Origin of the sequence: Variovorax soli (assembly GCF_031454625.1) — a bacterium.
GTDB classification, from domain to species: Bacteria; Pseudomonadota; Gammaproteobacteria; order Burkholderiales; family Burkholderiaceae_C; genus Variovorax; species Variovorax soli_A.
Genome location: NZ_JAVDRF010000001.1, coordinates 331,390 through 554,103 on the forward strand (window position 1 = coordinate 331,390; position 222,714 = coordinate 554,103).

Annotated in this window: 210 protein-coding genes and 3 pseudogenes (2 of these 213 cut by a window edge); 112 read left to right on the forward strand and 101 right to left on the reverse strand. The window is 67.1% G+C overall.

Features of this window, described 5'->3' with window-relative positions; translation table 11 throughout:
- The 3 genes from metW to J2739_RS01660 all read left to right on the forward strand — a co-directional run.
- A protein-coding gene (metW, locus tag J2739_RS01650; protein ID WP_309897961.1) for a methionine biosynthesis protein MetW crosses the window boundary here: on the forward strand, positions 1 to 549 show its 3' portion. It extends 39 nt beyond the left edge of the window; the window shows 549 of its 588 coding nt (coding positions 40-588); its start codon lies off the left edge, out of view; its stop codon occupies positions 547 to 549.
- A gap of 25 nt (positions 550 to 574) precedes the next feature.
- Complete coding sequence (locus J2739_RS01655) at positions 575 to 1,198, forward strand: IMPACT family protein (RefSeq protein ID WP_309897962.1); 624 nt, start codon at positions 575 to 577, stop codon at positions 1,196 to 1,198.
- Between the two features lie 141 nt (positions 1,199 to 1,339).
- Positions 1,340 to 1,876, forward strand: a complete 537-nt coding sequence (locus J2739_RS01660) for a bactofilin family protein (RefSeq protein WP_309897963.1) — start codon at positions 1,340 to 1,342, stop codon at positions 1,874 to 1,876.
- A 19-nt stretch (positions 1,877 to 1,895) separates the two neighbouring features.
- Here the strand turns inward: J2739_RS01660 and J2739_RS01665 are convergent, their stop codons facing one another.
- A complete protein-coding gene (locus J2739_RS01665; RefSeq protein WP_309897964.1) occupies positions 1,896 to 2,708 on the reverse strand; it encodes a DUF72 domain-containing protein in 813 nt (270 codons plus the stop codon).
- Between the two features lie 124 nt (positions 2,709 to 2,832).
- On the opposite strand from J2739_RS01665, the gene J2739_RS01670 reads away from it, so the two are divergent.
- Positions 2,833 to 4,326 (forward strand): M20 family metallopeptidase, encoded by a 1,494-nt coding sequence (locus J2739_RS01670; protein ID WP_309897965.1) that lies wholly within the window; start codon positions 2,833 to 2,835, stop codon positions 4,324 to 4,326.
- A gap of 32 nt (positions 4,327 to 4,358) precedes the next feature.
- Positions 4,359 to 5,180: an alpha/beta hydrolase gene (locus J2739_RS01675; protein ID WP_405053804.1), complete on the forward strand. Its 822-nt coding sequence runs from the start codon at positions 4,359 to 4,361 to the stop codon at positions 5,178 to 5,180.
- On the opposite strand, the gene J2739_RS01680 is transcribed toward J2739_RS01675, so the two are convergent.
- From J2739_RS01680 to J2739_RS01700, 5 genes are read right to left on the reverse strand one after another with little or no spacing between them, the layout of a single operon-like run.
- Positions 5,177 to 6,355 (reverse strand): MFS transporter, encoded by a 1,179-nt coding sequence (locus J2739_RS01680; protein ID WP_309897967.1) that lies wholly within the window; start codon positions 6,353 to 6,355, stop codon positions 5,177 to 5,179. The two genes, J2739_RS01675 and J2739_RS01680, sit on opposite strands and share 4 nt — an antisense overlap.
- A gap of 8 nt (positions 6,356 to 6,363) precedes the next feature.
- Positions 6,364 to 6,816, reverse strand: coding sequence for a YidB family protein (locus J2739_RS01685; protein WP_309897968.1), 453 nt, complete (start codon positions 6,814 to 6,816; stop codon positions 6,364 to 6,366).
- A 34-nt stretch (positions 6,817 to 6,850) separates the two neighbouring features.
- The gene (locus J2739_RS01690) at positions 6,851 to 8,212 is read right to left on the reverse strand and encodes a M20/M25/M40 family metallo-hydrolase (RefSeq protein ID WP_309897969.1); all 1,362 of its coding nucleotides are present in this window, start codon (positions 8,210 to 8,212) and stop codon (positions 6,851 to 6,853) included.
- Between the two features lie 44 nt (positions 8,213 to 8,256).
- Positions 8,257 to 8,991, reverse strand: a complete 735-nt coding sequence (locus J2739_RS01695) for a 16S rRNA (uracil(1498)-N(3))-methyltransferase (protein ID WP_309897970.1) — start codon at positions 8,989 to 8,991, stop codon at positions 8,257 to 8,259.
- Complete coding sequence (locus tag J2739_RS01700) at positions 8,988 to 10,082, reverse strand: aminoglycoside phosphotransferase family protein (RefSeq protein ID WP_309897971.1); 1,095 nt, start codon at positions 10,080 to 10,082, stop codon at positions 8,988 to 8,990. The genes J2739_RS01695 and J2739_RS01700 overlap by 4 nt, the downstream gene beginning before the upstream one ends.
- Before the next feature lie 91 nt (positions 10,083 to 10,173).
- Between J2739_RS01700 and J2739_RS01705 the strand changes: the two genes are divergently transcribed.
- The 3 genes from J2739_RS01705 to rsmA all read left to right on the forward strand — a co-directional run bounded on the left by J2739_RS01705 (position 10,174) and on the right by rsmA (position 15,011).
- Entirely contained in the window at positions 10,174 to 12,654 is a 2,481-nt protein-coding gene (locus J2739_RS01705; RefSeq protein WP_309897972.1) for an LPS-assembly protein LptD, read from the forward strand.
- A gap of 11 nt (positions 12,655 to 12,665) precedes the next feature.
- Positions 12,666 to 14,075: a peptidylprolyl isomerase gene (locus J2739_RS01710; RefSeq protein WP_309897973.1), complete on the forward strand. Its 1,410-nt coding sequence runs from the start codon at positions 12,666 to 12,668 to the stop codon at positions 14,073 to 14,075.
- A 156-nt stretch (positions 14,076 to 14,231) separates the two neighbouring features.
- The gene (gene rsmA / locus J2739_RS01715) at positions 14,232 to 15,011 is read left to right on the forward strand and encodes a 16S rRNA (adenine(1518)-N(6)/adenine(1519)-N(6))-dimethyltransferase RsmA (RefSeq protein ID WP_309897974.1); all 780 of its coding nucleotides are present in this window, start codon (positions 14,232 to 14,234) and stop codon (positions 15,009 to 15,011) included.
- A gap of 238 nt (positions 15,012 to 15,249) precedes the next feature.
- On the opposite strand, the gene J2739_RS01720 is transcribed toward rsmA, so the two are convergent.
- From J2739_RS01720 to J2739_RS01730, 3 genes are all read right to left on the reverse strand, one after another.
- Entirely contained in the window at positions 15,250 to 15,684 is a 435-nt protein-coding gene (locus tag J2739_RS01720) for a barstar family protein (RefSeq protein WP_309898695.1), read from the reverse strand.
- Between the two features lie 47 nt (positions 15,685 to 15,731).
- Positions 15,732 to 16,145 (reverse strand): guanyl-specific ribonuclease, encoded by a 414-nt coding sequence (locus J2739_RS01725; RefSeq protein ID WP_309897975.1) that lies wholly within the window; start codon positions 16,143 to 16,145, stop codon positions 15,732 to 15,734.
- A 181-nt stretch (positions 16,146 to 16,326) separates the two neighbouring features.
- A complete protein-coding gene (locus J2739_RS01730; protein ID WP_309897976.1) occupies positions 16,327 to 18,666 on the reverse strand; it encodes an NADP-dependent malic enzyme in 2,340 nt (779 codons plus the stop codon).
- Positions 18,667 to 18,828: 162 nt separating this feature from the next.
- Here J2739_RS01730 and J2739_RS01735 point away from each other — a divergent pair, with 162 nt between their 5' ends.
- From J2739_RS01735 to J2739_RS01755, 5 genes are all read left to right on the forward strand, one after another.
- Positions 18,829 to 19,869, forward strand: coding sequence for an SPFH domain-containing protein (locus tag J2739_RS01735; RefSeq protein WP_309897977.1), 1,041 nt, complete (start codon positions 18,829 to 18,831; stop codon positions 19,867 to 19,869).
- 85 nt (positions 19,870 to 19,954) lie between these two features.
- Entirely contained in the window at positions 19,955 to 21,433 is a 1,479-nt protein-coding gene (locus J2739_RS01740) for a DUF4178 domain-containing protein (RefSeq protein WP_309897978.1), read from the forward strand.
- A gap of 21 nt (positions 21,434 to 21,454) precedes the next feature.
- Positions 21,455 to 21,676 (forward strand): DUF350 domain-containing protein, encoded by a 222-nt coding sequence (locus J2739_RS01745; protein ID WP_309897979.1) that lies wholly within the window; start codon positions 21,455 to 21,457, stop codon positions 21,674 to 21,676.
- Positions 21,677 to 21,692: 16 nt separating this feature from the next.
- Positions 21,693 to 23,252, forward strand: coding sequence for a polyamine aminopropyltransferase (locus J2739_RS01750; protein ID WP_309897980.1), 1,560 nt, complete (start codon positions 21,693 to 21,695; stop codon positions 23,250 to 23,252).
- A gap of 13 nt (positions 23,253 to 23,265) precedes the next feature.
- On the forward strand, positions 23,266 to 24,837 hold the full coding sequence (locus J2739_RS01755) for an FAD-dependent oxidoreductase (protein WP_309897981.1): 1,572 nt from the start codon (positions 23,266 to 23,268) through the stop codon (positions 24,835 to 24,837).
- Between the two features lie 47 nt (positions 24,838 to 24,884).
- Here J2739_RS01755 and J2739_RS01760 read toward each other — a convergent pair whose 3' ends face one another.
- Positions 24,885 to 26,270, reverse strand: coding sequence for an aminopeptidase P N-terminal domain-containing protein (locus J2739_RS01760; RefSeq protein ID WP_309897982.1), 1,386 nt, complete (start codon positions 26,268 to 26,270; stop codon positions 24,885 to 24,887).
- A 329-nt stretch (positions 26,271 to 26,599) separates the two neighbouring features.
- Between J2739_RS01760 and J2739_RS01765 the strand changes: the two genes are divergently transcribed.
- Together J2739_RS01765 and J2739_RS01770 are read left to right on the forward strand one after the other, a co-directional pair.
- Positions 26,600 to 28,390: a hypothetical protein gene (locus J2739_RS01765; RefSeq protein ID WP_309897983.1), complete on the forward strand. Its 1,791-nt coding sequence runs from the start codon at positions 26,600 to 26,602 to the stop codon at positions 28,388 to 28,390.
- A gap of 393 nt (positions 28,391 to 28,783) precedes the next feature.
- Entirely contained in the window at positions 28,784 to 31,213 is a 2,430-nt protein-coding gene (locus tag J2739_RS01770) for a hypothetical protein (RefSeq protein ID WP_309897984.1), read from the forward strand.
- A gap of 106 nt (positions 31,214 to 31,319) precedes the next feature.
- On the opposite strand, the gene J2739_RS01775 is transcribed toward J2739_RS01770, so the two are convergent.
- Together J2739_RS01775 and J2739_RS01780 are read right to left on the reverse strand one after the other, a co-directional pair.
- Complete coding sequence (locus J2739_RS01775) at positions 31,320 to 32,045, reverse strand: nucleotidyltransferase family protein (protein ID WP_309898697.1); 726 nt, start codon at positions 32,043 to 32,045, stop codon at positions 31,320 to 31,322.
- A gap of 128 nt (positions 32,046 to 32,173) precedes the next feature.
- Positions 32,174 to 32,545 (reverse strand): annotated as a pseudogene (locus J2739_RS01780) (S-adenosylmethionine decarboxylase family protein); the annotation flags it as partial.
- Positions 32,546 to 32,653: 108 nt separating this feature from the next.
- On the opposite strand from J2739_RS01780, the gene tkt reads away from it, so the two are divergent.
- Both tkt and gap read left to right on the forward strand, forming a co-directional pair.
- Complete coding sequence (gene tkt, locus J2739_RS01785) at positions 32,654 to 34,693, forward strand: transketolase (protein WP_309897986.1); 2,040 nt, start codon at positions 32,654 to 32,656, stop codon at positions 34,691 to 34,693.
- A gap of 41 nt (positions 34,694 to 34,734) precedes the next feature.
- Positions 34,735 to 35,739: a type I glyceraldehyde-3-phosphate dehydrogenase gene (gene gap, locus J2739_RS01790; RefSeq protein WP_309897987.1), complete on the forward strand. Its 1,005-nt coding sequence runs from the start codon at positions 34,735 to 34,737 to the stop codon at positions 35,737 to 35,739.
- A 63-nt stretch (positions 35,740 to 35,802) separates the two neighbouring features.
- Here the strand turns inward: gap and J2739_RS01795 are convergent, their stop codons facing one another.
- Positions 35,803 to 36,795: a ComEC/Rec2 family competence protein gene (locus J2739_RS01795; RefSeq protein ID WP_309897988.1), complete on the reverse strand. Its 993-nt coding sequence runs from the start codon at positions 36,793 to 36,795 to the stop codon at positions 35,803 to 35,805.
- Between the two features lie 114 nt (positions 36,796 to 36,909).
- Between J2739_RS01795 and J2739_RS01800 the strand changes: the two genes are divergently transcribed.
- The 4 genes from J2739_RS01800 (at position 36,910) to J2739_RS01815 (ending at position 43,139) form a co-directional block, all read left to right on the forward strand.
- Complete coding sequence (locus J2739_RS01800; RefSeq protein ID WP_309897989.1) at positions 36,910 to 37,512, forward strand: restriction endonuclease subunit S; 603 nt, start codon at positions 36,910 to 36,912, stop codon at positions 37,510 to 37,512.
- Positions 37,513 to 37,538: 26 nt separating this feature from the next.
- On the forward strand, positions 37,539 to 39,053 hold the full coding sequence (locus J2739_RS01805; RefSeq protein WP_309897990.1) for a type I restriction-modification system subunit M: 1,515 nt from the start codon (positions 37,539 to 37,541) through the stop codon (positions 39,051 to 39,053).
- Positions 39,054 to 39,144: 91 nt separating this feature from the next.
- On the forward strand, positions 39,145 to 42,402 hold the full coding sequence (locus J2739_RS01810; protein WP_309897991.1) for a type I restriction endonuclease subunit R: 3,258 nt from the start codon (positions 39,145 to 39,147) through the stop codon (positions 42,400 to 42,402).
- Entirely contained in the window at positions 42,399 to 43,139 is a 741-nt protein-coding gene (locus J2739_RS01815; RefSeq protein WP_309897992.1) for a M48 family metallopeptidase, read from the forward strand. The genes J2739_RS01810 and J2739_RS01815 overlap by 4 nt, the downstream gene beginning before the upstream one ends.
- On the opposite strand, the gene J2739_RS01820 is transcribed toward J2739_RS01815, so the two are convergent.
- The 5 genes from J2739_RS01820 to J2739_RS01840 form a co-directional block, all read right to left on the reverse strand.
- Positions 43,126 to 43,896 (reverse strand): alpha/beta fold hydrolase, encoded by a 771-nt coding sequence (locus tag J2739_RS01820; RefSeq protein WP_309897993.1) that lies wholly within the window; start codon positions 43,894 to 43,896, stop codon positions 43,126 to 43,128. The genes J2739_RS01815 and J2739_RS01820 overlap by 14 nt on opposite strands.
- Complete coding sequence (locus J2739_RS01825; protein ID WP_405053805.1) at positions 43,893 to 44,963, reverse strand: M14 family zinc carboxypeptidase; 1,071 nt, start codon at positions 44,961 to 44,963, stop codon at positions 43,893 to 43,895. Before J2739_RS01825 ends, J2739_RS01820 begins: the two co-directional genes overlap by 4 nt.
- Positions 44,964 to 45,265: 302 nt before the next feature.
- The gene (locus tag J2739_RS01830) at positions 45,266 to 45,643 is read right to left on the reverse strand and encodes a hypothetical protein (RefSeq protein ID WP_309897995.1); all 378 of its coding nucleotides are present in this window, start codon (positions 45,641 to 45,643) and stop codon (positions 45,266 to 45,268) included.
- Between the two features lie 610 nt (positions 45,644 to 46,253).
- Positions 46,254 to 46,697, reverse strand: coding sequence for a VOC family protein (locus tag J2739_RS01835; protein WP_309897996.1), 444 nt, complete (start codon positions 46,695 to 46,697; stop codon positions 46,254 to 46,256).
- Between the two features lie 46 nt (positions 46,698 to 46,743).
- On the reverse strand, positions 46,744 to 47,151 hold the full coding sequence (locus tag J2739_RS01840; RefSeq protein ID WP_309897997.1) for a VOC family protein: 408 nt from the start codon (positions 47,149 to 47,151) through the stop codon (positions 46,744 to 46,746).
- A 98-nt stretch (positions 47,152 to 47,249) separates the two neighbouring features.
- Here J2739_RS01840 and J2739_RS01845 point away from each other — a divergent pair, with 98 nt between their 5' ends.
- Together J2739_RS01845 and J2739_RS01850 are read left to right on the forward strand one after the other, a co-directional pair.
- Positions 47,250 to 47,906: a TetR/AcrR family transcriptional regulator gene (locus J2739_RS01845; protein WP_309897998.1), complete on the forward strand. Its 657-nt coding sequence runs from the start codon at positions 47,250 to 47,252 to the stop codon at positions 47,904 to 47,906.
- Between the two features lie 28 nt (positions 47,907 to 47,934).
- Positions 47,935 to 48,576 (forward strand): DNA-3-methyladenine glycosylase, encoded by a 642-nt coding sequence (locus J2739_RS01850; protein ID WP_309897999.1) that lies wholly within the window; start codon positions 47,935 to 47,937, stop codon positions 48,574 to 48,576.
- Here J2739_RS01850 and J2739_RS01855 read toward each other — a convergent pair.
- The 3 genes from J2739_RS01855 to J2739_RS01865 all read right to left on the reverse strand — a co-directional run bounded on the left by J2739_RS01855 (position 48,521) and on the right by J2739_RS01865 (position 56,478).
- Positions 48,521 to 53,785, reverse strand: coding sequence for a non-ribosomal peptide synthetase (locus J2739_RS01855; RefSeq protein WP_309898000.1), 5,265 nt, complete (start codon positions 53,783 to 53,785; stop codon positions 48,521 to 48,523). The genes J2739_RS01850 and J2739_RS01855 overlap by 56 nt on opposite strands.
- A 336-nt stretch (positions 53,786 to 54,121) precedes the next feature.
- A complete protein-coding gene (locus J2739_RS01860; protein ID WP_309898001.1) occupies positions 54,122 to 55,099 on the reverse strand; it encodes a Bug family tripartite tricarboxylate transporter substrate binding protein in 978 nt (325 codons plus the stop codon).
- 140 nt (positions 55,100 to 55,239) lie between these two features.
- Positions 55,240 to 56,478 (reverse strand): pyridoxal-phosphate-dependent aminotransferase family protein, encoded by a 1,239-nt coding sequence (locus J2739_RS01865; protein ID WP_309898002.1) that lies wholly within the window; start codon positions 56,476 to 56,478, stop codon positions 55,240 to 55,242.
- A 122-nt stretch (positions 56,479 to 56,600) separates the two neighbouring features.
- On the opposite strand from J2739_RS01865, the gene J2739_RS01870 reads away from it, so the two are divergent.
- The gene (locus J2739_RS01870) at positions 56,601 to 57,296 is read left to right on the forward strand and encodes a GntR family transcriptional regulator (protein WP_309898003.1); all 696 of its coding nucleotides are present in this window, start codon (positions 56,601 to 56,603) and stop codon (positions 57,294 to 57,296) included.
- Positions 57,296 to 60,340: an FAD-binding and (Fe-S)-binding domain-containing protein gene (locus tag J2739_RS01875; protein WP_309898004.1), complete on the forward strand. Its 3,045-nt coding sequence runs from the start codon at positions 57,296 to 57,298 to the stop codon at positions 60,338 to 60,340. The genes J2739_RS01870 and J2739_RS01875 overlap by 1 nt, the downstream gene beginning before the upstream one ends.
- A gap of 29 nt (positions 60,341 to 60,369) precedes the next feature.
- Here J2739_RS01875 and J2739_RS01880 read toward each other — a convergent pair whose 3' ends face one another.
- A complete protein-coding gene (locus J2739_RS01880) occupies positions 60,370 to 60,807 on the reverse strand; it encodes a MarR family winged helix-turn-helix transcriptional regulator (RefSeq protein ID WP_309898005.1) in 438 nt (145 codons plus the stop codon).
- Between the two features lie 274 nt (positions 60,808 to 61,081).
- On the opposite strand from J2739_RS01880, the gene J2739_RS01885 reads away from it, so the two are divergent.
- Both J2739_RS01885 and J2739_RS01890 read left to right on the forward strand, forming a co-directional pair.
- Entirely contained in the window at positions 61,082 to 61,570 is a 489-nt protein-coding gene (locus J2739_RS01885) for a tripartite tricarboxylate transporter TctB family protein (protein WP_309898006.1), read from the forward strand.
- A gap of 73 nt (positions 61,571 to 61,643) precedes the next feature.
- The gene (locus tag J2739_RS01890; protein WP_405053815.1) at positions 61,644 to 63,110 is read left to right on the forward strand and encodes a tripartite tricarboxylate transporter permease; all 1,467 of its coding nucleotides are present in this window, start codon (positions 61,644 to 61,646) and stop codon (positions 63,108 to 63,110) included.
- A gap of 9 nt (positions 63,111 to 63,119) precedes the next feature.
- Here the strand turns inward: J2739_RS01890 and J2739_RS01895 are convergent, their stop codons facing one another.
- Positions 63,120 to 64,022 (reverse strand): EamA family transporter, encoded by a 903-nt coding sequence (locus J2739_RS01895; protein WP_309898007.1) that lies wholly within the window; start codon positions 64,020 to 64,022, stop codon positions 63,120 to 63,122.
- Positions 64,023 to 64,093: 71 nt separating this feature from the next.
- Between J2739_RS01895 and J2739_RS01900 the strand changes: the two genes are divergently transcribed.
- Together J2739_RS01900 and J2739_RS01905 are read left to right on the forward strand one after the other, a co-directional pair.
- Positions 64,094 to 64,606, forward strand: a complete 513-nt coding sequence (locus J2739_RS01900; RefSeq protein WP_309898008.1) for a MarR family winged helix-turn-helix transcriptional regulator — start codon at positions 64,094 to 64,096, stop codon at positions 64,604 to 64,606.
- A gap of 3 nt (positions 64,607 to 64,609) precedes the next feature.
- On the forward strand, positions 64,610 to 65,269 hold the full coding sequence (locus J2739_RS01905; protein ID WP_309898009.1) for an NUDIX hydrolase: 660 nt from the start codon (positions 64,610 to 64,612) through the stop codon (positions 65,267 to 65,269).
- A gap of 15 nt (positions 65,270 to 65,284) precedes the next feature.
- Here J2739_RS01905 and J2739_RS01910 read toward each other — a convergent pair whose 3' ends face one another.
- Entirely contained in the window at positions 65,285 to 66,232 is a 948-nt protein-coding gene (locus J2739_RS01910) for a LysR family transcriptional regulator (RefSeq protein WP_309898010.1), read from the reverse strand.
- A gap of 115 nt (positions 66,233 to 66,347) precedes the next feature.
- Between J2739_RS01910 and J2739_RS01915 the strand changes: the two genes are divergently transcribed.
- The 4 genes from J2739_RS01915 (at position 66,348) to J2739_RS01930 (ending at position 70,459) form a co-directional block, all read left to right on the forward strand.
- Positions 66,348 to 67,913, forward strand: a complete 1,566-nt coding sequence (locus tag J2739_RS01915) for an AMP-binding protein (protein ID WP_309898011.1) — start codon at positions 66,348 to 66,350, stop codon at positions 67,911 to 67,913.
- Positions 67,914 to 67,929: 16 nt separating this feature from the next.
- On the forward strand, positions 67,930 to 69,150 hold the full coding sequence (locus tag J2739_RS01920; protein WP_309898012.1) for an acyl-CoA dehydrogenase family protein: 1,221 nt from the start codon (positions 67,930 to 67,932) through the stop codon (positions 69,148 to 69,150).
- A 31-nt stretch (positions 69,151 to 69,181) separates the two neighbouring features.
- Entirely contained in the window at positions 69,182 to 70,165 is a 984-nt protein-coding gene (locus J2739_RS01925; protein ID WP_309898013.1) for a Bug family tripartite tricarboxylate transporter substrate binding protein, read from the forward strand.
- Positions 70,166 to 70,234: 69 nt separating this feature from the next.
- On the forward strand, positions 70,235 to 70,459 hold the full coding sequence (locus tag J2739_RS01930; RefSeq protein WP_309898014.1) for an oxidoreductase-like domain-containing protein: 225 nt from the start codon (positions 70,235 to 70,237) through the stop codon (positions 70,457 to 70,459).
- A gap of 496 nt (positions 70,460 to 70,955) precedes the next feature.
- On the opposite strand, the gene J2739_RS01935 is transcribed toward J2739_RS01930, so the two are convergent.
- Positions 70,956 to 71,258 carry a DUF5676 family membrane protein gene (locus J2739_RS01935; protein WP_309898015.1) on the reverse strand — a complete coding sequence of 101 codons (303 nt, stop codon included), beginning with the start codon at positions 71,256 to 71,258 and terminating at the stop codon, positions 70,956 to 70,958.
- A gap of 129 nt (positions 71,259 to 71,387) precedes the next feature.
- Between J2739_RS01935 and J2739_RS01940 the strand changes: the two genes are divergently transcribed.
- The 7 genes from J2739_RS01940 (at position 71,388) to J2739_RS01970 (ending at position 74,689) form a co-directional block, all read left to right on the forward strand.
- On the forward strand, positions 71,388 to 71,780 hold the full coding sequence (locus J2739_RS01940; RefSeq protein ID WP_309898016.1) for a hypothetical protein: 393 nt from the start codon (positions 71,388 to 71,390) through the stop codon (positions 71,778 to 71,780).
- A gap of 17 nt (positions 71,781 to 71,797) precedes the next feature.
- Complete coding sequence (locus J2739_RS01945; protein ID WP_309898017.1) at positions 71,798 to 72,046, forward strand: DUF2933 domain-containing protein; 249 nt, start codon at positions 71,798 to 71,800, stop codon at positions 72,044 to 72,046.
- Complete coding sequence (locus J2739_RS01950; protein ID WP_309898018.1) at positions 72,027 to 72,692, forward strand: methyltransferase family protein; 666 nt, start codon at positions 72,027 to 72,029, stop codon at positions 72,690 to 72,692. Before J2739_RS01945 ends, J2739_RS01950 begins: the two co-directional genes overlap by 20 nt.
- The gene (locus J2739_RS01955) at positions 72,667 to 72,954 is read left to right on the forward strand and encodes a hypothetical protein (RefSeq protein ID WP_309898019.1); all 288 of its coding nucleotides are present in this window, start codon (positions 72,667 to 72,669) and stop codon (positions 72,952 to 72,954) included. Before J2739_RS01950 ends, J2739_RS01955 begins: the two co-directional genes overlap by 26 nt.
- Before the next feature lie 67 nt (positions 72,955 to 73,021).
- Complete coding sequence (locus J2739_RS01960) at positions 73,022 to 73,168, forward strand: hypothetical protein (RefSeq protein WP_309898020.1); 147 nt, start codon at positions 73,022 to 73,024, stop codon at positions 73,166 to 73,168.
- Positions 73,169 to 73,281: 113 nt separating this feature from the next.
- The gene (locus J2739_RS01965; protein ID WP_309898021.1) at positions 73,282 to 73,710 is read left to right on the forward strand and encodes a YybH family protein; all 429 of its coding nucleotides are present in this window, start codon (positions 73,282 to 73,284) and stop codon (positions 73,708 to 73,710) included.
- Positions 73,711 to 74,242: 532 nt separating this feature from the next.
- Positions 74,243 to 74,689 (forward strand): nuclear transport factor 2 family protein, encoded by a 447-nt coding sequence (locus J2739_RS01970; RefSeq protein WP_309898022.1) that lies wholly within the window; start codon positions 74,243 to 74,245, stop codon positions 74,687 to 74,689.
- Positions 74,690 to 74,864: 175 nt separating this feature from the next.
- Here the strand turns inward: J2739_RS01970 and J2739_RS01975 are convergent, their stop codons facing one another.
- Positions 74,865 to 75,482, reverse strand: a complete 618-nt coding sequence (locus J2739_RS01975) for a YdeI/OmpD-associated family protein (protein ID WP_309898023.1) — start codon at positions 75,480 to 75,482, stop codon at positions 74,865 to 74,867.
- 280 nt (positions 75,483 to 75,762) lie between these two features.
- On the opposite strand from J2739_RS01975, the gene J2739_RS01980 reads away from it, so the two are divergent.
- Positions 75,763 to 76,818, forward strand: a complete 1,056-nt coding sequence (locus tag J2739_RS01980) for a DMT family transporter (protein WP_309898024.1) — start codon at positions 75,763 to 75,765, stop codon at positions 76,816 to 76,818.
- Between the two features lie 141 nt (positions 76,819 to 76,959).
- Here J2739_RS01980 and J2739_RS01985 read toward each other — a convergent pair whose 3' ends face one another.
- From J2739_RS01985 to J2739_RS01995, 3 genes are all read right to left on the reverse strand, one after another.
- Positions 76,960 to 77,580 (reverse strand): 3-keto-alpha-glucoside-1,2-lyase-like domain-containing protein, encoded by a 621-nt coding sequence (locus J2739_RS01985; protein WP_309898025.1) that lies wholly within the window; start codon positions 77,578 to 77,580, stop codon positions 76,960 to 76,962.
- Positions 77,581 to 77,644: 64 nt separating this feature from the next.
- Positions 77,645 to 79,186, reverse strand: coding sequence for an FAD-dependent oxidoreductase (locus J2739_RS01990; RefSeq protein WP_309898026.1), 1,542 nt, complete (start codon positions 79,184 to 79,186; stop codon positions 77,645 to 77,647).
- A gap of 767 nt (positions 79,187 to 79,953) precedes the next feature.
- Positions 79,954 to 80,850, reverse strand: a complete 897-nt coding sequence (locus J2739_RS01995) for a LysR family transcriptional regulator (protein ID WP_309898027.1) — start codon at positions 80,848 to 80,850, stop codon at positions 79,954 to 79,956.
- 74 nt (positions 80,851 to 80,924) lie between these two features.
- On the opposite strand from J2739_RS01995, the gene J2739_RS02000 reads away from it, so the two are divergent.
- From J2739_RS02000 to J2739_RS02010, 3 genes are read left to right on the forward strand one after another with little or no spacing between them, the layout of a single operon-like run.
- On the forward strand, positions 80,925 to 81,599 hold the full coding sequence (locus tag J2739_RS02000; protein ID WP_309898028.1) for an HAD family hydrolase: 675 nt from the start codon (positions 80,925 to 80,927) through the stop codon (positions 81,597 to 81,599).
- Positions 81,600 to 81,626: 27 nt separating this feature from the next.
- Entirely contained in the window at positions 81,627 to 82,619 is a 993-nt protein-coding gene (locus tag J2739_RS02005) for a tripartite tricarboxylate transporter substrate-binding protein (protein ID WP_309898029.1), read from the forward strand.
- Positions 82,620 to 82,629: 10 nt separating this feature from the next.
- A complete protein-coding gene (locus tag J2739_RS02010) occupies positions 82,630 to 83,766 on the forward strand; it encodes a DSD1 family PLP-dependent enzyme (protein ID WP_309898030.1) in 1,137 nt (378 codons plus the stop codon).
- A 75-nt stretch (positions 83,767 to 83,841) separates the two neighbouring features.
- On the opposite strand, the gene J2739_RS02015 is transcribed toward J2739_RS02010, so the two are convergent.
- Entirely contained in the window at positions 83,842 to 84,177 is a 336-nt protein-coding gene (locus J2739_RS02015; protein ID WP_309898031.1) for a cupin domain-containing protein, read from the reverse strand.
- Positions 84,178 to 84,322: 145 nt separating this feature from the next.
- Here J2739_RS02015 and J2739_RS02020 point away from each other — a divergent pair, with 145 nt between their 5' ends.
- Positions 84,323 to 84,901 (forward strand): putative pterin-binding protein, encoded by a 579-nt coding sequence (locus J2739_RS02020; RefSeq protein WP_309898032.1) that lies wholly within the window; start codon positions 84,323 to 84,325, stop codon positions 84,899 to 84,901.
- Positions 84,902 to 84,964: 63 nt separating this feature from the next.
- On the opposite strand, the gene J2739_RS02025 is transcribed toward J2739_RS02020, so the two are convergent.
- The 9 genes from J2739_RS02025 to J2739_RS02065 all read right to left on the reverse strand — a co-directional run bounded on the left by J2739_RS02025 (position 84,965) and on the right by J2739_RS02065 (position 94,809).
- Positions 84,965 to 85,987 (reverse strand): uroporphyrinogen decarboxylase family protein, encoded by a 1,023-nt coding sequence (locus J2739_RS02025; protein WP_309898033.1) that lies wholly within the window; start codon positions 85,985 to 85,987, stop codon positions 84,965 to 84,967.
- A 25-nt stretch (positions 85,988 to 86,012) separates the two neighbouring features.
- Positions 86,013 to 86,717 carry an ABC transporter ATP-binding protein gene (locus J2739_RS02030; protein ID WP_309898034.1) on the reverse strand — a complete coding sequence of 235 codons (705 nt, stop codon included), beginning with the start codon at positions 86,715 to 86,717 and terminating at the stop codon, positions 86,013 to 86,015.
- Positions 86,710 to 88,572: a branched-chain amino acid ABC transporter ATP-binding protein/permease gene (locus tag J2739_RS02035; protein WP_309898035.1), complete on the reverse strand. Its 1,863-nt coding sequence runs from the start codon at positions 88,570 to 88,572 to the stop codon at positions 86,710 to 86,712. Before J2739_RS02035 ends, J2739_RS02030 begins: the two co-directional genes overlap by 8 nt.
- Complete coding sequence (locus J2739_RS02040; RefSeq protein ID WP_309898036.1) at positions 88,573 to 89,439, reverse strand: branched-chain amino acid ABC transporter permease; 867 nt, start codon at positions 89,437 to 89,439, stop codon at positions 88,573 to 88,575. It abuts the gene before it with no gap.
- A 251-nt stretch (positions 89,440 to 89,690) separates the two neighbouring features.
- Positions 89,691 to 90,905: an amino acid ABC transporter substrate-binding protein gene (locus J2739_RS02045; RefSeq protein WP_309898037.1), complete on the reverse strand. Its 1,215-nt coding sequence runs from the start codon at positions 90,903 to 90,905 to the stop codon at positions 89,691 to 89,693.
- A 44-nt stretch (positions 90,906 to 90,949) separates the two neighbouring features.
- On the reverse strand, positions 90,950 to 91,918 hold the full coding sequence (locus tag J2739_RS02050) for a Bug family tripartite tricarboxylate transporter substrate binding protein (RefSeq protein ID WP_309898038.1): 969 nt from the start codon (positions 91,916 to 91,918) through the stop codon (positions 90,950 to 90,952).
- Positions 91,919 to 91,946: 28 nt separating this feature from the next.
- Positions 91,947 to 93,083 carry a CaiB/BaiF CoA transferase family protein gene (locus tag J2739_RS02055; RefSeq protein ID WP_309898039.1) on the reverse strand — a complete coding sequence of 379 codons (1,137 nt, stop codon included), beginning with the start codon at positions 93,081 to 93,083 and terminating at the stop codon, positions 91,947 to 91,949.
- Positions 93,080 to 93,886 (reverse strand): citryl-CoA lyase, encoded by an 807-nt coding sequence (locus J2739_RS02060; RefSeq protein ID WP_309898040.1) that lies wholly within the window; start codon positions 93,884 to 93,886, stop codon positions 93,080 to 93,082. The genes J2739_RS02055 and J2739_RS02060 overlap by 4 nt, the downstream gene beginning before the upstream one ends.
- A gap of 38 nt (positions 93,887 to 93,924) precedes the next feature.
- Entirely contained in the window at positions 93,925 to 94,809 is an 885-nt protein-coding gene (locus J2739_RS02065; protein ID WP_309898041.1) for a dioxygenase family protein, read from the reverse strand.
- Between the two features lie 107 nt (positions 94,810 to 94,916).
- Between J2739_RS02065 and J2739_RS02070 the strand changes: the two genes are divergently transcribed.
- Together J2739_RS02070 and J2739_RS02075 are read left to right on the forward strand one after the other, a co-directional pair.
- Positions 94,917 to 95,825, forward strand: a complete 909-nt coding sequence (locus tag J2739_RS02070; RefSeq protein WP_309898042.1) for a LysR substrate-binding domain-containing protein — start codon at positions 94,917 to 94,919, stop codon at positions 95,823 to 95,825.
- A gap of 114 nt (positions 95,826 to 95,939) precedes the next feature.
- Positions 95,940 to 96,299 carry an HPF/RaiA family ribosome-associated protein gene (locus J2739_RS02075; RefSeq protein ID WP_309898043.1) on the forward strand — a complete coding sequence of 120 codons (360 nt, stop codon included), beginning with the start codon at positions 95,940 to 95,942 and terminating at the stop codon, positions 96,297 to 96,299.
- An 18-nt stretch (positions 96,300 to 96,317) separates the two neighbouring features.
- Here J2739_RS02075 and J2739_RS02080 read toward each other — a convergent pair whose 3' ends face one another.
- A complete protein-coding gene (locus J2739_RS02080; RefSeq protein WP_309898044.1) occupies positions 96,318 to 96,752 on the reverse strand; it encodes a hypothetical protein in 435 nt (144 codons plus the stop codon).
- A 202-nt stretch (positions 96,753 to 96,954) separates the two neighbouring features.
- Here J2739_RS02080 and J2739_RS02085 point away from each other — a divergent pair, with 202 nt between their 5' ends.
- Both J2739_RS02085 and J2739_RS02090 read left to right on the forward strand, forming a co-directional pair.
- Entirely contained in the window at positions 96,955 to 97,716 is a 762-nt protein-coding gene (locus J2739_RS02085; protein WP_309898045.1) for an esterase/lipase family protein, read from the forward strand.
- A gap of 93 nt (positions 97,717 to 97,809) precedes the next feature.
- Positions 97,810 to 98,088, forward strand: a complete 279-nt coding sequence (locus J2739_RS02090; RefSeq protein ID WP_309898046.1) for a hypothetical protein — start codon at positions 97,810 to 97,812, stop codon at positions 98,086 to 98,088.
- Here J2739_RS02090 and J2739_RS02095 read toward each other — a convergent pair.
- On the reverse strand, positions 98,069 to 98,653 hold the full coding sequence (locus J2739_RS02095; protein ID WP_309898047.1) for a BPSL1445 family SYLF domain-containing lipoprotein: 585 nt from the start codon (positions 98,651 to 98,653) through the stop codon (positions 98,069 to 98,071). The two genes, J2739_RS02090 and J2739_RS02095, sit on opposite strands and share 20 nt — an antisense overlap.
- A gap of 172 nt (positions 98,654 to 98,825) precedes the next feature.
- On the opposite strand from J2739_RS02095, the gene J2739_RS02100 reads away from it, so the two are divergent.
- From J2739_RS02100 to J2739_RS02115, 4 genes are all read left to right on the forward strand, one after another.
- Positions 98,826 to 99,497 carry a redoxin domain-containing protein gene (locus J2739_RS02100; RefSeq protein WP_309898048.1) on the forward strand — a complete coding sequence of 224 codons (672 nt, stop codon included), beginning with the start codon at positions 98,826 to 98,828 and terminating at the stop codon, positions 99,495 to 99,497.
- An 81-nt stretch (positions 99,498 to 99,578) separates the two neighbouring features.
- Positions 99,579 to 99,935 (forward strand): YbaN family protein, encoded by a 357-nt coding sequence (locus tag J2739_RS02105; RefSeq protein WP_309898049.1) that lies wholly within the window; start codon positions 99,579 to 99,581, stop codon positions 99,933 to 99,935.
- A gap of 287 nt (positions 99,936 to 100,222) precedes the next feature.
- A complete protein-coding gene (locus J2739_RS02110) occupies positions 100,223 to 100,981 on the forward strand; it encodes a hypothetical protein (protein ID WP_309898050.1) in 759 nt (252 codons plus the stop codon).
- Between the two features lie 218 nt (positions 100,982 to 101,199).
- Entirely contained in the window at positions 101,200 to 102,234 is a 1,035-nt protein-coding gene (locus tag J2739_RS02115; RefSeq protein WP_309898051.1) for an aldo/keto reductase, read from the forward strand.
- 82 nt (positions 102,235 to 102,316) lie between these two features.
- Here the strand turns inward: J2739_RS02115 and J2739_RS02120 are convergent, their stop codons facing one another.
- Positions 102,317 to 103,399: an ABC transporter substrate-binding protein gene (locus tag J2739_RS02120; protein WP_309898052.1), complete on the reverse strand. Its 1,083-nt coding sequence runs from the start codon at positions 103,397 to 103,399 to the stop codon at positions 102,317 to 102,319.
- A 307-nt stretch (positions 103,400 to 103,706) separates the two neighbouring features.
- On the opposite strand from J2739_RS02120, the gene J2739_RS02125 reads away from it, so the two are divergent.
- On the forward strand, positions 103,707 to 105,284 hold the full coding sequence (locus J2739_RS02125; protein ID WP_309898053.1) for an FAD-dependent monooxygenase: 1,578 nt from the start codon (positions 103,707 to 103,709) through the stop codon (positions 105,282 to 105,284).
- 88 nt (positions 105,285 to 105,372) lie between these two features.
- Here J2739_RS02125 and J2739_RS02130 read toward each other — a convergent pair whose 3' ends face one another.
- A complete protein-coding gene (locus J2739_RS02130; RefSeq protein ID WP_309898054.1) occupies positions 105,373 to 106,449 on the reverse strand; it encodes a pirin family protein in 1,077 nt (358 codons plus the stop codon).
- Positions 106,450 to 106,727: 278 nt separating this feature from the next.
- Between J2739_RS02130 and J2739_RS02135 the strand changes: the two genes are divergently transcribed.
- Positions 106,728 to 107,057, forward strand: a complete 330-nt coding sequence (locus tag J2739_RS02135; RefSeq protein WP_309898055.1) for a hypothetical protein — start codon at positions 106,728 to 106,730, stop codon at positions 107,055 to 107,057.
- A gap of 97 nt (positions 107,058 to 107,154) precedes the next feature.
- Entirely contained in the window at positions 107,155 to 107,391 is a 237-nt protein-coding gene (locus tag J2739_RS02140) for a hypothetical protein (protein ID WP_309898056.1), read from the forward strand.
- A gap of 115 nt (positions 107,392 to 107,506) precedes the next feature.
- Here J2739_RS02140 and J2739_RS02145 read toward each other — a convergent pair whose 3' ends face one another.
- On the reverse strand, positions 107,507 to 107,986 hold the full coding sequence (locus J2739_RS02145; RefSeq protein WP_309898057.1) for an FKBP-type peptidyl-prolyl cis-trans isomerase: 480 nt from the start codon (positions 107,984 to 107,986) through the stop codon (positions 107,507 to 107,509).
- A 67-nt stretch (positions 107,987 to 108,053) separates the two neighbouring features.
- A pseudogene (locus J2739_RS02150) lies at positions 108,054 to 108,179 on the reverse strand (oxidoreductase); the annotation flags it as partial.
- A gap of 190 nt (positions 108,180 to 108,369) precedes the next feature.
- Between J2739_RS02150 and J2739_RS02155 the strand changes: the two are divergent.
- Entirely contained in the window at positions 108,370 to 109,584 is a 1,215-nt protein-coding gene (locus tag J2739_RS02155; protein WP_309898058.1) for a YihY/virulence factor BrkB family protein, read from the forward strand.
- Here J2739_RS02155 and J2739_RS02160 read toward each other — a convergent pair.
- The gene (locus J2739_RS02160) at positions 109,559 to 110,560 is read right to left on the reverse strand and encodes an SDR family oxidoreductase (RefSeq protein WP_309898059.1); all 1,002 of its coding nucleotides are present in this window, start codon (positions 110,558 to 110,560) and stop codon (positions 109,559 to 109,561) included. The two genes, J2739_RS02155 and J2739_RS02160, sit on opposite strands and share 26 nt — an antisense overlap.
- A 183-nt stretch (positions 110,561 to 110,743) precedes the next feature.
- Between J2739_RS02160 and J2739_RS02165 the strand changes: the two genes are divergently transcribed.
- The gene (locus J2739_RS02165) at positions 110,744 to 112,039 is read left to right on the forward strand and encodes an Nramp family divalent metal transporter (RefSeq protein WP_309898060.1); all 1,296 of its coding nucleotides are present in this window, start codon (positions 110,744 to 110,746) and stop codon (positions 112,037 to 112,039) included.
- 4 nt (positions 112,040 to 112,043) lie between these two features.
- On the opposite strand, the gene J2739_RS02170 is transcribed toward J2739_RS02165, so the two are convergent.
- Both J2739_RS02170 and J2739_RS02175 read right to left on the reverse strand, forming a co-directional pair.
- Positions 112,044 to 112,547: a CinA family protein gene (locus tag J2739_RS02170; RefSeq protein ID WP_309898061.1), complete on the reverse strand. Its 504-nt coding sequence runs from the start codon at positions 112,545 to 112,547 to the stop codon at positions 112,044 to 112,046.
- Positions 112,548 to 112,559: 12 nt separating this feature from the next.
- Positions 112,560 to 112,688, reverse strand: a complete 129-nt coding sequence (locus tag J2739_RS02175) for a hypothetical protein (protein ID WP_309898062.1) — start codon at positions 112,686 to 112,688, stop codon at positions 112,560 to 112,562.
- A gap of 123 nt (positions 112,689 to 112,811) precedes the next feature.
- On the opposite strand from J2739_RS02175, the gene J2739_RS02180 reads away from it, so the two are divergent.
- On the forward strand, positions 112,812 to 115,142 hold the full coding sequence (locus J2739_RS02180; RefSeq protein WP_309898063.1) for an ATP-dependent DNA helicase: 2,331 nt from the start codon (positions 112,812 to 112,814) through the stop codon (positions 115,140 to 115,142).
- Here the strand turns inward: J2739_RS02180 and J2739_RS02185 are convergent.
- Complete coding sequence (locus tag J2739_RS02185; RefSeq protein WP_309898064.1) at positions 115,111 to 115,317, reverse strand: hypothetical protein; 207 nt, start codon at positions 115,315 to 115,317, stop codon at positions 115,111 to 115,113. The genes J2739_RS02180 and J2739_RS02185 overlap by 32 nt on opposite strands.
- Before the next feature lie 218 nt (positions 115,318 to 115,535).
- On the opposite strand from J2739_RS02185, the gene J2739_RS02190 reads away from it, so the two are divergent.
- Entirely contained in the window at positions 115,536 to 115,790 is a 255-nt protein-coding gene (locus tag J2739_RS02190) for a hypothetical protein (protein ID WP_309898065.1), read from the forward strand.
- Between the two features lie 124 nt (positions 115,791 to 115,914).
- Complete coding sequence (locus tag J2739_RS02195) at positions 115,915 to 116,235, forward strand: plasmid stabilization protein (protein ID WP_309898066.1); 321 nt, start codon at positions 115,915 to 115,917, stop codon at positions 116,233 to 116,235.
- A gap of 13 nt (positions 116,236 to 116,248) precedes the next feature.
- Here the strand turns inward: J2739_RS02195 and J2739_RS02200 are convergent, their stop codons facing one another.
- The 3 genes from J2739_RS02200 to J2739_RS02210 form a co-directional block, all read right to left on the reverse strand.
- The gene (locus J2739_RS02200) at positions 116,249 to 116,437 is read right to left on the reverse strand and encodes a hypothetical protein (RefSeq protein ID WP_309898067.1); all 189 of its coding nucleotides are present in this window, start codon (positions 116,435 to 116,437) and stop codon (positions 116,249 to 116,251) included.
- A gap of 113 nt (positions 116,438 to 116,550) precedes the next feature.
- Positions 116,551 to 117,015, reverse strand: coding sequence for a hypothetical protein (locus tag J2739_RS02205; protein WP_309898068.1), 465 nt, complete (start codon positions 117,013 to 117,015; stop codon positions 116,551 to 116,553).
- An 81-nt stretch (positions 117,016 to 117,096) separates the two neighbouring features.
- Entirely contained in the window at positions 117,097 to 117,735 is a 639-nt protein-coding gene (locus tag J2739_RS02210; protein WP_309898069.1) for a hypothetical protein, read from the reverse strand.
- 451 nt (positions 117,736 to 118,186) lie between these two features.
- Between J2739_RS02210 and J2739_RS02215 the strand changes: the two genes are divergently transcribed.
- Positions 118,187 to 118,516: a hypothetical protein gene (locus J2739_RS02215; RefSeq protein ID WP_405053806.1), complete on the forward strand. Its 330-nt coding sequence runs from the start codon at positions 118,187 to 118,189 to the stop codon at positions 118,514 to 118,516.
- On the opposite strand, the gene J2739_RS02220 is transcribed toward J2739_RS02215, so the two are convergent.
- Positions 118,438 to 119,217 carry an NAD(P)H-dependent oxidoreductase gene (locus J2739_RS02220; RefSeq protein ID WP_309898071.1) on the reverse strand — a complete coding sequence of 260 codons (780 nt, stop codon included), beginning with the start codon at positions 119,215 to 119,217 and terminating at the stop codon, positions 118,438 to 118,440. The genes J2739_RS02215 and J2739_RS02220 overlap by 79 nt on opposite strands.
- A gap of 88 nt (positions 119,218 to 119,305) precedes the next feature.
- Between J2739_RS02220 and J2739_RS02225 the strand changes: the two genes are divergently transcribed.
- Positions 119,306 to 120,220: a LysR family transcriptional regulator gene (locus tag J2739_RS02225; protein ID WP_309898074.1), complete on the forward strand. Its 915-nt coding sequence runs from the start codon at positions 119,306 to 119,308 to the stop codon at positions 120,218 to 120,220.
- Positions 120,221 to 120,224: 4 nt separating this feature from the next.
- On the opposite strand, the gene J2739_RS02230 is transcribed toward J2739_RS02225, so the two are convergent.
- From J2739_RS02230 to mltA, 4 genes and pseudogenes are all read right to left on the reverse strand, one after another.
- Positions 120,225 to 120,413, reverse strand: a complete 189-nt coding sequence (locus J2739_RS02230; protein ID WP_309898075.1) for a hypothetical protein — start codon at positions 120,411 to 120,413, stop codon at positions 120,225 to 120,227.
- Positions 120,413 to 120,613, reverse strand: a pseudogene (locus J2739_RS02235) (hypothetical protein); the annotation flags it as partial. The pseudogene J2739_RS02235 and the gene J2739_RS02230, both read right to left, overlap by 1 nt.
- Positions 120,614 to 120,645: 32 nt before the next feature.
- Positions 120,646 to 122,913, reverse strand: coding sequence for a PhoX family protein (locus tag J2739_RS02240; protein WP_309898077.1), 2,268 nt, complete (start codon positions 122,911 to 122,913; stop codon positions 120,646 to 120,648).
- Between the two features lie 139 nt (positions 122,914 to 123,052).
- Complete coding sequence (gene mltA / locus J2739_RS02245; RefSeq protein WP_309898079.1) at positions 123,053 to 124,192, reverse strand: murein transglycosylase A; 1,140 nt, start codon at positions 124,190 to 124,192, stop codon at positions 123,053 to 123,055.
- Here mltA and J2739_RS02250 point away from each other — a divergent pair.
- Both J2739_RS02250 and J2739_RS02255 read left to right on the forward strand, forming a co-directional pair.
- A complete protein-coding gene (locus tag J2739_RS02250) occupies positions 124,191 to 124,352 on the forward strand; it encodes a hypothetical protein (protein ID WP_309898082.1) in 162 nt (53 codons plus the stop codon). The genes mltA and J2739_RS02250 overlap by 2 nt on opposite strands.
- Before the next feature lie 31 nt (positions 124,353 to 124,383).
- Positions 124,384 to 125,037, forward strand: coding sequence for a YiaD family glycine zipper/OmpA-like lipoprotein (locus J2739_RS02255; RefSeq protein ID WP_309898084.1), 654 nt, complete (start codon positions 124,384 to 124,386; stop codon positions 125,035 to 125,037).
- 68 nt (positions 125,038 to 125,105) lie between these two features.
- On the opposite strand, the gene J2739_RS02260 is transcribed toward J2739_RS02255, so the two are convergent.
- The 5 genes from J2739_RS02260 to J2739_RS02280 form a co-directional block, all read right to left on the reverse strand.
- The gene (locus J2739_RS02260) at positions 125,106 to 126,350 is read right to left on the reverse strand and encodes an NEL-type E3 ubiquitin ligase domain-containing protein (protein ID WP_309898086.1); all 1,245 of its coding nucleotides are present in this window, start codon (positions 126,348 to 126,350) and stop codon (positions 125,106 to 125,108) included.
- A 379-nt stretch (positions 126,351 to 126,729) separates the two neighbouring features.
- Positions 126,730 to 127,356: a response regulator transcription factor gene (locus J2739_RS02265; RefSeq protein WP_309898088.1), complete on the reverse strand. Its 627-nt coding sequence runs from the start codon at positions 127,354 to 127,356 to the stop codon at positions 126,730 to 126,732.
- On the reverse strand, positions 127,356 to 129,365 hold the full coding sequence (locus tag J2739_RS02270; RefSeq protein WP_405053816.1) for a two-component system sensor histidine kinase NtrB: 2,010 nt from the start codon (positions 129,363 to 129,365) through the stop codon (positions 127,356 to 127,358). Before J2739_RS02270 ends, J2739_RS02265 begins: the two co-directional genes overlap by 1 nt.
- An 81-nt stretch (positions 129,366 to 129,446) precedes the next feature.
- Positions 129,447 to 130,262 (reverse strand): carbon-nitrogen hydrolase family protein, encoded by an 816-nt coding sequence (locus tag J2739_RS02275; RefSeq protein ID WP_309898090.1) that lies wholly within the window; start codon positions 130,260 to 130,262, stop codon positions 129,447 to 129,449.
- 42 nt (positions 130,263 to 130,304) lie between these two features.
- A complete protein-coding gene (locus tag J2739_RS02280) occupies positions 130,305 to 134,435 on the reverse strand; it encodes a YhdP family protein (protein ID WP_309898092.1) in 4,131 nt (1,376 codons plus the stop codon).
- A 25-nt stretch (positions 134,436 to 134,460) separates the two neighbouring features.
- Between J2739_RS02280 and glnE the strand changes: the two genes are divergently transcribed.
- Both glnE and J2739_RS02290 read left to right on the forward strand, forming a co-directional pair.
- Complete coding sequence (glnE, locus tag J2739_RS02285; protein WP_309898094.1) at positions 134,461 to 137,274, forward strand: bifunctional [glutamate--ammonia ligase]-adenylyl-L-tyrosine phosphorylase/[glutamate--ammonia-ligase] adenylyltransferase; 2,814 nt, start codon at positions 134,461 to 134,463, stop codon at positions 137,272 to 137,274.
- On the forward strand, positions 137,267 to 138,319 hold the full coding sequence (locus tag J2739_RS02290; protein WP_309898096.1) for a septal ring lytic transglycosylase RlpA family protein: 1,053 nt from the start codon (positions 137,267 to 137,269) through the stop codon (positions 138,317 to 138,319). The genes glnE and J2739_RS02290 overlap by 8 nt, the downstream gene beginning before the upstream one ends.
- A 45-nt stretch (positions 138,320 to 138,364) precedes the next feature.
- On the opposite strand, the gene J2739_RS02295 is transcribed toward J2739_RS02290, so the two are convergent.
- A complete protein-coding gene (locus J2739_RS02295) occupies positions 138,365 to 139,306 on the reverse strand; it encodes an RNA polymerase sigma-70 factor (RefSeq protein ID WP_309898098.1) in 942 nt (313 codons plus the stop codon).
- Positions 139,307 to 139,360: 54 nt separating this feature from the next.
- The gene (locus J2739_RS02300) at positions 139,361 to 140,218 is read right to left on the reverse strand and encodes a ferritin family protein (RefSeq protein WP_309898100.1); all 858 of its coding nucleotides are present in this window, start codon (positions 140,216 to 140,218) and stop codon (positions 139,361 to 139,363) included.
- Between the two features lie 170 nt (positions 140,219 to 140,388).
- Between J2739_RS02300 and J2739_RS02305 the strand changes: the two genes are divergently transcribed.
- On the forward strand, positions 140,389 to 140,961 hold the full coding sequence (locus tag J2739_RS02305) for a glutathione peroxidase (RefSeq protein ID WP_405053817.1): 573 nt from the start codon (positions 140,389 to 140,391) through the stop codon (positions 140,959 to 140,961).
- Between the two features lie 338 nt (positions 140,962 to 141,299).
- On the opposite strand, the gene J2739_RS02310 is transcribed toward J2739_RS02305, so the two are convergent.
- A complete protein-coding gene (locus J2739_RS02310; RefSeq protein ID WP_309898103.1) occupies positions 141,300 to 141,911 on the reverse strand; it encodes a glutathione S-transferase N-terminal domain-containing protein in 612 nt (203 codons plus the stop codon).
- 106 nt (positions 141,912 to 142,017) lie between these two features.
- Between J2739_RS02310 and J2739_RS02315 the strand changes: the two genes are divergently transcribed.
- From J2739_RS02315 to J2739_RS02330, 4 genes are all read left to right on the forward strand, one after another.
- Entirely contained in the window at positions 142,018 to 143,175 is a 1,158-nt protein-coding gene (locus J2739_RS02315) for a YjgN family protein (protein ID WP_309898105.1), read from the forward strand.
- 63 nt (positions 143,176 to 143,238) lie between these two features.
- Positions 143,239 to 144,297, forward strand: coding sequence for a M48 family metallopeptidase (locus J2739_RS02320; RefSeq protein WP_309898107.1), 1,059 nt, complete (start codon positions 143,239 to 143,241; stop codon positions 144,295 to 144,297).
- A gap of 37 nt (positions 144,298 to 144,334) precedes the next feature.
- On the forward strand, positions 144,335 to 145,723 hold the full coding sequence (gene purB / locus J2739_RS02325) for an adenylosuccinate lyase (RefSeq protein ID WP_309898109.1): 1,389 nt from the start codon (positions 144,335 to 144,337) through the stop codon (positions 145,721 to 145,723).
- 34 nt (positions 145,724 to 145,757) lie between these two features.
- The gene (locus J2739_RS02330; RefSeq protein ID WP_309898110.1) at positions 145,758 to 146,318 is read left to right on the forward strand and encodes a YaeQ family protein; all 561 of its coding nucleotides are present in this window, start codon (positions 145,758 to 145,760) and stop codon (positions 146,316 to 146,318) included.
- A gap of 7 nt (positions 146,319 to 146,325) precedes the next feature.
- Here the strand turns inward: J2739_RS02330 and J2739_RS02335 are convergent, their stop codons facing one another.
- On the reverse strand, positions 146,326 to 146,634 hold the full coding sequence (locus J2739_RS02335) for a putative signal transducing protein (RefSeq protein WP_309898113.1): 309 nt from the start codon (positions 146,632 to 146,634) through the stop codon (positions 146,326 to 146,328).
- A gap of 16 nt (positions 146,635 to 146,650) precedes the next feature.
- Positions 146,651 to 147,124, reverse strand: a complete 474-nt coding sequence (locus J2739_RS02340) for a DUF3717 domain-containing protein (protein WP_309898114.1) — start codon at positions 147,122 to 147,124, stop codon at positions 146,651 to 146,653.
- Between the two features lie 416 nt (positions 147,125 to 147,540).
- Here J2739_RS02340 and J2739_RS02345 point away from each other — a divergent pair, with 416 nt between their 5' ends.
- From J2739_RS02345 to J2739_RS02355, 3 genes are read left to right on the forward strand one after another with little or no spacing between them, the layout of a single operon-like run.
- Positions 147,541 to 148,278, forward strand: a complete 738-nt coding sequence (locus tag J2739_RS02345) for a TerC family protein (RefSeq protein ID WP_309898116.1) — start codon at positions 147,541 to 147,543, stop codon at positions 148,276 to 148,278.
- Positions 148,279 to 148,326: 48 nt separating this feature from the next.
- Entirely contained in the window at positions 148,327 to 148,791 is a 465-nt protein-coding gene (locus J2739_RS02350) for a hypothetical protein (RefSeq protein ID WP_309898118.1), read from the forward strand.
- Between the two features lie 21 nt (positions 148,792 to 148,812).
- Positions 148,813 to 149,166 carry a phage holin family protein gene (locus tag J2739_RS02355; RefSeq protein ID WP_309898120.1) on the forward strand — a complete coding sequence of 118 codons (354 nt, stop codon included), beginning with the start codon at positions 148,813 to 148,815 and terminating at the stop codon, positions 149,164 to 149,166.
- Positions 149,167 to 149,175: 9 nt separating this feature from the next.
- Here J2739_RS02355 and J2739_RS02360 read toward each other — a convergent pair whose 3' ends face one another.
- Complete coding sequence (locus J2739_RS02360) at positions 149,176 to 150,732, reverse strand: M48 family metalloprotease (RefSeq protein ID WP_309898122.1); 1,557 nt, start codon at positions 150,730 to 150,732, stop codon at positions 149,176 to 149,178.
- Between the two features lie 113 nt (positions 150,733 to 150,845).
- On the opposite strand from J2739_RS02360, the gene moaC reads away from it, so the two are divergent.
- Positions 150,846 to 151,340, forward strand: a complete 495-nt coding sequence (gene moaC, locus J2739_RS02365) for a cyclic pyranopterin monophosphate synthase MoaC (RefSeq protein WP_309898123.1) — start codon at positions 150,846 to 150,848, stop codon at positions 151,338 to 151,340.
- A gap of 6 nt (positions 151,341 to 151,346) precedes the next feature.
- On the opposite strand, the gene J2739_RS02370 is transcribed toward moaC, so the two are convergent.
- On the reverse strand, positions 151,347 to 152,654 hold the full coding sequence (locus J2739_RS02370) for a PglL family O-oligosaccharyltransferase (protein ID WP_309898125.1): 1,308 nt from the start codon (positions 152,652 to 152,654) through the stop codon (positions 151,347 to 151,349).
- Positions 152,655 to 153,197: 543 nt separating this feature from the next.
- On the opposite strand from J2739_RS02370, the gene J2739_RS02375 reads away from it, so the two are divergent.
- The 6 genes from J2739_RS02375 to J2739_RS02400 are packed head-to-tail and all read left to right on the forward strand — an operon-like array spanning position 153,198 to position 160,679.
- Positions 153,198 to 153,662, forward strand: a complete 465-nt coding sequence (locus J2739_RS02375; protein WP_309898128.1) for a type IV pilin protein — start codon at positions 153,198 to 153,200, stop codon at positions 153,660 to 153,662.
- Positions 153,656 to 154,243, forward strand: a complete 588-nt coding sequence (locus J2739_RS02380) for a GspH/FimT family pseudopilin (protein ID WP_309898130.1) — start codon at positions 153,656 to 153,658, stop codon at positions 154,241 to 154,243. Before J2739_RS02375 ends, J2739_RS02380 begins: the two co-directional genes overlap by 7 nt.
- Positions 154,234 to 154,662, forward strand: coding sequence for a type IV pilus modification protein PilV (gene pilV, locus J2739_RS02385; RefSeq protein WP_309898132.1), 429 nt, complete (start codon positions 154,234 to 154,236; stop codon positions 154,660 to 154,662). The genes J2739_RS02380 and pilV overlap by 10 nt, the downstream gene beginning before the upstream one ends.
- Positions 154,659 to 155,864, forward strand: a complete 1,206-nt coding sequence (locus J2739_RS02390; RefSeq protein WP_309898134.1) for a PilW family protein — start codon at positions 154,659 to 154,661, stop codon at positions 155,862 to 155,864. Before pilV ends, J2739_RS02390 begins: the two co-directional genes overlap by 4 nt.
- Positions 155,861 to 156,487 (forward strand): pilus assembly PilX family protein, encoded by a 627-nt coding sequence (locus J2739_RS02395; RefSeq protein WP_309898136.1) that lies wholly within the window; start codon positions 155,861 to 155,863, stop codon positions 156,485 to 156,487. The genes J2739_RS02390 and J2739_RS02395 overlap by 4 nt, the downstream gene beginning before the upstream one ends.
- Positions 156,488 to 156,503: 16 nt before the next feature.
- Entirely contained in the window at positions 156,504 to 160,679 is a 4,176-nt protein-coding gene (locus J2739_RS02400) for a PilC/PilY family type IV pilus protein (RefSeq protein WP_309898138.1), read from the forward strand.
- A 164-nt stretch (positions 160,680 to 160,843) separates the two neighbouring features.
- On the opposite strand, the gene J2739_RS02405 is transcribed toward J2739_RS02400, so the two are convergent.
- From J2739_RS02405 to sucC, 22 genes are all read right to left on the reverse strand, one after another.
- On the reverse strand, positions 160,844 to 161,479 hold the full coding sequence (locus J2739_RS02405; RefSeq protein ID WP_309898140.1) for a sugar transferase: 636 nt from the start codon (positions 161,477 to 161,479) through the stop codon (positions 160,844 to 160,846).
- Positions 161,476 to 162,639 (reverse strand): DegT/DnrJ/EryC1/StrS family aminotransferase, encoded by a 1,164-nt coding sequence (locus tag J2739_RS02410; RefSeq protein WP_309898143.1) that lies wholly within the window; start codon positions 162,637 to 162,639, stop codon positions 161,476 to 161,478. The genes J2739_RS02405 and J2739_RS02410 overlap by 4 nt, the downstream gene beginning before the upstream one ends.
- Positions 162,640 to 162,643: 4 nt before the next feature.
- On the reverse strand, positions 162,644 to 163,372 hold the full coding sequence (locus J2739_RS02415) for a class I SAM-dependent methyltransferase (protein ID WP_309898145.1): 729 nt from the start codon (positions 163,370 to 163,372) through the stop codon (positions 162,644 to 162,646).
- A gap of 25 nt (positions 163,373 to 163,397) precedes the next feature.
- A complete protein-coding gene (locus J2739_RS02420; RefSeq protein WP_309898147.1) occupies positions 163,398 to 164,258 on the reverse strand; it encodes a glycosyltransferase family 2 protein in 861 nt (286 codons plus the stop codon).
- Positions 164,251 to 165,522, reverse strand: a complete 1,272-nt coding sequence (locus tag J2739_RS02425) for a lipopolysaccharide biosynthesis protein (protein ID WP_309898149.1) — start codon at positions 165,520 to 165,522, stop codon at positions 164,251 to 164,253. The genes J2739_RS02420 and J2739_RS02425 overlap by 8 nt, the downstream gene beginning before the upstream one ends.
- Positions 165,523 to 165,571: 49 nt before the next feature.
- Positions 165,572 to 167,149 carry a hypothetical protein gene (locus tag J2739_RS02430; RefSeq protein ID WP_309898151.1) on the reverse strand — a complete coding sequence of 526 codons (1,578 nt, stop codon included), beginning with the start codon at positions 167,147 to 167,149 and terminating at the stop codon, positions 165,572 to 165,574.
- On the reverse strand, positions 167,146 to 168,198 hold the full coding sequence (pseI, locus tag J2739_RS02435) for a pseudaminic acid synthase (RefSeq protein WP_309898153.1): 1,053 nt from the start codon (positions 168,196 to 168,198) through the stop codon (positions 167,146 to 167,148). The genes J2739_RS02430 and pseI overlap by 4 nt, the downstream gene beginning before the upstream one ends.
- The gene (locus J2739_RS02440) at positions 168,191 to 168,835 is read right to left on the reverse strand and encodes a formyltransferase family protein (protein WP_309898154.1); all 645 of its coding nucleotides are present in this window, start codon (positions 168,833 to 168,835) and stop codon (positions 168,191 to 168,193) included. Before J2739_RS02440 ends, pseI begins: the two co-directional genes overlap by 8 nt.
- A complete protein-coding gene (gene pseG, locus J2739_RS02445; RefSeq protein ID WP_309898156.1) occupies positions 168,832 to 169,956 on the reverse strand; it encodes a UDP-2,4-diacetamido-2,4,6-trideoxy-beta-L-altropyranose hydrolase in 1,125 nt (374 codons plus the stop codon). Before pseG ends, J2739_RS02440 begins: the two co-directional genes overlap by 4 nt.
- Positions 169,953 to 170,645: a pseudaminic acid cytidylyltransferase gene (gene pseF / locus J2739_RS02450; RefSeq protein ID WP_309898158.1), complete on the reverse strand. Its 693-nt coding sequence runs from the start codon at positions 170,643 to 170,645 to the stop codon at positions 169,953 to 169,955. The genes pseG and pseF overlap by 4 nt, the downstream gene beginning before the upstream one ends.
- Positions 170,642 to 171,808, reverse strand: a complete 1,167-nt coding sequence (gene pseC / locus J2739_RS02455) for a UDP-4-amino-4,6-dideoxy-N-acetyl-beta-L-altrosamine transaminase (RefSeq protein WP_309898160.1) — start codon at positions 171,806 to 171,808, stop codon at positions 170,642 to 170,644. Before pseC ends, pseF begins: the two co-directional genes overlap by 4 nt.
- The gene (pseB, locus tag J2739_RS02460) at positions 171,808 to 172,806 is read right to left on the reverse strand and encodes a UDP-N-acetylglucosamine 4,6-dehydratase (inverting) (protein WP_309898162.1); all 999 of its coding nucleotides are present in this window, start codon (positions 172,804 to 172,806) and stop codon (positions 171,808 to 171,810) included. Before pseB ends, pseC begins: the two co-directional genes overlap by 1 nt.
- Positions 172,782 to 174,773 (reverse strand): polysaccharide biosynthesis protein, encoded by a 1,992-nt coding sequence (locus tag J2739_RS02465; RefSeq protein WP_309898164.1) that lies wholly within the window; start codon positions 174,771 to 174,773, stop codon positions 172,782 to 172,784. Before J2739_RS02465 ends, pseB begins: the two co-directional genes overlap by 25 nt.
- 10 nt (positions 174,774 to 174,783) lie before the next feature.
- Positions 174,784 to 176,556, reverse strand: a complete 1,773-nt coding sequence (locus tag J2739_RS02470) for a PglL family O-oligosaccharyltransferase (RefSeq protein WP_309898166.1) — start codon at positions 176,554 to 176,556, stop codon at positions 174,784 to 174,786.
- Positions 176,557 to 176,562: 6 nt separating this feature from the next.
- On the reverse strand, positions 176,563 to 177,960 hold the full coding sequence (locus tag J2739_RS02475; RefSeq protein WP_309898168.1) for an O-antigen ligase family protein: 1,398 nt from the start codon (positions 177,958 to 177,960) through the stop codon (positions 176,563 to 176,565).
- 40 nt (positions 177,961 to 178,000) lie between these two features.
- Entirely contained in the window at positions 178,001 to 178,450 is a 450-nt protein-coding gene (locus J2739_RS02480; protein WP_309898170.1) for a pilin, read from the reverse strand.
- Positions 178,451 to 178,653: 203 nt separating this feature from the next.
- Entirely contained in the window at positions 178,654 to 179,463 is an 810-nt protein-coding gene (locus J2739_RS02485) for an MBL fold metallo-hydrolase (protein WP_309898172.1), read from the reverse strand.
- Between the two features lie 303 nt (positions 179,464 to 179,766).
- Entirely contained in the window at positions 179,767 to 180,417 is a 651-nt protein-coding gene (locus tag J2739_RS02490) for an FHA domain-containing protein (RefSeq protein ID WP_309898174.1), read from the reverse strand.
- A gap of 67 nt (positions 180,418 to 180,484) precedes the next feature.
- The gene (locus J2739_RS02495) at positions 180,485 to 181,294 is read right to left on the reverse strand and encodes a Stp1/IreP family PP2C-type Ser/Thr phosphatase (protein WP_309898176.1); all 810 of its coding nucleotides are present in this window, start codon (positions 181,292 to 181,294) and stop codon (positions 180,485 to 180,487) included.
- Positions 181,295 to 181,327: 33 nt separating this feature from the next.
- Positions 181,328 to 182,011 carry a TerC family protein gene (locus J2739_RS02500; protein ID WP_309898178.1) on the reverse strand — a complete coding sequence of 228 codons (684 nt, stop codon included), beginning with the start codon at positions 182,009 to 182,011 and terminating at the stop codon, positions 181,328 to 181,330.
- A gap of 89 nt (positions 182,012 to 182,100) precedes the next feature.
- On the reverse strand, positions 182,101 to 182,994 hold the full coding sequence (gene sucD / locus J2739_RS02505) for a succinate--CoA ligase subunit alpha (protein WP_309898180.1): 894 nt from the start codon (positions 182,992 to 182,994) through the stop codon (positions 182,101 to 182,103).
- 11 nt (positions 182,995 to 183,005) lie between these two features.
- Positions 183,006 to 184,169 (reverse strand): ADP-forming succinate--CoA ligase subunit beta, encoded by a 1,164-nt coding sequence (gene sucC, locus J2739_RS02510; RefSeq protein WP_309898183.1) that lies wholly within the window; start codon positions 184,167 to 184,169, stop codon positions 183,006 to 183,008.
- A gap of 191 nt (positions 184,170 to 184,360) precedes the next feature.
- Here sucC and argC point away from each other — a divergent pair, with 191 nt between their 5' ends.
- On the forward strand, positions 184,361 to 185,290 hold the full coding sequence (argC, locus tag J2739_RS02515; RefSeq protein WP_309898185.1) for an N-acetyl-gamma-glutamyl-phosphate reductase: 930 nt from the start codon (positions 184,361 to 184,363) through the stop codon (positions 185,288 to 185,290).
- A 24-nt stretch (positions 185,291 to 185,314) separates the two neighbouring features.
- Here argC and recX read toward each other — a convergent pair whose 3' ends face one another.
- Both recX and recA read right to left on the reverse strand, forming a co-directional pair.
- Complete coding sequence (gene recX, locus J2739_RS02520) at positions 185,315 to 185,764, reverse strand: recombination regulator RecX (RefSeq protein WP_309898186.1); 450 nt, start codon at positions 185,762 to 185,764, stop codon at positions 185,315 to 185,317.
- 9 nt (positions 185,765 to 185,773) lie between these two features.
- Positions 185,774 to 186,841, reverse strand: a complete 1,068-nt coding sequence (gene recA, locus J2739_RS02525) for a recombinase RecA (protein ID WP_309898189.1) — start codon at positions 186,839 to 186,841, stop codon at positions 185,774 to 185,776.
- 148 nt (positions 186,842 to 186,989) lie between these two features.
- Between recA and J2739_RS02530 the strand changes: the two genes are divergently transcribed.
- From J2739_RS02530 to J2739_RS02540, 3 genes are read left to right on the forward strand one after another with little or no spacing between them, the layout of a single operon-like run.
- Entirely contained in the window at positions 186,990 to 187,475 is a 486-nt protein-coding gene (locus tag J2739_RS02530; RefSeq protein WP_309898191.1) for a MarR family winged helix-turn-helix transcriptional regulator, read from the forward strand.
- A gap of 60 nt (positions 187,476 to 187,535) precedes the next feature.
- Positions 187,536 to 188,207, forward strand: coding sequence for a response regulator (locus tag J2739_RS02535; RefSeq protein ID WP_309898192.1), 672 nt, complete (start codon positions 187,536 to 187,538; stop codon positions 188,205 to 188,207).
- Between the two features lie 34 nt (positions 188,208 to 188,241).
- On the forward strand, positions 188,242 to 189,690 hold the full coding sequence (locus J2739_RS02540; protein ID WP_309898194.1) for a sensor histidine kinase N-terminal domain-containing protein: 1,449 nt from the start codon (positions 188,242 to 188,244) through the stop codon (positions 189,688 to 189,690).
- Here J2739_RS02540 and J2739_RS02545 read toward each other — a convergent pair.
- Genes J2739_RS02545 through J2739_RS02555 form a run of 3 tightly spaced genes read right to left on the reverse strand, consistent with a single transcriptional unit; the run spans position 189,687 to position 191,238 of the window.
- Complete coding sequence (locus tag J2739_RS02545) at positions 189,687 to 189,896, reverse strand: sporulation protein (protein WP_309898196.1); 210 nt, start codon at positions 189,894 to 189,896, stop codon at positions 189,687 to 189,689. The genes J2739_RS02540 and J2739_RS02545 overlap by 4 nt on opposite strands.
- A gap of 2 nt (positions 189,897 to 189,898) precedes the next feature.
- Positions 189,899 to 190,696, reverse strand: coding sequence for a biotin--[acetyl-CoA-carboxylase] ligase (locus J2739_RS02550; RefSeq protein ID WP_309898198.1), 798 nt, complete (start codon positions 190,694 to 190,696; stop codon positions 189,899 to 189,901).
- A 2-nt stretch (positions 190,697 to 190,698) separates the two neighbouring features.
- Entirely contained in the window at positions 190,699 to 191,238 is a 540-nt protein-coding gene (locus tag J2739_RS02555; RefSeq protein WP_309898200.1) for an SET domain-containing protein, read from the reverse strand.
- An 85-nt stretch (positions 191,239 to 191,323) separates the two neighbouring features.
- On the opposite strand from J2739_RS02555, the gene J2739_RS02560 reads away from it, so the two are divergent.
- Both J2739_RS02560 and J2739_RS02565 read left to right on the forward strand, forming a co-directional pair.
- Positions 191,324 to 194,245, forward strand: coding sequence for a DNA topoisomerase III (locus J2739_RS02560; RefSeq protein WP_309898202.1), 2,922 nt, complete (start codon positions 191,324 to 191,326; stop codon positions 194,243 to 194,245).
- Between the two features lie 14 nt (positions 194,246 to 194,259).
- Positions 194,260 to 194,451, forward strand: a complete 192-nt coding sequence (locus J2739_RS02565) for a hypothetical protein (RefSeq protein ID WP_309898204.1) — start codon at positions 194,260 to 194,262, stop codon at positions 194,449 to 194,451.
- Between the two features lie 11 nt (positions 194,452 to 194,462).
- Here the strand turns inward: J2739_RS02565 and J2739_RS02570 are convergent, their stop codons facing one another.
- Positions 194,463 to 195,344, reverse strand: coding sequence for a gamma-glutamyl-gamma-aminobutyrate hydrolase family protein (locus tag J2739_RS02570; protein WP_309898205.1), 882 nt, complete (start codon positions 195,342 to 195,344; stop codon positions 194,463 to 194,465).
- A 170-nt stretch (positions 195,345 to 195,514) separates the two neighbouring features.
- On the opposite strand from J2739_RS02570, the gene J2739_RS02575 reads away from it, so the two are divergent.
- Positions 195,515 to 196,573, forward strand: a complete 1,059-nt coding sequence (locus tag J2739_RS02575; protein ID WP_309898208.1) for a sugar phosphate isomerase/epimerase family protein — start codon at positions 195,515 to 195,517, stop codon at positions 196,571 to 196,573.
- 5 nt (positions 196,574 to 196,578) lie between these two features.
- Here J2739_RS02575 and J2739_RS02580 read toward each other — a convergent pair whose 3' ends face one another.
- Entirely contained in the window at positions 196,579 to 197,637 is a 1,059-nt protein-coding gene (locus J2739_RS02580) for a S1C family serine protease (RefSeq protein WP_309898210.1), read from the reverse strand.
- A 423-nt stretch (positions 197,638 to 198,060) separates the two neighbouring features.
- On the opposite strand from J2739_RS02580, the gene infA reads away from it, so the two are divergent.
- From infA to J2739_RS02615, 7 genes are all read left to right on the forward strand, one after another.
- A complete protein-coding gene (infA, locus tag J2739_RS02585) occupies positions 198,061 to 198,330 on the forward strand; it encodes a translation initiation factor IF-1 (protein ID WP_086920445.1) in 270 nt (89 codons plus the stop codon).
- Positions 198,331 to 198,341: 11 nt separating this feature from the next.
- Complete coding sequence (dbpA, locus tag J2739_RS02590) at positions 198,342 to 199,745, forward strand: ATP-dependent RNA helicase DbpA (RefSeq protein WP_309898212.1); 1,404 nt, start codon at positions 198,342 to 198,344, stop codon at positions 199,743 to 199,745.
- Positions 199,746 to 199,779: 34 nt separating this feature from the next.
- Positions 199,780 to 199,950: a hypothetical protein gene (locus J2739_RS02595; RefSeq protein WP_309898213.1), complete on the forward strand. Its 171-nt coding sequence runs from the start codon at positions 199,780 to 199,782 to the stop codon at positions 199,948 to 199,950.
- Between the two features lie 68 nt (positions 199,951 to 200,018).
- Entirely contained in the window at positions 200,019 to 200,342 is a 324-nt protein-coding gene (locus J2739_RS02600) for a hypothetical protein (protein ID WP_309898215.1), read from the forward strand.
- 218 nt (positions 200,343 to 200,560) lie between these two features.
- On the forward strand, positions 200,561 to 201,586 hold the full coding sequence (locus tag J2739_RS02605) for a Bug family tripartite tricarboxylate transporter substrate binding protein (protein WP_309898218.1): 1,026 nt from the start codon (positions 200,561 to 200,563) through the stop codon (positions 201,584 to 201,586).
- A 94-nt stretch (positions 201,587 to 201,680) separates the two neighbouring features.
- Positions 201,681 to 202,202, forward strand: coding sequence for a tripartite tricarboxylate transporter TctB family protein (locus J2739_RS02610; protein ID WP_309898220.1), 522 nt, complete (start codon positions 201,681 to 201,683; stop codon positions 202,200 to 202,202).
- A gap of 20 nt (positions 202,203 to 202,222) precedes the next feature.
- A complete protein-coding gene (locus J2739_RS02615; RefSeq protein ID WP_309898223.1) occupies positions 202,223 to 203,752 on the forward strand; it encodes a tripartite tricarboxylate transporter permease in 1,530 nt (509 codons plus the stop codon).
- A gap of 134 nt (positions 203,753 to 203,886) precedes the next feature.
- Here J2739_RS02615 and J2739_RS02620 read toward each other — a convergent pair whose 3' ends face one another.
- On the reverse strand, positions 203,887 to 204,495 hold the full coding sequence (locus tag J2739_RS02620; RefSeq protein ID WP_309898225.1) for a Crp/Fnr family transcriptional regulator: 609 nt from the start codon (positions 204,493 to 204,495) through the stop codon (positions 203,887 to 203,889).
- A 153-nt stretch (positions 204,496 to 204,648) separates the two neighbouring features.
- Between J2739_RS02620 and oxc the strand changes: the two genes are divergently transcribed.
- From oxc to J2739_RS02660, 8 genes are all read left to right on the forward strand, one after another.
- Positions 204,649 to 206,442, forward strand: a complete 1,794-nt coding sequence (gene oxc, locus J2739_RS02625; RefSeq protein WP_309898226.1) for an oxalyl-CoA decarboxylase — start codon at positions 204,649 to 204,651, stop codon at positions 206,440 to 206,442.
- Positions 206,443 to 206,467: 25 nt separating this feature from the next.
- Positions 206,468 to 207,727: a formyl-CoA transferase gene (gene frc / locus J2739_RS02630; protein WP_309898228.1), complete on the forward strand. Its 1,260-nt coding sequence runs from the start codon at positions 206,468 to 206,470 to the stop codon at positions 207,725 to 207,727.
- Between the two features lie 80 nt (positions 207,728 to 207,807).
- Positions 207,808 to 208,239, forward strand: a complete 432-nt coding sequence (locus J2739_RS02635) for a PAS domain-containing protein (RefSeq protein ID WP_309898230.1) — start codon at positions 207,808 to 207,810, stop codon at positions 208,237 to 208,239.
- An 83-nt stretch (positions 208,240 to 208,322) separates the two neighbouring features.
- Positions 208,323 to 209,570, forward strand: coding sequence for a formyl-CoA transferase (gene frc, locus J2739_RS02640; protein ID WP_309898232.1), 1,248 nt, complete (start codon positions 208,323 to 208,325; stop codon positions 209,568 to 209,570).
- Between the two features lie 187 nt (positions 209,571 to 209,757).
- Positions 209,758 to 210,087 carry an HAD family hydrolase gene (locus tag J2739_RS02645; RefSeq protein ID WP_309898234.1) on the forward strand — a complete coding sequence of 110 codons (330 nt, stop codon included), beginning with the start codon at positions 209,758 to 209,760 and terminating at the stop codon, positions 210,085 to 210,087.
- 31 nt (positions 210,088 to 210,118) lie between these two features.
- Positions 210,119 to 210,907, forward strand: a complete 789-nt coding sequence (locus tag J2739_RS02650) for a fumarylacetoacetate hydrolase family protein (RefSeq protein ID WP_309898236.1) — start codon at positions 210,119 to 210,121, stop codon at positions 210,905 to 210,907.
- Positions 210,908 to 210,941: 34 nt separating this feature from the next.
- Positions 210,942 to 211,952 carry a 2-dehydropantoate 2-reductase gene (locus J2739_RS02655; RefSeq protein WP_309898238.1) on the forward strand — a complete coding sequence of 337 codons (1,011 nt, stop codon included), beginning with the start codon at positions 210,942 to 210,944 and terminating at the stop codon, positions 211,950 to 211,952.
- Between the two features lie 70 nt (positions 211,953 to 212,022).
- A complete protein-coding gene (locus J2739_RS02660) occupies positions 212,023 to 212,952 on the forward strand; it encodes a LysR family transcriptional regulator (RefSeq protein WP_309898241.1) in 930 nt (309 codons plus the stop codon).
- 65 nt (positions 212,953 to 213,017) lie between these two features.
- Here J2739_RS02660 and J2739_RS02665 read toward each other — a convergent pair whose 3' ends face one another.
- Entirely contained in the window at positions 213,018 to 213,155 is a 138-nt protein-coding gene (locus J2739_RS02665) for a hypothetical protein (RefSeq protein WP_309898243.1), read from the reverse strand.
- A 249-nt stretch (positions 213,156 to 213,404) separates the two neighbouring features.
- On the opposite strand from J2739_RS02665, the gene oxlT reads away from it, so the two are divergent.
- From oxlT to J2739_RS02695, 6 genes are all read left to right on the forward strand, one after another.
- Positions 213,405 to 214,727: an oxalate/formate MFS antiporter gene (gene oxlT / locus J2739_RS02670; RefSeq protein ID WP_309898245.1), complete on the forward strand. Its 1,323-nt coding sequence runs from the start codon at positions 213,405 to 213,407 to the stop codon at positions 214,725 to 214,727.
- Between the two features lie 181 nt (positions 214,728 to 214,908).
- Positions 214,909 to 215,406 carry a formate dehydrogenase subunit gamma gene (locus J2739_RS02675; RefSeq protein ID WP_309898248.1) on the forward strand — a complete coding sequence of 166 codons (498 nt, stop codon included), beginning with the start codon at positions 214,909 to 214,911 and terminating at the stop codon, positions 215,404 to 215,406.
- Between the two features lie 56 nt (positions 215,407 to 215,462).
- On the forward strand, positions 215,463 to 217,019 hold the full coding sequence (locus tag J2739_RS02680; RefSeq protein ID WP_309898701.1) for a formate dehydrogenase beta subunit: 1,557 nt from the start codon (positions 215,463 to 215,465) through the stop codon (positions 217,017 to 217,019).
- 63 nt (positions 217,020 to 217,082) lie between these two features.
- Positions 217,083 to 219,950 (forward strand): formate dehydrogenase subunit alpha, encoded by a 2,868-nt coding sequence (fdhF, locus tag J2739_RS02685; protein WP_309898250.1) that lies wholly within the window; start codon positions 217,083 to 217,085, stop codon positions 219,948 to 219,950.
- A 64-nt stretch (positions 219,951 to 220,014) separates the two neighbouring features.
- Complete coding sequence (gene fdhD / locus J2739_RS02690; protein ID WP_309898252.1) at positions 220,015 to 220,890, forward strand: formate dehydrogenase accessory sulfurtransferase FdhD; 876 nt, start codon at positions 220,015 to 220,017, stop codon at positions 220,888 to 220,890.
- A 26-nt stretch (positions 220,891 to 220,916) separates the two neighbouring features.
- Positions 220,917 to 221,171: a formate dehydrogenase subunit delta gene (locus J2739_RS02695; RefSeq protein WP_309898254.1), complete on the forward strand. Its 255-nt coding sequence runs from the start codon at positions 220,917 to 220,919 to the stop codon at positions 221,169 to 221,171.
- Between the two features lie 21 nt (positions 221,172 to 221,192).
- Here J2739_RS02695 and J2739_RS02700 read toward each other — a convergent pair whose 3' ends face one another.
- Positions 221,193 to 221,471, reverse strand: a complete 279-nt coding sequence (locus tag J2739_RS02700; protein WP_309898256.1) for a hypothetical protein — start codon at positions 221,469 to 221,471, stop codon at positions 221,193 to 221,195.
- 116 nt (positions 221,472 to 221,587) lie between these two features.
- Here J2739_RS02700 and J2739_RS02705 point away from each other — a divergent pair, with 116 nt between their 5' ends.
- A complete protein-coding gene (locus J2739_RS02705; RefSeq protein ID WP_309898258.1) occupies positions 221,588 to 222,364 on the forward strand; it encodes a FadR/GntR family transcriptional regulator in 777 nt (258 codons plus the stop codon).
- 159 nt (positions 222,365 to 222,523) lie between these two features.
- A protein-coding gene (locus J2739_RS02710; protein ID WP_309898260.1) for an MFS transporter crosses the window boundary here: on the forward strand, positions 222,524 to 222,714 show its 5' portion. It continues 1,123 nt past the right edge of the window; the window shows 191 of its 1,314 coding nt (coding positions 1-191); its start codon is at positions 222,524 to 222,526; the stop codon falls past the right edge of the window.

Consider the following 222,714-nt stretch of genomic DNA (forward strand, 5'->3'; position numbering starts at 1 on the left):
GTGCCCGAGGGCTCGCGCGTGCTCGATCTCGGCTGCGGCGATGGCGCCTTGCTCGACCTGCTGCAGCGCGAGCGCGGCTGCAGCGGATACGGCGTCGAGATCGCCGACGGCAACGTGCTGCAATGCATCCGTCATGGCGTCGACGTGATCCAGCTCAATCTCGACGAAGGCTTGGCGATGTTCGACGACGCCTCCTTCGATGTCGTCCTGCAGATCGACACGCTGCAGCATCTTCGCAATGCCGAGGTGATGCTGCGCGAGACGGCACGCGTCGGTCGCATCGGCATCGTCGCCTTCCCCAATTTCGCGCACTGGCCGAATCGCATCAGCATCGCGCGCGGCCGCATGCCGGTGACACGGCGCCTGCCCTACCAGTGGTACGACACCCCGAACATCCGGGTCGGCACCTTCAAGGACTTCGAGGTGCTCGCGCGCAAGAACCACCTGCGCGTGCTCGACGCCTTCGGCCTGCAGGAAGGCACCGAGGTGCGCTGGCTGCCGAACGCGCGCGCCGGCACGGCCGTTTTCAAATTCGAGCGCGAGCGCTGAGCCCTCGGCCCCCGCCGCGAACAGGATGGCCTTCACCCTCGCCGCGCCATTGCACAGCGAGCTCCTGATCAGGAAGAGCCGCTTCATCGGCTGCGTGCAGCCGGTGCCCGATCGCACGGCCGCGCAGGCCATCGTCGAAACCTTGCGTCAGGCGCATCCCGGCGCGGCCCATGTGTGCTGGGCGCTGATGGCCGGCGGGCAATCGGCCGCCAACGACGACGGCGAGCCCGGCGGCACCGCCGGCCGGCCCATGCTGGAAGTGCTGCGGCACCATGCGCTCGAGGGCGTGCTCGCGACCGTCGTGCGCTACTTCGGGGGTGTCAAGCTCGGTGCCGGCGGACTGGTGCGTGCGTACACCGACAGCATCGCGCAGGCCTTGGTCGGTGCAACGCTGATGCCGCTGGTGAAGCAGTGCCACTTGCACTGTGCCGTGCCCTACGCGCTCGAGGGCCTCGTGCGCCGTGAGCTGGCGGCGGCAGGTGCCACGCTGCGCGGGGTGCGCCACGAGACCCTCGTGCATTTCTCCCTGAGCTTGCCGGAGCCCGCAGTGGCCCGCTTCGTGGCGACGATCGACAATGCTGCGCAGGGGCGCGCTGCCTGGCTGCCGGCACAAATTGACATCGAGGGTTCGCGGCCTGGGCTCGCATGAGTTCAGCGTCAAACGCGGCAGACGCAGAAGAAAGTTCCCAGGGACCGCCATTCGAGACGTATTCAGTTACGCTTCTTGCGCAATGAAGTGCAGCGAGCTTGGAGGGCGTTCTTACGATGACCCCTTTTGAGGAGCTTCCCATTGGCCACACAGTCCCCCTTCTTCGGCAAGCGTGATCGCGAAGCCGAACCACTTGTCTCTCGTCCCGCGCCGCTGGTGGGCTCCGGCACCAATCTGTCGGGCTCGCCCGTGACGCCGTCGAACCTGTCGTCGCAGTCGGCGCAGTCGGCGGCCAGCGCGGCGGCCAAGGAAGGCGGCAGCAAACTCACCGTCGGCCCCAACATCAAGCTCAAGGGCGTCGAGATCACGGACTGCGACACGCTCGTGGTCGAAGGTCTTGTCGAAGCGACGATGGATTCGCGTGTCATGCAGATCGCCGAGCAAGGCGCCTTCAAGGGCTCGGCCGAGATCGATCTTGCCGAGATCCGCGGCCTCTTCGATGGCAACCTGACGGTGCGCGAGAAGCTCGTCATCCACTCCACCGGCAAGGTCACCGGCAAGATCCGCTACGGCAAGATCGTGATCGAGGAAGGCGGCCAGCTCTCCGGCGAGATCAGCTTCGGCACCTCGGCCGGCAGCAGCAGCGCCAGCAAGCCCGCCCTGCAAGCCGCCGCCTGAGCCCGCGTCCTTCGCGCGCTCAGCCCAGGCGCTGAATCAAGGCACCGGCAGCCGCCGGTGCCTTTTCTTTTGCGCCGTTGATGAAGTAGATGAAGACGTCGCGCGCGCTCTTCGTGCCCTTGCCGCGCTCTTCGACGTAGGGCAGTGCCTCCGGCAGGCCGCCGCCGGCCCACGTCTTCCCCGCCTCGGCCCAGGCATCGAGGGCCTTGGGCGCATAGCCGGTCTTCTGCTCGGCTTGGCTCATCATCAGGCGCGCATAGACGAAATCGCACGTGAGATCGGCAAAGGATGGAAACTTGTCCGCATCGGTGAAGACCGTGGCCGCCTGGTACTTGCGCGCCAGCGCCAGGTAGGCCGGTGTCATGAAGCTCGGGTGCCGCACGTCCAGCACGTGGCGCAGCGCATGGCTGCCCTCCTTCTTCGGCAGCAGCGCGAGAAAGGCCTCGAAGTCCTCTGCGTCGAAAGCCTTGGTCGGCATGAACTGCCAGACGATCGGTCCGAGCTTCTTGCCCAGTTCAGTGATGCCGCTCTCGACGAAGCGCGAGATCGACTCGCCCGCCGTGGACAGCTGCTTGCGGTTGGTCGCGAAGCGCGAGGCCTTGAGCGAGAACATGAAGTCCTCTGGCGTCTCGTCGTGCCACTTCTTGAAGGTCGGCGGCTTGAAGCCGCTGTAGTAGGTGCCGTTGACCTCGATGGCCGTGAGGTGCCTGCTCGCATAGTGCAGCTCCTGGCTGTGTGGCAGGCCTTCGGGATAGAAGTTCTTGCGCCAGGGCTCGTAGGTCCAGCCGCCGACGCCGACGCGAATGCGCTTGTTCGTGTTGTTGCTGCTCAAGATCTGCCTCCGATCGGGTTGCCACTTCGAAGCCGGCAGAGATTAGCCCAAAGGCCTGCGGCCCGCGCGGCATGCGCCCATAATTCGCGAGACCACTCGCCAGTCCCACCACGCGGAGAACCTTATGAACGCTCCCCTGCACCGCGAAATGCCTTCGGGCCTGCTCGACCCCGAGCGCGCCCTGTCCGACGTCTCGACGAAATGGGACCAGGACATCGTCCGCCAGCTCACCGACTACATCGCCATCCCTGCCAAGTCGCCCAGCTTCGACAAGGACTGGGTGCAGAACGGCTACCTCGACACCGTGATGCGCAACGCCGCCGCCTGGGTCGAGGCGCAGAAGGTCGAGGGCCTGAAGCTCGAGATCGTGCGGCTCGAAGGGCGCACGCCGGTGCTCTTCTTCGAAGTGCCGGCCACCGGCACCGACATGAGCGAAACCGTGCTGATGTACGGCCACCTGGACAAGCAGCCCGAGTTCACCGGCTGGCGCAGCGATCTCGGCCCATGGACGCCCAAGTACGAAGACGGCCTGCTCTATGGCCGCGGCGGCGCGGATGACGGCTACGCCGTGTACGCGAGCATCGCGGCGCTGCAGGCGCTGAAGGCGCAAGGCGCGGCCCATCCGCGCGTGGTCGGGTTGATCGAGACCTGCGAGGAGTCCGGCTCCTACGACCTGCTGCCCTACATCGACGCGCTGCGGCCGCGCCTCGGCGAAGTGGGACTCGTGATCTGCCTCGATTCGGGCGCCGGCAACTACGACCAGCTGTGGCTCACCACTTCGTTGCGCGGCATGGCGAGCGGGACGCTGAAGGTCGAGATCCTGACCGAGGGCGTGCACTCCGGCGACGCCTCAGGCCTCGTGCCCTCGAGCTTCCGGATCATGCGCCAGGTGCTGGACCGCCTGGAGGACAGCAAGACCGGCCGCCTGCTGCCGCAGAGCTTTCACTGCGAGCTGCCGGCCGACCGCCTCGCACAGGCCAAGGCCACCGCCGAGATCCTGGGCGACGAGGTCTACAAGCGCTTCCCCTGGGCGCACTACGACTGCGGCGGCGCGACCGCCTTCGCGTTGCCGACCACCAGCGACCCGGTGGAGGCGCTGATCAATCGCACCTGGAAGCCCACCCTCTCCGTGACCGGCGCCGAAGGCTTCCCGGCGCTGAAGGACGCGGGCAACGTGCTGCGTCCTTACACCGCCTTCAAGCTCTCACTGCGCCTGCCGCCGCTGGTCGATGCCGACCGGGCCGTGCAGGAGCTCAAGACACTGCTCGAAGACAACGCGCCCTACCAGGCCAAGGTCACCTTCGAAAGCAATGGCGGCGCCACCGGCTGGAATGCGCCTTCGACCGCGCCGTGGTTCGAGCGCGCGCTCGACGCCGCGTCGCAGGCGCATTTCGGCGCGAGCTGCGGCTACATCGGGCAGGGCGGGACCATTCCGCTCATGAACATGCTGAGTGTCGGTTTCCCGAAAGCGCAGATGATGGTCTGCGGCGTGCTCGGTCCCAAGAGCAATGCACACGGGCCCAACGAGTTCCTGCATGTGCCCTACGCCAAGAAGCTGACGGCGGCCGTGGCCGAGGTGATCGCCGCGCTGCCGGCAGCGCGCGCCGCGGGCGCTTGAAGCCGGCCGCGGGGTCCCTGCCGCAAGCACAGTTGCGCACGCCCGACGGCGAAACGCTGGCGCTGCACGAGTGGCCGATCCCGCCCGATCGGAATACCAGGGGCGTCGTCGTGCTCGTGCATGGCATTGGCGAGCATGCCGGCCGGTATGCCCATGTGGCGCAACGCCTCAACGCCTGGGGTTTTGCGGTCCGCGCCGCCGATCACCATGGCCATGGCGCGTCGAGCGGCGCGCGCGGCGGATTGCCCAGCGTGATGCGATTGGTCGATGACCTGGCGCTCGTGATCGACGACACGCGCCGCCACCACCCCGGGTTGCCGCTGGTCCTGCTGGGTCACAGCCTGGGCGGGCTGGTCGCCGCGAGCTTCGTGGCGCGCGCGGTGCGGCCCGTCGACGCGCTGGTGCTCTCGTCGCCGGGGCTGGATCCCGGGCTCGGCCTGTTTCAAAAGCTGCTGATCGCCGTGCTGTCGCGCGTGGCGCCCACCCTGCGCGTGGGCAACGGCCTCGACGAGCGCTATCTCTCTCACGATCAGGCCGTGGTCCAGGGCTACCGCGCGGACCCGCTGTGCCACGACCGCATCGGCGCGCGGCTGGCGCGCTTTTTGGCCGACGAAGGTGCGATCGTGCAAGCGGCAGCGCCGCGCTGGAGCGTGCCCACCCTGTTGATTTACGCCGGCGACGATCGGCTGGTGAAGCCGGCCGGCAGCCGCCGCTTCGCGGAGGCCGCGCCCGCCGCGGTGCTGACCGTCACCTGCTTTCCGGCGCTGTACCACGAGATCTTCAACGAGCTGGAGGCCGAGCCCGTCTTCGGAACGCTCGCGCGCTGGCTCGATGGCCGCTTCCAGCCGGTCTAGGCGGACGCCGCTGCAGCCACGGTGCGCCGCTTGCGGGCCAGCCACAGCAGCCCTGCGCCCGTCAGGAACACCGGCAACAGCGAACCGAGGTTCAGCAGGCGCCAGCCTTGCGTCGTGACCAGAACGCCGGAAGTGAAGGAGCTCAGCGCCAGCGTCGCGAACACGCAGAAGTTGAGCGCGCCTTGCGCACGGTCCCTTTCCTCGGCCGTGTAGGCCGAGAGCGACAGGGTCGTGCTGCCGGTAAAGAGAAAATTCCAGCCGAGGCCCAGCAGGAAGAGCGCAAGGAGAAACCGATGCAGTTCCACACCCGACAGCGCCACCGCGATGCAACCCAGGTTGAGCAGCAGGCCCAGGCCCATCACCGGTAGCGCGCCGAACCGGCGGATCAGGTGGCCGGTGAAGAAGCCCGGCGCGAACATGCCGATCACGTGCCATTCGAGCACCAGCGCCACATCCTCGAAGGGCAGGCTGCAGACCTGCATGGCGATCGGCGTGGCGGCCATCAGCAGGTTCATGACGCCGAAGCCCAGGGCACCCGACAACGCGGCGACGATGAACACCGGCTGGCGCACGATCTCGGCGAGCGGGCGCCCGCCCGCTGCTGCACGCTTGGCAGGCGGCGCAGGAAAGTCGATGAAGTGCATCAGCCCCATCGCGAGCAGCGCCACCGCGCCCAGGGCGAGATAGACGCCTGCGAAGGGCACCGCGAACCAGTTGCGTGTGAGGGCCGCGAGGTTCGGGCCCGCCACGGCGCCGATCAAGCCGCCTGCCATCACCAGCGAGACCGCCTTCTCGCGCCACGCCGGCGCCGCGAGCTCGGCGGCAGCGAAGCGATAGAGGGCGGCGTTCGCGTTGTAGTAGCCGGCCACCAACGTGGCCGCGCACAGCAGCCAGAAGTCTTGCCAGAACGCGGCCTGCGCGCACAGCAGCGCCGAGCCCAGGGCCACCGCCAGTCCGATCTGGAAGGAGCGGCGCCGCCCGAAGCGCCGCTGCGTGCGCGCCACCAGCCCGGTGGCGAGCGCGCCGCCCACCACATAGCCCATGACGGGCAGCGTGGCCATCCAGCCGCGCGGCGCCAGTGCCAGTCCGACCAGGCCGTTGATCGCGATGAAGGCGACGTTGTTGGTCAGGAACAAGCCCTGGCAGACGGCGAGCAGCCAGAGATTGCGGTTCATCGATTGCTTCAGCCCTTTGGAAGCAATCCGCTGAGCGAGGACAGCAGCTCGTCCTGGTCGCCGAGGCCCTCGGCCGGCGCCTGGCCCCTTGGCGTGAGCCGGTCGATCAACATGGGCAGCAGCGTGGCCAGCATCGGCAGCAGCGTGGCGGCGGTGATGCCGAGCTTCTGCGAGAGGCCGGAGACGACGTCGCTGCCCAGCGCGTCCTGCAGCTGGCCGTCAGAGATCGGCTGGTTCTCGCCCTTGCCGATCCACGAAGCGATCACGTCGCCCATGCCGGCCTGTTCGAACTTGGAGACCAGTCCGCCGAGGCCCCCCACCTCGCCGTTGTTGGCGAGCAGTCCGCCGAGCGCACCCGCGAGGCCGCCGAGCTCACCGAGCCCGCCCAAGCCGCCGCCCTGGGGCTGCTGCGGCTGCACGCCGCCGAGCACTTGTCCGAGTACCGAATCGAGCAGTCCCATGATGGGCTCCTGAAAGTAAAGAAGGGGGGAAGCGCTAGGAAGGCTGGCGCGGCGGGCGCTTGGGCAGCAGGGGCTGGGTCACACCTTGCACGCCGACCAGCCCGAGCACGGTGGCGAGGGCATTCTGCGCGCCTTTCCAGCCGTCTGTCACGTCGATCCACTCGGACAGCGCATGGAAGCCGCCGGTCTTGCCGCCGCCGCCGACGATGATGGCGGGGATGCCCAGCGACATCGGCACGTTGGCGTCGGTGCTGGCGCCGCTCAGCAGGGTCTTGTGGCCGAAGGCGCTGTTGGCGCGCACGGCCGCCTCGACGATCACCGAGTCCGAAGGCGTGCGCCCGCCCGGCCGGTCCCCGATCAGCTTGTGGCTGACGCTGAGCGTGTTGACGTTCCAGCGTTTGTTCTCCTCCGACACCGCCTCGTCGAGCGCCGCCAAGATCTTCTTCTCGGTCTCGAGCAGTGCGCCCATCTCGTCGGAGCGGATGTCCACCGCCATGCGCGCATCGGGCGCGATGGTGTTGACCGATGTGCCGCCGCCGACCGTGCCCACGGTGAAGGTCGTCTTGGGGAAGCTGGGTGTCTTGATCTCTGCGATCTTGGCGATCGCGCGGCCCATGCCGTGGATCGCGCTGGGCACCTGGCCGAAAGCGGCGTAGCTGTGGCCGCCCGGGCCCTTGAAGTTCACTTCGTAGCGATGGCTCGCGGTGCCCAGCATCAGCACCGTGCCGTCGGGCGCCGGCTCCAGGCCCACCATGCCGTCGATGTCGAGGTGCTCGCGGAAGAGCGCCTTCATGCCGCGCAGGTTGCCCAGTTCCTCTTCGCCCACATTGCCGACGAACAGCAGGTCGCCCACGGTCTGGATGTTGTTGTCGTTGAGCACCTTGAGCCAGGACAACAGCACCGCCAGGCCGCGCGTGTCATCCGAAATGCCGGGTGCGTAAAGCTTGCCGTCGCGCTCCTTCACCTTGACGTCGGTGCCAGCGGGAAAGACCGTGTCGAGATGGGCCGAGATCAGCAGCTTGGGCCCGTTGCCCGTGCCCTTGCGCAGGCCGACGACGTTGCCCTCGGCGTCGATGCGCGCGTCGCTGAGGCCCAGCGCCTTCATGCGCGCGAGGAAGGCCTCGGCGCGCTTCTGCTCCTTGAAGGGCGGCGCTTCGATCTCGGTGAGCATCCTGAGGTCTTCGACCGAGCGCTCGTGGTCGGCCTTCACCGCCTCGAGCAGCTGCTTGACGGCCGGCGCGGCGAGCAGCTGCGTATAGGACTGGTCGACCTCCGGCCTCACCTGGGTCGGCGTCGGCGCCACGGCCGAGCCCTGCGCATGGGCGGCGCCCGCGGCGCACAGGACGGCAAGCAGGAAGGGCGCGACACGCAGGGACGTGGGCAGGAGCAATGGCATAGGTGGAACCGGTAGGAGGTGGAACAATGAGCTGCGGATTTTCGTCACGGATGCGCGAGCCATACAAGCGCCGCCAGGGCCGCCGTCTCGGCGCGCAGCACGCGCGGGCCGAGCGAAAGCGGCGCAAAGCCACGGACGATGGCGTCGCTTTCCTCGGCTGCACTCAGGCCGCCTTCGGGGCCGCTGAGCACGCACGCGCCCCGCAGGCCGTCGGCCGCAGCGCCGTCCCGGATCTCGCGCAGGCCATGCGCGCCCTCGGCCAGGCTCAGGACGAAGCGTTCGGCATCGTCGATCGGCGGCGAATCGATCCAGCCGGCCAGTGCCCGCACCGGGTGCACCAGCGGCACCCGGTTGCGGCCGCACTGCTCGCAGGCCGCGATCGCGATCGCCTGCCAATGCGCGCGCTTCTTGTCGGCGCGCTCGCCGGCCAGGCGCAGCACGCCATGCGCCGTCATCAGGGGCTGGATGCTGGCGACGCCGAGCTCGGTCGCCTTCTCGACCAGCCAATCCATGCGCTCGTTGGCCGGCATGCCGATCGCGAGATGCACGGCGCGCGGAGCCTCGCGCTCGATCGCAGCGCGCGCAGTGACCTGCACCGTGACTTCGCTGCGGCCCATGCGCTCGATGGTGGCGGCGTACTCGCCGCCGCTGCCGTCGAAGAGCGTGAGCGCATCGCCCGGCTGCAGCCGCAGCACCTGGACGTGGCGCGCTGCGCCGGGCGGGAGCGCCATCGCGCTGTGCGCGGCGATTGCCGTGGCGCAGTGGAAGCGCGGCTTCACATCCGTCCGTACGCGAAGCCGCTCTGCGGCTGCGTCCCTTCGATTTCGTCGATGGCGCGCAAGAGCGGCCCCAGCTCGCGATAGCGGCTCGCGGTCGCGCGTATGTAGGTGATGAAGCGCGGCGTGTCGGCCAGGTACTTGGGCTTGCCGTCACGCAGCGTGAGGCGCGCGAAGATGCCTGCCACCTTCAGGTGACGCTGCAGGCCCATCCATTCGACCGCACGGTAGAAGGCGCCGAAGTCCTCGTCCACGGGCAGGCCAGCCTTGCGCGCCTGCTCCCAGTAGCGCACCGTGATGTCGAGCACGAAGTCCTCGTCCCAGCTCAGGAAGGCATCGCGCATCAGGCTCGCGATGTCGTAGGTGATGGGGCCATGCACCGCGTCCTGGAAGTCCAGCACGCCCAGCGCCGGGCCGCCCGTGATCATCAGGTTGCGCGGCATGAAGTCGCGATGCACGTAGACGCGCGGTGCCGCGAGGTTGTTCTCGACGATCAGCTGGAAGCTGCGTTGCAGACGCTCCTGCAGTGCGCCTTCGACCTTCAGGCCCCGGTACCGGGCCACGTACCACTGCGGGAACAAGGCCAATTCGCGCTCGAGCAACGCCCGGTCGTAGGGCGGCAGCACCTGCGGCCTGGATGCCAGCTGCCAGCGGATCAGGGCGTCGATCGCCTGGGCATAGAGCGGCCGGGCAGCGTCGGGGTCGGCAGGGTCGATCACGTCGAGCATGGTCTGACGGCCGAGGTCGTCGAGCAGCAGGAAGCCGCGGGCCTCGTCCCATTCGAGCACCTGCGGCGCGGTCAGCCCGGCCTCATGCATCAGACGGGCGACATGCACGAAAGGGGCACTGTTCTCCTGGGCAGGCGGCGCATCCATCACGATGCGGGTGCCGGCTGCGTCCTGCGTGTCGATGCGGAAGTAGCGCCGGAAGCTCGCGTCCGCGGAGGCCGGCCGCACGGTCGCCGGCAGCAGCCGGTGCCGCGGGCCGATGGCGGCCAGCCATTGTGCGAAGTCGTGGGCGCGCTCCGGATCGCTCCAGCTGATCGGTTGGGAAGGCGTCGTGGCGCCGCTGTCCGGGGGCGGGGAGGCTGTCATGGATAATCAATTCTACAAATCCATCCGGCGCGGGCCTCCCCAACTCCCGGCCATCCGGCGCTCCTTCCCCCGAAGATTCCTTTCCGTACCGATGCCTGACCTGACCCGAGCTGACTGGCGCCGGTGCCGACCGCCTTTGCCGCTGGCGCTGCTGACGCTGGCGCTGCTGCAAGCCCAAGGCGCGTCGGCACAGGACGCCGGCCTGGACGCGCCGATCACGCTCAAGCGCTCGCCGCAGTTGCTGGAGACCATCCCGAAGACGCAGCGCGGCGAGCTGCCGAGCTTCGTCGATGGCGATCGCATCTCCGGCCGGCCCGACCTCGAAACCGTGATCGAAGGCAACGCCTCGCTGCGCCGCGGCGACACCGTGATCCACGCAGACCGGCTCGAGTACTACCAGCCGGAGGACCTCGCCAAGGCGAGCGGCAATGTGCGCGTGAACCAAGCCGGCAATGTCTACGAGGGCCCGCAACTCGAGCTCAAGCTCGAGACTTTCGAAGGCTTCTTCAACAAGGCGCGCTACCGCTTCCTGGCCTCCGGCGGACACGGCGATGCCGAGCGGATCGACTTCGTCGACAGCAACGTGTCGATTGCCCGGCAAGCGACCTACACCACCTGCCGGCGCGAGGACTACCCGGGCTGGATGCCCGCCTGGTTGCTGAGCGCCGCGACGCTGACCACCGACACCGAGGAGAACGTCGGCGTGGCCACCGACGCGCGGCTGAGCTTCATGGGCATCAGCACGCCGCCCTTCCCCTCGCTGAGCTTTCCGCTCAGCAACGATCGCAAGAGCGGCTTCCTGCCGCCGACGATCGGTATGGGCAGCGTCAACGGCATCGACATCACGGTGCCGTACTACTGGAACATCGCGCCGAATCGCGACGCCACCTTCTACCCCGAGGTGATGAGCAAGCGCGGCGTCAATCTGGGCAGCGAGTTCCGCTACCTCGAGAAGGATTACAGCGGCGATCTTCGCCTCGACCTGATGGGCAGTGACCGTCTGGTGGGCGAGCGCTACGACGAGAAGGTCAATACCCAGCTTCAGCAGCTGGCCAACGGCGAAATCCAGGCCAAGGACCTCGATCTGCGACGCCCGGTCTCCAGGCGCTGGGGTCTCTGGGCCAACCACCATCAGCAGTTCGACGCCAAGGCACTGGGGCTGGATTCGCTTGCCGCCAATGTGACCATCAACCGCGTCAGCGACGACGATTACTGGCGCGACTTCACGCGCACGCCTTCGCTCACGCAGCGCTTGTTGTCCAACGACGCCCGGCTCGATTGGAGCAAGGGCGACTGGAGCGGCCTCGTGCGCGCGCTCAAGTATCAGACGCTGCAGTACGACCTCTCGCCGATCCTGCCGCCCTACGACCGGCTGCCGCAGATCACCGCCAACTACAACAAGTACGACTGGCACGGTTTCGACTTTTCGCTCAACACCGACTACTCGCGCTTTCGCGGCGACCCGGTGCAGCAGCAGCAGCCCAATGGCGAGCGCGTGTTCGCACAGGCTTCGCTGAGCAGGCCTTTCCTGACGCCCGGCACCTTTGTCATTCCCAAGCTGCAGCTGCATGCGAGCAGCTACCAGTTCGATGCGCCGCTGTCCAACGGCGCGAGCTCGGCCAACCGCACGGTGCCGACCTTCAGCCTGGACAGCGGCATGATCTTCGAGCGCGACGCCAGCTTCTTCGGCCGCGCCTTCCGCCAGACGCTGGAGCCGCGCGCCTTCTACGTCTACACGCCGTACCGCGACCAGAGCCTGCTGCCGAATTACGATTCGGCCGCCAACGACTTCAACTTCGCGACCGTCTACACGGAGAATGCTTTCTCCGGCAACGACCGCATCTCCGACAGCAACACGCTCACCGTCGGCGTGACCTCGCGGCTGATCGATCCCGAGAGCGGCGCCGAGGCGGCCCGTTTCGGCATCGCGCAGCGGCTGCGCTTCGCGGACCAGCGCGTCACGCTGCCGGGCGGCACGCCTGTGTCGGACCGCATCAGCGACCTGCTGCTCGGCGCCCAGATCAACTGGACGCCGCAATGGAGCGTGGACGGCACCGTGCAGTACAACCCCGACGACCACAAGTCGACCCGCACGGCGCTGAGCGCTCGCTACAACCCCGGTTCCTACCGCAACATCTCGGCGGCCTATCGCTACCAGGCGAACACGACCCCGACTTCCAACGACGGCAACAAGTCGCTGGACGTGAGCTGGCAGTGGCCGGTCAACGACCTGTGGGGCGACAAGGGCAAGGACCTCGGCCCGGGCCGTGGCCAGGGCGGCGGGCGATGGTACGCCGTGGGCCGGCTCAACTACAGCCTGCAGGACCGCAAGCTGACCGACGGCGTGCTCGGCTTCGAGTACGACGGCTGCTGCTGGATCGGACGCGTGGTCCTGGAGCGCCTCACCACTGGTCAAGCCACGGCGAACACGCGCATCATGTTCCAGATCGAATTCGTCGGTTTCGCCTCCATCGGATCAAGCCCCATGCGCACCCTGACCCAGAACATCCAGCGCTACCAGCCTCTGCGGCAACCTTTCCCCGCACCGAGCCGCTTCACCAACTACGACTGAGCCTTTCCGCCATGAACCACATCCGCTCCATCCTCACCCTGGCGTGCCTCGCAATGCTGGCCGCGGCGGCCGGTGCGCAGACGCAAGGTTCGCGTCCCGGCGTCGGCATCACGGACATCATGCGAGCAGGCCCGCGCCTCGCGCCGCCACCTCCAGCGCCGCGTGCCGCGCCGGCGACGCCGGCTGCGCAGCGTTCGGCCGAATACATCGTGGCACTCGTCAATTCCGAGCCCATCACCAACAACGAGGTCCAGTCCCGGGTCGATCGCCTGCTCAAGGAGAACGCCGAGGCGCAGCGCGTGCCGAGGGCGGAGGTCACGCGCCTGGTGCTGGAGCGGCTGATCGCCGAGCGCACCCAGCTGCAGGCGGCCAAGGAAGCCGGCATCAAGGTCGACGAGCTCGCCATCGATCAGGCCGAGCAGACGGTGGCCCGGCAGAACCAGATGAGCCTGACCGAGCTGCGGGGCCGCGTCGCGGCCGAGGGCATCTCGGCCCAGACCTTCCGCAACGATCTGCGCGACCAGCTCCTGCTCACCCGCCTGCGTGACCGTGAGATCGAGGCCAAGGTGAAGGTCAGCGACGTCGAGGTCGACCAGTTCCTGCGCGACCAGCGCAACGGGGCCAACGCTGCCGTGGCGCCGAACATCAACATCGCACAGATCCTGGTGGCGGTGCCCGAGAACGCCACCGAGGCGCAGATCGCGACCCTGCAGCAGCGCGCCCAGGGTATTGCCCAGCGCGCGCGCGCCGGCGAGGATTTCGCCAAGCTCGCGCAGGAATTCTCCGATTCGCCCGATCGCGCCAACGGCGGCGCACTGGGCATGCGCAGCGCCGACCGGTACCCCTACCTGTTCGTCGAGGCCACGCAGTCGACGGCGGTCGACGGGATCGCCGGGCCGATCCGCTCGGGCGCCGGTTTCCACGTGCTCAAGGTGCTGGCCAAGAGCCAGCCCGGCTCGGCCGACGCGGTCGTTACCCAGACCCAGGTGCGCCATATCCTGCTTCGCAACGACGCAAAGCGCACCACCGCGCAGGCAGTGGCGCAGCTCGCCGAGTTCAAAGATCGCATCCAGAAGGGCACGGCCGATTTTGCAGGGCTGGCCCGCGACAACTCGCAGGACGCCAGCGCCAAGGAAGGCGGCGACCTGGGTTGGTCGCGCCCCGGGCAATTCGTCCCGGAGTTCGAGGAAGCGATGAACCGGCTGGCGCCCGGGCAGATCAGCGATCCGGTGGTATCCCGTTTCGGCGTGCACCTGATCCAGGTGGTCGCGCGGCGCGATGCCAAGCTGAGCCAGGCCGAGCAGCGCGAGGCCGCGCGTGCCGTGCTGCGCGAAAAGAAGCTCGAGGAAGCCTACGAAACCTGGGCGCAGGAACTGCGCACGCGCGCCTATGTGGAGTACCGAGAGGCGCCGCAATCATGATGCTCTCCACCGTGGCTCCCCCGCTTCGCGGGGTCCACCCCCCCCTTTCCGGAGGCAACACCAGCGGCCCGGCCAACCCGGTTCTGCAGTGTTCGGCTGACAGGCCTGTTTCGCTGGCCGCGCAAGCGGGATGACAACGCGCCGCGGCGGCCGCCCGTGAAGCACATTGCGCGCAAGCGCTTTGGGCAGCATTTCCTCTCCGACGCGGGCATCATCGATGCGATCGTGCGAGAGATCGCGCCGCGCCCGGGCGATGCGATGGTCGAGATCGGCCCGGGCCTCGCGGCGCTGACGCAGCCCCTGGTCGAGCGCCTGGGCCGGCTGACCGTGGTCGAACTGGACCGCGACCTGGCGCAGCGGCTGCGCGCGCACGGCCAGCTGGAGGTGATCGAATCGGATGTCCTGAAGGTGGATTTCGCCGCGCTTGCCGCGCGCTTGGTGGTGCCGCCGGCCACGGCTTTGCGCGTGGTGGGCAACCTGCCCTACAACATTTCGACGCCGATCCTGTTCCACCTGCTGGACTTCGCGCACCTGGTCGCCGACCAGCATTTCATGCTGCAGAAGGAAGTCATCGACCGCATGATTGCGCAGCCGGCCACTTCGGACTACGGCCGCCTGAGCGTGATGCTTCAGTGGCGCTACGCGATGGAGAGCGTGCTGTTCGTGCCGCCCGAGAGTTTCGATCCGCCCCCGCGGGTGGACAGCGCGGTGGTGCGCATGGTGCCCTTGGCCGAACCGCCCTTCGTGGACCCGACCCGGCTTGGCGAGATCGTCCAGGTCGCTTTCAGCCAGCGGCGCAAGCTGCTGCGCCATAGCCTGGGAAAGTGGCTGGAGCAGCACGGCTTCGACGGCAACTTCGATACGCAGCGGCGCGCCGAAGAGGTGGCGGTGGCCGAATACGTCGCCCTGGCGCAGTCGATCCGACCGGCCCAATAAAAAAAGCCCGTCGACGACGGGCTTTTCCATGGGATAGCTTCTTAAGCTGCGGCGAGCCAGTAGCCCGCATTGAAGGGGCTGCTCATGCGAAGCGCCAGCGGAGATACATCGACGAGTTTGTCGGTGGGCATCTTTTCCGCCGCCGGATCGCTATTGCCTTGGAGTTCGATAGCGGGGACCACTTCGGTCCCGTTAGCCTCGTTCGCCCGTTCTGCTTGGCTGGTGGATGCAGAACGGGCTACAGAAAAGAATAGAAGCACCGGAAGGGTATTTTTCGATCCCCCCAGTAATCGGCGGCGTCTCGGAAGATGTCGAGCAGTTGTTCGCGCGCTTCCTTGTCGAACTTGGCGTTGGCCGGAATCTGCTCGAGCACGATGACGAAGCCGGGCTGCGGGCCCGATTTATGCAGCGGATCGGTCATGCAGTCGTACAGCGCGTCGAAGTTCTTGCCGAAATGCTGCGGAAAGGTGAACTGCTGGGCGATCAGGTCCAGCACGTCTTGCTTGGACTGGGCGTTGGCCAGGTTGGCATAAAGGAAGTGCTGGCCCGCTGCGTGCGCCGCCTCCTGCAGATCGCTTACGCGAAATGCACGAATCGACTGCACGATATTGGGTCGTACGCCCCGAAGGGTGGGGGTCATCTCCGCTGGTCTTTCCATAGTTGTCGTGGTCATCTTTACCTCAGGGCGCCGGGTTGCGCCGCTCCAATCCAGTTCATCGCTCATGGCACGATCCGCCTGAAACTCGCATAGTGGTCTGCCGTGTACCAGCACACCGATGGTGTCGTTCGCTCGCCTCCACAGACGATGCGCCTTGCGCCACGGTCACGCGAGCCGGGTGTTTCGACCGTGTACTCTCGGTAGTGGCCCCGGCGCTCTCGCGGCAACTGGCGTTCGCGATTGCCGAACACCGAGCCGTCCTTTTCATGTTGGAAGGGGCCGCCATTCAAGATGGCCCCATAAGTGCGCTGGCCCTGCACCGGCAATTCGGCCAGCGCGATCGATTCCGGTGCCGGCTGTCCGGCGCGGGTGTCCACCCATTCACGGGCCTGTGCTCCGGCGCCGAGAGCCACCAGCAGGAGGCCTGTGAGCGCAAATTTGGAGACCGGGGACGTGATCGAGGCGTAAGCCGCCATGGGGCACCAGAAGGAAAAGAGCGAGGGCCGAATCGCAGGTCAACCTCCGGGTTAACCCGCAAATTCAAGGCCGCAAGTTTGCCCTACGCACGTACAAATAGCAAGCGCCTGCTCAATCTTTGAGCAGGCGTCAGGGTCTCGCAAGCGGATCTGAAGTTAGCGACCGCTGTCGCAGGAAGGCCTAGCGTTCCGCGTTTGCATCGGCAACGGTGAGGGCCGTCATATTGACGATGCGGCGTACCGTGGCGCTGGCAGTGAGGATGTGCACAGGCTTGGCAGCGCCGAGCAGCACCGGGCCGATGGCGATGTTGCCGCCGGCCGCCGTCTTGAGCAGGTTGTAGGAAATGTTGGCGGCGTCGATGTTCGGGAATACCAGCAGATTGGCATCGCCGGCCAAGGCGCTGTGCGGCATGACCGCGGCGCGCTGCTTGCCGTCCAAAGCAACGTCGCCGTGCATTTCGCCGTCGACTTCCAGCCAGGGCGCTTGTTCGCGCAGCAGCGCGAGCGTTTGGCGCATCTTGAGCGCGCTGGGGTGTTCGCTGGTTCCGAAATTCGAGTGGGACAGCAGTGCGGCCTTGGGCTTGAGGCCGAAGCGCATCATCTCTTCGGCCGCCATGGTCGTGATCTCGGCCAGCTCCTCGGGCGTCGGGTCGTAGTTGACATGCGTGTCCACTAGGAAGACCTGCCGGTCGGGCAGCAGCAGACCGTTCATGCAGGCGTAGATCGGCACGTCCTGGGGGGTATTCGGGCAGCCGCCGGCGCGCTTGCCGATGACCTGGTCGATGTAACGCAGATGCAGGGCCGTCGTGCCCCACGTGCCGCAGATCAGCCCGTCCACGTCGCCCTTGTGCAGCAGCATCGCGCCGATCAGCGTGAGGCGGCGGCGCATCTCGATCTTGGCGACCTGCACCGTGATGCCCTTGCGCTCGGTCATGCGGTGATAGGTCTGCCAGAAGTCGCGATAGCGGTGATCGAAATCGGTGTTGACGACGTCGTAGTCGAGCTCTTCCTTCAGCCTGAGGCCGAACTTCTCGATCCGCTGCGCGATGATCGCCGGCCGCCCGATCAAAGTGGGTCGCGCGATGCCTTCGTCGACCACGATCTGTGCGGCACGCAGCACGCGTTCTTCCTCGCCTTCGCTGTAGGCCACCCGCTTCTTCGGCGCGCGCTTGGCTGCGTCGAAGATCGGCTTCATCGTGGTGCCCGAGGCATAGACGAAGCTCTGCAGCTTGTCGCGGTAGGCATCGAGGTCGGCGATCGGCCGCAGCGCAACGCCGCATTCGGCCGCCGCCTTTGCGACCGCCGGCGCGATCTTCATCATGAGCCGCGGGTCGAAGGGCTTCGGGATCAGGTATTCGGGGCCGAAACTGAGCTTCTCGCCGACGTAGGCCGCCGCCACCCGTTCGCTCTGCTCGGCCTGCGCCAGCTCGGCAATGGCGTGCACCGCCGCGACTTCCATCTCGTCGGTGATGGTGGTCGCGCCGCAGTCCAGTGCGCCCCGGAAGATGTAGGGGAAGCACAGGACGTTATTGACCTGGTTCGGGTAGTCGGTGCGGCCGGTGGCCATGACGACGTCGTCGCGCACGGCCTTCGCGTCTTCGGGGGTGATCTCCGGATTCGGGTTGGCCAGCGCGAAGATCACCGGCTTGGCCGCCATCTTGGCCACCATCGCGGACTTGAGCACGCCGCCGGCGGAGAGCCCGAGGAACACGTCGGCACCCTCGATCACCTCGGCCAACGAGCGCGCCGATGTCTTCTGCATGTATTGGCGCTTGTCGTCATCCATCAGCTCGGTACGGCCTTCGTAGACCACGCCGGCGAGATCGGTCACGAAAACGTTCTCTCGCTTCAGCCCGACCTTGAGCAAGAGGTTGAGGCAGGCCAGCGCTGCGGCGCCGGCGCCGGAGGTGACCAGCTTCACCTGCGAGATGTCCTTGCCCACCACCTTCAGGCCATTGAGCATGGCAGCGGCCACGGTGATCGCGGTGCCGTGCTGGTCGTCGTGGAAGACCGGGATCTTCATGCGCTTGCGCAGCTCGCGCTCCACGTAGAAGCAATCGGGCGCCTTGATGTCCTCGAGATTGATGGCGCCGAAGGTGGGCTCCAGGGCCGCGATGACTTCGACCAGCTTTGCGGGGTCCTTCTCGTCGATCTCGATGTCGAACACGTCGACCCCCGCGAACTTCTTGAACAGCACGCCCTTGCCTTCCATCACCGGCTTGGAAGCCAGTGGGCCGATGTCGCCGAGACCCAGCACCGCGGTCCCGTTGCTGATCACCGCCACCAGGTTGCCGCGCGCGGTGTACTTGAAGGCATTCACCGGGTCCTTGACGATCTCCTCGCAAGGCGCCGCCACGCCGGGCGAGTAGGCCAGCGCCAGGTCGCGCTGGTTCAGCATCTGCTTGGTGGCCGCGATCGCGATCTTGCCGGGGATCGGATGCTCGTGGTACTTGAGCGCCGCCCGCCACAGCTCGGCGCGCTTGTCTTCGGGCGTAGGGATCGGGGAGGTCAGATCGGACATGTGCCTTGGCTCCGTGCAAACGCTTCTTGTAAGGGGCGCCGATTGTAGACCTCGCGATCGGGGGGCGCCGGCCTGGCCGCACCCGCAGGCGCGGTCGAAAAGCCCCGACGCGCCAGGCCATTGTGGCAATATGCCCGCTCAGAAACCGGACGAGGAGCGATCATGGCGCTGATGGATTTCATCAAGAAGCAGTTCATCGACATCATCCAGTGGACGGAGACTGGAGACGGAACGCTGGCCTGGCGCTTCCCGATGGCCGAGATGGAAATCCAGAACGGCGCCTCGCTCACCGTGCGCGAGTCGCAGGTCGCGGTCTTCGTCAACGAAGGCCAGGTGGCCGACGTGTTCGGCCCCGGCATGTACAAGCTCACCACGCAGACGCTGCCGGTGCTTACCTATCTCAAGAACTGGGACAAGCTCTTCGAGTCCCCATTCAAGAGCGACGTCTACTTCTTCAGCACGCGCCAGCAGGTCGACCAGAAATGGGGCACGCCCCAGCCGATCACGATCCGCGACAAGGACTTCGGCGCCGTACGCCTGCGCGCCTTCGGCAACTACAGCTTCCGCATCGGCGACGCCAAGCTGTTCCACACCGAGATCTCGGGAACGCGCGACATTTATCGGGTGGCCGACCTCGATGGCCAGCTGCGCGGCCTGGTGCTGCAGAACATCAGCAACGCGATCGCTTCCAGCGGCGTGCCCTTCCTCGACCTCGCGGCCAACCAGATCCAATTCGCGCAGGCACTGGCCGTGCAGCTGGTGCCTCAGTTCGCCAAGCTCGGCATCCAGCTCGAGTCCATCACGGTCCAGAACGTCTCGTTGCCCGAGGAGCTGCAGAAGATCCTCGACCAGAAGATCGGCATGGGCATGGTCGGCCAGGACATGGGCAAGTTCATGCAGTACCAGACGGCGCAGGCGATCCCGAAATTTGCCGAGGGCGCGGGCCAAGGGGGCGGCATCGCCGGCGATGCGATGGGCCTGGGCGCCGGCGTGGCGCTGGGGCAGGTGATGGCACAGAACCTTCAGCAAGGGCTCCATCCGACCAACCCGGCGGCGGCACAGCAGCAACCGGCTGTCGCCGTGGTCAACCCCGCAGACGTCATGACCACGCTCGAAAAGCTCGGCGAGCTCAAGACCAAGGGCATCCTCACGCAGGAAGAATTCGACGCCAAGAAGGCGGAACTGCTGAAGAAGCTGGTCTAAGAACGTGTCGACGATCTCGGCGCGGGTCGGGCAGCTCCTCGGCCTGTCGGCAGGGGCGCGCTGAGCGCGTCCTTGCCGTCTCTTCGTGGCCACCGACTCTTCCCAGCAGCGTTACTACCGCGCGCCCTGCCCCGGGTGCGGCGCGCCCGTCGAATTCCGATCGGCGCAATCCACCCACGCCGTCTGCCCTTATTGCCAGAGCACCGTCGTGCGACAGGGCGATACCCTCGCGCGCACCGGCAAGATGGCGGAACTGTTCGACGATTTCAGCCCATTGCAGCTGTTCGCCGCCGGACGCATCACGGGCCAGCCCTTCACGCTCGTGGGCCGCCTGCAGTACAGCTACGAGGGCGGCCGCTGGACCGAGTGGATCGCCGCGCTCGATGACGAGCGCACCGGCATCCTGAGCGAGGACAACGGCGCCTTCGTCTTCTCGCTGCCTCATGCCTTGCAGCGCGAGGCGCCGGATCCCGCGAGTCTGCGGGTGGGCGCAACCACCGCCGTCGACGGCCAGAGCTACACGGTGGCGTCGAACGAGCAGGTCCGGCTGGTCTCGGCCCAGGGCGAGCTGCCGCGGCTGCCTGAGCTCGGCCGGCCTTTCGCAGTGGTCGAGCTGCGCAGCGACCAGGGGCTGGTGCTGAGCCTCGAATACGACACCCAGCCGCCCGGCGCCTATCTTGGTCGCTCGGTGCAGCTCGAGGACCTGCAGCTCACTGGCCTGCGCGACGAATCGGCCAAGGAGGAAAAGGGCCGCAGCTTCAACTGTCCCAACTGCGGGTCGCCGGTCACGGTCAACTTTGCCGAGAGCAAGAGCGTCACCTGCCGCGCTTGCAACAGCATCATCGACTTGACGCAGGGCATCGGTGGCGAGCTGCGCCACGCCGCGCAGCACGAGCCGGTGCAGCCGCTGATCCCCGTCGGCACCATCGGCCAGCTGCAGGGCGCGCAGTGGCAAGTGGTGGGCTTTCAGCACCGCATGGGAGTGGCGCCCGGCGACGACGAGCATTTCGGCTGGAACGAATACCTGCTTTACAACAAGAAGCGCGGCTTCAACTTTCTGGTGGATGCGGAGGACGGATGGAGTCTGGTCAAGCCGACCACGGGTGCGCCCACTATGGCGGAGAACGGGTCGCGCGCCACCTACCTCGGCAAGGTCTATCAGCAGCAATACGCCTACAACGCCGAGACCACGTATGTGGCGGGCGAGTTCTACTGGCAGGTCGAGCGCGGCCAGAAGACCTTCAACCGCGACTTCGCCAGCGGCACGGCCCTGCTGTCCATGGAGCGCTCGGCCAAGGAGCTGACCTGGTCGTCCGGCAGCAAGATCGACAGCGCCGCGGTGGCCGCGGCCTTCAAGCTCGATGGCAAAAAGGACATGTTCAAGCGCAACGACGCGCTGCCGGTGAGCGCGGCCGGCAAGCTCGGCTGCGGCACCATCATCCTGATCATCGTGGTGATCATCATCCTCTTGATCATTCTGAGCACATGCACCAGCGGCTCGGGCGGTTCGCGCAGCTCGGGCGGCTCCTATGGCGGCTATTCCAGTGGCGGCGGTCACAAATGACGTTTTTTTCCGGAGGTCCTCATGTTTGGAATCGAATGGCTAAGGCCCGCGGCTTTCCTGGGCTCGATCCTCTACGCCATCATCGGCGTGCTGGTGTTCTGGATCACTTTCCTGCTCATCGACAAGCTCACGCCCTACGACCTGTGGCAGGAAATCGTCGAGAAGCAGAACCTTGCGCTCGGCGTGGTGGTGGCGGCGATGAGCCTGGGGATCTGCATCATCGTCGCCGCCGCGATCCATTGAGCCTGCCCTGCGTTCGATGAGCGAGGCAGCCTTGGATCCGGCTCCCGCGACGGCGGCGCGCGGCCCGCAGCCGGTCGAAATCGCGCTGCTGGCCAGCGTATTCGTGGTCGCGGCCTGCGGGCTGGTTTACGAACTCAGCGCCGCGGCGCTGAGCTCCTACCTGCTCGGCGACTCGGTGCTGCAATTCAGCACCATCATCGGCACCTACCTGTTCGCGATGGGCGTGGGCTCCTGGCTCTCGCGCTACTTCGAACGCCAGCTGCCGGCGCACTTCCTGCGCATCGAGCTGCTGGTGGCGCTGATCGGCGGCGCGCTTCCGGCGCTGCTTTTCATCGCCAACGCCTACATCCCCGGCGCCTTCCGGCTGCTGCTCTACGGGCTGGTACTGGTGGTGGGTACGCTCGTGGGCCTGGAGATCCCGCTGGTCATGCGCATCCTGAGGCGCAACGTCATGCTCAAGGACCTGGTCTCGCAGGTGCTGACCTTCGACTACCTGGGCGCATTGGCGGTGTCGCTTGCTTTCCCGCTGCTGCTCGTGCCCCAGCTCGGCATGATCCGCACCGGCCTGCTCTTCGGTCTCATGAACGCGGCAGTGGCGCTGTGGGCGCTGTGGCTGTTCCGGCACGAGCTGCGCCGCCTGGGCGCGCATGCACTGGCCTGCGCGCTGGCGCTGGCAGCGCTGGCCGCCGCCTTCGTCTTCGCCGGGCACATCAGCACGCTGGCCGAAGACAAGTTCTACCAGGACCGCATCGTCTTCAGCGAGAGCTCGCCCTACCAGCGCATCGTCGTCACGCGCGGCAGCGGCGGGCACCGTCTCTTCCTCAACGGCAACCTCCAGTTCGCCGAGCGCGACGAGTACCGCTACCACGAGGCCCTGGTGCATCCGGCGATGGCGGCGCAGGGCGCGCCGAAGAAGGTGGCCGTGCTCGGCGGCGGCGACGGCATGGCGGTGCGCGAGATCCTCAAGTACCCCTCGGTGGAGAGCATCACGCTGGTCGAGCTCGATCCCAACATGACGCGGCTGTTCAGCGAACACGAGACGCTGGCGGCGCTCAACGGCGGCGCGCTCAAGTCGCCGAAAGTGCATGTCGTCAACACCGATGCGTTTCAGTGGCTGCAGCAGCCCGGCGACATGTTCGACGTGATCGTGGTCGATTTTCCCGATCCCACCAACTTCGCGATCGGCAAGCTCTACACGAACTCCTTCTACGCCCTGCTCGACAAGCGGCTGGCCGCGAGTGGCTACGCCGTGATCCAGACCACCTCGCCATTGATCGCCCGCAAGAGCTTCTGGACCGTGGTCGCGACCGTCGAATCGGTGGGATTGCAGGCCGCGCCGTACCACGCGCATGTGCCCAGCTTCGGCGAATGGGGCTTCGTCATCGCGAGCCGACGGCCTTACCGGCTGCCCGAAATCCTGCCCGAAGGCCTGCGCTTCCTGACTGCGCCAGCGTTGCCGCAGCTCTTCGAGTTCCCGCGCGACATGGCGCGGGTGCCGGCCGAAGTGAACCGGCTGTCGAACCAGACCCTGGTCACCACCTACGAGCAGGAGTGGGGCAAGGTCGCTGGTCATTAGGTCTCGTCCAGCCATGAAGCGTCGCCAATTCCTGAGCGCCGCCGCCGGTGCCCTGGCACTCGGCGGCTGCGAAGCGCGGCACGAGATCGAGGGCGGTTTCAGCGGCATCGATGTCGAGCGCGGCCATGCGCTGCGCGACGGCACCTGGCCCCGTGGCGATGCGCCTTCGGCGGCGCGCCGCACCCGCGTGCTCATTGCCGGCGGCGGTGTGGCCGGGCTGGCGGCTGCGCGTGCCTTGCGGCTGGCCGGCATCGAGGACTTCGTGCTGCTCGAGCTCGAGGGCCAGGCCGGCGGCAACAGCCGCGGGGGCCAGGTGGGCGGCATCGCCTGCCCGCTCGGGGCCCACTACCTGCCGGTGCCGGGCGACGAGGCGCACGAGGTGCAGGATCTTCTCGAGGAGCTCGGCCTGCGCCGGCGCGTGGCCGGCCGTTGGGAATACGAGGAGCGCCACCTCTGCCACAGCCCGCAGGAGCGCCTGTTCTTCCAGGGCGCCTGGCAGGACGGACTGCTGCCCTTGCAGGGTGTGCGCGAGCGGACGCTGGCGCAGTACAGCCTCTTCTCGCGGCGGGTGGAAGCGCTGCGGCGCGAGACGCGCTTCGCCATTCCGACGCTGCGCGTGCCGCTCACGTCGCGCCTGCTGGAACTGGACGCCCTGAGCTTCGCCACCTGGCTCGAGCGCGAAGGCCTCGACGATCCGCACCTGCGCTGGTATCTCGACTATTGCTGCCGGGACGACTACGGCGCTGGCAGCGCCCATGTTTCGGCCTGGGCCGGTCTCCACTATTTCGCAAGCCGGCACGGCTTCCATGCACCGGGCGACGAAGACGCCGAGCGCGATGCGGTGCTGACCTGGCCCGAAGGCAATGGCTGGCTCGCACGGCGGCTCGCGGCGCCATTGGGCGATCGCCTGAAGACGGGGCACGCCGTCCTGCGCATCGCAGAAACCCGCTCGGGTGTCGAAGTCGATGCTTTCGATGCTGCAGCCCGGTCGCGCGTGCGCTGGCAGGCGGAGCGCTGCATCGTCGCGCTGCCGACCTTCATCGCCATCCGCGTGGTGGAGAATCCGCCCGCGCCGCTGCGCGAGGCGGCGCAGCAGCTGCACCATGCGCCGTGGCTCGTGGCCAACGTGCACGTGCGCGCGCCGCTGGCCGACCGGCCGGGCGCGGCGCCGAGCTGGGACAACGTGGTCTACGGCACGCGCGGGCTCGGCTACGTCGATGCACGCCATCAGGCGCTGGACCCCACGCCGCGCGCCACGGTGCTGAGCTGGTACCGGCCGCTCGGCCCGAGTGCCTATGACGGTCCGGAAGGCCGGCGCCTGCTGCTCGATCGGCCCTGGAGCGCCTGGCGCGACGAGCTGCTCGGCGAGCTATCGGTGCCTCATCCCGATCTGGCCGGGCTCGCCACCCGCATCGAGATCACCCGCTACGGCCATGCCATGGCCATCCCGCGGCCTGGCCTTCTCACCCGACTCGGCATGCACGAGCGCATCGTCGCCGGCCGCCTGGCCTTCGCCCACAGCGACTGGTCGGGCTATTCGATCTTCGAGGAAGCCTTCGTCCGCGGACATCTGGCGGGGAGCTGAGCGCGCCCCTGCTGCCGCCGGAATCCGTTCCGATTCCTGCCTCAGGCTCAGGGCCGCATCAGCGCCTCGATCTCGTCCGGCTTGACCGGCACGCCGCGCGAGATCAGCTCGCAGCCGGTCTCGGTGACGATCGCGTCGTCTTCGATGCGGATGCCGATGTTGTGAAACGCCTCCGGCACGCCTTCGCCCGGCCGCACGTAGATGCCGGGTTCGATAGTCAGCACCATGCCCGGTTTGAGGATGCGGCTGGGGCGATTCCGGATCAGCTCATTCGACAGCGGGTCCCTGCGCTCGCTGACCTCGTTCGCCTGCGCCGGCTCCACATAGCTGCCGCAGTCGTGCACGTCCATGCCCAGCCAGTGGCCGGTGCGATGCATGTAATAGGTGAAGTAGGCGCGCTTCTCGATCACGTCGTCCACACCGCCAACCTGGTTGGCATCGAGCAGGCCCAGGTCCAGCATGCCTTGCGACAGCACCCTCACCGTCGCCTCGTGCGGATCGTTGAAGCGAGCGCCTGCTCTCGTCGCAGCCACCGCTGCATCTTGACTGGCCAGGACCAGTTCGTAAAGTGCGCGCTGCGGGCCGCTGAAGATGCCGCTGGCCGGGAAGGTGCGGGTGATGTCGCTGGCATAGCCGTCCAGCTCGCAGCCGGCGTCGATCAGCACCAGCTCGCCGGAGCGCACCGGCGCGACGTCGGCGCGGTAGTGCAGCACGCAGGCATTGGCGCCGGCGGCCACGATCGAGGTGTAGGCCGGGTACTGCGAGCCGCCGAGGCGGAATTCGTGCAGCAGCTCCGCATCCAGGTGGTACTCCCGCACATCGCGGCCCTCGCGCAGCATGCGCGCCGACAGCTGCATCGCGCGCACATGGCCGCGGGCGCTGATCTGCGCTGCGCGGCGCATGGTGTCCTGCTCGCGGGCGTCCTTGATCAGCCGCATTTCATCCAGCGGCCCGCAGAGGTCGCGTTGTTCCTCGGGGCACAGGGCGCCGTAGCGGACCCGTGCGCGCACCGCCGACAACCAGCCGTCCACGCGCGACTCCAGCCCCTTGTGCGTCGCGAATGGGTACCAGACCGTCTTCATGTTCTCCAGCAACTGCGGCATTCGGGCATCGAGCTCTTCGATCGAGAAAGCCTCGTCGACCCCCAGGGCAGCGGGGGCTGCGTCCGGGCCCAGGCGGTAGCCGTCCCAGATTTCGCGCTCCCGATCCTTGGGGGCGCAGAACAGCGTGGTACGCCCCTCGCTGGTGAGTACCAGCCAGGCATTGGGCTCGGTGAAGCCCGTCAGGTAATAGAAGTAGCTGTCGTGCCGGAAAAGGAAGTCCGTATCCCGGTTCCGGGGCCGTTCCGGGGCGGTCGGAATGATGGCGACCGCGTCCGGTCCCAAATACGAGGAAAGTTCGCTTCTGCGTGGGGCTTGATGATTTGCGGTCATAACGTCACTATGCAATACCTTTGTAACCACCCTCTAGGAGAGTAGGAACACACCACGAAAACATTTGCAAGAAGGGTTGCCCTGTAGGAGGCGGCCCACGTACAAATGCCGATCTTGTCAAATTGGAGGTGTTTTTGTTGAATTTTTCGTATAAAGCAACGCTTGGACTGACGGTGATCGCAAGCGCACTCATTGCAGGTTGCGGAGGAGGTGGTGGCGGAGGCGGTGGCGGCGGATTCGCCGCCCTCGGCGCCACGACGGCCGGAGCGGCAAACGGAACCGGGGCGACCTCGGCTCCCCAGGCTCCGGACACGTCGCCTGTTCCGGAAGTGGTCGACGGCTCGGGCGCGGTTTCAGCCGAAGCTTACAAGACGACCGCTGCCAACTTTGCCAGGGATGCGGGCATCGCGTACCGGTACGGCTCCCCTGCCGCCATCGACAACAGCGGTATTCCGACGCTCTACCAGCGCTCGGACCAGAGCATGGCGAGCTACCACGCCGGTACCTGGCAGGTGGGTGGACCCCTTCTCGCCGATGCCGGCCTTTACTCGACCAACCAGGCCCATGTCGGCTTTGTTCCGGACGACGTCACCAAGCGCATGGGCGTGGGCGACCTCCAGATTTCGGCGGTGGACCACAACACCTTCGCGCAGGCGCCGCAACTGCCCTGGCAGGAGGCGGCGGCGTGGGACGGCAGCGCCGGGCGCACCAATTACAACGTCAGCACCTACAAGTCCGGTGGCCTCACCAACGGCGAGCCGGTGGCGGTGGCGCGTTGCGGTGGCCGCACGGGCTTCTGCGCGGAATCGCTGGTGGCCTTCCAGAACGGCCTGATCGGCACGGCAGGCAGCAACACGGCGAACAACAGGACCTCGGTCAAGCTGCCTTCCAACAAGGTGCCGACCGGCATGGCCATGACGAACAACAGCGAGTACGCGCTGGTGACGGTGTGGGACACGACGGCGCTGAAGGGCCAGGTGGCAGTGATCTCGCTGGCGGGGCTGTGCAACAACTGCAACCCGTACAACTCGGCGCAGAACGGCAGCTACGACGCCTGGTACGACTGGTGGCACGAGTGGATGGGTGTGTATCCGGGCCTGCCGAACATGGGCAACATCGCCTTCATGAAGGTGCTGGGCTACATCGATCTGCCGGGCATGAATGCCCCGACCGAGATCGCGGTGACCACCGGCCTCGACCAGTTCCAGACCTCGCTGCCTGAGAAGAACGGCGAGTTCATGGGCCAGACCTACTCGCCGCTGACCGACCCGACCAAGCGCGCCTCGTTCACCGGCTCCGGCAGCAATGCCAACCGGTACGCCAAGGCGGGTGTGGCGGTGGTGATTTCCAAGTCCGAGAAGAAGGCCGCGTTCATCGACCTGAAGCCCCTGTTCAGCTATGTCAACAGCGTCTACTTCGGTACCGGTCCGACGGAATTCACGAACCTGGGTCAGGCCGACGACCAGTGGCCGTACACCTTCGCGAACAAGCCGCAGCAGACGCCGACGGTGATTTCGACCGTCACCCTGGACGACCGGCCCACGGCCGTGAAGACCACCCTGTTCGGCAGCGTGCACCGTGCCTGGATCGGGACTGAAGCGGGTTCGCTGCGCATCTTCGGCCTCGGCGACGTGCCCACCGGCACCACGGCAACGGACGTCGTCGAGAAGGGCCGGGTCGCGATCGGCAAGAACCCGACCTCGTTCGCCATGTCCAAGATCGATCCGGACAACAAGACCATCGAACCGCTGAACCAGCAGGTGCTCGTGGCCTCGCGCGGTGATCGCAAGATCCAGTGGGTGCGCTTCGCTTCGGATGGCAACAGCGGCAGCGTCGTGCGGAGCCTGCAGGACTCGCGCATCGTCGACCCGATCGCCGTGGAAGATGCCGACAACTTCGCCAGCGACAACATGGTGCTGAGTATTGCGGACTACGCCGGCAAAAAGGTGTCGAACTACCGCTATGGCTCCGTCATCTTCGCCAATCGTGGCGACCCCTGGTCCTGCCAGCCGCCGGGCGGTTGCCCGGTTCAGTCGACGGACGGCTCTAACATCGAGTTCGGCGGCAGCTTTGCGATGGAAGGCAAGCCCTTCCAGATCCGAACTGCAAACGTGCCCTGATCTGGCCGGATTTCACATCTACTGATCCCAAAAGCCCGCCTTGCGCGGGCTTTTTTCTTTGGCGTTCATTCAGCCCTCCACAACGTCACTGGGTCTCCGGCGCCCCTTTCGCCAATGTAGTCAAAGGTTCCCCTTCGACGTGGGCTATTTGCGTTCGAAGCGTTAGCAAGCACAACGTTAGTAACACCCCCCTGGGGAAGCCCGATACACATAGGAAAGGAAGTGAAAGAGCGGTTGCCCGGATTGGCTCTGACCCGTACAAACCCGAACTTAACCAATTTAGGAGGGATTTGCTTGAAAGTCAGAGACAAAAGCGCGCTTCTGCTGTTTGTTGCAGCAGGCGCACTCGCAGGATGCGGTGGCGGAGGCAGCAGCTCCGGCGGTTTGACGGCGATGCAGGGCGCTGAGGCGCCTTCCACGACCGCTTCTTCGACCCCCGCCACATCCGCCGAAGCCACGGCCCCCAAGGAAGCGGCCCCCATCAGCAAGCTCGATTCGACCTGGGTCAAGGTCGCTGACGAGAACAACAGCTTCACGTTGGCTGCCGCGACGGATGTGAAGTACGGCGCGAACGACACCTACGCGACCAAAAACTTGTCAGGAACCCAGGCCTGCAGCAACGCAACCTTTGGCGACCCGCTGCCCTTCGTCGCGAAGGCCTGCTACGTCCAGACCGCCGCGACCACAGCCCCGGCTCCCGCACCCGCACCCGCACCGGCACCCGCCGCCGGCCAACGCCTGGCCACCGAAGGTGCATCCTTCAGCGTTGCGGCGCCCACCCTCGTGCAATACGGCGCAGACAGCAGATGGGTTCAAAAGACGGTGAGCGGCAGCGCCAGCTGCACGAACACCTTCTTTGGTACTGATCCCGCACCCTTCGTGGTCAAAGCTTGCTACTCGCTCGGCGCTGCGACCGCACCGGCCCCGGCCCCGGCCCCGGCCCCAGCGCCCGCGCCGGCACCCGCACCGGCACCGGCTCCAGCCCCAGCAACGGCACCGGCACCGGCACCGGCACCAGCCGCAGCCCCTGTTTCGGGCGACGTCATCGACAGCGCCGGCCAGGTCGTGGCTGACGCGTACCGCGCTATGGCACCCGCGCTCTCCAAGGCGGAAGGCATCAGGTATCGCTACGGCGACGCTCCGATCGTGGACAACAGCGGCATTCCGACGCTGTTCAAGCGCAGCGACCAGACCATGACCTACCACGCGGGCACCTGGCAAGTCGGCGGCCCGACCACCGCAGATGCCGGCCTCTACTCGACCAACCAGGCGCACGTGGGCTTCGTTGCCGACGACATCACCAAGCGCATGGGCGTGGGCGACCTCCAGATCACGGCGATCGACCACAACACCTTTGCCCAGGCGCCGCAACTGCCCTGGCAGGAGGCGGCGGCGTGGGACGGCAGCGCCGGGCGCACCAATTACAACGTCAGCACCTACAAGGCCGCGGGGCTCACGAACGGCGAGCCGGTGGCGGTGGCGCGTTGCGGTGGCCGCACGGGCTTCTGCGCGGAATCGCTGGTGGCCTTCAACAACGGCCTGATCGGCACCGCCGGCAGCAACACGGCGAACAACAGGACATCGGTCACGCTGCCGGCGAACAAGGTGCCCACCGGCATGGCCATCACCAACACCAGCGAGTACGCGCTGGTGACGGTGTGGGACACGACGGCGCTGAAGGGCCAGGTGGCAGTGATCTCGCTGGCGGGGCTGTGCAACAACTGCAACCCGTACAACTCGGCGCAGAACGGCAGCTACGATGCCTGGTACGACTGGTGGCACGAGTGGATGGGGGTGTATCCGGGCCTGCCGAACATGGGCAACATCGCCTTCATGAAGGTGCTGGGCTACATCGATCTGCCGGGCATGAATGCCCCGACCGAGATCGCGGTGACCACCGGCTTCGACCAGTTCCAGACGGCGCTGCCCGAGAAGCAGGGCGAGTTCATGGGCCAGACCTACTCGCCGCTGACCGATGCGACCAAGCGCGCCTCGTTCTCCGGCTCCGGCAGCAATGCCAACCGGTACGCCAAGGCGGGTGTGGCGGTGGTGATTTCCAAGTCCGAGAAGAAGGCCGCGTTCATCGACCTGAAGCCCCTGTTCAGCTATGTCAACAGCGTCTACTTCGGTACCGGTCCGACGGAATTCACGAACCTGGGTCAGGCTGACAACCAGTGGCCGTACACCTTCGCGTACAAGCCGCAGCAAACGCCGACGGTGATCTCGACCGTGTCGCTCGACAACAAGCCGACGGCGGTGCGCACGACCCTGTTCGGCAGCGTGCACCGTGCCTGGATCGCGACCGAGGAAGGTTCGCTGCGCATCTTCGGCCTCGGCGACGTGCCCACCGGCACCACGGCAACGGACGTCGTCGAGAAGGGCCGTGTCGCGATCGGCAAGAACCCGACTTCGCTGGCAATCTCGAAGATCGATCCGGACAACAAGACCATCGAACCGCTGAACCAGCAGGTGCTCGTGGCCTCGCGCGGTGATCGCAAGATCCAGTGGGTGCGCTTCGCCTCGGATGGCAACAGCGGCAGCGTCGTGCGGAACCTGCAGGACTCGCGCATCGTCGACCCGATCGCCGTGGAAGATGCCGACAACTTCGCCAGCGACAACATGACGCTGAGCGTTGCGGACTACACCGGCAAGGTGGTGTCGAACTACCGCTATGGCTCGGTGATCTTCGCGGGTGGCGGGGCCTGTCCGGCGTCCACGGGCGGCTGCCCGGTGCAGGGGACCTCGGGCATGAACATGGAGTTCGGCGGCAGCTTCACGATGGAGGGTCGGCCCTTCACGCTGAGGTCGGCCAACGTCCCCTGATCGCACTGATGAGAATCTAGCCTGTCTGCGGCCCGCCTCGTGCGGGCCGTTTTTTTTGGTCCTCGCGGCCGATGCTGCTCCAACCCGAACCGAGGGGGCTGCGTTCCTAGGCGACCGCCGGCCCGCCCAGCGCGGGCCGTTTTTTTGCGTTCAACGAGGCGAGCCGTTCCGGCGTTCCGACATCTGTCCAGGCGCCCTCATAGAGCTCGGCGCTGACGCGGCCGTCGGCGATGGCCGCACGCAGGAGGGGTGCCAGCGCCGCCCTGACGCCGCCGGGGTTGCCCGCCGGAACGCGGCAGTACGGCGCCGCGAACAATCCCGCCCGGTACAGGGCGATGGTCGAGAAGGTGTGCATCAGCGGTGCGTCGTTGAGCGCCAGCCCATCCATCGAGATCCCGAAATCGCCGCGCGGATTGTGCGGCGGGTTGGGCACCAGCCACAGGTGCGCGAGTCCCTTGCCCGCCGCGAAGCGGTCCACCGCGGCTTGCGTGAAGGCGAAGTCCGGCGTGAAGACGTCGCCGGCCAGCACCCAGAACACCTCGCCCAAGAGCGGCAGCGCGCGCACGATGCCGCCCGCGGTTTCCAGGGCGCCACCGAAGTCGCGGCCCTCGTGGGAATAGGCAATCTCGCAGGCGCCGTGCCGGTGCCCGAAGCGCGACACGATGTGCTCACCCAACCAATCGGTGTTGACGACCAGCCGCCGGAAGCCGCCTGCCGCCAGCGCCTCCATCGGCCACTGCATCAGCGGCTTGCCCTGCACCTCGAGCAGGGGCTTGGGCGTCGTGTCCGTCAGCGGCCGCATGCGTTCGCCACGACCGGCGGCGAGGATCATGGCCCGGATGGTCATGGAACAGCCTGGCCCAGGCCGGTCACTTCGCGTCCTTCACGCGCGCCCTCCTGAGGGAGGGGTCGGGATCCTTCGGCCGGCCGCACGTGGTTCCGGGCGACCGCGCCGTGCGGAATGGCGCCGCGCTGCAGCGCGTGCCGCTCCACGCGTCCCGGCACGAACAACGCCTCGAGGGCTCCCGCGAGTGCCTTCGCCTTGGCCGAGTGGTCGGCGCCGAAATTGCAGACGTAGACATCGAGCGTCACGCCGCACTGCTCCGGCCAGGTATGGACGCACAGGTGCGACTCCGCCAGCAGCACCGTGGCCGTCACGCCGCCCGGTCCCCGGGGCCCCGCAGGAAAAGCGTGGAACAGCGTGCCCACGGCCCGCAGATCGGCGGCCTCGACAGCCTTCACGCAGGCGGCCCCCAGGGCTTGCGCATCGACCAGCCAGCGCATCTCGCAACGGCAATCGTGGAGGTCGGCGGTCAGATGCAAACCATGCATGGCCGGCACTCTATCAGCCCTCTGCTGCGCCTCCGGACGGCGCCCTTGACCTGCCCGTTAAAATCCCGGGTTCTCCCCAATCAGCTCCCCCAAGAAAGCCCCGACCACATGGCCAACCAAGCCTTGATGGCCAACGCGATCCGCGCGTTGGCCATGGATGCCGTTCAACTCGCGAACTCCGGGCATCCGGGCGCACCGATGGGCATGGCCGACATGGCAGTCGCGCTGTGGGGCGAGCATCTCCGGCACAACCCCGCCAACCCGCAGTGGTTCGATCGGGACCGCTTCGTGCTCTCGAATGGCCACGCCTCGATGCTGATCTACGCCGTGCTGCATCTCACGGGCTACGCACTGCCGGTAGAGGAGCTCAAGCGCTTCCGCCAGCTGCACAGCAAGACGGCCGGTCACCCCGAGACCGGCGTCACGCCCGGCGTGGAAACCACCACCGGCCCGCTCGGCCAGGGCATCACCAACGCAGTCGGTTTCGCACTGGCCGAGAAGCTGCTGGCCTCCGAATTCAACCGGCCCGAGCACAGCATCGTCGACCACCGCACCTACGCCTTCCTCGGCGACGGCTGCCTCATGGAAGGCATCAGCCACGAGGCCGCCGCACTCGCCGGCGCCTGGAAGCTGGGCAAGCTGGTCGCGCTGTACGACGACAACGGCATTTCGATCGACGGGCCGGTCAAGCCCTGGTTCATCGACAACACGGCGGAGCGTTTCAAGGCCTATGGCTGGAGCGTGATCGGTCCCATCGACGGCCACGACGTCAAGGAAGTGTCGGACGCCATCCATCAGGCTCGGCAGCAGGACGAGCGCCCCACCCTGATCATTTGCAAGACCCAGATCGGCAAAGGCAGCCCCAACCGTGCCAACACCGCCAAGGCACACGGCGAGCCGCTGGGCGCCGACGAGATCGGCCTCACCCGCACGGCGCTGCAATGGGCGCACGAGCCCTTCGAGCTGCCGCAGGCGGTGTACGACGAATGGGATGCCAAGACGGCCGGCGCGCAGCGCGAAGCCGCGTGGAACGACAAGTTCGCCGCCTATGCCAGGCAATACCCTGACCTGGCGGCCGAGTTCACCCGCCGCATGAAAGGCGAGCTGCCGAAGAACTTCCACCAGACCGCCTTCGATGCCGTCGTCACGGCCCACACCAAGGGCGAGACGGTGGCCTCGCGCAAGGCCTCGCAGCTGGCGCTCGAAGCCTTCACGGCTGCGCTGCCCGAGATGCTCGGCGGCAGCGCCGACCTCACCGGTTCCAACCTCACCAACACCAAGAGCACGCCGGCCCTGCGCTTCGACGCCGCCGGCGCCGTCGTGCGCAGCGAAGGCAACGAGCAGTTCCCCGACGGCCTGCCGGGCCGGCACATCAACTACGGCGTGCGTGAGTTCGGCATGGCAGCCATCATGAACGGGGTGGCGCTGCACGGCGGCTTCATTCCCTACGGCGGCACCTTCCTCACCTTCAGCGACTACAGCCGCAACGCCATCCGCATGGCGGCGCTGATGAAGCAACGCGTGGTCCACGTGTTCACGCACGATTCCATCGGTCTCGGTGAGGATGGTCCGACGCACCAGTCCATCGAGCACGCGGCATCGCTGCGCCTGATACCGAACCTCGACGTCTGGCGCCCCGGCGACACGGCCGAGACCGCAGTGGCCTGGGCCGTTGCATTGCAGAACGCCAGCCGTCCGACCGCGCTGCTGCTGTCGCGTCAGAACCTCCCCTACGCGCCCAAGAAAGACCTGAGCGACATCAGCAAGGGCGCCTACGTGCTGGCCGAGCCCGAGCTCAAGAAGAAGCTCCAGGCCGTCATCATCGCCACCGGCTCCGAAGTGCAGCTCGCGCTCAAGGCCCAGGAGCTGCTGGCCGCGAAGAAGATTGCCGTGCGCGTGGTCTCCATGCCGTCCACCACCACCTTCGATCGCCAGGATGTAGCGTATAAGAAGAGCGTACTGCCGCAGGGAACGCCACGGATCGCGGTCGAGATGGGCGCGACCGACGGCTGGTGGAAGTACGGCGTCGCGGCCGTCGTCGGCATCGACACCTACGGCGAATCGGCACCCGCCGGCGTGCTGTTCAAGCACTTCGGCTTCACGGCAGAGAACGTCGCCGCCACGGTCGAGGCAGCGCTCGCGCGCTGATCTGGACTCCCCTAGTTTTCAACCATCCAGGAGCAAACCACATGGCTATCAAACTCGGTATCAACGGCTTCGGTCGCATCGGTCGCAACGTGCTGCGCGCGGCGGTGCAGAACTTCAAGAACGACATCGAGATCGTCGCGATCAACGACCTGCTCGAGCCCGAGTACCTGGCCTACATGCTCCAGTACGACTCGGTGCACGGCCGCTTCCAGGGTGAAATCACCGTCGAGGGCAACACCCTGATCGTCAACGGCAAGAAGATCCGCCTGACGCAGGAGCGCGATCCGGCCAATCTCAAGTGGAACGAAGTGGGCGCCGAGGTCGTGCTCGAATCCACCGGCCTCTTCCTCACCAAGGAGACCTGCCAGAAGCACCTCGACGCAGGCGCCAAGAAGGTGATCATGTCTGCGCCCAGCAAGGACGACACGCCCATGTTCGTCTACGGCGTGAACGACAAGAAGTACGCCAACGAGGCCATCGTCAGCAACGCCAGCTGCACGACCAACTGCCTGGCGCCGCTCGCGAAGGTGCTCAACGACAAGTGGGGCATCAAGCGCGGCCTGATGACCACGGTGCACGCCGCCACCGCCACCCAGAAGACCGTCGATGGCCCGAGCAACAAGGATTGGCGCGGCGGCCGCGGCATCCTTGAGAACATCATCCCCTCCAGCACCGGCGCGGCGAAGGCGGTGGGCGTGGTCATTCCCGAGCTGAACAAGAAGCTCACCGGCATGAGCTTCCGCGTGCCGACTTCCGACGTGTCGGTCGTCGACCTCACGGTGGAGCTGGTCAAGGAGGCCACCTACAAGGAAATCTGCGCCGAGATGAAGGCGCAGAGCGAAGGCGCCCTCAAGGGCGTGCTGGGCTACACCGAGGACAAGGTCGTCGCCACCGATTTCCGCGGCGACCCGCGCACCTCGATCTTCGACGCCGAGGCCGGCATCGCGCTCGACGGCACCTTCATCAAGCTCGTGAGCTGGTACGACAACGAGTGGGGCTACTCCAACAAGTGCCTCGAGATGGTGCGAGTGGTGGCGGCGAAGTAAAGCGCTGCACCGCGTCGACCGGAACGCGCCTTCGGGCGCGTTCTTCATGGTGCCGGGAGGTGCTCACGACCCCGTCCCCACCGGGCCGGCCGAATACCAGCTGCGCTCGGGCATGTCATGGGCATGGTGCAGCTGCGCGCCTTGGGTCATGAAGCTCAGGACACCCCGGCGCATCAGCGCGTCGGTCACGATTCTGTAGCCCAGCGGAGGCGCGTCGCGAGGCGCCGACAAGACGGCCGTCTTGGTGTAGTGGCGCCGTTCGCGCGGCTGGCGCTCGCCCACGAGCCGATCCAGCACGTGGCTCGAGAGGTGATCGGGCTTGCCGTCACTGGGCAGCTGCATCAGCCGCAGATTCGAGGGCAGGCGCAGCCCCAGGTGTTCTGCCAAGGTGCAAGCGTCGCTCAGCGCCCGGATGCCCGCATTGCGGGTCAGCAGCACGCCGCGTCCTTCGAACTCGCCGTACAGCACGACGCTCGATTCGTCCTCCGCCGAGGTGTCCGGGTCGCGGGGAAGGGACTCGAGATCCCAACGGCTGCCGAAGCTGGCGCTCGCCAGCCGGAGCCATCGCGCCGCGTCGGCCAATGTCAGGCCGGCCGCGGGCGGCACGGGCGTCTCGAAGGCCGGCAGCAGGCCCTCCGCATACCAGCTCCGGTTCGGCGACAGGACCGTGAACGGGCCGATGAGCGCGCCCGCGAAGGGCTCGTAGACCGGTATCCCCTGCGCGGTCGCGATCGCCTCCAGCTTCCGGGCGATGGCCATGGCCTGCACGCTGCGATCGGTGTGCGTCCAGGGTCGATGCATCCACAGCTCACCGACAGTGAGGCTTTCGAGGATCAGCTCGAGACCTTCGGCATGCCTGGCGCCGGGGTGCGAACTCACCACATGGTCCACATGCGAGGTGAGGCAGTGCCCTTGGACGTGCTGCACGACCTGCTGCGCAGAGGCCCGCGTGCCGCCGTCGTACACCAACAGCTTGTAGTCGCCGGGGGTACCCCAACGCACGACGATGGCAGCGCCGCCCACGAGGGTGGGGAAAAAATCGACTTCGTAGCCCAAGAGCAACTCCCTGATGATTTTTGGACAAGCATCAACACCATTGATGCATTCATTTGTTCTTGTGAGGATGAAGTGTGAAGGAGATGCCGCGCGCGTGCAAGTACCATGTGCATCATGTCCATTCATGCATTGCGCACCGAGCTGGGAGCGGAGGTTCGCATCCGGGCGGGATATCCCTTTCGCGGCACCATCCCCGAGGAGAGGGAAGGTCCGGTCCACGCCGTGCAGATGAAAGATCTGGACCCGCTTCGTGGCATCGATTGGCGCGGCGTCATCCGTACGAGGCTGAGCGGGCGCCGCGACGCCGACTGGCTGGCGCCCGAAGACCTGCTCTTCGTCGCGCGCGGTAGCCGCTTCCATGCCACCTGCGTCGGCGAGCTCCCGGGCCCGGCCGTGTGCGGGCCGCACCTCTTTCATCTGCGGATCAAGCCCGGGCGCGCGCTGTTGCCGGCCTTCCTCGCCTGGCAGATCAACCAGGCGCCTTTCCAGCGGGCCCTGCAGCGCGCGGCCGAAGGCTCCAGCCAGCGGAGCGTGCGACGGCCGGTGCTCGAATCGCTGCCCATCGGCCTTCCGCCCATGGCCGACCAGGAGCGCATCGTCGAGCTCGCGCGCCTTGCACAACGAGAGCTGCAGCTGCAAGACCTGCTCATCCGCAACCGCGAACGGCAGTTCGCGTCGATCGCCGAGGCGCTCGCCAGGGCATCGGGCCACGCCTGACGACACTCCAGGGAAATCAAGAACGCATGAACCAGACCGCCATCAGCCAGGACAGCATCAACGCCGCCGTTTGGGCGGCCTGCGACACCTTTCGCGGCCTCGTCGATCCGAGCACCTACAAGGACTATGTGCTCCCGATGCTCTTCCTCAAGTACGTGTCGGACGTCTGGCAGGACCACTGCGATGCCTACCAGGCGCAGTACGGCGACGCCGCCCAGGATCTCATCGATGCGCTGCTCAAGACCGAGCGCTTCGTCCTGCCGCCCAGCGCCAGCTTCAGTGCCCTGCATGCGGCCCGCTACGAGCCCGGCAACGGCGAGCGCATCGACCGCGCGCTGCACGCCATCGAAGACGCCAACATCGCCAAGCTGCGCGACGTGTTCCAGAACATCGGCTTCAACGCCAACAAGCTCGGCGACGAGCAGCAGAAGAACGACATCCTGCGCCAGCTGCTCGAGGACTTCGCCAGGCCGGAGCTCGACCTGCGTCCCAGCCGCATCGGCGAGCTCGACCTGATCGGCAATGCCTACGAATACCTCATCAGTCACTTCGCCTCGTCGAGCGGAAGGACCGCCGGCGAGTTCTATACGCCGCCCGAAGTCTCCAGCCTGATGGCGCGCTTGATGGACCCGCAGGAAGGCGACGAGATCTGCGACCCGGCCTGCGGCTCGGGATCGCTGCTGCTCAAGTGCGGCCGCCTGATCCGCGATCGCGCCGGTTCCCGGCGCTATGCGCTCTTCGGACAGGAGGCCATCGGCAACACCTGGGCGCTGGCCAAGATGAACCTGTTCATGCACGGCGAGGACAACCACCGCATCGAGTGGGGCGACACCCTGCGCAACCCGAAGCTGCTGGCGGACGACAACCGCCTGCGGCACTTCGATGTCGTCGTCGCCAACCCGCCCTTCAGCCTGGAAAAGTGGGGATACGAAATCGCGGAGACGGACAGGTTCGGCCGCTTCCGCCGCGGCGTGCCGCCGCGAACCAAGGGCGACTACGCCTTCATCCTCCACATGGTCGAGACCATGAAGCCCGGCACCGGCCGCATGGCCGTCGTCGTACCGCACGGCATCCTGTTTCGCGGCGCCGCCGAGGCGCGCATCCGGCGCAAGCTCGTGGAGGAAAACCTGCTCGATGCCGTCATCGGGCTGCCCGAAAAGCTCTTTTTCGGAACCGGCATTCCGGCGGTCGTGCTGGTCTTTCGAAAGAACAAGGCGGACGAGGCGGTGCTGTTCATCGACGCCAGCCGCGATGTCGAACCCGGCAAGAACCAGAACCGCCTGCGCGACTCGGATCTGCAGCGCGTGCTCGATACCTACGCCGCACGCAAGCCGGTGGACAGATATGCCAGCCTCGCCACCACGGCCGAGATCGCCGCCAACGAGTTCAATCTGAACATCCCGCGCTATGTCGATGTCCTCAGGGTGCCCGAGGAGATCGACATGCTCGACGTGCGCCGCGAGCGCGATGAGCTCAGGGCAGAGTGGCTGACCATCGAAGAACGGATGGGCGGCTATCTGCGGGAACTCGGGTATGAGTAAGCCCGGAGGGGAAATAAAGCTCCCGGATGGCAGGCAAGAGGGGACGTCCTCGACCGCCCACCCATACAGCGCCCGCATCTGCGCGCTGAGCATGCTTTGCAAGCTAGGGTGGAACTACCTCGGCGCTGCCGATGGCCTCGCCTTTCGCGGTGGTTCGACGCGCGAGGTCCTCCTCAAGCCACGCCTCATCGAAGTCCTGCAGACGCGCCGCTTCGACTACCGGGGCCGCTCATACCCTCTCTCGCCCAGTGCCATCGAGCAGATCCTGCGCGAGCTCTCGACGCTCGGCCTCGGCGACGGCCTGCTGCCGGCGAACGAACGCCTCTACGCCAAGCTTGCCTTCGGCATCACGGTCACCGAATTCATGGCCGACGGCCGCAAGCATCAGCCGACGATCCATGTCATCGACTGGACCGACCCGAGTGCCAATCGCTTCGACGTGACGGAAGAACCATGCTTTCTCTCCAGCCGCGGCACGCACGAATGTGCACCCGACATCGTGGGCTACGTCAACGGCATTCCGCTGGTCGTGATCGAAGCAAAGCCACCGCAGGGGCGGCATGGGGGCAATGAGGCCGACGCGATGGTGCGCGAAGGCATCAGCCGCCAGCTGCGCAACCAGCGCGATGACGAGATCCCCGACCTCTTCGCCTACGCCCAGCTGCTGGTGTCCCTCAGCCGGACCGGCGGGCGCTACGGCACGACGCAGACCCCGCCCAGGTTCTGGGCCGAGTGGAACAAGGAAGAAGAGTTCGACGATGCCCGCATCGAGGCGCTGAAGAACACGCCGCTACCCGCGGCCACGCGAGCGGCCCTGTTCGAAGGCAAGCCCGCGGCGGTGCGCGAGGGCTTCGAATCGTCGGCGTCCTTGCCCATGCCGCCCAACGGCCCGGACCGCCTGCTCGTGAGCCTGTTGACGCCGCAACGGTTGATCGATCTGCTGCGCGGCTTCGTGCTGTTCGACAGCAGGGTCGGGAAGATCATCGCCCGCCACCAGCAGTTCTTCGGCGTGCGCGCCCTGCTGCGACGGCTGGCCGGGCAACGCGCCGACGGCGGGCGCGAGGGCGGCGTGATCTGGCACACGACCGGCTCGGGCAAGAGCTTCACCATGGTCTTCCTGGCCAAGGCCCTCCTGTTGAACGAAGGGCTGAAGGAATGCCGCCTGGTGGTCATCACCGACCGGCGCGATCTCGAACAGCAGCTCGCGCGCAACTTCATGGCCGGGGGCGCCTTCGGGTCGTCGCTCGCCGCGCACAAGGAGGGCGAACACAGCAAGGCCGCGACGGGCCGCGACCTGGCCCGGCGCATCGGCCAGGGCACGAAGCGCATCACCTTCGCACTGGTGCAGAAGTTCAATACCGCCTCCAGGCTTGCGGAGTGCCGCAACGATTCGCCCAATGTCGTGGTGGTGGTGGACGAAGGCCATCGCAGCCATGGCGGAGAGACGCACGAGCGCATGAAGAAGGCGCTGCCTCGCGCCGCCTACGTGGCCTTCACCGGCACACCGCTGCTGAAGGACGAGAAGACGGCACGGAAGTTCGGCCCCATCCTCCACGCGTACACCATGCAGCGCGCCATCGAGGACCACGCCGTCGCACCCCTCCTTTACGAAGAGCGGATGCCCGAGCTGTCCATCGATGCCGCGGCCGTCGACCGCTGGTTCGACAAGATCACGGCCGGCCTCGGCGAGCCGCAGCGTGCCGACCTGAAGAAGAAGTATGCCCGCAGCGGCGCGATCAACGGCGCGGCCAAGCGCATCGAGCTGATCGCATGGGACATCGCCACGCATTTCAGCGAGAACTTCAAGAAGATGGGTTCGGGCCTGAAGGGCCAGGTCGCCACCGCCAGCAAGCTCGATGCGATCCGCTACAAGAAGGCGCTCGATGAGACCGGCCTGGTCACCAGCGCCGTGGTGATCTCCCCGCCCGACATGCGCGAGGGCAACACCGAGGCCGACGAACACGGCATGCCCGAGGTGCAGAAGTGGTGGCAGCAGAACATGGTGAACCCAGGCGTCGATGCGGTCCACCACGAAAGGCAGCTGCTGCAGGGCTTCGGGACCGAGGGCGACCCCGACCTGCTGATCGTGGTCGATCGCCTTCTCACCGGTTTCGACGAGCCGCGCAACGCGGTGCTCTACATCGACAAGCCGCTGAAGGGCCACAACCTGATCCAGGCCGTCGCACGCGTGAATCGCCTGCACGATGCCAAGCGCCACGGCCTGCTGGTGGACTACCGCGGCATCCTGAAGGAGCTCGACACGGCCATCCGCGCCTACCAGGATCTCGAAAACAGGACGCAAGGCGGCTTCGACATCGGCGACCTCGAAGGGCTCTACGCGCAAGTCAGCACCGAGTACAGGCAACTGCCGATGCGGCACGAGGCGGTATGGTCCTTCTTCAAGGGCGTCGCCAATCGCAAGGATCCCGAACAGCTGCGCCAGGCCTTGAGCCCTCGGATCGCAAGCGATGGGCAAGGGGGCGACTACGACCAACGGCAGAAGCTTCGAGACGACTTCCATGCCGCGCTCACCGCCTTCGGCCTCTGCCTGCAAACCGCGCTGTCGTCGCGCGGCTTCTTCGAGGATCGGGACTTTTCGGAAGCGGCGCTCGAGGCTTACAAGGCCGATCTCAAGATCCTCATCCAGGTGCGGCAAATGGCGCGGCTCGACGCCATGGAGGTGGCCGAGTTCAGCGAATGCGACGAGCAGCTCCGCAGGCTGGTCGACCGGCATGTCATCGGGACGCGGGTCCGAGAGAGCGAGCGTGGCCCCTACGTCTTGCACGAGCGCGTCGCACCCGATGCTTCCGAGGCCTGGCCGCAGGACAAGGCACGCAGCGAGGCCGACCTGATCAAGACCCGGCTGCGCAAGACCATCGAGCAGGATCTGGCGGACGATCCCTATGCGCAGAAAGTGTTTTCCGAGCTGCTGAAAGATGCGATCGCGCAGGCGGAGGCCCTGTTCGATCATCCGCGCAAGCAGTACGCGCTGTTCAGGGACTTCGAGCGCGACGTCGAGCGGCGGGCCACACCCGGCATGCCGGAAATCCTGGCTTCCAACCCGCAGGCCAGGGCGTACTACGGTGCGATCCTGATCGCCCTGGGCACCGAGGAAGCGTCGCGGCTCGACGAGGCGCAGCGCAACGCCCATGTCGACCATGCGCTCGCCATCAGCGGCGTGGTGCAGGCCGCGGTGGCCGAGCATTCCTTGAACCCGCAAAGCATCGAAGCCGCCATCCGCAAGGGCCTGCTGCAGCGGCTCTATGCGCCGCTCGGCCTGGAGAGGACGAATGATGTGATCGCCCAGGTGCTCCACATCAGCCGCCTCGGCCTCGGACGGCATGCATGAGCACGGCAGTGCTTCGAGAGTTTCGCTACGGCGACGAGCGGATTGCGTTCAGCGTGCGCCTTCGGCCGGCGCGCAAGGCGCAGCGCATCGCCATTCACGTCGAACCGGATGGGCGCGTGGTGGTCGATGTGCCGCACGAGGCGAGCGAGACCGCGGTGCAGGCCGCGGTCCGGCAGCGCGCGCGCTGGATCAGCAGCCAGCTCACGGCCGTCCGCGAGCGCATCGACCCAGCACGCCCGCGCGCGCATGCCGGTGGCGAATCCCTGCTCTATCTCGGCCGTCGCTACAGGCTCGAAGTGCTTGTGGACGAAGACCGAAAGGGCGACGTGCGCCTGGGCAGAGGTCGCATCGAAGTCGCCGTGGGCAGCAACGAGCCGGGCCGCGTGCGGGCCGTGCTCGACACCTGGTACCGAAGGCGCGCCGGCGAGGTGCTGGCCGCGCGCCTGGCGGCCCTCGCGCCCGCATTGCACTGGGTTCGTACGCCGCCGCCGATGCAGCTGCGCGTCATGAAGCAGCGCTGGGGCAGCTGCTCGCCGGCCGGCCGCCTCACCTTGAATCCGAACCTGATCAAGGCGTCGCGGGAATGCATCGACTACGTGCTCATCCACGAGCTCTGCCATCTCCAGGCGCATCACCATGGTCCGCTCTTCCATCGCCTGCTCGATGCACAGATGCCGGAGTGGCGCAGGATCAAGCAGAAGCTGGACGCGTGGGCCGATGAGCTCATCCCATCCTGAGCGCAGCTCCTCGCGCCGCCCACCGCGTGATCTGCCGCGCGACCCAGTCCCCGTCGTCCAGCGGCAGGTCGTGGCCTGCGGTGGGATGTTCCACGATGTCCGCGTGCCATTGCCGCGCAAGGCGGCGCGAGCAATCCGGATTCACCAGTCCGTCGCGGGCGCTTGCCAGCACCAGCAGAGGCACACGCGGTGCCTGCGCCGGCGCGCGGTAGCGCACGGCCGCCACCACCTGGCGCAGTGCGTTGGAGGGCGACACCGGCCGCACCTCTCGAATCGTGGTCCAGTCATCGAGCACGCGGGTGCCGCCCTCCGGATGGCGGGTGGTGAGCCGCAGGATCGTCTCTTCGCGTTCGCGTGCGCTCCGGCGTGCCAGCAGCAAGCCGAGAAGCGCCGGGTAGGTGGCGGGACGCAGCCGCTGCCACCAGGGGCTGAAGGGCCGCAAGCTGGTGTTGATCAGCGCGCAGCCTGCAAGCTCGCGCGGGTGCCGCGAGGCCCACTCCACGGCCACCATCGCACCGAGCGACATCGCGAGCAGGTGGTAGGGCGGCTCGATGTCGAGGGCGACAAGCTGCTCGCGGCAGGCCTGCGCCGCGGCTTCGATCCGCAGCGGACTTTGCGATCCGTTCAAGCGCCCGTTGCCGGGCAGGTCCAGTGCCACGATGCGCGCGGCGGGCAGGCGCTCCTGCAAATGACCCGCGAAGCTGCCCCAGTGAGCGCTCTCGCGCGTGAGGCCGCGCATCAGCACCCAGGTGTTCATCCGCGCTTCCCGTACCAGCGCGCCAGCGCCTGCTGCTCGTGCCGTGCCCGGTGCGCGCCGGTGGGCAGCCAGCGCGCGTGGCTGCCGACCGCGCGGGTGACGAAGTCCAGCCAGGCGATGTGCTGGCGCAGCACGCGCTGGTGCCGGTGTTCGATCACCGGGTTGAAGATGCCGTGGCGCGAGAAGAGCTGGCGCGGGTTCTTCTTGACCCACAGCCACGAGCCCATCTCGAGCGTGAGCGGCAGGAACACGCTGTCCGGCCGGTGGTCGGCGCCCTGGTAGAGGTGATCCCACAGATCGCCGTGGGCCAGGTACTGCCGGCTCTGCGGCTCGAGCTTGTAGCGATGGTGCAGCAAGCTCTGGTCGAGGATGTCGCACAGCGCGTGCATCTCGGCCAGATGCCCGATCGGCCGCGCGGTGTGCGCGTAGGGGAACCAGATGCGGTCGGTCAGCCCGAAGCCGGAATGGCAATCCACCGCGACGCTGAGGGGGCGGCCCAGCAGCTCGGCTTCGACCAGAGCGCACAGCGCCGCGCTCTCGCATTCCATCGGCGCGCCGGCAGCGCCGCGGTACCAGGGCAGGTTCGCGCTGATGCGCTGGCCGCCGATCAGGTAGGGCACGCGCTCCTTCGCTTCGACCGGCGCGTTGCGCATCAGGTCGACGCCGTTGGGATTGGCGCGCGTGCCCAGCCACGTGCCGCCGGGATTGACCACCGGCATGAACACCAGCCGCATCGTCTCGAGCTGCCGGTGCAGCGTCTCGTCCCAGGCGAGCCGCATCACCAGGCTGCGCAGGTAGGCGATGACGACCTGTGCGCCGATGCGCTCCAGCCCGTGGACCCCACCGAAGAAGCCCACGGCCGGCGCCTTGGGCTGCGAGTCGCCGAGCACAAAGGCCTGGACCGGGAAGCGCCGCGCGCCGGCCGCGACTTCGCACAGGGTGCGCACCTCCACCTGCGTACCGGCCAGTTGGACCAGCTGTGCCAGCTCCAGCAGTTCGGGCAGGTCCGGGGGATTCACGCGTGGATTGGAGGGGAGAGTCGGGTGCGGAGGATAGCGGCAATGCATGCCATCAACATGTCATACGAGGCCCTTAGGGTGAGAAGACGGCTATGCCCATCGAGGGCATCCGTCACACCATGCACCCTTCCCTCCTCTGGGCCCCCACGGCCACCGGCTTCCGCGCGCTTGGCGCTGCCCTCCTGTGGGGCCTGATCGAAGTCCTTGCCCTGGCGCGCTCCCGCCGCAGTACGCAGCGGGCCACCAGAACCTGAAGCACTGCCGGCGAAGCCGCACTTCACCCGGGTACTCAGTCCCCGAGGAGCTTCGGCAGGTTGGCGATTAACTCTCGACTCAAAACTCCTTATGGTTTATTTGGGTGTTTGAAAAGATGTTAAATAATCTTTCTTGGCGGAAAGATTGACATAGGCCGTCCCATCGAAGGGTGAATAAACAGGTTGGTCACTTTGCATTTGGACGGCTTTAAGCATGATGTAAGTTGTGCCGGGCAATTCTGCAACGTCTGAAACTTCGAGAACCTCGCCGGGCATAACGGCCACAAGGTCCGGCAGAAAACCCGTCGAGATATTCTGCTTTGGCACGTTCTTATCCAAAACAAAAATGAACTTTTCAGTAGCTTCGGTGGGGTGTTCGAGTTGCCAGTTTTCTGCATGCGGTAAATGTATGCTGGCGGACTGCACTCCGAAGTCTGCTATGCGGGTGCCGGGAGTGGTGAGCTTTTCACTCACCTCGGGTCGAGCAAAGTAAAGGCGAAAGGCGTACTGCTCTTCACAGCTGGTTTGCAAATAAAGATCTCGGAGCAATTTGGCCGTCTCCTCGCTGACTTGGTGAGAATCCAGTGCCGTCGCGACCTTTCGTAAATCGCTATTGGGTACCCTGGCACCATTTTCTACAAAATCGCCTATCGACTGAGAGTGCTCCGCTTTGGACGACAGAATAAGATTCTAAAGATTCTCCATTGAGAATTTTCGACTATCCGCATTATTCAATATGTCGCGTAATCCTGGCGGTGAGGGTTGGATGGCTTGGCCGGGGCTTGATTGGTAAGGGCGGGTCCGGCTCAGGGAATCCACAGCGCTGGGTTTCACGGAGAGCTCCTTTGCGGCCGACGACAGTCGGCTGTCTCGGTGTTCGGAACCGCGCGAGAAGCGTCGTTCTTGCAGTTCAGGCACAAGACGCGTAATAGTTCACGCGGGCGGAGGTCTATGTGCAGCGTGGAGGAGCCGAAGCGCGCGGCTTTGCTCCGGGACAAGCGCGATATCAGATCAAGGCCCCCATCCTCTCCTCGGGGGAGAGGAAGCAAAAGCCGCCCGGGGCCGTGGACAGGCCCAGGCCCTTTCAGGCCTTCGGCCCCGGCACGATCACCATCCACCCCACCCCGAACCGGTCCTGCACCATCCCGAAGCTGGGCGAGAAAAAGGTCGGCCCGAGCGGCATGCGCACCTGGCCGCCCTCGCTCAGTGCTGCGAACTTGCGCTTGGCGTCGGCTTCGTCCGCCACCGTCAGCGACAGCGAGAAGCCGCGGAAGACCGGCGCGTCCTTGGCCATGCCGTCGGACGCCATCAAGGTGGTGTCGCCGATCTTGAACTCGGCGTGCATCACGTTGTCGCCGGCCGGTGCGCCGGACGTCTCGCCGCCGGCGCACATCTCCTGGCTGGCCGCCGGCTCGGGGTTGTCCTTGAAGCGCATCAGCATCGTCACTTCCGCACCGAGCTTGGCGCGGTAGAACTCGAGCGCTTCATCGCAGCGGCCTTCGAAGAACAGGTAGGGCTGGACATGCATGGCAATCTCCTTGGGAGAGTGGATGAAATCGTGAATCGATGGCGGCTCAGGCCTGCGGGAAGGCGCTCATGTCCATGTACGCCAGCTCCCACATGTGGCCGTCGAGGTCCTGGAAGCCGTGCTGGTACATGAAGCCGTGGTCCTTCGCCTCGGTGGGCGTGCTGCCGCCGGCCGCGATGGCCTTGGCGACCTGGGCCTCGACCTCGGCCCGGCTCTCGCAGGACAGGCACAGCAGCACCTCGGTGCTCTTCGAGGCATCGGCGATGGCCTTGGGCGTGAACGTCTTGAAGAAGCTCTCGACCAGCAGCATCGCGTAGATGTCCTCGCTGATCACCATGCAGGCCCCCTGCTCGTTGGTGAATCGCGGGTCGAAGCTGTAGCCCAGCGCCCCGTAGAAGGCCTTGGACTTCTCGAGGTTCTTGACGGGCAGGTTCACGAAGATCTTGGTGCTCATGTCGGGTCCATGGAAAAAAACGCGTGTGGCTGGTGGAAATTTCGTTGTTGTGTACAACGTCCACAAAAAAGATAGCAGAGATAATGGACGCTGTCCACATGGAAAAGAAAATAGCGCTCTCCCGCCCCGCGCCGCCGGCGCGCGGCACCTATCGCCACGGCGATCTGCGCCGGGCCCTGCTGGAGGCAGGCGTCGAGCTGGCCCGCCACGGCGGTCCGGAGGCAGTGGTCCTGCGCGAGGCCACGCGCCGCGCGGGCGTGGTGCCCAATGCGGCCTACCGGCACTTCGCCAGCCGCGAGGCCCTGCTGCTGGCGGTGCGCGCCGCGGCCCTTTCGGCGGCGGCCACCGCCATGGAGGCCGAGCTCGCCGCCGTCCCGCGCGACGGCTCGCTGGTGGAGATCGCCCGCGCCAGCGTTCGCGCCATCGGCGCCGGCTACCTGCGCTTCGCACAGGAACAGACCGGGCTCTTCCGCACCGCTTTCGGCGCGCCGGTGAAACTGTCGAACCCCCCCGATGCGGCCAAGGGCGGCGCGAGCGGCCTCAATCCTTTCGAGCTGCTGGGTGCGGCCCTCGACCAGTTGGTGGCCGCCGGCGCCCTGCCCCCGGAACGCCGCCCCGGCGCCGAATTCCTGGCCTGGTCGGCAGTGCACGGCCTCGCGCTCCTGATCATCGACGGCCCTCTGCGCGGCGCACCACGCGAGCAGACAGACCCACTGACCCGGCAGCTGCTGGCGATGGTGGAGCGGGGCCTTTGAGCTGCCCCGCGTCGGGCACGATCGCACCGTGAAGCCGCGCACGCCCGCCGACATCGATTTCTTCGCGCCCTCGCACGAGGTCGCGCCGAAGCTGATCGGCCTGGTGCTGCTGGTCGACGGCGTGGGCGGCCGCATCGTCGAGACCGAGGCCTACGACCGCCAGGACCCGGCCTCGCACACCTTCGGCGGGCCGACGCTTCGCAATGCGGCGATGTTCGGTCCGCCGGGCCGGGTCTACGTCTACCGTTCCTACGGCATTCACTGGTGCCTGAACTTCGTCTGCCGCGAGGAAGGCCATGGCGCCGGGGTGCTGATCCGCGCGCTGGCGCCCACCGCCGGCATCGAGCGCATGCGCGCGCGGCGCGGCGTGGAAGACCTCCGGCTGCTGTGCGCCGGCCCCGGCCGGCTGGCGCAGGCGCTGGGCATCGATGCCGGATTCAACGGCAAGCGGCTCGACCGCCCGCCCTTCGCGCTGCTCGCCGCGCCCGACGATCATCCGGCCGTGATGGTCGAAGCCGGGCCTCGCATCGGCATTTCCAAGGCGGCCGAGGTGCCCTGGCGCTTCGGGGAGAAGGGCTCGCCCTTCCTCAGCAAGCCCTTCAGCCGCGGAAAGGTCAGCGCGCCTGGAGATTCTCCTCGCGCGCGATCTGCTGCAGGCTCTCGTAAATGAGCCGGCGCGGGGCGATCTTCCACCCGAGCATCGATTCGATCGCGGACACGGCCCGCATGGCGAGCAGCGAATGGCCGCCCAGGTCGAAGAAGTTGTCGGTGCGCCCGATCTCCTCGACGCCCAGCAGCTCCGACCAGACGCTGGCGATGATCTGCTCGCCCTGCGTGGACGGGGCCACGTAGCTGCGCCCGTCGGCCAGGACGACGTCCATCATCGGCGCCGGCAGCGCGGCACGGTCGACCTTGCCATTGGGCAGCATCGGCATCGTGTCGAGCGCGACGAAGTGCTGCGGGATCATGTAGTGCGGCAGTCGCGTGCTCAGGTGCTCGCGCAGTGTCGGGGGCGCCGGCGGCACCGGGCCGCGCGCGACGAAGTAGGCCACCAGCCGGACGTCCTCCTCGCGCTCGGCGCGCGTCACCGCCACGCAGTGCGCCAGCTCGGGGTGGTCGAGCAGCGCCGATTCGATCTCCCCCATCTCGACGCGGAAGCCGCGCAGCTTGACCTGGTGATCGGCACGGCCCAGCAGCTCGAGCTGCCCGTCGTGGCGCCAGCGGCCCAGGTCGCCGGTGCGGTAGAGCCGGGCGTCGAGTTCGTCGCCGAAGGGGTCGGGCACGAAGCGCTCGGCCGTGAGCTCGTCGCGTTGGTGGTAGCCGAGCGTCACGCCGGCACCGCCCACGTACAGCTCGCCCGGCACGCCGATCGGGCAGGCATGGCCGTGCGCGTCGAGCACCCAGACGGTGACGTTGTCGATGGGCTGTCCGACCGCGATCGCCTTGCGCGGCGAATGGACCTTCCAGGCCGTCGCCCAGACCGTGGTCTCGGTGGGGCCGTAGATGTTCCAGAGCTCGGCCGAGCGCGCCATCAGCTGCTCGGCCAGCACGGGCGGCAGGGACTCGCCGCCGATCAGCGCACGGAAGCGCGGCGTGCCCGCCCAGCCGGTCTCGATCAGCGCGCGCCAGCCCGAGGGCGTGGCCTGCAGCAGCGTCACCTCCCAGATTTCGAGCAGCCGGCGCAGGGCGGCCGGATCGTGCACCTGCTCCTGCGAGGCGATGACCACCTTCGCCCGCACCACCAGCGGCAGCAACAGGTCCAGCACCGAGGGATCGAAGGAGGGGCTGGTGATCGCCAGCACGCAGTCCTCGGCCGAGAGCCCCGGCATCTTCACCATGCCGGCGAGGAAGTTGACCACGCCGCGGTGCGGCACCCGCACGCCCTTGGGCTGGCCGGTGGAGCCCGAGGTGTAGATCAGGTAGGCCTCGTCCAGCGGCGTGGCGTCGAGCGCCGCGTCAGGCGCCAGCGGGTGCGCCGGTTGGCCGGCCGCCAGCCGCTTGTCGTCGATCGCGATCGTCGGGATCGCCAGCCCTTCCAGGATGCCTTGCGTGCCCTGCTGCGCCAGCACCGCGCTCAGGTCGGCGTCGACCGCCATGAAGCGCAGGCGGTCGGCCGGGTAGTCGGGGTCCAGCGGCACGTAGGCTGCGCCGGCCTTCATCACGCCCAGCTGCGCGATCAGCATGTCGGGGCTGCGCGCGATGCACAGGCCGATGCGCTGGCCGCGTGCGATGCCGCGCAGCCGCAGGGCGTGGGCCAGCTGGTTGGAGCGCGCCTCGAGCTCGCCATAGCGCAGCATGCGGCCCGCCGCGTCGACGACCGCGACGCGTTCGCGCACCTCGGCCGCGCCGAGGTCCAGGTAGTCGTGCACCAGCTGCCGCGCGGGCAGGGGCGAGCGCCTGCCGTTCCAGCCGTGGCGCAGCAGGTTCAGCTCGGCCGGCGAGAGCATCTCGTGCTCGGAGATCCGGCGCTCGGGCTGCGCCAGCAGTCGCTCCACCAGCGAGAGGTAGCTTTCGAGCATGCGCGCGGCGCTCGCCTCGCTGTAGAGATCGCTCGCGTACTCGAGGTGGATGCGGTGCGTGAACTCGGTGTCGATGTGCATCGACAGGTCGAACTGCGCCGCCACGCGCTCGAAGTCGAATTCGTCGATCTCGAGCCCGAACAGCTCGCTATCGCCCACCGGCGCATTGAGCACGTTGAAGAGCACGCGCACCGGGCCTTCGGGATGCAGCGTGCGGTCGTGTCCCAGCGCGTCGATCAGCTCGTCGAAGGGCGCGTCCTGGTGCGCATAGGCCTCCAGCGCGTCCCTGCGCACGCGATGCACCAGCTGCGTGAAGCTGGGATCGCCCGCGAGATCGGTGCGCATCACCAGCGTGTTGACCAGCGTGCCCACCAGCGGCTCGGTGGCGAAGCGGTGCCGGTTCGCGATCGGCGTGCCGATCGCGATGTCCTCGCTCTTCGCGCGGCGCGACAGCATGAGCGCGAAGGCCGAGAGGTAGACGACGAAAGGCGTCACCGCCTCGCGCCCGCCGAAGGCGTGCATCGCCTCGCGCAGCCGCGGCGGCAGCGGGGCCGAGACGCGCCCGCCGCGATGGCTGGCCTTGTCCGGCCGGGGAAAGTCGGTGGGCAGGTCGAGGTCGGGCAGCCCGCGCAGCCGGTCCAGCCAGTAGTCCAGATGATGCCGGCGTGCTTCCACGGCCTCCGGGCTGCGTTCCCAGGCGGCGTAGTCGGCGTAGCCGATGGCGGGTGGTGCCGCGAGCGGCTCACGCCCCGCCGCCAGCGCGCCGTAGGCGGCCAGCGTCTCGCGCATCAGCAGCGCGCTGGCCCAGTTGTCCGTGATCGCGTGGTGCAGCGTCCAGAACAGCACATGGTCGCGCGCGTCGAAGCGGATCAGCGTGGGCCGGTGCAGCGGCGCCTGCGACAGATCGAAGGGCTGGGCCGCGCGCTCGGCCAGGAGCGCACGCGCCTGCGCGTGGCGTTCCCGTTCGGGCAGGTGGCCGAGATCGATCTGCTCTAGCGGCACGGCCAGCGTGGGCGCAATTTGCTGCATCGGCTCGTGCTCGCCCATGACGAAGCAGGTGCGCAGGCCTTCGTGGCGCCGCACCATCGCATCGAGGGCCTGCTGGCACAGCGACGCGTCGAGCGCGCCGCGCAGCCGGATCGCCATCGGCACGTTGTACGCGGTCGATGCCGGGTCGAAGCGCTGAATCACCCACATGCGCCGCTGCGACAGCGACGCCGGCAGCGGCGCCCCGCGTGCCACCGGCCGGATGCGCGCCGGATCGGCCTGCGCCGCCCGTGCCGCGGCCGCTCCGTTCTTCAATTCGCGTGCCACCGCGGCCGCCATGGCGGCCACGCTCGCATGCTCGAACAGCTCGACCAGCGGCAGCGCCGCGCCGAAGCGCGCCGACACGCGCGAAAGCACCTGCGTCATGCGCAGCGAATTGCCGCCGAGCTCGAAGAAGCTCTCGTGCACGCCGAAGGCGCGCGTGCCCAGCACCTCGCACCAGATGTCCCACACCGCCTGCTCGCGCTCGTCGCGCGGCAGCACCTGGCCGAGGCGCTCCCGGCGCTCGTCCTCTTCGGGGCTCTCGTCGGGCGCGTACTGGCTGCCGGTATCGAGCGGCGCCGCCAGCGCCAGCTCGCCGGCCAGGAAGGCCTCGCGGCAGCGGTGGCGCTGCACCTTGCCGCTGGAAGTGCGCGGCAGCGTGCCGGCGCGCAGCAGCGCGACCGCGTGCACCGGAAGGCCGTGCTCGACCGCGATCGCGCGGCGCACGGCGCGGAAGACGGCCTCGGCATCGAGCTTGGCCTCGGCACGCCGGTCGATCTCCAGTGCCAGCACCACGCCCTCGCCGGCCGGCGTGTCGACCGCGAAGGCCGCGCCATGGCCCAGGCGCAGCGAGGGATGGGCGCGCTCCGCGCTCCATTCCAGGTCCTGCGGATAGTGGTTCTCGCCGTTGACGATCACCAGGTCCTTCAGCCGTCCGGTGACGAAGAGCTCGCCCTGGTCCAGGAAGCCGAGGTCGCCGGTGCGCAGCCAGGGGCCGCTGCCGTCGTCCAGATGCCCGCCGAACGCCGCCTCGCTGGCCTCGGGCTGCATCCAGTAGCCGCCGCCCACGCCGGGCGAGCGCACCCAGATCTCGCCGACCGCGCGCTCGGCGCAGCGTCGGCCTTCGTCAACGATCAGGATCTCGGTGTGCTGCATCGGCTGTCCGCAGCCCACCAGGCGGCGTGCCTGCGGCGAACCTTCCGGCAACGGCAGGAAGCGGTGCGACACCAGTGCCGCCGGATCGGCCGACACGATGCGCGGCGGCCCCGAGGGCCCCGCCGCGCTCACGCCCAGCACCGCCTCGGCCAGGCCGTAGGAGGGTGCGAAGACGCGCGGGCCCATGCCCGCCGCGCCGAAGACCTCGAGCACGCGCTCCACCGTCTCTGCCTTGATCGGCTCCGCGCCGCAGTTGAGCGACACCAGGCTGTCCAGGCGCGCACCGAGCGGCTTGTCGCCCAGCGCGAGCAGGCAGGCGGCAAAGGCCGAGTCGGGCGCGCCGGTGTGCGTGATGCGGTGCTTCTCGACCGCGTCCAGCCAGCGCAGCGGCCGGCGCAGGAACGAAAGCGGCGACATCAGATAGCCGCTGGCGCCCGCCACGACCGGCGCCAGCACGCCGAAGGCCAGGCCATAGTCGTGGAAATGGGGCAGCCAGCTGAGCGCGCGCGACTCCGGGTTCCCGTGCCCCGCGGCGATCAGCGCGCGTACGTTCGCCAGCACGTTCGCATGCGACAGGCGCACGCCGCGCGGTGCCGAGGTGGAGCCGGAGGTGTATTGCAGATAGGCCAGCGAATGCGGCTCGATGGCCGGCGGAATGAAGCCGCCCGGGCTCGCCGCTTCGAGCGCAGACGCATCGGGCAGGGCGGCCCAGCGCGCCATCGCGAAAGTCGCCGGGTCCAGCGCGGCGGCCGCAGCATCGAGCAGGGCCGCGCTGGTCAGCACCAGCGTCGCGCGCGAGTCGGCGATCACGCTGCGCAGGCGCGGCGCGGCATGGTGCAGGCGGATGGGATCGGGCGAAGGCACCGGCACCGCGACCCTGCCGCTGAGCAGGCACGCCCAGAACACGCGCACGAAGTCCAGACCCGGTGGAAAGGCCAGCAGCACCCGGTCGCCGGGCCGGGTCTCTGCCGAGAGCCAGGCGGCAAGGCGATGCGTCTCTCCGTGCAGCTCGGCGTAGCTGGTCTGCTGCGCCGGGGATAAATCCTCCGCGAGAAAGGCGTAGGCCAGGTGCGAGGGCCGTGCTCCGCTTTGCGCTTCGAACACAAAGGCCAACGTGTCCTGCGAGAGGCCGGTGGCGGTTGGCGAGATGCATTCGAGCGACGGCGGATTGAACATTGAAACCCTGGTGGATGGATCTGCGGCGCGGCGGCCGGCCAAACCAGAGCTTTTGTCACCATGTTGCACTGCAGCGCGCCGGTCATTTTCGGCAATTCATTGGCGGCGTTGTCTGACAAGCGGGGTTTCCCTAGGCTCGATGCCGATCACAGCTGCAAGGTGTGCGGCGGCACGCGCGTGGCGTCGGGCATGAAAGAAGGCGAGCAGGTCTACCGGCACCCTGTGCGGCCGCTGCGCGTGCACGAGCCCAAGGCCGCCGATCCGGCGACCTGGAACGAGGGATCGGCAGCCTGAGAGGGGCTGCAGTCGGGCCCCTGGGTCGGCCCCGTCGTTTGCTCAGGTGTCGACCTTCACCTTGGCGTCCCGCACCACGCGCGCCCACTTCTCGATCTCGGCCGCGATGAACTTCTGGAACTTCTCCCGCGAGCCGCCGCCGTCCTCGGCGCCGTAGGTGTCGAGCCGCTCCTGCACATCGGGCATCGCCAGCACGGTGTTGACGTCGCGGTTGATCTTGTCGGCCATGGCCGTCGGCAGCTTGCCCGGCCCGGCCAGGCCGTACCAGGTGGTGGCCTCGAAGCCTTCGAAGCCCTGCTCCTGCATCGTCGGCACGGTCGGGTGGCCCTTGGCGCGCTTCAGCCGCGTCTGCGCCACCGCCGTCACCTTGCCGCTCTTCACATGCGGCGTGGCCGCCGTCATGGTTTCGAAGCTGTACTGGATCTGGTTGCCCATCAGGTCGGCCAGCAGCGGCCCGCTGCCCTTGTAGGGCACGTGCAGCGCATCGACCTTGGCCTGCAGCTTGAACATCTCCAGCGCCAGGTGCTGAGCCGACCCGGCACCGGCCGAGCCGAAGCTCACCTTGCCCGGCTCCGCGTGGCAGAGCGCGACGATGTCCTTCACCGTCACCGCCTTCTGCGCCGGCCCCGCGATCAGCAGGTTGGGCGTGACGCCCACCAGCACGATCGGCACGAAGTCGCGCTCCACGCTGTAACGCAGCTTGGGCTGCAGGCTCGGTGCCAGCGCGTGGCTGTTGATGTGCGCCATCAGCAGCGTCGAGCCGTCGCTGGGCTGGGTCGACACGTACTCGGCCGCCAGCACGCCGGCGACACCGCCCTTGTTCTCGACGATGACCGACTGGTTCCACATCAGGGACAGCTTCTGCGCCACCACGCGCGCCAGCGCATCGGTCCCGCCGCCGGGCGGGAAGCCCACCACGATGCGCACCGGGCCGTTCGGCCATTCCTGCGCGAACACGCGCGGCACGCCGAGTGTCGCGGCCGCGGCGCCCGCGGCCTGGATCAGGGAACGTCGTTGCATGGAGGGCTCTCCTTTTGAAATACGGGTATCAGTTCGGGTGCAGGGCGCAGAGGGCGCGAAGCTTGCGCGGCGAACCTTCGTCCTTCGCATCCTTCGCATCCTTCGCCTGCGGATCTCCGAAAGTTCGGCGTGCGACGACTTCAAGCCGCCTGGCGCAATGCCTTCGCCGCCGCATGGCTCGCGAAATGCTCCATCGCCGCCGCCACCCCGCTGCCCGCGAGCTTCACGCCTGAGAGCTTCAACCCCATCTCCACGCCGGCCACCATCGCCACCAGCGTGAGGTCGTTGCTGTCGCCCAGGTGGCCCATGCGGAACATGCGGCCCTTGAGCTTGCCCAGGCCCGTGCCCAGCGACAGGTCGAAGCGTTCGTGGATCAGCCGCCGCAGCGCATCGGCGTCCACGCCCTCGGGGGTGATCACGCCGGTCAGCACCGGCGAATGCACGGCCGGGTCGGCGCACTGCGTCGGCAGACCCCAGGCCTGCACCGCCGAGCGCACCCCCGCGGCCCAGCGCTGGTGCCGCGCGAAGACCTGCGGCAGCCCTTCTTCCAGCAGCATGTCCAGCGATTCGGCCAGGCCGTACAGCAGGTTGGTGTTGGGTGTGTAGGGCCAGTAGCCGCTCTGGTTCATCTCCACGATCTCGTCCCAGGCCCAGAAGGCCTTGGGCAGCTTCGCAGTCCTGCTGCGCTCCATCGCCTTGGGCGACAGCGCGTTGAAGCTGATGCCCGGCGGCAGCATCAGGCCCTTCTGCGAGCCGCTGATGGTCACATCCACGCCCCATTCGTCGTGGCGGTAGTCGGCGCTGGCGAGGCCCGAGATGCTGTCCACCATCAGCAGGGCCGGATGGCCGGCCGCATCGATCGCGCGGCGCACCGCGGCGATGTCGGAGGTCACGCCGGTCGACGTTTCGTTGTGCACCACGCACACGGCGCGGATCTTTTTCCCGGTGTCCTGGCGCAGGCGCGCCTCGATCAGCTCGGCCTGCACGCCGTGGCGCCAGCTGCGCGGCAGCCCCGTGTCGTCGATGCCGGAAAGGCCGAGGAACTCGGGCGCCAGCCCGAGGCGCAGCGCCATCTTCTGCCACAGCGTCGCGAAGTGGCCGGTCTCGTACATCAGCACCGCATCCCCCGGGCTCATCACGTTGGCGAGCGCCGCCTCCCACGCGCCCGTGCCCGAGGCCGGGTAGATCACCACCGGATGCCGCGTCTGGAACACCTGCCGGATGCCCGCCAGCACCTTCAGGCCCAGCGCGCCGAACTCGGGGCCGCGGTGGTCGATGGTGGGCAGGCTGATGGCGCGCAGGATGCGGTCCGGCACCGGGCTGGGGCCGGGGATCTGCAGGAAATGCCGGCCGGTCGGATGGGAATCGAGTTGCAGCATGAACGGTCCTTTCTTCAAAGTTTTGCATGCAAAATGCATTCGAACATGCTCGATAACCCTGAAGCCTGTCGATTGAGGTCGCCAAGTTTTGCATTCAAAATGCATCAACAGGAAAACAGACCATGGCAGAAGTGATCGAGATCTCGCGGCTGGCGCTGCACGACCAGGTGGCCGCGCGCCTGCGCACCATGCTGGTCGAAGGCCACATCGCCCCCGGCGCCAAGCTCAACGAGCGCGAGCTGTGCGAGCAGCTGCGCGTGTCGCGCACGCCGCTGCGCGAGGCCATCAAGCTGCTGGCAGCGGAGGGCCTGGTCGACCTGCTGCCCAACCGCGGCGCGGTGGCCGTCATGCTGAGCGAGGCCGATGTGCAGAACACCTTCGAACTGCTGGCCGTGCTCGAAGGCATGTCGGGCGAGCTGGCGGCGCGCCGCATCACCGATGCCGAGCTGGCCGAGCTGCGCGCCCTGCACTACGAGATGCTGGCCTGCCATGCGCGCCGCGATCTCTCGGGCTACTACCGCATCAACGCGCGCATCCACACCGCCATCAACGATGCCGCCAAGAACCCGGTGCTCACCAGCACCTACCGCGCGATCAACGCGCGCGTGCAGTCGCTGCGCTTCCGCACCAACCAGGACGAGGCCAAGTGGAAGCACGCCGTGGCGGAGCACGAACGCATGATCGAGGCTCTCGCCGCGCACGACGCCGCCGCCATGCGCGAGGTGCTGGTCGAGCACCTCAACCGCAAGCGCGACGCGGTGCTGGCGCTGCTGCGCGCCGGCGAGGTCTACCCCAAGCCGCAGGCGGGCAAGCGCTGATGCGCATCGATCCCCCCGGCCACCTGCAGCCGGCCGGCACCGTGCCTCCGCCGAACGAGGTCTGCGCCCTGCTGGCGCGCCGCCTCGCGGCCGAGACCGAGGGCGAGGTGCTGTTCGATGCGGCCTCGCGCGGCCGGTACGCCACCGACGCCTCCATCTACCAGATCATGCCGGCGGGCGTGCTGGTGCCGAAGAACGAGCGCGATGTCGCCACCGCCATCGACATCGCGCGCGAGCTGCAGGTGCCGGTGCTGGCGCGCGGCGGCGGCACCAGCCAGTGCGGCCAGACCACCGGCGCGGCGCTGGTAATCGACAACAGCAAGCACCTGCGCCGCATGCTCGAGCTCGACGTGAGCGCGCGCCGCGTCACGGTGCAGCCGGGCCTGGTGCTGGACCACCTGAACGCGCAGCTCAAGCCGCACGGGCTGTGGTTCCCGGTCGACGTCTCCACCAGCGCCCAGGCGACCCTGGGCGGCATGGCGGGCAACAACTCCTGCGGCTCGCGCTCCATCGCCTACGGCAACATGGTGCACAACGTGCTGGGCGCGAGCGCCTGGCTGTCCGACGGCGCGCTGGTGGACTTCGGCCCGGTCGCCACCCTCGGCGCGCGCGCCGCCGACATCGCGCTGTACGTGAAGCAGCTCGCCGGCCAGCACCGCGCCGATATCGCCGAGCGCTGGCCCAAGGTGATGCGCCGCGTCGCCGGCTACAACCTCGACATCTTCGACAACCAGAGCGAGCGGCCCTACACCGCCGACGGCAGCGTCAACCTCGCGCACCTGCTGATCGGCGCCGAGGGCACGCTGGCCTACACCCGCAGCCTGACGCTGCAGCTGTCCGAGCTGCCGCGCGCCAAGGTGCTGGGCATCGTCAACTTCGCGAGCTTCCACGCCGCGATGGATTCGGCCCAGCACATCGTCAAGCTGGGCCCCACCGCGGTCGAGCTGGTCGACCGCACCATGATCGAGCTGAGCCTCGCCAACCCGGCCTTCAGGCCCACCGTCGAGAAGGCGCTGATCGGCAAGCCCGCCGCCATCCTGCTGGTCGAGTTCTCGGGCGAGGACCGCGCCGAACTGCTGTACCGGCTGCAGCGGCTGGCCGAGCTCATGGGCGACCTGGGCCTGCCCGACAGCGTGGTGCGCATGCCCGAAGAGGCGGCGCAGAAGGCGCTGTGGGAAGTGCGCAAGGCCGGCCTCAACATCATGATGAGCCTCAAGGGCGACGGCAAGCCGGTCAGCTTCATCGAGGACTGCGCCGTGCCGCTCGAGCACCTGGCCGCCTACACCGACGGCCTGACCGAGGTCTTCGCGAAGCACGGCACGCGCGGCACCTGGTACGCCCATGCCTCGGTCGGCACGCTGCACGTGCGGCCCATCCTCGACATGCGCACCGACGGCGCCGCCAAGATGCGCGCCATCGCCGAGGAGGCCGGCGCACTCGTGCGAAAGTACAAGGGCGCCTTCAGCGGCGAGCACGGCGACGGCCTGTGCCGCGGCGAATGGATCGAGTGGCAGTTCGGCCCGTCGATCAACGAGGCCTTCCGCGCCATCAAGAACAAGCTCGACCCGATCGGCCTCTTCAATCCCGGCAAGATCATCGACCCGCCCAAGATGGACGACGGCGCCCTGTTCCGCTTCGCGCCCGCTTCCGCGCCGCAGCCTTACCGGCGCATCCCCATCAGCCCCGTGCTCGACTGGTCCGCCTGGAACGTGCAGGCCGACCCGGTGACCGAGGAGACCACGCCGCCCGGCAGCGGCGGCGACGTCACCGGCGGCTTCGCCAAGGCCGTCGAGATGTGCAACAACAACGGCCACTGCCGCAAGTTCGACGCCGGCACCATGTGCCCGAGCTACCGCGTCACGCGGGACGAGCAGCACCTCACGCGCGGGCGCGCCAACACGCTGCGCCTGGCGCTCTCGGGCCAGCTCGGCCCCGACGCCTTCACCGGCGAGGCCGTTCGCGATGCCATGGACCTGTGCGTCGGCTGCAAGGGCTGCAAGCGCGACTGCCCGACCGGCGTGGACATGGCGAAGATGAAGATCGAGTTCCTCGCCCACTACAAGAGGAAGCACGGGCGCACGCTCGCGGACCGCCTGATCGCCCGTCTGCCGGAGTATCTGCACACCGCCCGCCGCATGCCCTGGCTCTTCAACCTGCGCAACCGCGTGCCCGGCGCCGCCTGGCTGGGCGAGCGCGTGCTGGGGCTGTCGGCCAGGCGCTCGCTGCCGGAGTTCCGCAGCGACACCTTCTGGAGCGAGCGCGACGCCACGCTCTTCACCAGCCGCGACATGGTCATCGCCGCCGCCTGCAGCGGCCGCAAGTCGGCGGTGCTCTTCGTCGACACCTTCAACGGCGGCTTCGAGAGCGAGAACGCCTGGGCCGCCGCGCGCGTGCTCAAGGCCGCGGGCTACCTGCTGCACACCGTCGAGAAGTTCAGCGGCCACTATTGCTGCGGCCGCACCTACCTGGCCCAGGGCTGGGTCGAGGAGGCCAAGGCGCACGCCGGTGCGCTGGTCGATGCGCTGCTGCCCCTGGCCGAAGCGGGCGTCCCCATCGTCGGCCTGGAACCCTCCTGCCTCCTGACCCTGCGCGACGAGGCCCTGGCCATGGGCCTGGGCGACAAGGCGAAGACGGTCGCGGCCCAGGCGCTGCTGTTCGAGGAATTCATCGCGCGCGAAATGCGCGAGGGCCGCTTCAAGCTCGCCTTCCAGCCGGTCGAGAAGCCCATCCTGCTGCACGGCCATTGCCACCAGAAGGCCTTCGGCGCGGTGAGCCCCATCCTCGAAGTGCTGAAGCTCATCCCCGATGCCAGGCCCGAGCTCATCGAGAGCTCCTGCTGCGGCATGGCCGGCAGCTTCGGCTACGAGGCCTCGCACTACGAGGTGTCGATGCGCATGGCCGAGGCCGCGCTGCTGCCCGCGGTGCGCAGCCGGCCCGACGCCATCGTGCTGGCCGACGGCACCAGCTGCCGCCACCAGATCGCCGACGGCGCGCAGCGCCAGGCGGTGCACGTGGCGCGGCTGCTCGACGCGCTCATGGCCTGAAGCTGGCCGGCGCCGCAGCCACCCCGCGCCTACGCCTCGCCGCCCCCGGCCTCGCTGTCGATCTCGCTCGCGAGCCGCGTCGCCTCGGCCAGGTGCGACAGCTCCAGCGCGTGCTGCTGCGCGAGCTTCGCCAGCGTCTTGCGCCCCTTGGGCAGCAGGTGCACCTCGACCAGCCGGCGATCGACGGTGCTGGGCTTGCGCCTCACCAGGCCCGCGTCCTCGCAGCGCGACACCAGCGCCACCACCCCATGCGGCTGCGCCTGCAGCCGCTCGGCAATCTCCCCGATCGAGGCCCATTCCCGGCCCGGAAAGCCCTGCGTGTGCAGCAGCACCTGGTACTGCAGCACCGTGATGCCGGCATCGCGCGCCGCATCCTCGCTGAAGCGCAGGAAGCTGCGCAGCCGGAACCTGAACTCCGACAGCGCCTCCAGGCGCTGCTTCGACTCGCCCTGCTCTTTCTTGGACATCGTTGTTCTACCTGTTGGATTTGACGCAATGTAGCAAGGCGCCCCGGCCGGCATCCGGGTGCCGTCCAAGGCGGGGCCCGGGTAATTACTCATGATGTGATGTAAAAAGCCTCATAGCATGATGTAAATCGCGGCGCCGTCGACGGGCCTGCATCCGCATGCGGGACGTGGCGTCGCTCCGGCCGTGGGCCTTCGCGCCCCGCACGAGCCGACCGGCACCCGCCGGCCCGGCGGTTGCCCTCCCCTTTTTTTCCGATCCTTCGAAAGTGCATTCATGAAAATCAGGAGCCAACGAGACTTCTTCTCCGGCCTGTTGTTCGTTACCGCCGGTGCCGCCTTCGCGATCGGCGCGACCCACTACAACATCGGCAGCGGCGCGCGCATGGGCCCCGGCTACTTCCCGCTCATGCTGGGCGCGCTGCTGGCCATCCTCGGCCTGGGTGTGATCCTCGGCTCGGTGACCATCGAAACCGCGGACGGCGAGCCCATCGGCGGCATCGCCTGGAAGCCGCTCCTGCTCATCATCGGGGCGAACCTGATCTTCGGCCTGATGCTCGGCGGACTGCCCAGCATCGGCGTGCCGGCCATGGGCCTGGTCGTTGCGATCTACGCGCTGGTCGTCGTCGCGAGCCTCGCGGGTGCCAGCTTCAGCATGAAGGCGGCGCTGATCCTGAGCACCGTGCTGGCCATCGGCAGCTACGTGGTCTTCATCCTCGGCCTGAGCCTGCAGTTCCAGGTCTGGCCCACCTTCATCACCGGCTGAGGACGCGCTTCGCCATGGAACTCTTCGAACATCTCGCCCTCGGCTTCCACGCCGCCTTCACGCCGCCTTCACGCTGCAGAACCTGGCCTATGCCTTCGTCGGCTGCCTGCTGGGCACGCTGATCGGCGTGCTGCCGGGCATCGGCCCGGTCGCCACCATCGCCATGCTGCTGCCGGCCACCTACGCGCTGCCGCCGGCGGCCGCGCTGATCATGCTGGCCGGCATCTACTACGGCTCGCAGTACGGCGGCTCCACCACCGCGATCCTGGTCAACCTGCCGGGCGAGTCCTCGTCGGTGGTGACCGTCATCGATGGCCACCAGATGGCCAAGCAGGGGAGAGGAGGGGCCGCGCTCGCGGCGGCCGGCCTGGGCTCCTTCTTCGCCGGCTGCGTGGGCACGCTCATCCTGGCCGCCTTCGCGCCGCCGCTGACTGAATTGGCCTTCAAGTTCGGCCCGGCCGAGTACTTCTCGCTGATGGTGCTGGGCCTGATCGGCGCCGTGGTGCTGGCCTCGGGCTCGCTGCTCAAGGCGATCTGCATGATCGTGCTGGGCCTGCTGATCGGCCTGGTCGGCACCGACGTCAACTCGGGCGTCGCGCGCTACAGCTTCGACATTCCCGAGCTGACCGACGGCATCAGCTTCATCGCGATCGCGATGGGCGTGTTCGGCTATGGCGAGATCATCTCCAACCTGGCGCAGCCGGAGCACGATCGCGAGGTCTACACCGCGAAGGTGCAGGGCCTGTGGCCGACCCGGGACGACTTCAGGAACATGCTGCCCGCGGTGCTGCGCGGCACCACGCTGGGCTGCTCGCTGGGCATCCTTCCGGGCGGCGGTTCGCTGCTGTCGGCCTTTGCCTCGTACACGCTGGAGAAGAAGCTCAGGCTGCGTGCCGGCGAGATCCCGTTCGGCAAGGGCAACATCCGCGGCGTGGCCGGGCCCGAGTCGGCCAACAACGCGGGCGCGCAGACCTCCTTCATTCCGCTGCTCACGCTCGGCATCCCGGGCAATCCGGTGATGGCGCTGATGGTCGGCGCCATGACCATCCACAACATCCAGCCGGGCCCGCAGGTGATGACCAGCAACCCCGAGCTGTTCTGGGGCCTGATCGCTTCCATGTGGATCGGCAACCTGATGCTGATCGTGCTCAACCTGCCGCTGATCGGCATCTGGATCAAGCTGCTGTCGATCCCCTACCGCTGGCTGTTCCCGGCCATCGTGCTGTTCTGCGCGATCGGCGTGTACTCGACCAACAACAACACCTTCGATGTCTGGATGGTGGGCCTGTTCGGCGTCGTCGGCTACGCCTTCAACAAGCTGGGCTGCGAGCCGGCACCGCTGCTGCTCGGGCTGATCCTCGGTCCGATGATGGAAGAGAACCTGCGGCGCGCGCTGCTGCTGTCGCGAGGCTCGTGGAGCGTGCTCGTCACACGGCCGATTTCCGCCGGGCTGCTGATCGTCGCCGCGATGCTGCTCGTCATCGTGCTCATGCCGGCCGTGAAGTCCAAGCGCGAAGAGGCCTTCGTCGAAGAGGGCTGAGGCCTTAGCTCACCCCGCTTCCTGCAAGGCCGGCGAGCGCCCCGTCGCGCTCATCGCCCACTGCACCGCCAGGATGCTGACGAGCACCGCGACCAGCCCCACGAACGAAAGCCCGCGCATCGCCTGCCCCAGCAGCGCCCACCCCAGCACCACCGCCGTCAGCGGGCTCAGCAGCCCGAGCGAGGACACCGCCACCGGCGACAGCCGCGCGATGCCGCGGAACCACAGCGCATAGGCGACCAGCGCGCCGACGATGGAGAGATAGGCATAGGCCCCGACCTGGGTGGCGGTCAGCACCGGCAGCGGCGGATCGAAGGCCCAGGTCATCGGCAGCAGGATCAGCCCGCCCAGCAACAGCTGCCAGCCCGTGAGCGCCAGCACCGGCATGCGCGGCTGCCAGCGCCGCGTCAGATAGGTGCCGGTGGCCATCAGCGCGGCGCCGCCCAGCGCCGCTGCGATGCCGACCGCGTCCCACGCCGAGCCCGGCGAGAGCAACAACGCCGCCATCCCCGCGATGCCCAGCACCGCCGCGCCCACTGCCAGCTGCGGCGGGCGCCGATGGTCCAGTGCCCACGCCAGCCCCATCACCAGCAAGGGCTGGATCGCGCCCACCACCGCGGCCAGCCCGCCCGGCAGCCGGTACGCGGCCACGAACAGCAGCGCCTGGAAGAAGCCGATGTTGAGTGCCGAGAGCACCAGCACCCGCAACCATTCGCCCTGCGCGGGCAGGCGGCGGACGAACAGCACCAGCAGCAGCCCCGCCGGCAGCGCGCGCAGCAGCGCCGCGGTAAAGGGCCGGTCCGGCGGCAGCAGTTCGGTAGTGACGATGTAGGTCGAGCCCCAGATGGCCGGCGCCAAGGCGGTCAGCAGGACGTCGCCCCAGGCGACGGAAGCACGGTGGCTGGAAGACATGATTTATCTCTAGTTCAAGATAAATCGAGCGTAGCAGATAATCTCGACTTCAAGATAAAAGGGTCTCTTCAATGGCTGCGAAGAAGCGGGCCGCCGACGCGGTCGATGCGATCCTCGACCAGTGGCGCCGCGAGCGCCCCGACCTGGACGTGGGCGCGATGGGCATCATCGGCCGCATCAAGCGCTGCGCCGCGCTGCTGCAGCGCGAGCTCGACCGCTGCTTCTCCGACTTCGGCATGACGCGCTGGGAGTTCGACGTCCTGGCCACGCTGCGCCGCTCGGGCGCGCCCTATTGCCTGGCGCCCACGGAGCTCTTCTCGTCGCTGATGATCAGCTCCGGCACGATGACCCACCGCCTCAAGGGCCTGGAGTCGCGCGGCCTGATCAAGCGCGTGCCCAACCGCGACGACGCGCGCAGCATGCTGGTGCAGCTGAATGCCGCGGGGCTGAAGCTCATCGATCGCGCGGTGGACGCTCACGTGGCCAACGAGCAGCGCCTGCTGGCCTCGATCAATTCCGCGGACCTCGCCGCGCTCGATGCGCGCCTGGCGATCCTGCTGGCCGCGCTGGAAACGAAGAAGTGACCCATGCTGCTCGATGACCTGCTGCGCGCCTCGCTCGCCGAGCGCCTCCGCGGCTTCGAACGGCAAGCGCTTCCCGGGCCCGCTTCCAGGCGCGCGGCCGTCGCGCTGGCCATCGTCGAAGAAGGCTTCGGTGCCGTGCTGCCCGGCCTGCCTGCGCCGGCGTCGTGGAGCACCGAAGCCGCCGTGCTCCTCACGCGGCGCCCCTCGCACATGCGCAACCACCCGGGGCAATGGGCCCTGCCCGGCGGGAGCATCGACGGCGAAGAAACGCCCGAGCAGGCCGCGCTGCGCGAGCTGCACGAGGAGGTCGGCCTGGCACTCGACGAAGGCGCGGTCCTCGGCCGGCTCGACGACTTCGCGACGCACTCCGGCTTCGCGATCACGCCGGTCGTGGTCTGGGCCGGCGCTGCGCGTGCCCTGGTGCCGAGCGAGGCCGAGGTCGAGAGCATCCACCGCATCCCCATCGCCGAGTTCATGCGCGCGGACGCGCCGCTGCTCGACGCCATCGAGGACAGCGTGCACCCCGTGCTGCGCATGCCGGTGGGCGACACCTGGATCGCGGCGCCGACGGCGGCCTTCCTCTATCAGTTTCGCGAGTGGTGCATCGCCGGGCGCATGACGCGCGTGGCGCATTTCGAGCAGCCCTTGTTTGCGCGGAAGTAGCGGCGCGGCGGGCGCTCAGCCCCGCCCCGGCCTTTTCGCTCCGCGCCCGGTGGAGCCCGGCTCCGCGCGCGCCGTCTCCTGCAGCAGCTCCAGGAAGCGCTGCGCCAGCGGCGGCAGCGCCACCCCCTTGCGCGTCAGCGCGCCGATGGTGCGGGTGAAGCGCGCGTCCGCCATCGCCAGCGGCGCCAGTCCCGCGCCGTGCGCCGTGGCGAGCTGCGCTTCGCTCATGATCGACACCAGGTCGCTCTGCACCATCAGCGCGTTCAACAGCCCGCCCGCCGTGTTGCTGACCTCCACCAGCACGCGCGGCGGCGGCAGCCCGCCCTCGGCCAGCCGGCCCTCCACGCTGCGGCGCGCCGCCACCGCCGGCCCGGGAAGAATCCATTGCGCGTCGACCAGGTCCGCGAGCCGCAGCCGCCGCTTCGACAACAGCGGATGGTGCTCCCGCACCACGAGGCACAGCGCATCGTCCATCAGCGGCAGCGCCTGCAGGTCCGGCGGTATCGCGCCCGGCAGCGCGTTGACCGACAGGTCGATGTCGCCCAGCCGCAGCGCAGCGATCAGCGCATCGTTCAGGTTCAGCATCAGCCGCACCCGTGCCGCCGGCCGCTGCCGGTGCAGCGCCACCGTCGCCGGCACGAACAGGCGCTGCGCATACAGCGGCGACACGCCCACCCGCAGCAGGCCCAGCGCGCCGAGGTGCATGTCCGCGGCTTCCTTGATCGCATCGCCGAGGCTCGCGCGCAGCGCCTGCGTGCGCTCGCGGAACTGCGTCGCCACCGCCGTCAGTTGCATGCCGCGGCTGCTGCGCTCGAACAGCGGAAAGCCGATCTCCTTCTCGAGCCGTTGCAGCCCCTGCGTGATCGCCGGCTGCGACACGTTCAGCGCCGCCGCGGCCGCCCGGATCTTGCCGTGCGCGGCCACCGCCAGGAAGTAGTCGATGTCGTCGAGTCGCACGCCCATGTCCGTGTCTCCGAAGGCCCCGCCGGGTGATCACGCCAGCTTATCAAACGAGGCGGATCGCTTATCCAACAGGGGCCCTCCGCTTCCTAGACTTCAGGCCATAAGGAGACACCCCATGAACCTCGGCATGTACACCGCGCGCAGTGCGCGCTTCTGGGCCGACCGGCCCGCCATCCTGTTCCGCGACCGCGCCCTGACCTACGCGCAGCTCGAGCAGCGATCCAATCGACTGGCCCACGCCCTGCTCGCCCTGGGCCTGCAGCGCGGCGACCGCGTGACCGTGGCCGCGCCCAACCGGCCCGAGATCGTCGAGCTCGAATGCGCGCTCTACAAGGCCGGCCTGGTCAAGGTCGCGCTGAACGCGCGCCTGGCGCCGGCCGAGCTGGCCGATGCGCTCGCCAATGCCGAGCCCGCCGCCTGCTTTGCCGGCCCCGAACACCGCGGCATGGTCGACGAAGCTGCCGCCCAGGTCCCGGCGCTGCGCCATCGCATCGCCTTTTCCCCCGCGCCCGGCCAGGGCGGCTGGCTCGACTACGAAGCTCTGCTGGCCGGCGCCTCCGACGCGCACATCCACGTCGAGATGCGCCCCGACGAACTCGCCGTGCTGCACTACACCTCCGGCTCCACCGGCAAGCTCAAGGCCGCGATGCAGACCGTGGGCAACCGCATGGCCTCCCTGCGCAAGACCATCATGGGCCGCATGCATGCCCAGCGCGGCGACGTGCTCATGCTGTGCGGCCCCATCACCCACGCCAGCGGCATGTTCATCCAGCCCATGCTCTACCAGGGCGTCACCGTGCTGCTGATGGAGCGCTTCCAGCCGGCCGAGATCCTCGAGGCGATCGAGAAGCACAAGGTGACCATGTGCTTCTTCGTCCCCGCGATGATCAATGCCCTGCTCGCCGAGCCGAGCATCCGCACCCGCGACCTGAGCAGCCTGCGCCTGGTCACCTATGGCGCTGCGCCGATGTCGCCCTCGCGCATCCGCGAAGCCTGGGCCGCCTTCGGCCCCGTCCTGGCCCAGGGCTACGGCGCCGGCGAAACCACCGGCGGCGTCATCGCCCTGGGCATCGACGACCACGCGCTCGCCATCGAAGGCGGCCGCCCCGAGTTGCTGTCGGCCTGCGGCCGCCCCGCGTGCGAATCCGACGTGCAGGTGCTCGACGCCCAGGGCCGCCCGGTCGAAGGCGACGAGATCGGCGAGATCTGCGTGCGCGGCCCCGACGTCTTCGCCGGCTTCTGGCGCGCGCCCGAGCCCACCCGCGAGGCGCTCGGCGACGACGGCTGGCTGCACACCGGCGACCTCGCGCGCGTGGACCGCGAGGGCTACATCCACATCGTCGACCGCAAGAAGGAAATGCTCGTCTCCGGCGGCTTCAACGTCTATCCGACCGAGGTCGAGGCCGTGCTCGCGCAGCACGAGGCCGTGTACGAGGTCTGCGTCATCGGCGTGCCCGACGATCACTGGGGCGAGGCGGTCAAGGCCATCGTCGTCCTGCGCGAAGGCGCCCGCGCCGAGGCCGGCGAGCTGATGGACTTCTGCCGCGGCCGGCTCGCCGACTTCAAGCGCCCGCGCTCGGTCGACTTCACCGAGCACCTGCCCAAGAACGCCAACGGCAAGCTCTCACGCAAGGATGTGCGCGAGCCCTACTGGCGCGGCCGCGAGCGGCGTGTCAACTGAACCGAGGACCACCCCCATGGACGCCACCACCACCCCCAACCGCGCCGAGCGCCGCGCCGCCGCCGCGCCTTTCGAGGGCTCCGACGCCGCCCGCGAATTCATCGCCCGCGTCGAAGCCTTCATCCGCGACGAGCTGCAGCCCCTGGTCGCCGAGCACGGCATTACCTACGAATCGGGCGCCCCGCGCCCCCTGCTCGAACAGGTGTGGCGCCGCTCCTGCGACCAGGGCATCTACGGCGTCACCCTGCCCAAGTCGCTCGGCGGCGCCGGCTTCAGCGTGCTCGACCACTGCCTCATCAAGGAAGCCATCTACGCCAGCGGCTCCCCGCTGGCCGCGCACGTGCTCGGCGAGCTCTCCGGCCCGCCGCGCGTGGGCGCCCTGGCCAGGCAGGCCACGCCGGACCAGATGGCGCGCTTCATCCTGCCCGTGGCCCGCGCCGAGAAGGCCATCTGCTTCGCCATCACCGAGGCCGAGGCCGGCTCGGACGCCGGCGCCGTGCAGACCCGCGCCGAGCGCGTGGGGGACGAATTCGTGCTCAACGGCACCAAGCGCTTCATCTCCGGCTCGCCCTTCTGCGACATGGCCGTGGTCATCGCCTCCACCAGCGACGACCCCGCGCGCCGCGAGACCACCGCCTTCTTCGTCGAGCGCGACCGCCCCGGCTTCCGCGTCGAGAGCGGCTACAAGACCCTGGCCGGCCAGTCCGGCACCGGCAACATCGTGCTGACCGACTGCCGCATCCCCGCCGCCAACCTCATCGGCGAACAGGGCAAGGGCCTGGCGCTGGCACTCGGCCGCATCACCGTCAACCGCCTGCTGCACTGCCCGGCCATGCTCGGGCTCGCCCGCCTCGCCTTGCAGGATTCGATGGCCCATGCCACGCGGCGGCGCCAGTTCGGCCAGCCCATCGGCGCCTTCCAGGCCGTGCAGCACATGTTGGCCGACATGGCCACCGAGCTCGCCGCCGCCCGCGCGCTCATGCTCAGCGTGGCTCGCGTCCTCGACGCTGGCTGCGAGGCCCGCGCCGACGCCTCCATGGCCAAGCTCTTCTGTTCGGAGACGGCCTTCCGCATCGCCGACCGCGCCGTGCAGGTGCACGGTGGCGAGGGCATCGTCCAGGGCAGCCGCGTCGAGTTTTTGTTCCGCCTGCTGCGCATGTACCGCGTGCTCACGGGCACCAGTGAAATCCAGCGCAACACCATCGCCCGCGAGCTGCTGGGCGAGGCCGTGCGCTGAGCCGATGAAGACTTCAAAGGAGACAACGACCATGACCCGCATCACCCGCGCCGCCATCTCGGCCTTCCTCGCCGCCGGAGCTCTGCTCGCAGCCGCCGACGGCGCCCACGCGCAGCAGGACTTTCCCTCGCGCCCCATCAAGTGGATCGTGCCCTACCTCGCCGGCACCTCGCCCGACATCACCGTGCGGATCACCGGCGACGCCATGTCCAAGATCCTCGGCCAGCCCATCGTCGTCGAGAACCGCGGCGGCGTGGCCGGCAACCTGGGCGCGCAGCTCGCCGCCAAGGCGCCCGCCGACGGCTACACCTGGGTGTATTCCAGCTCGCCGATGGCCACCAACATGCGCATGTACCGCCACCCCGGCTTCGACGTGATGAAGGACTTCGTCCACGTGGGCCGCATCATGCAGTCGGATTCGGTCATCGTCGTCCATCCCGACGCGGGCATCGCCACCGTGAAGGACCTGGTCGAGCGCCTGCGCAAGAACCCCGGCAAGCTCGCCTATGCCTCCGGCGGCGTCGGCAGCCCCTCGCACATGGGCGCGGAGCTTTTGCTCGCGGCCACCAAGACCAAGGCGCTGCATGTGCCGTACAAGGGCGCCTCCGAGTCCACCAATGCGGTGGCCGGCAAGCAGGTCGACTTTGCCATCGCGCTCGTCGGCCCCTCGCTGCCCCACATCCAGGGCGGCAAGCTCAAGCCGCTGGCGGTGCTCTCGTCCAAGCGCAATGCGCGCCTCGACAAGGTGCCCACCCTGGCCGAGGCCGGCGTGCCCGGCATCGCGCTCGTCTCTTTCGGCGGCCTGGCCGTGCCCAAGGGCACCCCGGCCCCCGTGGTCAACAAGGTGCGCGATGCCCTGACCCAGGCCCTGGCCATGCCCGATGTGCGCGAGAGGCTCGAGGCCACCGGCGCATCGGTCGTGCCCAGCACGCCGGAGGAGTTTGCGCAGAGCCTGCAGGCGGAGATTGCGCTGACCGAGAAGTTGATGAAAGTGGCGAACATCGAGGCGCAGTAAGGCCGCAGGCGCGGGCCGCGGATGCCCGCGCGGCCACTGCGGCGACCGCGCGGCCGCTAGCATCGATGGGTGCCACTGCCTCCCGTCACCGATGCCTTCACGGCCCGCAAGGTCCTGCAACAGATCGAAGTCCGCCTTCGCGCCGAAGGCGTGGAAGGGTTTCGAGAGCCGCCGGAGGAACCCACCAGCTGCTGCGGGCGAGGCTGCGAAGGCTGCGTGTGGGAAGGCTACTTCGCGGCCGTGGGGTGGTGGCGGGACGATGCGCTGGCGATGCTGGCGCACAAGGGGGGCTGAGTGCTGCGGGCGTGTCTCCAGGCACATTTGGACAAGAAGAAGACATGACCCGTCCCGGCATCGCCCACTCTCTCTTGAACACTGCGGGAGTGTCCCGGTGTTCGTAGGCGGAGTCCCCACACTGTCAGTGTGATCGGGGTGGGCCCTCCGGCTTCCAAGTCGCCTTCCAGCTGATGAACTCCGTGCGTGGTGCTGTTCGCCTTGCGCACCTGCGCAATGCTGATGGCAATGCCTGCGATGAATCGGCGGACATCAGCGGCGTGCCGGCGCCGCCTGCCTGCCCGCGATGTGCCGGGCAGATGGTGCGAAGGACTGCAAAGAAGGGTGCGAATGCGGGCGAGTCTTTCTAGGGATGCGCCGCGTTTCCCAAATGCAGGGGCACTGCATGAAGGCGCATGAGGGTCGCGCATGAGGGGGTTGATGATTCTGGCGATCGTGTGCGTCTCGGTGTGGAAGGGATACGCGCATTTCGAGGAAAAGCGTCAAGCCAGACCGCCTACCCGCCCAGACGTTGGCGCAGCCACGCGAAGAAGGTGCCCGCGAGAAACGCCCACAATGCCATCACGACCACCGCTTCGACAAAGCCTCCCCACGCGAACGGCGCAGGCCGCATGAGCGGGGAGAAGTCAATGCCGTGGAACAGGCCGTTCATGAAGCTCAGAAACGGACCCGGTGCAGCAAGCCAGACCAGGGTGCACAGAACGTAGAACATTGCAACGGTCACGGCCAGCGCAACGCCTGTCCGCAGCGGTGCGAACACGGCACTGGCATCCTGAGTCGAAATTGATATCGAGCTCATGCGACTCTCCTTCGCGCCAACGACGCCACCGGCAAATCTACGCCTCTCCTGCCCCTCGGCTTTGATGCAAATCAAACTCGCTTGTCTGGCGACTGTGATACTCCCAACCATAGCCTTGGAGGTTTCCGTATGCGTTCATTCGTTGCACTTTGCGTTGCTGTGGGGATCTCAGGCTGCGCCGCGGCGCTGTCCGAACAGGACCACGCCGCGCATCACCCAGCAGGCGCCTCTGCGCCGGCAGTGACTCCCGCGCAGATGGACACGCGGATGAAGTCCATGCAGGAGATGCACGAAAAGATGATGGCCGCGAAGACGCCCCAGGAGCGCCAGGCGCTGATGGCCGAGCACATGAAGTCCATGCAGGGCGGCATGGCGATGATGGGTCAGATGAAAACGCCCGACGCCAAGGACGGCGACAAGTCCATGAGCCCCGAGATGATGGATAAGCGCATGGACATGATGGAAATGATGATGCAGATGATGATGGAGCGCGAAGCGGCCCGCACACCTGCGGGCAAATGAAAGACCGGGAGCCTGCCATGGACCATGAGCATCTCGAGCCGCCGTCCTTCTGGCGCTCGCCCGCTGGGCTGACGTTGCTGGTCGCCGCGGCGGTTGGCGGGTTCTACCTGGTCACCGAGCATACTGCCCACCTGTTCGGTGTTCTGCCGTACCTCTTCGTGCTGGCCTGTCCACTGATGCACGTGTTCATGCACCACGGACACGGCGGCGGCGGACATCAGCACGGCCAGCCCAGGAGCAACGACGATGAACAGCGCCACCAATGACTACGGCCTCTGGGGCCTTGTCGTTCTGAATTCCATCATCTTCGTCGGGTTCGCCTACAGCTTCTTCAAGCCGGCGAACCTGAGGGACTGGCGCAGCTTCGGAGCCTACTCCGCATTCATCGTGGCGCTGTTTGCTGAGATGTACGGCTTCCCGCTCACCATCTACCTGCTCTCGGGTTGGCTCGGTTCGAAGTTCCCGACCGTCAACCTGTTCGGGCACGATGCCGGGCATCTGTGGTGGCTGGCGACAGGCCAACACGGGAACCCGCACTTCGGAGCCTTCCACCTGTTGAGCTTTGTCTTTATCTTCGCAGGCTTCACGCTGCTGTCGAATGCATGGCATGTGCTGTACCAAGCCCAGCGCAGGCACCGGTTGGCCGTTGCAGGGCCCTACCGATTCGTTCGTCACCCGCAGTACGTCGGCTTCGTAGCCATCATGTTCGGCTTCCTGCTGCAGTGGCCGACGCTTCTGGGATTGGTGATGTTCCCGGTGCTGGTGGTGATGTACGTGCGCCTGGCCGCCTCCGAAGAGCGTGACTCCGAAGCCGCGTTCGGCGACGCGTGGCGCGAATATGCGGCGGTCACCCCTCGGTTCATACCGCACCTTTGGAAGGGCGACCATGACCGACCATTCCGCATCCATTAACGGGGCAGAACTCGCCTCGGGTCTCGGCGCCATCGTGCTGGGGGCCGGGCTGGCGTTGGTGCTGCCCCAGTGGCTGCGCAGCTATGCCCTGCCTCTGCTTGTAGGGGGAGTTCTGGTTCACGGCGTGGGTATGACGTTGAAGTACCGCTTCGAGTCCCGGAGCGGGCCGCAGCTGTGGTGGGAGCGAGCCCTCTTCTGGCTCTGCTGGGCCTGCCTCGTGGGCTTGGGCATTTGGATTGCAGCGGGCATTTCTACCCGCTAGTTCTTTCTCACTGAAGCTCTTCGCGCACGCTGATAGTGGTCTGTTGGCCGTTGCGCGGGGTGTTGCCATGACGAACGACGAAGTGGAAGGCGATCGGGAAGCACTGGACCTCCTGATCAGAGGGTTCCAGGTCTCACGGATGCTGCGCCTCGTGGCCGACCTGGGTTTGGCGGACAAGATCTCGCCAGCAGGCCGGAAAGGTGATTGCCCATGAGTCAAAGAGAAAGATTTGACTTTGTCGCTCATTGCGTAGTCAATGAGCGGTGGTGCGATTTGGAGCGAGACGCGCCGTTAGTTCCCCACGGGCATTAATGAAGGAGGTCAGTCATGTCAGCAGAAGACGAAATCCGCGAAGCGTCTCGACAGTTCTACGCCGGGTTGAGCCGCATGGCCAACGGGGAGAGCGGCGCACTGGTAGACATCTGGTCGCACAGCGCAGCCGTGACGACCATGCACCCGATCGGCGGTCGGGAAGTCGGCTGGGATGCAGTCGGGGAATCGTTTGACAAAGTAGCCCAACTGGCCTCAGACGGGAAGGTTGGTCTGAAGGATCAACTCATCCAGGTCGCCGGGGATGTGGCCTACGAAGTGGGCATCGAGCAAGGGCAGGTTAAGCTTGGAGGACAGCAGGTCACCCTCGAGCATCGCGTCACGAACATCTATCGGCGAGAAGCCGGAGCATGGAAACTTGTCCATCACCACACGGATATTTCTCCGGCGATGCTGGATGTTCTCAGCCGGTTGCCACCCCCGTAGGGACAAGCTGGGTTGGGCGACGGAGCCTTGGCTTGCGTTTGTTCAGCTCCTGTGTTGCGTCACCGGGGTCCGAGCCATGCGCTGGTAGCTCTACCTGCCGCGCTGAACGTCCGCTTGCCCAAATGTCGAGGTCCGAATTGGGCCCACCCGCGTCCTTCGCGCCTCATGGGTGAACTTCCGCAATCAGTCTTGAAGCGACTCTCGCTCGAGACAGCTTCGCAGCGCTTGCTGTCGGCTTCAGCGCACCATGACTTCACATTCGCCAGCAGCGATGTTTAACGAATGTGTTCCATCGATTGGTTGAATCCGCCCCCTTAAACACTCGCTGCTGGTGTTTCATCGGGGCTCCTGGACTTCGCCTTCCAAAGGCCGCGTCGGTGGTCTGACGCGCTCAGCAGCCACAGGCTCGTCAGCGCGCGGCCATCCCACGCTGGAGGTCGCAACCAACGCAACGCTGCCCTTGCCTTTCAGACGACCGCTGCCTATTATTTTTGCGAACCAGCCCCAACGCCACTTCTGCAGGAGAGACCCGATGAGCTATCGACTTTGCGCAGGCTTGTTCGTGGTCGTCTCCATCGCGGGCTGCGGCGCCCCCATCGGCTTTTCTCGACCTGACTCGGTTTCGATCTTTCGCCAGGCCATCGACGCCCGCAACCGCGGCGATCTGGATGGCTTGATGAAGTTCTTCGCCTCGGATGCCGTGCGAGAAGATGGATCGTGCAATCCCCCATGCGTTGGGGAGGCCGCCGTCAGGCGCGCGTTCGAAAAGAACATCGCAGAGCACTTCCAGGCGTCCCTCACTTCGGTGGAAGGCGCCGGCGACACCGTCACAGGGCGCGCGGAGATTCGCAGCGACGCATTCCGTGCCCAGGGGATAGACCACCGGACGACGAGCTACACGGTCAAGTTCAGGGACGGAAAGATCGTGCGCTGGGCCTCACCCTTGCCGGGAACACCGGCGCCGGCGTCGCCGAAGTGATGAGCCGCGACCGCGTAATGTCGCTGCTGTGAGCGCTTCGGTGCTCGGACCGCTTCACCAGCGCACACTCGCAAACGTCGGGCGTTGCTGCCCCATCACGGGCACTCCCCGCTCGCGACTGCATGAGCTCGGGCGGCTGCGCGCTGGCCCGAAAGACCACGCGTGAGACTCGCAGTCAGGCGTTGGCCTTGGGCTTGATGGCGTGGATGGTCTCGCCGCGCGCGAGCATCTCCACGAGCTGGGCGATGCGCTTGGCGCGCGTCTCGGCTTTCACGGCCGTCTGGATGCGCCACAGTACCGCGTAGCGATTGGCCGCGTCGATCGTTGCAAAGAAGGCCTTGGCCTTCGGCTCGGCGTCCAGCGCCTCCACCAAGTCCTCGGGCACCGCGGACGTGCGCGCTCCGTCGTAGGCCTTCGCCCAGCGTCCGTCGGCCTTGGCGGCCTCGATCTGCGCGTAGCCCGGCGCTTGCATGCGGCCCGCCTCGATGAGCGCCGCGGCCTTGTCGACGTTGATCTTCGACCAGGTGCTGCGCGCGCGCCGCGGCGTGAAGCGCTGGACAAAATGCTGGTGGTCGAGGCTCTTCTTCTGGCCGTCGATCCAGCCCCAACAGAGCGCAATCTCCACCGCCTCGGGGTAGGTGATGCAGGGTTCATCGGCGCCCCGCTTGCCGAGCTTGAGCCAGAGGCCGTCGGAAGTGGCGTGATGCTTCTTCAGCCAGGTCTCGAAAGCCTTGGCACTCTTGAACAAGGTCGGGGACGCGTCGGCTTGGATGGCGGATTGGGCGGCCGGCATCGCATGGAGTGTGCCGCAAGAGAGCCGGCGCGGCTTGCTGCACCGTGGCATGGGCCTTGGCTTTCTCCCCGGCGCCACGCAGCGGCCGTTGAGGGGGCCGCCCCGGCTCGCGCGCTAGACTTGCTGCGAGCAGTCTCCCTCGCAGATGCTTCATCGAGCCAGACCCCTTCGCCATGAGCTTCATCACGTTCCTTTCCAGTTGCGCAGAAGCAGCTCGTCGATGCGGCTGTTGAGTTGCGTTGGCGGTGACTGAGGCCGTGGGATCAAGAAAGTGATGCGCATGAAGCACTCGCATGTTCAGTGGCCCGCGCTGCGCGGTGGCCTGCTGGCTTTGCTCGCGGCGGCGCTTTTCGGCATCAGCACGCCACTGGTCCAGCGCTTCGGAAGTGGACTCGGAGCATTCACGACGGCGGCCCTGCTCTACGCGGGCGCTGCCATCGTCGGCGCGCTTTCTCGCCAGCACATCGAGAAGGAGGCGAGGCTGATGCGCGGCGACATCCCGCGCCTGCTGTCGATGGCAGCCTTCGGCGCCGTGCTGGGACCGGTCGCCTTGGCCTGGGGCCTGCAGCACACGAGCGGCACCGGTGCCTCGCTGATGCTTACTCTCGAAGCCCTGTTCACCGCCTTGCTGGCACGCGCCCTGTACGGCGAGACCATGGATCGCCGGGTCTGGGCTGCCATGATGCTTCTGCTCGCCGGCGGTATTGCGCTGGTGCTCGACCAGGGCCGCCAGGGCGGAAACCAGCTCTGGGGATTGCTGGCGGTGCTGCTGGCCACGATGGCGTGGGGCGCCGACAACACCTTGTCCCGTGCGCTGGCCGAGCGCGACCCCGCGCAGGTGGTCCTCGGCAAGGCAGTGCTCGGTGTCTGCGCCACTGCGGTTTTGGCGATCCTCTTCGGCGATCCACTGCCCACGCTTGGCGCAGCGATCGGTTTGCTCGTGGTTGGCGCAAGCGGCTACGGCCTGAGCCTGCGCTTCTACCTGCTGGCCCAACGGGCATTCGGCGCGGCGCGCACGGGCTCCGTGTTCGCCTTCGCGCCCTTCATCGGGGCCGCGCTCGCCATCGCACTGGGCGACCGCAGCGGGAGCTGGATCATGGCGGCCGGAGGCCTGCTGATGGTGCTGGGCGTGGCGCTGCACCTGGCCGAATCGCATGGGCACGTGCACGCGCATGAGACGCTTCAGCATGAACACGCGCACCGGCACGATGACGGCCACCACAATCACACGCACGACCCGATGCCAGTCGGCCCGCACAGCCACGAGCATGTGCATGAGCCGCTGAGCCACGCGCATCCGCACGTGCCGGATGCTCATCATCGGCACGAGCACTGATGGCGAATCCATGGAGCATCACCACCTTGACGTGAGCGCTACCGCTAACCAGCAGAGAAGAGCAGCGGCGCCGATCGCGAGGGTGACGGACGAAACGCCCCCGCCCTCGGCTCGACGGGTTGGACCGCCTTGCTGGCGGTGCTACTTGACGGACCCGTACGCGAAGTCGTCGAAAGCCGTCACGCTGTCGGCCTTGGTCCAGACACCGACGGCACCGAGACCTGAAATGTGCGGATCCTCGAACTTGATGGTGGTCTTGCCATCGAGGAGCACTGTGATTCGTGTGCCGACGAATTCCACGCGCAGGGTGTGCCAAGCGCCTGCCGATACGGGCGCATCAACGTACTTCAGCGTCCGTCTGGTGCCGCCTTGGGTGTAGTAGAGCGAAACGTTGTTTTCCAGCGCGTTGGCTCGCGCGACGTAGTAGTTGTTGCCATCTTTCCAGCGCCAGACCACGCCCCCCGCCCGATCCTCGCGGCCTCCGACAGGCTTGAACTTCACTTCGACAAAGCCATCGGCAATGGCCGAATCGCCGCGAACGCACCAGGGGAACGTGCCTGAGCCGGATTGCATGAGCACGTTGGGTGGACTTGGGGCGCCGACGTCCGCTTCGACGGTCCAGCGCGGACTGCCTCGGCCCGTGGTGCCGCAGGCCCAGCCAGCCGGCGAGCGGCCGACGGGGTCGGTGTCGAAGCTTGCCGTCTGCGCATGAGGCGCGCCGGCAGCAAGCATGAGGGCGGTGAGCACAATGCCGCGCTTCATGATGGCCTCGGCATCCAAAGGTTCATGAACACTGCGTGACGCGCGATCTCGCCTCCCGCTGACGTCAGGTAGAACTGGATGCCAGCAATTTTCCAGGTGCCAGAGGCACGCTTGCCGGGCCGTGCAACACTTCACCGTCCACACTGAAGCGAGAGGCGTGGCAAGGACAATCCCAGGATCTCTCGGCCGAATTCCACGCGACGACGCAGCCCAAATGGGTGCAGATGGCCGAGCGCACATGCAATGCGGCTGATTCATCTCTGTAGACGGCCAGTTTTGTGGTCCCTTGCCGTAGCACCGCACCTTCACCCGGCTTGATCTGCTCGACTTCCCTGACGTCGCCGCCGGTCACGAGTTCTTTGTATTGCGCGAGCGTATTGGCCTGCTCCTTGACGAAGTCACCCAAGCCATGGGTCGCCTTGCGCGATGGATCGTAAAGATCTGACCACGGATTGGCTCTTCCCATGATCATGTCCGTGATGGCGATGGCAGCCGCCGTGCAATGGGTCATTCCGGTGCCCGAGTCCCCGGTGATCAGGTAGACGTTTCCGTCGTCCATGGGGTTGGGGCCGAAATAGGCCACCCTGTCGGCCGGCTCCATCACTTGCCCCGACCAGCGGTGGGTCACCGCTCCCGCCATGGGAAACCGGTCGCGTACCCATTTCTCGATCTCGTCGTACCGATGCTCGGGGTGAGAGTCCTGGCCCACCTTGTGGTCTGCGCCACCAACGATCAGTGTGTCGGTCGAGGACCCCGATTCGGGGGAATCCAGTCGCAGGTAGTAATAGGGATCGCCCGTGTCCCACAACAGGATGCGCGGGAACGCGCCCTTGGGGATCTGGATGCCGATGACATAAGTCCGATAGCCCGACTGCTTCGTGTGCATGACCACGCGATCCATGAAGGGTGTGTTCGTCGCGACAACGACGGCGTTGGCCAGGATGTCGCCCTGCTCGGTCACGACGATCTGATTTGTACCTTTCCCCTTGATGTCCAGGGCGCGTGTATTGCAGTGGATTCGCACGCCCTGGCGCGAACATGCGTTGGCGACGCCGGCCAGGTACCGAACCGGATGGAACTGGCCTAATCCAGCATATTTGACGCATGGCCCGGTATCGAACGAGAGTCCTGAAACTCTCGGGAGCTTCTCGATCTCCACCCCCGCCCGGGTCGCCGAGTCCAGCTCCTTCTCCAACATCTCTCCGTCTTGCCCGGGCAAGCAGTACAGGTAGCCGTCCAGACGCTCGAAGCCGCAGTCAGGCGCTTCGGCCTTGGCGATGTCTTCGGCCAAGTCAGTCGCGGCGTGGAAGCTTGTCGCGACCTTGCGCGCGCCCTCGGCGCCGAAAGACTTCTCGATCGCGCAATAGAAGTCGTCCGGCGGCACGAACTGAGCGGTGGTGCGGCCGCTTTCCCCTGAGGCGAGTTCGAACGCTTCGATGAGTACCACGCTCTTACCTTCGCGCGACAGCAGGTAAGCGGTGGTCAGGCCGGCAATGCCGCCGCCGATGACGCAGACATCGGCCTGCGCCGGCCCGGCCAAGGGGGCAAACGAAGGCATGGCGGCGGAAGCCATCCAGAACGACGTTGAAGCACCATTGGTCTTCATCGTTATCTCCTGCCAGAGCGTTGCCTTTAGGGTGCCTGCGTGCGCTTGAGCTCGTCGATGAATCGCACGCCTTCGCGCCTTACATGCGAAGCCAGCGGAGGCGGAATGATCGATTTGATCTTGCCCGCGTAAATGCCTGAGGCCAGCGGATCATTGGCCTAGGGAGAATTGTCAAAGCGGGTTGCGAGGCGTCTGTCGCTCGGTAATAGAACGCCTTGTCAGATGCAGGACGCAGCCTATGTAGGGCGCACGCTGACTGACAAACTCGACTGGCCCAAATATCAGCTTGCGCTTGATGGGTGAGTGTCAATGCAGAGTTTGACGCCGACAAAAGCATGCGAGCATTCGGGCTGCCGGCGTCACGGAGCGGACTTCAAGAAGGCGGATCTGAGCACGAACTCCCCAGCGGCTCCAGCCACCGCGCAGCCGCCTCCTCTGGCGCCATGCTTCGCAACCGCTCATCCTTCCATAAATCCCCGGCGAGCTCGTCGAGCTGATCCGGGTCGATGGTGCGCCACTGCCTCTGAAGCCGATGGGCGCAAACGGCAATCCAAATTTCGCGGTCCATGCGGATACTGTACGCCCATCCAGTGCTTTCCGCATGTGGTCGCGATATGGCGCCGCTTGTAACCGCTACGGTTGTGTCGGGCCAGGTCGCCATCCACTGCGAGATCGAAGCATTGGCCCAATTGTCCGAACGCGCGTGATGGTTCTCGCCCGCTCAAGGCAAGCCGGTGCGAGTCGTCGATGCCTTCGTCGAGGAAGCCTCAAGCCATCGTTGATGCGGCTTCCACCAGAAACCTGACAAAGGCCTGGGTCCTGGGACTGCGGCCCTTGCGCGTTGGCACGAGCACCACCACGGGAGCGGCACCGAACGTCCAGTCCGCCATCACGCGCTCCAGGCGCCCGGCGGCCACCGCCGGCGCCGCATCCCACTGGGAACGCAGCACGAGCCCCATGCCGTCTTCCGCCCACTGCCGCGCCACGCTGCCGTCGTTGGTGACGAACGCCGGGTTGATGCGAAGGGTCGAGCCCTTGCGGGAGCCGCTGACAGAGCGCACGTGCCACAGCGTCACGTCCTCGTCGTTCTCGCGAATGCAGATGCACGCGTGATAGGCCAGATCCGAAGGGTTCTTGGGGATGCCGTGCTCGCGAAGATAGTCGGGACCCGCGCACAGCCATCGCTCGTTTGCCGCCAAAGGGTGCGCCACCCAGGATGAATCCCGCACGGTTCCGACATGCACCACGGCATCGGAATCGTGCCGGTCGGGCCAAGGAGTCTCGCGCAGGTCGAGCTGCAGCCGCAGGCTTGGATGCATGCGCGAGAAACGCGAAAGCTGGGGTGCGACATGAGTCCGGCCGTAGCCGAAAGGCGCGGCGATCTTCAATGTCCCGGTCAGCCTCTTGTCATCGCGCTGCAGGGATTCCTGCAGGCTTTCGAACTTCAGCAAGAGTTCGTAGGCCTCGCGGCCGAACCGTTCGCCTTCGGACGTCAGTTGCAGCTTGCGTGCCGTCCGGTTGGCCAGCACCAGGCCGAGCGTCGCCTCCAGCTTGCGCAGCCGCATCGACAACGCGGGCGGGGTCACGTCCAGTGAACGGGCGGCGGCACTGAGCGAGCGTTCGCGCAGCAGCGCTGCGGCAAGGCGGAGGTCATCGATCTGCATCGTTCAGCAAATCTTAACTACTGATGACGCAATCGTGAAGCTCAGAAAACAGCTTTCGAGCCTAGAGTAGCCCCATGCAAGACACTTCCATCCCACTCGCCGCGGGCGATCGCTACCCTGGCGCCGTGCTGTTCGACCTGCTCACGGCGCTGCTCGATTCCTGGACCGTCTGGAACGCCGCCGCGGGCTCGGAGCACATGGGCCGAAGCTGGCGCGCGGAATACCTGCGGCTGACCTATGGCTGTGGCGCCTATGCGCCCTACGAAGATCTCGTGCGCCAAGCCGCAGCCACCGTAGGGCTGCCCGCAAGCGCGCCTCAGGCGCTGGAATACCGTTGGGACGAACTGCCCGTCTGGAGCGGGGCCGCCGCACTCCTGCTGGCGCTCGCGCCGCACTGCAAGCTGGGCGTCGTGACCAACTGCTCGCGCCGGTTGGGCATGCGGGCCGCTGATCGGCTGGGCATCGCGTGGGACGTGGTCGTCACCTCCGAAGAAGCGGGCTTCTACAAACCGCACCCGCAGCCCTATCGGCTGGCGCTGGAGCGGCTGGGGGTCGAGCCGCGGGACGCCGCATTCGTCGCCGGTTCGGGCTATGACATGTTCGGCACCGCCAGCGTGGGGCTGCGCACCTACTGGCACAACCGGGTCGGCTTGCCCCGTCCCCCGGGTGCGCCACTCGCCGAAGTCGAGTCGCCCACGCTGGAGCGCGCGCTGCCCTGGCTGCGGACCTTCCACTGTGCCGCCCCCTGATCACCGATCCCCAGCCCACGAATCGCCATGAAACACTTGATGCGCCTGATCGCCGGCCTCGCAGCCGCCTGTGTCACTTCGCTCTGCGCGCCGGCCGCCATGGCCGCCGATGCGGCCTTCCCCTCCCGTCCGGTGACCATGATCGTTCCATTCCCGGCCGGTGGCCCCAGCGATGCGCTGGCACGCGCTGTCGCGCGGAAGATGTCGGAGGACCTCGGGCAGCCCGTCGTCATCGAGAACCTGGGAGGTGCCAACGGCGTCATCGGGCTGACCAAGGCCGCCAAAGCCAACCCCGACGGCTACACCATCGCCTTCGGCGGCATCGGCACGCACGTGGCCAACGTCGCGCTCTACAAGAAGCTGGCCTACGATCCGGTCGCGGACTTCGCACCCATCGGTCCGGCCGGCGCATCCCCCTTGCTGCTGCTCGCCCGCGCCGACCTTCCGGCCAGCAATCTGCAGGACTTTGTCGCCTGGCTGGCGAAGAACAACGGCAAGGCCTCGTACGGCAGCGCCGGCGTGGGCTCCATCTCGCACTACGGGTGCGTGCTTCTGCTGTCCTCCATCGGCCACAACGTCACCCACGTCCCCTACAAGGGCGTCGCTCCCGCAGTCAACGATCTCATGGGCGGCCAGATCGATTTCATGTGCGACCAGACCACCACTGCGCTGCCGCAGGTTGCGGGTGGGCGCATCAAGGCCATCGCCGTCCTGTCGGGGACCCGCCTGGCACAACTGCCCCAGGTCGGCACGGCGGCCGAAGCCCGGTACCCGCTGAATGTGCGCTCCTGGAACGCGCTCTTCGCCCCGCGCGGCACGCCGCAGCCGGTGGTGGCCCGGTTGACGGGCGCCTTGCAACAAGCGGTCGCCGATCCTGCGTTGCGCAAGCAGATGGAAGCACTGGGTCTGGACCTGCCCAAGCCCGCGGATGCCACGCCCGCCGCCGTCAGCGCGCTCATCGCGCGCGGCATCCGCGAAGACGTCCCCGCGCTCAAGGCCAAGGGCGCGTATCTCGATTGAACCGAACACCATGCAAGAGACCCTCGCCACCCTGGACACCCCCGCGGCCATCGTTTCGCTGCGGCGGATGCAGCACAACATCGCACGCATGCAAGCCCGCGCCGATGCGCTCGGCGTGCGCTTTCGCCCCCACGTCAAGACCACCAAATGCGCCGATGTCGTCGCGGCGCAGTGCGCCGCCGGCGCCACCGGCATCACCGTATCGACCTTGAAGGAGGCCGAGCAGTTCTTTGCACAGGGCATCACAGACATCCTGTACGCCGTCGGCATGGCACCGCATCGGTTGGGCCATGCGTTGGATCTTTGCCGGCGCGGTTGTGCACTTCAAATCCTGACCGACAGCGTCGAGGGGGCACAGGCCATCGTCGACTTCGGCCGCGAACACGGGCACGCGTTCGACGTGCTCATCGAGATCGACACGGACGGTCACCGCTCGGGCATCAGGCCGGACGACGATTCCCTGCTGGCGGTCGGCCGCGCGCTGCACGCAGGCGGCATGCGTCTGGCCGGCGTGCTGACGCATGCGGGGTCCAGCTATGAGCTGGACACGCCGCAGGCCCTCGCGAAGCTGGCCGAGCAGGAGCGCTCGGGCTGCGTGCGGGCCGCCGAGCGGCTGCGCGATGCCGGGCTGCCATGCGCCATCCTCTCGGTGGGATCCACGCCCACGGCCCTGGAGACCACCTCGCTGGAAGGCGTGACCGAACTGCGCGCGGGCGTCTACGTTTTCTTCGACCTGGTGATGCGCAATGTGGGCGTGTGCAGCGAAGAAGACATCGCACTGAGCGTGCTCACCACCGTCATCGGCCACCAGGCCGACAAGGGCTGGGCGATCGTGGACGCGGGCTGGATGGCGATGAGCCGCGACCGGGGCACGGCCAGGCAGCGGCGCGACTACGGCTACGGCCAGGTCTGCACCGTGGAGGGAACGCCGATCCGGGGCTATCTGCTCTCGGCGGCCAACCAGGAGCACGGCATCGTGTCGTGTGAGGGCGCGGCGGACGCGGACATCGTCGCGCGCTTTCCCATGGGAACGCGGCTGAGGATCTTGCCCAACCACGCGTGCGCCACCGGGGCGCAGTTTCCCGAATATCACGCGCTGGCCGAAGACGGCACGCTGCAGACCTGGGGGCGCTTCCACGGGTGGTGAAGCACCGTCCGGACCGTTCCTGAAGACCTGACCCGCCAGCCGCCAATGCGCCCGGCGAAGACATTGCCCCTCCGCTCAGTCGGTGCGGCTGGCCGGCAGCACGACGGTCATCAGCAACCGGGCATCTTCCAGCGCATGCAAGCCGTGCGTCACGCCGCCGGCGAGGTACATGACCTGGCCGGGCCCCAGCAGCTTCATGTCGCCGTCGAGCTGCACCTGGACCGTTCCGCGCATGCACTGCAAGGTCATCGAGGTCGAAACGGCGTGCGAGGGGACCTGCTTGCCTGCCGGAAGCACCAGCCACATCATCTCCATGTCGCCGGCCTTCAGGAGTGCACAGGTCTCCGCTGCGTCGATGTCGAGCGCGCCGAGGTTCACGACCTGGCCGGATGATGCGTGGGGGAGCGCCATGGGGCGCAGTTTGGCAAGGTGGGCGCGGGTTGTCCAGGGCACCCTGCGCGCGAGGCGTTCAAAGCGCCTTGACAAGCCCGATGCAGATCGCGCCCAGCTGCACGACGTTGAGGACCATGCCCCACCCATGCCCCACAATCGTCCGATGAACAAACGACACTTCCTCGGAACCGCGGCCCTCGCCGGATTGCTGCCATCGGTCAACGCGTCCGCGGCCGACGCGGCCCGCACGGGCCCGGGCCTCCTGACCGTCAGCGGCGCGGTGGGCAAGACCAACCGCGGCCCCGTCGATCCGGCGCTCGACCAGCTGATGGCGAAGCACGGCGTCAAGTTCGACAAGGCTTATGTGTTCGACGCCGAGGCCCTGCGCCGTCTGCCGGTGGTCCGCATCAAGCCGACGCTCGAGTACGACTCCAAGCCGCACGCGCTCGCCGGCCCCCTGCTGACCAGCGTGATGGAAGCGGCAGGTGTGCCCGCCGACGCCATGCTGGCACTGCGCGCGGTGGACGGCTACGTCGTGCCGCTTCGCATGGCCGACGCCCGCAGCTACCGGATGATCGTGGCCACCGAGATCGACGGCGGCCCGCTCGCGCTGGGCGGGCTGGGCCCGCAGTGGGCGGTCTACGAGGCCGACACGCTGCCGGCGTTCAAGGACAAGCCGCTCAAGGAACGCTTCGCCCTGTGCCCTTGGGGGCTCTACAGCATCGAGGTCACGCGCGGCTGAGCTTGCATCGGCGGGTCGCGCGGGCCGGTGCCGGGGCAGCTTCCCTCCGGCACAACTCGCCCGTCAGTGGTGCTCCTCGCGCAGCACCCTGGCTGCCGCCACCATCGCCCGCAGCTTGCCGATGGCGGCATCGCGCGGCAAATACTTCATGCCGCAGTCGGGTGCGAGGATGACGTTCTCCGGCTTCACATAAGGCAGCGCACGCCGGATGCGCTCGACGATGGTGGCGACCGACTCCACCTCCGGCGTCGACAGGTCGATACATCCCACCATCACCCGCTTGCCGTCCAGCGCCGCCAGTGCCGAGCAGTCGAGGTGCGATTGCGCCGTCTCCACCGACACCTGCCGGCAGCTGCACTGCGCCAGCTCGGGCAAGAAGGAGTACCCGCTCGGCCGCTCGTGAATGATGGCCGCATAGCCGAAGCAGATGTGCACCGCGGTCGTGCCGGTGATGCCCTCGAGCGCGCGGTTCAGCGCCGCCAGCCCGTACTGCCGCGCCTTCTCGGGCCGCGCCTGCATGTAGGGCTCGTCGATCTGCACCACGTCCGCGCCGGCCGCGAACAGGTCGCGGATCTCCGCGTTCACCGCCTCGGCATAGTCCATGGCCGCTTCTTCCTCGGTCTTGTAGAAATCGTTCTGCGCCTGCTGCAGCATGGTGAAGGGGCCAGGCACGGTGATCTTCACCTGGCGCCGCGTGTGCGCGCGCAGGAACTTCAGGTCTTCCACCTCCACCGGATGCCGGCGCCGGATGCGGCCGACGATGCGCGGCACCGGGTTCGGATGCCCCGAACGGTCGAGCGCCGTGCCCGGGTTGTCCAGGTCCACGCCGTCGAGCGCGGTAGCGAAGCGGTTCGAATAGCTCTCGCGCCGGATCTCGCCGTCGCTCACGATGTCCAGGCCGGCCTCCTCCTGGGCGCGAATCGCGACCAGCGTCGCATCGTTCTGCGCCTCCTGCAGGTACTGCGGCGGAATGCGCCACAGCTCGCGCGCCCGCACGCGCGGCGGAAAGCGGCCCGCGAGCTTCGCGCGGTCGATCAGCCACTCGGGCTGCGGGAAACTGCCGACGATGGTGGTGGGGAACAGCATGGGCTTCTCCGTCGAGGAACTGGGTTCAAACACCGAGGTACACGCGCTGGATCTCGGGCCGCGCCAGCAGCTCATGCGGCAGGCCCTCGGCCACGATGCGGCCCTCCTCCAGCACGTAGGCGCGCTGCGAAACTTCCATCGCCATCGCGACGTTCTGCTCCACCAGCAGCACCGACACGCCATCGGCGTTGATGCGCCGGATGGCCGCGAACATGTCGCCGACGATGCGCGGCGACAGGCCCAGCGAGGGCTCGTCCAGCAGCAGCAGGCGCGGCCGCGCCATCAGCGCGCGGGCGATCGCCACCATCTGCTGCTGTCCGCCGGAGAGCTCGCCGGCCGGGCTCGCGAGTTTCTCCTTCAGCGCCGGGAACAGGTCGAGCACCTGCGCCATCGTCTGCCGGCGCAGCGCCTTGGCCTGCGGCAGCAGGCTGCCGAGCTCCAGGTTCTCCTGCACCGTCATGCCGGTGAACAGCCGGCGGCCCTCGGGCACCAGCGCGATGCCGGCCTCGCAGAAGCGATGCGCGGGCCGCTGCGTGATGTCCTGCCCGTCGAACACGATGCGCCCGCCGCGCGCGCGCAGCATGCCGGCCAGCGCGCCGATCAGCGTGGTCTTGCCGGCCCCGTTCGGCCCGACCACGCACAGCAGCTCGCCGCGCTGCAGCGTCAGCGACACGCCCCACAGCGCATTCGCCGCGCCGTAGGCCACCTGCAGGTCGCGCACGTCAAGCATGGGCGGCCTTTCCGAGGTAGGCACTCATCACCTCGGGCCGCTGCATCACCTCGCGCGGCGGGCCCTCGGCCAGCAGCACGCCGTGGTTGAAGACGACGATGCGGTCGGTCAGCGCCATCACCGCGCGCATCACGTGCTCCACGAAGACGATGGTGGAGCCTTGCTCACGGATGCGACGGATCAGCGCCACCGCATCGTCGATCTCGCTGGGCGTGAGGCCGCACAGCACCTCGTCCAGCAGCACCAGCCGCGGACGCGAGGCGAGCGCGCGTGCCAGCTCCAGGAACTTGCGCTGGTGCAGGTTCAGATCGTCGGGCCGCGCGTCGTGCTTCTGCTCCAGCCCTGTGAACTCGAGCCAGCGCATCGCCTGCCGGCGCGCGTCCGACGGGTCGCGCACCGCGCCGCCGAACAGGGTGGCGATGGCCACGTTCTGCAGCACGCTCAGGTGGCCGAAAGGCCGCGGGATTTGATAGGTACGCGCGATGCCGCTGCCCGCGATGCGGTGCGCCGGCAGGCCGTTGAGGCTGCGGCCCTCGAACTCCACTTGCCCGGCCGTCGGCGTGTAATGTCCGCTGACCACGTTGATGAAGGTGGACTTGCCGGAGCCGTTCGGCCCCAGCAGCCCCAGGATCTCGCCGCGCCGGACCTCGACGTCCACGCCGGCGAGCGCACGCACGCCCTTGAAGGACTTGCTCAGCCCTTTCACGCGCAGCAGCACCTCGCCTTGCGCAGCGGCAGCGCTCGCCACACTCGGCGCGGCGGGCGCGAGTGCCGCGGCCGCCGGCACAGTCTCGGAAGGCGGCACCGTGCCCGGCGCACGCCGCCACAGCCGCCGCACGCGTTCCAGGATGCCGTCGGGCATGAAGAGAATGGCCGCGATCAGGATCGCCCCGATCAGCGCCTTGCCCGCCACCGCATGGTCCGCCGCGGTAAAGCTGTAGAGCAGCCCGGTGATCGCCACCGCGCCGATCGCCGGCCCGGCCCAGTGGCGCGTGCCGCCGAGCACACTCATCAGCACGACCGTCAGCGGCACCGTGATCGTGAACACCTCGCCCGCCGTCACGTACGAGAGGAACAGCGCGTGGATGCCGCCCGCCACGCCGGCCAGCGCGCACGACACGGCCAGTGCCATCAGCTTGTAGCGGTAGGTGGGCACGCCCAGCACTTCGGCGGCTTCCTCGTCGTCGTGGATGGCGAACAGCCCGGCGCCGAACTTCGACACCTGGATGCCCCAGGCGATCAGCAGCGTCGCCACTGCCGCCGCCAGCGCCAGCAGGTAGAAGGTGGCCGAGGGCGTGGGGCCGATCTTCGGCACCGGCACCGCCGCCAGCGAGACGCCGTTGCCGCCGTCCAGCGGCGTGTTGACCACGATGGTGCCGATCACGAAGGTGATGGCCAGCGTCAGCAGCGCGAACAGCTCGCCGCGCACGCCCTTCACGCGGAACACGATCGCGCCCAGCGCCACGCCCAGCACCATCGCGACCAGCGCGGCCGCGGGCAGCGTCCAGAGAAAGGGCCAGTCGTAGCGCGCCATCAGGTTGGCGCTGGTGTAGATGCCGGTGCCGAAGAAGGCGCCGTGCCCGAAGGAGAAATACCCCGAGTAGCCCGAGAGGATGTTCCACGAGGTCGCGAGCACCACCCAGTGCAGCATCAGGTAGAGCAGCGAGTCGTAGAAGGCCGGCAGGCCGAGCTGCGGCACGAAGGCGAGCAGCACGCCGGCGCCGAGGATCAGGAGCGGGGCCGGTATCTTTCGGGCGGGCGCCGAGGTGATCGCGCGCGTCGCTCCCTCTCCCTCGGCGAGCGGGCGGGGCCGCGCCCGAAGCGGGAGGGAACGAAGTCCGATGCCTTGTTTCATCTACGCGCTCTTTCCTGGCCTGAAGAGAAGGATCACGATCAACAGCGTGAACGACACGATCGGCGCCCACGAAGGCGCCGTCACCGCCATGGTCACGGCCTCGCTCACGCCGATCAGCATGCCCGCCACCAGCGGACCGAGCGCACTGCCCAGCCCGCCCAGCATCACCGCCGCGAACACCACGCCGATCCAGGCGTACATCTGCGAGGGCGTGAGCGAGAAGCTCAGCGCCAGGCACACGCCCGCGATGCTCGCGAGCGCCGCGCAGGTGCCGGCCAGCAGCAGGCCCAGTGCTTTCTCGTTGACGCCGAAGGCCGCGGCCACCGGCCCGTCCTGCGCCGCGGCGCGCAGTGCGCGGCCGAGGTCGGTATAGCGCAGCACGCCCCACACCGCGAAGGCGAGCGCAAGGGCCACCACCAGCGTGATCAGCTCGGGCACGGGGATGTAGAGGCCCGCGAGCTTGAACTTCTGCTCGCCGTAATGCGATTCGAGCTTGCGGAAGTCGGCGGTCCAGATCGACTGGATCACGCTCTCCGCGATGCCCGTGAGGCCGAAGGTCAGCAGCAGCGAGTTGAACGGCGTCACCGCGAAGCGCGCCATCACCCAGTGCAGCCCCGCGCCGAGCGCGAAGAACAGCGGCACGATGACCGCGAGGGTCAGCAGCGGGTCCATGCCCATCGTCGCCATCTGGTAGCAGAGGTAGGCCGCCAGGAAGGCGAAGGCGAAGTGCGCCAGGTTGATCAGGCGCAGCAGGCCCCAGCTCAGGCTCAGGCCCAGGCCCATCAATCCGTAGAGCGCCCCGACGAAGATACCCGAGAGGATGGACTGGGAGAGCAGCGAAATGCTGGGGAGCGTGAAACCGCTCATGGAGCCCCCACGCTGGTCACTTCGTGTACTGCGCTGCCCGCCGAGGGGGCGTTCGCGCCTTCGGGCGGCCGTGCGGCGCTCATGGCGCCCCCGCGCTGGTCACTTCGTGTACTGCGCTGCCCCCCGAGGGGGCGTTCGCGCCTTCGGGCGGCCGTGCGGCCCTCATGGAGCCCCCACGCTGGTCACTTCGTGTACTGCGCTGCCCCCCGAGGGGGCCATCGCGCCTTCGGGGCGGCCGTGCGGCGCTCATGTCACGGCGTGATGAGCTTGGCGCCGCCCGACGTGACTTCCTTCGGCCACACGACGACCCACTTGCCGTTCTGGATCTGCTTGATGCGCATCAGGTCGTCGCCGAAGTTGCCGGTGCCGTCGAAGCGCAGCTTGCCCTGCAGCGTGTCGACCTTGTTGGCCTTGAGCCAGGTGGCGATGGCCTTGTCGTCCAGGCTCCTGGTGTTGACGACGCCGGCCTCGAGGATCTGCCAGGCGGTGTACGAGGCCGCGGCCTGGGTCTCGACCGAGGTGTCGGAGAAGCCGGCCTTGGCGGCGCGCTCGCTGTAGAGCTTGACGAACTCGGCCGCGCCCAGATTGGAGGTGAAGGGCGGCTGCGCCTCGAAGATGGTGGCCGAGAGCGCGTTCTTCGCCTCCGGCGACGCGAGCAGCGGCCCCGGCGCCGGGTACAGGTAGAAGTGCTGCGGCGGCGAATAGTCGATCTTCTTCATCGCGTCGAGCAGCAGGTTGCCCTCCAGCCCGATGGCGCCGACCCACACGAAGTCGGGCTTGGCATCCTTCACGCGGTTGGCGATCGGCCCGAAGTCGCGGTTGCCGAAGTCCCACTCGAGGAACAGCACCTCGGTCAGCCCGCGCTTCTTGATCACCTCGCGCGCGCCCGCGCTCATGAACTGGATCGAGGGGAACTTGCTGGTGACCACCGCCACCGTCTTCGGTGGCTTGGGCGAGGCCGCGAGCGCGTCGAAGAGCGTGTTGGGCACCGTGGTCGCCGGGTCCGAGCCGATCGACCAGGCCGGGAACTGCATGTCGTACTTGGCCAGCGAGGGAATGCCCAGCGTGTGGTGCACCAGCACCTTGTTGTAGCGCTGCGCCACGCCCATGGCCGAGAGGATCGCGCCGGTCGCGTAGGGCCCCATCAGCAGGTCGACCTTGTCGGCGGTCACCAGCTGCTCGTACAGCGTGCGCGCGAGGTCGGGCTTGGACTGGTCGTCCTTCACCACCCACTCCACCGGACGGCCGAGCAGGCCGCCGCGCTTGTTGAGCTGCTCGACGTAGATCTCCCCCACCAGCTTGTGGATCTGCGCCGTGGCCGAGAGCGGCCCGGTCAGCGCCAGCGTGCTGCCGATGCGGATCGGCTGGCCCGCGGGCTGCTGTGCCGACGCAAGGCCCGCCGCCGCGAGTGCGATGGCGGCCACGGCCGTGCGGCGGGGAATGCCTGGAAGGTGCTGCGTCTTCATGTCCTCGTCTCCTATGGTTTTGTTGCGAAGCGAAAAGCGATCGATCAATCCACTTGCGCCCCCGAGCGCTTCACCAGTCCGGCCCATTTGCCGAGCTCGGTCTTGTTGAAGGGCTGCATCTCCTCGGTGCGCATGGTGCGCGACTCGATGCCCTGCTCGCGCAGCTTCGCCACCACCTCGGGCTGCGCGAGTGCGGTGGCGGCGGCCGCGCGCAATGGCGTCAGCGTGGCGGCCGGCGTGGCGGCAGGCGCATACAGCATGAACCACGCGACCAGGTCGAAGTCGGCAATGCCCTGCTCCATCAGCGTGGGCACGTCGCTGGCCGCGGCGCTGCGCACCGCGCCGCTCGCGCCGAGCGCGCGCAGCTTGCCGGCCCTGACCTGCGGCATCACCGCGGCCGGGTGATAGAACATGAAGTCCACCTGCGAGGCGATCACGCCGGTCAGCGCCATCGCGCCTTCCTTGAAAGGCACGTGGATCATCTTGCCGCCCAGGCGCTGCGCCAGCAGCTCGCCCGCGAGGTGGCCCGAGGTGCCGTTGCCGGCCGAGGCGAAGGTCACGCCCTGCGGTTTGGCGGCGGCCTGCGCCAGGTCCTTGAGCGACCTGATCGGCGAGTCCGCCGCCACCACCAGCAGCGTCGGCGTGTAGCCGATGAAGGCCACCGGCGCGAAGTCGCGCAGCGGGTCGTAGGGCAGCTTGCTGAAGAGCGCGGCGTTGATCGCATGCGTGCCCACCGTGCCCATCACCAGCGTGCGGCCGTCGGGGGCCGACTTCGCGACCATGTCGCTGCCGGTCGAGCCGCCCGCCCCGGCGCGGTTGTCGACGATCACCGGCTGCTGCAGCGCCTTGCCCAGCGCCTCGCCCACCACGCGCGCCACCGTGTCGGTGGTGGTGCCGGCACCGAAGGGCACGACCAACTTGATCGGACCCCCCTTGTCTTGCGCCTGCGCCACCGCGCCCGCGAGCAGCACGCCGGCGGCGAGCAGGGTGCGCATCGTTGTCCTGAAAGTCATTCGCTGGTCTCCGTTGTTCTCGATCGGCCTACTTGCGCTTCAGCGCGGCGCGTATCTCGTCGCTGTGCTCGCCCAGCATCGGCGGCGGCCGCACCTGCAGTGCACGCTCGCCGTCGAAGCTCACCGGCGAGCGCACCGTGCGGAACAGCCCCATCACCGGATGCTCGGCCGAGGTCATCAGCTGCAGGTGCTTGGCCTGCGGGTCTTCCAGGGCCTCGCTGGTGTCGTACATCGGCGCGTTGGGCACGTCCTCGCGCTCCAGGCGGCGGCACCATTCGTCGCGCGTTCGGGTGGCGAAGCGCGCGCCGAGCAGCGCGATCAGCGCTTCCTGGTTCTCGATGCGCGCGTCGCGCGTGGCGAAGCGCGGGTCCTCGAAGATGGCGGGCTGCTCGATGGCGGCGGCCAGGCCGCGCCAGAACTTCTCCGGCGAGGACATGTGCAGCGCGATCCACTTGTCGTCGGCGCAGCGCAGGACGTACGACTGCGATACGCTCGGGCGGCTGTAGGGGCCCATCACCTCGTCGACCTGGAAGAAGTGCGTGAAGGCATCGAGGTTGAAATGCGCCATCGCTTCCAGCATCGAGACCTCGACCTTGCGGCCCACGCCCGTGCGGCTGCGCTCGTACAGGGCGCCCAGCACGCCGTAGGCGGCGTAGAAGCCGGTCAGCGAATCGGCGATGGCCGGCCCGACCACGCGCGGGTTCTCGGGGTTCACCAGCAGGTTGAGAAAGCCGCTGGCCGCCTGCGCGACCGTGTCGTAGGCCGGCCGGTTGGCGGCGGGCCCGGTCGCGCCGAAGCCGCTGATGGCGACATAGACGAGCTTCGGGTTCAGCGCCTGCAGCCGCTCGGCGCCGACGCCCAGCTTCTCGGCCACGCCGGGGCGGAAGTTCTGGATGTACACGTCGGCATCGGCGATGAGCGCGTCCAGCACCTCGCGGTCGGCGCTGCTCTTGGTGTCCAGCGTGATGCTGCGCTTGTTGCGGTTGTAGGTCTGGTAGTGCGGGCTGTACAGCCCGTTCTTGAAGGCGCGGAACGGGTCGCCCGTGCCCGGCTGCTCCACCTTGATGACGTCGGCCCCCAGGTCGCCCAGCAGCATGCCGGCGGCCGGCCCCGTGATGAAGGTGCCCTGCTCGATGACCTTGAGGCCCTGCAGCACAGGGATCATTCGTGCTTCCCGAAGCCCGCGGGCACATCGCCCTGGTATTCCATCTCGCGCGTCGCCTGGTAGGAGAGCGCGAAGCCGATCGGCTGGCCGATCTCCTCCACCATGTGCGCGATCAACCCCGCGGTGCGCGCCAGCATCGGCACGCCCTTGAGCCCTTCGACCGGGAAGCCCGCGCCCAGCAGCACCGAGGGGATCGCGCCCGACACGTTGAGCTTGAGCGGCTTGCCCAGCAGCTCGGGCAGGAGCCGCTCGGCGGCTTCCGCGATGCGCACGAAGCGCAGGTCGGTGCCGGCCGCCTTCGCTGCATCGAACAGCGCACCCACGCGCTCGTCGCGCTCCTTGTGCAGCGGATGGCCGTAGCCGGGGATGGACCGGCCCTGCGCGCGCCAGGCCTTCATCACCGCGAGCGCGGCCTCGTCGAGCGCCGTGCCGGCCTGCACCTTCGCGTCGATCTCGGCATACATGCGCCCCGCCGTCTCCGACGAGCCCAGCACCACCGAGCCGCAGCCCAGGATGCCCGCCGCCACCGCGCCCTGCATAGCATCGGGCGCCGCGGCGAAGGTCATGCGCGCCGCCTGGACGCTGGGCACCAGGCCGTGCTCCGCGATCGCCACCAGCGTCGCGTTCAGCACCGCGGCCTGCCCCGGCGTCGGCATCTGCCCCGTCAAGAGCAGGAAGAAATGGTCGACGAAGGAGATCTTGCCGATCAGCTCTTTCGAGAGGTCGCGCCCGCGGATCACGATGGTGTGTTCGTCCGAGGTGCAGATGGCCGTGTGCGGCACGGTGGCCTTGCCGATCTTCATGAGGGTCCTTGTAAAAAAAGAAAAAGAGGAAAGCGGCGTCAGGCGGCCGGTGCGAGCCGCACGTCGAAGCTCGCCGAGTAATACGGCTCCCGCATCTGGCGCCCGTCCACCGACTTGCCCGGCGCGTGCTTCTCGAAGTCGACCACCAGGCTGTCGCGCTTGCCGAAGACCGCGTCCTGGTCGATGTACGGGCTGCCGGCCACGAAGACCTGCGTGGTCAGCGTCACGTGGCCCGGGGCCGAGACCTGCAGGTGGATGTGGCCCGGCCGGTAGATGCTGCGCTCGGTGGCATGCATCATCTGCCCCACCGGCCCGTCGTCGGGGATCGGGTAATAGGCAGGCAGGATCGACCAGAACCAGTAGCGCCCTTGCGCATCGGTGCGAAAGCGCCCGCGCGCCGCCATCGTCGGCTCGCTGCTGAGCTGCACGTCGTACTTGCCCTCGCCGTCGCCCGACCACACGTCGAGCAGCGCGCCTTCGAGCGGCTTGCCATGCACATCGGTGACGCGGCCCATGTAGAAAGTCGGCTCGCCGCGCGCGCTCCCGCGGATGTCGGCCCCCAGCGGCATGTCGGGCGCACCGGCCCAGTAGAACGGGCCCTCGACCGTGGCCTCCGTCGCCTCGGTCGCGCCCTTGGCCGCACCGCCGGCGCGCGCCTGCGCCAGCGCGACGACCATCATCGACAGGCCCAGCGTGTCGGACAGCAGGATGAATTCCGGCCGCTTGTCGGTCGACATGTGCCCCGTCGCCTCGAGAAACTTCATCGCCGCGAGCCATTCGTCGGGCTTCAGATCCACCTCGCGCGCGTAGGCGTGCAGGTGCTTCACCAGCGTGGTCATGAGCTGGCGCAGGCGCGGGTCCGGCGTCTTGCCGAAGGCGTCGAGCACGTCCTGCGTGATGCTGTCCTGGTTGTAGTCGGCCATGGCCTTGTCTCCTGTGTTGCCTGGACGATAGGCCGCGGGCATCGCGCCGACAAATGATGAATTTCCATGGATATGATCGATGGCATCGATCATCCGCAGGGGTTTCCATGGAGATGAGGCATCTGCGTTACTTCGTCGCACTGGCCGATTGCCTGAGCTTCACGCGCGCCGCCGAGCGCGTGCACGTGACGCAGTCGACCCTGTCGCACCAGATCAAGCAGCTGGAGGACGAGCTGGGCCAGCCGCTCTTCGAGCGCATCGGCAAGAAGGTGGTGACCACCGAGGCCGGCGAGCTGCTGCGCAGCTTTGCCTCTCGCGCGCTGAAGGAGGTCGACCAGGGCGTGGCGCTGCTCAAGCCCGGCGCCGGCAACCTCACGGGCAGGGTGCGCATCGGCGCCACCCACACCTTCAACATCGGCCTCATCCCCGAGTGCGTGGCGCAGTTCCTCGCACGGCACCCCACGGTGCGCATCAGCGTCGAGGAGCTGGCGGCCGAGGTCATCGCCGCGCGCCTCGCGGCCGGCGAACTGGACCTCGGCATCTCCTACCGTCCGCAAGACCCGACGGGCCTTTGGTTCGAGCCGCTCTACAACGAGGAGATGGTGCTGGTTGTTTCCACTGGCCATCCGCTGGCCGGCCGCAAGCGCATCCGCATGGTGGAGCTGCACCGGCAGGACCTGGTGCTGGTGTCCTCGAGCTTCTCCACCCGCACCATGCTCGACGAGTGCTTCCACGCCTGCGGCGCCGAGCCCACGGTGGTGGCGGAGATGTCGACCGTGGCGCCGATGCTGGCGCTGGTGGCGCGCACGATGATCGGCTCGATCGTGGCCATCAACGCCGTGCCGGAGGCGATGGCGGGGCTGAAGGTGATCCCGCTGGAGAGCCCGACGCCGGTGCGCACGCCGGGAATCCTCTGGCGGCTGGGGGAGAGCAAGCCGGCGGCGGTGCAGTCCTTTGCGGTGATCCTGCGGAAGACCGCCTTGAGCAACAGCTTGCGGCGCGAGGGGCCGGGATGATGTTCGCTTCGGCCTGAATCTCCTTCCCCCGCATGCTCCAAATGCTTACGCTGCGAGTTTCATCAGGCGCAAAACTGGGCGGGCCTCAGATCAACGGAAGCAAAGGTACCTGACATGCAGATTCAAGTGAACGCCAGCAACGGCGTGGAGAACAAGGATGCCCTCGAGCGCTGGGCGAGCGAGGCGATCAGGAAGGCGCTGGACCGCTTCTCCGCCGATGTGACACGGGTCGAGGTCCACCTGAGCGACGAGAACCACGACAAGGGCGGCGGCAACGACAAGCGCTGCGCCATGGAAGCGCGCGTCGCAGGCCGCAATCCGCTGACCGTGACGCAGCACGCGCCCAACCTCGACGAGGCTTTCCGCGGCGCGGCCGACAAGCTCAAGCGCGCGCTCGACAGCGCCCTCGGGCGCCAGGAGAGGCACCGCGATCGCGAATCCATTCGCAAGGATGGCGGCGCGACCGACGAATGAGGAGGCGCGAACACCGCCCTATTCGAATCCCTTGAACTCCCGCACCTCCCTGACATACTGCGCCGCCTCCCCCGCCGTCATCATTGCCTCGATCTCTTCCAGCTCCATGGATTCGAGGTCATACGCGACCCATTCGAACAGCCGCGACTTCGGCATGTCTTCCAGCTCGTCCTGGTCGACCCAGGGCTGCAGGCGCGCCGGCGCACTGTCGAGCAGCATGCGCAGGTAGATCGCGCGCTTGATCTTGAGATCGGCCAGGTCCCTCGGGGTCATGGCGAGCGCCAGCACCACGATGTGGTTCTCCCATGCAATCTCGCGGCCCGGGCGCTCGTCCAAGCGGGTCGCCCGCTCGTGGGCGCGCGACAGCCACGCCACCCGCCGGCTCTGTGCGACCGCCCTGGCATGGGCCAGGCCTTGCAAACTCCTCAGTGCCGCTTGAACGATGGGGCGCATGGTGACTCACATCAAACAGCCCTCACGTGCGCCTCGCGAGTAGGACGATCAAGACTCTCGTCGCCGTCGCAGGCGCACCGCATGTGAAAAGACATGCCCTTCCTCAAAATGGCCCGTCCGCCTACGCATGGCCTGCCTCCTGTCCCAGCGGAGTGCGCAACCCTTCGCCTACCGTGGATGTTTTGAATCCGGGAGACCCACCATGCCGACTACCGCCATTGCCCGCCCACCCTCCAAGTTCCTGTTGCTGGCCGAGGGTCGGGCACTCTGGGAAGCCACCGCGACACTCGCGCTCTGGCCGCTCCTCCAGTGCGCGCCGCGCGGCGATGGCCACGCTGTCGTGGTGCTGCCCGGGCTGGGCGCGAGCGACGGATCGACCGAGCTGCTCCGCAGCTTCCTGCAGACCCGCGGCTACGCGGTCCATGGCTGGGGCCACGGCACCAACTGCGGGCCGCTTCCGGGCGTCGAGAAGGGGCTGCTGGACCTGCTGCGCCGACTGCACGAGCGCTCGGGCAAGGTGAGCCTGGTGGGCTGGAGTCTCGGCGGCGTGTTCGCGCGAATGCTCGCGGCCAGATCACCCGACACCGTGCGTGGCGTCGTCACGCTGGGCAGCCCCTTGCACGGCAGCCCGAAGGCCACCCGCGCTGCGAAGGTCTATGAACTGCTGAGCGGCATGCCTGCCGATGATCCCAGGCGCCAGCGCTGGGTGAGACCGACGCCGCAGGTGCCCGCCACGTCGATCTTCAGCCGCTCCGACGGGATCGTGTCCTGGCGCAGCAGCTTCGAGACGGAGACGCCCTCCTCCGAGAACATCGAGGTGGAAGCGAGCCACCTCGGCCTGGGCGTTCACCCGGCCGTGTTCTATGCCGTGGCAGACCGGCTCTCGCAGCCCGATGGCGCATGGACGCGCTTCGTCGCGCCTGCGGCCTTGCGCGCGTTCTACCCCGATCCGGCACGCCCGTGAGGGCGCCTCTCTACATCCCACATCCATTCCTGCCTACAGCGGCGCACGACGTTCGGGGCTTGCCCACCGGCAGGCGTGCGCGAGCCTCGTCGCATGGACGCCGTAGAGCAGAAATCCTTCTTGCACCGGGGCCGCCGCGTGACCATCGCTCATTGGACGGAAGGCGGCAAGATCCATGTCCGGGCGGAGATTCATCATGGCAGCAAGCTGCTCTGCGTGCTGTCGAGGTCCGGCCTGGTGGAGCGGGCGCCCAGGCTCATCGCGGGGCTGCATGCCGCCGCCATGAAGTGGGTGGAACACGACGTGGCGGTGTCGACGCGGCCGCGCCGGTGGACACCGCGCACCGGAATCACTAAACCCGAACCTCGGTGATCTTCGCGCCCTGCAGCGAAACGCCGGCCTCCAGGCCGAGGTTGGTCAGGACGAAGCCGATGACCGGCTGGCGCATCGTGTTGGTGTCGATCCTGCCGTTGGCGCCCATGGTCGCAGCGGCGACCGAGGCATCGGCTCCGGCGGTCCAGCCCTTGCTCTTGCGGAAGGTGTCCAGCGCCTCCTGGGTGGTGAACAGATAGATCACTGCCCTCGAATGCGCGCCGGCCTGAAATCCGATCGAGCCGGCCGTCGTGCTGTAGTAGGCCACGGTGCGGCCGTTCACGCGCAGCGCGCCGCGGCCATATTCGGCGCCGATGCCCAGGCTGCCGCCCACCACCGAGGGGAACACCAGCACGCCCCTGGACTTGCCGACCATCTCGCGCGCATCCGGTACGGTGTCATAGAGCTTGGACAAGGTGGCGTCGACCTGCGCGTCGATGGACGTGCGCGAGGACGTGCTGCTTGCGCGGTCGTCCGGTCGTGTGGTGGTGCAGCCGACGAAGGCGATGCCGCTGGCGGCAAGCGCTGCCGCGGTGCAGAGGGTGCGGAGCGTGAAGGCGTTCATGGGATGTTCCTTTCCGAACCCCACGATGCGGCGCGCCAGCGCAGCCGGTGCCAGTCGTCTGCGCGTGAAGGTGTAGGACGCAAGACGGCGTTGTGTTGTGCCCGGCTGCGACAAGTGATACGGTCGAACGCCCGCCCGCCTGAGCGAACAACCTGACGAAGGGAGGTGACCCGTGGGAGATCCGCTGCAACCGGGAGACCCGGCCCCCGCCTTCACGCTCCCCGCGGCCAACCGCGAAGGCAGCGTCTCGTTGGCCGACCTGCGCGGAAAACCTTTCCTGATCGGCCTGTTCCGCGGCCTGCACTGTCCCTTCTGCCGGCGACAGGTGACGCAGCTGGCGGAGATCCAGCCGGCCCTGCGGGGTGCAGGCATCCAGACCGTGGCAGTGATCAACACGCCCGTGGAGCGCGCCCGCCTCTACTTCCGCTACCGGCCCGTGCCGCTGTTGCTGCTGGCGGACCCGGAATGCGGCACGCATCGGGCCTTCGGTGTGCCCAGCGTCGCATTCCTGCCCGATGACAGCAGCGAACCGAGCGCATGGCCTGTCAGCACGCGCATGGCGGACTTCGAGGCGGCACGCATCGACCCCACCGGCGAGCTGCCCGGGCCCACCCAGCCGATGGCGGCCAATGCCCTGCTGAATGCGAAGGACGGCTTCGAGCTCACCGAAACCGACAACGCGATCATGGCGAGCCATGCCACGCAACTCGTCGGGCACTTCCTGGTCGACGGGTCGGGCGCCATCGCCTGGGCGAACATCGAGGCGCGCGACGGGCCGAGCAGCCTGTGCTACTTCCCGAGTGCGGCGGAGATCCTCGCGGCCGCCGAGGCGCTCGAGCGCTGAGACAAGCGCTCCATCGCGTCGCCGGGCCCTGAGCTCGGGGATTTGCTGCCCCCGTGGCCGGCTCGTGATGCAATGCACCCGATGATGCCCTTGCTCTGGCGAGTCCTCGCGATCCTGTTCCTGGCGCTCGGCGTCCTCGGCGTCGTACTGCCTGTTCTTCCGACGGTCCCCTTCCTGCTGGCGGCCGCGTGGTGCGCAGGACGCGGATGGCCGGCGCTCGAGCAATGGCTGATCGGCCATCCGCGCTACGGCCCGCCGATTCGTGAATGGCGCCGCGGCCAGGTCGTCTCTCGATCCGCGAAGTGGGCGGCCAGCGTTTCCATGGCGCTCGGCGCGCTGATCCTGCAGTTCGCGCCTGTGCCGCTGGCGGCCAGGATCGCGGTCCCGCTGGTCATGCTCATCGTGGCGATCTGGCTCTGGCAAAGGCCCGAGCAGTAGGTCGAACGGGCATCCGCTGCGCCCGGGCTTCCCCCGGCGGAGCGACGCACATGACGGGCCGATGCACGAGGGGTGGTCGCTGCAAGGCACATTCCTACAGGAGAAACCGACAACCACGCATTTCCCTTTGCGGCCGCCGCCTTACATTCGCGGTCGCGCCCCGGGGAGCTTCGCGGCCGCCACGACATCGGTGCTTCACGCCGAGCAGGAGCCGCTCATCGGATTGCTTCTTCATGATGTGTTTGCGTTCATGCGTCCTCGCCGCGTTGGCTGGGGGCGGCTTCGCCATGTCGACCTCGGCCGTTGCCGAGCCGTCCCCCGCGCTGGATCGCTTCAGCCTCGCGATCGGTGCCTTCCATGCCGACCCGACCGTCGACGCCGGATTGAACACGCCCTACGGCCGCTTCGACACGCGCGACATCGGAACCGGCAGCGTGACCATGCCGCGCATCACGGCCGATGTGCTGATCGGCGACAGCCAGGGCTTCTCGTTCGACTACTACCGTTTGAACCGCGACTATGGAACGGGCTTCGCGAACAACTTCGCGATCGGCCCAACCTCGGTCACGGCGCTGGGCAATGTCAACCTCGACCTCAAGCTGGACTTTGCCAAGTTCGCCTACAAGTGGTGGATCGGCTCGGGCAACACCGTGCTGGGCCTCGGTGCGGGCTTGGCCTACTACCGCGTCAACCTGGACAGCAACGCGCTCGCCGGCGTCAACGGGGCGACCGCCACCTTCAGCCAGCACGACAGCGATGATGCGTTCGCACCGCTGCTGGAAGTCGGCGTGCGCCACGCCATCAGTCCGGACCTGCGTCTCTTCGCCGACGTGTCCGGGGTGCGCAAGGGCGGAAGCAACCTGCGCGGCCATATCTACAACGCCGCCCTCGGCGTGGAGTGGTTTCCCGTCAAGAACGTCGGCGTGGTGCTGTCTTACGGCGTGAGCGAGATCGAACTCAAGCGTGATGTCGATGCATTGAGCAGCACGGCGCGGCTGCGGGTGAAGCTCAAGGGGCCTTCGGCATTTCTCAAGGCGCGGTTCTAGAAGGCACGTTGACGCGCTCCCGGGTGGCTGCGGCAGGCACGTGACCGAACGCGGCGTTCGAGCCCAAGTCGTCTCGGGGAAGCGCCGAGTCTGACGGGGGCGCCGAGCGCCCGGCGCTGCGTTCTTTGCAGGATCGGGCAAGCTTGCGCCACGATCCGGCATGCAGCGCCAGCGCCTCCGGATGGATACTTTGCAGCCCTCAGCAAGGAGTCCCTTTCATGCGTTTCAGCAAATTCGGCCGCACCGGCCTCTTCGTTTCGGAACTGTGTCTCGGCACCATGACCTTCGGCGGCGAGAGCGGCATCTGGGGCCAGATCGGCAACCTGCAGCAACGCGATGTCGATGCGCTGGTCGGCCGAGCGCTCGATGCCGGCATCAACTTCATCGACACCGCGAACGTGTATGCCGAAGGCCGCTCGGAAATCATGACCGGGCAGGCGCTCAGGAACCTGAAGATCCCGCGCGAGAACGTGATCGTCGCCACCAAGGTGCTGGGCGAGATGGGCCCGGGCCCCAACGCGCGCGGCGCCTCGCGCCATCACATCCTGCATTCCGTGCATGCGAGCCTGAAGCGGCTGCAGCTGGAGCACGTCGACCTCTACCAGATCCACGGCTTCGACCCGGCCACGCCGATCGAGGAGACGCTGCGCGCGCTCGACACGCTGGTGCAGCAGGGCCTGGTGCGCTACGTGGGCGTGTCGAACTGGGCGGCCTGGCAGATCGCGAAGGCGCTCGGCATTTCGGAGCGGCTGGGCCTCGCGCGCTTCGAATCGCTGCAGGCCTACTACACCATCGCCGGGCGCGACCTGGAACGCGAGCTGGTGCCGATGCTGCAGAGCGAACAGGTCGGCCTGATGGTCTGGAGTCCGCTGGCAGGCGGCCTGCTGAGCGGCAAGTACGGCCGCACGACCCAGGCCGAGCAGGGCAGCCGCCGCACCACCTTCGACTTTCCGCCGGTGCAGCTCGATCGCGCCTGGGACACCATCGATGTCATGCGCGCCATCGCGGAAACGAAGAAGGTCTCGGTCGCGCAGATCGCGCTGGCCTGGCTGCTGCACCAGCCGGTGGTCACCAGCGTGATCGTCGGCGCCAAGCGCGTGGAGCAGCTCGACGACAACATCGCGGCGACGGCGGTCAAGCTGAGCGGCGAGGAGCTGGCGCAGCTGGACAAGGTGAGCGCGCTGCCGGCGGAGTACCCGGGCTGGATGCTGGAGCGGCAGGGCGGCGCCCGGCGCAAGCAGTTGGCGCGGTAGCGGCCGGGCTTGCGTCGAATGGCTCGCCTGGCCGGCGTCGCGCCAGCATCTGCCGGAGCGAGATGCCGCCGGCCGGCGAGGCTCAGCGCACGAAGCGCCCTTCCGGCGTCACCCGCACCATCTCGATGAAGCGCGAGCCGGTGCCGTTGCCGGCCGTGAAGTCGATGTCCATGCCGGCGAGCCGGAGCTTGAGTGCGCGCAGCGCCGCATGCAGGCGCGCGCGCGTCAGGTCGCGGCCGGTGCGCTTGAGCGCCTCGATCATCACCAGCGCGTTCAGGTAGCCCTCGAAGCTGCCGTAGCCCACCGGCACCTGCGCGCGCTCCGCCAGGCGGCGGTACTCGCGCGCCACGCTCTCGACCTCGCCCCAGGGATAGGGCATCACCTGCGAGATGGCCAGGCCGCTCGACTGCAGCTGCACCACCTTGGCCGTGACCTCGCCCGGCACGATCGACATGCCGTAGAACATCGGCTTGCTGCCGGCGGCGTAGGTGCCCTTGATCAGCTCGCCGGCCACGGTGCCTGCCAGGTACATCAGCACCGCCTGGGACTGGCTGTCGGCCAGCGTCTTGCCGGCCTCGGCGGCATTCGAGCCGTCGGCCTTGACCACGACCGTGACCGCGGGCGTGAGCTTGTGGGTGGCCATGGCCGCGCCGATCAGCTTGACCGCCTCCGCGCCGCCGGGGTTGTCGAGATGGGCGATGGCGATCTTGTTGACGCCGACGGTCGTCAGGTGCTCGACCAGCGCCTGCGCTTCGCGCGCGTTGCTGGCGCGCACGAAATAAGCCGAGCCCGCGACGCGTTCGCGCGCCGTATCGGCCACGCCATAGCCGCCCACGCTGGGCGCGCCGCTTTGCTGCAGCAGCTTGGCCGCGGCGGCGGTGGTGCCCGAGCCGACGCAGCCGAAGAAGGCGAACACCCGATGGTCGTTCAAGAGCTTGCCGTAGTTCTCCACCGCCTTCTCGGGCTTGAGCTCATCGTCCAGCGCGACCAGCTTGATCTTGCGGCCGCCGACGCCGCCTTGCTCGTTGACGGCGTCGAAGGCGAGCCCGGCGCCGTTGTGGACCACCTTGATCTGCGAGCCGAGCGGCCCGCTCAGCACGGCCGAGCTGCCGAGGACGATCTCGCCGTCGCTCACGCCGTTCTCCGCGGCCTGGGTGGACGACATCTGCATAAGTCCAGCGGCGAACGCGGCCGTGGACGCGACAAAACTCCTGCGTTGCATGAACGAAATCCTCTTCCCGGGGTGACTGGTTATGGTGGATAAGGATTGGACGTGCAGCGCCAAGTGACGCCGGTTGGGGTTTACCCATCCCTATCTGGGCTTTTTTCACGCGGCGCGCAGACGGATGTGGACACGGGGCACCCGGTGCCGCTCAATGGACGCCGGGTCCAACGAATCCATGCGACCGAGTCCGCTGCAGTGCAGTGCAGTGCAGTGCAGTGCGGTGACCTGACCCACGAAAGGAAAGACCATGGACTGCGATGTGCTCATCGTCGGCGCCGGTCCCACGGGCCTGATGCTGGCCAACCAGCTGGCGCGCCGCGGCGTGCGGGCGCCGATCATCGACCGCCATCCCGGCCCCGCGCGCGAGACCCGGGCCCTCGGCGTGCAGGCGCGCACGCTGGAGATCTATTCGAAACTGGGCGTGGTGCAGCGCGCGCTGGCGCTCGGCAAGCGCGGCGACGGCGCCAACCTCTGGGCCGATGGCCGCCGGGTGGCGCGCGTGCCGCTGGCGGACGCCGGCGCGCGCCTCAGTCCCTATCCCTATCTCCTCGTGCTGGGGCAGGACGACAACGAGAAGATCCTGGGCGAGCAGCTGCATGCGTTCGGCCAGTCGGTCCAATGGAACACCGAGCTGCTCACCCTCACGCAGACGCCCGAGCGCGTCGTGGCCACGCTCAAGCAGCCCGACGGCAGCGTGCGCGAGATCGAGGCCGCGTGGGTGGCCGGCTGCGACGGCGCGCACAGCGCCGTGCGCGAGCGCTGCGGCATCGGCTTCCCCGGCGCGCCGTACGAGCACGTGTTCTTCGTGGCCGACGTGCAGGCCACCGGCAGCATGGTGGCCGACGAGGTCAACGTCTACCTGTGGAAGGATGGCTTCCATCTGCTCTTCCCGATGCGCGGCCAGGACCACTGGCGCATCGTCGGCATCCTGCCGGCGGCATTGAACGACAGGGACGACGTGCGCTTCGAGGACGTGATCCCCTCGTTGCGCGAGGAGGCAGGTGCCGGCCTGAGCTTCGATGCCTGCAGCTGGTTTTCCACCTACCGCATCCATCACCGCAGCGCGTCGCGCTTTCGCGAGGGGCGCGCCTTCGTGCTCGGCGATGCGGCGCACATCCACAGCCCGGTCGGCGCGCAGGGCATGAACACGGGCCTGCAGGATGCCTACAACCTGGGGTGGAAGCTGGGCCTGGTGGTGCAGGGGCAGGCCGATGCCTCACTGCTCGATTCGTACGAAGCCGAGCGCCTGCCCGTTGCGCGCCGGCTGCTGGACACCACCGATCGCGCGTTCAAGCTGGTGGTGTCGGACCGCTGGTGGGCCGGCTTGCTGCGCACCGAGGTGCTCGCGCGCGTCGGGGCCCTGCTGATGAGCCGGCCGCGCGTCCAGCGCATGGCCTTTCGCGTCGTCTCGCAAATCGGCATCCACTACCGCGAGAGCGCGCTGTCGATGTCGCTGGACGATCCGCCCGATGGCGCGCCGCGCGCGGGCGACCGCTTTCCGTGGCTGCAGCTGCGCTTTCAGGTGGATGGACCGGTTGAGGATCTGTACGACAAGCTCGACGACCTGCATTTCCATCTGCTCGTGTTCGGGCAGCCGGTGCCGCCAGCGCCGCTGCTCCTGCCTGCCGAACTGATACGCGTCCACGCCTTCCCTTCGGATGCGGACAACGACGCGGAACTGGCGCGCGGGAAGCTTCCGCAGCCTTCGTTCTACCTGCTGCGGCCGGACGGGCACGTCGCGCTGTGCGGCGCGCAGCTCGACCTCGCGGCCCTCGCGCGCCATGCGGCGGGACCCCTGGCGCTGCGGTCGCTCCCGCTCGCATAGGTTGCGGGGATCGCAGCGCAGGCAGAAGCCCAAGACCTGCACCTGCTTGGGCCGCAGGTAGAAGCGCGCTTCGGCATGGACCCGCGGCTCAGCTGCGCGGCGTCGCACGGGCCGCGGCTTCTTCGGGTCGCTCTTCGCGCCCGTCTGCATGCCGCGCAAAGCGCGCCGGGTTGCGCCCGTGCACCGGCGCGATGTCGGCCCAGGGCCAGCCGCCGAACTGCGTGCTGCGGTAGTCGGCCATGGCCTGCGCGATCTCGGCCTGCGTGTTCATCACGAAAGGGCCGTACTGCGCCACCGGCTCGCCGATGGGGCGGCCTTGCAGCAGCAGGAACTCGCTCTCCTCGTCGCCATTGATGAGTTCCACCCGCGCGCCCGCGCGCAGTTCGATCGCGGCGTGCCGTTCGACCGCCTGCCCCGCCACGCTGACCGAGCGGCCCTTGAAGAAGTACAGGGTGCGCCGCGTGTCTTCGCCGCTCGCGGCGGGCAGCGTCCAGCAGGCATGGGGTTCCATCTTCAGGGTCCAGATGGCCAGGTCCGCATCGGGCTGCGCGGCCCAGGAATCGGGCGGAGGGGCCAGCGGACCGCCGGCGCCCGGCTCGCCGTCGATCGGCGCGATGCGTCCGGCAATGCTCGCGACCTCGGTCGAGCGGCCATCGCCGTCCATCGCGGTGAAGCGCGGGATGTCCTCGACCCAGAACATCTTGAAGTGCGGCTGCGCCATCTTGCTGCGCGCCGGCAGGTTGATCCAGATCTGGAACAGCTCGAGCGGATTGGGCGCGTCGCGATCGAGCAGCGGGAACATCTCGGCATGCACGATGCCGCGGCCCGCGGTGAGCCATTGCACGTCTCCGCCGCCGAAGCGCGCGGTCGCGCCCAGCGAATCGGAATGGTCGATCAGCCCCTTGCGCACCAGGGTCACGGTCTCGAAGCCGCGGTGCGGATGGCCCGGGAAGCCGGGCACCGTGGTGCCGTGGTACAGGCTCCAGCCGTCCTTGCGGCTGAAGTCCTGGCCCAGGTTGCGGCCGGCCAAGGAGGCGTCGGGCCCCATCTGCGCATTGGCGCGCGGGTAGGCGTCGTCGTGGTAGGCGCAGAACAGGAAGGGGTCGATGGTCTTCCAGGGGAAGCCGAGGGCGTCGATGCGGACGATGGGGTGGATGCTGTTCATGCTGTTCGTTCCTTCGGGAGGCTCATTCTGTTCCGACCGGTGGGGCGTTGAGGGCTTCCTCGCAGATGGGGGCGCAGCGGCCGGGGCGTAGTGCGGAACTTCGGAACGCTGTCGTCCCGCGAATGCAACGATCAGCACGGCGTTTCCGACGCTGATCGGCCAATGGCCCGCCGCGGGACGCATCCACAATGCGGCGCCGGACCTCGAAGTCCGGGCCCGCCGCCGGCACGAGACACCGGCGTGACGACAAAGCCGATTCCACCCGAAGCGCACCAGACATGGACCCCCAGCAGTCGACACCGCCCCGCTCGATCCACGACCGCCATCGCAGCGAAGCCGGCGACCCGACCTGCGGCATGCGGACTCAGCCTTTGCCGCTGACGCTCGGCGCGCGGCGCCAGGCGCCGGACGGCCCCTTCCTGCGCTTCGCCCTGCCTTTCCTGGCGGTGCTCGGCTACTACGCGCTGGGCATCTGCACCTTCGCGGTGATGGCGGCGGGCAACGTGCCCGGTGGCGGCGACGTTCCGCAACTGGCCTGGTATGCCACCGAGACCACCAGCCCGATCGCCCTGGCCATTGCACTGGCGGCCGGGCGCTGGTGGGTCTGACAACGAACCCGGACAGCGTCCCGTCCCGGCCAGGGTGCCTTCCTACAGGCTGAAGGCGAAGCCCGGGACTACCTTGCAAAGCAAGGAGTCACGCATCATGCCCATCGCCACCCCGCCTCCGGATTTCGATCCCACCCTCGTGCCGCCATCGCACACCGAGCCCACCCAGGCGGAAGCCTGGGAGACGGGAATCTCCACGGACATGCCCATGAATGCCGAGGCGCCCGCGCGGGATGAAAAGCGGATCAGCGACCTGCTCAAGCTTTGGCCCGAGGATCGGACGAAGCCTTCGTGGCTGCTGGTCCAGCCTGATCACGTCGACGGGACACGGTGATGGCTGCCATCCTCGCCGTGCGCTACCTCTGGCTGCGCTGCGTGCGCTGGCAGCTCATCCGCACTCAGTGACTCTCGAGGGCGGGCCGTTCCTTGCGGAGCGCCGCCTCGGCACCTCAGTGATGGTGTCCGTGCTCGCCATGCACATGGCGATGCGCAATCTCCTCCGCCGTGGCCATGCGAACGCCGGTCACGCTCAGGCTGAACTTGAGCGACTTGCCGGCCAGCGGATGGTTGCCGTCGAGGATCACCTCGGGTCCCTTGATCTTCACCACGTTGAAGACCTGCGGCTGGCCCTGGTCGTCGCGGCCTTCGAGCTGGCCGCCGACCTTGACGCCGGGCGGGAAGTCCGCCTTCGAGATGGTGCGCATCAGCGCTTCGTCGCGCTCGCCGAAGGCGTCTTCGGGCTTCAGGTGCAGCGTGGCCTGGAAGCCCGTTTCCTTGCCTTCCAACGCGGCCTCGATCTTGGGAAAGGTGTTGCCGTAGCCGCCGTGGAGATAAACCATGGGGTCGCGGCTGTCGTCGAGCAACCGGTTCGTGGCGGCATCGGCGACCTTGTAGCGCAGCGTGACGACGGTGTCTTTCTGGATTTTCATGAGGGATGGGGGCTGGACTGTCGGAAGCGGGATTCTCGGTCAGGTCGCACGCTCCGGCCCCCGCCTTTCAGAACTCCTGCGACACGGGCCGCAGCACCACCTCGTTGATGTCCACGTTGGCCGGTTGCTCGAGCGCATGGACCACCGGCCGCGCCATCGAATCCGCGGGGATCTGGTTCGCGTCGTAGAACGCCACCCGTGGCTGCAGACCGGGCAGCTGGTCCCGGTGCTCGATGCCGAGATGCCGGAGCCCTGGCCGGTGCATGTGTGGCGCGCGACAGCACGCCAAGGTGCGCGCCTACTCGATCTTGCAAGCTTGCCGCATGGCGACGCCAGGGCCATGGAAGAAATTGGCCTCAGCTTCCCAGACCCGCGAGGCCGCCATGAACCCCAAGCACCTCTATGCACTCTGCCGGCAGTCCGTCAGCGCATGGGTCGACGACTACGCGCCGAGCATGGGCGCAGCGATCTCGTACTACACGATCTTCTCGCTCGCCCCGCTGCTGGTGATCGTGATCGCGATCGCGGGCGCGCTCTTCGGGCGCGAGGCGGCGCAGGGCCGCATCGTTGCCCAGATCTCGGGCCTGGTCGGGCCCGAGGGCGCGACCGCCGTCGAGGCGATGCTGCGCAGCGTGAGCGAGCCCGACAAGGGCCTGGTGGCGGGGCTGGTCAGCGCAGTGGTGCTGCTGATCGGCGCCACCACCGTGTTCGCCGAGCTGCAGAGCGCGCTCGACCGCATCTGGCACGTGCCGGAGCGCGAGAAGCCCTCGGGCATCTGGGCAGTGCTGCGCGCGCGGCTGCTGTCCTTCGGCCTGATCCTGGGCCTGGCCTTCCTGCTGATGGTGTCGCTGGTGGTGAGCGCCGGGCTGGCGGCCTTCGGCAGCTGGTTCGGCGGCCTGATGCCTGGCTGGGAGCTGCTGCTGCAGGGGCTCAACGTCGTGATCTCGCTGGGCATCGTCACGCTGCTCTTCGCGCTGATCTACAAGCTGATGCCGACGGCGCGCATCGCGTGGCAGGACGTCTGGATCGGCGCCCTCGTGACCGCCGTGCTGTTCGAGCTCGGCAAGCTCGGCATCGGGCTGTACCTGGGCAAGAGCGGCGTCAACGAGGCCTTCGCCGCGGCCGGCTCGCTGGTGCTGCTGGTGGCGTGGGTGTACTACGCCGCGCAGATCTTCCTGCTGGGGGCCGAGTTCACCAAGGTCTATGCCGATGCCCACGGGTCGACCTCCGGGACGAAGGCGGTGGCTGCCACGGAGAGCGCGGCGGCGCAGTCGGAGGCCGGGACGGACCGCATCGACCCCGCGGCTCTGCCCGCGGCGGCCTCGGCCGCGGCCGCGGAAGCGCTTGCGGCACCGAAGCCCGCGGACTACTCGGCCCTCGGACGCACGGCACGAGCCCAGGAGGAAATCGATCGCCGCGTGGAGCGTGCCAGCGCCACGCTGCTGCGCCAGCTGCTGTGGCTGGGTGCGCTCGCGCTCGGCAACGCCGTGGCCGACCACTGGGCGCGGCGCCAGCGCAAGGCCGGGCGGCGCCGCGCCGCGCGGCGCGGCACGGGCGCACCCGCGCTCGCCTCTACACCGCGCCGACGCTCCCGGTGACCGGCAGCACGATGCCCGTGATGTAGCTTGCGCACGAGGGCGCCGCGAGGAACACATAGGCTGGCGACAGCTCCTCCGGCTGCGCCGGCCGCTTCATGTCCGTGTGCTTGCCGAAGTTCTGCACCTCTTCGCCCGAGCGGTCGGCCGGATTGAGCGGCGTCCACACCGGGCCCGGCGCCACCGCGTTGACGCGGATGCCCTTGTCCAGCAGGTTGCTGGCCAGTGACTTGGTGAAGGCATGGATCGCGCCCTTGGTGGTCGAATAGTCCAGCAGGTGCGGGCTGCCTTCGAGCCCGGTCACGGAGCCGGTGTTGATGATCGAACCGCCGCGCGGCAGGTGGGGCACTGCGGCGCGCGCCATCTGGAAGTAGCCGTAGATGTTGGTCTTGAAAGTCAGGTCCAGGCGCTCGTCGGTGATGTCCTCGATGCTGACCGCGTGCAGCTGGAAGGCGGCGTTGTTGACCAGGATGTCGAGCTTGCCGAAGGCCTCGATCGTTTCCTTCACCGCGCGCCGGCAGAACTCCGGATCGCGCACGTCGCCGGGGATCAGCACGCAATGGCGGCCCTCGTCGTGGATGCAGCGGCGCGTCTCTTCGGCATCGACCTGCTCGTCCTCGAGGTAGACGATCGCCACGTCCGCGCCTTCGCGGGCATAGAGCAGCGCCACCGCGCGCCCGATGCCCGAGTCGCCGCCGGTCACCAGCGCCACCATGCCGTCGAGCTTGCCGCTGCCCAGATAGCCCGAGGCCTGGAAGCGTGGCTGCAGGTCCATCTCGGCTTCGAGGCCGGGCTTCTCCAGGTGCTGCGCCGGCATCGGGTTCTCGGGCTCGGGGCGGTGGCCGGCCTGGACGGCCTGCTTGCTGGGCTTGGCATCGCCGGCCTTGCGGTCCTTGGCGTCCTGTTCGCGCTGCACCTTGCGGTGCTCCTCGGCGACCTCGCTGGTGTCCGGCGAGAGGGTGTCTCGGTTGGAAGGCATGGAAAGGCTCCTGCTGGATGGATGAGGGAATGGCCCACCCTAGCCAGCCGTGGGAAAGCGCCATGTCGTCCGATGCCGCATCGCCCGCGCAGACTCGATGAAGTCCCACAGCCGGATGCGGCCCGTGCCTATGCGGGGCGCCACGCGGCCCGGCGACCTTCGGCCACGAATGAAGAACCCGCCATGAGTGCCCCTCCCCTCGACGCTTCCCCCAGCGCCCGCGAAGGCCGCCAACGGTGGTGGACGCGGCTCGGGCCGGGCCTCATCACCGGCGCCGCCGACGACGATCCGAGCGGCATCGCCACCTATTCGCAGGCCGGCGCCCAACTGGGCTATGCCGCGGGCTGGACACTGCTCTTCGCCTATCCGCTGATGGTGGGCATCCAGCTCGCCAGCGCGCGCATCGGCCGCATCACGGGCAGGAGCCTGCCCGCCAACTTCGCGCAGTTCTGCCCCCGCTGGCTGGTGGCCGCGCTGGTGCTGCTGCTGCTGACCGCCAATGTCATCAACCTCGGCGCCGATCTCAATGCGATGGGGGCCGCCGCCGCGCTGGTGCTGCCGGGCCATGCCGACGCCTACGTGGTGGGCTTCGGGCTGGTGTCGCTGCTGCTGCAGGTCTTCCTGCCCTACGAGCGGTACGTGCGCGTGCTCAAGTGGCTGACGCTCTCGCTGTTCGCCTACGTGGCGGTGGTCTTCGCGGTCGACGTGGACTGGCACGGCGCGCTCGAGGGCACCTTCATGCCTTCCATGCAGTGGAACAAGGCCTATGTGACCACCGTCGTCGCGATCCTCGGCACCACCATCAGCCCCTACCTTTTCTTCTGGCAGGCGGCGCAGGAGGTCGAGGAGATCAAGCGCGTGCCGCGCGACCAGCCGCTGCGCGTCGCGCCCGACCAGGCGCGCCGCCAGCTGCGCCGGCTGCGCATCGACACCGCGGTCGGCATGGGCTTCTCCAACGTGGTGGCCTTCTTCATGATCGTCGCGACCGCTGCCACGCTGCACGCCCACGGCATCACCGACATCGAGACCCCCGAGCAGGCGGCCGAGGCCTTGCGGCCCGTCGCCGGCGACGCGGCCTTCCTTCTGTTCGCGCTCGGCATCATCGGCACCGGCCTGCTGGCCCTGCCCGTGCTCGCGGGCTCGGCGGCGGACGCGGTGGCCAGCTACTTCCATGTGCGCAAGGGGCTGGACCTGCCGCTGGCCGAGGGCCGCAGCTTCTACGGCATCCTGGCCGCCGCCATGGTCCTCGGGCTGGCCATCGGGCTCTCGGGCGTGAACCCGATCTCGGCGCTGTTCTGGTCGGCCGTGATCAACGCCGTGATCTCGGTGCCCGTGATGGTGGCCGTGATGGTGGCTGCCACCAGCCGCAAGCTGATGGGACCCATGGTGCTGCCGCTCAAATGGAAGGTGCTGGGCTGGCTGGCGACCGCCGCGATGGCGGCGGCCTCGCTCGCGCTGCTGGCCGTGTCGGTCGGATGAAGCCTCAGCTCATGAAGCGGCGGTGGTAATGCGCGATGCGCTGCAGCGCGTAGTCGGCGGCGGCTTCGCGAATGGTGTTGCGGTCTCCGTGGAAGCGCTTCGTTTCGGTGAAGATCTGCGTGCGGCTGCCATCGCGGAAGGCCCACGCGAAGCACTGCGTGCCCGCCGGGATGGCCGAGTCGGTGTCGTCCGCCACGCCGGTGTTGGCAATCGCCAGGTTGGCGTCGCCCTGCGCGAGGGCGCCGCGCGCCATCTCCAGTGCCACGGGTTCGCTGGTGAGATTGAAGCGCTCCAGGGTGGCCTGCCGCACGCCCAGGTGGCGGTGCTTGGCCTTCGGGTCATAGACCACGAAGGCCGACTGCAGCACCTTGCCCGCGCCCGGCGCCGACGCCAGGCGCGAGGCGATGAGTCCCGCGGTGCAGGATTCGGCTGTCACCAGCACCAGGCCGTGTTCCTGCAGGTACTTCGCCGCGGCTTGGCCGGCGCCGTTTCCATCCGTGTTCGGCATGGCGAAAGCGCCTCACGCGTGATGGGCCCTGCCGGACTCGGCCGCCCTCCGATGGCTTCCGGCCAGCAGGCGTGCCGGCGTGACACGCGGCAACGAGACACCGGCTGCGAGCGCGTTCGGGCGAAGGTCGGAAGCTTCCATGGCGTTCTCCTGACGAGGCGTTCACCACGCTAGGAAGGGGCAAAGGCAGCGCGTGTCCGTGGCGCGCGGCGGCTGCTGTAGGACAGGGCTTTGACGCGCGCTTATAGTCATCCGGACTGCCGCATGTCCACCGATCCCTCTCCCTCTCCTCCCGCCGAGCCGGCGCCCGGCACCGGGCTCGCGGTCTCGGTCAAGGCCCTGTGCGCCTTCGCTGCCCGGGCGGGTGACCTGGACCTGCGCTTCGTGCCCGCACCCAGCGCGCAGGAAGGGATGGCCGGCCATCGGCTGGTGCAGGGCCGGCGCGGCGCGGACTACCAAAGCGAGCTCGGCCTCGGCGCGTGCTTCGGCCGGCTGCAGGTGCGCGGCCGGGCCGACGGCTACGATCCGCAGCGCCGCCGCGTGGAGGAGATCAAGACCTTCCGCGGTGACTTCGAGGCGATACGCGGCAACCACCGCGCGCTCCACTGGGCGCAGGCGCGCTGCTACGCGTGGATGCTGTGCGAGGCGCGCGGGCTCGACAGCGTCGAGGTGGCGCTGGTCTACCTGGACCTGGGCTCGGACGAAGAGCACGTGCTCGCCGAGACCCTGGCGAGCGAGGCCTTGCGCGCGCACTTCGAGGCGCTGTGCGGCCGCTACCTCGCCTGGGCCGAGCAGGAGGCCGCCCACCGCGCGGCCCGCGACGCCGCGCTGGACGCACTGGCCTTTCCCCATGCGGGCTTCAGGCCTGGCCAGCGCGAGCTGGCCGAGGCGGTCTACCGCACGGCAGTGGCCGAACGCTGTCTGCTGGCGCAGGCGCCCACCGGCATCGGCAAGACCGTCGCCACCCTCTTCCCCTTGCTCAAGGCCGGCGGCCGGCAGCGCATCGACAAGGTGTTCTTCCTCACCGCCAAGACCTCCGGCCGCGCGGTCGCCCTGGAAGGCTTGCGGCTGCTGCGCGACGGCGCGGCCCGGCCGCTGCGCGTGCTGGAGCTGGCGGCGCGCGAGAAGGTCTGCGAGCACCCGGACAAGGCCTGCCACGGCGAGTCCTGCCCGCTGGCGCGCGGCTTCTACGACCGCCTGCCCGCCGCGCGCGCCGACGCCGTGCAAGCGGCCTGGCTCGATCGCACCGAGCTGCGGCGCATTGCGCTGGCGCACGAGGTCTGTCCCTACTTTCTCGCGCAGGAACTGGCGCGCTGGTGCGATGCCATCGTCGGCGACTACAACTACTACTTCGACGCCAGCGCCTTCCTGTGGGCGCTGACGCAGGAGGAAGGTTGGCGCGCGGCCGTGCTGGTCGACGAGGCGCACAATCTGCTGGACCGCGCGCGGGGCATGTACAGCGCGCAGCTCGATGCCGCGGCGCTCCGTGCGGTGCGCCGGCAGGCGCCCCCGCTCGTCAGGAAGGCGCTGGGCAAGCTGCAGCGCGAATGGCGTCGGCAGCAGCAGACGCAGGTCGAGGCCTACCGCGCCGCGGACAGCATCCCGGCCCCGTTCGCGCGGGCCTTGCAGGAAGCGGTGGTCAGCCTCGGCGACCACTTCGCGGCGCAGCCGCAGGAGGCGCAGGGCGCTTTGCAGCAGTGCTTCTTCGACCTGGTGCAGTTCGCGCGGCTGGTGGAGTCCTTCGGCGAGCATTCCGTCTTCGAATCCACGCTGGAAGAGGGCGGCCACCGCGAGGCGCTAGCCATCCGCAACCTGGTGCCCGCGCCCTTCCTGCGCGCTCGCTTCGCCGGCAGCCTCAGCTGCGCGTGCTTCTCCGGAACCCTGGCGCCTTTTGTCTTCTACCGCGACATGCTGGGCCTGCCGGAGGACACGGCCACGGTCGACGTCGGCTCGCCCTTTCGCAGCGAGCAGCTGAAGGTGCGCATCGCGATGGATGTCTCCACGCGCTTTCGCGATCGCACGCGTTCGCTGGAACGCGTGGTCGGCATCATCGCGGCGCAGTACGCGCGGCAGCCGGGCAACTACCTGGCTTTTTTCAGCAGCTTCGATTACCTGGACAGCGCCTTCGAGGCCTTCACGCGCCGACATCCCGACGTGCCGGCCTGGGCGCAGGCGCGCGGCATGCGCGAGGCCGAGCGCGAGGCCTTCGTGGCGCGCTTCGCGCCGGGCGGGCAGGGCATCGGTTTCGCGGTGCTGGGCGGGGCTTTCGGCGAGGGCGTCGACCTGCCCGGCGACCGCCTGGTCGGCGCCTTCGTCGCCAGCCTGGGCCTGCCGCAGCACAACGCGGCCAACGAACGCATGCGCGAGCGCATGCAGGCGCTGTTCGGCGAGGGCTACGCCTACACCTACGTGTACCCGGGGCTGCAGAAGGTGGTGCAGGCGGCCGGGCGGGTCATCCGCACCGAGCAGGATGCCGGCGTGCTCTACCTGCTGGACGACCGCTTCGCGCGGCAGGACATCCGGGCGCTGCTGCCCGCGTGGTGGCGGGTCCAGCAGCTGGCGGTCACTGCGGCTCCCCCTTCTTCTTCGGCGTGATCACCTTGTCCACGGTGACCGAGACGGGGTCGCTGGCCGGGAAGGATTCCTCGACGCCGTTGTCCAGCGCTTGTTCGCTCGGCTCTTCCGTCACCGGCTTGTGCTGCTCGGGCGGTGCATCGTGCTTCTCGGAGGTCGGGAAGGGGAAGGGGTCGGTCGGTGTGGTGCTGCTCATGAAGCCTCCTCGAGATCGGGAAATTCAAGCTAGGGCGGGCGGCGGCACGGCCCTGTAGGAAGCCGCGCCAAGGCCCTGCCGAGATTCGTCCCGCGCGGGCGCGCGCGAATTCGCCTACGGCGCAGGGGAATGCAGGACTGCGTGGGGCGCATGGCACCGGTCGCAGGCTGATCGCACCGATCCCCTTCGATCGCTTCGACCCATGAAAGGAGATGTCAATGACCGAACCCACCCCGACACGCCCCGCGCCCCCCGGCCCGCTCGGAGAGAACGAGGCCCGCCTCGGCGATCGCGGCGATGCCTCGGGCCGCAACATCGAGCAGAACCGCGCCCTCGGGCAGGACGACCCGCTGCATGGCAGCCGCATGGGACGCCGGCTGTACGACGGGACGGGCCAGCCCGGCACGCCCGACATCGGCACCGATGCGGCGCAGCTCGAAGAGGCCGAGCGCATGGCGCGCGACAAGCGCTGAGCGGCGCGCCCCTCGGTACCGCGCCGGAGTGCACTGACGCAGAGCGCGTGCCCACTCCTACCCGCCTGCGCAACCGCGCGCGCAAGGATGGAGGGCATCTCAACTTCACATCGAAGGAGTGGCCATGCCCAGAGGTGATAAATCGTCCTATACGGACAAGCAGAAGCGACAGGCCGAGCACATCGAGGAAGGCTACGAGAAGCGTGGCGTGGGCGAGAAGGAAGCCGAGCGCCGCGCGTGGGCCACGGTGAATGCCGAGACCGGCGGCGGCAAGAAGAGCGGCTCCGGGCGCGGCAAGGCCGAGAATCATGCGCCGTCGCGCAAGGGCGGGCACAAGGGCGGCGCGGCCTCCGCCGGCCGAACCGCGGCCCAGCGCTCCGCCTCGGCCAAGAAGGCCGCCGCCACGCGCAAGCGCAACGCCGCCGCGCGGGCCCACGCCCATTGAGCGAGGCGGAGGCTCAGGGCACGGGCTGCGCCCCGCTGCGCTTGAGCAGCTCGCCGATCTGCTGCTCGACAGCGAACAGCCGCTCGTTGAGCACCGCCGTTTGAAGCCGAACGGCTTCGATGATGGCGCGCGTCGCCGGATCGGGCGCGTTGTTCGAGAGTTGCTGCAGTTCGTGCAGCTTCCGGCGCAGTTCGTTGCTCATCGCTGTCCCTCCATGACGATCGAGTGAATGAGATCGTAGGGGCACCCACCATGCTCCGCCAAGCAGTGATTGGCGCGTCGCGCTTCCAGTGAAGGCTTCCGGAAACCCATAACCTATCGCCTCGGTGGGGGAACGAACATGGGGTACCCCGCAGGGGCTGGGCTCGGCCCTACCGCCGGGCCTGTCGGTGGCATGACGACGATCGGGGGAAGCGGGGGCGGTGGATGCTTCATCCGTTCCCTGATCGCCTGCACAAACTCCACCATGGTCCGGTTCTCCGGACTCTGCGCGGAATAAACCTGCGCCACGGCGACGAGCTTTTGAACCGGCGAATCGGGCGCGGCAGCGGCCAGCATGGGACCTGCTTGCGGCGAAATCAGGAAGCCCATGATCTTGCGCTCATCGGTGTTCGGCTGGCTCAATCGCGCAATGATGACTTCGTCCAAGCTGCGACCGGTCTTGTGGCTTTCGATCGCGGCGCTGGCGCGCAGCCATTCCGTGTAGCGGACGGCATCTCCGAAGCCCAGACCGACGAGCGGGCCAAATTTGGGCTCCGTTTCGCGCAGCAGCCCGGCCATGTCTTCCGACGACTTAAGGGAACGACACCGCGTTGAACTCCTCGCCGCTGTTGAGAGCCATGACGAGGACGTCGCGGCCGATCAAGCTGCCGGCGGCGCGGATTTCTGCGAGAACTCCTTTTGCTTTTCCAGAGGGGAACTGGGGATCAGGTGGGCCAGTTCCTGAAAATAGGCGTTGGTGTCGAGGGCGCCGTTTTCGAGTGCCTTCTTTAATACCAAATCAGTTCCCGGTTGATATCCGACGTAATGTATTGCAGCTTGCGCTGCGACTTGCTTGTCTGGATCGAATGCAAAATTTTTCAATTCAGATGCAATATCAGTGTTGGCGCCAGTCGTGTTGTTTCGATCGTAAAGTCTCGCCAATATTCGAAGCAAAGGGATTTTCTCGTCAGAGCTCAAAGTTCCGCCGTGCAAGAGCGTGCGTGCAAGATCCACCGACTGAGTGGTCGCGGGAACGCCTTTGAAGTAGATCTCGTCCATTGCATTGCGGCCCTCAAGTCCTGGTCGAGGTTTGTAGAAGCGCAAGGGATGCTGCTCGTCTGTTGTTGAGGTCGCAATGGCGATTTTTGCCCTATATTCCGCAGCATTGTCTGGTTTGAAGCGAGGTGAGGCAACAGCATCAGTGCTTGCTGCGGGACTGGACGGATTGACGGGCTTCTGCTCTGCTTGAAGAAAAACAAACGCAATAACCAGAAAAATGGCCAAAATCAAGAGTTCCACGGTCTTTCCTTGCATGATGTTTAGCCCCTGCGTTGGGTGTTTTCCATCGTTCAGGACCTCGTAAATCCCAGATCGATCAAAAATCCTATAGGACCGAGAAAGGCATAGGGCATATTACTTTCCATTGCCCGACCCACCGCGTCGCCCATATTTACCGGATCTGGCTCGTCAACTCCAACGTTCCAGATCGCCTGTCCATTCTGATAGATCACGAGGTTACCATCCGTTTGCGGCGATGTATGCGCCCGGATGCCCGTTAGTGCCCGCGTTCCAGGCCGCGGCCCAATTGGCGTCGTACTACAAAATTCCCATCCCCCTGCGTAACGGCAAGGTTTCCGCCTCTGTTGTTGGTATAGGTGGGCCGAGAGCTGCAATTCATGAAAACCAATGAAGTGCAATTGGCCTGAAGCAAGAAGCGCATGGCCTCCTGCTCGCCAAGCCCGGACCGCAGATGACGCACATCTCGATGAAGTCCACCGGCGAGGCAGTGAACGAACTGATGGCCGCGCGCGTGCAGGCCATCACGTCGTCGAGCATCGGCGTGATCGGGCTGCAGAGCGATGCGCGCGCCAAGCCGCTGGCCTCCACCCGTAAGGTGCGCAGTCCCTTCCTGCCCATCTGCCGACCGCGCACGAGAGCGGCCTGCCGGGCTACGAGTTCGACTCCTGAATCGGCGTCCTCGCGCCGGTCGGCACGCCTCGGTCAGGCGATGCTGTGGATCCCGAAGCCGCTGCGCCCCGGTGCGATCTCCTCGCGCAGCGTGAGCGATGGGATCTCGTAGTCGCCGCCGTTCTGCGGGCGGAAGGGCAGGGGTGGCGTGGTCTGCAGGGTATCGAGGCGATCGCCCAGTGCGATCGTGAGCTCGGTGAGGCGTGCCGCGTCCATCCGGCCGGTCTTGTAGACCACGAAGGGCGGGAGCACCTCGAAGCCGGAGTAGTAGAGCACGCCGTGATGGATCGGAAAAAGCAGGTCTTCCATCGGCCCGTTGACGCCGCGGGGTCCGTAGTGCGAGTGCCAGCCGCCGGCGGTCACCACCAGCATCGCGCGCTTGCCGGCTAGGGTGCCCTGGCCGTAGCGGTCGCCCCAACGCTCCTCGGAGTGCTCGCCCACGCCATAGGCGAAGCCGTTCGCGTAGACGCGGTCGATCCAGCCCTTGAGGATGGCTGGCATCGAGAACCACCACATCGGGAACTGCAGGATGACGACGTCGGACCAGCGCAGGTTCGCCTGCTCGCGTGCCACGTCCGGCGGCTGCCGACCGGTGGCGAAAGCGTCGCCCGAGTCGCGCGTCGGATCGAAGGGCGCGGCGGGGTTGCGCGCGGAGAAGTCATCGGCGTCGAGTGTCGCCTTCCAATTCATCGCGTGGAGATCGGAGGCGCGAACCGCGTGACCCGCGGACCGGAGGTGGTCGATCATGAAACGCTTGAGCGTGCCGTTGAGTGAGCGCGGCTCGGGATGCGCGTAGACCAGAAAGATGTTCATGCAGGAGGCCTTGTCGTCGAAAGAAAGGCCGAGCGTAGGCAAGCGCCAGCTATATTGGAAATGAATTTCTGAGATAGCAGCCATTGCGATGAACAATTCCTTCAGCCTGCGGCGTCTGGACCTCAACCTCCTTCTCACGCTCGACGCCCTGCTCGCGGAGAACCACGTGACGCGTGCCGCCGAGCGCCTGCACCTCTCGCAGCCCTCGGTCAGCGTGCAGTTGGGCAAGCTGCGCGAGCTCTTCGGCGATCCGCTGCTGCTGCCCGGGCCGCGCGGCATGCGGCCCACGGCGCGCGCACAGCAATTGCGCGCCCCGTTGCGGCAGGCGCTGGAGTCGCTGGCGCAGGCGGTGGCGCCAGCCGCGCCCTTCGCGCCTTTGCAGGCGGCCGTCACATGGCGCGTGGCGGCCTTCGATTACGCCGAGACGGCAATCCTGCTGCCCTTGCTGCCCCGCCTGCGTGCACTGGCGCCGGGCAGCCGGCTGGCGGTGCTGCAGGCCCAGCCCTCACGCATCACGGCACAGGCGGAGCGCGGCGAGATCGACCTGGCCTTCCACACCAGCGATGAAGCGCCGGAGGGCCTGCATCGGCGCCCGCTCTTCCGGGAGCGCTACCTGCTGGCCGGCCGCGCTGACCATCCGCGCCTGCGCCGCCGCCCCACGCCGGAGCAGTTCTGCCGGATGGAGCACTTGATCGTCTCGCCCGACGGCGCCGGCTTCCACGGGCCGACTGATGCGGCGCTGCACGCGGCTGGGCTGCAGCGCCGCGTGGTGCTGTCGGTTCCGCATTTCCTGTTCGCCCGATCGGTGCTGGCGCGCACCGACCTCGTTGCCATGCTGCCTTCGCGGCTGGTGAGCGACACCGCCGGGCTGCGCGTGGTGCAAGCGCCAGTCGAGGTGCCGGGCTACGAGATGGCGATGCTGTGGCACGAGCGCGTCCACCGCGATCCCGCCCACCGCTGGTTGCGCGAGCAGGTGCTGGCGACGCTGGGGCTCGAGCCCTAGAACACTACGCGAGCGCGTACCGTGCGGCACGCACGATGCTCGCGGCGTCGACCCCGAAGAAACGGCGCAGCGCCGCACGCGTGTCGCTGCGTCCGAAGCCGTCGGTCCCCAGCGTGAGGTAACGCCGGTCTGCGGGCAGGAAGGCGCGGATGCTTTCAGGGACGGCGCGCACGTAGTCCGTGGTGGCAATCACCGGGCCGCTGCCGCCTGCATCTGGCCGTCGACTGTCTTGGCGAAGGCGCGCGCGAGCGCGCCCTCGGTGTCGCGCGCGAACAGGCCGTCCCAGTCGCTGCCCCACACCAGCTTGATGACGTTCCAGCCGGCGCCGGCGAAGAGCTTCTCCAGCTCGTCGATGATGCGGCCGTTGCCGCGCACCGGGCCATCGAGTCGCTGCTCGCCACGGCCAGATTGCGCGACCAGGCTGGCTACAGCCCGATGAGTCCGCCGTCGTCCTTGGTGATGACGAGCGTGGCCGAGCGCGGGCGGGCGTTGCCGCCATCCGGCCAGTGGCTGCCGAACAGGGCGGGGTTGGCGAGGTTCGCCACCGGCGTCGTCTCGCCCGGATGCTGGATGTTGACGAACAGCGCGCGGCCGTCGCCCGATTCCGCGATGCCGGTGATCTCGCAGTCCTTCGGGCCCACCAGAAAGCGGCGCAGGCCGTCCGTGCCCGGCGCCTTGCCGACAAAGGTGGCCTGCTGCCGGGTCGTCGCGCCATCGACGTTGGTGAGGGTCCTGGCGGCGCCGTCGCCGACCTGGCCCGGCAGGGCGGCCAGCAGCATGCAGTTGGTGACGTCGGTGTAGGCGCCGTCGTCGGTCTCCAGCCACAGCAGGCCGCGCGTGGCCTGGCTGAACCACATGCCGTCGGGGCTGGAGAAGTCGTTGTCGGCGACCAGGCCCGAGAGGTTGACGTCGGCCGACGCGGTGGCGCGGGCGCCGAACAGGTAGACGTCCCAGGTGAAGCTCAAGGCGGCCGGGTCGCCGCCTGCGTCCGCGAAGCGCACGACGTGGCCGTTGGGATTGCCGATCTGCGCCATGGCGGCGGCGCCCTTGGGGTCGTTGTAGAAGCGCGGGTTGGCGGCATCGGTGGCGGTGATCGGGCGCGCGGCGGCGTTGGTGTTGGTGAGCGTCACGTAGACCTCGCCGGTCTTCGGGTTGACGGCCGTCCATTCGGGCCGGTCCATCTTGGTGGCGCCGGCCGCATCGGCGGCGAGGCGCGCGTTGATCACCACGTCGGCCGCGTCGGCGAAGGCGTAGGCCGGGTTGCTGGCCGTGATGCCGTTGACGCCGAGCTTGAGCTCCAGCCAGGCGCCGGTGCCGTCGGCATTGAATTTCGCGACGTAGAGCCGGCCATCGTCCATGTACTTGTCGCCGGCGGCCAGGCCGCCGCCGACGTCGGCCGGGTCCCAGTTCTTCGTCGACACGAACTTGTAGATGTACTCGTTGCGCGAGTCGTCGCCCATGTACCAGACGAGGGGCTTGCCGGCCACCACCGGGCCGAGGCAGGCGCCTTCGTGGCCCATGCGGCCGAGCGCGGTGCGCTTCTTCGGCGTGCTGCCGGGCGTGAACGGATCGATCTCCACCACCCAGCCGTAGGTGTTGGCGCCATTGCGGTAGTCGGCCGCGGCATTGGCGGCGCCCGAGATGACCTCGGTGTTCCAGCGGCCGTAGAGGTTGTCGGCCGTGTCGGGCGTGAAGGTGGCCCACAGCTCGCGGCCGGTGCCGGCCACGCCGTAGCGGCTGAAGGAGGCGAGCTCCTTGGCGCTGCGGTTCGGGTTGTCGGTGACGGCGATGCGGCGGAAGTAGCCGGCCCAGTTCTCTTCGCAGGTCAGGTAGGTGCCCCAGGGCGTGCTGCCGTTGGCGCAGTTGTTGAGGGTGCCGCGCGTCTTGCTGCCATCGGGGGAGAACTTGGTCACCAGGGAGCCGGTGCCGGCAGCCGGGCCGGAGAAGCGCATCTCGGTCAGCGTGTGGACGCGGCGGTTGAAGGCGGAGTCCTGCTTGTAGGTCCAGCCGCTCGCGCCCTTGCCGACCTCGATCACGCTCACGCCGTGCAGGTAGAACTCGCGCAGCACCTCGTCGGCCACGGTGCGCACCTGCGCATTGCCGATGCCGGTGGTGGTCTGGCCGGTCGGGTGCAGGAAAACGGGCGTGATGGCTTCGTGGTTCATCGCCAGCAGGCCGCGCGCGGCGGCGCTCGGGCTCCACGTGTTCGAGGCGTCCATGCCGAAGAAGGTCATGCCGTCGTGGTGGTCGCCGGCCCGGCGGTCGAAGGTGGCGGCGGCGTCGGTGCCGTCGTTGGCATAGGCCGGCACGCCGCTCGCGATCGGGTCGCCGAGGCGGTACAGCACGGTCGCGGTATAGCCCGCCGGCACGCTGACCACGTCGGCGAGGCTCTTGGAGACGGCGGCGAAGCCGAGCTTGGGCGCGGCGGGGGCCGGCGCAGGCGCAGGCGCAGGGGCCGGCGTTGGTGCGGGCGCAGGCGCGAGGGCGGCCGGGAGTATGGGGAAGCCGCCGCTGCCGCCACCGCCGCAGGCTTGCAGCAGTGCGGTGCCGGCGGTGCCGACGCCCAGGCCGAACAGCTGTCGGCGGCTCAGCCGCGAAGCGATCAGGTCGTTGAAGGTGGGATTGGAGCTCTTGTTGTGGCCGATGTCGTCGGGGTCGATGGCGGCGACTTCATGGCGGGTGGGGGCGGTCATGGCGCGAATCTTTCAGTGGGCATCGTGGTTGAAAAACCCCGGTACGCTAAAAGTTCAATGTGACGCCAGCAAGTCAGGCCTCGGTCAGGTATGGGCAAGGCGGCGGCCCACCAGGCAGCCTTCTTGTCGCATCACGATGTCATTTCGGCCACAGCGCCCACAAGCGAAGCGGTTGGTTCATGCGCGCCGCCAGCCGCCCCGCCTCCGGGCCTGTGCCGGCGAAGAAGTCGGCGCGCACCGCGCCCACGATCGCGCTGCCGGTGTCCTGCGCCACCACCAGCCGCGCGAGCGGCACGGCCGGCCCCGGCGAGGCCAGCCACACCGGCGTGCCGTAGGGAATGCTCTCGCGGTCGACTGCGATCGAGCGGCCCGCAGTGAGCGGCACGCCCTGTGCGCCGATCGGGCCGGCCGAGGCATCGATGTCGGCCAGTGGCTCCTCGCGGAAAAAGACATAGCGCGGGTTGCTCCACAGCAGCTGCGACAGGCGCTGCGGGTTCTGCGCCACCCATTGCTTGGTGTCGTCGGGCCACAGGCTCACCTTGGTCGCGCCCTGGCTCTGCAGCCATTGCTGAACGCTGCGATAGGGCTGCTCGTTGGTGGCCGAGAAGGCCACGCGCACCATGCGCTGCGAGCCGTCGGCCTCGGTGATGCGCAGCCGGCCCGAGCCCTGGATGTGCAGCATCAGCACGTCGATCGGGTCGGTCAGCCAGGCGATCTCGCGGCCGCGCAGCGCGGCCTGGGCCTGGGGCAGGGTGTCGATCTCCTGGCGCGTGAACCAGGGACGGCGCGCCACCAGGCCGGCGGGGGCCTGGTAGAGCGGCACGGTGTGCTGGGCATCGGGCCGGCGCGAGGCCTCGAACACGGGTTCGTAGTAGCTGGTGAGCTTGCCTTCGGCGGGCCCCGAGAGCGGCTCGACGCGGTAGGGCTGCAGGCGCTCGCGCATCCACTGCCGCTGCTCCTCAGTCTCGGCCAGCGTCAGCTGGCGCACCTCGCGGCACAGCGGGGCGAAGGCGGCGTTGGGTCGGGCGCAGTTCGTGATCATCGCGCTCCAGCCTTCGTGCAGCGCGTCGTCCTCGAAGCCGGGCAACTCCGACCAGGGCACCGGCACCCAGCGGCTCTTCGGATGGGTGAGTGTCCCGGTCAGCGGGCCCGGCTCGCGCGCGGGCGGCGCGCCGGAGGGTGCGGCCGCGACCGGTGCCTCGCGTTGCAGGGTGCCGACGGAACAGCCGACCAGCGTTGCTACGATCGCGAGCCCGACCAGCTGGAGTCCTCTTTTCATGGGTTTGATTTTGCTTGAAGCGCTCGGCGCCGGCATCGTGCTGGTGCTGATCGTCTGGTGGACCATGTTCTCAGGCCGCAAGGGCGGCGAACTGCACGAGGCCGACGAGGCCGAAAAAGCGTCTTCGTCCGACGAGCCACCGCCGGGGGACTCCAGATAATCGCCGGTCGCTGATTCAACCAGGAGATCACATGAAGAAGTTCGTCCTCGCCACCACCGCCGCGGCCATCGTACTGTCGGGCTGCGCCGGCATGAGCGACACGCAGCGCAACACCGGCATCGGCGCCGGCGTCGGCGCACTGGGCGGTGCGGTCATCGGTTCCGCAACCGGCGGCGACCGCCGCGCCATCGGGACCGGCGCCGCCGTAGGCGCGGCCGCCGGCGCGCTCGGCGGCTACCTGTGGTCGCAGCGCATGGAGGCGCAGAAGCGCGAGATGCAGGCGGCGACCCAGGGCACGGGCATCTCGGTCACCCAGACGCCCAACAACGAGCTCAAGCTCGCGATTCCGAGCGACGTCTCCTTCGACACCGGCCGCTCGACCATCAAGCCCAACTTCGTGCCGATCCTGAACCAGTTCGCCAACGGGCTGCGCAACAACCCGAACGCCGAGGTCCGCATCATCGGCCACACCGACAGCACCGGCACCGACGCCATCAACAACCCGCTGTCGGTGGATCGCGCAGCCAGCACGCGCGACTACCTGATCGCGCGCGGCGTGCCGCAGCAAGCCTTCCGTATCGAGGGCCGCGGCTCGCGCGAGCCGATCGCGGACAACAGCACCGACGCCGGCCGGGCGCAGAACCGGCGCGTCGAAATCTACGTGGGCGAGCGGCCGCAGGGCTGATCGGAAGGATCCACGCAAAGGCTCGGCTTCGCTCCGCCCGGGCGAAGCGCGGCCTTTGCAAAGGTCCCTTAGTTCATTGCCTGCTGCGCCTCGCGTTCTGCCGCGAGCCGCGCCGCACGCCGACTGAGCAACGCTTGCCAGGGCGTCCATTGGGCCAGGAATTGCTGGAAACCTTGGCCGTTTCCGTTTTCCATCACGTCCTGCCAGTCGGCCTGGACGATCTGGGCGGTTTCAGGGGTCAAGCCTTGCAGGGGCAGCCCTTGGCGGCCGCCATGCCTCAGCACGCTGATCGAGGCCATTTCAAAAGCCAGGCGAAGCTCCGCTTCCGAAAACGACGGCGCAGCCCTCCGGTCCTGCTTCGCGTCCCGCCTGCGCGCGTCAATGCCCTCCAGCAGCGTGTACCGCTGCACGCAACGGGCAAGATCAAGCGCACCCGAGAGGTCGTCGTCTCGTGCGCCTGACGCGACCTCGTGTTCCATAAAGGCGATGCACATTTTCGAAACCGCGATGGGCCAGGTGGCGCTGGCGGGAAGCTGGGCCGCCGTGTTCAGTACGCATGAGAGCACGTCCGGATCGCCGCGCATGGCAAGAAGAAGGGATTGCAACGGGACTGCGGCGTGGCTCTGCATTTCTCCATCGATGTCTCCGTAGAACTGCTCGATCGCCTGAGTCACGACGCTCGCACCCGACGTGCCTGCTTTCTGTGCCTTCTGCCAATGGTCAGAGAACTGGAGCTGGTTGAATGCGTCGCGGATGGACTCGCGCGGCGAGGGCGCCTCTTCGGCGATTCGCAGGCTGGCGCCGAGCGGTTGCATGGCCAGCAGGGACGCGAGCTCCTGGTGCAGCTGGAAGAAGCTCGCCTGGTTCTGCTCCAGCATCTTTTTCGTTGCGTTGAGCTCGTCCTGAATCCTGGATTGCTCGGCCCTCAGCCGCCGTGCGTCTTCGGCCGTCGCTCTTCCACCCTCTTCCTGGAGCAACAGCGCTGGGTCTGGCGACTCGGTGTGCGCTTGCAGCGTGATCTCGTCCAGCAAGGGAGCGACCCAGGTGCTTTGGTCAGAGGCGTTCAAGGGGGTCTCCGATGAGACCTGGATCGCCAGCCTTTTCAAAACCTCCTTCAACTGGCCGATCTCGTTTTCGGAAACGTTCGCATCGCGCTGCACGATGTACGACTGCGCGCCTTCCGGCACATGCGCACGCAGCAATTCAGGCAGTCCGGCGTCGGAACTGGCCGCTTCGCCGATCTCTATCGCGCAGAAGTTGCACTTTGCCATCAAGGCCTCGTCTTGCCACTTCCTGACGAGAGTGCTGGACATGTGATTGGCCCCTCCTGCCATGAGCACGACCAACGTGGGCCCGTCGTGAAAGCCCGTCGATGAGGCCAGCAATTTCGAACTGCGATGCGATGGCGTGCTGGTCGGCACTTGGCGCGTGATTCGCGGAGATCCGGGTGGGGTGCCGTTGGGGGTGGCTCTGGGAGTCATGGGTCGTTTTTCCTTGGCGATGCATTGATGAAGGCTTGTTTGCACGCAGGGCGCACCTTCACGAAGGCCGACCCCAGCGCACCAGCGTGTGTAACGGGCGGGCCAGTCCGGTTCCCCCCGGAGCGGTGACGGGCGCACTCCCATGCAGCCCGGGGCCTGCCGAGCCCAATGCTTATCGAAGGGCGTGCGCGGAACGACCGCCGCGCCGCAGTCAGACGTCCCGCAGAAGGTTCGCCAACTCGACCGCCGACTTGACCTCCATCTTCTCGAACACCCGCGCCCGGTGCACCTCCACCGTGCGCACGCTGATCGAGAGCTGATCCGCGATCAGCTTGTTGGGCAGGCCCTCGACAACGCGCCGCATCACCTCGCGCTCGCGCTCCGTCAGTTCCTCGATGCGGCGCATCAGCAGCCGGCGCGCGCGGCGCGCCTCCACCGCGCGCAGCGAGGCGCCGAGCGCATGCTCGATGCGGTCGACCAGCGCATTGTCGGAGAAGGGCTTCTCGCAGAAGTCGAAGGCGCCGCGCTTCACCGCATCGACCGCGGTGGGCACGTCGGCGTGGCCGGTCAGGAAGATCACCGGCAGCACCTCCAGCAGGCCGCGTTCCGCCAGCCGGTCGAACAGCACCAGCCCGCTCGTGCCGGGCATGCGCACGTCCAGCAGCAGGCAATGCGGCTGGTCGGCCAGCGGGCCTTCGGCGAGGCGCAGCTCGAAGTCCTCGGCGCTGGCGTACTGCTCGCTCACCAGCCGCCGCGAGCGCAGCAGCCAGGCCAGGGCCTCGCGCACGCTGGCATCGTCGTCGACGATGAAGATCAGGGCATCGATCAAGGGTTGCATCAGGCAGCAGGCAAAGTGAATCGAAAGACCGTGCCGCGCGGCTTCTGCGGCTCGTAGATGAGCGCGCCGCCGTGCTGCTCGACCACGGTGCGGCACAGGCTCAGGCCCAGGCCCATGCCATCGGGCCGCGTGGTGAAGAAGGGCGTGAAGAGCCGCGCCGCCACTTCGTCGCTGATGCCGGCGCCGCGGTCGGCCACCGAGAACTCGACCCAGCGGCGCACGTCGGGCTTGTCCGCCGTGTCGACGGTCTCGCCGACGGCGCGGGTGCGCGCCACGCGCATGTGCAGCACGCGTTCGCTCAGCTCGGGCAGATCCATCGCCTGCATCGCGTTGCGCGCCAGGTTCAGCAGCACCTGCTCGACCAGCGTGCGATCGCACAGCACGCGCGGCAGGCGTTCCTCGTAGTGCACGTCGACCCGCACGTTGAGTTTGCGTGCCTGCAGGCGCACGAGCGGCAGCACGGCTTCGATGAGGGTGTGGGGCGCGACCGCTTCGCGCACGCGATCGCGGCGGCGCACGAAGTCGTGCACGCTGCGGATCACCTGGCCCGCGCGATCGGCCTGCTCGGCGATGCGGCGCACCGCCATCGCGACCTCGCCATGGTCGCCGCCGGAGGACGCGCCGGCACTGCGCAGCAGGTTGAGCGAGCCGCTCGCGTAGCTCGCGATGGCGGCCAGCGGTTGGGTGAGCTCGTGGCTCAGCAGGGAGGCCATCTCGCCCACGGTCGCCAGCCGCGCACTGGCCTGCAGCCGCTCCTGACTGGCACGCGAGAGCTCCTCGATGCGGCGCTGCTCGCTGATGTCGATGAAGGCGCTCATCCAGCCGGTCTGGGCGCGCTGCGCATTAAGCAGCGGCGCCTCGAAGATCAGCACCGGAAAGCGCCGGCCGTCCTTGTGCATGAAGACCGACTCGAAACCCTCACGCGGCGGCACCCCGCCGGCCATGCGCACGGCCTGGCGTTGGCGGTATTCCTGCGCCAGCTCGGTCGGCCAGTAAGGCACCTCGCCGCCGTGGTTCATCAGCTCTTCGGCGCTGAAGCCCACCATCTCGCAGAAGGCCGGGTTGACGTAGGTGATGCGGCCCTGCAGGTCGCGGGCGCGCAGGCCGGTGATGACCGAGTCCTCCATCGCCTTGCGGAAGGCGAGCGCATCGGCGAGGTCGTGCTCGGCGCGCAGGCGCCGGCGCGTGTCGCGCGCCAGCAGCGCCAGCACCGACACCAGAGCGATCGAGATCGCCGTGACCAGCGCGGTCAGCAGGTTGGGGAAGAGGTCCGGCGCAGCGCGCCAGCCGTCCACGCGCAGCATCAGGGCGTTGCCGGGCAGGTCCACCAGCTGCTGCGCGGTGAAGACGCGCGTGCCCACGCGCCGCGCCGCGCCGACGGCCACCAGCCGCGTGCCGTCTGGCTCGGTGAAGGCGACCTCCTGGCCGCGCGTGAGCGTGGGCGCGACGAGTTCGATGAGCGTGTCGCGCAGCGAATAGCTGGCCACCAGGTAGCCGCCCCCTTCGACCGGCAGGCACAGCTCCATCACCTCCAGGCCGCCGCCGGGCATGAAGGGCACATAGTGGCTGGGCGAGTAGGCCGAGGCGCCCGCCTTGCGCGCGGCCGCGCAGGCCAGCGCGACGTCGGACTGCTCGGGGCCGCGGCTGCTGTCGTCGAACACGCGCCGGCGGTAGGGCGTGTCGACCGCCGCCAGCGGCCGCAGCGCGGCGTCGCGCCATTCGAGGCGCAGCCATTCGCGATGCTCGCGCAGCAGCGCCGCGGCCTCCGTCGACCACTGCTCGCGGCTCGTGCCATTGGCGTGCGAGGCGCGCAGGCTCTGGGCGTTGCGCTGCAGGCCGCTGCGCAGGTCCGACACGGCATCGGCGGTGTCGCGGTCGAGCGCCGACTGCACCTGCTCGACCTCGTGTCGGCCGGCCAGCCACACCACGGTGGCCAGCAGCGCGACCACCAGCACCGCCAGGATCAGCCACAGGAACCAGCGCTGCCACAGCGAATGCAGCGAGCGCAGCGAGCGCAGGCCGGCAAAGGCCCCCCGGACCGTTCTTGCGATGGGCAGCGTCACGGAGGACACGGGTTCATTCCCCCTTCTTCAGAGCACGCGATGCGAAAGCGCCGGCAGCTGCGTGCGCGCGCGATCGACCTGCCCGGCCTCGAGTTCGAAGCTCACCACGCCCTCCTCGACGGCGCGTTGCGCGACCACCGCGCCCCAGGGGTCGACCACCATCGACTGGCCCCAGGTCCGGCGCCCGTTCTCGTGGGTGCCACCCTGGGCCGGCGCGACCACCCAGCAGAGATTCTCGATGGCGCGGGCGCGCAAGAGCACCTCCCAATGGGCCGAGCCGGTGGTGTGGGTGAAGGCGCTCGGCACCAGCAGCAGCTCGGCGCCCTGGCGGGCCAGCGCACGGTACAGCTCGGGAAAGCGCAGGTCGTAGCACACGCTCATGCCGATGCGCCAGCGATGGCCGTCGCGCGAGGGCAGGTCGAAGCAGACGGGCTCCGTGCCCGGCGCGATCACGCGGCGCTCGTCGTAGCGCTCGCGGCCGTTGTCGTAGAAGAAGAGGTGGATCTTGTCGTAGCGCGCCACCTGCGTGCCGTCCGGCGAATAGGCCAGGGAGCTGTTGAAGACATGGTGCTCGTCGCCGGTCTCCAGCGGCAGCGTGCCGCCCACGATCCACAAGCCGAACTCGCGCGCGGCATCGGCCAGGAAGCTTTGCACCGTGCCGGAGCCGGCGGCTTCGCGCAGGCCCAGCTTGTCGGTATCGCGCGCGCCCATCGTGCAGAAGTACTCGGGCAGCACGGCCAGCTCGGCGCCGTCCGCCGCGGCTTCGCCCAGCAGCGCATGGGCACGGTCGAGGTTGGCTTCGCGTGCGATGGCCGAGACCATCTGGATCGCTGCGATTTTCATGAGGGGCTCCGTCGTTGTCGTGTGCGCATCGTTGGTGCTGCGTCAGCGTACCGCGGGCGCCGCCGGCGCGCGCAGCGCCTCCGGCAGCAGGCGGCGCGGCACCTTGACGATCTTCGGGTCGGCCCAGGTGCCCTCGATCTGGAACTCCTGCGTGGTGGCGGCGATGAGCGGGCGGCTCAGCACCATCTGCGCGAGGAAGGTGCCCAGCCCGATCGCGGGATTGATCGCGGTCGCCACCAGCGCGGCGGTGCCGGCGTTGATCTCGGGTACGACGACCACGCGCAGGGTCTGCGTCTCGTGCGCGATGTCGGCCGAGCCGTCCATCAGGACGGCGGCGTTGACGCCCTTCATCTGCAGGTTGTTGGTGCTGGCCACGCCCTGGTCGACCTTGGCGTCGCCGCGCAGGAAGTCGAAGCTGAAGCCCTGGCTGAACACGTCGCGGAAGTCGAGGGTGAGGCGCCGCGGCAGTGCCTGCAGGCTCAGCACGCCGAGCAGCTTGGCGATGCCCGGGTCCGCCTTGAGGAACTGGCCGGATTCGACGTCGATCTTCAGCTGGCCGCCCAGGCTGGGGTAGTCGAGTGCGAAGGGCGAGCCGCTCCAGTGCACCTGGCCCTCGAGCCGGCCGCGGCCGGCGCGCACCACGTCCTTCATGCCGAAGCGCCCGAGCAGGTTGCCGGCGTCGGTGATGTCGAGCTTGAAGTCCATGGTGGTGCGGCGTGGCTCGCCGCGCCCGCGCCCGCCGCTCCCGGCAGGCGCGGCGGCCCAGGCGCCCTGCGCCGAAAAGCTGGCCTCCGGCGTGGTGAAGCCCAGCTTGTTGAGCCGCCATTCGCGCCCCGCGCCGCCGCGGTTCACGGCATCGATCTCGGCGCGGCCCAGTCGCCGGCCCAGCAGCTCGAAGTCGTCGACCACGATGTCCAGTGCGGGCAGGTCGTTCGGCTGCTCGTCCAGGAGCGACTCGACCGCCGTGGCCGTGCTGGGTGCAATCTTGAGGCGCGCCAGCCGCGCATAGAGCCGCCCGGCCTGGGCGCTGCGGTACTCGGCGTAGCCGTTGAGCTCGGCGGCGTCGATGTTGGCGCGCCAGAGGGCGCCGTCGCGGGTGCCGCCCATCACCACGTTGTGCAGCGTGCGCCCGCCGACCGCGAGCTCCTGCGCGCGCACCACCAGGACGGTGGGCAGGTAGGCCGAGGCGTCGTCCCCGCCCACGCTCGCCTCGGCCGGCTTGCCGGTGGTGTCGCCGAACAAGGCCTGCCAGGCCGGGACGTCGATGCGCCCCAGCTGGATGTTGGCGAGCACGCCGCGCTCGGGCGCCGCCGCGGATTCGCCCGCCGACAGGCCGATGCCGATGCCGCCGCGCAGCACCCGGGCCTCGCTGCCGGAGACGTCGCGCACGTAGGACGCCGAGCCGACACGTCCCAGCTCGATGGAGAACCGGTCCTGCAGCAGCGGGCTGCCGCCGGCGCGGGTCTCGCGCAGCACGATCTTCTTCTCGATCGATAGCGGCAACGCTTCCTCGGCCGCCTTGGCCAGCGGCGCCGGCAGCTGCAGCCCCAGGCCCTGCAGGCTGCTGGCCAGCGAGAACTCGGAGGCGCCGTCGCGCATCGAGAAGGCGGCCGTGTAGGGCGTGCCGCCGGTGGCGTGCTTGGCCAGTCGCGCAAGCCAGTCGACCTCGCGCGCCGCGCGCAGGCCCTCGGCGCTGGCGCTGCCCTGGATGCGCAGGCTCAGCTCCTGCGTGGCGCCCCAGCGGCCCGCGCCCTCGATGCGCAGCGCCCCGCCGAGCGCGCGCGCCTGCACGCCGGCCAGCGAGAAGCCGCCTTCCGTGAAGTTCAGCGTGCCGCGGGCCTGGCTCAGGGTGGGAGCCTCGGGCAGGATCTGGAGGTCGTTGTCGGTGAGCGCGACGCTGGCCTGGACCTTGGCCTTCTCCATGGCGGCCAGCGGCAGCTCCAGGCGCAGCCGGTAGTCGGCGCTGCCGGTGGCGCGGGCGTTCGCCAGGGTGGGGCCGGCCTCGCCCGCCAGCGGCGCTCCGGCGCGCAGCAGCTCGGCCAGCGGCCCCTTGGCCTGGGCATCGACCTTGAGCAGCGACGCATGGTGACCCATGTCGGGAATCTGGGCCTCGGCCTTGATCACCTCGATGCCGGGCGCGCCCACGAGGCGCCCGCGGGCATTGCGCACTTGCATGCCCGCACGCTCGAAGACCAGCTCGCCGGACAGTCCGCTCAGGGCCGGCCAGTTCTTCGCCGAGCCGGCCAGCGGCGGCACGTAGGCGTAGTACACGTCCGCCACCCGCGCGGCGATGCGGAAGTCGCCCTGCTTCGGGTCCGTGAAGGGCATGTCGTACAGGTCGCCCTTGACCTTGAAGTCCACCGCGCTGGCCGTGCCCTTCTGCACGGCGTCGCGCACGTAATCGCGCGTCTCCTTCGGGATGTGCTGCGGCAGGTAGCGGAACACGCGGGTGCCGTCGGCGCGCGTCAGCTTGCCCTGCAGGTCCAGCACACCGGGAAAGCGCGAGCGGCTGCCCGAGCTGGCCGGATCGCTGGTGCGCCAGCTGGCCTGGGCCTCGCCCTCGGCATCGGCGTTGGCGAACTTGAGGCCGGAGACCTGCAGCTGGGACTTGTTGCCGTCGACCTTCCAGACGAGCTGGGCAGACAGCTGGTCGACGGGGATCACCGGGTCTTCGAACACGCCGGGGAAATCCAGCGCGCCGTTGGCGATGGCCAAGGCGGCGCTGCCGCCGGCCTGGGTCGCGTCGAAGTCGAGGGTGGCGCCGCGGATACCGGGTGCGCCGGCCCGGGCTGGTGGTGGCGCAGCCGTTGCATGCGCCGCCGCAGCGGGCGCGGAGGAACGCGGCACGGGTGCCGCCGGTACTGCGGGTGCGGCAATGGCTTCGGCGGCCTTCGATGCGACGCCGAAGCCGCTGACACGGCCGCGCGCCTGGTACTTCTCGGGCGCGCCCAGGGCGCCTTGCCAGCTGGCATCGATGCGCTCGACCAGCCCCCGCGGCGACAGGCCGTCGATCGTCCTGCGGGCTTTGTCGTCCAGCGGCAGCCGGTCGGCAATCATGGCCAGCGCCGCGAGGTCGAGCCGGTCGGCGCGCAGCGCGCCGCGCTCGGCGATCCGGCCCTTGGCGGGCAGGTGCTGGAACCAGAGATTGCCACCCGGCCAACGCATGCCGTCGGAGGTCTGGAACTGCAGGTCGGTGGTGGAGAACTCGAGGGCCTCCTGCGTCATGCGCCCGGCCAGCCGGCCGGTGACTTCGCGCAGGATCAGCGGCTCGAGCGCCTTTCCCAGCGAGGCATCGACGCGCAGCAGCGCCAGGTCGGCCGTGCCGCCGGCGATCTGGCCGTCGTCGACATCGGCCCAGACCCGCAGCGCGCCGTGGCCTTCGCGGATGCGGGCGTCGAGCGTCACGTACTGACCCAGCTGGCGGATGTCGATGCGCGGCAGCTCGGCGAAGGCCACGCCGTCCCAGGTGTGCCAGTTGCCGCTGCGCACCGACAGGAGGGGCTGGCGGAATGCGCCGCGCAACGTGAAGCGCTCGCCCCAGTCGGCGGGCGGCGTGGCGTCGAGGCGCATCGTGTGGCTGCGAGGCCCGTTGCGGGCGACGAACTGCACGTCGGACAGCAGGAGCGGCGGTGCGCCGCGGCTCTCGTCGGTCCAGCGCACGGTGCCGCCGCGGATCACGAACTCGCGCTGGGCGAAGAACCAGTCGGCCCCACGGCCTTCACCGGTGGTGTCGGTGCCCATGCTGAAGCCCGCCACGTGCAGCTTGCCGGCAGCATCGCGGCGCACCTCCACCTCGGGGCCTTCGAGGTAGAGCTGCTCGAAGTTCAGGCGAAAGAGCGAGCGAGGGGAGACGCTGGCCACCACCCGCGCCAGGCGCAGGGCCTCGCGCTGCGCGGGGTCGTGCAACACGACATCGCGCAGCTCGAAGCTCGGGAACAGGGTACTGCCGTCCGCCGTGATGGAGCCGATGCGCACCGGCACTCCGATCGCCTTGCTGGCCTGCGCTTCCAGCGCGCCACGGTACTCGCCGATTCGCGGCACAATCCAGCCGTGTAGGACCAGGACTGACAGCGCAAGCAGCAGCCATGCACCGATCAGCAAACCCAACAACCAGCGTGCCGCCACAGCGGTGATCTTGAGCAGACGTGAAGGGGAAGACGTCGTGTCGTTCATTGAGGATCGCGCTGTGACGGGAATTATGACTGCGAGCCTCCCAACGGGTTCCACCCAGACCGATACCGAAGCCGGCGCAACCGGCGCGCCGCAAGTGCCGCATGTGCCGCTTGCGGCCTCGTCGCGTTTCGTGCAGCGCCTGCGCCGCCGCTACGCGGGCGAGCTGGCGCTGCTGCCGGCCGGCGAACCGCGGCGCGCCGCCATGGCGCAGGCTTACGCCGCGCTGCGCGAACGCGGCGACAGCGTGGCCGATGCATTGCGCATCGTGCGGCAACTGGTGATGGAGCGGCTCATCACGCTGGACTGCGAACAGCACGCGGCGCTGGCAGTGGTCACCACCGCGGTCACCGAGCTGGCCGAGTTCGCTCTCGACGTTGCCTGCCGCGCGGCCTGCGCCGAGCTCGAGGCGCAGCACGGCGCACCGATCGGCCCGGCCGGGCAGCGCGCCCAGCTCTGGGTGGTGGGCATGGGCAAGCTCGGCGCGCGCGAGCTCAACGTGTCGAGCGACATCGACCTGATCTACCTTTACGACCACGACGGCGAGACCGCGGGCGACGCGCAAGGGCGTGCGCGGCTGGCCAACCAGGAATTCTTCTCGCGCGCCGTCAAGCGCATCTACGCGCTGGTGGGCGACACCACCGAGCACGGCTTCGTGTTCCGCGTCGATCTTGCGCTGCGGCCCAACGGCAACTCGGGGCCCAGCGTAGTCTCGCTGGATGCACTGGAGGAGTATTTCCAGGTCCAGGGCCGCGAATGGGAGCGCTTCGCCTGGCTCAAGAGCCGCGTGGTGGCGCCGCAGAGCGTGATCGCCGACGGCTCGGCCCACGCGCTGCGCACGGCGGTGCTGCCCTTCGTCTTCCGGCGCTACCTCGACTACAGCGTGTTCGACTCGCTGCGCACGCTGCATCGGCAGATTCGCGAGCAGGCCGCGCGCCGCAGCGCCGGGCGGCCGGAGCGTGCCAACGACGTGAAGCTCTCGCGCGGCGGCATCCGCGAGATCGAATTCATCGTGCAGCTGCTGCAGGTGGTGCGCGGCGGCCAGTTCCCCGAGCTGCGCACCCGGCCCACGCTCGACGCCCTGCAGCGCCTCGCACGCGCCAACCTGATGCCGCAGGAAACGGCCGATGCACTGGCTGCGGCCTACGAGTTCCTGCGCCGCGTCGAGCACCGCATCCAGTACCTGGACGACCAGCAGACCCACGTGCTGCCCGTGCAGGACGAGGACCTGCGCTGGATCGCACGCACGCTAGGCTACGACGAGTGCTGTCCGTTCCTGGCGCAGCTGGACGCGCATCGCGAGTTCGTGGCGCAGGAGTTCGACAAGCTGCTGGGCGGCAAGAAGCAGCCCTGCACGCGCTGCAACGGCAAGTCGTCCGGTGCGGCGCCGGGCGACCTGAGCGATTTGATCGAGGAGCTGCCGTCGCCCTTTGCCGAGCGCATCCAGGCCTGGTGCGACAGCCCGCGCGTGCAGGCCCTGCGCGACGAGACCCGCGCCCGCCTGCGCCAGCTGGTGCAGCGCACCGGCCAATGGCTGCGCGAGCCCGACAGCGAGGCGGCAGGCCAGATCGGCCACCACATCGAGGGCGCGCTGCGCTGGGCCGACTGGATCGAGCCGCTGATGCGGCGCGAGAACTACATCGCCTTGCTGGTCGAGCGGCCGGCGGTGCAGGAGCGGCTGCTGCGCCTCCTGGGTTCGGCGCGCTGGCCCGCGCGCTACCTGATGCAGCACCCGGGCGTGATCGACGAGCTCGCCAGCCCCGAAATGCTGGCCGGGCGCTTCTCGCCCGCCGAGTTCGAGCGCGAGCTGGAAGCGCGCCACCTCTCGCTGCGCCAGACCGGGGAGGACGACGAGGAGCGCCTGCTCAACCTGCTGCGCCATGCGCACCACGCGGAGCTGTTCCGCACCCTGGCGCGCGATGTCGACGGCCGCATCACCGTCGAGCAGGTGGCCGACGACCTGAGCGCGCTGGCCGACACGGTGCTGCGCGTGACCGCGCGCTGGTGCTGGCCGCATGTGCGCAACCCGCACCGCGAGGCGCCGCGCTTCGCGATCATCGGCTACGGGAAACTGGGCGGCAAGGAGCTCGGCTACGGCAGCGACCTGGACATCGTGTTCGTCTACGACGACGACGACGAGCGCGCCGGCGAGGTCTATGCGGCCTTTGTGCGCAAGCTGATCAACTGGCTGACGGTCCAGACCCGCGAGGGCGACCTGTTCGAGATCGACACGGCGCTTCGGCCCAACGGCAACTCGGGCCTGCTCACCACCAGCTTCGACGCCTACGAGAAATACCAGCTGGGCCGGGGCAGCAACACGGCCTGGACCTGGGAGCACCAGGCCATGACGCGCGCGCGCTTCGTCGATATGGCTGCCAGGCCGGGGGACAGCGGCGACTGCTCGCTGTGCGATCGCTTCGACCGCATCCGCGAGTCAGTGATCAAGGCGCCGCGCGACCGGGCCGCGCTCAAGGCCGAGATCGTCGCCATGCGCGAGAAGGTCCGCGCCGCGCGGCCGGTCAAGCCCGATCGCTTCGACGTCAAGCACAGCCCCGGCGGCATGGTGGATGCCGAGTTCGCGGTGCAGTTCCTGGTGCTGTCGGAGGCCAGGGCGCATCCCGAGCTGATTCCGAACGTGGGCAATATCGCCTTGCTGATCCGTGCCGAGGAGGCGGGCCTGCTCCCCGACGGTGTCGGGCGCAATGCCGCATCGGCCTACCGCGAGCTGCGGCGCGTGCAGCACCGGGCCCGGCTCAACGAAGAGCCGACGCAGGTGCCGATGAATGCGCTCATGGCCGAGCGTGGGGCGATGCTTGCCCTGTGGAAGGCGGTGTTTGGCTAGGGCGGCGGCGAACGGGCGCGCCCTCGCGCTGCTCGCCGGCGCAGCGCTGGTGCTGCTGGCCGGCTGCGCCAGCGGTCCGCGCGGCGGCGGTGGCATCGGCCGCGACGGCGCCGACGCCAATCCGCCTTCGGGTCTCGGCCAGGTGCCCGACGCCGAGCCGCGCATCGAGTCGATCCGCGGCAGCGGCGGCACGAGCAAGCCCTACGTGGTGCTGGGCCGCTCCTACGTGCCGATCACCGACGATCGGCCGTGGCGGGAGACCGGGCTGGCTTCCTGGTACGGCCGCAAGTTCCACGCGCAGACCACCGCCAACGGCGAGCCCTACGACATGTACGCGATGACGGCCGCGCACAAGACCCTGCCGCTGCCCAGCTACGTGCGCGTGCGCAACCCGGCCAACGGGCGCGAGGTGATCGTGCGGGTGAACGACCGCGGGCCTTTCCACGAGGACCGCATCATCGATCTGAGCTATACCGCGGCCTACAAGCTCGACTTGCTGCGCGGCGTGGCGCCGGTGGAGATCGAGCGCATCACGAATGCGGACATCCGCGCCGGCACCTGGCGCCGCGGCGACACCGCACTGGCTCAGGCGGCGGCCGTGCCGCCGGTGTCGCCGGCCGCCGCCCCCATGGTCGCCGCGTCAGACGCCGTTGCCGTCCCCGCCGCACTGACATCGCCGGTGGTGGCCGTGCCGCGTACGGAGGTGCGCGAATTGGCGGCCCTGCCGCCGCTGCCGTCGCAGCCACCCACGGCAGCACCGGCCCAGGCCGCTGCCGACGAATCCCCGCCGGCGTCGCCGGCCATGGCGACATCGGGCTTCTGGGTCCAGCTGGGCGCCTTCAGCCAGCGCGACGGGGTGGAGCGCTTCCAGCAGCAGGTGGCCCGCAGCCTGCCGGCGGTGGCCGGCGCGCTCAACGTGTTCGCGGAGCGCGGCACCTACCGGCTGCAGGCCGGGCCCTACGCCTCGCGCGACCAGGCCCGCGACATGGCCGAGCAGGTGCGAAACGGCCTGCAGCTGGTGCCGATGATCGTCGAGCGGCGCTGAGCGGAAGGCCGAGAGGACGGACGTTGTCCGGGAGCTGCGGTGCCATCAGGCCGGCTCTTCAGGCGGCGCGGCAGTCCGCAGCGCCTCGAGTTCGGCGCGCGTGATGGCGCGTGCCGAGAATTGCGCGGCGATCCGCGCCAGCTTCTCCGGATTGCGCTGCGTATGGATGCGCAGGATGCGCTCGCCGTCGGTCTCGATCGTCTGCACCGACTCCAGCGCGCCGTTGAAGAAGCGCAGCAGCCCCGGCTCGCCGTTGATCTCGGCAAGCTCCAGGCGCAACCCATTGCCGAGCAGGCGCGGGACCGCATAGAAGTACTGCGCGATGCGCTGGGCGCCGCGCAGCATCTTGCGAAAGGCCGGCACCTTGCCGCCGCTGTCGCCGACCAGCTCCGCGTCCTCGGCCAGGAGCTCCTTCAGCCGCTGCATGTCGCCGCTGCCGGCGGCATGCGCAAAGCCTTGCAGCAGGCGCAGGTGGGCATCGCGATCGACCGCGAAACGCGGGCGCTCGTCCTGGATCTGGGCCTTGGCCCGGTGCACCAGCTGGCGGCAGGCCGCCTCGCTCTTGCCGAGCGTGCGAGCCAGTTCCGCGTAGTCGGCGTCGAAGACCTCGCGCAGCAGGAAGGCGGCGCGCGCCTCGGGCGCCAGGCGCTCCAGCACGGCCAGGAAGGCCACGGAGATGTTGTCGGCGCGCTCCAGCATCTGCTCGGGTGAGGCCGGCGCATCGGTCATCAGCGGCTCGGGCAGCCAGGTGCCCTCGTAGTGCTCGCGCTGGAGCTTGGCGGCACGCAGGCGATCGATCGACAGGCGCGTGACCACCGTGACCAGCCAGGCTTCGGGGCTGTCCAGCGCATCGATGGTGGCGTCGTTCCAGCGCAGCCAAGCGTCCTGCACGACGTCCTCGGCATCGGCGGGCGAGCCGAGCATGCGGTAGGCAATGCCCAGCAGGCGCTTGCGGTGGCGGTCGAAGGTGCGGGTGGAAGCGTCCATATCGACGAGACGGGCGCGGTGCCCTTCCTGTGACGCGCCGCCCGCGGCGGGGGCTCAGGCGCCCTGGTATTCGGCCTTCGGGCCGAGGGTGGCGGCCAGCTCCTTGCGGTAGCGGTTGAGTTCCTGCACGGTCTTGAAGCTGCGGTTCATCAGCAGGCTCAGGTTGTGCAGGATGCGCTCGCCGACCTTGTTTTCCCAGACGGTGTCGAACTTGATCTGCTTGTCCAGCCAGTGCTCCAGCCAGTCCGGATCGGGCACGCGGCTCTGGATGGTGTCCTTGGGGAACAGCGTCTTGTTGACGTGCAGGTTGGTCGGATGCAGCGCCTGGGCCGTGCGCCGGGCGCTGGCCATCAGCACGCCGACCTTGGTGAAGGCGGCGCGCGCCTCGTCGCCGAACTTTTCGAGCGCGCGCTTCATGTAGCGCAGGTAGGCGCCGCCGTGGCGGGCCTCGTCCTGGCTCAGGGTGGTGTAGATGTGCTTGATGACCGGCTCGGTGTGCCACTCGGCGGCGCGGCGGTACCAGTGGTTGAGGCGGATCTCGCCGCAGAAGTGCAGCATCAGGGTCTCGAGCGGCGGCGCGGGGTCGAAGTCGAAGCGCACCTCGTGCAGTTCCTGCTCGGTGGGGGCGTGCTGCGGGCTGAAGCGTTTGAGGTACTCCATCAGCACCAGCGAATGCTTCTGCTCCTCGAAAAACCAGATCGACATGAAGGCGGAGAAATCGCTGTCGTGGCGGTTGTCGCGCAGGAACATCTCGGTGGCCGGCAGGGCGGCCCATTCGGTGATGGCGTTCATCTTGATGGTCTGGGCCTGTTCCTCCGACAGCCGGCTCGCATCGAAGGACTGCCAGGGGATGTCCTTGTCCATGTCCCAGCGGACGGATTCGAGCTGTCTGAAAAGTTCCGGGTAGAGCATCAATGACTTTCTGAACCGGGCGATTTTAGACGCGGGGTTTGGCGCCCGCGTGACAAGCGCGCGATGATGCGGTATAGACGCTCGCGCCGCCGCCCCAGCCGAGCCCCTTGCCCACTCTGGAAACTGCCATGCAAAGCCTCCTTCGACGGACTTTTGTCGCTTCCTTTTTCATGGCCTTGGCGGTGGCCGCGTGCCTGCTGCCCGCTGCCGCTGGGGTCCAGGTCACCGCGACGCCCGCTGAAGCCACGGTGGCCCCGCCCGGCTGCCCGCCCATCTTGCAGCACACCTTCCCGCGCTTGCAAGACGAGAAACCCCAGGCGCTGTGCCAGTATGCGGGCAAGGTGCTGCTGGTGGTCAACACCGCGAGCTTCTGCGGCTTCACGCCCCAGTACAAGGGGCTCGAGGCGCTGGACAGCAAATACCGCTCCCGCGGGCTCGTGGTGCTCGGCTTTCCCTCCAACGACTTCGCGCAAGAAACCGGCAGCAACAAGGAGATCGCGGATTTCTGCGAAAGCACCTTCGGTGTGAAGTTCCCGATGTTCGCCAAGTCATCGGTGCGCGGCGCCGACGCCAACGCCCTGTTCAAGGAGCTGGCGCAGACCTCCGGCACGACTCCCAAGTGGAATTTCTACAAGTACCTGATCAGCCGTGAGGGCAAGGTGGTGGCGTCGTATTCGAGCCTGACTTCGCCGGACGACCGCGCCTTTGTGCGTGAGCTGGAGAAGCAGCTCGGGCCCCAGTGAATGAGGCGGCGTCTACGCCCGCCGCAGTGATGCGAGGGGCCTCGTTCACAAACGCTTACCAATGGCCGGGGAACCGCCCCGGGCGGGCGGGGCTCCTAACGGTTCGGGTGTGAAGGACCCGAATGTTTTTCATGTTGCGAGGCCTTCCGGGCGCCTGACGTCCGGCTGAAATCCCGAGGCGATTCTTCTCCTCCTCCCTCCCTCCCTCCTTCGTTTCGGGGCGCCTCGCAACATTTTTATCTCGCTTCAGGTTCCGAACCGCCAGAGCCGATCCTTGATGTTCATCAGCAAAAAGCCCCGCACTGCGGGGCTTTTCGTTGTCTGGGCCGCTCTGAGGTTTACGGCGCCGTGTCGGCGAAGCTGGGACGCAGCATCAGCTTGTCGTAGAGCTTGCCGAGATTCGGGTGCTCGCCGCGCCAGTCGATCTCCGGGAAGCGGAAGCCGATCCAGCCGAGCGCGCAGCCGACCGAGATGTCCGACAGGCTCAGATGGATGCCGCTGCAAAAGGGCTTGTCCCCGAGGCCCTTGGCCATGGCGGCGATGCCGGCCTTGACCTTGGCACGCTGGCGGTCGATCCAGGCCTGGCTGCGCTCGCCGTCTGCGCGGCGAGGCCAGGTGGCCTCGAGGCGCCAGAGCACGCCGGCGTCCATCACGCCGTCGGCCAGAGCCTCCCAGGTCTTGACCTCGGCGCGCTCGCGGCCGGGCTGCGGGATCAGCTTGCCGACCGGCGACAGGGTGTCCAGGTACTCGACGATGACGCGCGAGTCGAACATGGCCTCGCTGGCGTCCATGATCAGGCAGGGCACCTTGCCCAGGGGGTTGGAGCTGGCGATGGTCGTGTCGTCGGACCAGACGTCCTCGATCACGAACTGGTAGTCGAGCCGCTTCTCGGCCATGACCACGCGCACCTTGCGCACAAAAGGGCTGGCAGTAGATCCGATCAGTTTCATGCGGGCTCTCTCCCCTCAGGGTCGTCGTTGTAGCGTTTTGATTCTAGGGGAAGGTGCGCAGTGCAGAATCCGGCTTCCATTCCAACGAGGGAGAAGGTGGGAGAACATGGTCACAGAAGCGAGCGCAGATACCGCGCCCGAGCGCCATCCGATCGAGTTCACGGCCAGCGGCAGCGAGTATTTCCGCATCTGGATCGTGAACCTGCTGCTCATCGTCCTCACCTTCGGCATCTATCTGCCCTGGGCCAAGGTGCGCAAGCTCAAGTACTTCTACAGCAACACCTGGGTTGGCGGGGACGCGCTGGATTTCCACGGCGAGCCGGCCAAGATGCTGCGCGGCACGCTGATCGCCGGCTGCTTCCTGATCGCCTATTCGGTGGGCAGCAACTTCTCGGGCTGGGCGGCGCTGCTGGCGGCACTGGCCTTCGTGGCCCTGTGGCCAGCCCTGTTCCGCGCGGCGATGCGCTTTCGGCTCGCCAACACCAGCTGGCGGGGCCTGCGCTTCCATTTCGCGGGCGACACCGCCGGCGCTTACGCCTGCATGCTGCCCCCGCTGGCCCTCGCGCTGCTGCCGGTGGCGCTGGCGGGGGCGATGGCGGGCGTGCCGGTGGAGGGCAAGCCCCCCGCCGTCTCGGCCGTGGGCACCGGGCTGGTCGGCCTGGGCATGCTGGCCTTCATCGCAGGCATGCCCTATTTCCTCTGGCGCGTGCGGCGCTACCAGCACGACAACTACGCCATCGGCGCGCTGCAAACCCGGCTCAAGGCCGATCTGGGCGTGCTCTACGGCATCTTCATCAAGCTGGTCGGGATCGGCTTCGCGGCCCTTGCAGTCCTGATGGTGGTGGCGGGTCTCTTCGCCTTCACGGGGCGCAAGGCCGGTGTCGGGGCGGGCTTCGTGATCGTGGCGGCGTTCATGGGCTTCGGCGCGATCCTGCTCATGAACATCCTGCCCAAGTCCTACCTGCAGGTGCGGCTGCAGAACCTGCTGTGGTCGACCACCGGCAACGAGGTGCTGCGTTTCGACAGCCGCCTGAAGTTCCGCAACTACCTGGGGCTGCAGTGCAAGAACTACCTTTTGATCTTCCTCACCCTCGGCCTCTACTGGCCTTTTGCGGTGGTGAACACGCGGCGCGCCCAAATCGAGGCGGTGGAGCTGCAGACGCGCTTCGGACTCGACCAGCTCAGCCAGGTGGCAGGGCGTGAGGACCCGGGCGCCACCGGCGACATGGCGGCCGACCTGTTCGGGCTGGACATCGGCCTGTGAGCTCCGCGCGGCCGGCCGGATGGGCGCCGCACATGACATGACGAGCCAGGGCAAGGTCCGCCGATGAATGCCGACCTCGAAGTCCGCTTCTTCGATGGCCGCAGCAGCCGGCCGCAGACGGCGCGCCTGCACGTTCAGGGCGATGTGCTGACACTTGCGCCCGCACCCGGCGAAACCTTTGCATCGTTCAGCGTGCCGCTGGCGCCGCTGCGCTGGCCCGAGCGCACGCGCCACGGCGGCCGCCTCCTGCAACTGCCGCAGGGCGCCAGCGTGCAGGCGATCGATGTCGGGGCCTGGGACGCCTGGGTGGCCCAGCTCGGCCGCGGCGAGAGCTGGGTGGTGCGCGCGCAGCAGAACTGGCGCGGCGTGGCCCTGGCCCTGGCGCTGCTGCTCGCCGCCGGCACAGCGCTGTACCAGTGGGGCCTGCCCTGGGTCGCGCGCGGCGTGACCGCCGCGGTGCCGACCCGCGTGGACGCGCTGATCGGCGCCGAAGTGCTCGACTCCATCGACCAGTCCTTGATGGCGCCCAGCGCGCTGGCCCCCGAGCAGCAGGAGCGCCTGCGCCGCGCCTTCGCGCGGATGGTGCAGGCAGCCCACCCCGACGGCGCGCCGGCCTGGAAGCTGGAGTTCCGGCGTGCCCGCGACGAGCGGCTCGGGCCCAACGCGCTGGCGCTGCCGGGCGGCACGATCATCCTGACCGACGAACTGGTGGGTCTGCTGCCGGGCGACTCCGACGCGGTGCTCGGCGTGCTCGGCCACGAGTTCGGCCATGTGCGGCTGCGCCACGCGATGCGCCAGCTGGTGCAGGCCTCGGCGGTCGGCTTCGCGGTGTCGGCCGCCTTCGGCGACTACGGCACGCTGATCGGCAGCGCGCCCGTCGTTCTGGCCACGCTCGGGTACTCGCGCGATGCCGAGCGCGAGGCCGACGCCGAATCGGTGCGGCTGATGCGCGCCGTGGGCATCTCGCCGCGCGTCATGGTCGGCTTCTTCGAAGCCATCGAGCGCTGGCGCGCCGGCCAGAAGCGCGCCGGGCAGGACGACGACGCCATCGGCCTGGCCTTCTCCTCGCACCCGGCGACGGCCGAGCGCATCGCCTTCTTCAGCGAGGCGGCAGCCAACTGAAATTGAAGGACGCGGGGCGGCACCTAAAATTCAGGGCATGAGCTTCTCCACCGTCTCCGCCCTTTCCCCGCTCGACGGCCGCTACGCCGCCAAGCTTTCGGCCCTGCGGCCCCTGATGAGCGAGCAGGGCTACATGCACCGACGGGTCCAGGTCGAGGTCGCGTGGTTCATCGCACTGTCGGACTGCGGCTTCCCCGAGTTCAAGCCGCTCACCGGCGGCGCGCGCAAGTACCTGCTGGGCCTGGTCTCCAACTTTTCCGAAGCCGACGCGATCGCGATCAAGCAGATCGAGAAGACCACCAACCACGACGTGAAGGCGGTCGAGTACTGGATCAAGTCCAAGTTCGAGGCGCGGCCCGAGCTGCTCGCGGCCTCCGAGTTCGTGCATTTCGCCTGTACCAGCGAGGACATCAACAACACCAGCCACGCGCTGCAGATCCAGGCGGCGCGCGAGAAGGTCGTGCTGCCCGCGATCGACGGCCTGATCGCCACCCTGCGCGAGATGGCAGGCCGCTTCGCCGAGGTGCCGATGCTGTCGCGCACGCACGGGCAGACCGCGAGCCCGACCACCGTCGGCAAGGAAATCGCGAACGTGGCGGTGCGCCTGGCGAAGGCGCGCGAGCGCATCGCCGGCGTGGCGCTGCTGGGCAAGATGAATGGCGCGGTGGGCAACTACAACGCGCACATGGCGGCCTGGCCCGAGTTCGACTGGGAGGCCTTCAGCCGCAAGGTGGTCGAGACGCCGGCGCCGCTGGGCCTGGGCCTCAGCTTCCAGCCCTACAGCATCCAGATCGAGCCGCACGACTACATGGCCGAGCTCTTCGACGCGGTGGCGAGGACCAACACCATCCTGGTCGACTTCGCGCGGGACGTCTGGGGCTATGTGGGCCTGGGCTATTTCAAGCAGCGGCTCAAGAAGGGCGAGATCGGCTCCTCGACCATGCCGCACAAGGTCAACCCGATCGATTTCGAGAACGCCGAGGGCAACCTGGGCCTGGCCAACGCGCTGCTGCGCCACCTGAGCGAGAAGCTGCCGATCAGCCGCTGGCAGCGCGACCTGACCGACAGCACCGTGCTGCGCAACATCGGCGTGGCCTTCGGCTATGCGGTGCTCGCCTACGCCAGCCTGGCGACCGGCCTGGGCAAGCTGGAGCTCAACGAGGAGGCGCTGGCCGAGGACCTCGACGCCTCCTGGGAAGTGCTGGCGGAGCCGATCCAGACCGTGATGCGGCGCTTTGGCGTGCAAGGCGCCTACGAGCAGCTCAAGGACGTCACGCGCGGCAAGACGGTGACCGCCGAGGCCCTGCACACGCTGATCCGCTCGCTCGAGATCCCGGAGCCCGAGAAGGAGCGGCTGCTGGCCATGACGCCGGGCAGCTACACCGGCAAGGCAGCGGAGCTGGCGCGGCGGGCGCAGACGTCCTGAGCGCGGCTGCGGGGCCGCCTACACTCGCGACCCCATGGCGCTCAAATCCACCATCTTCAAGGCCACGCTCGCGGTGGCCGACATCGACCACGGCTACTACGCCGACCATGCGCTCACGCTCGCGCGCCATCCGAGCGAGACGGACGAGCGGATGATGATCCGGCTGGTCGCGCTGGCGCTCAACGCTTACAAGCTGCAGGACGTGTGCCAGGGCGACGGCACGCTGGCTTTCGGTGCCGGCCTGTCGAATCCGGACGAGCCCGACGTGTGGCTGCGCGACTTCACCGGCGCGGTGCGTCTGTGGATCGAGGTCGGGCAGCCGGAGGAAAAGCCGGTCATCAAGGCCTGCGGCAAGGCGGACGAGACGATCGTCTACGCCTTCCACCATGCGGCCGAGGTCTGGTGGCGCGGCATCGAGAACAAACTCACGCGGCCGCAGAACCTGGCCGTCTACCGCGTGCCGACCGCCGCCTCGCAGGCGCTGGCCGCGCTCGCGCAGCGCTCGATGCAGTTGCAGGCCACGATCCAGGAAGGCACGCTGATGCTGGGCGACGGCACGCACAGCGTGGACATCGAGCCGCTGCGCTGGAAGTAAAGGCCGATCAGGCTCCGCCGGGCATCATCGCGCCGCAGCGCCAGCACTGCTCGAAGCCGCCCTCGACCAGCTCGCCGCAACGGCACTGCCAGCGCCGCTGCGGCCGGTGTTGCAGGGCGTGGAGCAGCTGCTCTGCGCGTTCGAACTGGGCCTCGTCCTCCACCCAGATCTCGGGCAGGCACTGATCGGGCGGCAGCTGTCCGGCGGCCGCGCCGAGGTATTCGCGCTGCAGGGAGACTGCGACGCCTTCCTCGCGCAAGGCATCGGCCCAGAGAGTGGCGATCGCCAGGTTGGGGGCTTGTGCGAGGCGGCGCATGGCGGGTGGGCTGCGCTCAGCGCGGCAGGTCGGCCGGCTCCGCCGGTTCGGCCGGCACCGGCTCGTCGTCCGGCCACACGGGCTCGGCCTCGCGCGCGCGTTCGGCATAGCGGTTGAAGCGCCAGGCCTTGTCGAGCATGGTGATGCGACGCCACGTGGCGCGCTTCTCGGCCGGCGTCATCGAGGGCCAGTGCTGCACCTCGTGGAAGCTGCGGCCGCAGCCCTTGCATTCGTCGTCGCCCTGGCTGGTGGAGCAGATGGCGATGCAGGGCGTGTCGGGCGTGCTCTGGTACCAGGCGAGCCAGGCGTCCCAGGCCTTGGGCGGAAAGCCGACCTCGTCGGCCTCGTCCTCGTGATGGAACACCATCAGCGCATAGACCTCGGCCAGCGCGCGCAGCTCCGGCGCGAGCGTGATGCCGTCGGGCGAAGGTTTTCTGTCGCGCCAGTAGTTGATGGCGGCCTCGATGTCTGTGATGTGAATGGCGGCCATGAGGGATCGGAAAAATGCGGCTGGGCATCATAGTCCCGGCAAAGTCCGGTTGCTGGCGAAGGTGATGGTTAGCTCTTAAATCGATAGCAGCAGATTGCCGTACGGCGCGGCATCCGGACACTTTTTTCTTAAGACCCGATAAAAATCCGGTTGCCAGCCCCGGTGCCTCGATGCTCTAATCGTCGTCACGAAGGGGAGTAGCTCCCACCCGTCCTCCGCGAGGGCGGACTTCGGCAGGTCGTCAATACGAAGACAACACTTCCGGCCTGTCGGGCAGTTCAGCACTGCCGAGCAAGACCTTCGATTAGAGCTCGCGCGAGTTCGATCGAAGCGTTTGCATGTCCTGGACCCACCGGTCCTCATTCAGCCGCTTGATCCGGGTCGCACGGGATGAAGCATCACGAACAGAGGACGCTATGGAACAGTTCCTGACCCCTGAATTCTGGGTCGCCGTCGGTCAGATCATCATGATCGACATCCTTCTGGGCGGCGACAACGCCGTCGTCATCGCGCTGGCCTGCCGCAAGCTGCCGCCCGCGCAACGCACCAAGGGCATCCTCTGGGGCACGGCAGGCGCCATCCTGCTGCGCGTGATCCTGATCTTCTTCGCGCTCACCCTGCTGGCCATTCCCTTCCTGAAGCTGGCCGGCGCGCTGCTGCTGGTGTGGATCGGCGTCAAGCTGCTCGCGCCCGAGCATGACGATGCGCACGGCAACATCACCGCCAGTGACAAACTGTGGTCCGCCGTCAAGACCGTGATCGTGGCCGACCTCGTGATGAGCGTGGACAACGTGATCGCCATCGCGGGCGCCGCCCAGGGTGCGGGCGAGGGCCACCAGATGCCGCTGGTGATCTTCGGCCTGCTGGTGAGCATTCCGATCATCGTCTGGGGCAGCCAGCTGGTCATCAAGCTGATGGACCGCTTCCCCGTCATCATCACGCTGGGCGGCATGCTGCTGGGTTGGATCGCGGGCACCATGGCCGTCAGCGATCCCGCCGTGGTCAACCCCGCCGCTTGGGCGTGGGTGCCGAAGCTGCCGCAGACCGACACGGTGCGCTACATTGCCGGTGTCGGCGGCGCCCTGCTCGTGCTGGCGATCGGCAAGTGGGTGGCCATGCGCCGGCCCAAGCCGCACGACACTGCCACCGCTTGATCTCGCCGCCAAAGTCTCTGTCAATCCAACGAAGGCACAAGGAGCACCATGCAAAAGATCATTCTGTATGTCGATGACGCGTCCTATGCGCGCGAGCTGCTCTCGCGACTCACGCCGGAAGCGGTCGGCACAGGTGCCCGCCATTGGGTGCTGGTGGCTTGCGCCCCGCGCATGACGCATCGCATCAGCAAATGGGTGAGCCACAGCGCACGCGAGAACTGGCGCAGCAAGTGGCTGGCGAAGACGCAGGAGCAGCTGCTGCCGCTGCTACAGCTCGAAAACAGCCACGTCACCACCGTGCTGGCCAAGGGTCCGCTGGCCGAGTTGACGCAGCGCCTGAAGCTGGAGCACGGCACCGCCCGCGTGATCGACGCCCGCCGACCCAAGATCGGCGTGGATCTCGAACCGGTGGCCCCGGATGTGCAGTCGCCCGGCCAGTCCGGCTGGGCTCTGCCCGGCGCGGTGCTCGGCATGGGCGCACTGCTGGTGCTGGCCAACGAGCTGTCGGAATAGAGCGCTCGCCGCACCGGACGCATGCGCCTCGTCATCAAGTGGCTGCTGAGCGCGCTTGCGCTGCTTGCAGTGACCTACGTCTACACCGGCGTGCAGGTGTCGAGCTTCACCTCGGCGCTGATCGCCGCGGCCGTGATCGGCCTGCTCAACATGGTGGTGCGGCCCGTGCTGGTCGTGCTCACGCTGCCGGTCACCATCGTCACGCTGGGACTCTTCCTGTTCGTGATCAACGCGCTGCTGTTCTGGGCCGCCTCGGGGCTGCTGCAGGGCTTCCACGTCAACGGCTTCGTGGCGGCGCTGATCGGCTCGCTGCTGTATTCGCTGCTCGGCTTGGTCATCGAGGCCGCGCTGGGCGGCCTGTTCGCCAAGCGCTGAGCCCGGTCCTCATTTGAGCGGCGGTTCCGCCGCCTGCTCCTTGACCAGCACCTCGATCGCCCGCGCGCGCGTGTCGACGATCGAAGCCTCGTAGTGGTCGATGGGCGCCCCGCCCTTGTGGATGAACTCCTGCGCCGCCTTGAAGCGATCGCGCGCACCGGGATAGTCCAGCACCGCCACATTGGCCTCGGCATCGGCGCGGATGGCGCGCAGCGTGTCGTTCTGCGCGCCGTAGAGGTGGCTCAGCATGCGCCACGCCGTCGCATCGCGCGGATGCGAGGCCACCCAGTCGCGCACCGGTGCCACCATCGGCGTCGGACTGCGGGTGGCGACGGCGGCCTGCGCGGCCAGCAGCATCTCGGGCCGGTCTTTCGCCTGCGGGTCGAGCAGCGCTGCCGCCTTGGGCGCGGCATCGGCCGCCAGCTCGATCTCGGCCGAGAGCAGGCGCGCCAGCCGTGCGGCCGGCGCGTCTTCCGACGTCCTGGCGGTCAGCCGCTGCGCCAGCGCACGGGCCGACTTGTAGTCGCGCAGTTCGCTGGCTGCCAGGGCGGCCGCGTAGAGCGTGCCGGCCTGCTGCCCCGGCGTGCTGCGTGCGAACTCGCCGCTGCCGGCCGCGTCGATCCACAGCCGCAGCACGTCCACGCCAGGGCGCGCCAGCACGCGGGCGCGGGCGGCGATCATGGCGTGGTCCATCGCCAGCGGCATGGTGACGCCGCTGCCCGGCTTGAACTGATAGCGGCCCTGCATGTCGGAGATCCGCTCGCTGTTGAGCGGATGGCTGCGCAGGTAGGGATAGGAGCCGTTGTCGTTGAGCCGCGCGGCGTACTGCAGCTTCTCGAACATCGCGGCCGCGCCTTGCGGCGCGTAGCCGGCTTGGGTCATGACGCCGAAGCCGATGCGGTCGGCCTCGCGTTCCATGTCGCGCGAGAAGCTGAGCTGGTTCTGCGCAAAGGCCGCCTGGCTGCCCATCAGCACGGCCTGGCCCGCGTCGCCGTTGCGGCTCTTGCCGGCGGCGATCATCCCCAGGATCATGCCGGCCAGGAGGAGGGGCATCTGGCGGCCCTGCCTGGCCATGATGCGCGAGATGTGGCGCTGCGTGACGTGCGAGAGTTCGTGACCGAGCACGGTGGCGAGCTCGTCGCGGCTGCCGGTGACCGAGATCAGACCGAGGTGCAGGCCCAGGTAGCCGCCCGGCAGCGCGAAGGCGTTGATGCTGCGATCGCGCCCCAGCAACACGGTCCAGGCGAAGCGCTCGTCGAGCTCGGGCGTGAGCTCGCCGCGCACGCGCGCCGCCGCCAGCAGGCGCTGCCAGATGTCCTGCACATACTCCGCCAGCACCGGGTCGTCGATGTAGTCGGGGTCGCGGTACAGCTCGCGCGCGATCTGGTCGCCGAGCCGCCGCTCGGCGCTGGCCGTTATCTCGCCATCGCCCATGCCCGGCAGCAGTTGGGCCTGCGCCAGCGGCGGCACTGCAAGCTGGCCGGCGATCAGGAGGGAGGCGCAGAGCGTCCGCAGCAGAGGCTTGTGCTTTCGGGTCGGAGGGGGAGAAGAGGTCCGGCGCAGCATGGCAGGGTCGATGGCTGGGGCCTCGTATGATGCTTCACTCCGCAGAACGTTCAAGCCTGAGCCGCAGGCCGTTTCCAAGGCGACTACCGTAGCGCGCAGCGCGGAGGTTATCCATGAGCTCCCTCACCCATTTCGACGCCCAGGGCCAAGCCCACATGGTGGACGTGGCCGCCAAGCCCGCGACGCATCGCGTGGCGGTTGCCACGGGACGTATCGAGATGCAAGCGGCGACCCTCGCGCTGATCGAATCGGGCACGGCGAAGAAGGGAGACGTGCTCGGCATCGCACGCATCGCCGGCATCCAGGCGGCCAAGAAGACCAGCGACCTGATTCCGCTGTGCCATCCGCTGGCACTGACGCGCGTGGCGGTGGACTTTGCCGCGGGCGGCGGTGGTGTGCCGCAGGTGGTGTGCACCGCCACCGTCGAAACGGTGGGACCCACGGGCGTCGAGATGGAGGCGCTGACGGCGGTGCAGGTGGCGCTCTTGACCATCTACGACATGTGCAAGGCGGTGGACCGCGGGATGACGATCAACGGCGTGCACGTGCTCGAGAAGCATGGGGGCAAGTCGGGGAGCTACACCGCGGCCCGGCCTGCCAAGGGCTGAGGCGCGCTACTCCGACGGATCGTCCAATGGCTCATGGTCGAGCCAGCGCGCGTATTCGCGCGGGAAGGCGATCTTGAAGCGCGTGGCTTGTTCGAGGGCCTCGTCATCGCGGCCCAGCAGCTTGGCGCTGTCGATGAGCTTGACGATCACGCGCGGCTCCGGCGAGAAATGAAGAAGGCGCTGCGCCAGCGCATGCACCTGTGCTGCGTTGGCACGGTCGACCGTCGTGAGCGCGAGCGCGGCGAACTTCACCTGGTTGGCGAACAGCCAGGAGTCCTGCACCTTGGCCAGCGTGTCGTCGCGCCAGGCCGGCAGGCGTTCTTCGCGGGCGAGATAGAGCTGGCTGATGCGGGTGTAGTCCCAGGCGGCGTAGCCGACGATCGCGATCAGGGCAAGGGCGGCGGCCAGTGAGGGCGCTGAGATCGTCCGGTCTCTCATTGCCAAAGCGGCCTTGCTTGGCGACGAGGGCCACAGGAACCCCAGGCAGAGGCCGAAGACGAGCTGAAAGGGCCCGTACCAGAGCGGGTATTCCAGCAGGCTGTGGAGCACGATCACGCCCAGGAGGCCCCATGCCATCAGCCGTGCAGGATCGGACTCGCGCCATGGCCGCGCGGCCAGCACCAGCCAGGCGAAGCCGCCGCAGATCAGCAGCGCCGCAGGAATGCCAAGCTCGACCGCGAGGTGCAAGGGCAGGTTGTGCGCGTTGTCCAGGATCTCGACGAAGCGCGGGCCCTGGTACAGCGTGCTGTAGTGCGCGAAGCTCAGCTCGCCCCAGCCCCAGCCCGTCCACGGACGCTGCGCGATGAGCTCGAGCACGTTGCCCCAGAGCAGGAGCCGGCTGTGGGCGGCGGGCGCGCCCTCGCGCAGGCGATGCATCATGGCTTCGACACCAGACCCTGCGACCAGGGGGAGCAGCCAGGCGGCGAGGAAGTAGGCGGGGATCAAGGCGAGCAGCGCCCACGGGGACGGCAACCGCGTGCTCGTTCGACCGCCTGCGCGGGGATGCCTTTCACGCCACGCGAGCCAGGTGGAGATGCCGCTGATCAGCAGCAGCTGGAGCAACCCGGTTCGCGAGGTTGAGGCGGCCAGCGCGAGAAGCAGGAGCGGGATGCCGGGCACGAGCGTGAATCGCGCCCGGCGGCCGCTCTTCCCGTAGAGCCAGAGAGCCGCGATGAGCGCCATGCTGATCAACGTCGCGAACTGGTTGCGCTGGCGGAGGTTGCCGTAGGCCTGGCCAAGATCGGGGGCGGTGGTCCAGGGGACGAGAGGGGCGGCGAGGCCGTAGTACTGGAGAAGGCCGAGAAGGGCGCTCAAGAGGCCGGCTGCGAGGAGCGCACAGGCCAAGGCGGCTTGACGCGAGGCCGGTGCGCGAGCCAGGCCGGCGCCCAGGCAAGCCGCTACCGTGCAGGCGGCCAGTGCGGCCAACGCATCAAGGATGGCGAGCGAACCCGATGCGCGTCCCAGCAGGACTGACACGCCTACCAACGCCAGCCAGGCCAGGATTCGCCGCCGAGGCAATGCCGCAGGCGCAGTCAACAGCAGAAGCGCTGCGCAGGTCCACGTGGCCAGTTGCTGCCAGACATTGGTCGAGGGACCCGACGCAAATGGGAAGAGAAAGGGCAGCGCAATCAATGCTGCCGAGGCCAGAACCGGATCGACGACCCAGGACGCAGGCGTACCAGTACGAACAGCGGAGGTCGTCATCAGCGGCATTGTGCCTCTGCGAAAAAGTGCACAAATGACTTAACGGAAGGCGACGAATGGAAGCCGAGTGCTGACGGACGGCTGTCGCGAAATCTTCCGTGCTGTTGACAATTTGTCACTATTTTCAAAAGCTGCTCTCGAGGGGTCACCACAGTGCCAAACGCTTTCCAACCTCGTTTGTCGTCGAGGGGATTCACACTGATCGAGGTCATGATCGCGGTGGCGATCGTGGCCATCCTGGCGGCCATCGCGCTCCCGAGCTATCGCGATTACATCCTTCGCGGTCAGCTCGTGGATGGGCAGAACGGCCTCGCCGCCATGCGGGCCAACATGGAACGCTTCTACCAGGACAACCGGACCTACAACTCGGTCGGTACGACGTTCATCTCGCCTTGCCTTGTGGATGTCAGCCAGCGTAAGGCGGGAAGCTTCACGCTCTCCTGCGACGGCACGCCTACTGCGAACGCTTTCACGTTGCAGGCCGTCGGCAGCGGCACGACGAACGGCTTCACCTTCAAGGTGGACCAGCAGAACCGACGATCCACCACGGTCACTGGCGTCCCCGGATGGAACGGCTGTGCGAACGACTGGGTCACGAAGAAGGGGCAGACGTGCTGAAGCGCCGAGCCGCGCGCACGGCCGGCTTCACGCTCATCGAGCTGATGGTCACCATCGTGCTGCTCGGCATTCTTTTGGCGCTGGGATTTCCGTCGATGATGACGTGGGTCCAGAACGCCAAGGTTCGAACGGTCAGCGACTCGCTGCAGAACGGCCTTCGCCTCGCACAGACTGAAGCGCTGCGCCGCAGCCGCCAGACCGTTTTCTCGCTGACCAACAGCACCTCGCCCGACACCAGCCTGACGGCGGTGGCCAATGGCCGCAACTGGTCCATCAACACTGTTCAACTGCTCACGGACGAGACGGCCCAGTTTGTCGAATCCGGCGTGTTGAGCAGCGTCGGGAGTGATGTGCAGATCACCGGCCCGGCATCCGTCTGCTTCAACTCGCTGGGCCGCCTCATTGCCAACCCTGGCACGGGGCTCCCGAGCGGCGCCAGCTGCACGGCAGCAGCGGCGACTTACATCGTGAGCTCCAGCCGATCCGATCGGCCCTTGCGCGTCCTGGTCAGCCTGGGCGGTCAGGTGCGCATGTGCGATCCGGCCAGGAGTCTTTCAACCTCTGCCGATGGATGCCCCTGATGAAGCGCATGCCTCATCCCCTGTTGCGCGCACAGGCCGGTATGGCACTGATCGAAGTGCTGGTGTCCATCCTGCTCTTCTCCTTGGGCATTCTTGGCATGATCGGACTGCAGACGCGCGCCATGAACTTCTCGGTCGACGCGACAGATCGCAATCGCGCTGCCTTGCTCGCTAACGAGATTGCCACAACGATGTGGCTGAACAACTCGATCGCGGTCGACACCAGCGCCGGCACCGCGTGGGCCACCCGCATTGCCGACGTGTCCAAGGACGGATTGCCGAGCGCCACGGCGACCGTCGTCCCCGTCACGACGCTGGTCAACACCGCGGACATCACCATCGAGTGGGTGCCTCCTCAGCGGAACTCGACCGACAAGAGCCGTCTCACGACGCGCGTCACCCTTCCGCCGCCGCCATGACCGCATCGACACCCTCTTCGCGCGCGCCGCACCGCGGCCTGACACTCATCGAGCTCCTGGTGGCAATGGCCATCGGCCTCATCGTCACACTCGCGGTGACCAGCATCGTGACTGTGGGCGAAGCCCACAAGCGAACCACGACCTCGACCAACGACATGAGCCAGAGCGGCGCCTTTGCGGCCTATGCACTCGACCGCGTGCTGCGCAGTGCGGGCTCGGGCTTCGTGCAGTCCGGAACACTTGGCGTATATGGCTGCAAGTTGAGCGTGGCGCGAGACATCGGCGGTACGGCCACAACCATCCTCCCGCGCTTAACCGCTTTTCCTGCGCCCTTCGCCTCCTTTCTCGGTGGGGCAGGCGCTGGCTTCGCGGGCAACCTGCGCGTGGCGCCGCTACTGATCGCTCAAGACCAATCCGCCACGGGTTCCGACGTGTTGGTGGTGATGGGCGGCAATGGCGCAGCCGGCGACATCCCCCGGCAGATCCGCTCCGGTGTGACCGGCACCAACAACCTGCGCCTCAACAACACGATTGGCCTGGCCAATGGCGACCTGGGACTCGTCGCGCAGGAGGGCACGGAGGACTGCCTGATCGAGCAAGTCAATGTGACGGACACGACCGCCTTTGCGGCTGCCGGCAATGAAGTGCTGCCCTTGGGCGGGCGCTACTTCACGTCGACGGGCGCCACCACCTCGCTCGCGACACTGGCCGCCGGTGGCTCCGCTTACTACACGCCGCTGGGCAACACGCTTTCCAACAACGTCCAGTTCCAGCTGCTCGGCGTCGGCGCGAATCAGACCCTGTTTGCCTACGACCTGCTCAGAAGCGCGGGAACCGGCTCCGACGCGGACGCCTTGCAGACCATTGCCGACAGTGTCGTCGAGCTTCGTGCCCTGTACGGCATTGATACCAATGGCGACGGCATCATCAATGACTGGGTCGCCCCCAGCGGCACGACATACGGGATCGCGAACCTGATGACGAAACCGGCCGACATCAGGCAGATCGTGGCCGTGCGTGTGGCGCTGGTGATGCGCAGCGCCGAGCTCAACAAGGACAACGTGTCGCCGGCTTCGTTGACGCTCTTCAGCGATCTGGCCACCGCGTTGCAGCGCTCCGTGACGCTCGACCCGCGCTACCGCTATCGCGTCATCGACACCACCATTCCGCTGCGCAACATGCTGCTGCAGTCCGCCTCATGAAGACCATCTCTGTCTCGCCAGCCCGCCAGCGGGGCGTGGTGCTGCTGTTCTGCCTCGTCATTCTCGTGATCCTGCTCGCTGGCGGGGTCGCGGTGATGCGCTCGATGAACTCCTCGCTGTTCAGCGCCGGCAACCTCGCTTTCAAGCGCGACCTGGTCAACCAAGGCGAACTGGCGGTTTCCAAGACCATGCAGGCGTTCAAGACCGGAGGCCTGGCGACATCCGCGCTCACGTCCAACAGCGTGCCCGCTGAGAACTACAGCGCAGTCGAGCTGAAAACCAACAACCTCGGCATTCCCGACGTGCTGCTCAAGAAAACCGGTCTCACCGGCAAGGACATCACCAATGCCGACTTCACGCCTACGGGCGGCGCCATCACCGGGGGCGCCGGCGTCACCGTGTACTACGTGATCGATCGGATGTGCAACGCCTCCGGCAGCTTCGCCACGCTGGGCAACAGCGCGTGTGTCTCTGCGCCGTCCACGACCCAGGTGACTGGCGGCACCGCCGGCGTGCCGCGGCCGGATCTTCCGGCGCCAGCCATCTACCGGCTCAGCATCCGCGTCGATGGACCGCGCGACACGCAAGTTTTCCTGCAGAGCTCGTTCTCGAGACCAGAGTAACCAGCAGAGCATTCCCATGAATAAAAATCTTCTCCAGTTTGTCTGCGCGTTGCGAAAGGCGGGACTCGGCATCGCGCTGGGCTTCGCCTTGGGAGGTGCTCTGATCGCCTCGGCCACGACCCTGTCCGATCAACCGGTGTTCTCGACCTCGGAGGTGCCTGGCAACCTGGCGCTTGCCCTGTCGGTGGAATGGCCGACCGCTTCGCGGACGGCCCACGTCGGGGCCTACACCAGCGCCAGCACCTACCTCGGCTACTTCGATCCGAACAAGTGCTACCTGTACCAGACAAACACCACGGCCAACAGCACCAACACGGGCGACACCAGCTATTTCTATCCCGCGGGGCTCGCCACCAGCCGCACCTGCACCGGAACCACCAACAGCAACAAGTGGAGCGGCAACTTTCTGAACTGGGCTGCAACGGCCACCATCGATCCATTCCGCTGGGCGATGACAGGCGGCCGTCGTGTCGTGGACACCACGACGGAGACCATTCTGGAAAAAGGCTGGCATTCAGGCCAAGGCTTGTTCGACGACCGGGATCTCACGGTCAGCGAAATCGCAGGGGCAACGCCTTACGACACCGCCACTCGCGTCGGCATTCATGTCAACGGCATGGGATTCAAAATGCGTCTGAGCGTCAGCGACCCTGTCGCGCGCACCTTCGCGGCCAGCTATTACAACAACAAGACCCTCGCCAATCCAGTGGTACTGACGGTCAGCAACGACAGCGCGGACCACGATTGGGGGAACGGGAGCCCCGGCACGGGCGTGAGTACCAACAGCTTTTCTGCACGCTTCACCGGCACCTTCATGGCGCCTGAATCAGGCAGCTACGTCTTCCGAACCACCTCCGACGACGGCGTTCGCCTGTGGGTCGATACCTCCGGAAGCGGCAGCTTCAGCAACAGCAATCTCGTCATCGACGGCTGGTCGGACCACGGGGCCACGGACAACGACAGTGGAACGATCAACCTCACTGCCGGGCAAAGCTTCAGCGTCAAGATTGAGTACTACGAAAACAGCGGCAACGCCATCATGCGCCTGCTGTGGCAGAAGCCATCCACGCCCGGCACCTTCACTACGTTCAGTTCGGGGGACAGCACGATCGACTACACCATGCGCGTGAAGGTCTGCGATCCCTCCACAGCGGCCGGCGGCGTGGAGGCCAATTGCAAGGCCTACGGCAGCAACTACAAGCCCGAAGGCCTCATCCAGAAGTACTCGCAGAGAATCCGCTTCAGCGCCTTCGGCTACCTCAACGACAGCAGCGACCAGCGCGATGGCGGCGTGCTGCGCGCCGGCCAGAAATTCGTCGGTCCCACAGCACCGCGGCCTGGCCAAACGGCCATCGCAAACACGCAAAAGGAATGGGACGAGACGACCGGTGTCCTCGTTGCCAATCCCAACAGCGCGGACGCGAGCGCCACTACCACGGAGTTCGGCGTGCAAGTCAGCAACAGCGGGGTGATGAATTACCTGAACCAATTTGGGCAACTGATCCCTGGCAGCTACAAGAGTTATGACCCGGTCAGCGAGATGTACTACGCGGTGCTGCGCTACTACAAGAATCTGGGCAACGTCTCGGCGTGGAGCTCGATGGCCGGAGCCACCACGGCCACCAAGACGACGTGGATCGATGGCTTCCCGGTCGTCACGAGCTGGGATGATCCGATCCAGTATTCGTGCCAGCGGAACTTCATCCTGGGCATCGGCGACATCTACACGCACGTCGACAAGAACGTGGCCGGCAACACCACCTACCGCACCCGCGAGCCCACCATGCCTGCGGAGATCGCCGCGGACACGACCGTCAACGCCATCACGGCGACGAACAAGGTCGGCCAATTGCAAGGGCTCGGCGACACGCTCGGTGCGACCAACAGCTACAGCGGCCGCGACAACTCTGCATACATCGCCGGCCTGGCCTACGATGCCAACACCAAGGACATCCGCCCCGATGTCACCGGCCAAGCCAAGACCATCGGCAAGCAGACCGTGCAGACCTACTGGGTGGACGTGCTGGAGCAGCCCTTCCAGGCCAACAATCAGTTTTACCTGGCGGCCAAGTTTGGCGGATTGAAGGTTCCGGCCAATTTCGATCCCTACACCTTTGCCGCGACGATCCCGCTGGACTGGTGGTCGACCAACGGTGAGACGCTGACCGATACCCGCACCAACACCACGCAGAACCGCCCCGACAACTATTTTGCGGCGGGCCGCCCCGATACGATGGTGGCGGGCCTGACGCAAGCGCTCGAGAGCATCGTGAGTGCCATCAGGGCCTACACCACGTCGTTCTCGCTGTCCGCCGTGCAGGTGTCTTCCGCGGGAGCAGCATCGTACGCATCGCAGTACGACGCCAACGGCTGGACCAGCATCGTGACGGCCAGCGAGATCGCCTTCGACAGCGCCGGCAATCCCACGACGACCTTGAAGTGGTCGAGCACCGACAAGCTTGCGGCCCAGTTCACCGGCACCGGCTGGGACACCAACAGGCGAATTGCCACGTGGAACGGCACGTCAGGCGTCGCGTTCCGCACGGCCAATCTCACCACGGCGCAAGCGGCGGCCCTCGACACGAGCTACGTCAGCGGCGACGACAGGGCGAACTACCTCAACTACCTGCGCGGCGATCGAAGCAACGAGAGGTCGCTGTCCGCGCCTTCCAGGCCCTATCGCACGCGAGCGACCCTGCTGGGCGATATCGTCAATGCCAAGGTGACCCCGGTCGCGCCACCCAGCGAGAAGTTCTCGGAAGCGGTCAACCCCGGCTACAAGACCTTCAAGACCACCTGGGCCAGCCGTCCCACCATGGTGTACGCCGCGGCGAACGACGGCATGCTGCACGCCTTCAATGGCGCGCTGACCGGCACCGATGCCGGCGTAGAGCAGTTCGCGTACGTGCCCAGTGCCGTTTTCCAGGGTCCGAGTTCTCCGGCGACGCCGCAGGACAACGGACTGGCCCAGCTGGGCAATCCCAACTACCTCCACCACTACTACGTCGACGCCACGCCCAAGGTCTTCGACGTCGACTTCAGCCGTGCCGGCGGGAGCTTCGTGACGGATGGCACCTCCCGGTGGCGCTCCATCCTGATCGGCGGGCTGGGCAAGGGCGGCAAGAGCTACTACGCCCTCGATGTGACCAACCCAGCGGGGATGACGAGCGAAGCAACAGTCGCGAGCAAGGTGTTGTGGGAGTTCACGGACCCGACGATGGGCTACAGCTTCGGCGCGCCCACGGTCATCAAGACCAAGCGCTACGGCTGGGTGGTCGTGCTGACCTCCGGCTACAACAACAGCGATGGGATGGGCTACCTCTACTTCGTGAATCCGGAGACCGGCGCGCTGCTGCAAAAGGTGAGCACAGGCGTCGCGTCGAATGGCCTGACACACGCCTCGGCCTATGTGCAGGACTTCACGGACTACACCGCCGACGCGATCTACGTGGGCGACCTGAATGGGCAGCTCTGGCGCTTTGACGTCACGGCTCCCCGAGGCACTACGACACCTTACCCGGCCCCGACGAAGCTGGCGCTGCTCACCGACGGCACCATCGCCGCCCGGGCGCAAGCCATCACCACCCAGCCCCTGATCGAAATCCATCCGCTCACTCGCAAGCGGTACGTGATGTTCGGCACCGGCCAGCTGCTCGATCCGAGCGACATCAGTTCGACGACGGCGCAGAGCTTCTACGCGATCATCGACGGCAATGCGACCACCTTCACGCCCGCCGATGCGACCATGCCGTTCACCCGTGCCAATCTGACGGCGCTGACCAACTTGACTACCGGCGTCACCCTGCCGAACACATCCAAGGGATGGTATTTGGACTTGGGTTCGGACAGCAGCAGCAATGTCGCTTGGCGAATGACGCTCAATCCACTGGCATTCAACGGCGTTGTTTCGTTTGCTCCGCTGCTGACGATGGGCGACGCCTGCAGCCCTTCGGGCGTCAGCCGCTTCTATGCGATCGATTTCGCGACTGGAAAGTCGGCGTTGACGCCGGATGGACAGGCCTTTGTCGAGTCGAGTTCAGCGATTACCGACCTGGCGGTGGTGGGGGTGGATGGCAGGACGCGATGGCTGACTGGCAATGTTCAAGGCGAAGTGAAGAAGCAAGGGGTCAAGGAGCCGAGTGGGTTGGGGCTGCGGCTGTTGAACTGGCGGGAGATTCCGACGGTTGAATAAGCTTCGACACGACCAACTCCATCCGAGGTCCTTGAAAAAGCCAATATCTCGCGCTTACCCAAGGGAGAGAAGTCGCGCAGAAACCCGCTCAAAGCCTTCGAGAGGGCAAAATGGGCTCTCTTGTCGAACTCGCTAGTCCTTAGTCCGACTCCTATCTATCTCCGCTATTTTCGTGTCTTTATGCTGCCCAGGTTTGACTGGGTATCTGCAAAGATCGCAACCACTGTCCGCCACACAATCTCCAAGTCGAGCAAAAAGCTCTGCTCGCGAACATACCGGCAGCAATGCTCCAGTTTGGCCGGCAAGATCTCTCGCCTGTAGAGCTCTTCCGGGTTATTTGCGGAGGCAAGATCCGCACCTTCATTTCTATAGACGATCGAGGCAAGATCTGTGATGCCTGGCCTCACGCTCAAAATCAGCTCCCTTGCCTCGCTGGGGTACAACTCGACGTAACGCGGCACCTCCGGCCTTGGTCCGACTACGCTCATGTGGCCAAGCAGTACATTGAGGAACTGCGGAAGTTCGTCGAGTTTGTAGCGGCGCAGGAATTTTCCTGCTCTTGTGATTCGCGGGTCGGCTTCGACCGTGATCTGCAGAGACTGCAAGGCAGGGTCAGATCGCATGGTCCGAAATTTATAAATTGGGAACGGCCGACCTCGCAAGCCGACGCGCTCCTGCTGGAAAAGGATGGACCCACGTGAATCCAGTTTGATCCATAGTGCGATACCTACGAGTACTGGTGCGGAAACTGCCAACGCACTCAGCGCAAATATGACATCGAAGATCCGCTTAAGCGTCACCCCAGCGCCTCGTGCAATGCGGCGATCACTCGGTCTTGATCCCCATCAGTCATGGCGGTGAATAGGGGGATGCTCAGCATCGACTGGTAGGCAGCGTCCGAATGCGGAAACATCTCGGGAGAGAGCTGATACCGATCGCGCCAGTAAGGCTGGCGATGCAGCGGTATATAGTGCACGCTGGTGCCGATACCACTGTCTGAAAGGGCCTGTATCAGGCCGTCTCGCGTTGTCTTGGCAAATGGGGCCAGTCGAACGACATATAGATGCCACGCGTGGACATCACCGCTAGGGGGATCCGCCGGAAGGATAAGTGGTAAGGAGCGCAGTGCTTCGTGGTAACGGGCTGCTAAATACTCTCGACGCTGGAGGAATCGCCGCAGCTTAGTCAACTGCACTAGCCCAATCGCAGCGGCAATGTCCGTCAAGTTGTACTTGAAGCCGGGAGCGATGACCTCGTAGTACCAGGCAGGCGTCCTTGACTGGAAGCGGTCGAACGCGTCGCGATTGATGCCATGCTGACGCATGACCTTCATGCGCTCGGCGAGCGCTCTGTCGCGAGTAACGACCATGCCACCTTCGCCGGTTGTGATCGTCTTGTTGGCGTAAAAGCTGAAGACCGTGATGTCGGATTCCAGTGTGCCGATTACTCGCCCGTCAGAAGTGGCTGGCAACGCATGGGCCGCGTCTTCCACGATCTTCAGTCCACGACTCTCGGCAATCGCGAGTAGGCTCTTCATGTCGGCCGCCAAGCCGGCGAAGTGCACAGGGATGATGGCCTTGGTTCGCCGCGTGATGGCCGCTTCGACAGCCGACACGTCAATGCAGAGCGTAGCGGGATCAATGTCGACCAGCACGGTATCTGCACCGAGGTACCGCACCACCTCGGCCGTAGCTGTAAAAGTATGGGTGGTCGTGATCACCTCGTCGCCAGGGCCGATGCCCAGCGCTTCGAGCGCAAGGTGCAGGCCAGCGGTGGCGGAGTTGACTCCCATGCAATGCAGCGCCGAGTCGCCGAGGAAGGCTGCGAAATCGATTTCGAAGCGCTTTGCTTTTGGGCCGGTAGTGACCCAGCCCGAGCGCAGCGTATCGACCACCTCGGCGATCTCTTCCTCGCCAATATCGGGCAGTGCAAATGGGAGAAATGAAAACTTCTCTGACATGACGTCAATCTTTGGCGATCCAGCACAACACATGGGTGCGCAGGAATGGCAGGAGGTTGAAGAAGTGATAGACCGCAGGGTGAACGCGACAAACGCGGCGGCTGATCGGGGGCGCCAGCGTCACGCGGCGCACGGTCATACGCCCATGCGGAAACAGCGTGCTCAAACGCCGAATGGACACTCCCCGCACGTCGCAGTTGGAGGGATTGTCGTAGACGAAGTCATACCACAGGACTCCGCCACCAGGACGCACCCACGACCACATTTGGCCGGCGAGGTCCCGCTGGAACGCGTCGTCCAGTAGCGAGGAGAAAACGACGGACTGAAACACGATGTCTTGGCTTGCGGGAGCCACATCGGCCGTGCTGGCATCCCCTTCGTGCACCTTCAGTGCGTCAGGCAAACGGGCGCGGGCGCTAGCGACACGCTCGGGCAACAGTTCGATGCCATAGAGGTTTTGCGGCGAGAAGCCGAAGCGCAGGAAGTCGAGCAGATGTCCTCCGTAGCCGCAGCCCACATCCACCAGCTTGAGGCTGCTCATGTCGACATTTGTGTAGCCGCATACCGAGCCGAACATGAACAGCATCTCTCTTTGCCATTCCTGGGTGCTGAGCACAACCTCCGGACGCAGGATGCTGTAGAGATCAGCCGCCTTTCTGCGAGCATAGCGCTCCGCCACCGCCAAAGCTTCGGCTTTCGGTTCAGAATCAGGGGCGTTCGGCATCATTCCCATGGCTTGCGGTCTCGCAATGGGTGCCCTACAGCATTCTGCGAACCAAGCGCAGGTAGATTGAAACGAAGAAATGCGTGAAAGTGTAGACGTAAGCCATTGCGCCCAAGTCCTTTCCCGATTTGAGACGGTACTTCTTCAGCATTGCCAAATGCCGTCCTACCATCTTCCACTTATTTCTGGAGATTTGGCTGGCCTGCTGCCGATAGAAGACCAGCGGATGAACGATCTTGATGCTGAACGGCATATCCTCGTGAACTCGGATGAAGCAGTCGGTATCCTCGCGTGCCTTGTAGCTCGGGTCTTCATTGAAGAGATGGCGGCGCATGAATTCACGATTGGCTACGATGCTCGAAGTCGGCGTGCGGTATTTGAGCAACTGCTGTGCCAGCGTGACGCGACTGATGGGCAACGGAACCGGCGGAGGCTCGAAAACGATCGGATCTCCATCGCGAAAGTCCTTCATCTGCGTGCTGCACATCAGAGCCCCGCACGCCCTCAACGTTTCGATCTGAAGTTCAAGCTTGCGTGGATGCCAAACATCGTCGGCGTCCAGGAAAGCGACCCACTCTCCCCGCGCCGCGGCGATGCCGGCATTTCGCGGCGCGGCCGGCGCACCCGCATTCTTCGTCATCCTGATGAGCTTGACACGTGGATCGGCCTGCGCAGCGGCTTCGACGACCTCCACGGACTCGTCGGTCGAGCTGTCGTCGATGACGATCAACTCAAAACTCGAGTAGGTCTGCGTCAAGACAGAATCGATGGTCCTTCCGACGAACCGTGCCGCGTTAAAGCACGGGACGATGATCGAGACGTGAACAGGTGGCGTGGACAACACAGATCTTCTGGCTCGCTCTGGCATTGTCTGCTTCCAAGCTCTGTCAGCCATGCCGAACGCGCCATGACACTCCTGCCGCCGCGAGATATGCACTGAGGGTCAAAAGACCTGCCAACCAGCCCATTTGCTGAAGAGTGGTCGTGGCGGGCGTCCAGGGGCGCACGAAGCTTGCCCAGACGATCAAACTGATCACCATCGCACAAAGATTGATTTTGAGCAACTGCGTTTCACGACCTGAGATTAGCAAGAAGCTCGACCAAAAATCCGAAGCGCGCAGTACAGCAATTACAAGGAAGATGGGAATCAATGTCTGTGCGTCGCCGTACCGCGGATACCAGCGATAGATCCCATAGTCGAGCACCAAGTACAACGGGACGAGCACCACTACGCCGATCGCCAGGACAGAGATCGAAATCCGAACGCACACATCGAACGCGACCGCACCCCCATATTGCGCGAAGCGTCGCGCCAACAGCGGATAGACCGATGCGTTGATGACAGCTTGGGCCGACTGCGCTACGGACAACACGATCCAGGCGAAGGAGTAGTGGGCAAACCCGATGGCGCCAAGACGGTCGGAAGCAATCCAGCGGTCGGCGTTGAACAGTCCGAACGCAAGCATCATGGTAAACATCATGGTCAGCGCAGACGTCCATGGCACACGGCGCAGTCGTCGCACGGCTAGAAGATAGATTGCGCTCACCCCAAGCCGAGACCGACCAAGAACACTTCGGAAGAACGCCTGCGATAGCGCAATCGTGATCAATGCGTCAGTCGCCAGTGCAAGCAGCGCAGAACCGAACCACAGCGCTGCAAGAACGCTAAGTGCCAACGCTATGACCGCTCGCTGTAGATTCTGACTTGCGAATCGAAGCGCCTCTCCCCTGCTCCGGCTCTCGGCAGTGGAAACCAAAAAAATCTGATGCGAAAAGCCATGCAGCAATCCGACGCCAAGAAGAGCTGGTGTTGTTCCAGCGAGTGATAGCCCGGCAGCGGCTCCGACCATACCGACAAAGCAGCAGCCCAGCGCGACAACGTTGCACTGCGCAGCACGCACTATTCCTCGCAGCTCTTGATGTCGCACAAGATTCACGGGCCATTCGCGTTGAAGCATTGCCTGCAGGCCGAGACAACCAATCATGGAAAAGGTGGTCGAGATGAGAATGCCACCACTGAAATCGGCGAAGGCATGTACATCAAGCACCTGTGCCATTGCCAGCATGCGCAACATCATCAAGCCCATCGACAGCACCAGGAGCGGCGCATACCAAAATTGCCGGGCTCGTTGTGACGATAGCGTCAGGGGTAAGGGCATGGTTAATTCGCCGGGTCAGTAGATCAGTGGTCCGTCAACGCTGCACAGCCTAGCGGTCACCAACAGACATGCGTTGCCGAATGTGATCGATGGGGCGAAACAGCAGGCGGCGGCGCACTGGTTCGTATGCGCCACTGTCAGGCTCGAGAGCATCGAGCAAGCCTTGCCAGTCGTGCCGCTTAATGCGTTCTAACACTTCCTCCTCAGCGCGCGTGTCGTCGGCGCATTCCTCGTCGTCAGCCCTGAGCTCGCCACCACGCAGCAGATCGAGAAATCGATGCGGATCGGCGCTCATGTCGTACTTAAAGCGAGTTGTAGTATCGGCGCGAACGAAGCGGGTGTACTGCGGTACTCGATGCACCATCGCATAGGCAAAGCGAAGTGTCAGACGCGGGATCGATTCGCACCTGCGCGCTTGCTCGGCTGCTTCGAGATCGGCATGCAGTCGCAGGCTTGTCAACTGTTGCGGCGACGGGATCGAATCGCGGAAGCCGGCCTCCTGATAGATCGATGGCGCAATGCCAATCACCTGCTTGCCGAGGGCGCCCGCCTCCAGCGCGGCGCTTCCGTTGGCGACCACGATGGCATCGCATTGCTCGATCAAGCCAAGCGTGCTCATGGAATCGATGCTGGAAATGACATGAATACCACGGCGCGCAGCCCAGTCGGCATAGTGGCGCTCGGCATACTCGCCGCCCTGCCGACCAATCTTCTCGCCCCAGTTCGGATGACACCGGAGCAGCAGGTCGCGCGGCTCCAGCCGCAAGTGGTCAATCAAGGCGTCGTACGCTGCCAGGGGGTCGGACCAGCCTGATTCCCAGTCAGGATGGCCCCACACCTCGTTGCGGCTGCTTGGGATGAGCAGGATCCTGCGTCGCCCACCCTGCACCGGCCAGTCCGCCAACTTAGCGTCGGTGTTGTAGGCGCGCCATTCCTTGACGTTCTGACGCAGGAAACGCCGGGCCACATAGGAGGCAGCCTGCGCCGCTTGCTGACCCGTCAGCGGCAAGTCACGCCAGCGGCCGATCAGGCGGTGCACGCTGCCCAGGCCCAGGCATGTCTCCTCTGGGTAGAGCTGGAGCCCATCCCCAAACCAGGTACGTTCGACGCTGATCACGTGCACGCCGAGCGACTTCGCGGCCTCGTAGATGGCGCGCGTTGCATCCATTCGGCCGTTGAACACGCAGACGGCGTCGAGTCTTTGGTCGCGTATCCAGGCTCTCGCTGCCTGGTAGCTCAGTTCCACTGCGGGGTGAAGGCGCGCCGCGATTGCCTTAAACTCGGGGCCCGCGTAGTCTGCATTGGACTCGAAGCGGCCCAATGTGCTGGCACTCGAATGCGCCCACTCGGCCTGCGCCACAGCGGCGTCGCGCGACGCGCTCTCGCCGATCGAAGTTATATTGGTCCGCGTGTAAGAGCGGATGCCGCCGGCCCGGCATTGCAGGCATTCTTGCCACGCGGGCCGGTCGCGCATCTCGCGGGTGTAGCAAGTGGGAAGGTCTGAATCGCAAGTCAGGAAGAACGTTTCGTTCCCTGCCTTCTCGGCGAGCCGTGCCAGAAAATACGCATGCTCGACGTGCGGGCGCCACGAGTAGATCGTGGCAAAGCCGATGCGCAGCTGTGTCACTTCAGGAGATCCCATGACACAGGCGTCGCATAGTCGACGTCCCTGTTGATCGCCTTGCCGACGACTTGGCCCAGGAACTTCGGCGCTAATCCATAGCCTGGCCGCACACTGCGCACGGCGTCGGCGGTAACTATCTCGCCAGCTTTGAGCGGCTTGACAAAGTAAAGCGAGCGGCGGAACTTTACGTTGCCTTGCTCACTGGCCTTGCGGCCGTAGTCGACACGACCGAGCGCCTCCCAGGCCGTGCGGCTGTCGCGGCACAGAGCCTCCAGTTCTTGCGGCTCGAGCGAGAAGCTGTCATCGGGGCCGCCGCCGCCCCGGTCGAGCGTGAAGTGCTTTTCAATGATCGTGGCGCCCAGCGCGATGCTCGCCAACGCCGTAGTGTTGTCCAGAGTGTGGTCCGAAAGCCCAATGACCACTTCGAAGCGTTTCCGCATATCGGCGATGGTATGCAGGTTGTAATCTGCTGCAGGTGCCGGATAGCCGCTGACGCAATGCAGTATTGCGAGGTCCCTGCAGCCGCCCGCTCGGGCGGCCTCCACAGCTTCGCCAATTTCATCGGCGTCCGCCATGCCGGTCGAGATGATCATTGGCTTGCCAGTCCGCGCCGCATACCGGATCAGCGGCAGATCCACCGCCTCGAACGACGCAATCTTGTAGGCTGGAGCTCCCAGGCTCTCGAGTAGATCGACGGCTGTCGTGTCGAAGGGCGAACTGAAGATCGTGATGCCTACGCGGCGCGCATGCTCAAACAGGGCTTCGTGCCATTCCCAGGGCGTGTGTGCCCATTGATACAGGTCGTAAAGGGTGCGACCCGCCCACAGACCGTCGCGGATCTGGAAGTCTTCATGGTCGCAGGCCAACGTTATCGTGTCGGGCCGATAAGTCTGGATCTTCACGGCGTGGGCACCCGCAGCCTTGGCAGCAGAGATGATCGCGAACGCAGCGTCAATGCTCCCGTTGTGATTGGCCGACATCTCGGCGATCACGTACGGAAGGTGCGCTGAGCCGATGCTCACGCCATCGATCGTCAGGCTGCCTTCATCCATCGATCTTCTCCAGGATCAGCTTGTAGCGACACCCGTGCAGATCGAAATAGGCTGGATAGCGGTGCGGGTCGCATATCCGTAGCAGGTTGAATTGCTCGGAGATCGTGCGCGACGGGTCGACCTCGCTATCAGAAGGATTGCGCAAGCGGTAGTAGCTCGGATCCATGTCGTCGCGCTGTGGCCGGGGCACGATGGTCGCCAGATGGTCGACCGCATGATCCAGCAGCTTCATCTCCGCCGTAAAAAGCGCTTCGTTGATCTCGTCCCACAGTGCAGCCTTGTCGATAGCGATAACCAGTTGGTGCCAAATAGCACCCGTATCGACCTTGTCCTCTGCCTCAAGCAACGTCACCGTGAGACAGGTTGCTCCGGCGAGGATCTGCCATATGTGGGGGTTCCAACCTCGGCCCTGCGGTAGATCGCTGGCGTGCAGTACTAACGTCTTCGAGAACTTGGCGCGGTCGCTGGCGGTCACGATTTCACTGCAGGAAACGAGGAATAGCAGGTCTCCGCCCTGCAGGTCGCGACAGGTGCGGAGCAACGTCACTTCATGCGACCCCCGGCGCGAGTTGATCCAGCGTTGGATGAACGGGTTGATAGGGTGTTCGTCGGAGCTGCACAAGATGGTGATCTTCATGACTGGACCTCGTGATGCGCAATGGCAGCCAGCACTCGCCCGATACCCAGGCCATCCACGATGCGTTCGCTGGCCGCACTCAACCGGTGCAGTGTGGACGGCACCACGGCCAACTGGAGCAGGTGTGGCAGGGCGTTAAAGTCCGGCCCGGTGCCGTCCGACCGATCGCCCAGGACCATCACGGCGCCCGCTTCCTCCAAGGCCTTCAGAATGCGGCGCTGATTCGCGGCCAGCGCAAGCACGATGGATGGTAGACCCAGGCAACAGCGTTCCCACGAAGTTGCACCTGCCGCGCCCAGGGCAAGATCGCTCTCTGACATGAGTCGGGCCATATCCTGCACATTGGCCCGCACCTGCGTTGGCCAGGGCATTTGCACAGCGATCTCCTGCACCTCAGCCAGCCAAGGTGAGGCGGCCCCCATCGCCACGCTGATCCGGACGTTGGCGGGCAGCGTGCAGGCCCGCAGCGCCTCCAGCAATGCGCCGGTCGCATTGCTTTGATCGACGCCGCCCAGCGAGATCAGCAAATGTTGCAGGGGCTTGTAGCGCCGGCGCTCCAGGCTAGATGCACGCACAGCAGCAAACTCTGAACGCAACAACGCATAGGCCGGTCCGGCAAGAACCTCACAGCCGACGCTGACCCGCCCGGCATAGTGCGCGCCGTCCCGGCCCAAGTTCTGGTCCACGAGCAGCTGGCACTGGTGGTCTCGATCTGCCAAATCGTCGATGACGAGCATGGCACCGGAGTGCGCAGACAGCGCTTGCTCCCAGGCGGCTTCCAACGCGTAATGGTCAACGACGATCCAGTCGGGCCGGATACCCTCCAGCGCCGCGATCGTCTGGTGGGCGTCCGATTCCCAATCGCAGCCCAGCCACGCGTCGTGAACCGTGACAGGCACATGTGACGGGCCGAGCGTCCCCATAGGAAGGAGCGTCACGGCAAAGCCGCGATTACGGATCAAGTCAGCGAGGTGTCCCTGGTGGCCGCGGCAAACGAAGCGGCAATTAGTACCCTCTAAACGGAGCGCCGCTGCCAGCGCGAGGCATCGCATGACGTGCCCACTGCCGATCTGCAGCGATGCATCGGCACGGAAGACCACGGTTGCACCGGCTAACGTCATGCCATCGCCTGCAGGGCCTTGAACATCCACTCGGCACGCACCCAGTCGTCCGGCGTATCGATGTCCTGTACCCGGTACGATGCGAGCACCACGGCAGTGGAGGTCGGGCTGAAGAGAGTTTCAGCTGAGCACCAAGCGGACGCAGTTCCCCAGTAGAACTGGCCGGCGTCGTAGAAGGCTTCCTCAAGGTCTTGCGAGCGGGTCTGAAAGTGCTGGGGGTCGAACATCTCTACATGGCCCGACGCAGTGGCGCGAAACGCCCGTTGGATAGGGGATGGGTGCTTCGCGACAGAGAATGCGAAGTCGCCGCCCCTCTGCTCGAGAACGCTGAGGCCACGTCGGATGTCATCGGGCATCAGAAAAGGTGCGGTCGCGTAAATGCAACACACGGCGCTCGGCGCTTCTCCCGTCGCAATTTGCCATTCGACGGCATGCCGCACGACGGGGATGGTCCCGGTCTGATCATCAGACAACGCGGATGGACGGACGAACGGCACCTCGGCACCAGCGTCACGGGCCACCCCCGCGATCTCTGCGTCGTCAGTGGAGACGATCACGCGGTCGAAGCAGCCGCTGCCATGCGCGGCAGCGATCGACCAGGCGATGATCGGCTTGCCGCAGAACGATTTGATGTTCTTGCGCGGAATGCGCTTGCTGCCACCGCGCGCAGGAATGACGGCCAGCTTCATGAAATAAGCGCACTGCGCAGTGATGCGGCGACGCGATCCTGCTGCACGGAACTCAGCGTCGGAAACATGGGAAGGCTGATCGCTTCGCGGTAGTACGCCTCGGACTGAGGAAAGTCTGCCCGCTGTATATCCATCCGTTCATAGTAAGGTTGTGCGTAAATCGGTATGTAATGCACATTTACCCCGATGCCATCGGCTCGCATGGCTTCGAACACCTCGCGGCGCGATCGATCGATGCGATCCAGCTGGAGTCGGATCACGTAGAGGTGGAAGGCCGATCGAACGTCGGAGCGCTGAACGGGCACCGAGACAGGCAATCCGGCGAGGAGCTCGGCGTACCTCTTCGCCAGTCGATGACGCGCTTCCACACTGTCATCCAGCCGCCGGAGCTGACTCAAGCCGAGCGCGGCCTGAATATCAGTCATGCGGTAGTTGAACCCCAGCTCGAGCTGCTCGTAGTACCACGGTCCATCAGGCTCGCGAATCATCTGTCGCTTGTCTCGTGTGACGCCGTGGCTGCGGAACAGAGCCGCCTTGCGCGCAAGCTCCGGGTCGTTGGTAAGCACCATGCCGCCTTCGCCCGTGGTGATGATCTTGACGGGATGGAAGCTGAAGACGGTGGCATCACTGAACTCGCAATTGCCGATGGCGTTCCCGCGATAGCTCGCGCCGATCGCATGTGACGCGTCCTCGATGATCCGGAACCCGTACCGGCGCGACAGTGTATGGATGGCCTGGAGGTTGCATGGCTGTCCGGCCATATGGACAACGACGACGATCTTGGGCAAGGCACTTTTGCGTTCGGCCTGCGCTAGCTTGCGGGCCAGCGCCTCGGGGCACAGATTGAAGGTCTCCCGGTCGATATCGACGAAGTCGACCCGGGCACCGCAATAGAGGCCGCAGTTTGCCGATGCAACGAAGCTGATCGGGCTGGTCCAGATGATGTCGCCAGCCCCGAGCCCCATAGCAAGACAGGCGGCATGAAGCGCGGAAGTCGCACTGTTCACCGCTACGGCGTGCCGCGCATGAACCCGATCTGCAACGGCGCGCTCGAAGTCCGGCACAGTCGGTCCCTGCGTTAAAAAATCGGAGCGCAGAACCGCGACGACCGCCTCGATGTCGGCTGCCGTGATGTTCTGGCGCCCGTAGGGAATGCTTTCCATCAGAACGCGCCGATCTTGTCGCGGTTTGTTTCGATCCAGGTCTGCAGTTCCCCTGTCGTCATCCATTGCGCGTTGGTGTCGCTGGCGTAGATGAACTCATCGGACACCTTGCGCCCGTCCTTGATGCGATAGGGATCCGAGCTCCAGTTGTGGATTGCCGGAAGCACCTTGAAATGCGCTTCATATTCGAAGGTGTAGCGTGCGTCTTCGAGCCCGATCATCTGTTCGTGCAACTTCTCCCCGGGACGAACACCGACCATTTCGTGCGTGGCGAGCGGGGCAACCGCCTGCGCAATGTCGACGACCTTCATCGAGGGGATCTTTTTGACATAGATCTCGCCACCTTCCATGTCTTCGAAGGCGTGCCAGACCAGTTCCACACCTTGTTGGAGCGAGATCATGAAGCGCGTCATGCGTTGGTCCGTGATCGGCAGGACCCCGCGGTCCCGCAGCGAGAGGAAATAAGGGATCACCGATCCGCGGGAACCCATGACGTTGCCGTATCGCACCACCGAGAAGCGCGTGTCGTGCGCGCCCGCATACGAGTTGCCGGCGACGAAGAGCTTGTCCGAGGCCAATTTGGTCGCTCCGTAGAGATTGATCGGGCTGCTGGCTTTATCCGTTGAGAGCGCGACGACACGTTTGACCGCCTTGTCAATGCAGGCATCAATGAGATTCATCGCACCGTTGATGTTCGTCTTGACGCATTCGAAAGGGTTGTATTCCGCGGTCGGAACGATCTTGGTTGCGGCGGCATGGACGACGAAGTCCACGCTGTCAAGTGCGCGGTACAGCCGCTCGCGGTCGCGCACATCGCCGATGAAGAAGCGGACTCGGGGGTCGCCCTGGTACTTCTTGGCCATTTCCCACTGCTTCATCTCGTCACGGGAATAGATGATGATTCGTTTGGGGCCGTACCGCTCGAGCGTCATCGGCACGAAGGTCTGGCCGAATGAACCAGTGCCACCGGTGATCAGGATCGATTTGTCAGAGAGCATGGTGATAGTTCAGTATCGCGCAAGGCCGCTTTGGGTTGTTCGGGGAGAGTATCCGGCCTTGCGGCAGCAGGGCGCGCGATGTAACCGGGAACCAAGGTGCGCAATGCGTTGACGATCGCGTCGCGCTCCCCGCTCCGCGCGGCTTCGAGCAATCTCTGGACGCATTGCGAGCAAGTCGGCCACTCGACAAATTCCTCACGCGCCAAGATGATGCGCGGGTGCTCGGTCGGTATCGGATTCTGCCCAATCAGGAGTTCTTCGAAGCGCTTTTCTCCCGCGCGCAAACCTGTGAAGGCAATACTGATGTCCCCTGTCGGACGGAACTGGTCACGCACCGTTCGCCCGGACAACGTGATCATGCGCTTGGCGAGATCCACGATCCTCACAGGCGCACCCATGTCGAGGACGAAGAGATCTCCGCTGCGCGCCATCGCTCCCGCATACAGGACCAACTGCACCGCCTCAGGGATCGTCATGAAGTATCGCGTGACTTCCGGGTCCGTCACCGTCACTGGACCCCCACTGGCGATCTGAGCGCGAAACAATGGAACGACGCTCCCGCTGGAGCCTAGGACATTGCCGAAGCGCACCATGGAGAATCGCGTCATCATGTCCGACCTGGAGAGGCCGGGGATCTCTTCGTTGAAGGGATTGTTCTCACAATTGGCAAGCGACTGCAGGATCTGTTCGGCAATCCGTTTGGTGGCGCCCATCACATTAGTCGGCCGGACAGCTTTGTCGGTCGACACAAGAACAAAGCTATCGACACCCCATTTGAGCGCCGCTCTGGCTAGGTTGAGCGTGCCCTGCACATTGTTGATAACGGCCTCTCCCGGATTGGATTCGACCATGGGAACATGTTTGTAGGCTGCCGCGTGGTAGATCACCTGCGGATGGTAGGCCTCATAGATCGACTCCAGGCGCTGAAGGTTGCAGACATTGCAGAGCACGGGCACGAGGGTCATGCTCGAGCCGCCGCCGAGCGCCCATTGCTCTAGCTCGTGGTGGATCTTGTAGAGCGAATACTCGCTGTGATCGACGAGAAGAAGCGTGCTCGGCGTCTGGCGCGCGATTTGCCGGCATAGCTCGCCGCCGATGCTACCTCCCGCGCCAGTCACCATCACGACGCGGCCCGCTAGAGCGCCGGCAAGGAAATCCGGCCGTGACGTCACGGGCTCACGCCCGAGCAAGTCGTCCAAATCAAGATCGAGGAAATCGTCCACCGTGACCCGCCCGCTTGCGAGGTCAGCTAATCCGGGCAACGAACGAATCCGCACAGGCAGCGACTGCAGACGCTCGATGATCTGATTGCGCCGTTGCCGCGTCGCGCTCGGCACCGCCAGAAGAATATCGGTCACCCTGTGATGCGTGGCGACATTCGCAAGCTCGGCATATGCGTAGACCTTGACCCCATTGATCGTGCGCCCGACCTTTTGATTATCATCATCAATGAATCCGACCAGCGCGTAGTCGTGTGTTCCAGAGAGCGCGGCCGCGGTCTGTGCCCCTGCGATGCCGGCGCCATAGATCAGCAAAGGCTTGCCGCGTACACGGGTGCGGCTGGCGATCCATTGCCAGCCCAGTGCGCGGCTCGATGCGACGAAGATAAGAAAGAGCAGCGGCTGCAGCACGATGAGGCTCCGAGGGATGCCTTCCCAATGGAAGAGCAGCCAGACGAGCGGGCAGAGCGCGACGCCGTACAGTGCGACAGCACGCCCTGTTGCGAGGATCGATGCCACGCCGGTGTAACGGAAGATTGCCTTGTACAGGCCCAGTTGTAAGAAGATTGGAATGGCCAGCGCGGGCGCCACAGCGTAAGCGACCCATTCGGCGCCCATGGGCCAATGCAGTGTGTCGAGCCGTAAGGTGAACGCGAGCCACATCGACACCAACGCGAGGAAGGTGTCGAGCGCCATGACCACCACGCGCTTTCGGGAACGAGACCAACTCAGGATCGTCTCTTGCATCGCTTTGCGGTCAGTGGAGTGCGAGATCAAGACGGGGAAACGGTACCGGCTTGACGCCCGGATGTTCGCTCAAGAATTCGCCCCAAGCGACTCGTAGCTTGTCGCAGTAGGCCGCCGAGAAGAGCAGGCACGAATGCCACAGCGCTTCCTGTGCAGCGAGGGGTTGCCCATTGAGCGTGGCGGCCTTGGCATATCGCAAGAGCGCGGTCTCAATAGGATAGCGCTTTGCCGTCACGCGCAGGCGCTCGATTTCGGTCGCCGGCATGCCCTCGCGCGGCGCGATTCGGAGATTAACTAGCGCGGCCTGCAGGCCGTTCAAGATATGAATGTCAGGCGGCGGAGGAGGCGGTCGAACACCGATATTTGCGGCTCGCAAGCGCTGGGATTGCAGATCCAGTTCGATGGCACGGTAGTCCTTCCATATAAGAAGCAGGACGCAGCCGAGCACAATTACGAGAACCACTGATATGACGCGTGGCAAGCGGACGGGCGCAACGAGGGCCGAGCGCGCGTTCAGGACACCCATCATCAGCGCGACCGGAATCAGGAAGAACGCTTTGCAATGCGGAAGCTCGACCAAGCTGTGCATTGTGAATATGCCGATGGCCAGGAGGATCACGATCTGCTCTGCGTGGGCGGCGCGCCGCGCCTGCCACCACAACCAAAGGCCTAGTAGTCCGGCGATGGACAGGCCGAGAGGCACTCCATTCCACACCATCAAGTCGAGCAAGACGCTGTGGGCGTGTTGGATACCCATTCCTAAATCGGCATACTGGGGCAGTTCGTCGACTTGGACCAATCGTCCCTGGTTCCAGCCGTAGCCCAGCCATGGTCGATGCCGTATGCCATCGACCATCATGGACCAAATCTCCGGTCGGAGCCCCGACCTCAGACGCGAAGCCAGACTATCGGCTGCGCCCGCGCCGATGAGTTCGGTTGCGAATGTCCAACCGAGCCCCAGCACTGCAAACCAGAGCCCAAGCCCGACGAGTGCCCGCCTATGCTTCTTGACCCCCAACAAAGATGGAAAGACCCATGCGACGGCAAGCAGGAACGCAACGCCGGTCCAGCCCATGCGGGACTGTGTGCTCGCGACTCCGACCAACAAGGTGGCTGCGGCGCAGACGGCAACCCGTCCGCCGATGCGCTGACGGATGTAGCCCCACCATACGCCGATAAGCCCCCACAGCACCAGAGTGCTCAGCTCATTGGCTTGGCCTACATTGGCCATCGGACGGTTGCCTGTCGAAATGGGCGCCATCAACGGGCCCCAGTCGAGCAGGAGCCATTGCGCCAGCGCGAGTGCAGTGGAGGTGAAGGCGGCAATGACCAGGCCGGCAAACAGAGCATCCGGCAGGCGGCCCGGGGCCAGAACTTCACACGACCTCGCGATCGCAACCGATGCGGCACAGCCGAGGAGATACACGCTGACCAGAGGCGCCTCGGCAGGAAACGCGAACATGCCGCCAGCGGCCTGAAAAAGGGGAATAAGCGCAGCGACAGCGAAGCCTCCAGCGAGCAGGTCGAAATCCATTCGCCTACGCCGCATCACCACCCACAGCGCAAGCGGCAGCACCGCCAAACCTGCAGTGACCTCGCTATAGAGCGTGGGCCACGGATCGGAATGCACGGGAATCAACCAAGGCAGGGCAAAGCAAAAGGCCAGCAGCAACCAGTTCACGCCCATTGATGGATTGCGAGTCGAGCGCGCGTCTACCGCCGGGATTCTCACCAAAGTCTGGGATGGATTCGACATAAGGCAAGACAGTTTGTTCGTGGTCAAGCGCAGCTACTGCCTGGCATCAACTCTGTCGAGATGAAGGACGGCACCGCGCTGCCAGAAGCGTGGTGGGGACGTGCTGCCCGAATCATTGGATGATGCGCGCGAAAGCACATCGCCACCATGCACAGCCCACATGCCAGTCAGCAGCGCCGCGGATACCAGCATGATCGGTGCCCGCGTAGCCACATTCTCGCCTGGAGCAGCCGCTGCTGCGGCCGCACTGGTCGAGTGTTTCCGGTAACGTGCCAGCGCCCATCCAGCCGTCCAAATGATCAGAAGTTGACTCAAGGGATATATAAAGGCACCCGATAACAGACTGTTCATAACACAAGCTATTAGGGCGCCAAGGCAAAACGGCGGAACCCGGCGATGCCCGCGGACTAATCGGTAGACAAACACGCCAACGAGAACCACGACACCTGTGCCCAACAGGCCGTACTCCCCAATCCATTGCAGTGCGATATTGTGGGGGTGCATCGCGATTACCAGGCCATCGTGCCGGCCAAACTGATCGCCCCCTATTCCCATCAATGGCGATCGGATCCAGGATTCCACGGCGCCGTCCCACAAATTGCTTCGGTACGAAGTGGTTAGGCGAAACACGGTCCTGGTCGTATGGTCGGAGTCGAAGAGCCATCGCATTGCATAGAACAACGCCCCAGCGACCGCAAGCGACGAGACCGGCAGACGAAGCATGGCAGCATCCCTTCGAAGGACCCCCAGCAGCAGCAGCGCGCCGATCGCGGACAGCAGTACCGAACGGGCGCCGTCCTGCCAGAGTGCCAGTAGATAAAGCGTCGAAAGCAGCCAAACTAGCGGAATGATGCGCGCTCGCGCCAACCCACCCGGCCGATGCCAAAGCAGGAACAGGCATGGAAGCAAGGCGTCGTCGAATTCGCGGATTGTCGAGAACACTAATTGCCAGTCGTTCCATGTGCCGCTTATGAAAAGATCGATGGTGCTCAGGAACATCAGCCAGACATTGAGCAGCGGGGCCAGGGCCAGGATCAGCGCACTTCGATCCTGGCTTTGCGGGTCGCGTTGGAAGAGCCTCGCATAAGAGAGCACCCCTAGAAACAGCATGCCATACAGCGTGGCGTCGGCGATGGAAAACGGCGACCACCCCCCGCCGTGCAGACAAATCGCAAGAAGAGCTAGCAAAATTGCCCCGGCCCAGAGGCCGGACCGCCGTTCGCCATGAATGACCATGGGCAGGCGAGGTGCGGAAAAGGCAATCAGAATCGACAGGCAGATGATCTGCGCCTTTCGGTAGAAATCGTAAGGGTCTGCGATCCTAAGAAAGGTGATGACGCCGGAAAACGCGACTACGGCGAACGCGGGAATCATCCACGCCAAAACGCCTTCTGCGAAATTTCGATGCGTCATATAGGGAAGTGAGAACAAAAAAGCGGCCTCCAGGGCCGCTTCTATCGTTAGTCCACGCTCAAGTGGGGCGGCACTCGGACGGGAGGTACTTCGCAGAAATCGCGGACGACGAGCACGTCCATTTCAGTTGGCCAGTGTTGGAACCGACGGCCACCGGGGTCAGGAGAATATCGCCGGTGGCGTTGGGCACAGTTGACGTAATAGTCACTATCCCGGTGGTATCCGTAATGGTTATGTTCGAGACGTATTTCGTGGGGCCAGGGAATTGGTAGCCCGTGCTGGATGCCGTCACCGAGCCAAGCGCACCCAGCGACGAAGTCGTTTCAGCGACAGCCAGCTTAGCCGGAGCGCCCATGACAAGCGCTTCGGAAATTTTGGCGCGGGTCGTGTAATCCTGATACGCCGGCAGCGCCACAGCCGCCAAAATACCAATGATCGCCACAACGATCATCAATTCGATAAGGGTGAAACCCTTCTGCACGTTGCGTGCGATGGAACGACGGTTCATTCAAGAAACTCCTGGTTGGTTGAGGGCCCGAGGAAGGCCCCCGGTGCGTTCAACCTTCCGCAGCATCTGTGCCACCGCTGTGCAGAGGCAGCAACGCAGTAAAACGGCTTAATGACTTGCCGGCCCGTTACAGGGAGTGACACATCTTGTTGCGGCGGGGCCAAGGGTCCTGACAAAATTTGTCATCTCCGCGGCGCTCCAAGTCATACCTGCAGCACTCCCGCCGCCTCCAGCCACCGAATATCCCAGCCCCGGCCCCCACCGTGCATCTGCGAGCCATCCGCCAGTGCGGCGATCTGGCTCATGATCTCGCCGGTCTCCGCTGGCTTGGTGTGCGTGATGTAGATCGGATAGTCCTTGCCGGCCGCGATATGCGCCAGCTCATCCGCCAGGGTGGCCGGTGACAGGTGCAGACTGCGTCGCGCCAGCGCCTGCTCGCGATTGCTGAAGGCTGTCTCGATCACCAGCATCGCCACATCCAGCTGATTCACCCGCTGCCAGAACGCGGGATTCCGCTCGGTATCCCCGCTGAAGACCCAATGCGAGCCGCCCTTGGCGCAGCGCACGGCATAACCGCAGGCGGGCACGGTGTGGACGGCCGGGAGCACCTCGATGTTCTTGGGCGCCTTCGTGCCGAGCTGCAGCTCCTGCCCGATCACGATGTCGTGGAAGCTCACGAACGGCGCCTCCAGGCTCGGAATGCTCGAAAAGTCCGGCCAGATGACGTTGTTGAACACGTGGGCCCGCAGCGCCTCGATGGTGGCGCGCAAGGCGTGCACGCGCAGGGGCTTGTGGCGGCGACTGGCCACGGCATCCAGCATCAGCGGCAGGGCGGCCACATGATCGAGGTGGGAATGGGTGAGGACCACGTCGTCGATGCCGCCCATCTCGTCGAGACTGAGGTCACCCACGCCCGTGCCGGCGTCGACCAGCAGATCGCTGTCGACCAGGAACGAGGTCGTGCGGCAGTCCTTGGCAATGGCGCCCGAGCACCCCAACACGCGCACCTGCATTTGCGGAAGCCCTTATTTGCTATTTACTGTCGAACCGGGTTGCGCCGTCCCAGTCGGAGTCCTTGGGCTGCAACGCCAGCGAGGCTAAACGCTCGGCACACAGCTGGTAAAGGACTTTTTTGGCATCGATGGCCAGCAGCGGAGGCAGCAGGTCTGCGCTTGGTGCCAAACCTGCGCGCGGTAGCGCCAGTGTACGAGTCCAGCGCACAAGCGAGTTGTGCGACCCCTCCGCCGAATCACCCATGCGCCCTGAGGATGTAACTTGCCCTGCCGGCCCGTTGCAGCCCCCGCCGGTCAAAGCGCTCAGTTGGCGACGAATTGCATCCGGGTGCCGCCGAGCTCGAGCACGTCCCCATCCTGCAGGGCGACGGCCTCGTTGCCCAGGGGCTCGCCATTGAGGGCCGTGCCGCCATCGATGGGCGCCACCACATAGCCGTGCAGGCGTCGCGTGACCGCCGCCACGGCGACCCCGGGCTTGCCGATGGTGGTGACGACCTTCTGCAGCGAGAGCTCGCGGCCGGCACCGCTGCCCGAGAGCACGCGAATGACGGCCACGCCCGTGGAGCCGCCCAGCGGCGTGTGGACGGTCGGCGCGGAAGAAAGAGGGATCGGCTCCGAGGAAGCAGCGAGGATGGAGAGGGCATGCCCGGCGCCCTCGGTCGCGCCGCCGCCCACCACATAGCGGATCTTGTATTTGCCGACCTCGATGACGTCGTTGTGCTCGAGCGCCTGCTTTTTGACGGCACGTCCGTTGACGTAGGTGCCGTTGGTGCTGTTGAGGTCTTCCAGGTAGACGTCGCCGCCGATCATGTGCAGCACCGCGTGCTCGCCGCTGATTGCCAGGTTGTCGATCACGATGTCGTTGTAAGGTCGCCGTCCCAGGGTGGTGCGGTCCTTGGCAAGCGTCACTTCCTTGATGACGACACCGTCGATCGAAACGATCATTTTCGGCATGGCCGACTCCTGGATCTCATTTGTTGTATCACGGCGGTCACCTGCAGTGAATGCTTGCCGAGCCCGGCTAACCGGATGCCTGCGCCGCGTCGCTCGAACCGGCCCTGGCCAGAACAACCGAGATGTTGTCCTTGCCGCCATTCTCGTTCGCGGCCGCAACCAGAAGTGCTGCTTTTTCCGACAGGTCCGTCTCTTGTAACAAAATCGTGAAAAGCTGCCCATCGGGCACCATCTCGCTGAGTCCGTCCGAACATAGCAGGAAAACGTCCCCGGCTTTCACGTTGTGCTCGTGCATTTCGAGCTCGACGTGGCGTTCGATCCCGAGCGCCCGCGTCACTAGGTTCCGGTGCGGCGACAGGCTCGCCTGTTCGGGCGTGATGGCGCCGGCGTCGAGCTGCTCCTGCAGCAGGGAATGGTCGCGGGTGAGCAGCTCCAGCTTGTCGTCGCGCAGGCGGTAGCAGCGGGAGTCGCCGATGTGGCCCACGATCGCGCGGCGGGGGGCGAAGGCGGCCAAGACAAGCGTGGTGCCCATGCCCTGGAGTTGCAGATTGGCCACGCCGGCTTCGAGGATCGCGGCATTGGCCTCGTCCGTCCCGGCTTGCAGCGCACGCTTGATAGCCCGCGGGTTGGCGCTCGGACCGGCGTGGGCGAGCCAGCGGCCGAAGGAGGCCTGCAGCAACGCGACGGCCATGCCGCTGGCCACCTCGCCACCGTTGTAGCCGCCCATGCCGTCGGCCAGCAACACCAGGCCCAGCGCGGCGTCGAAGGCGATCGTGTCCTCGTTGTTGGCGCGCACTCGGCCGGGGTCGGTGAGCGCGGCGAAATCCCAGGTGAGCGACCCGGTGTCGGGGGAAACGGGTTCGCCTAGGTTCGCCATGAATGAGTCAAATTGGGGGTGGAGGGGGCGCGATCATGGCATGGCCGAGGCCGCGCGCCGCTGCTGCCACTTGCCAAAGGCCACGACGAAGACGGCACCCGCGGCCGCGCCGGCGTAGTGCAGCCAGGGGTTGGCCGCGAGCGCGCCGCGCAGAGCGACGTCGCTCACGATGGTCTCGCCGCCGACCCAGCCGATCAGGGCGGCGCCGAGCATGATGATGATGGGGAAGCGCTCCATGAGCTTGATCATGAGGGTACTGCCGAAGATCACCAACGGGATGCTGATGGCCAGGCCCAGGATCAGCAGCACCATGCTGCCCTGCGCCGCGGCGGCGACGGCGATCACGTTGTCCAGGCTCATCACCAGGTCGGCCAGCAGGATGGTCCGCACCGCGGCGAGCATGCTGCCGTACTGCTTTTCCTCGCCGTTGTCCTCATCCTCGTCCCCCAGCAACTGCACGCCGATCCACAGCAGCAGCGCGCCGCCGAGGATCTGCAGGTAGGGCAGGGCCAGCAGCTTGGCGGCGACCACGGTCAGCAAGATCCGCAGCACCACGGCAGCGCCCGAGCCGAAGATCACGGCCTTCTTTTGCTGCGCCGCCGGCAGCGAGCGTGCGGCCATCGCGATCACCACCGCGTTGTCCCCGGAAAGAATGATGTTGATCCAGACAATCTTGACGAGCCCAATCCAGAAGTCTGCAGTTTGCAAATAATCCATGTCTCTTTTCCACTGTTATGTATTGAAAAAGCGCCCGCAACGTGAATTGCGAGCGCTTTTCTTCTGGTGTGGCGGGGAGGGCGGCGCTTCTAGATCTGCGCCTTAAGAAGCTTGCCGAGCTCCGAGAAGTTGCGAGTGATCTTGAAGCCGGATTCTTCCATGATCGCGAGCTTGGCTTCCGCTGTGTCTGCGCCGCCCGAGATCAGGGCGCCCGCATGGCCCATGCGCTTACCCGGGGGTGCGGTCACGCCGGCAATGAAGCCGACCACCGGCTTCTTCATGTGCTCCTTGCACCAGCGCGCGGCATCGGCCTCGTCGGGGCCGCCGATCTCGCCGATCATGATCACGGCGTCGGTGTCGGGATCGTCGTTGAAGGCCTTCATCACATCGATGTGCTTCAGGCCGTTGATCGGGTCGCCGCCGATGCCCACGGCGCTCGATTGGCCCAGGCCGATTTCGGTGAGCTGCGCCACGGCTTCATAGGTCAGCGTGCCGGAGCGGCTGACCACGCCGATGCGGCCTTTGCGGTGGATGTGGCCGGGCATGATGCCGATCTTGATCTCGTCGGGTGTGATCAGGCCGGGGCAGTTCGGGCCGAGCAGCAGCGTTTCCTTGCCGCCCGCGGCGACCTTGGCCTTCATCTTGTTGCGCACCTCGAGCATGTCCCGCACGGGGATGCCTTCGGTGATGCAGATGGTCATGTCCAGATCGGCCTCGACGGCTTCCCAGATGGCGGCGGCGGCGCCGGCCGGCGGCACGTAGATCACCGAGACGGTGGCGCCGGTCTGCGTGGCGGCTTCCTTCACCGAGCCGAAGATCGGAATGTTGAAGATCGACTCGCCGGCCTTCTTCGGATTCACGCCGGCCACGAAGCAGTTCTTGCCGTTCGCGTATTCCTGGCACTTCTCCGTGTGGAACTGGCCGGTCTTGCCGGTGATGCCCTGGGTGATGACTTTGGTGTCTTTGTTGATGTAGATCGACATGACGTTGTTCCTTAGGCTTTGACCGCTGCAACGACCTTCTGGGCCGCTTCCGCCATGGTGTCTGCACTGATGATGGGGAGGCCGGACTCGGCCAGCAGCTTCTTGCCTTCGGCTTCATTGGTGCCCTTCATGCGCACCACCAGCGGCACCTGCAGGTTCACCGCCTTGCAGGCGGCAATCACGCCGGTGGCGATGGTGTCGCACTTCATGATGCCGCCGAAGATGTTGACCAGGATGGCCTTCACGTTCTTGTTCTTCAGCATGATCTTGAAGGCCTCGGTGACCTTCTCGGGGGTGGCGCCGCCGCCCACGTCGAGGAAGTTGGCCGGCTCGCCGCCGAACAGCTTGATGGTGTCCATGGTGGCCATCGCGAGGCCGGCGCCGTTCACCAGGCAGCCGATGTCGCCGTCGAGGCTGATGTAAGCCAGGTCGAACTTGCTGGCCTCGACTTCGGCGGCGTCCTCTTCATCGAGGTCGCGCAGGGCCACGATCTCGGGATGGCGGAACAGCGCATTGCTGTCGAAGTTGAACTTCGCGTCCAGCGCAACGATGTTGCCCTTGCTGTCGCGGTTGAGGGGGTTGATTTCCACCAGAGACGCGTCGGTCTCCATGTAGCAGGTGTAGAGCTTCTTGAAGACGTCGACGGCCTGCGCGGTCGAGTCGGCCGGGATGCCGATGCCGTCGGCGATCTGCCGGGCCTGCGCATCGGTCAGGCCGTCCTTGGGGTCGGCAAAGACGGTGATGATTTTCTCGGGCGACGAATGCGCCACTTCCTCGATGTCCATGCCGCCCTCGCTCGAGGCGATGAAGGCCACTTTCTGCGTCGCGCGGTCGGTCACGGCCGAGACGTAGTATTCCTTCTGGATGTCGGCGCCGTCCTCGATGTAGAGGCGACGGACCTTCTGGCCTTCGGGGCCGGTCTGGTGTGTCTTGAGCTGCATGCCGAGGATTTCGCCGGCGAGCCGCTTGACGTCGTCGATGCTCTTGGCCACCTTCACGCCGCCGCCCTTGCCGCGGCCGCCCGCGTGGATCTGGGCCTTGACCACCCACACGGGGCCGCCGAGTTTCTGAGCGGCCTCGACCGCCTCCTGAACCGTATATGCCGGAATGCCTCGCGGCACAGGCACACCGAACTTGGCAAGAATTTCCTTGCCTTGATACTCGTGAATCTTCATGAGGGTCTCTCGGGGAACGAGGTTGGGGGAAACGGGAGAATTTAGGTGTTGGCCTCGGGCCACGGCGCATGGGTTGGCCGGGCGAAGGACAGCAGGCGACTGTATCATGGTGCGCCGCATCAACGGCGGCTTGCCGCTGTGGTGACTACGTAACTTCTTCTTACGCCCGCCCCCTCCCCAAGGCTTCCACCATGCCCAAGGTCTTCATCGACGGCGAAGCCGGCACCACCGGCCTCCAGATCCGCGAGCGGCTCCAGAAAATGCCGCAGATCGAACTCGTGAGCATCGCCCCCGAACTGCGAAAGGATGTGGCCGCCAAGCGCGAATTGATGGCGGGCGTCGACCTGGTGGTTCTCTGTTTGCACGACGATGCAGCGCGCGAGTCCGTGGCACTCATCGACCAGCTCGAGGGCCAGGGCCGCCGCCCCAAGATCATCGACGCCTCGACGGCGCACCGCACGGCCGCCGGCTGGGTATTCGGTTTTCCCGAGCTGATGGCCGGCCAGAAGGAAGCGGTGGCAAAGGCCGAGCGCGTGGCCAACCCGGGCTGTTATGCGACCGGCGCCATCGCCATCGTCCGGCCGCTGGTCGACGCCGGCCTGCTGCCGGCCGATCACGCCATCGCCCTGCCTTCCGTCAGCGGCTACTCGGGCGGCGGCCGCACCATGATCGAGGCCTACGAAAAGGGCGAGGCGCCGTTGTTCGAGACCTATGCCTTGGGCCTCAAGCACAAGCACATCCCCGAGATCATGAAGTACACCGGCCTGACACGCCGGCCCGTGTTCATCCCTTCGGTGGGCAACTTCAAGCAGGGCATGCTGGTGCAGTTGCCGCTGCATCTCGACCAGCTGCCCGGCAAGCCCAAGGCCGGCGACCTGCAGGAGGCGCTGGCGGCGCACTATGCGAAGAGCAACACGCCCGAGCAATTCGTGAAGGTGTTGCCGCCCACCGAAGACGGCAAGCTCGACGCTTTGGCCCTCAACGACACCAACGATCTCGAGATCCGCGTGTTTCCGAACGAGGACCACCGTCATGCGGTCGTCATCGCCCGCCTGGACAACCTCGGCAAGGGTGCCAGCGGCGCAGCGGTGCAGAACCTCGAACTGATGCTGGGGCTCTGAGACCGAGGCGACGGCTAGGCGGGATCAATCGTCGAAGTCGTCGCGCAGCACCTTCGCCACCACACCTGCGGCGAAGCCGCGCGCCAGCATGAAGCGCGCCTGCTTCGCGCGCTCGGCTGCATCCCGCGGCGGTGCGCCGAAGCGCTGCTGCCAGACCTCCCGTGCCCGCTGGAGCTCGCTGCCCGTCAAGCCGGCAATCGCCTCGGCCACTGTCTCGGGCGCAATGCCCTTGTGCAGCAGTTCCTGACGCACGCGCGCCGCGCCGTGGCGGGCCGCGCGCCGGTGCAGTACGGACTGCACCACTCTCGCCTCGCTGATGAAGTCCTTGGCGGCCAGCTCGTCGAGCGCGCGCGCCAGCGTGCCGGGCTCTTCCTCGTACCTGGCCAGCTTGCGTTCGAGCTCGCTGCGGGAATGTTCACGCTGTCCGAGCAGGCGCAGGGCGCGGCCTTTGAGGGAAGGAGCGCTGGAGGCCATCACCGGTGATCAGGACCCGGACGCAGCCTCGCCCGCGTCCTCGGGCAGCAGCGGAATGCCCAGCGACTCGCGCACCTTGTTCTCGATCTCGCGCGAGAGCGCCGGGTTTTCGCGCAGGAACTCGCGCGCGTTGTCGCGGCCTTGCCCGATCTTCTCGCCGTTGTAGGCGTACCAGGCGCCCGACTTGTCGACGATCTTGGCGTTCACGCCCATGTCGATGATCTCGCCCTCGCGGCTGATGCCCTCGCCGAACAGGATGTCGAACTCGGCCGTCTTGAAGGGCGGCGAGACCTTGTTCTTCACCACCTTGACCTTGGTCTCGTTCCCAATCGCCTCGTCGCCCTTCTTGATGGTGCCGATGCGGCGGATGTCCAGCCGCACCGAGGCGTAGAACTTCAGCGCATTGCCGCCGGTGGTGGTTTCGGGCGAGCCGAACATCACGCCGATCTTCATGCGGATCTGGTTGATGAAGATGACCATGCAATTGGTCTTCTTGATCGTGGCGGTGAGCTTGCGCAGCGCCTGGCTCATGAGCCGCGCCTGCAGGCCGGGCAGCGAGTCGCCCATCTCGCCCTCGATCTCGGCCTTGGGCGTGAGCGCGGCCACCGAGTCGACCACGATCAGGTCGACGGCGCCCGAGCGCACCAGCGAGTCGACGATCTCCAAGGCCTGCTCGCCGGTGTCGGGCTGGCTGATCAGCAGGTCGGACAGGTTCACGCCCAACTTCTGCGCGTACTGCACGTCCAGCGCGTGCTCGGCATCGACGAAGGCGCAGGTCCCGGCCTGGCGCTGCATCTGGGCGATGACCTGCAGGGTGAGCGTGGTCTTGCCGGAGGATTCAGGGCCGTAGATCTCGATCACGCGGCCGCGCGGCAGGCCGCCGACGCCGAGAGCGATGTCCAGGCCCAGCGAACCGGTGGAGACCACCTGGATGTCCTCCAGCGCCTCGCCCTCGCCCAGCCGCATGATGGTGCCCTTGCCGAACTGCTTTTCGATCTGCGCCAGGGCGGCTTGCAGGGCTTTGGCTTTTTCAGTGTTGGCGCCGGCGATGCTGACACCCTTGACGGTTGCGTCCATTGGGGAAATCTCCTTGAAGATCAATGGGTTATGGGGGATTCATCCCTGTCTGCGTTTAATGACAGCCTGGATGCTTGAACAGTAGTGTAGAGGTTGATACGTGTGAGTAAGCAGGTTTTTTGGTCAGCTTGGCTTACTATCAAGTCTGATGAGCGACCTCCATTTCCCGATCGATACCGACGCTTGGCGCCAGACCCACCTGGGCCGCTTGCTGGGCCACGCCATGCGCCGCTTCGATGAGCGCGTGCTGGCCCTGATGGCGCATGACGCCGACGTACCGCTCGCGCTGTCCAACCTCGCGGCGCGTGCGCAGGTCAGCGCTGCCCACGTCCACATCACGCGCCATCTGGCACGCGAGGGTTCGCGGCTGACCGAACTGGCCGAACGCGCCGGCATGACCAAGCAGGCCATGGGCAAGCTGGTCGACCAGTGCGAAGCCTGGGGCCTGGTGACCCGCGCGCCCGATGCGCGCGATGCCCGCGCCCGGCGCGTGCTGTTCACCGCCGACGGTCTCGCCTGGCTGGAGGCTTTCCGCAAGGCGGTGGCGGTGGCCGAGGGCGAGTTCCGCGCCAGCGTCGGCGACGAGATCGCTACCGTGGTTTCCATCGGGCTCGAAGCCTATGTGGCCGCCTAGAATCCTGAACGGGAGACGGCCCGGCGGCCCGCGCAAGCCCGCCATGTGTGGAGACGCGGCATGCGAATACTGATTGCGGAAGACGACCAGGTCCTGGCGGACGCGCTGCTGCGCAGCCTGCGCACCTCGGGCTCGGCGGTGGACCATGTGGCCACCGGCTCGCAAGCCGACGCCGCGCTGATGACCAACAGCGAATTCGACCTCCTGATCCTCGATCTGGGCCTGCCCAACATGCATGGCCTCGACATCCTCAAGCGCCTGCGCGCCCGGGGCTCGCAGCTGCCGGTGCTGGTGCTGACCGCGGCCGACAGTGTGGAGGAACGCGTCAAGGGCCTGGATTACGGCGCCGACGACTACATGGCCAAGCCCTTCTCGCTGCAGGAGCTCGAGGCGCGCGTGCGCGCGCTCACGCGGCGCGGCATGGGTGGCACCAGCAATTCCATCAAGCATGGTCCGCTGGTCTACGACCAAGCCGGGCGAGTGGCGACCATCGACGGCAAGATGATCGAGCTGTCGGCGCGCGAGCTGGGTCTGCTCGAGGTGCTGCTGCAGCGCGCCGGCAGGCTGGTGAGCAAGGACCAGCTGGTCGAGCGCCTGTGCGAATGGGGCGAGGAAGTGAGCCTCAACGCGATCGAGGTCTACATCCACCGCCTGCGCAAGAAGATCGAGAAGGGTCCGATCCACATCGCGACCGTGCGCGGCCTCGGCTACTGCCTCGAAAAGATTCCCTGATCCGTTTCGTCCGCCTTCTTTCCCAAAGCGCTCGGTGAAGCTCTTCCAGCGCGCGCAGCGCTCCCTCTTCGGCGAGATCCTCGATTGGATGCTCACGCCGCTCCTGTTGCTGGTGCCGGTGAGCATCGGCGTCACCTGGCTGGTGGCCCAGGGCATCGCCAACGCGCCCTTCGACCGCGCGCTCGAATACAACGTACGCGCGCTGGCGAAGGTGGTGGACGTCACGCCGGGCCGCGAGCCCTTCGTGCTGCCGCCCTCCGCGCACGAGATCTTGCGCGCCCACGATGCGGACCACATCTACTTTCAACTGCGGAACGGCGATGGCCAACTGCTCGCCGGCGATCGCGACGTGCCGCAACCCAACACCGACGACGTGCCCACGCCGGGCGTGGTCTACCTGCACACCGGCGATCTCCATGGCCAGCCGGTGCGCGTCGCCTCGCTGTGGATCGCCGGCCCGACACCCGAGTCGCCCCCGGCGTTGCTGCAGCTGGCCGAGACGCGCGAGAAGCAGTCGGTACTCGCCGGCGAAATCATCAAGGGCGTGCTGCTGCCGCAGTTTGCGATCCTGCCCCTGGCCGTGCTGCTGATCTGGCTGGCGCTGGTGCGCGGCATCAAGCCGTTGTCGGTGATCGAGGCCCGTATCCGCGAGCGCCGGCCCGGGGACCTCAGCCCGCTGGATGAATCCCTGGTGCCGCTCGAGGTGGTGCCGCTGGTGCTCTCGGTCAACGATCTGCTCAGCAAGCTCAACGACTCCATCGGCACGCAGAAGCGCTTCCTCGCCGACGCGGCGCACCAGCTCAAGACACCGCTGGCCGGGCTGCGCATGCAGGCCGACCTCGCGCAGCGCGAGGGCGCCAATGCCGACGAGCTCAAGCAGTCGCTCAAGCAGATCGGCCGCGCCAGCGTGCGCGCCACGCACACCGTCAACCAGCTGCTGTCGCTCGCGCGCGCAGAGGGCAGCGGCGCAGCCGTGGCGCGCCAGCCTTGCGACCTCGCCAAGCTCACCATCGAGGTGGTGCGCGAAGCCGTGCCGCGCGCCATCGAGAAGCGCATCGACCTGGGCTACGACGGGGCGGAAGCAGGCGCGCCGGGCGTCCAGCTGGAAGGCAATGCCACCTTGCTGAAGGAGCTGGTGCGCAACCTGGTCGACAACGCAATCAACTACACGCCCTCGATGCCGGGGCGCCCCGGCGTCATCACGGCGCGCGTCCTGGGCGACCCCTTCGGCCGCATCATCGTGCTGCAAGTGGAGGACAACGGCCCGGGCATCCCCGAACACGAACGCGAGCTGGTGTTCGAGCCTTTCTACCGCGTGCTCGGCAACGAGGCCGACGGCTCGGGCCTGGGACTTCCGATCGTGCGCGAAATCGCGCGGCAGCACCATGCGACGGTGGAGCTGGAGGACGCGCACCCGGGCCAGCACCCGCCGGGCATACGCTTCAGCCTGCGTTTCGACGCCAATGGGCGCGAAGAGACCTAGGGCTTGGGACCGGGGCTCGAGGGGCCGGTGCCTTCGTCCTTGCGGATCTGCAGCAGCTGCGGACGGATCTGCTGCGTGAGCCGCTCCGGCTCGCTTTGGCTGAGCCGCGCCGGCACGGTGCCGAACATGGCGAGCCCGCCCCGGGCCCAGGCGAAGTAGATCAGGTTCGCCAGCAGGAGGAGAGCGACGAGCACGCGCAGCCGCATGATCATCCGTTCGACGGCGTCGGCCGCACGCTGACCTCGGCACTGGTAATGGTCTTCATACCGGCGGGCGTTTGCACCAGCAGCTCGCCGCCCCAGCCGACGCCGGCGCAGCGGCCGGTGGTGCCGTCGCTGAGCTGCACCTCCCGGCCGCGCAGGATGTCCCGTTGCGCGAAGCGCTCGGCGAAGGGCACGAAGCCACGATCGCCGAACAGCAGCACGTGCGCCACCAGCGGCGGCACGATCTCGCGCAGCAGCCGGGGCGCGGTGGCATCCGGGCGCCATTGTGCGATCCAGGCCGGCGCGGTGCTCATGCCCGTGTCCTCGCGCGCGCCGATGTTGATGCCGATGCCGATCACCAGGTAGCGCTCGGCCGTGCCGTCCTGGGGCAGCGCGGTCTCGATCAGGATGCCGCCGACCTTGCGGTCCTCGACCCACAGGTCGTTGGGCCACTTGAGTGCCACGCGCACCTCGTTCGAGGGGTCCAGGCTTTCCGCGACGCTGACGCCGACCGCGAGCGAGAGCCCCGACCAGTCCCGTGGCAGCAGCGGCAGGCCCAGCGAGAAGGTGAGCGAGGCGGGCTCGCCCGCGTCCTGCGCGCTTTGCCATGCCCGGCCCATACGCCCGCGCCCGGCGGTCTGCCGCCGGGCGGCCAACAGCACCGGCTGCGCACGGCCTTCGCGGGCCCGCCGCATCAGCTCGCTGCTGGTCGAGTCGATCTCGTCCACGACTTCGACCGCCAGGCCCGGCAGCAGCGGGGCGACGGCGGCGGCGATCTCCTCTTCGAACCAGGGGGCGGCCATGGTCAGTGCTTGCCGTTCTTCCTGGCCTTTTTTTCCTTCTTGTCTTTTTTCTTTTTCTTGTCCTTCTTCTTGTCGTCCTTGGGCGCGAGCAGGGTGCCGCGGCATTGGTCGGAACCGCACCAGCAGGGGAAATCGGCCTTGAGCTTCTTCGTGTAGGGCTCGTCGATGATCAGGCCGTAGTCGTAGTTGAGCTCCTCGCCGGCGGCGATGTTGCGCAGCGCCTTGATGAAGACGCGTCCCTTCTCCTCGTCGGCCTCGCAGTTGGGCTCGCAGGAGTGATTGATCCAGCGCGCCGCGTTGCCCTTCACCCCGCCGTCGATCACGCGACCGTCATCGATGTGGAAGTAGAAGGTGTGATTGGGCTGCTCGGGATCGTGCGGATGGCGCCTGAGCGCCTCCTTCCAGGTGATGAGCTCGCCCTTGTATTCGATCAGCGTCTCACCCTCGGCGATGTCCTGGATGGCGAACACGCCGTTGCCGTGAACGCCGGAGCGCCGCGTCTGGATGCGGCGACCGCCGCCTGTGGGGGATTTGGAAGGCATCGCCGAAGTCTGTTACTTTGAATATGTACGCATGCGCGTGCGCGTGCGCACGCGAGAAGCCGCAGATTGTAAGGATGAGTTGTTCATGAAGACTTTGGTAATTGCAGAGAAGCCGTCGGTGGCGCAGGACATCGTGCGTGCGCTCACGCCGGTGGCCGGCAAGTTCGACAAGCACGAGGAACACTTCGAGAACGAGCAGTACGTGGTCACCAGCGCAGTCGGCCACCTGGTGGAGATCCAGGCGCCGGAGGAGTTCGACGTCAAGCGCGGCAAGTGGAGCTTTGCCAACCTGCCGGTGATCCCGCCGCGTTTCGACCTCAAGCCGGTGGACAAGACCAAGACGCGCCTCAACGCCGTCGTGAAGCAGGCCAAGCGCAAAGACGTGGGCGAGCTGATCAACGCCTGCGACGCGGGCCGCGAGGGCGAGCTGATCTTCCGCCTGATCGAGCAGTACGCCGGCGGGAAGGCGCCGCTGGGCAAGCCGGTCAGGCGCCTTTGGCTGCAGTCGATGACGCCGCAAGCGATCCGCGAGGGTTTCGAGCAGCTGCGCACCGAGCAGCAGATGAAGGGCCTGGCCGATGCGGCGCGCTCGCGCTCCGAGGCCGACTGGCTGGTCGGCATCAACGGCACCCGCGCCATGACCGCCTTCAATTCGCGCGACGGCGGCTTCTTCCTCACCACGGTGGGGCGGGTCCAGACGCCGACGCTGTCGGTGGTGGTCGAGCGCGAGGAGAAGATCCGCAAGTTCGTGAGCCGCGACTACTGGGAAGTGCATGGCAGCTTCCTGGCCGAGGCGGGCAGTTATCCCGGCAAGTGGTTCGATCCGAACTGGAAAAAGCCTCCGCCGGGACCGGACGGCCAGTCCGATCCCGAGCAGCGCGCCGATCGCGTCTGGAACGAACGCGAAGCCCGCGAGATCGCCGACGCCGCACGCGGCAAGCCGGCCAGCGTCACCGAGGAAAGCAAGCCCACCACCACGGCCTCGCCCCTGCTGTTCGACCTGACCTCGTTGCAGCGCGAGGCCAACAGCCGCTTCGGCTACAGTGCCAAGACCACGCTGGCGCTGGCGCAAAGCCTCTACGAGCGCCACAAGGCGCTGACGTACCCGCGCACCGACTCGCGCGCGCTGCCCGAGGACTACCTGCCGGTCGTCAAGCAGACGATGGGCATGCTCGCCAACAGCGGCATGAAGCACCTCGCGCCCTTCGCCCGGCAGGCGCTGGACGACAACTACGTGAAGCCGTCGAAGCGCATCTTCGACAACGCCAAGGTCAGCGATCACTTTGCGATCATCCCCACGCTGCAGGCGCCCAGCGGCCTGTCGGAAGCCGAGCAGAAGCTCTACGACTTCGTGGTGCGGCGCTTTCTCTCCGTGTTCTTCCCGAGCGCCGAGTACCAGGTCACCACCCGCATCAGCACGGTGGAGCAAGGCGGCAAGAAATACCCCTTCCGCACCGACGGCAAGGTGCTCGTGAAGCCGGGCTGGCTCGCGATCTACGGCAAGGAAGCCCAGGACGATGAAAAGGAAGACGACAAGGACGGCAAGCGCCTCGTGCCCGTCAAGCCCGGCGAGATCGTGAAGGTGGAGGCGGCCGAGCTCAAGGCACTCAAGACCCGCCCGCCGGCGCGCTACTCCGAAGCGACGCTGCTCGGCGCGATGGAGGGCGCCGGCAAGACCATCGACGACGACGAACTGCGCGAAGCCATGCAGGAGAAAGGCCTGGGTACGCCGGCGACGCGCGCCGCGATCATCGAAGGGCTGCTGGCCGAGAAGTACATCCTGCGCGAAGGCCGCGAGCTGATTCCCACCGCCAAGGCCTTCCAGCTGATGACGCTGCTGCGCGGCCTGGGCGTGGAGGAGCTGTCCAAGGCGGAGCTCACCGGCGAGTGGGAATACAAGCTTGCGCAGATGGAGCATGGCAAGCTCAGCCGCGCCGCCTTCATGCGCGAGATCGCGGAGATGACGGAGCACATCGTCAAGAAAGCCAAGGAATACGACCGCGACACGGTGCCTGGCGACTACGCGACGCTGTCCACGCCCTGCCCCAACTGCGGCGGCGTCGTGAGAGAGAACTACCGCCGCTATGCCTGCACCGGCAAGCCCGGCCAGGAAGGCTGCGGCTTCTCGTTCGGCAAGTCGCCGGCAGGCCGCACCTTCGAGGTGGCCGAGGCCGAGCAGCTGCTGCGCGACAAGCACATCGGTCCGTTGGAAGGCTTCCGCTCCAAGGCCGGCTGGCCCTTCACGTCGGAGATCATCCTCAAGTACGACGAGGAAGCGAAGAACTGGAAGCTGGAGTTCGACTTCGGCGACGACAAGAACGGCGAGACCGGCGAGATCGTCGATTTCAGCGACCAGCATCCGCTCGGCGCCTGCCCGAAGTGCGGGGCGCGCGTCTTCGAGAACGCCAGCAACTACGTCTGCGAGAAGTCGGTGCCCACAGAGGCCCAGCCCACGCCGAGCTGCGACTTCAAGACCGGCAAGATCATCCTGCAGCAGCCGGTGGAGCGCGCACAGATCGAAAAGCTGCTGGCCACCGGCAAGACCGATCTGCTGGACAAGTTCGTTTCGATGCGCACGCGCCGGTCCTTCAAGGCTTTCCTGGCCTGGAATGCCGAGGAGGGCAAGGTGAGCTTCGAGTTCGAGCCGCGCGAGGGCAAGTTCCCGGCACGCAAGAGCTTTGGCAAGCCGGCCCCGGCGGCGAAAAAGGCCGCTTCACCGGCCAAGGCGAAGGCGCCCGCGGCCAGGAAGGCGGCGGCGCCCAAGGCCGCGCGCAAGCCCGCGGCCGGCCTGAAGCCCAGCGATGCGCTGGCCGCGGTGATCGGCGCGGAACCTGTGGCGCGCACCGAGGTCATCAAGAAGCTGTGGGACTATATCAAGGCAAACGGTCTGCAGGACGCGGCCAACAAGCGCGCCATCAATGCCGATGCCAAGCTCAAGCCGGTTTTCGGCAAGGACCAGGTGACGATGTTCGAGATCGCCGGTATCGTGGGCAAGCACCTGAGCTGACGAAAGGAACCCCCTTGAAGAAACTCGTTTCCGCCCTGCGATCGTTGTGCTTCATGGTGGCGCTTGGCGCCGCCGCAGGTTGCGCCTCGTCGCCAACGCCCGTCGATGGCGAACGCCCGACCATCGGCGGCAGCAGCGGTGTGACGGTGTTCGGCACCATCGACGCGGGCGTCAGCGGCACGCGCAATCGCTCGTCGCGCGACTAGGGACGGCAGCCTCAGCGCATCAGCAGCGCCTGCCGAAGCAGACGCGCTGCCCGGTTGCGGATGCGGCCCGGGGCGGTGCGCAGCGGTCCGCGTGGGCTGACCTTCGCGGTGGCGCAGGCCCACAGGAAGTCCTCCAGGATGGCTGTGTCGTCCACCGTCTCGGTGCTGCCGTACTTGTGGAATTCCGGGTGCCACTGGGTGGCGGCGATGTAGCTGCGCCCGCGGCCTTCCTTGCGTCGGATGGCTTCGGGCACGTGGTCGGGAATGCTCCAGGCCTCGACCTCGAAGCCAGGCGCCAGGTCCTTCACACCCTGATGGTGGATGCTGTTGACCCGCGCGCGCTCCATGCCCGGATAGAGCTTCGCCAGCCGCGAGCCGGGCGCAATGCCGATCTCGTGGAAGTTCTGGTCGTAGGTGACCGGATCGCGGTGCCGCAACGCGTTGGGATGCTGCGCCTCGATGTCCTGGTAGAGCGTGCCGCCGAATGCCACATTGATGAGCTGCAGGCCGCGGCAGACGCCGAAGATCGGCTTGCCCGCTTCTTCGAAGGCTTCGACCAGCGCGAGGTCGTAGAGGTCGCGGACGCGGTCGCCGACCCAGGCTTGCTTCAGGGGAACCTCGCCGTAGCTGCCGGGCCAGACGTCCGCCCCGCCGTGCATCACCACCCCATCCAGCCATTCCGCGTAGTGCGAGAGCTTGGTGTCGCCGCGCGCCGTCTCGCCGGTGGGGCAGGGCACCATCACCACCATGGCACCTGCCGACATCAGCCAGTGGGTGATCGACTGCTCCACGTACTGCAGCGTCTTGTTGGTGAACAACGATCGCGCCGGGTCGGCGTGGGAAAAACAGGCGGACAGGCCGATCTTCAATCGACCGGAAACGGTTTGTGGCATTGCGATCAAGGCGCCGCGCCGGGGCCATGCGCCTTCGGTAACAGTACGAGCATTGTGAAACGTTCCAAAGCCCCTCGCAGTGGACAGCACACCCCGCCGCTGCGTCGGACAGCGCCGCGGGGATAGGATCGCGCTCTTTGGCGTGCGACTCGAAACACAGGAGCGACCGAATGAAGACCATCCAGGGGCCGGCCATCTTTCTGGCCCAGTTCGCGGGAGATGCCGCCCCCTTCAACTCGCTCGACGCCATCGCCGGCTGGGCCGCCGGCCTGGGCTACAAGGGCGTGCAGATCCCGAGCTGGGATGCCCGTCTGTTCGACCTGCGCCTGGCGGCGGACAGCAAGACCTACTGCGAGGAAGTGCAGGACGCGCTGGCGCGGCACGGCATCCGGATCACCGAGCTCTCGACCCATCTGCAGGGCCAACTCGTGGCCGTGCACCCGGCCTACGACGCGGGCTTCGATGGCTTCGCGGCACCCGAGGTGCGCAACGATCCCGTGAAGCGCCAGGCCTGGGCCGTGGAGCAGCTGCATCTGGCGGCCCGGGCTTCGGCCAACCTCGGGCTCACGGCGCACGCCACCTTCTCCGGTGCCTTGGCTTGGCCCTATGTCTATTCCTGGCCGCCGCGTCCGCCGGGTCTGATCGAGGAGGCCTTCGACGAGCTGGCCCGGCGCTGGCTGCCGATCCTCAATGCCTTCGACGATGCCGGCGTCGATGTCTGCTACGAGATCCACCCGGGCGAGGACCTGCACGACGGCGTCAGCTACGAGATGTTCCTCGAGCGCGTGGGCCGGCACCCGCGCGCCTGCCTGCTCTACGACCCCAGTCACTTCGTGCTGCAGCAGCTCGACTACCTGGCCTATATCGACCACTTTCATGAGCGCATCAAGGTCTTCCACGTGAAGGATGCGGAGTTCAATCCGACCGGCAAGCAGGGCGTCTACGGGGGCTTCCAGCCGTGGATCAACCGGGCCGGGCGCTTCCGTTCGCTGGGCGACGGCCAGGTCGACTTCGGGGCCATCTTCTCGAAGCTGGCGGCTTACGACTTCCCCGGCTGGGCGGTGCTGGAATGGGAATGCTGCCTCAAGCATCCGGAGGACGGGGCGCGCGAGGGCGCGCAGTTCATCGCCGACCACATCATCCGCGTCGCGGATCGTGCCTTCGACGATTTCGCAGCCGGCGGCATCGACAGCGCGGCCAACCGCAGGATGCTGGGCATCCAGCGCTGAACCGGCTAGATCCCGGCCGGCTTGCGCAGCGTCTTCATGCGGTCCATCGCATGGACACGCACCTTGCGCGTTTCCGAGCCCTGCTGCACCGTGAGTTCCACCTCGGCGTCGGCGGCCGGCCGCTTCCACAGCTGCTTGTAAAAGGCCTCGAGGGTGGCCACCTGGATGCCGTCCACCTCCAGCACCACGTCGCCGGGCTGAAGCCCGGCGGCCAGCGCCGGTCCCTCGCGGTCGACGCGCACGATCTGTACATGCCCATCGCGCTCCGAGGAGGACAGGCCCAGCCAGGGCCGGATGCTGGCTCGCGTGCGGCCGGTGGCCTGCATCTCTTCCAGTACCGGGCGCAGCAGCTCGACCGGCACGAACATGTTGCCCGGAATCACCCGTTGCTCGTTGCCCTCCGCCGCCTCCAGCACGAACAGGCTGCCGATGCCCAGCAGCTCGCCTTGGCGGTTGAAGAGCGGCGCGCCGCTGTGATTGGGAACCGGCGGACTGGTGAAGAGGGCCGACTCGATGTGGTACTCCCAATAGCCCGAGAACGGGCGCACGGCCAGCAGCCTGGTGAAACCCACCTCGATGCCGCTGTTGCTGCCGGTCGCAACCAGCAGAGGCTCGCCCGGGGCCAGGCCGCTGACGCTCGCGAAGGGGACGGGGGCGATGCCGCGCAAGGGCACCAGAGGCCGCAGCAGTCCGAAGCCGGTCGCCAGGTCGTAAGCGACCTGGCGCGCAGGCAGGGTGCGGTCGTCCTGCGTGACGACTTCGATGGTCTCGGCCTCGAGCAGCAGGTAGCCAATGGTCAGGATCAGCCCGTCGGGCCCGATCACCACGCCGGAGCCGGAGCGCCGCGCGCCCAGGCTGTCGGCCGAGGTCGCGCCCTCGGTCACGGTGACGCGCAGGGCCACCACCGCGTCGCCTGCGCGCTGCAGGGCCTGGACCTGGGCCGAAGCCGCATCGGGCCGCGGCGGTGAAGCGGCCAGGGCGAGCGGAACGGCAGCCAGCAGGAGCAGCCAGAAGATCCCGGCGGCGAGCATCCGGAGCCGCCGGGACGATGCTCGATCTTTCATGGCCGCGCTCCTTGGAACGGTGGTTGACGCGATGGTGCGCCGCAGGGCGTGCGCTCGCAAGCGCGCCTGGCGATGTCGTTCCGGCGCCCATGGGCTTTGGCGTCGAGCAACAGTCATGCCAGTCCGGTTAGAATCGGGGGTTCGCTTCGATAGTCGACGAAGCATTTCGTCACTCCCCGGCCGACCTGGGTTCCTCGGGTTCTCTCTCGGCCGGCTCACGCAGTGCGCTGGTGCGCCAGGCCGGGTGCCCATGAATGCCACCGCTGCTTTCGTACTCCATTGAAGCGAATAGAGCGCGCTGTCCGCTCCGGTGGGCGCCATATCCGGCGGGCCCGCGCCCTTCTCACAGTTTCAGGCGCAAGGCGGTGTCGCCCTGCGCAGGCGCCCGATTCGAATCATCCACGCAAACATTCAGAGGTGCTCATGCCCAAGGAAGAACTGATCGAAATGAACGGTGCAGTCACCGAAGTGCTGCCCGACTCCCGCTACCGCGTGACCCTGGACAACGGTCATCAGCTGATCGCCTACAGCGGCGGCAAGATGCGCAAACACCACATCCGCATCCTTGCCGGGGACAAGGTGTCGCTGGAGCTCTCGCCCTACGACCTGACCAAGGGGCGCATCACCTTCCGCCACCTGGAGCGCCGCGGTCCGCCGCCGACCGGGGGCAACAACAACGGCCCGCGCCGCTGAGCAGCGCCGCCGTGAACGGTCCCGCCGTCGATTTCTCGACGCTGCCGCTTTCGCCGCCCATGCTGGCGAACCTGCGGCAGCTCGGCTACCTCCAGATGACCCCGATCCAGGCCGCCAGCCTGCCGGCGGCACTCGGTGGTGCGGACCTCATCGCGCAGGCGCGGACCGGCAGCGGCAAGACCGCCGCCTTCGCACTCCCTCTGCTGGCGCGCCTCGATCCGCGCCGCTTCGCGGTGCAGGCCCTGGTGCTGTGCCCGACGCGAGAGCTGGCCGACCAGGTGACGGCCGAGATCCGCCGCCTCGCCCGCGCGGAGGAAAACATCAAGGTGGTCACGCTGTGCGGCGGCGTCGCGCTGCGCGGGCAGCTGTCGAGCCTCGGGCATGGCGCCCACATCGTGGTCGGCACGCCGGGCCGCGTGCTCGATCATCTCGAGCGCGGCAGTCTCCAGCTCGACGCCCTCGGTACGCTGGTGCTCGACGAGGCCGATCGCATGCTCGACATGGGTTTCCTCGACGACATCGCGACGGTCGTGCGCCAGTGCCCGAAGGAGCGCCAGACCCTGCTGTTCTCCGCCACCTACCCCGAAGGCATCGCGAAGCTCGCCGGGCAGTTCATGAAGAACCCGCAGCAGATTGCGGTGGCGACGCAGCATGACGAAGGCAAGATCCGCCAGCGCTGGTACGAGGTGAAGGACAGCGAGCGCCTGCACGCCGTCGGCCTGCTGCTCAACAGCTTTCGGCCGCAGAGCACGCTGGCCTTCTGCAACACAAAGCAGCAGTGCCGCGATCTGGCGCAGGTGCTGCAGGCCCAGGGCTTCAGCGCACTCGCCCTGTCCGGCGAGCTCGAGCAGCGCGAGCGCGACCAGGTGCTGGTGCAGTTCGCCAACCGCAGCTGCTCGGTGCTGGTCGCCACCGACGTGGCGGCGCGCGGGCTCGACATCGCCCAGCTCGAAGCCGTGATCAACGTCGATGTCACGCCCGACGCCGAGATCCACATCCACCGCATCGGCCGCACCGGCCGCGCCGGCGCCGAAGGCCTGGCGCTCAGCCTCGCCAGCCTCGACGAGATGGGCCGCGTCGGCAAGATCGAGCAGCTGCAGGGCCGCGAATGCGAATGGCATCCGCTGGCCGAGCTGGCCGCACCCGCAGGCGATGCCGAAGGCCCCCTGGAGCCACCCATGGCCACCTTGCAGATCACCGGCGGCCGCAAGGACAAGATCCGCGCCGGCGACGTGCTGGGTGCGCTGACCGGTGAGGCCGGCTTCACCCGCGAGCAGGTCGGCAAGATCAGCATCAACGAGTTCTCGACCTACGTCGCCGTCGATCGCCGCATTGCGCGTGAGGCCGCGCACAAACTTTCCACAGGTCGCGTCAAGGGCCGGTCCGTGAAGGTCCGGCTGCTCGATGTGGCCTAATGTCGCCCTTTCCCCTTTTTTCACCGAGCCTTCCATGACCCAGAAGATCCGCACCGAGGCCGACCGCAAGGCCACCCCCAAGCCCGTTCCGATGCCCGGCTACGCCCTTCCCAGGATGGGTGGCGGCCAGAAGGTGAGCCTCGAGCGCGGCACCGCGACCCGCAGCAAGAAGAACCCCGGCAAGCGGGCCAAGAAGGGCGGCTGAAGCCCGGCCCGTTTCTTTCTTCACACGAACGACGCGCCCATGGGGCGCGTTTTTCTTGGGGCCGACGCATGTCCGACGATTACCAGATCCACATCCCGCCTTCCTTCTTCGCGCTTTACACCGACGCAAGGCAGCGCTTGGCCGAGCCCATTGCCACCGTGCGGGAGCGCTATGAGGTCTGCGAGGATCTGGCCAACCACCTCGTCTCGCACGCGCAGGTGCTGAACCATGTCGAGGTGCCGTCGGAAGCCGAGATCCTCACGCGCATCCATGACGGCCTGAGCAAGCCCAAGGCGGGCGTCTCCGCGGCCGAAGCCCGCTGGATCGTCCGGCGCCTGGCGGAACTCCTCGGCTGGAACGGCGACGCCTTCGAGCTTCCGTTCGCGGATTAAGGGCCGGCCTGGTCGGGCGCCGTCCCACGCGCGAGGCGTGCCGGCGCAGCACCACCACCCGGCCTGCGGGCCCCTCGGGGCGCGGGCTAACCCCGATACGGAATCTCCGAAAAGTTGACCACGGTCAAGCCGCCTTTCGCGGCCGGCAATCAGCATTGCCCCCACTGGGATTCGACTGCGATGCAAGCAAGAAAAACGCAGTTTCAACAGGAGACACCATGATCGAACGCATCTTGTCGCGCGCCCGGACGCGCGGCACCAAAGCCCTGGCCGTCGCACTGCTGGCGCTTGCCGCCACTGCGCCCGCACTGGCGTGGGAGCCGAGCAAGCCTGTGGAGTTCGTGATCCCCGCCGGCACTGGCGGCGGGGCCGACCAGATGGCGCGCCTGCTGCAGGGCATCGTCATCAAGTACAAGCTGATGAAGGAGCCGCTGATCGTCGTCAACAAGTCGGGCGGCGCCGGCGCCGAAGGCTTCCTCGCAGTGAAGGAGGCCAAGGGCGATCCGCACAAGATCATCATCTCGCTGTCGAACCTGTTCACCACGCCGATGGCCACCGGCGTGCCCTTCAACTACAAGGACATGACGCCTGTCGCCATGCTGGCGCTCGACCAGTTCGTGCTGTGGACCAACGCCGAGCAGCCCTACAAGAACGCCGGCGAATACATCGCCGCGGTCAAGGCCGCGGGGCCGAGCAAGTTCAAGATGGCCGGCACCGGCTCCAAGCAGGAAGACCAGATCATCACCGTCGCGCTCGAGAAGGCCACCGGCACCAAGTTCATCTACGTTCCCTTCAAGGGCGGCGGCGAGGTGGCGGTGCAACTGGTGGGCGGCCACGTGAACTCCACCGTCAACAACCCGATCGAGGCGGTCGCCCAATGGCGTGCCGGCAAGCTGCGCGCGCTGTGCGTCTTCGACGATGAGCGCATGCCCTTCAAGACCAAGGTCACCGACACGCAGTCGTGGAACGACATCCCGACCTGCAAGGAAGCCGGCGTGCCGACCCGGTACACCATGCTGCGCGGCATCTTCATGCCGGCCGGCGTGACGCCCGACCAGCTCGCCTTCTATGTGGACCTTCTGACCAAGGTGACCGCGACGCCGGAGTGGAAGGAGTACATGGAGAAGGGCGCCTTCAACCCGACCTTCATGACCGGCGATGACTTCGCGAAGTGGCTGGCCGGCGCGGAGGCCACCCACCGCGCGCTGATGACCGAGGCCGGCTTCATCGTCAGCGCCAAGTAGCCGCACCCGGCGGCAGAGCGCCGCGCCTTCGCGCGGCCGGCCGGACGGCGGGTCCCCGCCTCCGATCTTTCTCGACATACACGATGGGGGCTCCATGGAGCACAACGAGAATTCCGATCACGCGGTGCGCACCGGCGTGCGCACGCACATCGTCGAGGCCGTGGTGGCGGCCCTGCTGCTGATCATCGGCCTGGGCGTGGTCTTCGAGAGCAGCCGCCTCGGCGCGGGCTGGACCACCGACGGCCCGGGCGCCGGCTACTTTCCCTTCTACATCGGCGTGATCATCGTCGTCTCCGGCGCCGGCATCTTCTACCAGGCCCTGCTCGGCAAGCGCCGCAACGCCGAGGTGTTCGTCGATGCGGAGCAATTGAAGCGCGTCCTGTCGGTGCTGGTGCCGGCCACTGCCTACGTGCTGGCTGTCACCTTGCTGGGTCTGTATGTCGCCTCGGCCGTCTACATCGCGCTCTTCATGGTTGTGCTGGGCAAGTACGCCTGGGCGAAGAGCGCCGCGGTCGCGTTCGCCGTCAACGCGCTCTTCTTTCTCATGTTCGAAGTCTGGTTCAAGGTGCCGCTGTTCAAGGGCTCGCTCGATCCGCTTCGCTTTCTCGGTTATTGAACCTCACGGAGCGAACCGAAATGGATGAAATCAGCGCCCTGCTGCAGGGCTTCGCCGTGATCCTGACACCCATGAACATCGTCCTGATGTTCGTCGGGATCATCCTGGGTGTGCTGATCGGCGTGCTGCCCGGCCTGGGCGGCGCCAATGGCGTGGCGATCCTGCTGCCCCTCACCTTCACGATGTCGCCGACCTCGGCCATCATCATGCTGTCGTGCATCTACTGGGGCGCACTGTTCGGCGGGGCGATCACCTCCGTGCTCTTCAACATTCCCGGCGAGCCCTGGTCGGTCGCCACCACCTTCGACGGCTACCCGATGGCCCAGCAGGGCAAGGCAGGCGCGGCGCTCACCACCGCCTTCACCTCCTCCTTCGTCGGCGCGTTCCTGGCGGTGGTGATGATCACCTTCCTGGCGCCGCTGGTCGCCAAGTTCGCGCTCAAGTTCGGCTCCCCGGAGTTCTTCGCCGTGTACCTGCTGACCTTCTGCAGTTTCGTCGGCATGGGCAAGGGCTCGCCCTTCAAGATCCTCGCCTCGATGGCGCTGGGCTTCGCGCTCGCCAGCGTCGGCATGGACACCGTCACCGGCCAGCTGCGCCTGACCTTCGGCCAGCCGGAGCTGATGCGCGGTTTCGACTTCCTGATCGCGGTGATTGGACTGTTCGGCATCGGCGAGATCCTGCTGTCGATGGAGGAGGGGCTGAAGTTTTCCGGCAAGAGCGCCAAGATCGATCCCAAGGTGGTGCTGCAGACCTGGAAGCAGCTGCCGCAGTACTGGATCACCTCGCTGCGCAGCTCGCTGATCGGCATCTGGATGGGCATCACGCCCGGCGGCGCCACGCCGGCCTCCTTCATGAGCTACGGCCTGGCCAAGAAGATGTCGAAGAAGGGCCCCAGGTTCGGCACCGGCGAGATGGAAGGCGTGGTCGCGCCCGAGACCGCGGCGCATGCCGCCGGCACCAGCGCGCTGCTGCCGATGCTGGCGCTGGGGATCCCGGGCTCGCCCACCGCGGCGGTGCTGCTCGGCGGTCTCCTGATCTGGGGCCTGCAGCCGGGGCCGCTGCTCTTCGTCGAGCAGAAGGACTTCGTCTGGGGCCTGATCGCCAGCATGTACCTCGGCAACGTCGTCGGCCTGGTCGTGGTGCTGAGCACCGTGCCGCTGTTCGCCTCGATCCTGCGCATTCCGTTCTCGATCATCGCGCCGGTGATCATCGTGATCTGCGCGATCGGCGCCTACACCGTGCACAACGCGATGCTCGACATCTGGTTCATGCTCGGCTTCGGCGTGGTGGGCTACGTGTTCAAGAAGCTGGACTTCCCGCTGGCGCCGCTGGTGCTGGCCCTGGTGCTCGGCGACAAGGCCGAGGACTCGTTCCGCCAGGCGATGCTGGTGTCGCAGGGCGACGTCGGCATCATGTGGTCGAACCCGCTGGTGGGCAGCATCACCACGCTGGCGCTGACCATGCTCTTCTGGCCGCTGATCTCGAAAGTGCTGGCGATGATCAAGCCGAAAAAGCCTGACGAATTCGCCGCCGAGCGCCCGGTGGACTGACCGACTGCAAGGCGCCGAACACCTGCCCGTGATCGCCATGACCCAGGAGACGGGTGCGCTCGCCAAGGATGCGACCAACGAATCAAGGCTGATGACCAGCCCGCGGCGCTTCGCATCTGCGAAGCAGACCTGAGTCAGATCTTTCCCCGCTTCTTCAGCCGGCTCAGGGTCTCCGCGGAGAGGTTCAGGTACGACGCCAGCTCCTTGCTCGGAATGCGGTCCACCAGCTCGGGGTGCTTGCGCATGAAGCGGTGCACGCGCCCCGGCGCGTCCAGCAGGTGCAGCGTGATGGTGTGCGCCATGATCTCGCTCATCCCGCGCATCACGCTGAACTCGAACAGCTCCTTGGCGCCCGGATGGCGGTCGAGGAAGGCGATCCATTCCTTCAGCGGCAGGCTCGCGACCCGCGCCTTGGTCACGCAGACGATGCCGTACGGCGTCGGCGTGCCCAGCCGCAGGGCGGCGTAGCTGGTCTCCATGTCGTTCTCGTCGGCGAAGCGAAGGATCATCTCCTTGCCCTCCGGATTGCTCACCACCCGCTTGAGGATGCCGTCGAGGATGAAGTACTGCTCCATCTCGCGCACGCCCTGGTGCAGCAGGAAGTCGCCCTTGTTGCCGTCCACCACCGCGAGGTCGCGTTCCAGCTCGGCGCGGTCGCTCTCGCTCAGGTCCTTGAGCAGGATGTTCTGCCGGAGCTGGGCACGAATGATGTTTTTCTCCGGGTGGTGTTCCAACGAGGTCATGGATTCGCGTCTTGCTCCGTTTCGCAAAGACAGGGGGGCCTCCGCGGCGTGTCGTTTTCCGGAAAGTTGACCCAGGTCAACGGCTGGCAGCCGGGGTGCAAATCATAGTCCGGGCACGGCCACCGCCATTCCACACGAAGCAGAAGGAGAGACATGTCTTCAGTCATTACCGCCAGGCAGGCAGACGCGAACGCCGGCGACACACCCGCACGCGCCCTTCACAGCGTCCCGCTCGACGAGGCTGGGGAAGAATCCCGGGTCACCGACGGCTTCCACCTCGTCATCGATGCACTGAAGCTCAACGACATCGACACGATCTTCGCGCTGCCCGGCATCCCGATCACCGACCTCACGCGCATGGCGCAGGCCGAGGGCATGCGTGTCATCTCGTTCCGCCATGAGCAGCATGCCGGCAACGCGGCCGCGGCCGCCGGCTTCCTGACCCAGAAGCCCGGCATCTGCCTCACGGTCTCGGCCCCCGGCTTCCTCAATGGTCTGACGGCGCTGGCCAACGCCACCACCAACTGCTTCCCGATGATCCTGATCAGCGGCTCCAGCGAGCGCGAGATCGTCGACCTGCAGCAGGGCGACTACGAGGAGATGGACCAGCTCGCGATCGCCAAGCCCTTGTGCAAGGCGGCCTTCCGCGTGTTGCATGCCGAGGACATCGGCGTCGGCATCGCCCGGGCGATCCGCTCGGCGCTGTCGGGCCGCCCGGGTGGCGTGTACCTGGACCTGCCGGCCAAGCTGTTCGCGCAGACGATGGACGCCGTGGCCGGCCGGAAGTCGCTGATCAAGGTCGTCGATCCGGCGCCGCGCCAGATCCCGGGCGCCGACGCGGTGAAGCGCGCGCTCGACCTGCTCAAGGGCGCGAAGAAGCCGTTGATCCTGTTGGGCAAGGGCGCGGCTTATGCGCAGGCCGACGCCGACATCCGCGCGCTGGTCGAGAAGACCGGCATCCCCTACTTGCCGATGTCCATGGCCAAGGGCCTCCTGCCCGACACCCATGCGCAGTCGGCCGCCGCCGCGCGCTCGTACGTGCTGCAGGAGGCCGACGTCGTGCTGCTGGTCGGCGCACGCCTCAACTGGCTGCTGTCGCACGGCAAGGGCAAGACCTGGGGCCAGGAGAAGGGCGCCAAGCAGTTCATCCAGATCGACATCGCGCCGACGGAGATCGACAGCAACGTCGCCATCGCGGCGCCGGTGATCGGCGATATCGGCTCCTGCGTGGCGGCGCTGCTCGCCGGCATCGATGCGAAGTGGGCCAAGCCCCCGGCCGAATGGACCGGCGCCATCGCCGAGCGCAAGGACAAGAACCTCTCGAAGATGGCCGTCACGCTGGCAGCGCGGCCCTCGCCCATGAGCTTCCAGAGCGCGCTCAGCGTGATCCGCGAGCAGGTCAAGGCGCGGCCCGATGCGATCGTGGTCAACGAGGGCGCCAACACCCTCGACTTCGCGCGCAGCATCGTCGACATGTACGAGCCGCGCAAGCGTCTCGACGTCGGCACCTGGGGAATCATGGGCATCGGCATGGGCTTCGCCGTCGCTGCCGCCGTGGTCACCGGCAAGCCGGTGATCGCCATCGAGGGCGACAGCGCCTTCGGCTTCAGCGGCATGGAGGTCGAGACCATCTGCCGCTACAACCTGCCGATCTGCATCGTCGTCTTCAACAACAACGGCGTCTACCGCGGCACCGACGTGAACCCCAGCGGCACCGCAGACGTGGCGCCGACCGTGTTCGTCAAGAACGCGCGCTACGACAAGCTGATGGAAGCCTTCGGCGGCATCGGTGTGCACGCCACCACCGCGGAGGCGCTGGAGAAGGCCCTGGCCGAAGCCGTCGCCTCCGGCCGGCCGACCCTGATCAACGCCGTGATCGACGAGACCGCCGGCACGGAAAGCGGCCGCATCACCAGCCTCAATCCGAGCACGGCGAAGAAGAAGTAATCCCAGGCAATACAGGAGCTATGACATGAGCAGCAACAAACCACTCAACGGCATCAAGATCATCGACTTCACCCACGTCCAGGCCGGCCCCGCGTGCACGCAGATGCTGGCCTGGTTCGGCGCCGACGTCATCAAGGTCGAGCGCCCCGGCTCGGGCGACGTCACGCGCACGCAGCTGCGCGACATCCCGGATGTCGACGCGCTGTACTTCACCATGCTCAACAGCAACAAGCGCTCGCTGACCCTGGACACCAAGCAGCCCGAGGGCAAGGTCGTGCTGGAGAAACTGATCCGCGGATCCGACGTGCTGGTCGAGAACTTCGGCCCCGGCGCGCTGGACCGCATGGGCTTCACCTGGGAGCGTATCCAGGAACTGAATCCCAGGATGATCGTCGCCTCGGTCAAGGGCTTCAGCGATGGCCACCACTACGACGACCTGAAGGTCTACGAGAACGTCGCGCAATGCGCCGGCGGTGCGGCATCGACCACCGGCTTCTGGGACGGCCCGCCCACCGTGAGCGCGGCCGCCCTGGGGGACAGCAACACCGGCATGCATCTGGCGATCGGCATCCTGACCGCCATCATCGGCCGCCAGCAGACCGGCAAGGGCCAGCGCGTGGCGTGTGCGATGCAGGATGCCGTGCTGAACCTCTGCCGCGTGAAGATGCGCGACCAGCTGCGCCTGGACCGGCTCGGCTACCTCGAGGAGTACCCGCAGTACCCGCACGGCACCTTCAGCGACGTCGTGCCGCGCGGCGGCAATGCCGGCGGCGGGGGCCAGCCGGGCTGGGTGCTCAAGTGCAAGGGCTGGGAGACCGACCCGAACGCGTACATCTATTTCACGGTGCAGGGCCACGCCTGGGCGCCGATCTGCGATGCCATCGGCAAGCCCGAGTGGAAGACCGACCCCGACTACATGACCGCCAAGGCGCGCCAGCCGCACATCACCCAGATCTTCGCCACCATCGAGGACTGGCTGGCGGACAAGACCAAGTTCGAGGCCGTGGACATCCTGCGCAAGTTCGACATCCCCTGCTCGCCGGTGCTGACGATGAAGGAGCTGCTGCACGACGAATCGCTGCGCAAGAGCGGCTCGATCGTCGAGGTGAAGGGCCACAAGGAGCGCGGCAGCTATTTCACCGTCGGCAGCCCGATCAAGTTCTCCGACCTGAAGCCGGAGATCACCCCTTCGCCGCTGCTGGGCGAGCACAGCGAGGAGGTGCTCGCCGAGCTGGGATACTCGAAAGAGCAGATCGCGAACCTGCGCGAAGCCAAAGCCGTGTAGTCAGACGCACCGGCGGCCCGGCCATGCCGGTGCCGCGGTGTTTCCCGGAACAGGAACCGCTCGAATTTCTGGAGATTCGCTTGAAGTCAAACATCGATCTCGAGCAGCTGGTCGCCGGCGCCGGCGACGCCATCATGGTGTGCGATGCCGAAGGCGCGATCGTGCTCTGGAACCGGGCCGCCGAGCGCATCTTCGGCTTCACCGAAGCCGAGGCGCTGGGCCGGTCGCTCGACCTGATCATCCCCGAGCGCCAGCGCGGGCGCCATTGGGAGGGCTATCAGAAGACCATGGCCACCGGCATCACCAAGTACGGCGCCGACCTGCTGCGCGTGCCCGCGCTGCACAAGGACGGACACACGCTGTCGATCGCCTTCACCGTTTCGATGCTGTTCTCCGAGGATCGCAAGGTCACGGGCATCGTCGCGTTCGTGCGCGATGAAACGGCGCGCTTCGCGGAAGATCGCAAGCTGCGTGCGCGGCTGGCGGAAGTCGAAGCCAGGATCAAGGCATAGAACGCGGACGTCCGTACGCGCAAACGCGAAGGTCCCGCAAAGGACGTCCTCCGCGCACGGATGTTCGTATCAAAGGAGACACGATGAGCAAGGCCCTCGAAGGCGTCCGCATCCTGGATTTCACACACGTGCAGTCCGGCCCCACCTGCACGCAGCTGCTGGCCTGGTTCGGCGCCGACGTGATCAAGGTCGAGCGCGCCGGCGAAGGCGATGCGACGCGCGGCCAGCTGCGCGACATCCCGGGCGTGGACAGCCTCTACTTCACGATGCTGAACCACAACAAGCGCTCCATCACGCTGGACACCAAGAAGCCCAAGGGCAAGCAGGTGCTCGACACGCTGATCAAGACCTGCGACGTGCTGGTGGAGAACTTCGCGCCCGGCGCGCTGGACCGCATGGGGATCACCTGGAGCCACATCCAGGACCTCAACCCGCGCATGATCGTGGCCTCGGTGAAGGGCTTCGGGCCGGGCAAGTACGCCGACTGCAAGGTCTACGAGAACGTCGCCCAGTGCGCCGGCGGCGCGGCTTCGACCACCGGCTTCGACGACGGCCCGCCGGTCGTGACCGGTGCGCAGATCGGCGACAGCGGCACCGGCCTGCACCTGGCGCTCGGCATCATGGCGGCGCTCTACCAGCGCAACACCACCGGGCGCGGCCAGAAGGTGCTGGCGCCCATGCAGGACGCCGTGCTCAACCTCTGCCGCGTGAAGATGCGCGACCAGCAGCGCCTCGAGCGCACCGGCACCCTGCACGAATACCCGCAATACCCCGACGGGAAGTTCGGCGACGCCGTACCGCGCGCCGGCAATGCCTCGGGCGGCGGCCAGCCGGGCTCCATCCTGCGCTGCAAGGGCTGGGAGACCGATCCGAACGCCTACATCTACTTCATCACGCAGGGAGCCGTGTGGCCGGCGGTATGCAAGGTGATCGGCGAGGAGGGCTGGATCGACGACGAGGCCTACGCCACGCCGGCCGCGCGGCTCCTCCACCTCAAGCCGATCTTCGCGCGCATCGAGCAGTGGACCATGACCAAGGACAAGTTCGAGGCCATGGACATCCTCAACCGGTACGACATCCCCTGCGGGCCGATCCTCTCGATGAAGGAGATCGCCGCGGACGAGTCCCTGCGCGAGAGCGGCACCATCGTCGAGGTCGACCATCCGGCGAGGGGCAAGTACCTGACGGTCGGAAATCCCATCAAGCTGTCGGACAGCCCGACCGAGGTGACGCGCTCGCCGCTGCTTGGCGAGCACACCGAGGAAGTGCTGCGGCAGCTCGGTTACGGCACGGACGACTTGGCCATGCTGCGGGCAGAGGGCGTGATCTGAGGCGCACGGGCCCTGTCTTGCGCAGGGCCTGCGATCGGAAAAACATTGCGGCCCATGCATAACTCACAGCGAATGATCTTAATAAAATACTTTCACTATTAATTATTGATCGCAGCACCTACATTTTGAACATGCCAAGCGAAACGGATGAAAAAAGCGATGGCATTTCAATTCAAAGGAGCAGCACATGGTCAATGATTTGCCAATTCAATATCGGAACAATGAAGTGGAACGGAACGCCTACAACGCGGCCTTCTATGAATTGGGCTTCAGGTGGCATTGGGACAGCCGTACCTATGAGGAATTGCTGAGCGCCAGCCAGGACGCCGGGGAGCGCATCTGCCATTACCTGCAGACCCGCCAGCCCCATCTCCTGAAAGCCTACGACGCCGCCTTCCTGGTCGAGGTCATTCAGCAGAAAAAGGCCAGGCATTTCGAGCGCTGCTGCGCGCAGGGCTCGGCGCCTTCCAGGTATTTCGACTGGGCGCAGGCGCACGCCAGCGACCTCGGCATCTGAAATTCGAATTGCGGTCACCCGCCAAAGCGCCATGAATATCCACGAACACCGACCGCACCAACGATGGGTCCGCTTCGAACGCGCGGGCAAGACGGGCTTCGGCACGCTGGACGGCAAGCATGTGCGCGAGCACCGCGGCGACATGTTCGCCAGCCCCGAACCGACCGGCAGCGTGTTCGTGCTGGACGAGCTCAAGCTGCTCACGCCCACCCAGCCCACCAAGGTCATCGCGCTGTGGAACAACTTTCATGCGCTCGGCGAGAAGTTGAAGCTGCCCGTGCCGGCCGAGCCCCTGTACCTGCTGAAGGCGCCCAATTCCTTCCTCGCGCCCGGCGAGCCCATCCGCAGGCCACTGTGCGAAGGCAAGGTGGTGTTCGAGGGCGAGCTCGGCATCGTGATCGGCAAGACCTGCACCGCGGTGCCGGAGGACCAGGCGCTCGGGCATGTGTTCGGCTACACCTGCGCGAACGACGTCACGGTGGCCGACATCCTCAACCGCGACGCTTCGTTCGCGCAGTGGGCGCGCGCCAAGGGCTTCGACACCTTCTGCCCCATGGGCCCGGCGGTGGCCACCGGCCTCGATCCCTCGGCGCTCACCGTGACCACGCTGCTCGACGGCGCGGCGCGCCAGCACTATCCCATCAGCGACATGCGCTTTTCGGTGCAGCAGCTGGTCAGCCTGATCTCTGCCGACATGACGCTGCATCCCGGCGACGTGATCCTGTGCGGCACCTCGGTCGGCGTCGGCTCGATGAAGCCAGGCAGCCTGGTCGAAGTCGAGGTCGAGGGCATCGGCAGGCTGAGCAACCGCTTCGGGTAGTCGCCGCAAGAGATTCAACACTTCAAGGATCGACATGAAGATAGCAGTGATAGGCGCGGGCGCCATCGGCGGCCTGGTCGGCGCGAGGCTCGCCCTGGCCGGCGAGGACGTCACCTTCATCGTGCGGGGAGCGAACCTCGATGCCATCGCGACGAACGGCTTCCGGCTCATCTCCGCCGACGGCGAGGAGCAGGTGGCGCGCAACGTGAAGGCCACCGACCGCTACGACCAGGCCGGTCCGCAGGACATCGTCGTGCTCGCGATGAAGGCGCACCAGGTGGAGGCGGTAACTAACGAGGTCCCGAAGCTCTTCGGCCCCGAGACCGTGGTCGTGACGATGCAGAACGGCATCCCCTACTGGTACTTCCAGAAGCACGGAGGTCCGCTCGAGGGGACCACCGTCAGGAGCGTCGATCCGCACGGCGTGGTCGCCGCCAGGGTCCCCGCCGCTCGCGTGATCGGCTGCGTGGTCTACCCCGCGTCGGAGCTGGTGGCGCCGGGCGTGGTGAAGCACATCGAGGGCGACCGCTTCCCCGTCGGCGAGCTGGACGGCACGTCGAGCGAGCGCGTGCTTCGCGTCGCGGCCTGCTTCGGCAGGGCGGGCTTCAAGGCGCCTGTGCTCGACAACATCCGCGCCGAGATCTGGCTCAAGCTCTGGGGCAACCTCACCTTCAATCCCATCAGCAGCCTCTCGCATTCCACGCTGGTCGACATCTGCCAGTACCCGCCTTCGCGCGAGCTCGCGGCCGCGATGATGCGCGAAGCGCAGTCGGTCGCCCACAAGCTGGGCATCGAGTTCCGCGTGTCGCTGGACAAGCGCATCGCCGGCGCCGAGAAAGTGGGCAAGCACAAGACCTCGATGCTGCAGGACGTGGAGGCCGGGCGGGCGCCGGAGATCGATGCGCTGGTGGGCGCGGTGATCGAACTGGCGCGGCTCACCGAGACCCCGACGCCGCACATCGACACCGTGTACTCGCTGGTCAAGCTGCTGGCGCGCACGATGGAAGACCAGCGCGGCCGCGTTCGTCTCCACGAGATGGCCTGAAGCCGCGCCCGCGCGCGGCGCACGCGTCGATGCCGGCCCGCCTTCGTGGCCGCGCGCTTACATTTCCCGGATGAAGAACGCGACCCTGCGCCAGCTGAAGGTCTTCGAGGCGGTCGCGCGGCTCCTGAGCTTCTCGCGCGCGGCCGAGGAGCTCCACCTGACGCAGCCGGCCGTCTCGACCCAGATCCGCAAGCTCGAGGAACATGCGGGCAACGTGTTGTTCGAGCAGTTCGGCAAGAAGATCTACCTGACGCCGGCCGGCACCGAGCTGCTCGCGATCAGCCGCGCGATCATCCAGCAGTTCGAAGCGGCGGAGCATGCGATGACGCAGTTCCAGGGTGTTGCGGGAGGCCGGCTCAACGTGGGCGTGATCAGCGCCGGCGACTACTTCTTTCCGCGCCTGCTGGTGGAGTTCGCCGGCCGCCACCGCGGCGTGACGTTGAACTTCACCGTCCACAACCGCGAGGGCCTGCTGACCCACATCGCCGAGAACCTCACGGACCTGGCCATCATGGTGCGGCCGCCGACCGGCATGGACACGGTGCATCAGGCCTTCGCGCCGCATCCGTATGTGATCGTCGCGGCACCGAGCCATCCGCTGGTCTGCGCGAAGAGCATCCCGCTGCGCACGCTGATGCGCGAGCCCTTCGTCGTGCGCGAGAAGGGCTCGGACACCTGGCACTCGATGGAGGAGGGCTTCGGCGGCGACCTGCGTGGCCTCAACATCGCGATGGAGATCCGCAGCACCGAGACCATCAAGCAGGCGGTGATCGCCGGGATGGGCGTGAGCTTCCTGTCGGCGCACACCATCAGCCAGGAGCTGCGGGCCGGAAGCCTGCGCGTGCTCGACGTGCAGGGCTTTCCGCTGCTGCTGAACTGGTACGTGGTGCACCTGCGCACCAAGCGCCTGCCGCCGGTGGCGCAGGCCTTCAAGGATTTTCTCCAGAGCGACGGCGCGGCCTTGATTGCGCAGATCGTGCCGATCGACGCGCCGCAATAGCTGGAGGGTTCGCGAGCTGCGCGGTGCGTGCTCGCCTGGGCCGCTCGCTCCGGCCCAGCAATGCGTCAGCGCTGCAGTGCGGCGCGTGCGGCCTTGAAGAAGATGACGATCGGCATGGCAGCGATCAGCTCGCGCACGACCTCCATCGCGGCGGAGGAAGAGGTCGTCTTGATCGACGTGGCAGTCAGTGCGTTGTGGTTCACGTGAGGCTCCGAAGGTCTGAAAAAGCGTTGCCGTCGATTCTAGGGTTTACCCCTAGCCCTGGCAAGTGAATGGTCATATGAATAGCGAGCACGGGATGCTTGAGAGGCGCGCATCGCATCGCCGCGTTTGCGCGGAAGTTGACTGCGGTCAAGAGCGATTACGTCGCTGCGCCCGACAGTGTTGATCACTCTCAAGAGCTGGTCCGAAATTCAATGCATCGGGCCGATACGACAACACAAGGAGACTCCATGACTCGGCCTACGACCACGACTGCCGGTGCCAATCCGGCGGTGTATTCCACGACGGCGACCTTTGGCGCGGGCGCGACCCGATCGCAGACTTACCGATGGGGACAGCTGCTGATCGGCATCGTGTGCATGGCGATGATCGCCAACCTTCAATACGGTTGGACCCTCTTCGTCAATCCGATCGCCGACAAGCATGGCTGGAGCCGTGCTGCGATCCAGGTGGCCTTCACGATCTTCGTGCTCACCGAGACCTGGCTGGTGCCGATCGAGGGCTACCTCGTCGACCGCTTCGGCCCGCGTCCGGTGGTGCTGGTGGGCGGCGTGCTGTGCGGACTCGGCTGGGTGCTCAACTCGGTGGCCGCCTCCCTGCCGGTGCTCTACATCGCCGCGGCGATCGGCGGCATCGGCGCCGGCGCGGTCTACGGCACCTGCGTGGGCAATGCGCTGAAATGGTTTCCCGATCGGCGCGGCCTTGCCGCCGGCATGACCGCGGCCGGCTTCGGCGCAGGCTCGGCCCTCACGATCATCCCGATCTCCGCAATGATTCATTCGCGCGGCTACGAGGCGGCCTTCCTCTACTTCGGTATCGGCCAGGGCCTCATCGTCTTCCTGCTGGCCTGGGCGCTCACGCGGCCTCCCGAGCACGCGAAGGCCTCGGGCACCCGCAACGTGCAGCAAAGCCACCGCGACTACGCGCCGGCCGAAGTCCTGCGCTCGCCGGTCTTCTGGGTGATGTACGTGATGTTCGTGATGGTGGCGGCGGGCGGCCTGATGGCCACGGCCCAGCTCGCGCCGATCGCGAAGGACTTCAAGATCATCGATGTGCCGGTCAACATCATGGGCCTGGTGCTGCCCGCGCTGACCTTCGCATTGGCGATCGACCGCGTGCTCAACGGCGTGACGCGGCCCTTCTTCGGCTGGGTCTCCGACAAGATCGGACGCGAGCAGACGATGTTCATCGCCTTTGCGCTGGAGTCGGTGGGCATCCTGATGCTCTATCACTACGGCCAGAACCCGATCCTGTTCGTGGTGCTGACCGGCATCGTGTTCTTCGCGTGGGGCGAGATCTACAGCCTGTTCCCCTCGACCTGCGCCGACACCTTCGGCTCCAGGTACGCGGCGTCGAACGCCGGCATGCTCTACACGGCCAAGGGCACGGCCTCGCTGCTGGTGCCGCTGTCCAGCATGCTGGCCGCGGCCACCGGCAGCTGGCAGGCCGTCTTCATCGTCGCCAGCGCGGTCAACATGATCGCGGCGCTGATGGCGTGGTTCGTGTTGCGCCCGTTGCGGCGCAGGCATATCGACGGAAGCCAGCAGGTTTAGCCGGACCGGCATGCCGCGCAATCCAGACAGCTCGCTCGCCAGGGCGCTGACCCGGCCCGGCACGTAGAACGACGGCGCGGGCCTCTTCGATTGCCGGCACGAATCGCTCCATTCCCCGAATAAATTGGACCGGCCTTGCGGCATTCCCGACACTGGGCCGGAACCCCTCGGTGCACCCACGATGAACGCCATGGAAATCACCTCTACCGCGACTGCCGCCGTGCGCGCCGTGCTGGCCCGGCGCATGGACGAGCCCGGCGCGCTGCTGCCCATCCTGCACGACGTGCAGGACATGCTCGGCCATGTCCCCCCGGACGCCGTCCCGGAGATCGCCGAGGCCCTGAACCTGTCGCGTGCCGAGGTGCATGGCGTCGTCACCTACTACCACCACTTCCGCAGCGAGCCCGCGGGGCGCCACGTGGTCCGGATCTGCCGCGCCGAGGCCTGCCAGGCCATGGGCGCCGACGACCTGCTCGCGCATGCGCGGCAGCGCCTGGGCTGCGCCGCGCACGGGACCTCGAAGGACGGCGCCTTCACCCTCGAACCGGCGTTCTGCCTGGGGCTGTGCGCGTCCTCTCCCGCGATGGCGATCGACGACGAGCCGCATGCGCGCGTGACGCCCGAGGCCTTCGATGCGTTGATCCACGAGACTCAGGGCCTGCTGGAGGCGAAGCGATGAGCACCGCACGACCGCCCGAAGGCGCCCGCACCGCAGCCGAAGGCGAAGGCGGTCCGATGCGCATCACCGTCTATGTGCCGCGCGACTCCGCGGCCCTGGCCGTGGGCGCCGACCGCGTGGCCCGCCGGATCGCCGAAGAGGCGGCACGGCGCGGTCTCGACGTGCACCTCGTGCGCAACGGTTCGCGCGGCCTCTTCTGGCTCGAGCCCCTGGTCGAGGTGAGCACCGTTGGCGGCCGTGTGGCCTACGGCCCGGTCACGGTCGCCGACGTGCCCGGCCTGTTCGACGCGGGCTTCCTCGCAGGCGGGGCGCACGCGCTGCACCTCGGCCTGACCGAGGAGATCCCCTACCTGAAGAAGCAGGAGCGGCTCACCTTCGCGCGCATGGGCATCACCGACCCGCTGTCGCTCGCCGATTACCAGGCGCACGAAGGCTATGCGGGCCTGCGCCGCGCACTCGCGATGGCGCCGGCAGACATCGTTCAGCAGGTGCTGGAATCCGGCCTGCGCGGGCGCGGCGGCGCGGCCTTCCCGGCCGGCATCAAGTGGAAGACCGTCCTCGCCACACCTGCGGCGCAGAAGTACATCGTCTGCAATGCCGACGAAGGCGACTCGGGCACCTTCTCCGACCGCATGACGATGGAGGGCGATCCCTTCATGTTGATCGAAGGCATGACGATCGCCGGCATCGCCACCGGCGCCACCCAGGGCTATGTGTACGTGCGCTCGGAGTACCCGCATGCCATCGCAGCGCTGAACGCGGCCATCGCCCGCGCCGAGTCTGCGGGCTTCCTCGGCGAGGACATCCTCGGCTCCGGCCGCCGCTTCAAGCTCGACGTGCGCAAGGGCGCCGGCGCCTATGTCTGTGGTGAGGAGACGGCCCTGCTCGAAAGCCTGGAAGGCAAGCGCGGCATCGTGCGCGCCAAGCCGCCGCTGCCGGCCATCGAAGGCCTGTTCGGCCAGCCGACGCTGATCAACAACGTGATCACGCTGGCCAGCGTGCCGTTGATCCTGGCGCGCGGTGCGGCGTTCTACCGCGACTTCGGCGTCGGACGCTCGCGCGGCACGCTGCCGATGCAACTGGCCGGCAACATCAAGCATGGCGGGCTGGTCGAGAAGGCCTTCGGCGTGACGTTGCGCGAGCTGCTGTACGACTACGGCGGCGGCGCCGCATCCGGCCGGCCGATCAAGGCCGTGCAGGTGGGTGGGCCCCTGGGCGCCTACCTGCCCGAATCGCAATGGGACCTGCCGCTGGACTACGAGGCGTACGCGGCCGTGGGCGGCACGGTGGGGCATGGCGGCATCGTGGTCCACGACGACACGGCCGACCTGTCCAGGCTCGCGCGCTACGCGATGGAGTTCTGTGCCATCGAGTCCTGCGGCAAGTGCACGCCCTGCCGCATCGGCTCGACGCGCGGTGTGGAGGTCATCGACAAGATCCGGGCGGCCCAGAACCGACCGCAGCAGGTGATCCTGCTGCGCGACCTGTGCGACACCATGGTCCACGGTTCGCTGTGCGCCATGGGCGGGATGACTCCCTTCCCGGTGCTGTCCGCGCTCGACCATTTCCCCGAGGACTTCGGCATCGTCGCCCCCGACCGCGAAGCCGCCTGAAATGAGCCCACCCCCGCTGCTTGCTCCGTTCGTGCAGCCGCAGACATAGGAAGAAGAAGAGCCATGCTGGACCACTTGAAAGAAACCGACTACGGCACGCCCAGGCGCGAGTCCGCGCACGCAGTGACGCTCGAGATCGACGGAAACGAAGTCACCGTCCCGGCCGGCACCTCGCTGATGCGCGCCGCCGTCGACGCCGGCATCCAGGTGCCCAAGCTGTGCGCCACCGACAGCCTGGAACCCTTCGGCTCCTGCCGGCTGTGCCTGGTCGAGATCGAGGGACGCCGCGGCTTCCCGGCCTCCTGCACCACGCCCGCCGAGGCCGGCATGAAGGTGCGCACCCAGACGCCGAAGCTGCAGGCGCTGCGCAAGGGCGTGATGGAGCTCTACATCTCCGACCATCCGCTGGACTGCCTCACCTGCTCGGCCAACGGCAACTGCGAACTGCAGGACATGGCGGGCGTCACCGGCCTGCGCAACGTGCGCTACGGCTTCGATGGCGCCAACCACCTGAAGAGCGAGAAGGACGAGTCGAATCCGTACTTCAGCTACGACCCCTCCAAGTGCATCGTCTGCAACCGCTGCGTGCGCGCCTGCGAGGAGACGCAGGGCACCTTCGCATTAACGATCAGCGGCCGCGGCTTCGAGTCGCGCGTGTCGCCGGGCCAGGATCAGCCCTTCATGGCCTCCGAGTGCGTGAGCTGCGGCGCTTGCGTCGAGGCCTGCCCGACGGCCACGCTGCAGGAGAAGTCGGTGATCTGGCTCGGCCAGCCCGAGCACAGCGTCATCACCACCTGCGCCTACTGCGGCGTCGGCTGCGCCTTCAAGGCCGAGATGAAAGGCAACGAGGTGGTGCGCATGGTGCCGTGGAAGGACGGCAAGGCCAACGATGGCCACTCCTGCGTCAAGGGCCGCTTCGCCTGGGGCTATGCGACGCACCAGGACCGCATGCTCAAGCCGATGATCCGCAAGAAGATCACGGATCCGTGGCAGGAAGTGAGCTGGGACGAGGCCGTCAACCACGCTGCCAGCGAATTCAAGCGCCTGCAGGCCCAGTACGGCCGCGACTCGATCGGCGGCATCACCTCCTCGCGCTGCACCAACGAGGAAACGTACCTGGTCCAGAAGCTGGTGCGCGCGGCCTTCGGCAACAACAACGTCGACACCTGCGCCCGCGTGTGCCACTCGCCCACGGGCTACGGGCTCAAGCAGACGCTGGGCGAATCGGCCGGCACGCAGACCTTCAGGTCGGTGGAGAAGGCCGACGTCATCATGGTGATCGGCGCCAACCCGACCGACGGCCATCCCGTCTTCGCCTCGCGCATGAAGAAGCGTCTGCGCGAGGGGGCGAAGCTGATCGTGATCGATCCGCGCCGCATCGACATGGTGAAGTCGCCGCACGTGCAGGCTGCGCACCACCTGCAGCTGAGGCCCGGCACGAATGTGGCGGTGATCACCGCGATGGCGCACGTGATCGCCACCGAAGGGCTGATCGCCGAGGACTACGTGGCCGAGCGCTGCGATCCCGCCTCCTTCGCCGAATGGCGCGCCTTCGTCGCCAGGCCCGAGAACTCGCCGGAGGCCACCGAGGCGGCCTCGGGCGTGCCCGCCGCCGAGCTGCGCGCGGCCGCGCGCCTCTACGCCACGGCCGGCAACGGTGCGATCTACTACGGCCTGGGCGTGACCGAGCACAGCCAGGGCTCGACCATGGTGATGGGCATCGCCAACCTCGCGATGGCGACCGGCAACGTCGGGCGCGAAGGCGTGGGCGTCAATCCGCTGCGCGGGCAGAACAACGTGCAGGGCTCCTGCGACATGGGTTCCTTCCCGCACGAGCTGCCGGGCTACCGGCATGTGTCCGACAGCATCTCGCGCGGCGCCTTCGAAGCCGCGTGGGGCGTGGCGATCGATCCCGAACCCGGCCTGCGCATCCCCAACATGTTCGACGCCGCGATCGGCGGCAGCTTCAAGGGCCTGTACTGCGAGGGCGAGGACATCGTGCAGTCGGACCCGAACACCCAGCACGTGGCGGCGGCCATGATGGCGATGGAATGCGTCGTGGTGCAGGACCTGTTCCTCAACGAGACCGCGAAGTACGCGCACGTCTTCCTGCCCGGCTCTTCCTTCCTGGAGAAGGACGGCACCTTCACCAACGCCGAGCGCCGCATCTCGCGCGTGCGCAAGGTCATGCCGCCCAAGGCGGGCTATGCGGATTGGGAAGTGACGGTGAAGCTGGCGCAGGCGCTGGGCTACCCGATGGACTACCGCAACCCCGAGGAAATCATGGCCGAGATCGCCGCGCTGACGCCGACCTTCCAGGGCGTGAGCTACGAGCGGCTCGACGCGCTCGGCAGCATCCAGTGGCCCTGCAACGAGGACGCGCCCGAGGGCACGCCCACCATGCACATCGACCGTTTCGTGCGCGGCAAGGGCCGCTTCATCGTCACGCAGTACGTGGCGACCGACGAGAAGGTCACGCGCAAGTTCCCCTTGCTGCTCACCACCGGCCGGATCCTGTCGCAGTACAACGTCGGCGCCCAGACGCGGCGCACCGACAACAACCAGTGGCACAGCGAGGACCGGCTGGAGATCCATCCGCACGATGCCGAAGAGCGCGGCATCCGAAACGACGACTGGGTCGGCATCCAGAGCCGCGCCGGCGAGACGGTGCTGCGCGCCACGGTATCCGAGCGCATGCAGCCCGGCGTGGTCTACACCACCTTCCACTTCCCGGAATCGGGCGCCAACGTCATCACCACCGACAACTCCGACTGGGCCACCAATTGCCCGGAGTACAAGGTGACGGCGGTGCAGGTCATGCCGGTGATGCAGCCCTCGGCATGGCAGCAGGCGTACAGCCGCTTCAACCAGACCCAACAGGCGCTGTTGACGGCCGCGGCGCGACACGACGCGACGGCCGGGGCCAAATGAACACGATCCCCGACCGGCCGCTCCGAAGGGGCTCGCACCGCAGTGCGGAGCACGGAGCTTGTCCATGAGCATCGCCAGCCTGCCCTCCGCCGTCACCTTCGGCGACGCCCCGTCCTGCGAAGGCGCGCTGCTGCTGCCGGTGCGCGGCGTGCGCGGCGGCCTGGCCTTTGCGGTGCAGGACTGGGTGGCCCAGGAGGTGCCCGTCGCACTGGAATTCAACGGCATCTCGCACGCGGTGATGCTGGCCACGCCGCTGGACCTGGAGGACTTCGCGCTCGGCTTCTCGCTGACCGAGGGCATCCTCGACGGCGCGCGCGAGCTCTATGGCCTGGAGGCCGAGCCCTCGCCGCTGGGCATCACCGTGCGCCTGCACGTGGCCAGCGCCGCCTTCGCGCGCCTCAAGCAGAAGCGCCGATCGATGGCTGGGCGCACCGGCTGCGGCCTGTGCGGCACCGAGAGCCTGGCGCAGGTGTCGCGCGAGCTGCCCGTCCTGGCCGATGGCATGCGCCTGGAGCGCCGGGCGATCGCGCGGGCGATGTCGCGGCTGCACGCACAGCAGACGTTGCAGCAGGCGACCGGGGCGGTGCACGCGGCGGCCTGGTGCTCGGCCGAGGGCGAGGTGATGTTCCTGCGCGAAGACGTGGGGCGGCACAACGCGCTCGACAAGCTGGTGGGCGCGCTGGCGGCCGCCGAGGTCGAGGCGTCGAGCGGCTTCATCGCCGTCACCAGCCGGGCCAGCTTCGAGATGGTGCAGAAGGCCGCCATGGCGGGCGTGTCCGTGCTGGCCGCCGTGTCGGCGCCGACCTCCTTCGCGGTCCAGACCGCGCAGCGGGCCCGCCTGACGCTGGTGGGCTTCGCGCGCCAGGAGGATCTGGTGGTCTATTGCCTGCCGGAGCGCCTCGCGGCGGCCGCGGAAGCCGGCGGATGCCTGGCTCATTGAACGACAAAGAAGAAAGGCAGCGCTGCATGCACGACCCCACCGCGCAACTGGTCCGGATGGCCAACCAGATCGGCACCTTCTTCCAGGCCCAGACGCCCACCGATGCACTCGCCGCGACGCAGGCGATTGCCACGCACCTGAAATCGTTCTGGGCGCCCAGCATGCGCGGGCGGCTGATCAGCCAGCTCGATGCGGGGGGTGCGGCGCAGCTGCTGCCGATCGTTGCGTCGGCGGTTCGCGACCATCGGGCGAAGCTGCTGCCGGATGCGTTCCCTCGCTGAGGGAGGGAGAGCGGGCCCTCGCTAGGCCTGGGTCGCGTGGTCCTGGCGCGTCCTGAGCAGTGCCTCGTAGTAGAGGCACAGCGGCATGGCGATGAACACCATGCCCGCGACGTAGATGACCAGGCTCGTCACCGGGAAGTCCGCCCGCTCCCAGTAGGGGACGGAGGCCGCCGCCGCGCCGACGGCGATGAGGGCGATGACGGTCTTCAGCGCCCAGCCCATGAAGAGGGTCCAACGGTCGCCTGCGCATTCGATTCGCGGGCCTTCGCCCTTGCCGCCCTTGTCTCCGTCGTGGTCCATGGTGTTTCCTTGGTGAGGCGCTGGCGCAGACCATGCCACGGGCCGGGACCCCGGTCAACCTGGAAGCCCCGCAGTCGGCCCTGCGCTAAAGTCATACGATCAATTTCACACGACGCATGACAGCCCGCTTCCAGTCCATCACGCCCGGCGCCCGCTTGTCCGACCGGGTGGCCGAGGCGCTCGCGGCCGAGATCCGTGCCGGCAGGCTGGTCGCCGGCGAAAAGCTGCCGACCGAGGCGGCCCTGGTGGAGCAGTTCGGCGTCAGCCGCACCGTGGTGCGCGAGGCGGTCTCGCGACTCAAGTCCCTGGGCCTGGTGGACTCGCGCCAGGGCAGCGGCATGTACGTGTGCGAAGCGGGCTTTGCGCCGCTCAGCTTCGACGCACGTTACGCCGGCTCGAAGGCGGCCGTGATCCAGATGGTGGAAGTGCGGCGCGCGCTCGAGGCCGAAGTCGCCGCGCTGGCCGCGCAGCGGCGCACGGCCGCGGACGTGCGCCGCATCCGCAGCGCCATGGCCGCCTTGGCGAAGGCGGTGCGGGCCGGCGGCGACGGGGCGTCGGAGGACGTGGCCTTCCACCGCGCGATCGCCGATGCCGCGCGCAATCCCTTCCTGATGGACACGCTGCAGTACCTCGGCCAGTTCCTCTACGGCACCACGCGCGTGACGCGCGCCAACGAAGCGCGCCGCGCGGACTTTGCGCGCCAAGTCGCGGACGAACACCGCGCCATCGTGGAAGCGATCGATGCCGGCGATCCGGCGAAGGCACGGCTTGCCGCCTCGAACCACATGGACAACGCCATCCGGCGCATCGAGCAGGCGGACCCGGCCTTCTGGCAGCAGGAGGGCGAGGCCCTCGCCCGTCCGCTCACCGGCCGAATGCCCGTCCCTTCCTGATATTCCGCACCTTCGGGGCAGGACCGGGCTGCCCCGGCGCGTCCGGGTTATCCCTTGGTTCTCAGGCTGCATCCTAATTTGTATGATGACCATATGAACTGACAAAATCTCGGCGACAGTCCGGCCGCCGAGGTACCACACACCCGGAGACCTCTGCCCATGACCGCATCCGCCCTCGCCGGCGCAAAGCCGGCCGACGACGACCTCGAGCGCCGTGCCTACGCCAAGGTGTTCTGGCGCCTCGTGCCCTTCCTCATGCTGTGCTACGTGATCGCCTACCTCGACCGCGTGAACGTCGGCTTCGCCAAGCTGCAGATGGGGCAGGACCTGGGCTTCAGTGAAACCGTGTT

Excerpts from the sequence above, each read along its gene's own strand:
- J2739_RS01805 (WP_309897990.1), top strand. The coding sequence starts at position 37,539 with ATGAACCAGACCGCCATCAGCCAGGACAGCATCAACGCCGCCGTTTGG.
- J2739_RS01690 (WP_309897969.1), bottom strand. The coding sequence starts at position 8,212 with ATGCCATTGCTCCTGCCCACGTCCCTGCGTGTCGCGCCCTTCCTGCTT.
- J2739_RS01970 (WP_309898022.1), top strand. The coding sequence starts at position 74,243 with ATGAGCTATCGACTTTGCGCAGGCTTGTTCGTGGTCGTCTCCATCGCG.
- J2739_RS01820 (WP_309897993.1), bottom strand. The coding sequence starts at position 43,896 with ATGAACACCTGGGTGCTGATGCGCGGCCTCACGCGCGAGAGCGCTCAC.
- J2739_RS01775 (WP_309898697.1), bottom strand. The coding sequence starts at position 32,045 with ATGATCCTCGCCGCCGGTCGTGGCGAACGCATGCGGCCGCTGACGGAC.
- J2739_RS01985 (WP_309898025.1), bottom strand. The coding sequence starts at position 77,580 with ATGAAGCGCGGCATTGTGCTCACCGCCCTCATGCTTGCTGCCGGCGCG.
- J2739_RS01840 (WP_309897997.1), bottom strand. The coding sequence starts at position 47,151 with ATGAGCACCAAGATCTTCGTGAACCTGCCCGTCAAGAACCTCGAGAAG.
- J2739_RS02040 (WP_309898036.1), bottom strand. The coding sequence starts at position 89,439 with ATGAGCGGTTTCACGCTCCCCAGCATTTCGCTGCTCTCCCAGTCCATC.
- J2739_RS01760 (WP_309897982.1), bottom strand. The coding sequence starts at position 26,270 with ATGACCGCAAATCATCAAGCCCCACGCAGAAGCGAACTTTCCTCGTAT.
- J2739_RS02605 (WP_309898218.1), top strand. The coding sequence starts at position 200,561 with ATGATCGAACGCATCTTGTCGCGCGCCCGGACGCGCGGCACCAAAGCC.
- J2739_RS02610 (WP_309898220.1), top strand. The coding sequence starts at position 201,681 with ATGGAGCACAACGAGAATTCCGATCACGCGGTGCGCACCGGCGTGCGC.
- J2739_RS02645 (WP_309898234.1), top strand. The coding sequence starts at position 209,758 with ATGGTCAATGATTTGCCAATTCAATATCGGAACAATGAAGTGGAACGG.
- J2739_RS02120 (WP_309898052.1), bottom strand. The coding sequence starts at position 103,399 with ATGTCGTCCACCCAGGCCGCGGAGAACGGCGTGAGCGACGGCGAGATC.
- J2739_RS02030 (WP_309898034.1), bottom strand. The coding sequence starts at position 86,717 with ATGCTTGACGTGCGCGACCTGCAGGTGGCCTACGGCGCGGCGAATGCG.
- fdhD (WP_309898252.1), top strand. The coding sequence starts at position 220,015 with ATGAGCATCGCCAGCCTGCCCTCCGCCGTCACCTTCGGCGACGCCCCG.
- J2739_RS02600 (WP_309898215.1), top strand. The coding sequence starts at position 200,019 with ATGTCCGACGATTACCAGATCCACATCCCGCCTTCCTTCTTCGCGCTT.
- J2739_RS01950 (WP_309898018.1), top strand. The coding sequence starts at position 72,027 with ATGAACAGCGCCACCAATGACTACGGCCTCTGGGGCCTTGTCGTTCTG.
- J2739_RS02570 (WP_309898205.1), bottom strand. The coding sequence starts at position 195,344 with ATGCCACAAACCGTTTCCGGTCGATTGAAGATCGGCCTGTCCGCCTGT.
- J2739_RS02165 (WP_309898060.1), top strand. The coding sequence starts at position 110,744 with ATGAGTGCCCCTCCCCTCGACGCTTCCCCCAGCGCCCGCGAAGGCCGC.
- J2739_RS02495 (WP_309898176.1), bottom strand. The coding sequence starts at position 181,294 with ATGGCGAACCTAGGCGAACCCGTTTCCCCCGACACCGGGTCGCTCACC.
- J2739_RS02655 (WP_309898238.1), top strand. The coding sequence starts at position 210,942 with ATGAAGATAGCAGTGATAGGCGCGGGCGCCATCGGCGGCCTGGTCGGC.
- J2739_RS01810 (WP_309897991.1), top strand. The coding sequence starts at position 39,145 with ATGCTTTGCAAGCTAGGGTGGAACTACCTCGGCGCTGCCGATGGCCTC.
- J2739_RS02185 (WP_309898064.1), bottom strand. The coding sequence starts at position 115,317 with ATGAGCAGCACCACACCGACCGACCCCTTCCCCTTCCCGACCTCCGAG.
- J2739_RS02705 (WP_309898258.1), top strand. The coding sequence starts at position 221,588 with ATGACAGCCCGCTTCCAGTCCATCACGCCCGGCGCCCGCTTGTCCGAC.
- J2739_RS02070 (WP_309898042.1), top strand. The coding sequence starts at position 94,917 with ATGGAGATGAGGCATCTGCGTTACTTCGTCGCACTGGCCGATTGCCTG.
- J2739_RS01960 (WP_309898020.1), top strand. The coding sequence starts at position 73,022 with ATGACGAACGACGAAGTGGAAGGCGATCGGGAAGCACTGGACCTCCTG.
- J2739_RS01735 (WP_309897977.1), top strand. The coding sequence starts at position 18,829 with ATGGCGCTGATGGATTTCATCAAGAAGCAGTTCATCGACATCATCCAG.
- J2739_RS02050 (WP_309898038.1), bottom strand. The coding sequence starts at position 91,918 with ATGACTTTCAGGACAACGATGCGCACCCTGCTCGCCGCCGGCGTGCTG.
- recX (WP_309898186.1), bottom strand. The coding sequence starts at position 185,764 with ATGGCCTCCAGCGCTCCTTCCCTCAAAGGCCGCGCCCTGCGCCTGCTC.
- J2739_RS01935 (WP_309898015.1), bottom strand. The coding sequence starts at position 71,258 with ATGAGCTCGATATCAATTTCGACTCAGGATGCCAGTGCCGTGTTCGCA.
- J2739_RS02200 (WP_309898067.1), bottom strand. The coding sequence starts at position 116,437 with ATGAGCAACGAACTGCGCCGGAAGCTGCACGAACTGCAGCAACTCTCG.
- infA (WP_086920445.1), top strand. The coding sequence starts at position 198,061 with ATGCCCAAGGAAGAACTGATCGAAATGAACGGTGCAGTCACCGAAGTG.
- J2739_RS02675 (WP_309898248.1), top strand. The coding sequence starts at position 214,909 with ATGAACGCCATGGAAATCACCTCTACCGCGACTGCCGCCGTGCGCGCC.
- J2739_RS02260 (WP_309898086.1), bottom strand. The coding sequence starts at position 126,350 with ATGTCCAGCACTCTCGTCAGGAAGTGGCAAGACGAGGCCTTGATGGCA.
- J2739_RS01855 (WP_309898000.1), bottom strand. The coding sequence starts at position 53,785 with ATGTTCAATCCGCCGTCGCTCGAATGCATCTCGCCAACCGCCACCGGC.
- J2739_RS02000 (WP_309898028.1), top strand. The coding sequence starts at position 80,925 with ATGCAAGACACTTCCATCCCACTCGCCGCGGGCGATCGCTACCCTGGC.
- pseB (WP_309898162.1), bottom strand. The coding sequence starts at position 172,806 with ATGCTCTCTGACAAATCGATCCTGATCACCGGTGGCACTGGTTCATTC.
- fdhF (WP_309898250.1), top strand. The coding sequence starts at position 217,083 with ATGCTGGACCACTTGAAAGAAACCGACTACGGCACGCCCAGGCGCGAG.
- J2739_RS02415 (WP_309898145.1), bottom strand. The coding sequence starts at position 163,372 with ATGGGAATGATGCCGAACGCCCCTGATTCTGAACCGAAAGCCGAAGCT.
- J2739_RS01910 (WP_309898010.1), bottom strand. The coding sequence starts at position 66,232 with ATGGGCGTGCGACTCGACGACATCGACTACTTCCTGGCGGTGGCCGCG.
- J2739_RS02225 (WP_309898074.1), top strand. The coding sequence starts at position 119,306 with ATGAACAATTCCTTCAGCCTGCGGCGTCTGGACCTCAACCTCCTTCTC.
- J2739_RS02535 (WP_309898192.1), top strand. The coding sequence starts at position 187,536 with ATGCGAATACTGATTGCGGAAGACGACCAGGTCCTGGCGGACGCGCTG.
- J2739_RS01725 (WP_309897975.1), bottom strand. The coding sequence starts at position 16,145 with ATGGCGGCTTACGCCTCGATCACGTCCCCGGTCTCCAAATTTGCGCTC.
- J2739_RS02085 (WP_309898045.1), top strand. The coding sequence starts at position 96,955 with ATGCCGACTACCGCCATTGCCCGCCCACCCTCCAAGTTCCTGTTGCTG.
- frc (WP_309898232.1), top strand. The coding sequence starts at position 208,323 with ATGAGCAAGGCCCTCGAAGGCGTCCGCATCCTGGATTTCACACACGTG.
- J2739_RS02680 (WP_309898701.1), top strand. The coding sequence starts at position 215,463 with ATGCGCATCACCGTCTATGTGCCGCGCGACTCCGCGGCCCTGGCCGTG.
- J2739_RS01865 (WP_309898002.1), bottom strand. The coding sequence starts at position 56,478 with ATGCTGCAACTCGATTCCCATCCGACCGGCCGGCATTTCCTGCAGATC.
- J2739_RS02115 (WP_309898051.1), top strand. The coding sequence starts at position 101,200 with ATGCGTTTCAGCAAATTCGGCCGCACCGGCCTCTTCGTTTCGGAACTG.
- J2739_RS02340 (WP_309898114.1), bottom strand. The coding sequence starts at position 147,124 with ATGGCCGCCATTCACATCACAGACATCGAGGCCGCCATCAACTACTGG.
- J2739_RS02390 (WP_309898134.1), top strand. The coding sequence starts at position 154,659 with ATGACCGCATCGACACCCTCTTCGCGCGCGCCGCACCGCGGCCTGACA.
- oxlT (WP_309898245.1), top strand. The coding sequence starts at position 213,405 with ATGACTCGGCCTACGACCACGACTGCCGGTGCCAATCCGGCGGTGTAT.
- J2739_RS01885 (WP_309898006.1), top strand. The coding sequence starts at position 61,082 with ATGAAAATCAGGAGCCAACGAGACTTCTTCTCCGGCCTGTTGTTCGTT.
- pseF (WP_309898158.1), bottom strand. The coding sequence starts at position 170,645 with ATGAAGCTGGCCGTCATTCCTGCGCGCGGTGGCAGCAAGCGCATTCCG.
- J2739_RS02355 (WP_309898120.1), top strand. The coding sequence starts at position 148,813 with ATGCGCCTCGTCATCAAGTGGCTGCTGAGCGCGCTTGCGCTGCTTGCA.
- J2739_RS01755 (WP_309897981.1), top strand. The coding sequence starts at position 23,266 with ATGAAGCGTCGCCAATTCCTGAGCGCCGCCGCCGGTGCCCTGGCACTC.
- J2739_RS02170 (WP_309898061.1), bottom strand. The coding sequence starts at position 112,547 with ATGCCGAACACGGATGGAAACGGCGCCGGCCAAGCCGCGGCGAAGTAC.
- J2739_RS02350 (WP_309898118.1), top strand. The coding sequence starts at position 148,327 with ATGCAAAAGATCATTCTGTATGTCGATGACGCGTCCTATGCGCGCGAG.
- J2739_RS01720 (WP_309898695.1), bottom strand. The coding sequence starts at position 15,684 with ATGACCACGACAACTATGGAAAGACCAGCGGAGATGACCCCCACCCTT.
- J2739_RS01705 (WP_309897972.1), top strand. The coding sequence starts at position 10,174 with ATGCCTGACCTGACCCGAGCTGACTGGCGCCGGTGCCGACCGCCTTTG.
- J2739_RS01845 (WP_309897998.1), top strand. The coding sequence starts at position 47,250 with ATGGAAAAGAAAATAGCGCTCTCCCGCCCCGCGCCGCCGGCGCGCGGC.
- J2739_RS02315 (WP_309898105.1), top strand. The coding sequence starts at position 142,018 with ATGGTCACAGAAGCGAGCGCAGATACCGCGCCCGAGCGCCATCCGATC.
- J2739_RS01905 (WP_309898009.1), top strand. The coding sequence starts at position 64,610 with ATGCTGCTCGATGACCTGCTGCGCGCCTCGCTCGCCGAGCGCCTCCGC.
- J2739_RS02530 (WP_309898191.1), top strand. The coding sequence starts at position 186,990 with ATGAGCGACCTCCATTTCCCGATCGATACCGACGCTTGGCGCCAGACC.
- J2739_RS02620 (WP_309898225.1), bottom strand. The coding sequence starts at position 204,495 with ATGACCTCGTTGGAACACCACCCGGAGAAAAACATCATTCGTGCCCAG.
- J2739_RS02695 (WP_309898254.1), top strand. The coding sequence starts at position 220,917 with ATGCACGACCCCACCGCGCAACTGGTCCGGATGGCCAACCAGATCGGC.
- J2739_RS02555 (WP_309898200.1), bottom strand. The coding sequence starts at position 191,238 with ATGCCTTCCAAATCCCCCACAGGCGGCGGTCGCCGCATCCAGACGCGG.
- J2739_RS01655 (WP_309897962.1), top strand. The coding sequence starts at position 575 with ATGGCCTTCACCCTCGCCGCGCCATTGCACAGCGAGCTCCTGATCAGG.
- J2739_RS02560 (WP_309898202.1), top strand. The coding sequence starts at position 191,324 with ATGAAGACTTTGGTAATTGCAGAGAAGCCGTCGGTGGCGCAGGACATC.
- J2739_RS02305 (WP_405053817.1), top strand. The coding sequence starts at position 140,389 with ATGGCCTTGGCGGTGGCCGCGTGCCTGCTGCCCGCTGCCGCTGGGGTC.
- J2739_RS02335 (WP_309898113.1), bottom strand. The coding sequence starts at position 146,634 with ATGCGCCGCCTCGCACAAGCCCCCAACCTGGCGATCGCCACTCTCTGG.
- mltA (WP_309898079.1), bottom strand. The coding sequence starts at position 124,192 with ATGAAAAGAGGACTCCAGCTGGTCGGGCTCGCGATCGTAGCAACGCTG.
- purB (WP_309898109.1), top strand. The coding sequence starts at position 144,335 with ATGAGCTTCTCCACCGTCTCCGCCCTTTCCCCGCTCGACGGCCGCTAC.
- J2739_RS02250 (WP_309898082.1), top strand. The coding sequence starts at position 124,191 with ATGGGTTTGATTTTGCTTGAAGCGCTCGGCGCCGGCATCGTGCTGGTG.
- J2739_RS01680 (WP_309897967.1), bottom strand. The coding sequence starts at position 6,355 with ATGAACCGCAATCTCTGGCTGCTCGCCGTCTGCCAGGGCTTGTTCCTG.
- J2739_RS02465 (WP_309898164.1), bottom strand. The coding sequence starts at position 174,773 with ATGCAAGAGACGATCCTGAGTTGGTCTCGTTCCCGAAAGCGCGTGGTG.
- J2739_RS02160 (WP_309898059.1), bottom strand. The coding sequence starts at position 110,560 with ATGCCTTCCAACCGAGACACCCTCTCGCCGGACACCAGCGAGGTCGCC.
- J2739_RS01975 (WP_309898023.1), bottom strand. The coding sequence starts at position 75,482 with ATGCCGGCCGCCCAATCCGCCATCCAAGCCGACGCGTCCCCGACCTTG.
- J2739_RS02145 (WP_309898057.1), bottom strand. The coding sequence starts at position 107,986 with ATGAAAATCCAGAAAGACACCGTCGTCACGCTGCGCTACAAGGTCGCC.
- J2739_RS02065 (WP_309898041.1), bottom strand. The coding sequence starts at position 94,809 with ATGGCCGACTACAACCAGGACAGCATCACGCAGGACGTGCTCGACGCC.
- J2739_RS02485 (WP_309898172.1), bottom strand. The coding sequence starts at position 179,463 with ATGCAGGTGCGCGTGTTGGGGTGCTCGGGCGCCATTGCCAAGGACTGC.
- J2739_RS02035 (WP_309898035.1), bottom strand. The coding sequence starts at position 88,572 with ATGAAACAAGGCATCGGACTTCGTTCCCTCCCGCTTCGGGCGCGGCCC.
- J2739_RS02220 (WP_309898071.1), bottom strand. The coding sequence starts at position 119,217 with ATGAACATCTTTCTGGTCTACGCGCATCCCGAGCCGCGCTCACTCAAC.
- J2739_RS01670 (WP_309897965.1), top strand. The coding sequence starts at position 2,833 with ATGAACGCTCCCCTGCACCGCGAAATGCCTTCGGGCCTGCTCGACCCC.
- J2739_RS02190 (WP_309898065.1), top strand. The coding sequence starts at position 115,536 with ATGACCGAACCCACCCCGACACGCCCCGCGCCCCCCGGCCCGCTCGGA.
- J2739_RS01745 (WP_309897979.1), top strand. The coding sequence starts at position 21,455 with ATGTTTGGAATCGAATGGCTAAGGCCCGCGGCTTTCCTGGGCTCGATC.
- J2739_RS02660 (WP_309898241.1), top strand. The coding sequence starts at position 212,023 with ATGAAGAACGCGACCCTGCGCCAGCTGAAGGTCTTCGAGGCGGTCGCG.
- J2739_RS02330 (WP_309898110.1), top strand. The coding sequence starts at position 145,758 with ATGGCGCTCAAATCCACCATCTTCAAGGCCACGCTCGCGGTGGCCGAC.
- J2739_RS02320 (WP_309898107.1), top strand. The coding sequence starts at position 143,239 with ATGAATGCCGACCTCGAAGTCCGCTTCTTCGATGGCCGCAGCAGCCGG.
- J2739_RS01860 (WP_309898001.1), bottom strand. The coding sequence starts at position 55,099 with ATGCAACGACGTTCCCTGATCCAGGCCGCGGGCGCCGCGGCCGCGACA.
- J2739_RS02125 (WP_309898053.1), top strand. The coding sequence starts at position 103,707 with ATGGACTGCGATGTGCTCATCGTCGGCGCCGGTCCCACGGGCCTGATG.
- J2739_RS02275 (WP_309898090.1), bottom strand. The coding sequence starts at position 130,262 with ATGAAAATCGCAGCGATCCAGATGGTCTCGGCCATCGCACGCGAAGCC.
- J2739_RS02360 (WP_309898122.1), bottom strand. The coding sequence starts at position 150,732 with ATGCTGCGCCGGACCTCTTCTCCCCCTCCGACCCGAAAGCACAAGCCT.
- moaC (WP_309898123.1), top strand. The coding sequence starts at position 150,846 with ATGAGCTCCCTCACCCATTTCGACGCCCAGGGCCAAGCCCACATGGTG.
- J2739_RS01730 (WP_309897976.1), bottom strand. The coding sequence starts at position 18,666 with ATGTCCGATCTGACCTCCCCGATCCCTACGCCCGAAGACAAGCGCGCC.
- recA (WP_309898189.1), bottom strand. The coding sequence starts at position 186,841 with ATGGACGCAACCGTCAAGGGTGTCAGCATCGCCGGCGCCAACACTGAA.
- J2739_RS01700 (WP_309897971.1), bottom strand. The coding sequence starts at position 10,082 with ATGACAGCCTCCCCGCCCCCGGACAGCGGCGCCACGACGCCTTCCCAA.
- J2739_RS02060 (WP_309898040.1), bottom strand. The coding sequence starts at position 93,886 with ATGAAGATCGGCAAGGCCACCGTGCCGCACACGGCCATCTGCACCTCG.
- J2739_RS01920 (WP_309898012.1), top strand. The coding sequence starts at position 67,930 with ATGGACGCCACCACCACCCCCAACCGCGCCGAGCGCCGCGCCGCCGCC.
- J2739_RS02500 (WP_309898178.1), bottom strand. The coding sequence starts at position 182,011 with ATGGATTATTTGCAAACTGCAGACTTCTGGATTGGGCTCGTCAAGATT.
- J2739_RS02105 (WP_309898049.1), top strand. The coding sequence starts at position 99,579 with ATGATGCCCTTGCTCTGGCGAGTCCTCGCGATCCTGTTCCTGGCGCTC.
- sucD (WP_309898180.1), bottom strand. The coding sequence starts at position 182,994 with ATGTCGATCTACATCAACAAAGACACCAAAGTCATCACCCAGGGCATC.
- J2739_RS01880 (WP_309898005.1), bottom strand. The coding sequence starts at position 60,807 with ATGTCCAAGAAAGAGCAGGGCGAGTCGAAGCAGCGCCTGGAGGCGCTG.
- J2739_RS02010 (WP_309898030.1), top strand. The coding sequence starts at position 82,630 with ATGCAAGAGACCCTCGCCACCCTGGACACCCCCGCGGCCATCGTTTCG.
- pilV (WP_309898132.1), top strand. The coding sequence starts at position 154,234 with ATGCCCCTGATGAAGCGCATGCCTCATCCCCTGTTGCGCGCACAGGCC.
- J2739_RS01835 (WP_309897996.1), bottom strand. The coding sequence starts at position 46,697 with ATGCATGTCCAGCCCTACCTGTTCTTCGAAGGCCGCTGCGATGAAGCG.
- J2739_RS01895 (WP_309898007.1), bottom strand. The coding sequence starts at position 64,022 with ATGTCTTCCAGCCACCGTGCTTCCGTCGCCTGGGGCGACGTCCTGCTG.
- J2739_RS01770 (WP_309897984.1), top strand. The coding sequence starts at position 28,784 with ATGCAGGGCGCTGAGGCGCCTTCCACGACCGCTTCTTCGACCCCCGCC.
- J2739_RS02215 (WP_405053806.1), top strand. The coding sequence starts at position 118,187 with ATGACGCACATCTCGATGAAGTCCACCGGCGAGGCAGTGAACGAACTG.
- J2739_RS02015 (WP_309898031.1), bottom strand. The coding sequence starts at position 84,177 with ATGGCGCTCCCCCACGCATCATCCGGCCAGGTCGTGAACCTCGGCGCG.
- J2739_RS02545 (WP_309898196.1), bottom strand. The coding sequence starts at position 189,896 with ATGCGGCTGCGCGTGCTCGTCGCTCTCCTCCTGCTGGCGAACCTGATC.
- J2739_RS02615 (WP_309898223.1), top strand. The coding sequence starts at position 202,223 with ATGGATGAAATCAGCGCCCTGCTGCAGGGCTTCGCCGTGATCCTGACA.
- frc (WP_309898228.1), top strand. The coding sequence starts at position 206,468 with ATGAGCAGCAACAAACCACTCAACGGCATCAAGATCATCGACTTCACC.
- J2739_RS02490 (WP_309898174.1), bottom strand. The coding sequence starts at position 180,417 with ATGCCGAAAATGATCGTTTCGATCGACGGTGTCGTCATCAAGGAAGTG.
- J2739_RS02395 (WP_309898136.1), top strand. The coding sequence starts at position 155,861 with ATGAAGACCATCTCTGTCTCGCCAGCCCGCCAGCGGGGCGTGGTGCTG.
- J2739_RS01750 (WP_309897980.1), top strand. The coding sequence starts at position 21,693 with ATGAGCGAGGCAGCCTTGGATCCGGCTCCCGCGACGGCGGCGCGCGGC.
- J2739_RS02650 (WP_309898236.1), top strand. The coding sequence starts at position 210,119 with ATGAATATCCACGAACACCGACCGCACCAACGATGGGTCCGCTTCGAA.
- J2739_RS01800 (WP_309897989.1), top strand. The coding sequence starts at position 36,910 with ATGTCCATTCATGCATTGCGCACCGAGCTGGGAGCGGAGGTTCGCATC.
- J2739_RS02195 (WP_309898066.1), top strand. The coding sequence starts at position 115,915 with ATGCCCAGAGGTGATAAATCGTCCTATACGGACAAGCAGAAGCGACAG.
- pseG (WP_309898156.1), bottom strand. The coding sequence starts at position 169,956 with ATGACGTTAGCCGGTGCAACCGTGGTCTTCCGTGCCGATGCATCGCTG.
- J2739_RS02425 (WP_309898149.1), bottom strand. The coding sequence starts at position 165,522 with ATGCCCTTACCCCTGACGCTATCGTCACAACGAGCCCGGCAATTTTGG.
- J2739_RS02135 (WP_309898055.1), top strand. The coding sequence starts at position 106,728 with ATGGACCCCCAGCAGTCGACACCGCCCCGCTCGATCCACGACCGCCAT.
- J2739_RS02480 (WP_309898170.1), bottom strand. The coding sequence starts at position 178,450 with ATGAACCGTCGTTCCATCGCACGCAACGTGCAGAAGGGTTTCACCCTT.
- J2739_RS02700 (WP_309898256.1), bottom strand. The coding sequence starts at position 221,471 with ATGGACCACGACGGAGACAAGGGCGGCAAGGGCGAAGGCCCGCGAATC.
- J2739_RS02130 (WP_309898054.1), bottom strand. The coding sequence starts at position 106,449 with ATGAACAGCATCCACCCCATCGTCCGCATCGACGCCCTCGGCTTCCCC.
- J2739_RS01940 (WP_309898016.1), top strand. The coding sequence starts at position 71,388 with ATGCGTTCATTCGTTGCACTTTGCGTTGCTGTGGGGATCTCAGGCTGC.
- J2739_RS01685 (WP_309897968.1), bottom strand. The coding sequence starts at position 6,816 with ATGGGACTGCTCGATTCGGTACTCGGACAAGTGCTCGGCGGCGTGCAG.
- J2739_RS01815 (WP_309897992.1), top strand. The coding sequence starts at position 42,399 with ATGAGCACGGCAGTGCTTCGAGAGTTTCGCTACGGCGACGAGCGGATT.
- J2739_RS02205 (WP_309898068.1), bottom strand. The coding sequence starts at position 117,015 with ATGGCCGGGCTGCTGCGCGAAACGGAGCCCAAATTTGGCCCGCTCGTC.
- J2739_RS02265 (WP_309898088.1), bottom strand. The coding sequence starts at position 127,356 with ATGCAACCCTTGATCGATGCCCTGATCTTCATCGTCGACGACGATGCC.
- J2739_RS02180 (WP_309898063.1), top strand. The coding sequence starts at position 112,812 with ATGTCCACCGATCCCTCTCCCTCTCCTCCCGCCGAGCCGGCGCCCGGC.
- J2739_RS01990 (WP_309898026.1), bottom strand. The coding sequence starts at position 79,186 with ATGAAGACCAATGGTGCTTCAACGTCGTTCTGGATGGCTTCCGCCGCC.
- J2739_RS01925 (WP_309898013.1), top strand. The coding sequence starts at position 69,182 with ATGACCCGCATCACCCGCGCCGCCATCTCGGCCTTCCTCGCCGCCGGA.
- oxc (WP_309898226.1), top strand. The coding sequence starts at position 204,649 with ATGTCTTCAGTCATTACCGCCAGGCAGGCAGACGCGAACGCCGGCGAC.
- J2739_RS02095 (WP_309898047.1), bottom strand. The coding sequence starts at position 98,653 with ATGAACGCCTTCACGCTCCGCACCCTCTGCACCGCGGCAGCGCTTGCC.
- J2739_RS01900 (WP_309898008.1), top strand. The coding sequence starts at position 64,094 with ATGGCTGCGAAGAAGCGGGCCGCCGACGCGGTCGATGCGATCCTCGAC.
- J2739_RS02400 (WP_309898138.1), top strand. The coding sequence starts at position 156,504 with ATGAATAAAAATCTTCTCCAGTTTGTCTGCGCGTTGCGAAAGGCGGGA.
- J2739_RS02280 (WP_309898092.1), bottom strand. The coding sequence starts at position 134,435 with ATGAACGACACGACGTCTTCCCCTTCACGTCTGCTCAAGATCACCGCT.
- J2739_RS02575 (WP_309898208.1), top strand. The coding sequence starts at position 195,515 with ATGAAGACCATCCAGGGGCCGGCCATCTTTCTGGCCCAGTTCGCGGGA.
- J2739_RS02005 (WP_309898029.1), top strand. The coding sequence starts at position 81,627 with ATGAAACACTTGATGCGCCTGATCGCCGGCCTCGCAGCCGCCTGTGTC.
- J2739_RS02410 (WP_309898143.1), bottom strand. The coding sequence starts at position 162,639 with ATGTCAGAGAAGTTTTCATTTCTCCCATTTGCACTGCCCGATATTGGC.
- J2739_RS02075 (WP_309898043.1), top strand. The coding sequence starts at position 95,940 with ATGCAGATTCAAGTGAACGCCAGCAACGGCGTGGAGAACAAGGATGCC.
- J2739_RS02440 (WP_309898154.1), bottom strand. The coding sequence starts at position 168,835 with ATGAAGATCACCATCTTGTGCAGCTCCGACGAACACCCTATCAACCCG.
- J2739_RS02025 (WP_309898033.1), bottom strand. The coding sequence starts at position 85,987 with ATGCTGTTCCCCACCACCATCGTCGGCAGTTTCCCGCAGCCCGAGTGG.
- J2739_RS02255 (WP_309898084.1), top strand. The coding sequence starts at position 124,384 with ATGAAGAAGTTCGTCCTCGCCACCACCGCCGCGGCCATCGTACTGTCG.
- pseC (WP_309898160.1), bottom strand. The coding sequence starts at position 171,808 with ATGGAAAGCATTCCCTACGGGCGCCAGAACATCACGGCAGCCGACATC.
- J2739_RS02020 (WP_309898032.1), top strand. The coding sequence starts at position 84,323 with ATGAACAAACGACACTTCCTCGGAACCGCGGCCCTCGCCGGATTGCTG.
- J2739_RS01995 (WP_309898027.1), bottom strand. The coding sequence starts at position 80,850 with ATGCAGATCGATGACCTCCGCCTTGCCGCAGCGCTGCTGCGCGAACGC.
- J2739_RS02300 (WP_309898100.1), bottom strand. The coding sequence starts at position 140,218 with ATGCTCTACCCGGAACTTTTCAGACAGCTCGAATCCGTCCGCTGGGAC.
- J2739_RS02175 (WP_309898062.1), bottom strand. The coding sequence starts at position 112,688 with ATGGAAGCTTCCGACCTTCGCCCGAACGCGCTCGCAGCCGGTGTCTCG.
- sucC (WP_309898183.1), bottom strand. The coding sequence starts at position 184,169 with ATGAAGATTCACGAGTATCAAGGCAAGGAAATTCTTGCCAAGTTCGGT.
- J2739_RS02045 (WP_309898037.1), bottom strand. The coding sequence starts at position 90,905 with ATGAAGACGCAGCACCTTCCAGGCATTCCCCGCCGCACGGCCGTGGCC.
- J2739_RS01870 (WP_309898003.1), top strand. The coding sequence starts at position 56,601 with ATGGCAGAAGTGATCGAGATCTCGCGGCTGGCGCTGCACGACCAGGTG.
- J2739_RS02240 (WP_309898077.1), bottom strand. The coding sequence starts at position 122,913 with ATGACCGCCCCCACCCGCCATGAAGTCGCCGCCATCGACCCCGACGAC.
- J2739_RS02345 (WP_309898116.1), top strand. The coding sequence starts at position 147,541 with ATGGAACAGTTCCTGACCCCTGAATTCTGGGTCGCCGTCGGTCAGATC.
- J2739_RS02595 (WP_309898213.1), top strand. The coding sequence starts at position 199,780 with ATGACCCAGAAGATCCGCACCGAGGCCGACCGCAAGGCCACCCCCAAG.
- J2739_RS02080 (WP_309898044.1), bottom strand. The coding sequence starts at position 96,752 with ATGCGCCCCATCGTTCAAGCGGCACTGAGGAGTTTGCAAGGCCTGGCC.
- J2739_RS01710 (WP_309897973.1), top strand. The coding sequence starts at position 12,666 with ATGAACCACATCCGCTCCATCCTCACCCTGGCGTGCCTCGCAATGCTG.
- tkt (WP_309897986.1), top strand. The coding sequence starts at position 32,654 with ATGGCCAACCAAGCCTTGATGGCCAACGCGATCCGCGCGTTGGCCATG.
- J2739_RS02580 (WP_309898210.1), bottom strand. The coding sequence starts at position 197,637 with ATGAAAGATCGAGCATCGTCCCGGCGGCTCCGGATGCTCGCCGCCGGG.
- J2739_RS02310 (WP_309898103.1), bottom strand. The coding sequence starts at position 141,911 with ATGAAACTGATCGGATCTACTGCCAGCCCTTTTGTGCGCAAGGTGCGC.
- gap (WP_309897987.1), top strand. The coding sequence starts at position 34,735 with ATGGCTATCAAACTCGGTATCAACGGCTTCGGTCGCATCGGTCGCAAC.
- J2739_RS02155 (WP_309898058.1), top strand. The coding sequence starts at position 108,370 with ATGAACCCCAAGCACCTCTATGCACTCTGCCGGCAGTCCGTCAGCGCA.
- J2739_RS01825 (WP_405053805.1), bottom strand. The coding sequence starts at position 44,963 with ATGCATTGCCGCTATCCTCCGCACCCGACTCTCCCCTCCAATCCACGC.
- glnE (WP_309898094.1), top strand. The coding sequence starts at position 134,461 with ATGACTGCGAGCCTCCCAACGGGTTCCACCCAGACCGATACCGAAGCC.
- pseI (WP_309898153.1), bottom strand. The coding sequence starts at position 168,198 with ATGGATGAAGGCAGCCTGACGATCGATGGCGTGAGCATCGGCTCAGCG.
- J2739_RS01965 (WP_309898021.1), top strand. The coding sequence starts at position 73,282 with ATGTCAGCAGAAGACGAAATCCGCGAAGCGTCTCGACAGTTCTACGCC.
- J2739_RS01875 (WP_309898004.1), top strand. The coding sequence starts at position 57,296 with ATGCGCATCGATCCCCCCGGCCACCTGCAGCCGGCCGGCACCGTGCCT.
- J2739_RS01945 (WP_309898017.1), top strand. The coding sequence starts at position 71,798 with ATGGACCATGAGCATCTCGAGCCGCCGTCCTTCTGGCGCTCGCCCGCT.
- J2739_RS02110 (WP_309898050.1), top strand. The coding sequence starts at position 100,223 with ATGTCGACCTCGGCCGTTGCCGAGCCGTCCCCCGCGCTGGATCGCTTC.
- J2739_RS02420 (WP_309898147.1), bottom strand. The coding sequence starts at position 164,258 with ATGGCTGACAGAGCTTGGAAGCAGACAATGCCAGAGCGAGCCAGAAGA.
- J2739_RS02140 (WP_309898056.1), top strand. The coding sequence starts at position 107,155 with ATGCCCATCGCCACCCCGCCTCCGGATTTCGATCCCACCCTCGTGCCG.
- argC (WP_309898185.1), top strand. The coding sequence starts at position 184,361 with ATGCCCAAGGTCTTCATCGACGGCGAAGCCGGCACCACCGGCCTCCAG.
- J2739_RS01980 (WP_309898024.1), top strand. The coding sequence starts at position 75,763 with ATGAAGCACTCGCATGTTCAGTGGCCCGCGCTGCGCGGTGGCCTGCTG.
- J2739_RS01955 (WP_309898019.1), top strand. The coding sequence starts at position 72,667 with ATGACCGACCATTCCGCATCCATTAACGGGGCAGAACTCGCCTCGGGT.
- J2739_RS02550 (WP_309898198.1), bottom strand. The coding sequence starts at position 190,696 with ATGGCCGCCCCCTGGTTCGAAGAGGAGATCGCCGCCGCCGTCGCCCCG.
- J2739_RS02055 (WP_309898039.1), bottom strand. The coding sequence starts at position 93,083 with ATGATCCCTGTGCTGCAGGGCCTCAAGGTCATCGAGCAGGGCACCTTC.
- J2739_RS01915 (WP_309898011.1), top strand. The coding sequence starts at position 66,348 with ATGAACCTCGGCATGTACACCGCGCGCAGTGCGCGCTTCTGGGCCGAC.
- J2739_RS02295 (WP_309898098.1), bottom strand. The coding sequence starts at position 139,306 with ATGGACGCTTCCACCCGCACCTTCGACCGCCACCGCAAGCGCCTGCTG.
- J2739_RS02090 (WP_309898046.1), top strand. The coding sequence starts at position 97,810 with ATGGACGCCGTAGAGCAGAAATCCTTCTTGCACCGGGGCCGCCGCGTG.